Source organism: Ramlibacter lithotrophicus, assembly GCF_012184415.1.
Taxonomy (GTDB): domain Bacteria; phylum Pseudomonadota; class Gammaproteobacteria; order Burkholderiales; family Burkholderiaceae_C; genus Ramlibacter; species Ramlibacter lithotrophicus.
The window spans coordinates 501,049-726,564 of sequence record NZ_VTOX01000001.1; the positions used below are offsets into that span (position 1 = coordinate 501,049).

The 225,516-nt window shown below is 69.4% G+C and carries 201 protein-coding genes, 4 tRNA genes and 3 pseudogenes (2 of these 208 cut by a window edge); 110 read left to right on the forward strand and 98 right to left on the reverse strand.

Annotated elements, in window-relative coordinates:
• The 4 genes in view from RAMLITH_RS02375 to dsbD are tightly spaced (at most 15 nt apart) and all read right to left on the reverse strand, a layout consistent with a single transcriptional unit that may run on beyond the window.
• Window positions 1-1,011, reverse strand: the 5' portion of a protein-coding gene (locus RAMLITH_RS02375; protein ID WP_168105720.1) for a dihydrolipoyl dehydrogenase. It extends 360 nt beyond the left edge of the window; only the first 1,011 of its 1,371 coding nucleotides appear in the window; its start codon is at window positions 1,009-1,011; the stop codon falls past the left edge of the window.
• 15 nt (window positions 1,012-1,026) lie between these two features.
• Window positions 1,027-1,872 (reverse strand): thiol:disulfide interchange protein DsbG, encoded by an 846-nt coding sequence (gene dsbG / locus RAMLITH_RS02380; protein WP_168105721.1) that lies wholly within the window; start codon window positions 1,870-1,872, stop codon window positions 1,027-1,029.
• Window positions 1,872-2,696: a TlpA disulfide reductase family protein gene (locus RAMLITH_RS02385; protein WP_168105722.1), complete on the reverse strand. Its 825-nt coding sequence runs from the start codon at window positions 2,694-2,696 to the stop codon at window positions 1,872-1,874. Before RAMLITH_RS02385 ends, dsbG begins: the two co-directional genes overlap by 1 nt.
• Window positions 2,693-4,507 carry a protein-disulfide reductase DsbD gene (gene dsbD, locus RAMLITH_RS02390; protein WP_168105723.1) on the reverse strand — a complete coding sequence of 605 codons (1,815 nt, stop codon included), beginning with the start codon at window positions 4,505-4,507 and terminating at the stop codon, window positions 2,693-2,695. Before dsbD ends, RAMLITH_RS02385 begins: the two co-directional genes overlap by 4 nt.
• Window positions 4,508-4,609: 102 nt before the next feature.
• Here dsbD and RAMLITH_RS02395 point away from each other — a divergent pair, with 102 nt between their 5' ends.
• Both RAMLITH_RS02395 and RAMLITH_RS02400 read left to right on the forward strand, forming a co-directional pair.
• A complete protein-coding gene (locus RAMLITH_RS02395; protein ID WP_168105724.1) occupies window positions 4,610-5,272 on the forward strand; it encodes a response regulator in 663 nt (220 codons plus the stop codon).
• Entirely contained in the window at window positions 5,269-6,624 is a 1,356-nt protein-coding gene (locus RAMLITH_RS02400) for an ATP-binding protein (RefSeq protein ID WP_202883222.1), read from the forward strand. Before RAMLITH_RS02395 ends, RAMLITH_RS02400 begins: the two co-directional genes overlap by 4 nt.
• Before the next feature lie 64 nt (window positions 6,625-6,688).
• Here the strand turns inward: RAMLITH_RS02400 and RAMLITH_RS02405 are convergent.
• The 7 genes from RAMLITH_RS02405 to RAMLITH_RS02435 all read right to left on the reverse strand — a co-directional run bounded on the left by RAMLITH_RS02405 (window position 6,689) and on the right by RAMLITH_RS02435 (window position 11,982).
• Window positions 6,689-6,764: transfer RNA gene (locus tag RAMLITH_RS02405), tRNA-Lys, on the reverse strand.
• 68 nt (window positions 6,765-6,832) lie between these two features.
• On the reverse strand, window positions 6,833-7,615 hold the full coding sequence (locus RAMLITH_RS02410; protein ID WP_168105725.1) for a tRNA threonylcarbamoyladenosine dehydratase: 783 nt from the start codon (window positions 7,613-7,615) through the stop codon (window positions 6,833-6,835).
• Between the two features lie 100 nt (window positions 7,616-7,715).
• Complete coding sequence (gene ybgF / locus RAMLITH_RS02415) at window positions 7,716-8,516, reverse strand: tol-pal system protein YbgF (protein WP_168105726.1); 801 nt, start codon at window positions 8,514-8,516, stop codon at window positions 7,716-7,718.
• Window positions 8,516-9,049, reverse strand: coding sequence for a peptidoglycan-associated lipoprotein Pal (gene pal, locus RAMLITH_RS02420; RefSeq protein ID WP_168105727.1), 534 nt, complete (start codon window positions 9,047-9,049; stop codon window positions 8,516-8,518). Before pal ends, ybgF begins: the two co-directional genes overlap by 1 nt.
• Window positions 9,050-9,072: 23 nt before the next feature.
• Window positions 9,073-10,356 (reverse strand): Tol-Pal system beta propeller repeat protein TolB, encoded by a 1,284-nt coding sequence (gene tolB, locus RAMLITH_RS02425; RefSeq protein WP_420376883.1) that lies wholly within the window; start codon window positions 10,354-10,356, stop codon window positions 9,073-9,075.
• A gap of 22 nt (window positions 10,357-10,378) precedes the next feature.
• Window positions 10,379-11,221, reverse strand: coding sequence for a glycosyltransferase (locus RAMLITH_RS02430; protein ID WP_168105728.1), 843 nt, complete (start codon window positions 11,219-11,221; stop codon window positions 10,379-10,381).
• Window positions 11,218-11,982, reverse strand: coding sequence for a glycosyltransferase family 2 protein (locus RAMLITH_RS02435; protein WP_168105729.1), 765 nt, complete (start codon window positions 11,980-11,982; stop codon window positions 11,218-11,220). Before RAMLITH_RS02435 ends, RAMLITH_RS02430 begins: the two co-directional genes overlap by 4 nt.
• A gap of 130 nt (window positions 11,983-12,112) precedes the next feature.
• On the opposite strand from RAMLITH_RS02435, the gene msbA reads away from it, so the two are divergent.
• Together msbA and RAMLITH_RS02445 are read left to right on the forward strand one after the other, a co-directional pair.
• A complete protein-coding gene (gene msbA, locus RAMLITH_RS02440) occupies window positions 12,113-13,840 on the forward strand; it encodes a lipid A export permease/ATP-binding protein MsbA (RefSeq protein WP_168105730.1) in 1,728 nt (575 codons plus the stop codon).
• Window positions 13,837-16,179, forward strand: coding sequence for a glycosyltransferase family 9 protein (locus RAMLITH_RS02445; RefSeq protein WP_168105731.1), 2,343 nt, complete (start codon window positions 13,837-13,839; stop codon window positions 16,177-16,179). The genes msbA and RAMLITH_RS02445 overlap by 4 nt, the downstream gene beginning before the upstream one ends.
• A gap of 297 nt (window positions 16,180-16,476) precedes the next feature.
• Here RAMLITH_RS02445 and rng read toward each other — a convergent pair whose 3' ends face one another.
• Window positions 16,477-17,949: a ribonuclease G gene (gene rng, locus RAMLITH_RS02450; protein WP_168105732.1), complete on the reverse strand. Its 1,473-nt coding sequence runs from the start codon at window positions 17,947-17,949 to the stop codon at window positions 16,477-16,479.
• Window positions 17,950-18,106: 157 nt separating this feature from the next.
• Here rng and RAMLITH_RS02455 point away from each other — a divergent pair, with 157 nt between their 5' ends.
• Complete coding sequence (locus RAMLITH_RS02455) at window positions 18,107-19,480, forward strand: PAS domain-containing protein (RefSeq protein ID WP_168105733.1); 1,374 nt, start codon at window positions 18,107-18,109, stop codon at window positions 19,478-19,480.
• On the opposite strand, the gene RAMLITH_RS02460 is transcribed toward RAMLITH_RS02455, so the two are convergent.
• The 7 genes from RAMLITH_RS02460 to RAMLITH_RS02490 are packed head-to-tail and all read right to left on the reverse strand — an operon-like array spanning window position 19,477 to window position 24,791.
• Window positions 19,477-20,091 carry a Maf family protein gene (locus RAMLITH_RS02460; RefSeq protein ID WP_168105734.1) on the reverse strand — a complete coding sequence of 205 codons (615 nt, stop codon included), beginning with the start codon at window positions 20,089-20,091 and terminating at the stop codon, window positions 19,477-19,479. The two genes, RAMLITH_RS02455 and RAMLITH_RS02460, sit on opposite strands and share 4 nt — an antisense overlap.
• A 38-nt stretch (window positions 20,092-20,129) precedes the next feature.
• Window positions 20,130-20,597 (reverse strand): 23S rRNA (pseudouridine(1915)-N(3))-methyltransferase RlmH, encoded by a 468-nt coding sequence (rlmH, locus tag RAMLITH_RS02465; protein WP_168105735.1) that lies wholly within the window; start codon window positions 20,595-20,597, stop codon window positions 20,130-20,132.
• On the reverse strand, window positions 20,594-21,259 hold the full coding sequence (gene rsfS, locus RAMLITH_RS02470) for a ribosome silencing factor (RefSeq protein ID WP_168105736.1): 666 nt from the start codon (window positions 21,257-21,259) through the stop codon (window positions 20,594-20,596). Before rsfS ends, rlmH begins: the two co-directional genes overlap by 4 nt.
• Complete coding sequence (gene nadD, locus RAMLITH_RS02475) at window positions 21,259-21,849, reverse strand: nicotinate-nucleotide adenylyltransferase (protein WP_168105737.1); 591 nt, start codon at window positions 21,847-21,849, stop codon at window positions 21,259-21,261. The genes rsfS and nadD overlap by 1 nt, the downstream gene beginning before the upstream one ends.
• Window positions 21,849-22,763: an oxygen-dependent coproporphyrinogen oxidase gene (gene hemF, locus RAMLITH_RS02480; RefSeq protein WP_168105738.1), complete on the reverse strand. Its 915-nt coding sequence runs from the start codon at window positions 22,761-22,763 to the stop codon at window positions 21,849-21,851. The genes nadD and hemF overlap by 1 nt, the downstream gene beginning before the upstream one ends.
• A complete protein-coding gene (purD, locus tag RAMLITH_RS02485; protein WP_168105739.1) occupies window positions 22,760-24,061 on the reverse strand; it encodes a phosphoribosylamine--glycine ligase in 1,302 nt (433 codons plus the stop codon). Before purD ends, hemF begins: the two co-directional genes overlap by 4 nt.
• A 10-nt stretch (window positions 24,062-24,071) precedes the next feature.
• Window positions 24,072-24,791: a YebC/PmpR family DNA-binding transcriptional regulator gene (locus RAMLITH_RS02490; RefSeq protein WP_168105740.1), complete on the reverse strand. Its 720-nt coding sequence runs from the start codon at window positions 24,789-24,791 to the stop codon at window positions 24,072-24,074.
• A 102-nt stretch (window positions 24,792-24,893) separates the two neighbouring features.
• Here RAMLITH_RS02490 and RAMLITH_RS02495 point away from each other — a divergent pair, with 102 nt between their 5' ends.
• On the forward strand, window positions 24,894-26,423 hold the full coding sequence (locus RAMLITH_RS02495) for a helicase HerA-like domain-containing protein (protein ID WP_168105741.1): 1,530 nt from the start codon (window positions 24,894-24,896) through the stop codon (window positions 26,421-26,423).
• A 14-nt stretch (window positions 26,424-26,437) separates the two neighbouring features.
• On the opposite strand, the gene RAMLITH_RS02500 is transcribed toward RAMLITH_RS02495, so the two are convergent.
• The 4 genes and pseudogenes from RAMLITH_RS02500 to RAMLITH_RS02510 form a co-directional block, all read right to left on the reverse strand.
• On the reverse strand, window positions 26,438-27,082 hold the full coding sequence (locus tag RAMLITH_RS02500) for an NrsF family protein (RefSeq protein WP_168105742.1): 645 nt from the start codon (window positions 27,080-27,082) through the stop codon (window positions 26,438-26,440).
• Window positions 27,079-27,489, reverse strand: a pseudogene (locus RAMLITH_RS26255) (sigma-70 family RNA polymerase sigma factor); the annotation flags it as partial. The pseudogene RAMLITH_RS26255 and the gene RAMLITH_RS02500, both read right to left, overlap by 4 nt.
• A 48-nt stretch (window positions 27,490-27,537) precedes the next feature.
• A pseudogene (locus RAMLITH_RS26260) lies at window positions 27,538-27,957 on the reverse strand (NrsF family protein); the annotation flags it as partial.
• Window positions 27,954-28,514, reverse strand: coding sequence for a sigma-70 family RNA polymerase sigma factor (locus tag RAMLITH_RS02510; RefSeq protein WP_168105743.1), 561 nt, complete (start codon window positions 28,512-28,514; stop codon window positions 27,954-27,956). The gene RAMLITH_RS02510 and the pseudogene RAMLITH_RS26260, both read right to left, overlap by 4 nt.
• Before the next feature lie 171 nt (window positions 28,515-28,685).
• On the opposite strand from RAMLITH_RS02510, the gene RAMLITH_RS02515 reads away from it, so the two are divergent.
• The 10 genes from RAMLITH_RS02515 (at window position 28,686) to RAMLITH_RS02560 (ending at window position 37,950) form a co-directional block, all read left to right on the forward strand.
• The gene (locus tag RAMLITH_RS02515; protein ID WP_168105744.1) at window positions 28,686-28,973 is read left to right on the forward strand and encodes a BufA1 family periplasmic bufferin-type metallophore; all 288 of its coding nucleotides are present in this window, start codon (window positions 28,686-28,688) and stop codon (window positions 28,971-28,973) included.
• Window positions 28,974-28,979: 6 nt separating this feature from the next.
• The gene (gene bufB, locus RAMLITH_RS02520) at window positions 28,980-29,825 is read left to right on the forward strand and encodes an MNIO family bufferin maturase (protein ID WP_168105745.1); all 846 of its coding nucleotides are present in this window, start codon (window positions 28,980-28,982) and stop codon (window positions 29,823-29,825) included.
• Window positions 29,822-30,595: an HvfC/BufC N-terminal domain-containing protein gene (locus RAMLITH_RS02525; protein WP_168105746.1), complete on the forward strand. Its 774-nt coding sequence runs from the start codon at window positions 29,822-29,824 to the stop codon at window positions 30,593-30,595. The genes bufB and RAMLITH_RS02525 overlap by 4 nt, the downstream gene beginning before the upstream one ends.
• The gene (locus tag RAMLITH_RS02530; protein WP_168105747.1) at window positions 30,592-31,068 is read left to right on the forward strand and encodes a DoxX family protein; all 477 of its coding nucleotides are present in this window, start codon (window positions 30,592-30,594) and stop codon (window positions 31,066-31,068) included. Before RAMLITH_RS02525 ends, RAMLITH_RS02530 begins: the two co-directional genes overlap by 4 nt.
• Before the next feature lie 65 nt (window positions 31,069-31,133).
• Window positions 31,134-32,387 (forward strand): GTP cyclohydrolase II, encoded by a 1,254-nt coding sequence (locus RAMLITH_RS02535; RefSeq protein WP_168105748.1) that lies wholly within the window; start codon window positions 31,134-31,136, stop codon window positions 32,385-32,387.
• Window positions 32,384-33,652 carry a URC4/urg3 family protein gene (locus RAMLITH_RS02540; RefSeq protein ID WP_168105749.1) on the forward strand — a complete coding sequence of 423 codons (1,269 nt, stop codon included), beginning with the start codon at window positions 32,384-32,386 and terminating at the stop codon, window positions 33,650-33,652. The genes RAMLITH_RS02535 and RAMLITH_RS02540 overlap by 4 nt, the downstream gene beginning before the upstream one ends.
• A 48-nt stretch (window positions 33,653-33,700) precedes the next feature.
• The gene (gene upp / locus RAMLITH_RS02545; RefSeq protein ID WP_168105750.1) at window positions 33,701-34,330 is read left to right on the forward strand and encodes a uracil phosphoribosyltransferase; all 630 of its coding nucleotides are present in this window, start codon (window positions 33,701-33,703) and stop codon (window positions 34,328-34,330) included.
• Between the two features lie 12 nt (window positions 34,331-34,342).
• Window positions 34,343-35,536 carry a tetratricopeptide repeat protein gene (locus tag RAMLITH_RS02550; protein ID WP_238343978.1) on the forward strand — a complete coding sequence of 398 codons (1,194 nt, stop codon included), beginning with the start codon at window positions 34,343-34,345 and terminating at the stop codon, window positions 35,534-35,536.
• Window positions 35,533-36,657, forward strand: a complete 1,125-nt coding sequence (locus RAMLITH_RS02555) for a HupE/UreJ family protein (RefSeq protein ID WP_168105751.1) — start codon at window positions 35,533-35,535, stop codon at window positions 36,655-36,657. Before RAMLITH_RS02550 ends, RAMLITH_RS02555 begins: the two co-directional genes overlap by 4 nt.
• 24 nt (window positions 36,658-36,681) lie before the next feature.
• On the forward strand, window positions 36,682-37,950 hold the full coding sequence (locus RAMLITH_RS02560) for an amidohydrolase family protein (RefSeq protein ID WP_168105752.1): 1,269 nt from the start codon (window positions 36,682-36,684) through the stop codon (window positions 37,948-37,950).
• A 19-nt stretch (window positions 37,951-37,969) separates the two neighbouring features.
• On the opposite strand, the gene RAMLITH_RS02565 is transcribed toward RAMLITH_RS02560, so the two are convergent.
• Window positions 37,970-38,203 carry a hypothetical protein gene (locus RAMLITH_RS02565; protein WP_168105753.1) on the reverse strand — a complete coding sequence of 78 codons (234 nt, stop codon included), beginning with the start codon at window positions 38,201-38,203 and terminating at the stop codon, window positions 37,970-37,972.
• Window positions 38,204-38,337: 134 nt separating this feature from the next.
• Between RAMLITH_RS02565 and RAMLITH_RS02570 the strand changes: the two genes are divergently transcribed.
• Complete coding sequence (locus tag RAMLITH_RS02570; RefSeq protein ID WP_168105754.1) at window positions 38,338-39,075, forward strand: GNAT family N-acetyltransferase; 738 nt, start codon at window positions 38,338-38,340, stop codon at window positions 39,073-39,075.
• A 6-nt stretch (window positions 39,076-39,081) separates the two neighbouring features.
• Here RAMLITH_RS02570 and RAMLITH_RS02575 read toward each other — a convergent pair whose 3' ends face one another.
• A complete protein-coding gene (locus tag RAMLITH_RS02575) occupies window positions 39,082-40,122 on the reverse strand; it encodes an NAD(P)H-dependent flavin oxidoreductase (protein WP_168105755.1) in 1,041 nt (346 codons plus the stop codon).
• A gap of 73 nt (window positions 40,123-40,195) precedes the next feature.
• Complete coding sequence (locus tag RAMLITH_RS02580; RefSeq protein ID WP_181017736.1) at window positions 40,196-40,984, reverse strand: YecA/YgfB family protein; 789 nt, start codon at window positions 40,982-40,984, stop codon at window positions 40,196-40,198.
• A gap of 111 nt (window positions 40,985-41,095) precedes the next feature.
• On the opposite strand from RAMLITH_RS02580, the gene RAMLITH_RS02585 reads away from it, so the two are divergent.
• Both RAMLITH_RS02585 and RAMLITH_RS02590 read left to right on the forward strand, forming a co-directional pair.
• Entirely contained in the window at window positions 41,096-41,998 is a 903-nt protein-coding gene (locus RAMLITH_RS02585; protein ID WP_168105757.1) for a hypothetical protein, read from the forward strand.
• The gene (locus tag RAMLITH_RS02590; RefSeq protein ID WP_337786094.1) at window positions 41,995-43,086 is read left to right on the forward strand and encodes an RNA methyltransferase; all 1,092 of its coding nucleotides are present in this window, start codon (window positions 41,995-41,997) and stop codon (window positions 43,084-43,086) included. Before RAMLITH_RS02585 ends, RAMLITH_RS02590 begins: the two co-directional genes overlap by 4 nt.
• On the opposite strand, the gene RAMLITH_RS02595 is transcribed toward RAMLITH_RS02590, so the two are convergent.
• The 3 genes from RAMLITH_RS02595 to RAMLITH_RS02605 all read right to left on the reverse strand — a co-directional run bounded on the left by RAMLITH_RS02595 (window position 43,020) and on the right by RAMLITH_RS02605 (window position 47,617).
• Entirely contained in the window at window positions 43,020-44,648 is a 1,629-nt protein-coding gene (locus RAMLITH_RS02595; RefSeq protein WP_168105759.1) for a PEP/pyruvate-binding domain-containing protein, read from the reverse strand. The two genes, RAMLITH_RS02590 and RAMLITH_RS02595, sit on opposite strands and share 67 nt — an antisense overlap.
• Window positions 44,645-46,585, reverse strand: a complete 1,941-nt coding sequence (locus tag RAMLITH_RS02600; protein WP_168105760.1) for a phosphate transport regulator — start codon at window positions 46,583-46,585, stop codon at window positions 44,645-44,647. Before RAMLITH_RS02600 ends, RAMLITH_RS02595 begins: the two co-directional genes overlap by 4 nt.
• A gap of 123 nt (window positions 46,586-46,708) precedes the next feature.
• A complete protein-coding gene (locus RAMLITH_RS02605) occupies window positions 46,709-47,617 on the reverse strand; it encodes a 2-dehydropantoate 2-reductase (protein WP_168105761.1) in 909 nt (302 codons plus the stop codon).
• A 109-nt stretch (window positions 47,618-47,726) separates the two neighbouring features.
• Between RAMLITH_RS02605 and RAMLITH_RS02610 the strand changes: the two genes are divergently transcribed.
• Together RAMLITH_RS02610 and RAMLITH_RS02615 are read left to right on the forward strand one after the other, a co-directional pair.
• On the forward strand, window positions 47,727-48,500 hold the full coding sequence (locus RAMLITH_RS02610; RefSeq protein WP_168105762.1) for a TSUP family transporter: 774 nt from the start codon (window positions 47,727-47,729) through the stop codon (window positions 48,498-48,500).
• 20 nt (window positions 48,501-48,520) lie between these two features.
• Window positions 48,521-48,982 (forward strand): EVE domain-containing protein, encoded by a 462-nt coding sequence (locus RAMLITH_RS02615; protein WP_168105763.1) that lies wholly within the window; start codon window positions 48,521-48,523, stop codon window positions 48,980-48,982.
• A 3-nt stretch (window positions 48,983-48,985) separates the two neighbouring features.
• Here the strand turns inward: RAMLITH_RS02615 and RAMLITH_RS02620 are convergent, their stop codons facing one another.
• The 3 genes from RAMLITH_RS02620 to clpS are packed head-to-tail and all read right to left on the reverse strand — an operon-like array spanning window position 48,986 to window position 52,282.
• Window positions 48,986-49,483: a hypothetical protein gene (locus RAMLITH_RS02620; protein WP_168105764.1), complete on the reverse strand. Its 498-nt coding sequence runs from the start codon at window positions 49,481-49,483 to the stop codon at window positions 48,986-48,988.
• Window positions 49,484-49,515: 32 nt separating this feature from the next.
• On the reverse strand, window positions 49,516-51,861 hold the full coding sequence (gene clpA / locus RAMLITH_RS02625) for an ATP-dependent Clp protease ATP-binding subunit ClpA (RefSeq protein ID WP_168105765.1): 2,346 nt from the start codon (window positions 51,859-51,861) through the stop codon (window positions 49,516-49,518).
• Window positions 51,862-51,913: 52 nt separating this feature from the next.
• Window positions 51,914-52,282: an ATP-dependent Clp protease adapter ClpS gene (clpS, locus tag RAMLITH_RS02630; protein WP_168105766.1), complete on the reverse strand. Its 369-nt coding sequence runs from the start codon at window positions 52,280-52,282 to the stop codon at window positions 51,914-51,916.
• 255 nt (window positions 52,283-52,537) lie between these two features.
• Between clpS and RAMLITH_RS26005 the strand changes: the two genes are divergently transcribed.
• Entirely contained in the window at window positions 52,538-52,864 is a 327-nt protein-coding gene (locus RAMLITH_RS26005) for a cold-shock protein (protein ID WP_168105767.1), read from the forward strand.
• Between the two features lie 72 nt (window positions 52,865-52,936).
• Here the strand turns inward: RAMLITH_RS26005 and RAMLITH_RS02640 are convergent, their stop codons facing one another.
• Window positions 52,937-54,640 carry a cation:proton antiporter domain-containing protein gene (locus tag RAMLITH_RS02640; protein WP_168105768.1) on the reverse strand — a complete coding sequence of 568 codons (1,704 nt, stop codon included), beginning with the start codon at window positions 54,638-54,640 and terminating at the stop codon, window positions 52,937-52,939.
• Between the two features lie 144 nt (window positions 54,641-54,784).
• Entirely contained in the window at window positions 54,785-56,038 is a 1,254-nt protein-coding gene (icd, locus tag RAMLITH_RS02645) for an NADP-dependent isocitrate dehydrogenase (protein ID WP_168105769.1), read from the reverse strand.
• A gap of 248 nt (window positions 56,039-56,286) precedes the next feature.
• Between icd and RAMLITH_RS02650 the strand changes: the two genes are divergently transcribed.
• Entirely contained in the window at window positions 56,287-56,481 is a 195-nt protein-coding gene (locus RAMLITH_RS02650; protein WP_168105770.1) for a hypothetical protein, read from the forward strand.
• A 68-nt stretch (window positions 56,482-56,549) separates the two neighbouring features.
• Window positions 56,550-56,999, forward strand: coding sequence for a DUF192 domain-containing protein (locus RAMLITH_RS02655; RefSeq protein ID WP_168105771.1), 450 nt, complete (start codon window positions 56,550-56,552; stop codon window positions 56,997-56,999).
• A gap of 76 nt (window positions 57,000-57,075) precedes the next feature.
• On the opposite strand, the gene RAMLITH_RS02660 is transcribed toward RAMLITH_RS02655, so the two are convergent.
• Both RAMLITH_RS02660 and xseA read right to left on the reverse strand, forming a co-directional pair.
• Window positions 57,076-57,660, reverse strand: a complete 585-nt coding sequence (locus tag RAMLITH_RS02660) for a superoxide dismutase (protein WP_168105772.1) — start codon at window positions 57,658-57,660, stop codon at window positions 57,076-57,078.
• Window positions 57,661-57,700: 40 nt separating this feature from the next.
• Window positions 57,701-58,996, reverse strand: a complete 1,296-nt coding sequence (gene xseA, locus RAMLITH_RS02665) for an exodeoxyribonuclease VII large subunit (RefSeq protein ID WP_168105773.1) — start codon at window positions 58,994-58,996, stop codon at window positions 57,701-57,703.
• A gap of 328 nt (window positions 58,997-59,324) precedes the next feature.
• Here xseA and RAMLITH_RS02670 point away from each other — a divergent pair, with 328 nt between their 5' ends.
• The 6 genes from RAMLITH_RS02670 to adk all read left to right on the forward strand — a co-directional run bounded on the left by RAMLITH_RS02670 (window position 59,325) and on the right by adk (window position 63,090).
• On the forward strand, window positions 59,325-59,960 hold the full coding sequence (locus RAMLITH_RS02670; protein WP_168105774.1) for a MotA/TolQ/ExbB proton channel family protein: 636 nt from the start codon (window positions 59,325-59,327) through the stop codon (window positions 59,958-59,960).
• Window positions 59,957-60,385, forward strand: a complete 429-nt coding sequence (locus RAMLITH_RS02675) for an ExbD/TolR family protein (protein ID WP_168105775.1) — start codon at window positions 59,957-59,959, stop codon at window positions 60,383-60,385. The genes RAMLITH_RS02670 and RAMLITH_RS02675 overlap by 4 nt, the downstream gene beginning before the upstream one ends.
• Before the next feature lies 1 nt (window position 60,386).
• On the forward strand, window positions 60,387-61,379 hold the full coding sequence (gene lpxK / locus RAMLITH_RS02680; protein WP_168105776.1) for a tetraacyldisaccharide 4'-kinase: 993 nt from the start codon (window positions 60,387-60,389) through the stop codon (window positions 61,377-61,379).
• The gene (locus RAMLITH_RS02685; protein WP_168105777.1) at window positions 61,360-61,566 is read left to right on the forward strand and encodes a Trm112 family protein; all 207 of its coding nucleotides are present in this window, start codon (window positions 61,360-61,362) and stop codon (window positions 61,564-61,566) included. Before lpxK ends, RAMLITH_RS02685 begins: the two co-directional genes overlap by 20 nt.
• A complete protein-coding gene (gene kdsB / locus RAMLITH_RS02690) occupies window positions 61,566-62,330 on the forward strand; it encodes a 3-deoxy-manno-octulosonate cytidylyltransferase (RefSeq protein WP_168105778.1) in 765 nt (254 codons plus the stop codon). Before RAMLITH_RS02685 ends, kdsB begins: the two co-directional genes overlap by 1 nt.
• Before the next feature lie 103 nt (window positions 62,331-62,433).
• Window positions 62,434-63,090 (forward strand): adenylate kinase, encoded by a 657-nt coding sequence (gene adk / locus RAMLITH_RS02695; protein ID WP_168105779.1) that lies wholly within the window; start codon window positions 62,434-62,436, stop codon window positions 63,088-63,090.
• A gap of 19 nt (window positions 63,091-63,109) precedes the next feature.
• Here adk and RAMLITH_RS02700 read toward each other — a convergent pair whose 3' ends face one another.
• Window positions 63,110-64,042 (reverse strand): asparaginase domain-containing protein, encoded by a 933-nt coding sequence (locus RAMLITH_RS02700; RefSeq protein ID WP_168105780.1) that lies wholly within the window; start codon window positions 64,040-64,042, stop codon window positions 63,110-63,112.
• Window positions 64,043-64,105: 63 nt separating this feature from the next.
• Here RAMLITH_RS02700 and lexA point away from each other — a divergent pair, with 63 nt between their 5' ends.
• Both lexA and RAMLITH_RS02710 read left to right on the forward strand, forming a co-directional pair.
• Window positions 64,106-64,780 (forward strand): transcriptional repressor LexA, encoded by a 675-nt coding sequence (gene lexA, locus RAMLITH_RS02705; RefSeq protein WP_168105781.1) that lies wholly within the window; start codon window positions 64,106-64,108, stop codon window positions 64,778-64,780.
• 116 nt (window positions 64,781-64,896) lie between these two features.
• Complete coding sequence (locus RAMLITH_RS02710; protein WP_168105782.1) at window positions 64,897-65,208, forward strand: hypothetical protein; 312 nt, start codon at window positions 64,897-64,899, stop codon at window positions 65,206-65,208.
• 34 nt (window positions 65,209-65,242) lie between these two features.
• On the opposite strand, the gene RAMLITH_RS02715 is transcribed toward RAMLITH_RS02710, so the two are convergent.
• Window positions 65,243-65,761, reverse strand: coding sequence for a DUF1993 domain-containing protein (locus RAMLITH_RS02715; protein WP_168105783.1), 519 nt, complete (start codon window positions 65,759-65,761; stop codon window positions 65,243-65,245).
• A 107-nt stretch (window positions 65,762-65,868) separates the two neighbouring features.
• Between RAMLITH_RS02715 and RAMLITH_RS02720 the strand changes: the two genes are divergently transcribed.
• The 7 genes from RAMLITH_RS02720 (at window position 65,869) to RAMLITH_RS02750 (ending at window position 73,739) form a co-directional block, all read left to right on the forward strand.
• The gene (locus RAMLITH_RS02720) at window positions 65,869-66,876 is read left to right on the forward strand and encodes a D-2-hydroxyacid dehydrogenase family protein (RefSeq protein ID WP_168105784.1); all 1,008 of its coding nucleotides are present in this window, start codon (window positions 65,869-65,871) and stop codon (window positions 66,874-66,876) included.
• A 113-nt stretch (window positions 66,877-66,989) separates the two neighbouring features.
• Window positions 66,990-68,210, forward strand: a complete 1,221-nt coding sequence (locus tag RAMLITH_RS02725) for an MFS transporter (RefSeq protein WP_238343979.1) — start codon at window positions 66,990-66,992, stop codon at window positions 68,208-68,210.
• A gap of 7 nt (window positions 68,211-68,217) precedes the next feature.
• A complete protein-coding gene (locus RAMLITH_RS02730) occupies window positions 68,218-69,738 on the forward strand; it encodes a 3-hydroxyacyl-CoA dehydrogenase (protein ID WP_168105785.1) in 1,521 nt (506 codons plus the stop codon).
• A gap of 48 nt (window positions 69,739-69,786) precedes the next feature.
• A complete protein-coding gene (locus RAMLITH_RS02735) occupies window positions 69,787-70,566 on the forward strand; it encodes an oxepin-CoA hydrolase, alternative type (RefSeq protein ID WP_168105786.1) in 780 nt (259 codons plus the stop codon).
• Between the two features lie 84 nt (window positions 70,567-70,650).
• On the forward strand, window positions 70,651-71,370 hold the full coding sequence (locus RAMLITH_RS02740) for a Crp/Fnr family transcriptional regulator (protein WP_168105787.1): 720 nt from the start codon (window positions 70,651-70,653) through the stop codon (window positions 71,368-71,370).
• 7 nt (window positions 71,371-71,377) lie between these two features.
• Window positions 71,378-72,466, forward strand: coding sequence for a phosphotransferase (locus RAMLITH_RS02745; protein WP_168105788.1), 1,089 nt, complete (start codon window positions 71,378-71,380; stop codon window positions 72,464-72,466).
• Window positions 72,467-72,494: 28 nt separating this feature from the next.
• On the forward strand, window positions 72,495-73,739 hold the full coding sequence (locus tag RAMLITH_RS02750) for an acyl-CoA dehydrogenase family protein (RefSeq protein ID WP_168105789.1): 1,245 nt from the start codon (window positions 72,495-72,497) through the stop codon (window positions 73,737-73,739).
• 33 nt (window positions 73,740-73,772) lie between these two features.
• Here RAMLITH_RS02750 and RAMLITH_RS02755 read toward each other — a convergent pair whose 3' ends face one another.
• The gene (locus tag RAMLITH_RS02755) at window positions 73,773-74,477 is read right to left on the reverse strand and encodes a hypothetical protein (RefSeq protein ID WP_238343980.1); all 705 of its coding nucleotides are present in this window, start codon (window positions 74,475-74,477) and stop codon (window positions 73,773-73,775) included.
• A gap of 63 nt (window positions 74,478-74,540) precedes the next feature.
• Here RAMLITH_RS02755 and RAMLITH_RS02760 point away from each other — a divergent pair, with 63 nt between their 5' ends.
• Window positions 74,541-75,233, forward strand: a complete 693-nt coding sequence (locus RAMLITH_RS02760; protein WP_168105790.1) for a glutathione binding-like protein — start codon at window positions 74,541-74,543, stop codon at window positions 75,231-75,233.
• Between the two features lie 3 nt (window positions 75,234-75,236).
• On the opposite strand, the gene RAMLITH_RS02765 is transcribed toward RAMLITH_RS02760, so the two are convergent.
• From RAMLITH_RS02765 to RAMLITH_RS02800, 9 genes are all read right to left on the reverse strand, one after another.
• Window positions 75,237-76,850: a class I adenylate-forming enzyme family protein gene (locus RAMLITH_RS02765; protein ID WP_168105791.1), complete on the reverse strand. Its 1,614-nt coding sequence runs from the start codon at window positions 76,848-76,850 to the stop codon at window positions 75,237-75,239.
• Window positions 76,851-76,875: 25 nt separating this feature from the next.
• Window positions 76,876-77,529 (reverse strand): ABC transporter ATP-binding protein, encoded by a 654-nt coding sequence (locus tag RAMLITH_RS02770; RefSeq protein WP_168105792.1) that lies wholly within the window; start codon window positions 77,527-77,529, stop codon window positions 76,876-76,878.
• Entirely contained in the window at window positions 77,516-78,292 is a 777-nt protein-coding gene (locus tag RAMLITH_RS02775) for an ABC transporter ATP-binding protein (RefSeq protein ID WP_168105793.1), read from the reverse strand. The genes RAMLITH_RS02770 and RAMLITH_RS02775 overlap by 14 nt, the downstream gene beginning before the upstream one ends.
• On the reverse strand, window positions 78,289-79,275 hold the full coding sequence (locus RAMLITH_RS02780; RefSeq protein ID WP_168105794.1) for a branched-chain amino acid ABC transporter permease: 987 nt from the start codon (window positions 79,273-79,275) through the stop codon (window positions 78,289-78,291). Before RAMLITH_RS02780 ends, RAMLITH_RS02775 begins: the two co-directional genes overlap by 4 nt.
• 2 nt (window positions 79,276-79,277) lie before the next feature.
• On the reverse strand, window positions 79,278-80,174 hold the full coding sequence (locus RAMLITH_RS02785; RefSeq protein ID WP_168106427.1) for an ABC transporter permease subunit: 897 nt from the start codon (window positions 80,172-80,174) through the stop codon (window positions 79,278-79,280).
• A 94-nt stretch (window positions 80,175-80,268) separates the two neighbouring features.
• The gene (locus RAMLITH_RS02790) at window positions 80,269-81,597 is read right to left on the reverse strand and encodes an ABC transporter substrate-binding protein (protein ID WP_168105795.1); all 1,329 of its coding nucleotides are present in this window, start codon (window positions 81,595-81,597) and stop codon (window positions 80,269-80,271) included.
• 182 nt (window positions 81,598-81,779) lie between these two features.
• On the reverse strand, window positions 81,780-82,622 hold the full coding sequence (locus tag RAMLITH_RS02795) for a M10 family metallopeptidase C-terminal domain-containing protein (protein WP_238344025.1): 843 nt from the start codon (window positions 82,620-82,622) through the stop codon (window positions 81,780-81,782).
• Window positions 82,553-83,509, reverse strand: a complete 957-nt coding sequence (locus RAMLITH_RS25635) for a matrixin family metalloprotease (RefSeq protein ID WP_238343981.1) — start codon at window positions 83,507-83,509, stop codon at window positions 82,553-82,555. The genes RAMLITH_RS02795 and RAMLITH_RS25635 overlap by 70 nt, the downstream gene beginning before the upstream one ends.
• Window positions 83,510-83,541: 32 nt before the next feature.
• Entirely contained in the window at window positions 83,542-84,768 is a 1,227-nt protein-coding gene (locus tag RAMLITH_RS02800) for a GGDEF domain-containing protein (RefSeq protein ID WP_168105797.1), read from the reverse strand.
• 246 nt (window positions 84,769-85,014) lie between these two features.
• On the opposite strand from RAMLITH_RS02800, the gene RAMLITH_RS02805 reads away from it, so the two are divergent.
• Both RAMLITH_RS02805 and RAMLITH_RS02810 read left to right on the forward strand, forming a co-directional pair.
• Window positions 85,015-85,263 carry a hypothetical protein gene (locus tag RAMLITH_RS02805; RefSeq protein ID WP_168105798.1) on the forward strand — a complete coding sequence of 83 codons (249 nt, stop codon included), beginning with the start codon at window positions 85,015-85,017 and terminating at the stop codon, window positions 85,261-85,263.
• Window positions 85,264-85,304: 41 nt separating this feature from the next.
• Window positions 85,305-85,628, forward strand: coding sequence for a hypothetical protein (locus tag RAMLITH_RS02810; protein ID WP_168105799.1), 324 nt, complete (start codon window positions 85,305-85,307; stop codon window positions 85,626-85,628).
• Between the two features lie 122 nt (window positions 85,629-85,750).
• On the opposite strand, the gene RAMLITH_RS02815 is transcribed toward RAMLITH_RS02810, so the two are convergent.
• The 9 genes from RAMLITH_RS02815 to RAMLITH_RS02855 form a co-directional block, all read right to left on the reverse strand.
• Window positions 85,751-86,719 carry a TraB/GumN family protein gene (locus RAMLITH_RS02815; RefSeq protein WP_168105800.1) on the reverse strand — a complete coding sequence of 323 codons (969 nt, stop codon included), beginning with the start codon at window positions 86,717-86,719 and terminating at the stop codon, window positions 85,751-85,753.
• The gene (locus RAMLITH_RS02820; RefSeq protein WP_168105801.1) at window positions 86,716-87,081 is read right to left on the reverse strand and encodes a hypothetical protein; all 366 of its coding nucleotides are present in this window, start codon (window positions 87,079-87,081) and stop codon (window positions 86,716-86,718) included. The genes RAMLITH_RS02815 and RAMLITH_RS02820 overlap by 4 nt, the downstream gene beginning before the upstream one ends.
• Before the next feature lie 64 nt (window positions 87,082-87,145).
• Entirely contained in the window at window positions 87,146-89,323 is a 2,178-nt protein-coding gene (locus RAMLITH_RS02825) for a peptidase domain-containing ABC transporter (protein WP_168105802.1), read from the reverse strand.
• Entirely contained in the window at window positions 89,323-90,570 is a 1,248-nt protein-coding gene (locus RAMLITH_RS02830) for a beta-barrel domain-containing protein (protein WP_168105803.1), read from the reverse strand. Before RAMLITH_RS02830 ends, RAMLITH_RS02825 begins: the two co-directional genes overlap by 1 nt.
• A gap of 355 nt (window positions 90,571-90,925) precedes the next feature.
• Window positions 90,926-91,002, reverse strand: a tRNA-Arg gene (locus RAMLITH_RS02835).
• 93 nt (window positions 91,003-91,095) lie between these two features.
• Window positions 91,096-91,172 (reverse strand) — tRNA-Pro (locus RAMLITH_RS02840).
• A gap of 28 nt (window positions 91,173-91,200) precedes the next feature.
• The gene (gene boxB / locus RAMLITH_RS02845) at window positions 91,201-92,625 is read right to left on the reverse strand and encodes a benzoyl-CoA 2,3-epoxidase subunit BoxB (RefSeq protein ID WP_168105804.1); all 1,425 of its coding nucleotides are present in this window, start codon (window positions 92,623-92,625) and stop codon (window positions 91,201-91,203) included.
• 167 nt (window positions 92,626-92,792) lie between these two features.
• Entirely contained in the window at window positions 92,793-94,484 is a 1,692-nt protein-coding gene (gene boxC, locus RAMLITH_RS02850) for a 2,3-epoxybenzoyl-CoA dihydrolase (protein ID WP_168105805.1), read from the reverse strand.
• Window positions 94,481-95,392 (reverse strand): helix-turn-helix transcriptional regulator, encoded by a 912-nt coding sequence (locus tag RAMLITH_RS02855; RefSeq protein WP_168105806.1) that lies wholly within the window; start codon window positions 95,390-95,392, stop codon window positions 94,481-94,483. The genes boxC and RAMLITH_RS02855 overlap by 4 nt, the downstream gene beginning before the upstream one ends.
• Window positions 95,393-95,488: 96 nt before the next feature.
• On the opposite strand from RAMLITH_RS02855, the gene RAMLITH_RS02860 reads away from it, so the two are divergent.
• From RAMLITH_RS02860 to RAMLITH_RS02890, 7 genes are all read left to right on the forward strand, one after another.
• The gene (locus tag RAMLITH_RS02860; RefSeq protein ID WP_168105807.1) at window positions 95,489-95,959 is read left to right on the forward strand and encodes a flavodoxin domain-containing protein; all 471 of its coding nucleotides are present in this window, start codon (window positions 95,489-95,491) and stop codon (window positions 95,957-95,959) included.
• Window positions 95,960-96,029: 70 nt separating this feature from the next.
• Window positions 96,030-97,619: a benzoate-CoA ligase family protein gene (locus RAMLITH_RS02865; RefSeq protein ID WP_168105808.1), complete on the forward strand. Its 1,590-nt coding sequence runs from the start codon at window positions 96,030-96,032 to the stop codon at window positions 97,617-97,619.
• A 106-nt stretch (window positions 97,620-97,725) separates the two neighbouring features.
• Window positions 97,726-98,916 carry an ABC transporter substrate-binding protein gene (locus tag RAMLITH_RS02870; protein ID WP_168105809.1) on the forward strand — a complete coding sequence of 397 codons (1,191 nt, stop codon included), beginning with the start codon at window positions 97,726-97,728 and terminating at the stop codon, window positions 98,914-98,916.
• Window positions 98,917-99,029: 113 nt separating this feature from the next.
• Window positions 99,030-99,893: a branched-chain amino acid ABC transporter permease gene (locus tag RAMLITH_RS02875; protein ID WP_168105810.1), complete on the forward strand. Its 864-nt coding sequence runs from the start codon at window positions 99,030-99,032 to the stop codon at window positions 99,891-99,893.
• A complete protein-coding gene (locus RAMLITH_RS02880) occupies window positions 99,890-100,912 on the forward strand; it encodes a branched-chain amino acid ABC transporter permease (RefSeq protein WP_168105811.1) in 1,023 nt (340 codons plus the stop codon). Before RAMLITH_RS02875 ends, RAMLITH_RS02880 begins: the two co-directional genes overlap by 4 nt.
• Window positions 100,909-101,658 (forward strand): ABC transporter ATP-binding protein, encoded by a 750-nt coding sequence (locus tag RAMLITH_RS02885; RefSeq protein WP_168105812.1) that lies wholly within the window; start codon window positions 100,909-100,911, stop codon window positions 101,656-101,658. Before RAMLITH_RS02880 ends, RAMLITH_RS02885 begins: the two co-directional genes overlap by 4 nt.
• Window positions 101,658-102,377, forward strand: coding sequence for an ABC transporter ATP-binding protein (locus tag RAMLITH_RS02890; RefSeq protein ID WP_168105813.1), 720 nt, complete (start codon window positions 101,658-101,660; stop codon window positions 102,375-102,377). The genes RAMLITH_RS02885 and RAMLITH_RS02890 overlap by 1 nt, the downstream gene beginning before the upstream one ends.
• A 340-nt stretch (window positions 102,378-102,717) precedes the next feature.
• On the opposite strand, the gene RAMLITH_RS02895 is transcribed toward RAMLITH_RS02890, so the two are convergent.
• Window positions 102,718-103,488 carry a methyltransferase domain-containing protein gene (locus RAMLITH_RS02895; RefSeq protein WP_168105814.1) on the reverse strand — a complete coding sequence of 257 codons (771 nt, stop codon included), beginning with the start codon at window positions 103,486-103,488 and terminating at the stop codon, window positions 102,718-102,720.
• Between the two features lie 14 nt (window positions 103,489-103,502).
• Window positions 103,503-103,871: a DsrE family protein gene (locus RAMLITH_RS02900; RefSeq protein WP_168105815.1), complete on the reverse strand. Its 369-nt coding sequence runs from the start codon at window positions 103,869-103,871 to the stop codon at window positions 103,503-103,505.
• Between the two features lie 231 nt (window positions 103,872-104,102).
• Between RAMLITH_RS02900 and RAMLITH_RS02905 the strand changes: the two genes are divergently transcribed.
• From RAMLITH_RS02905 to RAMLITH_RS02960, 12 genes are all read left to right on the forward strand, one after another.
• Window positions 104,103-104,624, forward strand: coding sequence for a DUF4395 family protein (locus RAMLITH_RS02905; protein WP_168105816.1), 522 nt, complete (start codon window positions 104,103-104,105; stop codon window positions 104,622-104,624).
• A gap of 46 nt (window positions 104,625-104,670) precedes the next feature.
• A complete protein-coding gene (locus RAMLITH_RS02910; protein ID WP_168105817.1) occupies window positions 104,671-105,066 on the forward strand; it encodes a hypothetical protein in 396 nt (131 codons plus the stop codon).
• Window positions 105,067-105,092: 26 nt separating this feature from the next.
• Complete coding sequence (locus RAMLITH_RS26265) at window positions 105,093-105,203, forward strand: hypothetical protein (RefSeq protein ID WP_420376888.1); 111 nt, start codon at window positions 105,093-105,095, stop codon at window positions 105,201-105,203.
• A 42-nt stretch (window positions 105,204-105,245) separates the two neighbouring features.
• Window positions 105,246-105,701: an ATP-binding protein gene (locus RAMLITH_RS02920; RefSeq protein WP_168105818.1), complete on the forward strand. Its 456-nt coding sequence runs from the start codon at window positions 105,246-105,248 to the stop codon at window positions 105,699-105,701.
• Entirely contained in the window at window positions 105,698-107,071 is a 1,374-nt protein-coding gene (locus tag RAMLITH_RS02925; protein WP_168105819.1) for a sigma-54-dependent transcriptional regulator, read from the forward strand. Before RAMLITH_RS02920 ends, RAMLITH_RS02925 begins: the two co-directional genes overlap by 4 nt.
• 253 nt (window positions 107,072-107,324) lie before the next feature.
• Complete coding sequence (gene glgB, locus RAMLITH_RS02930) at window positions 107,325-109,250, forward strand: 1,4-alpha-glucan branching protein GlgB (protein ID WP_181017737.1); 1,926 nt, start codon at window positions 107,325-107,327, stop codon at window positions 109,248-109,250.
• Window positions 109,237-110,532, forward strand: a complete 1,296-nt coding sequence (locus tag RAMLITH_RS02935; protein WP_168105821.1) for a glucose-1-phosphate adenylyltransferase — start codon at window positions 109,237-109,239, stop codon at window positions 110,530-110,532. Before glgB ends, RAMLITH_RS02935 begins: the two co-directional genes overlap by 14 nt.
• A complete protein-coding gene (glgX, locus tag RAMLITH_RS02940) occupies window positions 110,529-112,787 on the forward strand; it encodes a glycogen debranching protein GlgX (protein WP_168105822.1) in 2,259 nt (752 codons plus the stop codon). Before RAMLITH_RS02935 ends, glgX begins: the two co-directional genes overlap by 4 nt.
• Complete coding sequence (gene treZ, locus RAMLITH_RS02945) at window positions 112,771-114,612, forward strand: malto-oligosyltrehalose trehalohydrolase (protein WP_168105823.1); 1,842 nt, start codon at window positions 112,771-112,773, stop codon at window positions 114,610-114,612. Before glgX ends, treZ begins: the two co-directional genes overlap by 17 nt.
• Window positions 114,609-119,684 (forward strand): malto-oligosyltrehalose synthase, encoded by a 5,076-nt coding sequence (locus RAMLITH_RS02950; protein ID WP_168105824.1) that lies wholly within the window; start codon window positions 114,609-114,611, stop codon window positions 119,682-119,684. The genes treZ and RAMLITH_RS02950 overlap by 4 nt, the downstream gene beginning before the upstream one ends.
• A complete protein-coding gene (glgA, locus tag RAMLITH_RS02955) occupies window positions 119,681-121,138 on the forward strand; it encodes a glycogen synthase GlgA (protein ID WP_168105825.1) in 1,458 nt (485 codons plus the stop codon). The genes RAMLITH_RS02950 and glgA overlap by 4 nt, the downstream gene beginning before the upstream one ends.
• A 194-nt stretch (window positions 121,139-121,332) precedes the next feature.
• Window positions 121,333-122,880: an Ig-like domain-containing domain gene (locus RAMLITH_RS02960; protein WP_168105826.1), complete on the forward strand. Its 1,548-nt coding sequence runs from the start codon at window positions 121,333-121,335 to the stop codon at window positions 122,878-122,880.
• Here the strand turns inward: RAMLITH_RS02960 and RAMLITH_RS02965 are convergent.
• Window positions 122,856-123,809 carry a LysR family transcriptional regulator gene (locus RAMLITH_RS02965; RefSeq protein ID WP_168106429.1) on the reverse strand — a complete coding sequence of 318 codons (954 nt, stop codon included), beginning with the start codon at window positions 123,807-123,809 and terminating at the stop codon, window positions 122,856-122,858. The genes RAMLITH_RS02960 and RAMLITH_RS02965 overlap by 25 nt on opposite strands.
• A gap of 105 nt (window positions 123,810-123,914) precedes the next feature.
• On the opposite strand from RAMLITH_RS02965, the gene RAMLITH_RS02970 reads away from it, so the two are divergent.
• The 3 genes from RAMLITH_RS02970 to mnmC all read left to right on the forward strand — a co-directional run bounded on the left by RAMLITH_RS02970 (window position 123,915) and on the right by mnmC (window position 126,826).
• Window positions 123,915-124,556 (forward strand): FMN-dependent NADH-azoreductase, encoded by a 642-nt coding sequence (locus RAMLITH_RS02970; RefSeq protein WP_168105827.1) that lies wholly within the window; start codon window positions 123,915-123,917, stop codon window positions 124,554-124,556.
• Between the two features lie 121 nt (window positions 124,557-124,677).
• Window positions 124,678-124,950, forward strand: a complete 273-nt coding sequence (locus tag RAMLITH_RS02975; protein ID WP_168105828.1) for an oxidative damage protection protein — start codon at window positions 124,678-124,680, stop codon at window positions 124,948-124,950.
• 49 nt (window positions 124,951-124,999) lie between these two features.
• Complete coding sequence (gene mnmC, locus RAMLITH_RS02980) at window positions 125,000-126,826, forward strand: bifunctional tRNA (5-methylaminomethyl-2-thiouridine)(34)-methyltransferase MnmC2/FAD-dependent 5-carboxymethylaminomethyl-2-thiouridine(34) oxidoreductase MnmC1 (protein WP_168105829.1); 1,827 nt, start codon at window positions 125,000-125,002, stop codon at window positions 126,824-126,826.
• Window positions 126,827-126,829: 3 nt separating this feature from the next.
• Here the strand turns inward: mnmC and RAMLITH_RS02985 are convergent, their stop codons facing one another.
• Window positions 126,830-127,633, reverse strand: a complete 804-nt coding sequence (locus RAMLITH_RS02985; protein ID WP_168105830.1) for a response regulator — start codon at window positions 127,631-127,633, stop codon at window positions 126,830-126,832.
• 235 nt (window positions 127,634-127,868) lie between these two features.
• Here RAMLITH_RS02985 and RAMLITH_RS02990 point away from each other — a divergent pair, with 235 nt between their 5' ends.
• The 9 genes and pseudogenes from RAMLITH_RS02990 to RAMLITH_RS03030 all read left to right on the forward strand — a co-directional run bounded on the left by RAMLITH_RS02990 (window position 127,869) and on the right by RAMLITH_RS03030 (window position 136,592).
• Entirely contained in the window at window positions 127,869-129,680 is a 1,812-nt protein-coding gene (locus tag RAMLITH_RS02990) for a nitrite/sulfite reductase (protein WP_168105831.1), read from the forward strand.
• On the forward strand, window positions 129,680-130,069 hold the full coding sequence (locus RAMLITH_RS02995) for a DUF934 domain-containing protein (protein WP_420376884.1): 390 nt from the start codon (window positions 129,680-129,682) through the stop codon (window positions 130,067-130,069). Before RAMLITH_RS02990 ends, RAMLITH_RS02995 begins: the two co-directional genes overlap by 1 nt.
• Window positions 130,069-130,776: pseudogene (locus RAMLITH_RS03000) on the forward strand (phosphoadenylyl-sulfate reductase); the annotation flags it as partial. The gene RAMLITH_RS02995 and the pseudogene RAMLITH_RS03000, both read left to right, overlap by 1 nt.
• Before the next feature lie 149 nt (window positions 130,777-130,925).
• Window positions 130,926-131,858: a sulfate adenylyltransferase subunit CysD gene (cysD, locus tag RAMLITH_RS03005; RefSeq protein WP_168105833.1), complete on the forward strand. Its 933-nt coding sequence runs from the start codon at window positions 130,926-130,928 to the stop codon at window positions 131,856-131,858.
• Window positions 131,858-133,192, forward strand: a complete 1,335-nt coding sequence (locus tag RAMLITH_RS03010; protein ID WP_168105834.1) for a sulfate adenylyltransferase subunit 1 — start codon at window positions 131,858-131,860, stop codon at window positions 133,190-133,192. Before cysD ends, RAMLITH_RS03010 begins: the two co-directional genes overlap by 1 nt.
• A 110-nt stretch (window positions 133,193-133,302) precedes the next feature.
• Window positions 133,303-133,632 (forward strand): ferredoxin FdxA, encoded by a 330-nt coding sequence (gene fdxA / locus RAMLITH_RS03015; RefSeq protein ID WP_168105835.1) that lies wholly within the window; start codon window positions 133,303-133,305, stop codon window positions 133,630-133,632.
• A 61-nt stretch (window positions 133,633-133,693) separates the two neighbouring features.
• Window positions 133,694-134,794: an NAD(P)/FAD-dependent oxidoreductase gene (locus RAMLITH_RS03020; RefSeq protein WP_168105836.1), complete on the forward strand. Its 1,101-nt coding sequence runs from the start codon at window positions 133,694-133,696 to the stop codon at window positions 134,792-134,794.
• A gap of 121 nt (window positions 134,795-134,915) precedes the next feature.
• Window positions 134,916-134,991, forward strand: a tRNA-Asn gene (locus RAMLITH_RS03025).
• Window positions 134,992-135,227: 236 nt separating this feature from the next.
• On the forward strand, window positions 135,228-136,592 hold the full coding sequence (locus RAMLITH_RS03030; RefSeq protein ID WP_168105837.1) for a hypothetical protein: 1,365 nt from the start codon (window positions 135,228-135,230) through the stop codon (window positions 136,590-136,592).
• A gap of 193 nt (window positions 136,593-136,785) precedes the next feature.
• On the opposite strand, the gene RAMLITH_RS03035 is transcribed toward RAMLITH_RS03030, so the two are convergent.
• From RAMLITH_RS03035 to RAMLITH_RS03045, 3 genes are all read right to left on the reverse strand, one after another.
• The gene (locus RAMLITH_RS03035; RefSeq protein ID WP_168105838.1) at window positions 136,786-137,646 is read right to left on the reverse strand and encodes a mechanosensitive ion channel family protein; all 861 of its coding nucleotides are present in this window, start codon (window positions 137,644-137,646) and stop codon (window positions 136,786-136,788) included.
• Window positions 137,647-137,822: 176 nt separating this feature from the next.
• On the reverse strand, window positions 137,823-138,077 hold the full coding sequence (locus RAMLITH_RS03040) for a hypothetical protein (protein ID WP_168105839.1): 255 nt from the start codon (window positions 138,075-138,077) through the stop codon (window positions 137,823-137,825).
• Between the two features lie 336 nt (window positions 138,078-138,413).
• Window positions 138,414-138,893, reverse strand: a complete 480-nt coding sequence (locus RAMLITH_RS03045; protein WP_168106431.1) for a winged helix-turn-helix transcriptional regulator — start codon at window positions 138,891-138,893, stop codon at window positions 138,414-138,416.
• Window positions 138,894-139,013: 120 nt separating this feature from the next.
• Between RAMLITH_RS03045 and RAMLITH_RS03050 the strand changes: the two genes are divergently transcribed.
• Window positions 139,014-140,321, forward strand: coding sequence for a D-amino acid dehydrogenase (locus tag RAMLITH_RS03050; protein WP_168105840.1), 1,308 nt, complete (start codon window positions 139,014-139,016; stop codon window positions 140,319-140,321).
• A 27-nt stretch (window positions 140,322-140,348) separates the two neighbouring features.
• On the opposite strand, the gene RAMLITH_RS03055 is transcribed toward RAMLITH_RS03050, so the two are convergent.
• Window positions 140,349-140,996, reverse strand: coding sequence for a hypothetical protein (locus RAMLITH_RS03055; protein ID WP_168105841.1), 648 nt, complete (start codon window positions 140,994-140,996; stop codon window positions 140,349-140,351).
• Window positions 140,997-141,203: 207 nt separating this feature from the next.
• On the opposite strand from RAMLITH_RS03055, the gene RAMLITH_RS03060 reads away from it, so the two are divergent.
• The 4 genes from RAMLITH_RS03060 (at window position 141,204) to RAMLITH_RS03075 (ending at window position 144,716) form a co-directional block, all read left to right on the forward strand.
• Window positions 141,204-142,427: a bifunctional alpha/beta hydrolase/OsmC family protein gene (locus RAMLITH_RS03060; RefSeq protein WP_168105842.1), complete on the forward strand. Its 1,224-nt coding sequence runs from the start codon at window positions 141,204-141,206 to the stop codon at window positions 142,425-142,427.
• An 80-nt stretch (window positions 142,428-142,507) separates the two neighbouring features.
• A complete protein-coding gene (locus tag RAMLITH_RS03065; protein ID WP_168105843.1) occupies window positions 142,508-143,437 on the forward strand; it encodes a sulfurtransferase in 930 nt (309 codons plus the stop codon).
• Window positions 143,438-143,445: 8 nt separating this feature from the next.
• Entirely contained in the window at window positions 143,446-144,519 is a 1,074-nt protein-coding gene (locus RAMLITH_RS03070) for a YeeE/YedE thiosulfate transporter family protein (RefSeq protein WP_168105844.1), read from the forward strand.
• A 20-nt stretch (window positions 144,520-144,539) separates the two neighbouring features.
• The gene (locus RAMLITH_RS03075) at window positions 144,540-144,716 is read left to right on the forward strand and encodes a hypothetical protein (RefSeq protein ID WP_168105845.1); all 177 of its coding nucleotides are present in this window, start codon (window positions 144,540-144,542) and stop codon (window positions 144,714-144,716) included.
• Window positions 144,717-144,805: 89 nt separating this feature from the next.
• Here the strand turns inward: RAMLITH_RS03075 and RAMLITH_RS03080 are convergent, their stop codons facing one another.
• Both RAMLITH_RS03080 and RAMLITH_RS03085 read right to left on the reverse strand, forming a co-directional pair.
• Window positions 144,806-145,132: a c-type cytochrome gene (locus RAMLITH_RS03080; protein ID WP_168105846.1), complete on the reverse strand. Its 327-nt coding sequence runs from the start codon at window positions 145,130-145,132 to the stop codon at window positions 144,806-144,808.
• 76 nt (window positions 145,133-145,208) lie between these two features.
• Window positions 145,209-147,287 carry a c-type cytochrome gene (locus tag RAMLITH_RS03085; RefSeq protein WP_168106432.1) on the reverse strand — a complete coding sequence of 693 codons (2,079 nt, stop codon included), beginning with the start codon at window positions 147,285-147,287 and terminating at the stop codon, window positions 145,209-145,211.
• 557 nt (window positions 147,288-147,844) lie between these two features.
• Here RAMLITH_RS03085 and RAMLITH_RS03090 point away from each other — a divergent pair.
• A complete protein-coding gene (locus RAMLITH_RS03090) occupies window positions 147,845-148,384 on the forward strand; it encodes a phosphonopyruvate decarboxylase (RefSeq protein WP_168105847.1) in 540 nt (179 codons plus the stop codon).
• Entirely contained in the window at window positions 148,381-148,974 is a 594-nt protein-coding gene (locus tag RAMLITH_RS03095) for a thiamine pyrophosphate-dependent enzyme (protein WP_168105848.1), read from the forward strand. The genes RAMLITH_RS03090 and RAMLITH_RS03095 overlap by 4 nt, the downstream gene beginning before the upstream one ends.
• Window positions 148,975-149,001: 27 nt before the next feature.
• Here RAMLITH_RS03095 and RAMLITH_RS03100 read toward each other — a convergent pair whose 3' ends face one another.
• The gene (locus RAMLITH_RS03100) at window positions 149,002-150,270 is read right to left on the reverse strand and encodes a lactate racemase domain-containing protein (protein ID WP_238344029.1); all 1,269 of its coding nucleotides are present in this window, start codon (window positions 150,268-150,270) and stop codon (window positions 149,002-149,004) included.
• A 171-nt stretch (window positions 150,271-150,441) separates the two neighbouring features.
• Between RAMLITH_RS03100 and larC the strand changes: the two genes are divergently transcribed.
• Genes larC through larB form a run of 3 tightly spaced genes read left to right on the forward strand, consistent with a single transcriptional unit; the run spans window position 150,442 to window position 153,208 of the window.
• Window positions 150,442-151,761: a nickel pincer cofactor biosynthesis protein LarC gene (larC, locus tag RAMLITH_RS03105; RefSeq protein WP_202883226.1), complete on the forward strand. Its 1,320-nt coding sequence runs from the start codon at window positions 150,442-150,444 to the stop codon at window positions 151,759-151,761.
• On the forward strand, window positions 151,758-152,555 hold the full coding sequence (gene larE / locus RAMLITH_RS03110) for an ATP-dependent sacrificial sulfur transferase LarE (protein ID WP_202883227.1): 798 nt from the start codon (window positions 151,758-151,760) through the stop codon (window positions 152,553-152,555). The genes larC and larE overlap by 4 nt, the downstream gene beginning before the upstream one ends.
• The gene (larB, locus tag RAMLITH_RS03115) at window positions 152,552-153,208 is read left to right on the forward strand and encodes a nickel pincer cofactor biosynthesis protein LarB (RefSeq protein ID WP_168105851.1); all 657 of its coding nucleotides are present in this window, start codon (window positions 152,552-152,554) and stop codon (window positions 153,206-153,208) included. The genes larE and larB overlap by 4 nt, the downstream gene beginning before the upstream one ends.
• A 70-nt stretch (window positions 153,209-153,278) precedes the next feature.
• On the opposite strand, the gene RAMLITH_RS03120 is transcribed toward larB, so the two are convergent.
• The 3 genes from RAMLITH_RS03120 to RAMLITH_RS25645 all read right to left on the reverse strand — a co-directional run bounded on the left by RAMLITH_RS03120 (window position 153,279) and on the right by RAMLITH_RS25645 (window position 155,178).
• Window positions 153,279-153,899 (reverse strand): DUF937 domain-containing protein, encoded by a 621-nt coding sequence (locus RAMLITH_RS03120; RefSeq protein WP_168105852.1) that lies wholly within the window; start codon window positions 153,897-153,899, stop codon window positions 153,279-153,281.
• Window positions 153,900-154,114: 215 nt separating this feature from the next.
• Window positions 154,115-154,444, reverse strand: a complete 330-nt coding sequence (locus RAMLITH_RS25640) for an AzlD domain-containing protein (RefSeq protein ID WP_238343983.1) — start codon at window positions 154,442-154,444, stop codon at window positions 154,115-154,117.
• Window positions 154,441-155,178 carry an AzlC family ABC transporter permease gene (locus RAMLITH_RS25645; protein WP_337786095.1) on the reverse strand — a complete coding sequence of 246 codons (738 nt, stop codon included), beginning with the start codon at window positions 155,176-155,178 and terminating at the stop codon, window positions 154,441-154,443. Before RAMLITH_RS25645 ends, RAMLITH_RS25640 begins: the two co-directional genes overlap by 4 nt.
• A gap of 234 nt (window positions 155,179-155,412) precedes the next feature.
• Between RAMLITH_RS25645 and RAMLITH_RS03130 the strand changes: the two genes are divergently transcribed.
• The 3 genes from RAMLITH_RS03130 to RAMLITH_RS03140 all read left to right on the forward strand — a co-directional run bounded on the left by RAMLITH_RS03130 (window position 155,413) and on the right by RAMLITH_RS03140 (window position 158,669).
• Window positions 155,413-157,950: an adenosylcobalamin-dependent ribonucleoside-diphosphate reductase gene (locus RAMLITH_RS03130; protein ID WP_168105853.1), complete on the forward strand. Its 2,538-nt coding sequence runs from the start codon at window positions 155,413-155,415 to the stop codon at window positions 157,948-157,950.
• Between the two features lie 139 nt (window positions 157,951-158,089).
• Entirely contained in the window at window positions 158,090-158,290 is a 201-nt protein-coding gene (locus tag RAMLITH_RS03135) for a hypothetical protein (RefSeq protein ID WP_168105854.1), read from the forward strand.
• A gap of 184 nt (window positions 158,291-158,474) precedes the next feature.
• The gene (locus RAMLITH_RS03140) at window positions 158,475-158,669 is read left to right on the forward strand and encodes a hypothetical protein (RefSeq protein ID WP_168105855.1); all 195 of its coding nucleotides are present in this window, start codon (window positions 158,475-158,477) and stop codon (window positions 158,667-158,669) included.
• 33 nt (window positions 158,670-158,702) lie between these two features.
• Here the strand turns inward: RAMLITH_RS03140 and RAMLITH_RS03145 are convergent, their stop codons facing one another.
• From RAMLITH_RS03145 to nrfH, 7 genes are all read right to left on the reverse strand, one after another.
• On the reverse strand, window positions 158,703-158,867 hold the full coding sequence (locus RAMLITH_RS03145) for a hypothetical protein (RefSeq protein ID WP_168105856.1): 165 nt from the start codon (window positions 158,865-158,867) through the stop codon (window positions 158,703-158,705).
• A gap of 171 nt (window positions 158,868-159,038) precedes the next feature.
• A complete protein-coding gene (locus tag RAMLITH_RS03150) occupies window positions 159,039-160,142 on the reverse strand; it encodes an alpha/beta hydrolase (RefSeq protein ID WP_202883239.1) in 1,104 nt (367 codons plus the stop codon).
• A gap of 132 nt (window positions 160,143-160,274) precedes the next feature.
• Entirely contained in the window at window positions 160,275-161,615 is a 1,341-nt protein-coding gene (locus RAMLITH_RS03155) for a sarcosine oxidase subunit delta (RefSeq protein WP_181017738.1), read from the reverse strand.
• Window positions 161,616-161,695: 80 nt separating this feature from the next.
• Complete coding sequence (locus RAMLITH_RS03160; RefSeq protein WP_168105858.1) at window positions 161,696-162,685, reverse strand: response regulator; 990 nt, start codon at window positions 162,683-162,685, stop codon at window positions 161,696-161,698.
• A 19-nt stretch (window positions 162,686-162,704) separates the two neighbouring features.
• The gene (locus tag RAMLITH_RS03165) at window positions 162,705-164,498 is read right to left on the reverse strand and encodes a sensor histidine kinase (RefSeq protein ID WP_168105859.1); all 1,794 of its coding nucleotides are present in this window, start codon (window positions 164,496-164,498) and stop codon (window positions 162,705-162,707) included.
• A 202-nt stretch (window positions 164,499-164,700) separates the two neighbouring features.
• Window positions 164,701-166,218 carry an ammonia-forming cytochrome c nitrite reductase subunit c552 gene (locus tag RAMLITH_RS03170; RefSeq protein WP_168105860.1) on the reverse strand — a complete coding sequence of 506 codons (1,518 nt, stop codon included), beginning with the start codon at window positions 166,216-166,218 and terminating at the stop codon, window positions 164,701-164,703.
• Between the two features lie 14 nt (window positions 166,219-166,232).
• Window positions 166,233-166,745 (reverse strand): cytochrome c nitrite reductase small subunit, encoded by a 513-nt coding sequence (nrfH, locus tag RAMLITH_RS03175; RefSeq protein ID WP_202883228.1) that lies wholly within the window; start codon window positions 166,743-166,745, stop codon window positions 166,233-166,235.
• A 214-nt stretch (window positions 166,746-166,959) separates the two neighbouring features.
• On the opposite strand from nrfH, the gene RAMLITH_RS03180 reads away from it, so the two are divergent.
• The 3 genes from RAMLITH_RS03180 to RAMLITH_RS03190 all read left to right on the forward strand — a co-directional run bounded on the left by RAMLITH_RS03180 (window position 166,960) and on the right by RAMLITH_RS03190 (window position 171,406).
• Window positions 166,960-169,119 (forward strand): hybrid sensor histidine kinase/response regulator, encoded by a 2,160-nt coding sequence (locus RAMLITH_RS03180; protein ID WP_168105861.1) that lies wholly within the window; start codon window positions 166,960-166,962, stop codon window positions 169,117-169,119.
• 67 nt (window positions 169,120-169,186) lie between these two features.
• Complete coding sequence (locus RAMLITH_RS03185) at window positions 169,187-170,494, forward strand: NUDIX domain-containing protein (RefSeq protein WP_168105862.1); 1,308 nt, start codon at window positions 169,187-169,189, stop codon at window positions 170,492-170,494.
• Between the two features lie 57 nt (window positions 170,495-170,551).
• Window positions 170,552-171,406 carry an NAD(P)-dependent oxidoreductase gene (locus RAMLITH_RS03190; protein WP_168105863.1) on the forward strand — a complete coding sequence of 285 codons (855 nt, stop codon included), beginning with the start codon at window positions 170,552-170,554 and terminating at the stop codon, window positions 171,404-171,406.
• 21 nt (window positions 171,407-171,427) lie between these two features.
• Here RAMLITH_RS03190 and RAMLITH_RS03195 read toward each other — a convergent pair whose 3' ends face one another.
• Window positions 171,428-172,018 carry a CBS domain-containing protein gene (locus tag RAMLITH_RS03195; protein ID WP_168105864.1) on the reverse strand — a complete coding sequence of 197 codons (591 nt, stop codon included), beginning with the start codon at window positions 172,016-172,018 and terminating at the stop codon, window positions 171,428-171,430.
• Window positions 172,019-172,342: 324 nt separating this feature from the next.
• Between RAMLITH_RS03195 and RAMLITH_RS03200 the strand changes: the two genes are divergently transcribed.
• From RAMLITH_RS03200 to RAMLITH_RS03210, 3 genes are all read left to right on the forward strand, one after another.
• Entirely contained in the window at window positions 172,343-172,669 is a 327-nt protein-coding gene (locus tag RAMLITH_RS03200) for a c-type cytochrome (RefSeq protein ID WP_168105865.1), read from the forward strand.
• A gap of 127 nt (window positions 172,670-172,796) precedes the next feature.
• Window positions 172,797-173,159 carry a VanZ family protein gene (locus RAMLITH_RS03205; protein ID WP_238343985.1) on the forward strand — a complete coding sequence of 121 codons (363 nt, stop codon included), beginning with the start codon at window positions 172,797-172,799 and terminating at the stop codon, window positions 173,157-173,159.
• Window positions 173,160-173,419: 260 nt separating this feature from the next.
• Window positions 173,420-173,599, forward strand: coding sequence for a hypothetical protein (locus RAMLITH_RS03210; protein WP_168105866.1), 180 nt, complete (start codon window positions 173,420-173,422; stop codon window positions 173,597-173,599).
• Between the two features lie 24 nt (window positions 173,600-173,623).
• Here the strand turns inward: RAMLITH_RS03210 and RAMLITH_RS03215 are convergent, their stop codons facing one another.
• On the reverse strand, window positions 173,624-174,601 hold the full coding sequence (locus RAMLITH_RS03215; protein ID WP_168105867.1) for a Bug family tripartite tricarboxylate transporter substrate binding protein: 978 nt from the start codon (window positions 174,599-174,601) through the stop codon (window positions 173,624-173,626).
• A 101-nt stretch (window positions 174,602-174,702) separates the two neighbouring features.
• Here RAMLITH_RS03215 and RAMLITH_RS03220 point away from each other — a divergent pair, with 101 nt between their 5' ends.
• Together RAMLITH_RS03220 and gnd are read left to right on the forward strand one after the other, a co-directional pair.
• Window positions 174,703-176,532 carry a CocE/NonD family hydrolase gene (locus tag RAMLITH_RS03220; protein WP_168105868.1) on the forward strand — a complete coding sequence of 610 codons (1,830 nt, stop codon included), beginning with the start codon at window positions 174,703-174,705 and terminating at the stop codon, window positions 176,530-176,532.
• Window positions 176,533-176,627: 95 nt separating this feature from the next.
• A complete protein-coding gene (gnd, locus tag RAMLITH_RS03225; RefSeq protein WP_168105869.1) occupies window positions 176,628-177,647 on the forward strand; it encodes a phosphogluconate dehydrogenase (NAD(+)-dependent, decarboxylating) in 1,020 nt (339 codons plus the stop codon).
• Window positions 177,648-177,703: 56 nt separating this feature from the next.
• Here gnd and RAMLITH_RS03230 read toward each other — a convergent pair whose 3' ends face one another.
• Both RAMLITH_RS03230 and RAMLITH_RS03235 read right to left on the reverse strand, forming a co-directional pair.
• A complete protein-coding gene (locus RAMLITH_RS03230) occupies window positions 177,704-179,305 on the reverse strand; it encodes a hypothetical protein (RefSeq protein WP_168105870.1) in 1,602 nt (533 codons plus the stop codon).
• A gap of 48 nt (window positions 179,306-179,353) precedes the next feature.
• Window positions 179,354-180,025 (reverse strand): FCD domain-containing protein, encoded by a 672-nt coding sequence (locus tag RAMLITH_RS03235; RefSeq protein ID WP_168105871.1) that lies wholly within the window; start codon window positions 180,023-180,025, stop codon window positions 179,354-179,356.
• A gap of 180 nt (window positions 180,026-180,205) precedes the next feature.
• Between RAMLITH_RS03235 and RAMLITH_RS03240 the strand changes: the two genes are divergently transcribed.
• The 5 genes from RAMLITH_RS03240 to RAMLITH_RS03260 are packed head-to-tail and all read left to right on the forward strand — an operon-like array spanning window position 180,206 to window position 185,437.
• Window positions 180,206-181,078 carry a fumarylacetoacetate hydrolase family protein gene (locus tag RAMLITH_RS03240; RefSeq protein ID WP_168105872.1) on the forward strand — a complete coding sequence of 291 codons (873 nt, stop codon included), beginning with the start codon at window positions 180,206-180,208 and terminating at the stop codon, window positions 181,076-181,078.
• 41 nt (window positions 181,079-181,119) lie between these two features.
• Window positions 181,120-182,100, forward strand: a complete 981-nt coding sequence (locus RAMLITH_RS03245) for a tripartite tricarboxylate transporter substrate binding protein (RefSeq protein WP_168105873.1) — start codon at window positions 181,120-181,122, stop codon at window positions 182,098-182,100.
• A gap of 4 nt (window positions 182,101-182,104) precedes the next feature.
• On the forward strand, window positions 182,105-182,566 hold the full coding sequence (locus RAMLITH_RS03250) for a (2Fe-2S)-binding protein (protein ID WP_181956246.1): 462 nt from the start codon (window positions 182,105-182,107) through the stop codon (window positions 182,564-182,566).
• The gene (locus RAMLITH_RS03255; RefSeq protein ID WP_168105874.1) at window positions 182,563-184,722 is read left to right on the forward strand and encodes a xanthine dehydrogenase family protein molybdopterin-binding subunit; all 2,160 of its coding nucleotides are present in this window, start codon (window positions 182,563-182,565) and stop codon (window positions 184,720-184,722) included. Before RAMLITH_RS03250 ends, RAMLITH_RS03255 begins: the two co-directional genes overlap by 4 nt.
• Before the next feature lie 16 nt (window positions 184,723-184,738).
• The gene (locus RAMLITH_RS03260; protein WP_168105875.1) at window positions 184,739-185,437 is read left to right on the forward strand and encodes a molybdate ABC transporter substrate-binding protein; all 699 of its coding nucleotides are present in this window, start codon (window positions 184,739-184,741) and stop codon (window positions 185,435-185,437) included.
• Between the two features lie 46 nt (window positions 185,438-185,483).
• Here RAMLITH_RS03260 and RAMLITH_RS03265 read toward each other — a convergent pair whose 3' ends face one another.
• Entirely contained in the window at window positions 185,484-187,442 is a 1,959-nt protein-coding gene (locus RAMLITH_RS03265; protein WP_168105876.1) for a cytochrome c/FTR1 family iron permease, read from the reverse strand.
• Window positions 187,443-187,540: 98 nt separating this feature from the next.
• On the opposite strand from RAMLITH_RS03265, the gene RAMLITH_RS03270 reads away from it, so the two are divergent.
• Both RAMLITH_RS03270 and RAMLITH_RS03275 read left to right on the forward strand, forming a co-directional pair.
• Window positions 187,541-189,646: a TonB-dependent siderophore receptor gene (locus RAMLITH_RS03270; protein WP_168105877.1), complete on the forward strand. Its 2,106-nt coding sequence runs from the start codon at window positions 187,541-187,543 to the stop codon at window positions 189,644-189,646.
• Window positions 189,646-190,767: a PepSY-associated TM helix domain-containing protein gene (locus tag RAMLITH_RS03275; RefSeq protein WP_168105878.1), complete on the forward strand. Its 1,122-nt coding sequence runs from the start codon at window positions 189,646-189,648 to the stop codon at window positions 190,765-190,767. Before RAMLITH_RS03270 ends, RAMLITH_RS03275 begins: the two co-directional genes overlap by 1 nt.
• Window positions 190,768-190,782: 15 nt before the next feature.
• Here RAMLITH_RS03275 and RAMLITH_RS03280 read toward each other — a convergent pair whose 3' ends face one another.
• Complete coding sequence (locus RAMLITH_RS03280) at window positions 190,783-192,852, reverse strand: TonB-dependent receptor family protein (protein WP_168105879.1); 2,070 nt, start codon at window positions 192,850-192,852, stop codon at window positions 190,783-190,785.
• A 111-nt stretch (window positions 192,853-192,963) separates the two neighbouring features.
• Between RAMLITH_RS03280 and RAMLITH_RS03285 the strand changes: the two genes are divergently transcribed.
• From RAMLITH_RS03285 to RAMLITH_RS03300, 4 genes are all read left to right on the forward strand, one after another.
• Window positions 192,964-193,203 carry a hypothetical protein gene (locus RAMLITH_RS03285; protein WP_168105880.1) on the forward strand — a complete coding sequence of 80 codons (240 nt, stop codon included), beginning with the start codon at window positions 192,964-192,966 and terminating at the stop codon, window positions 193,201-193,203.
• Between the two features lie 11 nt (window positions 193,204-193,214).
• Window positions 193,215-194,507 carry a DUF2325 domain-containing protein gene (locus RAMLITH_RS03290; RefSeq protein ID WP_168105881.1) on the forward strand — a complete coding sequence of 431 codons (1,293 nt, stop codon included), beginning with the start codon at window positions 193,215-193,217 and terminating at the stop codon, window positions 194,505-194,507.
• Window positions 194,508-194,701: 194 nt separating this feature from the next.
• On the forward strand, window positions 194,702-195,154 hold the full coding sequence (gene cadR, locus RAMLITH_RS03295) for a Cd(II)/Pb(II)-responsive transcriptional regulator (RefSeq protein WP_168105882.1): 453 nt from the start codon (window positions 194,702-194,704) through the stop codon (window positions 195,152-195,154).
• 51 nt (window positions 195,155-195,205) lie between these two features.
• The gene (locus tag RAMLITH_RS03300; protein WP_168105883.1) at window positions 195,206-195,838 is read left to right on the forward strand and encodes a cation efflux transmembrane domain-containing protein; all 633 of its coding nucleotides are present in this window, start codon (window positions 195,206-195,208) and stop codon (window positions 195,836-195,838) included.
• A 39-nt stretch (window positions 195,839-195,877) separates the two neighbouring features.
• Here RAMLITH_RS03300 and RAMLITH_RS03305 read toward each other — a convergent pair whose 3' ends face one another.
• Complete coding sequence (locus RAMLITH_RS03305; protein ID WP_181956247.1) at window positions 195,878-196,828, reverse strand: N-carbamoyl-D-amino-acid hydrolase; 951 nt, start codon at window positions 196,826-196,828, stop codon at window positions 195,878-195,880.
• Complete coding sequence (gene cuyB / locus RAMLITH_RS03310; protein ID WP_168105884.1) at window positions 196,825-197,556, reverse strand: cysteate racemase; 732 nt, start codon at window positions 197,554-197,556, stop codon at window positions 196,825-196,827. Before cuyB ends, RAMLITH_RS03305 begins: the two co-directional genes overlap by 4 nt.
• 829 nt (window positions 197,557-198,385) lie before the next feature.
• Between cuyB and RAMLITH_RS03315 the strand changes: the two genes are divergently transcribed.
• The gene (locus RAMLITH_RS03315; RefSeq protein ID WP_181017739.1) at window positions 198,386-200,068 is read left to right on the forward strand and encodes a glycosyl hydrolase family 8; all 1,683 of its coding nucleotides are present in this window, start codon (window positions 198,386-198,388) and stop codon (window positions 200,066-200,068) included.
• 66 nt (window positions 200,069-200,134) lie between these two features.
• Here RAMLITH_RS03315 and RAMLITH_RS03320 read toward each other — a convergent pair whose 3' ends face one another.
• From RAMLITH_RS03320 to RAMLITH_RS03330, 3 genes are all read right to left on the reverse strand, one after another.
• Entirely contained in the window at window positions 200,135-202,477 is a 2,343-nt protein-coding gene (locus tag RAMLITH_RS03320; RefSeq protein ID WP_168105886.1) for a glycosyl hydrolase family 8, read from the reverse strand.
• Between the two features lie 486 nt (window positions 202,478-202,963).
• Entirely contained in the window at window positions 202,964-203,554 is a 591-nt protein-coding gene (locus tag RAMLITH_RS03325; RefSeq protein ID WP_168105887.1) for a carboxymuconolactone decarboxylase family protein, read from the reverse strand.
• A gap of 98 nt (window positions 203,555-203,652) precedes the next feature.
• A complete protein-coding gene (locus RAMLITH_RS03330; protein ID WP_168105888.1) occupies window positions 203,653-207,072 on the reverse strand; it encodes a DUF748 domain-containing protein in 3,420 nt (1,139 codons plus the stop codon).
• Between the two features lie 240 nt (window positions 207,073-207,312).
• Here RAMLITH_RS03330 and RAMLITH_RS03335 point away from each other — a divergent pair, with 240 nt between their 5' ends.
• Together RAMLITH_RS03335 and RAMLITH_RS03340 are read left to right on the forward strand one after the other, a co-directional pair.
• The gene (locus RAMLITH_RS03335) at window positions 207,313-207,615 is read left to right on the forward strand and encodes a hypothetical protein (RefSeq protein ID WP_168105889.1); all 303 of its coding nucleotides are present in this window, start codon (window positions 207,313-207,315) and stop codon (window positions 207,613-207,615) included.
• 34 nt (window positions 207,616-207,649) lie between these two features.
• Window positions 207,650-207,964 carry a BON domain-containing protein gene (locus RAMLITH_RS03340; protein ID WP_168105890.1) on the forward strand — a complete coding sequence of 105 codons (315 nt, stop codon included), beginning with the start codon at window positions 207,650-207,652 and terminating at the stop codon, window positions 207,962-207,964.
• A 25-nt stretch (window positions 207,965-207,989) separates the two neighbouring features.
• On the opposite strand, the gene RAMLITH_RS25650 is transcribed toward RAMLITH_RS03340, so the two are convergent.
• The 9 genes from RAMLITH_RS25650 to recC all read right to left on the reverse strand — a co-directional run bounded on the left by RAMLITH_RS25650 (window position 207,990) and on the right by recC (window position 224,162).
• Window positions 207,990-208,214, reverse strand: a complete 225-nt coding sequence (locus tag RAMLITH_RS25650) for a GDCCVxC domain-containing (seleno)protein (RefSeq protein ID WP_168105891.1) — start codon at window positions 208,212-208,214, stop codon at window positions 207,990-207,992.
• Window positions 208,211-209,707, reverse strand: coding sequence for a type I restriction-modification system subunit M (locus RAMLITH_RS03350; protein ID WP_168105892.1), 1,497 nt, complete (start codon window positions 209,705-209,707; stop codon window positions 208,211-208,213). The genes RAMLITH_RS25650 and RAMLITH_RS03350 overlap by 4 nt, the downstream gene beginning before the upstream one ends.
• Window positions 209,704-210,129 (reverse strand): hypothetical protein, encoded by a 426-nt coding sequence (locus RAMLITH_RS03355; RefSeq protein ID WP_168106440.1) that lies wholly within the window; start codon window positions 210,127-210,129, stop codon window positions 209,704-209,706. The genes RAMLITH_RS03350 and RAMLITH_RS03355 overlap by 4 nt, the downstream gene beginning before the upstream one ends.
• Window positions 210,113-210,787, reverse strand: coding sequence for a transcriptional regulator (locus RAMLITH_RS03360; protein ID WP_238343986.1), 675 nt, complete (start codon window positions 210,785-210,787; stop codon window positions 210,113-210,115). Before RAMLITH_RS03360 ends, RAMLITH_RS03355 begins: the two co-directional genes overlap by 17 nt.
• Window positions 210,780-212,054: a restriction endonuclease subunit S gene (locus tag RAMLITH_RS03365; RefSeq protein WP_168105893.1), complete on the reverse strand. Its 1,275-nt coding sequence runs from the start codon at window positions 212,052-212,054 to the stop codon at window positions 210,780-210,782. The genes RAMLITH_RS03360 and RAMLITH_RS03365 overlap by 8 nt, the downstream gene beginning before the upstream one ends.
• Window positions 212,051-214,828, reverse strand: a complete 2,778-nt coding sequence (locus RAMLITH_RS03370; RefSeq protein ID WP_168105894.1) for a type I restriction endonuclease subunit R — start codon at window positions 214,826-214,828, stop codon at window positions 212,051-212,053. Before RAMLITH_RS03370 ends, RAMLITH_RS03365 begins: the two co-directional genes overlap by 4 nt.
• 69 nt (window positions 214,829-214,897) lie before the next feature.
• Window positions 214,898-217,045, reverse strand: a complete 2,148-nt coding sequence (gene recD, locus RAMLITH_RS03375; protein WP_168105895.1) for an exodeoxyribonuclease V subunit alpha — start codon at window positions 217,043-217,045, stop codon at window positions 214,898-214,900.
• The gene (recB, locus tag RAMLITH_RS03380) at window positions 217,042-220,698 is read right to left on the reverse strand and encodes an exodeoxyribonuclease V subunit beta (RefSeq protein WP_168105896.1); all 3,657 of its coding nucleotides are present in this window, start codon (window positions 220,696-220,698) and stop codon (window positions 217,042-217,044) included. The genes recD and recB overlap by 4 nt, the downstream gene beginning before the upstream one ends.
• Window positions 220,695-224,162, reverse strand: coding sequence for an exodeoxyribonuclease V subunit gamma (recC, locus tag RAMLITH_RS03385; protein WP_168105897.1), 3,468 nt, complete (start codon window positions 224,160-224,162; stop codon window positions 220,695-220,697). Before recC ends, recB begins: the two co-directional genes overlap by 4 nt.
• Before the next feature lie 84 nt (window positions 224,163-224,246).
• Here recC and aat point away from each other — a divergent pair, with 84 nt between their 5' ends.
• Window positions 224,247-224,993, forward strand: coding sequence for a leucyl/phenylalanyl-tRNA--protein transferase (aat, locus tag RAMLITH_RS03390; RefSeq protein WP_168105898.1), 747 nt, complete (start codon window positions 224,247-224,249; stop codon window positions 224,991-224,993).
• Window positions 224,990-225,516, forward strand: the 5' portion of a protein-coding gene (locus RAMLITH_RS03395; protein WP_168105899.1) for an arginyltransferase. It continues 226 nt past the right edge of the window; only the first 527 of its 753 coding nucleotides appear in the window; it begins with the start codon at window positions 224,990-224,992; the stop codon falls past the right edge of the window. The genes aat and RAMLITH_RS03395 overlap by 4 nt, the downstream gene beginning before the upstream one ends.

A 225,516-nucleotide genomic window follows, 5' to 3' on the forward strand; every position in this document is an offset into this window, starting at 1 on the left:
CCGGCGCGGCGCGACCTCGGGTGAGCGCCCGTCAAGGAGCGCCAGCGCGCCCTGGGCGGCGATCACCCCTTCGTCCGCCGCCTCGTGCATCAGCGGCCGGTCGGGCTGCACGTCGCCGGCCAGGATCACGCTGGTGCCGCCAGCCCGCAGCGTGACGGCGTCGACCTGCGGCCGGCCCTTGCCATCCAGTGCCACGCCGGCCTGGGCCAGGTCGAGGCGCTCGACGTTGGGCCGGCGGCCAATGGCGGCCAGCACCATCTCGACCGTCTCGCTCTGCCCGCCGGCCGATACGCGTACGCCATCGGGAACGGCCTGCGCTTCCATGGCATGGCCCAGCCACATCGGCACTTCGCGGCCAAAGCGCTGCAGCGCCCGCTCGCGCACCGCCGGATCGACGATGCCGGCCACGGTGTCGAGCAGGTCGCCGGCCACGACGCGCACGCCCAAGCGCGACAACGCGAGGCCCATCTCCAACCCGATCGCGCCCAGGCCGACGATGCCCACGCTGCGTGGCAGGCGCTCCAGTTCGAACAGGCTATCGGTGGTCAGGAGGCGTTCACCCAGGGCCGCCAATGCCGGCGGCACGACGGGCCGGGACCCGGTCGCGACGACGAAGGCGCGGGCGCGCACGCGCTGGCCGTCGACGTCGATCTCGTCCGGCCCGACGAATCGCGCCGTCCCCATCAGCAGGCGCTCGCCGGCGGCCGCGCGCGTGCGCTGGGCCGCGCCTTGCGCCAGCGCGTCGCGAGTGGCGCGGGCGCGCGCCCAGAGCGCGTCGGCGGAGGTGCCCGCCACCGGCGCGCCGCCGGCGAGCTTCCGCAGCAGCGACCAGTCGTGCGCCGCATGCAGCACGGCCTTGGACGGCATGCAGCCGACCCGCGCACAGGTGGTGCCCAGCGGCCCATGGTCGATCCACAGCGCGGCGCGGCCGGCGCGGGTGATCTCGCGAAAGGCGGTGCTGCCGGCGGTGCCGGCGCCGATGACCACGATGTCGGTGGTGAGGACGTTCACAGTGTTCTCCGAAGCTCAGCGCGGGCCCAGGATCTGCGCCATGGCCGACGGTGGCGCGCCGGTGCGGGTCTGCACCGCGCCCTTCGCGTCGCGCCAGGCGAATGCCGGCGTGGCCTGCAGCCGCAGGCCGGCCATCAGCTTTTCGTTCGCGTCCAACTGCGCCTGGACCTTGGGCGGAATGCTGGCCAGCGGCTTGAGCCCGGCGTCGTCCAGCGGCCGCGGCCGGCCGGCGCCCAGCACCTTTGCATTCTCGGCCACGTGGCCGCGTTCATAGGTCGCCAATGCATCCGCGGGATCCTTGCTGGCCAGCAGGGCGGCCGCCTTGCCGGCGCTGGTGGGCGTGAGGATGCCCACCATGATGTGGCGCAGCTGCACCTTGCCGCTGTCGACCCAGGGCCGCGCGTCGGCCCAGAACTTGTTGCAGTACGGGCAGTTCGGATCGGTGAACACGTACACGGTGCGGGGCGCGTCGGCCTTGCCGTCGGCGATCCAGTGACTGCGCTCGAGCTGCTGCCACAGCCCCGCGGTCATCGGCGCTTGCACCGCCTTCGCCAGCGGCGCCTCGGTGACGTCATGGCCTTGCGCGTCGAGCAAGGTGCCCACGATGACGTGCTTGCCGTCGGGCGTGGCGTAGAACGCCAGCGGTTGCTGGCCCGCATAGCCGGCCCACGCCGTCAGGCCGCCGGGCGCGGGGAAGGTGCCGACGATGGTGACGCCTTGCGACTGCAGCGCACGCAGCGGCGGCGGAGGCTCGGGCGCGGCGGCCGGCGCGGCGAGCGGAACGAGCGCCAGGGCCGCGAAGGCAATGGCGCGAGGGGCCGGCAGTTGCGTGCCGCGAGCGGGGGATCGGGAAAAGTTCATCAGCGGATTTCGGATTGAGTGGAAAGTGCGTCCAGGCGCTGGCCCAGGGAGGCATGCGACAGCTCGCCGATGCGCGTGTCCACCAGGCGGCCGCGGGCGTCGTAGAAGAGCGTCGTCGGAAGGGCCCGATGGCCCAGCTCGATGCCGGCACGCCCGTGCACGTCGAGCAGCACGTTGCGCAGCGGCAGATCCTGCGCGGCCAGGAACGAGCGGACGCGATCGGCCGCCTCGCCCTGGTTCAGGAAAACGAAATTGACGTCCGGCCGCTGCGCCTGCGCCTCGCGCAACACCGGCATTTCGCGGCGGCACGGCGGGCACCAGGTGGCCCAGAGGTTGACGACCGTCGGCTTGCCATGGAAGCTGGCAAGCGTCACCTCCGGGCCTTCGAGCGATGGCACCGCGAGCGGCGGTAACTGGCCGCCCTCCCGGGGCATCATCGAGAGGGACAGCGCACCCAGCAGCCACACGGCGCCGGCCGTGCCCAGCGCCGCGGCCAGGGGCTTGCGCCAGCTTGCGCGGCGCACGGCCGCCACCACCGCATACGCGGCGGCCACGGCCACGCCGGCGAGCGGCGACCAGCCACCGTCCCGGATGTCGAGCATCGTGAGCGGGTCCTGCAGGTAGCCGTCGCGGAACTGCACCACGAATGCGACGCGGGCGGCGATGAGGCCGGCCAGCAGGATCCGAAACAGCAGCGGCTCGATGTCGACGCCGCCGGCCCGCCCCGCCAGCCGGCCAGCCCAGGAGCCCAGCAGGCCGCCCGCGATCGCCAGCAGCAGCCCGTAGGTGAACGTCAGCGGCCCGAGTGCCAGGGTGCCATTCATGACTGCGCTCCGGCCGGCTGGCGCGCCAGCAGCTCGCTGGCCGGGAATTCGCCCACCAGCCGCTGCGCGCGGCGCTCGCGGCCCTGGGCGTCGAACAGCATCACCGTGGGCGGCCCCATCACCTGGTGCTCGCGCATGAGGGCGCGCTGGGCCGCATCGCTGGCGGTGACGTCCGCGCGTAGCAGCACCACGCCGCCGAGCGCCTCGCGCACCCGCGGATCGCCGAACACCTCCCGCTCGATGGTCTTGCACGAGGTGCACCACTCGGCGGAGAACTCCACCAGCGCCGGCTGCCCCGCCGCGCTGGCCGCGTCCAGGCGTGCCTTGAGCACTCGCGGGTCGCTGATGGTCTCGAAGATGGCGGCGGCCTCTTCGGCCTGCACCGGCGCCACCGCCGGCCCGCGCACCAGCAGGCCCAGCGGACGCAGCGGATCGGCCCCGCCCGCCGCTGCGCCCACGACCATCGCGCCGCCCCACAGTCCCAGCAGCATGGCGGCGCTGCGCAGCGCGAGGCGCCCGCCGGTGGCGCCATTTGCCGCCGGTTGCCACAGCGCCATCGCGAGCGTGCCCAGCCAGGCGCCCCACAGCAGCAGCGTCGCCGGCGGCGGCAGGACCCGCGACGCCAGCCACACTGCCATGACCAGGAGCACGAAGCCGAAGCCGGCCTTCACCCGATCCATCCACGCCCCGGGCCGGGGCAGGAACCGGGCGCCCAGTGTGCCGATCACGAGCAGCGGCACCCCCATCCCGAGCCCCATGGCCAGCAGCAGCACTCCGCCTTGGACCACGTTGCCGCTCTGCGCGATGTACAGGAGCGTGCCGGCCAGCGGCGCGGTCATGCAAGGGCTCACGAGCAGCGCGGACAACGTCCCCATGCCGGCGGCCCCGGCGATGCTGCCGCCCTGCGGGGCGGCACGCGCCAGGCGATCGCGCACGGCTGCCGGCAGCTGCAGTTCGTAGAAGCCGAACATCGACAGCGCCAGCGCGACGAACACGCCGGCGAAAGCGAGGATGGCCCACTGGTTCTGCAAGAGGGCCTGCAACCCCGCGCCGGCGAGCGCCGCGGCCACGCCGAGGCCGGCATACACCAGCGCCATGGGCACCACGAAGGCGAGCGTCAGCACGAACGCGCGTCGGGGGCCGGCGCGGCTGCCCGCGACCATGCTGGAAACGATGGGCACCATCGGCAGCACGCACGGCGTGAACGTCATGGCGATCCCGAGCAGGAAGAACACGGGGACGGTCCACCAGAGCGTGCGTTCGCCCAGCAACCGGGTGATGCCGCTGTCGCTCCAGAGCGACGCCGCTGGCGATGCCGCGACAGGAGCGACCGGTGCGCCGGCGCTGGACGGGCCCGCGCCGGCGAGCGTCATGCCGGCCAGCGAAACGGTCTGCTGCTGCGGCGGATAGCACAGGCCTTCGTCCGCACAGCCTTGCCATCCGACCTGGAGCGCCGAGGCGCTTGCGGCGTCGACGGCGACGCTCACGCGGTCGTGGTAGACCTCGACCTCACCGAAATTGGGGTCGTTCTTGCGTTCGCCGGGCGGAGTCACCAGCTTTCCTACAATTTCTCCTCCGGCCGCCGCGACGGTCAGCCGATCGCGATACAGGTAGTAGCCGGGCGCGATGGTCCACTCGAGGCGCACTTCGCCGGCCACGCTGCCCGGTGCCACCGTGAGCTGGAAAGCCTGTTCCGGTTCGAGGAACGTCGGCTCGGCGCGGGCCGCGCCCGCCGCTACCGCCAGCCAGGCGGCCAGGAGCAGCCAGCTGCACGCGTGCAGGAACTCTTGGATGCGAGAGCGATTCTTCATGTGATGCCGTTTCCGTTTGCCCCAGTGTGAACGGCACCGATTAAGCAGGTGTTAAGGACGCGCCCCGCCCCGGGGCGCGGCCGTTGTGGTGGGAGCCCTTTCTTGCATGTTCTGTTGATCGAAGACGATGCGCTGGTCGCCAGCGGCGTGGCGGCGGGCCTGCGCCTGCACGGATTCACGGTGGACCACGTGGACTCGGCGCGCCTGGCCGATGCCGCGATCGCAGCGTCGCACTTCGACGTCGCGGTGCTGGACCTGGGCCTGCCCGATGAAGACGGCATGAACCTGCTGCAGCGCTGGCGCGCCCGCGGCGTGCAGATGCCGCTGCTCATTCTCACGGCCCGCGATGCGCTCGCCCACCGCGTCGCCGGCTTGCGCGGCGGCGCGGACGATTACCTGCTCAAGCCGTTCGAGCTCGACGAACTGGTCGCCCGCCTGCATGCGCTGCTGCGCCGCAGCGCCGGCCGCAGCGTCGACCGCATCGAGCACGGCGCACTCAGCTTCGAACCCGCGACGGGGGACGTGCGGCTGCGAGGCCAGGCCGTGGAACTGGCGCGCCGCGAGAAGACGCTGTTGCACACGCTGTTGCAGCATCCGCGCCAGATCCTCAGCACCGACCAGTTGCGCGATCGCCTGTACGGGCTGGGCCAGGACGTGGAGAGCAACGCCGTGAACGTGCACATCCACCACCTGCGGCGCAAGCTCGGGCCCGGCATCGTCGAAACCGTCCGCGGCCTCGGCTACCGCCTGGGAGACGCGACATGAACAGCCTGCGCCTGCGGCTGCTCGTCATCATCGGCGGCTCGCTGCTGGTCCTGTGGTCGCTGGTCGCCGCCTGGATGCTGGCGGACCTGCGCAGCGAACTGCGCACGGCGCTCGACGACCGCCTGGCGGCTTCGGCGCGCATGGTCGCGGGCCTGGTGGCGCAGTTGCCGCCCTCCCCCGTTCCGGGCGGCACGCCGGCGCCCGCGCTAACGGACGTGATCGGCCGCGACGGACTGGCCTGCGAAGTGAGCCTGCTGCGCGGCGAGGTGAGGATGCAGCCCCTCGCCCGCACCGCCAGCAGCCCGGGGCTGGACGACCTGCCGGCCGGCTACAGCACGCGCATCCTCGGCGGCAAGGCCTGGCGCACCTACGTGCTGCAGGACGGGCCGATCCGGGTGGCGACCGCCGACCGCATCGACGTGCGCGAAACGCTGTTGCGCGACGTCGCGCTGACGGCGGGCGTTCCGTTCGCCGTGGCGCTCGCCGGCAGCCTGGCGATGCTGTGGTTCGGCATCGGCGGCGGACTCGCACCGCTCGAACGCATGCGCAAGCTGCTGGAGCGTCGTCGCGCGGATGACGATGCGCCGCTGCCGGCCATGCTCGTCCCGAAGGAGCTGGCGCCGCTGGTCGGCACCATCAGCCACCTGCTGGAGCGGGTGCGCGCCGCGATCACGCGCGAGCGCCGCTTCACGGACGACGCGGCCCACGAGCTGCGTACGCCGCTCACGGCCATCAAGACGCACCTGCAGGTGTTGCGGCTCGCGAGCGCAGGCCGACCACTGGCCGCCGGTGCGAAGGAGGCTCTGGGCCACGCGGACGATGGCGTGGCGCGCATGCACAGGACGCTGGAACAGTTGCTCCTCCTGGCGAGGCTGGAAAGCGACGAGGGCCTCGAGCCCGGCACGAACTGCCGCGCGGCCGACGCCGTGCGCGAGGCGATCCAGGACGCCGAGGCGGCCCTCGGCCGGCCAGGACAGGTGCTGGTGGAGGGCTCGCTGGACGGCGTCGCCGTGGTTGCGCCGTGCGGGTTGCTGGCGTCCGCGCTGCGCAACCTGCTGGACAACGCGATGCGATCGGCGCCGGCGACGCCGGTCACGTTGCGAGCGGAACGGCGCGGCGACCATCGGGTGAGCTTCGCGGTACTCGACCGCGGCCCCGGCCTCACCGAGGCCGAGTGCGCTCAGGCCGTGCAGCGGTTCTGGCGGTGCGGCAAGGCGGGTTCAGGCAGCGGACTCGGCCTCTCCATCGTCAGCAGCATCGCCGAGCGCTGCGGCGGCGAGTTGACCTTGCGGCCGCGTATGGGCGGCGGGCTGAGTGCTGAGCTGACGCTGGGCGTGGCGGCGGCGAAGTGACCTGCGCCCCGACCAAGGAAAAGGGCCGGTTGCCGCGCGAGCAACCGGCCCTTGCCGGGAAAACTGGTAGGACGTACAAGATTCGAACTTGTGACCAACGGATTAAAAGTCCGCTGCTCTACCAACTGAGCTAACGTCCCGCACCAGGCGCCTCGCGGCGCCTTGCATTCTCCGCCGCAGTGCGTTGGCGCTGCAGCAAAGCCGTCGATTATAGCGCCATCTTTGGCGCTCTCGCGATGCGATCGAGGATCCAGCCGGCCGCGCACTGGCCGAACGTGGCGGTGACGGCCACGACCGAGCCGTAGCCATGACAGTTCAGCGACCCGTCGCCGTCGATCGCGCACGACGCGTCCGGCGGCGCGACGGCTTCGCGGCTGAACACGCACGGCACGCCGATCGCACGACCCTCCTTTGGCGCGCCGTGGAACTTGCGCAGGCGGTAGCGCACCTGCGCGAGCAGCGGATCGTGCGTCGTGCGCGCGAGGTCGTCGACGTCCACCAGGTGGGCCAGGCGCTTGCCGCCGGCGGCCCCGGCGCTCACGAACAGCGTGCCGGTGGCGCGGGCCCACGCGGCCATCGCCACCTTGGCCTTCACTTCGTCGCACGCGTCGATGACGGCAGTGACGCCATCGGGCAGCAACCGCGGCCAGTTGTCCGGCTCGACGAACTCCTCGATGCCATGCACGCGGCAGCCGGGATGGATCTGGGCGATCCGCTCGGCCATGGCCTGCACCTTGGCCTGGCCCAGCGTGCGGTCCAGCGCGTGGATCTGCCGGTTCACGTTGGAGACGGCGATGTGGTCCAGGTCGATGAGGGTCAGCTGGCCGACCCCGCTGCGCGCCAGCGCTTCCGCGGCCCAGGAGCCGACGCCGCCGATGCCGACGACCGCGACGTGCGCGGCGCGGATCGCCGCCGCGCCGGGCACGCCATAGAGCCGCTCGAGGCCGCCGAAGCGGCGCTGCAGGTCGGCGGCTTCGTCGAGATGGGTCATGCGCAATGCAACGGGGACATGGCCGATTCTAGGCAGAGAGCCCGAAGGCCCTCACCCCAGCCCGCTCCCCGAAAAAGAGGGCCAACAGCCGGCGCGCCGCTCAGCGCAGCCGCGCCAGCCGCTCGCGCGCAGCCACCGCCGCCTCGGACTGCGGATAGGCCTTGACGAGTTCGTCCAGCGTGCGGCGGGCGCCGGCGGTGTCCTTCAGCTCGATCTGGCAGTTGGCGATCGACAGCACCGCCTCGGGTGCGCGCGGATGCGCCGGTGCCGCCGCCAGCAACGCGCGGAAATTTCCGATGGCGCCGCGGTAGTCGCGGTTCGCGTATTGCGAGTTACCCAGCCAGAACAGCGCCGTCGGCCGGAACCCGCTTTGCGGATAGCGCTGGATGAACTGCGCGAATGCGGTCTGGGCGGCGGGGAAATCGCCCTTGCGGAACGTGGCCAGGGCGGCTTCGAACTCGCGGGCCTCGGCCGGGTCGGCGATGAACTCGCGCCCGTCGACCTGCACCTGCGACGGCTCGATCTTGCGCAGCCGCTCCTCGACGCCTTGCGCCAGGTCCTTCTGCCGCCGCTGCATCTCCGAGATGTCGCGCAGCAACTGTTCGTTCTGCCCGTTCAGCCGCGCGATCTCGCCGCGCAGCGACTCGATCTGGGTCTGCAGCTCCAGCAGGCTGCGGCGCAGCTGGCCGTTGGCGTCCTCGTTCGCACGTCGCGCGTCCTCGGCCTGGCGCTCGGACGCGAGGCGCTGCGCCTCCACCTTCTGGCGCAGGTCGATGATGGCGCGGCGGGCCTCATCGTCCTCGAACAGGGCGGCCGAAGCGAGCGGCGCGGCGCCGAGCCATGCCGCCGCCAGGGCGCCGGCTGCGATGGCGCGCCAGGCACGGATGCGGTGCGCTCCCATCAGCGGTAGACGATCTCGACGCGGCGGTTCTTCGCCCACGCCGATTCGTCGCTGCCCGGCACTGCCGGTTTTTCCTTGCCGAAGCTCACCGCTTCCATCTGGCTGTCGGCGACCCCCAGCAGGCCCAGCGCGCGGCGCACGGCCTCGGCGCGGCGCTGCCCCAGCGCGAGGTTGTACTCGCGGCCGCCGCGCTCGTCGGTGTGGCCCTCGAGCGCGACCCGGCGCGTGCCGTTGGCCTTCAGGAAGCGCGCGTGCGCATCGATGAGCGCCTGGAATTCGGGCTTGATCACGTAGCTGTCGTAGTCGAAGTAGACGAGACGGGCCACGTTCACCGGACCTGCTGCGGTCGAAGCGGCCGAGTCCGCCGCGACCGGGGCCACGCGGCTTTCGGTCGCTGGCGCCGCACCGCCGGGCTGGGCCGGCACCGCGCTCGCGCTCTTGTCTTCGACTGGCACGTCGTCGAGCTTGACGCCGGAGGAGCAGCCCGCCATGAAGACGGCGACGAGCAGGCCCAGGAACACGCGTTTCATCATCCAAATACCTCCTGAAAAATCGTTCATTTCTGGAACGGACCCCAGTCCGGTTCGCGCAAGTCGCCACCTTGCCCGGCCAGCCGGGCCTTGATCTTGCCGTCCAGGGTGGTCGTCATCAGCGCTTCGCGCCCATTTTGCCGCGTCGCGTAGACGATCAGGCGGCTGTTCGGCGCGAAACTGGGACTCTCGTCGGCCGTGGTGTCGGTGATCGAGTGCACCGCGCCGCCGCTCAGCTCCATCACCTGCAGCTTGAAAGCGCCACCGACGCGCGAGATGTAGGCCAGCCAGCGGCCGTCCGGGCTCACCGTGGGCGAGATGTTGTACGAGCCGTTGAAGGTCACGCGCTCGGGCGCGCCGCCGCCGGCCGGCATGCGGTAGATCTGCGGCGCACCGCCGCGGTCGCTCACGAAATAGATCGTGCGGCCGTCCGACGAATAGACCGGCTCGGTGTCGATGCCGCTCGACTGGGTGAGCCGCCGTGGATCGCCGCCGGTGGCGTCGATGGTGTAGAGCTGCGAGCCGGCGTCCCGGCTCAGCGTCACGGCCAGGGTGCGGCCGTCGGGCGACCAGGCCGGCGCGCTGTTGGAGCCGCGGAAGTTGGCGACCAGGCGGCGGCGCCCGCTCGCGACCTCGTGCACGTACACGACCGGCTTGCGGGCCTCGAAGGACACGTAGGCCAGTTGCGCGCCGTTGCGCGACCAGGCCGGCGAGATGATGGGCGCGCCGCTGGCCAGCGCCGATTGCGCGTTCTCGCCGTCGGCATCCGCCACCCACAGGTTGTAGCGCTCGCCGGCCTTGGTGACGTAGGCGATGCGGGTGGAGAACACGCCTTTTTCGCCGGTCAGCTTCTCGTAGATGAAGTCGGCGATGCGGTGCGCCGCGAGCCGCAGGTCGCCGGCCGTGACGGCATAACTCTGGCCGCCCATGTCCTGCCCGCGCACCACGTCCCACAGCCGGAAGCGCACGTCCCAGCGGCCGTCCGCCAGCCGGTTGACGCTGCCGGACGCCAGCGAATCGGCGCCCTTCTGCCGCCACGGCGTGAGGTCGGGCAGGCTGGTCTCGTCCAGCGCCGCTGCGGCGGCGTCGATGGCGCGGAACTGCCCGCTGCGCTCCAGGTCGGCCTGCACGATCGCGGCGAGCTTCTGCGGCGCCGCGGCCTCGCCGCGGAACGGGGCGATCGCGATCGGCAGCTGCGTCAGGCCGACCCCGGTGACCTCGACCCGGAACTGGGCGAGCGCGGGCAGCGCCGGCAAGGCGCCCAGCAGGCCCACCATCTGGCGTCGCCGCCACAGCGCAGGGATGTTCATGCTAGTCGGTTGCTCCATCGTTTCATTTGTTCAAATCCATTATGCGCGCGCTGCCCGGCGCGAGCTCCGCCAGGCCCGCGGCGGCCCGCACCAGGCCCTGTTGCAGACGCTGTACGACGCGTTCGCGGTTGCCGGCCTCGCCGGCGCGGCTGTTCTCGCGGTGCCACAGGTGGAACACCTCGGTCGCCAGGTACCCGTTCTTGCGGCGCAATCCGTGGCGATGCAGCCGCAGCACGAGGTCGGCGTCCTCGTGGCCCCAGCCGCTGAAGGTTTCGTCGAAGCCGTTCACCGCCTCGAGGTCACGATACCAGACCCCGAAATTGCAGCTGCGGATGCCTTTCCAGGCAAACCCGGTTTGTACACGGCCGGGCGCTGCTGTCCAGCAAAGAAGATGCGTCAGTTTGTTAACGTCGCCGCGCCAGCGCAACCGCAGCCACTGCGCGGAAGAGAGCCGCGCCAGGTCGGTGCGGCCAGCGATCGCGTCGGCCGTGAGGCCCTCGCTTAGGAGCACGCGGCTGCCGTTGACGAAGTGGCCGGCTTGCGCCAGCCGGGCATGCTGGACCGCGAAGTGCGGCGTCGGCACGCAGTCCCCGTCCATGAACACGATGTAGTCTGCGCCCGCGTGCGCCGCGCCGAGGTTGCGGGCCCGCGCCGCGGTGAAGCCCACGTCGGGATGCCACACGTGCCGCACCGGACAGGCGAACGGCGGCAGGCCCTGGCGCACGGCCTCGACGTGTTCGGCGCGCGAGCCGTCGTCGGCGATCACGACCACGTCGCCGCGCCCGCACTGCGGTGCCAGCGCGCGCAGCACCGCGAGCAGCGCGTCGGAGCGGTTGTAGGTGAGGACGACGAAGGCCCTCCTCATGCCTTGGCGGGCGCCTCCGGCTCGCGCTGCAGCAGCCACAGCTTGACGTAGCGGTAGTAGGTGCCTTCCGCGTTGGAGACGGCGAGCATGAAGCCCCAGCGGCCGTCCAGGAAGCCGAGCCGCAGCACGTAGGTGCGGAAGAACGCCCACAGGCCGTGGGCGACGGCGCGCCCCAGCGAGCCCTTGCGGCCCGCGGTGGTCATGTCGCGGGCGCTGGCGCTGGAATAGCGATTGAGTTTCTCCAGCACCGACTCCATCGAGCGGAAGCTGTAGTGGACGATCGGATGGCGCAGCGTGCCGGTGGCGCCGTGCACCTCGAGGTGCGCGTGCAGGTAGTGCTCGGTGAAGCGCCCCTTGCCTCGCCGCGCCAGCCGCCAGGTGTAGTCAGGGGTCCAGCCGGCGTGGCGGATGAACCGGCCGCAGTACATGGAGGAGCGCGGCACCCGGAAGCCGTCCACGTCCGCACGTTCGATGGCGGCGCGGATCTCCGCGGCCAGCTGGGGCGTGATGCGTTCGTCGGCGTCCAGCGAGAAGAACCAGTCGCCGGTGGCGAGGTCGATGCCGCGGTTGTTCTGCGGCCCGTAGCCGGGCCAGTCGGTGGCCACGACGCGGGCGCCCTCGGCCCGGGCCAGGTCGGGCGTCGCGTCGCTGCTGCCCGAGTCGAGCACGATCACCTCGTCGGCAAAGCGGGCCGAGCGCACGCAGTCGGCGATGTTGATGGCCTCGTTCTTGGCGACGATGATGATGCTCAGGGTGGGCATTGGAGGCGCGCCGTGGCGCGGCCGTCACCGGCCCGCACGGCATAATCCCTCGTTTGTCGATCGGGCCATTATTGCACCCCACCTGCTGGCGTCCCGGGCGACCGCCGGCCACTCGCCGGCACTGCAACGCATGATCCGCATCGACACCTCCCTCCTGCGCTGGCTCGCGCCCTACTTCGCGAGCACCCGCCGTTTCTGGGCGATCGCGGCGCTGGCGACGGTGGTTTCGTCGGCGCTCGAGCCGCTGGTGCCGGCGCTGCTCAAGCCGCTGCTGGACGAAGGTTTCCGCGGGGACGGCTTTCCGCTGTGGCTGGTGCCGGGCAGCCTGCTGCTGCTGTTTGCGGTGCGCGGGCTGGCCGGTTTCATCGCCGACCTCGCGCTGGCGCGCATCACGCAGGACGGCCTGCTGCGGCTGCGCAACGACATGTTCGCGCGGGTGCTCGACGCGCGCCTGTCGCTCTTTCGCGAGCAGAACGCCACGGCGCTGTCCAACACCGTGGTGTTCGAGGTGCAGAACGGCGCCACGCTGCTGGTGAACGCCGTGATGGGCCTGGTCAAGGACGCGGTGGCGCTGGTCGCCCTGCTCGCCTACCTGCTGTACCTGAACTGGCAGCTCACGCTGATCGTGTTCCTGATCGTGCCGGCCGTGGGCTGGCTGATGCGAACCGTGTCGCGGCGGCTCTATCGCATCGCCCGCACCACGCAGACCGCCACCAACGACCTCGCCTACGTCGTCGAGGAGAACGTGCTGGCCGCGCGCGTGGTGCGCCTGCACGGCGCCCAGGAGGCGCAGTCGGGCCGCTTCGCCGGCCTGAGCGCCGCGCTACGCCGGCTGGCGATGAAGACGGCCGTCGCCTCGGCCTCGATCACCCCGCTCACCCACATGATGGCCGCCGCGGCGCTGTCGGCGGTAATCTCCATCGCGCTCTGGCAGAGCCGTGACGGCATCACGGTGGGCACGTTCGCGGCCTTCATCACGGCGATGCTGATGCTGATCGCGCCGATCAAGCGGCTGTCGGAAGTCGCCAGCCCGATCTCGCGCGGCCTGGCGGCGGTGCAGCGGGCCCGCGACCTGATCGAGCTGAGCCCGGCCGAAACCGGCGGCGACTACGCGCCGCAGCGGGCCCTGGGCCGCATCACGCTGGAAGGCGTCGGCGTGCGCTACCGCGACGACGGCGAGCCGGCACTCGACGGCGTGACGCTGGCGATCGAGCCGGGGCAGGTGGTGGCGCTGGTGGGGCCTTCGGGGTCGGGCAAGACGACGCTGGCCAACCTGCTGCCGCGGTTCGTGCAGCCCACCGGCGGCCGGGTCTGCCTGGACGGCCACGACGTCGGCGAGTGGCGGCTCGACGTGCTGCGCCGCCAGTTCGCGCTGGTGAGCCAGGACGTCGTGATGTTCAACGACACCCTGGCCGCCAACGTGTCGCTGGGCGGGATGCCGGACGCACAGCGCCTGCGCGAGTGCGTCGCCGCCGCCAATCTCGAGGACGTGGTGGCGGCGCTGCCCGAGGGCCTCGACACGGTGGTCGGCCACAACGCGGTGGCCCTGTCGGGCGGCCAGCGCCAGCGCCTCGCGATCGCCCGCGCCTTGTACAAGGACGCGCCGGTGCTGATCCTCGACGAGGCGACCTCGGCACTCGACACGGCCTCGGAGCGCCAGGTCCAGGAAGCGCTGCAGCGGCTGATGGCCGGGCGCACCACGCTGATCATCGCGCACCGGCTCTCGACGATCGAACATGCCGACCGCGTGCTGGTCCTGGACCGCGGCCGGATCGTCGAGAGCGGCAGCCATGGCGAGCTGCTGGCGGCCGGCGGCCTCTATGCGCGGCTGCACGCGCTGCAATTCGGAGGCGCATGACGGCGCCGGTACCCGTAGCCCCGGCCGTCACGCGCGGCCGGCCCCAGGTGTGGGACTGGTGCCTCACGGCGACGCTGGCGCTGCTCGGCTTCTTCCTGCCGTTCTCGTCGGCCGGGGTCGCGATCGCCGAGTTCCTGCTGCTGCTGCTGGTCCTGGCTCGACCGCGTGCCCTGGCCGACCGCGAGGCCTGGCGCGACCCGGTGATGGCGATCGGACTCGCGCTGCTCGCCTGGATCGCGATACACACGCTCGTCGCGAGCGGCACCGGGCGCGACAGCGTGCGCGCCATCAACCAGTACCAGGAACTGCTGCTGGCGCCGGTGCTCGCGGCACTGCTGCTGCGCGCCCGCGACCGGCAGGTCTTCCTGCGGGCCTTCGTCGCGGGCTGCGTGTTCCTGGCCCTCGTCTACTGGAGCGTCACGTTCGAGCCTGCCATGCGGCACGTCGTGGGCGAGCGGCGCATCTCCGCCGGCTTCGCGCTGGCCGTGTGCGCCTTCCTGCTGGTGCTGCGGGCGCGCGGCCATCCAGGCGCCTGGTGGCTGCGCGGGCTGGCTGCGTTCCTGACGCTCACGGTGCTGTTCGCGCTCGATTCGCGCACCGGCTACATCCTGGTGCTGGTGCTGGCGGCCAGCGCGGCCTGGCTGCATGCGCCGCGCGGCTGGCGCTGGATGGCCGTGCTGGCCGGGCCGTTGATCGTGCTCGTGCTGGCGTTCAGTTCGGACTCCATGGAGGAGCGCGTCAGCGAAACGCTGGCCGGCTGGCAGCCGGCCGCCGCCACCGGGGGCTTCACGTCAACCACCATCCGCATCGAGCTGATCCGGATTTCCTCGGACCTTGTCCGACGGCACTGGCTCGCAGGCGTGGGATACGCCAACTACGACACGGCGCACGAACGGGCGGCCCGCGAGCGCTATCCCGGTCTCACGCCGCAGGAGGCCGAGCGCCGTGCGCTGTGGATGCGCAGCAGCAACCCGCACAACGAGTACGTGATGCAGCTGGCCGGCGGCGGCGTCGTGGCGCTGGCGCTGTTCCTCGGCTGGCTCGGCGCCATCCTGCGGCGCGCCGCGACCGCGGGACGGCCCGTGGGCGCCGTGCTGGCCGGCCTCGCCGCCGCCTTCGCCATCGGCAGCCTGTTCAACTCGCTCCTGCTCGATTTCATCGAAGGACACCTGTTCGCCGCGCTGCTGGCGCTGCTGGTGGCGGAGTCGCGCGACCTCGCCCGGCGCGACGAGAACATGCGCCGCGTGGTGATCATCGTGACGCGCCAGATCGGCGACGTCCTGCTCACCACGCCACTGCTGCGGGCAGCGCGCGACCGCTGGCCGCGGGCGCGCATCGACGTGCTGGCGTTCGCCGGAACGGCCGGCATGTTGCACGGCAACCCGGACCTGGACCGGCTGCTGGAGTATCCGGCGCGCCTGGGCTGGACCGGCTTCCGGTCCCTGGTCCGCCGGCTGTGGCGCCGGTACGACCTGGCGCTGGTCGCCGACCCGGGCGACCGCGCCCACCTCCTGGGCTGGATCGCCGCCCCGCGGCGCAGCGGGGTGATTCCCGCGCACGGCGCCAGCAACTGGGTCAAGCGTCTGGCGCTCGAGCATGTGGTGGTTTCCGCCGGCGACCTGGGCAGCGTGCACGTCACCGCGGAACGGCAGGCGCTGATGGCGCCATGGGCGGCAGGTGCGATGGCACCGGCGCAGGTGGTGCCGCCGCCGCCCGGGGAGCTGCCGCCGCCGCTGCGCGAGCTGGTCCGGCCCGGCGCCGTGGTCGTGCACGCGCCTTCGATGTGGCCGTACAAGCAGTGGCCGGTCGCGCACTTCGAGCGCCTCGTTGCGGCGCTGCTGGCGCAGGGCAGACAGGTGGTGCTGACCGGCAGCGGCGGCGGGCGAGACCAGGAATGCATCGCACCGCTGCGCGCGCTGGGCCAGCCGCCGCAGCTGCTCGACGCCTCGGGACAGCTGGACTTCAACCAGCTGGCGGCGCTGCTGCGCGAGGCGGCCCTCTACATCGGTCCGGACACCTCGGTGTCCCACCTCGCGGCGGCCACCGGCGCGCCGGTGATCGCCATCTTCGGGCCGACCAACCCGCTGCGCTGGGCGCCGTGGCCGGCGAAAGCTGGGGCGCAGGAGCTGTTCGCACGCTCGGCGGCCGCGCAGCAGGCAGGCAACGTGACGGTCCTGCAAGGCACCCAGCCGTGCGTGCCTTGCGGCCGTGCCGGCTGCGAGGACCACCGCCAAAGCCGCAGCGACTGCCTGCAGTCGATCAGCCCGGAGCAGGTGCTGGCGCAGGCGGAGCTGCTGCTGGACGGCAGCCGAGCAGCGACACCGGGCCCTGACCACTAGTGCCCTGTCCCACAAATATCTGTACTCTCGTTCGGATGGATGCGGGGATGATCGGTGGTTGGCCAGAGCGGGTCCAGACTGGACGTCTGGACCCGCTTTGGACGGCCGCCGAGCGCCCCGCAGGCGCCGAACCCTCCGGGCTGGCTCGTAGCGGGCCGCATGCCGCGTTACGGTCACCGGCCAATACGTCAAGTATTGGCCGGCGCCCGCGCCTTGCCGGCGGCCCGCTACGAACCAGCGAGAGCACAGATATTTGTGGGACAGGACACTAGCCCCTGCTGTTGTAGCGCCGCGGCGCTACAACAGCACGATGTCGTACTGCTCCTGGCCCATCGCGGCCTCGGACTGCAGCGAGATCGGCTTGCCGATGAAGTCCGACAGCCCGGCCAGGTGCTGGCTCTCCTCGTCCAGCAGCAGCTCGATCACCTGCGGCGCGGCGACGATGCGGTACTCGCGCGGGTTGAACTGCCGCGCCTCGCGCAGGATCTCGCGCAGGATGTCGTAGGCCACGCTGCGCGCGGTCTTCACGGTGCCCTTGCCCTGGCAGGCAGCGCACGGCTCGCAGAGCATGTGCGCCAGCGACTCCCGCGTGCGCTTGCGCGTCATCTCCACCAGGCCGAGCTGCGAAAAGCCGCCGGCCATCGTCTTCACGCGATCCCGGCCCAGTTGCTTGCGGAACTCCGCCAGCACGGCCTGCCGGTGGTCCTCGCGGCCCATGTCGATGAAGTCGACGATGATGATGCCGCCCAGGTTGCGCAGCCGCAGCTGCCGCGCGATCGCGTGGGCAGCCTCCAGGTTGGTCTTGAAGATGGTGTCGTCGAAGTTGCGGGCGCCGACGAAGCCGCCGGTGTTGACGTCCACCGTGGTCAGCGCCTCGGTCTGGTCGACGATCAGGTAGCCGCCCGACTTGAGCTCGACGCGCCGGCCGAGGGCCTTCTGGATCTCGTCGTCGATGGCGTACAGGTCGAAGATCGGCCGCTCGCCCTTGTACAGCTGCAGCCGCTCCGCGGCCGCCGGCATGAACTCCTGGCCGAAGGCGCGCAGCTGGCTGAACTGCTCGCGCGAATCGATGCGGATGGTCTGCGTCTCGTCGCTGACCAGGTCGCGCAGCACGCGCTGCAGCAGGCTCAGGTCCTGGTGCAGCAGCGACATCGGCGGCAGCCGCAGCGCCGCCTCCCGGATGCGGGCCCAGGTCTTGCGCAGGTAGGCGATGTCCTCGGACAGCTCGGCATCCGTGGCGTCCTCGCCGTTGGTGCGCAGGATGAAGCCCCCGCCCTCGGGACCCGCCAGCGCCTGCAGCCGGGCGCGCAGCTCGTCGCGCTGTTCGGGCGGAATCTTCTGCGACACGCCCACGTGGTCGTCCTGGGGCAGGAACACCAGCAGCCGCCCGGCGATGCTGATCTGCGTCGACAGGCGGGCGCCCTTGGTGCCGATCGGATCCTTGATCACCTGCACCATCAGCGGCTGGCCTTCGAACACCTGCTTCTCGATCGGCACCTGCGGCTGGCTGCTGCGCAGGAACGGCGCCTCGCCGTCCGGCTGGCGATGCCAGACGTCGGCCACGTGCAGGAACGCGGCGCGCTCCAGTCCGATGTCGATGAAGGCCGATTGCATGCCCGGCAGCACGCGCGCCACCTTGCCCAGATAGACGTTGCCGACCAGCCCCCGCTCCAGCGTGCGCTCCACGTGCAGCTCCTGCACGGCGCCGTTTTCGATGATCGCGACCCGCGTTTCCTGGGGCGACCAGTTGATCAGGATGTCCTGCTGCATTCTTGGTATGTTGGGTGGCGACGGCCGGGACAGGATACCTCAGTCATTCGAGCCGCCCGCGTTGCAGCCTGCGTCGATAGAATCCGCCAGTCCCTGTTTCCGAATCGCGATGACTACTGCGCCCGCCCTGCCCTCATGCATTCAAGGCGGGGGCGACATGGGGGCGCGCATCCGCGCCTTCGCCTGGTCATCCCATCCGTTGGGCCCACCCGCCGGATGGCCGGCGACCTTGCAGATGGCGATCAGCCTGTGCCTGAACTCCAGCTTCCCCACCTGCGTGTACTGGGGTCCGGAGTGCTGGCTGCTCTACAACGACGCCTGGGCGCCGGTTCCCGCCGACAAGCACCCGGGCGCCCTCGGCCGTCCGGCGCGCGAGGTCTGGACCGACATCTGGCACGTGATCGAGCCGCAGTTCGCGCAGGTGCTGACGACCGGCGAGGGCCTGGCGCTGTGGGAGCAGATGCTCCCGATGGAGCGCGGGGGGCGCGTGCGCGAGACCTGGTGGAACTACAGCCTGACCCCCATCCGCGCCCCGGACAACACGGTGGCGGGCATCTTCAACCAGGGCCATGAGATCACCGAACTGGTCCGCGGCCGGGGCAGGCGCCTCGCGGAGATCGACCGCTGGCGCGACCTGTTCCGGCAAGCCCCCGCCGCGATCGCCCTGCTGCGCGGACCGGAGCACGTCTTCGAGATCGCGAACGACGCGTACCTGAGCCTGATCGGCCAGCGCGAGCCGGTGGGCCGCCGGGTGCGCGACGTGGTTCCGGAGGCGGAGGAGCAAGGCTTCCTGGCGCTCCTGGATGGCGTCTACCGCAGCGGCGAGCCCTACGTCGCGCGCGGCGCGGCCGTACAGCTGCAGCGCCAGCCGGACGCGGCGCCGGAACAGTTCGTGCTCGATTTCGTCTACCAGCCGGTGCGCAATGCCGCGGGCGAAGTGGACGGCATCTTCGTGCAGGTCACGGACGTCACGGACCGCTCGCGGGCCGAGGCGGCGCTGCGCGTCACCAACTGGCAGCTCGGCGAGGAGCGGGCCCGGCTGGCGGCGACCGTGGAGGCGGAGCAGCGCGCGCAGCAGGCGCTGCGGCGCTTCACCGGGACGCTGGAAGCGCAGGTGCGCAGCCGCACGGCCGAACTCAGCCGGGCGCTGGAGGCGCAGAGCGCGGTGGCCGACCGCCTGCGGGCGACGTTCCAGACCGAGCTGATCTACCAGGGCTTCATGGACACGTCAGGCGTCCTGCTGGATGCGAACAAGGCGGCGCTGGCGGGCATCCGGGCGCAGCTGCACGAGGTCGCCGGCAAGCCGCTGTGGGACACGCCCTGGTTCGCGGCCACCCCGGGCGCCGGCGACGCCATGCGTGCCGCCGTGAAGGCCGCCGTCGCCGGGCAGACCGTGCGGCGAGAGGTGGAACTGCAGTTGCCGATCGGACCGCGCCGCTTCGATTTCACGATCCGGCCGGTGTTCAATGCCAGGGGCGAGCTGGTCGGCCTGGTTCCCGAGGGCGTGGACATCACGGACACGCGCCCCTAGACGCGCAGCCCGAACGCCCGCAGCAGGCCCGCCGCCTCGAACAGCGGCAGTCCCATGATGCCGGAGTAGCTCCCGCTGATGTGCGAGATGAACGCGCCGGCGCGGCCCTGGATGGCGTAGGCGCCGGCCTTGCCCATCGGCTCGCCGCTGGCGACGTAGTCGCGGATCTGCGCCGGCGTCCAGCGGGCGAACGTGACGCGGGAGTCGCTCAGCGCGGTGCGCCGCGCGCGGCCCGACTGCACCGCCACGGCCGTCAGCACGCGGTGGGTGGTGCCGGCCAGCTCGCGCAGCATGCGGGCCGCATCAGCCGCGTCCGCCGGCTTGCCGTAGATCGTGCGGCCGCGTGCGACGGTGGTGTCGGAACACAGCACCGGCGCCGGCGGCAGGCCGCGGCGCTTCAGCCGCTCCATCGCGGCATCGAGCTTGAGGCCGGTCACGCGCTGGACGTAGCGCGCCGGCGCCTCCCCCGGCAGGACGGCCTCGAGGCCCTCCGCGTCCTCGTGCGCATCGGGCAGGAGCAGTTCATGGGCGACGCCCAGCTGCTCCAGCAACTGGCGCCGGCGCGGGCTCTGGGAGGCAAGGTAGACGAATGGGGTGTTCTTGTCGTTCATGCAAGACTCAACAGCGTCCGGCTGTCTGGCTGCCCGGATCACTCCCGATGGTACGGATGGTTCGCGTTGACCGACCATGCGCGATAGAGCTGTTCCACCAGCAGCACCCGCACCATCGCGTGCGGCAACGTCAGGTCGGACAGCCGGATGCGCTCGTGCGCCGCCTGCCTGAACCCGGGCTCCAGGCCGTCGGGGCCGCCGATCACCAGCGCCACGTCGCCGCCCTGCATCTGCCATGCCTTCAGCCGCGCGGCCAGCGCCATGGTGGTCAGCGCCGTGCCGCGCTCGTCCAGCGCGACCACGTGGGTGCCCCTGGGGATGGCGGCCTCGATGCGCTGGCGTTCGGCGGCCAGCAGCGCCGCCAGGGCCTTGCCGGCGCGCGGCTCGGTCTTGACGGCCTTGAGCTCGACGCGCAGCTCGGGCGGGAAGCGCTTGGCGTAGTCGTCCCACGCAGCCTGGGCCCAGTCCGGCACCCGCTGCCCGACGGCGACCACCGACAGCTTCATCCCTTCCTGGCTGGACTCTTCTTCGCCGGTGCGCGCCTGGCCGCCGTCTTCGCGGCCGTGCCGGACCGCCCGGCGGGTGCCTTCTTCGCGGGCGCCCTGGCCGCGCCACGCGCTTGCGTGCTCGTTGCCGTCTTCTTCGCAGTTGCCTTGCCTGCTGCCGGCGCCGCGGACCTGCTCGCGGTCTTTGCCGGTGTCTTCTTCGCTGCCGTCCTGGCGGCGCTCCTGGCGGGCGCCTTGCCGGCCGCCTTCTTCGCGGGGGCCGGTTCCGGCTCCGACGCCATGGCCGGCTTGGGTGCGCCGAACTTCAGCCGCACCGGCTTGTCGCCCCAGATCTCTTCGAGGTGGTAGTACTGCCGGATCGCCGGCTGCATGATGTGCGCCACGGCGGCACCGCAGTCGACGATGATCCACTCGCCGTTGTCCTCGCCCTCGATGCGCGGCTTGGGAAAGCCCGCCTCGCGCACCGCGTCACGGACGCTGGAAGCCAGCGCCTTGGTCTGGCGGTTGGAGGTCCCTGAGGCGACGATCACGCGCTCGAACAGCGGCGAGAGGTGCTCGGTGTTGAAGACCTGGATGTCCTGCGCCTTGACGTCCTCGAGGCCATCGACGATGGCCCGCTGGAGTTTCTGGGTGTCTTTTTTCGCGGCGGCGTTCTGGCTCATCAGGGCTGTTGGTAAAGGTGATGTCGGTCAATATAACTTGCAACGCCCGGCGCCACCAAATCGGCGATCGGGCGGCCGCTGCCGACGAGCGACCGGATGGCGGTGGCGCTGGCCGCCATCGCGGGCAGCGCGAGCGGCTGAAATCGCGCCTGCGGCGGCAGCGCGGCGCGCGTTTCGCCGGGCGTGGCGGCGCGTCCGGCGACGACGATCACCGCCAGTGCGACGACCGTCTCCCAGTCGTGCCAGCGGGTCAGTGCGGCCGCCTGGTCCTCCCCCATGACGAGGAACAGTTGCACGCCGGGCTGCTCGGCCAGCAGCTCGCGCAAGGTGTCGACGGTGTACGTGGGTCCGGCGCGGCGCAGTTCGCGGTCGTCGACCACGACCCGCGGCAGGTCCGCGAACGCCAGGCGCGCCATCGCCAGCCGGTGTCCGGCCGGGCTCAGCGTCCGGCTCTTGTGCCAGGCGTCGCCGGTCGGCAGGATGCGCAGTTCGTCGAGGGCCAGCTGGTCCACGGCGGCGCGGGCCAGCGCGGCATGGGCGACGTGAGGCGGATCGAACGCCCCGCCGAACACGCCCACGCGCCGCCCCATCAGATCCAGTCCTTGCGCACCAGGAACCTGGTCAGGAGCTGCGCCTCGGGCGATCCAGGCTCGTCCTCGCGCCGGTACGACCAGCTCGCGAGTGGCGGCATCGACATCAGGATCGACTCGGTGCGCCCGCCCGACTGCAGGCCGAAGTGGGTGCCGCGATCCCAGACCAGGTTGAACTCGACGTAGCGGCCGCGCCGGTACAGCTGGAACTCGCGCTCGCGCTCGCCGTACGGCAGGTCCCGGCGGCGCTGCAGGATGGGCAGGTAGGCCGGCACGAACGCATCGCCCACGGCCCGCACCAGCGCGAAGCTGTCGGCCGGCCCGCCTTCGGCGTAGTCGTCGAAGAAGATGCCGCCGATGCCGCGCGGCTCGCCGCGGTGCTTGTTGAAGAAATACTCGTCGCACCAGGCCTTGAAGCGCGGGTACCTGTCGGCGCCGAAGGGCGCCAGCGCGTCCCGGCATACGGTGTGGAAATGCACCGCGTCCTCTTCGAAACCGTAGTACGGCGTCAGGTCCATGCCGCCGCCGAACCAGTACACCGGCTCGGCGTCCTTCGGCATGGCGGCCAGCATCCGCACGTTCATGTGCACCGTGGGCGCATACGGGTTGCGCGGGTGGAACACCAGCGACACGCCCATGGCCTCGAACGAGGCGCCGGCCAGGTCGGGCCGGTGCTGGGTCGCCGAAGGCGGCAGGCGCGGCCCGGTCACGTGCGAGAAGCCGCAGCCGGCGCGCTCGAACACCTTGCCACCTTCCAGGATCATGCTGACGCCCTCGCCCTGCAGCGGCTCGTCGCTGCCCTTGCGCCAGGCATCGGCCATGAACGCCTTGCCGTCGACCTGCGCGAACGCCGTGGTGATGCGCTGCTGCAGCCCCTGCAGGTACGCCCGCACCTGGGCCGTCTGTTGCGTCATGGATTGCCTCGCCCGCGCGCCGGCTGCACGGCCCGGTGGCCGATGTCGCGCCGGTACTGTGCGCCGTCGAACTGGATGCCTCGCACGGCCTCGTAGGCCCGCTGCTGCGCGGCCTTGACGCTGTCGGCCAGCGCCGTGACGCACAACACGCGGCCGCCGGACGTCAGGATGGCGCCGTCCTGCCGCACCGTGCCCGCGTGGAAGACCATCGCGTCGTCGGTGGGCTTCGGCAGGCCGGAAATGGCGTCGCCCTTGCGCGGCTGCAACGGATAGCCGGCGGCGGCCATCACGACGCCGAGCGCGACCCGCCGGTCCCACTGCAGGTCCACCTGGTCCAGCGTGCCGGCCGTGGCGGCCATCATCACGTCGAAGAAGTCGCTGCGCAGCCGCATCATGATCGGCTGGGTTTCCGGGTCGCCCATGCGGCAGTTGAATTCGAGCGTCTTCGGCCGGCCCTCGGCGTCGATCATCAGCCCCGCGTACAGGAAGCCGGTATAGGGAATGCCGTCGCTCTCCATGCCCTTGACGGTCGGCAGGATGACGTCGCGCATGGCACGCGCATGCACCTGCGGCGTCACCACGGGCGCCGGCGAATACGCGCCCATGCCGCCGGTATTGGGGCCCTGGTCGGCGTCGAGCAGCCGCTTGTGGTCCTGGGAGCTCGCCAGCGGCACGACGTTGCGGCCGTCGCACAGCACGATGAAGCTCGCCTCCTCGCCCTGCAGGAACTCCTCGATGACGACCCGGGCGCCGCCCGCGTTGTGGCTGACGCCCAGCTGGTCGTCCAGCAGCATGAAGTCGATGGCCTCGTGCGCCTCGGCCGCCGTCATCGCGACGACGACGCCCTTGCCGGCGGCCAGCCCGTCGGCCTTGACCACGATCGGCGCGCCGCGCCGGTCGACGTACGCGTGCGCCGCGGCCGGATCGGTGAAGGCTTCGTATTCCGCCGTCGGGATGCCGTGGCGTTTCATGAACGCCTTGGAAAAGGCCTTGGAGCTTTCCAGCTGCGCCGCCGCCCGGGTGGGGCCGAACACGCGCAGTCCGTGGGCGCGGAAGTCGTCGACCACGCCGGCCGCCAGCGGCGCCTCCGGCCCGACCACGGTCAGCGCGATCTTCTCCTGCAGCGCCCATTGCCGCAGTTGCGCAATGTCGGTGACCGGCACGTTCACCAGCCGGGAATCCAGCGCGGTGCCGCCGTTGCCCGGGGCGACGTAGACCGCCTGCACCTTCGGTGACTGCGCCAGCTTCCAGGCCAGCGCGTGCTCGCGGCCGCCGCCGCCGATGACGAGGACTTTCATCGGGCTCGCGTCAGAGCGACGCGTTGTGGTAGACCTCCTGGACGTCGTCCAGGTCTTCCAGGACGTCCAGCAGCTTCTGCATCCGTGCCGCGTCGTCGCCCTCGAGGTCGATGGTGTTCTCCGGCCGCATGGTCACCTCGGCCACTTCGGCCTTGAGCCCCGCCTGCTCCAGCGCATCCTTCACCGCCTCGAACGCAGCCGGATCGGTGATGACCTCGATGGCGCCGTCCTCGTCGGCGATCACGTCCTCGGCGCCGGCTTCCAGCGCCACTTCCATCACCTTGTCCTCGCTGGTGCCGGGCGCCAGGATCAGCTGGCCGACGTTGCGGAACTGGAACGCCACGGAACCGGCCGTGCCCATGCTGCCGCCGTACTTGCTGAAGGCATGCCGCACCTCGGCCACCGTGCGCACCTTGTTGTCGGTCATCGTGTCCAGCATGATCGCCGCACCGCCGATGCCGTAGCCCTCGTAGCGGATTTCCTCGTACTGCACGCCCTCGAGGTTGCCGGTCGCCTTGTCGATGTTGCGCTTGATGGTGTCGGCCGGCATGTTGGCCGCCTTGGCCTTGTCCACGGCAAGCCGCAGGCGCGGATTGGCGCTCAGGTCGCCGCCGCCCTGGCGCGCCGCCACCATGATTTCACGGATGACGCGGGTCCACACCTTCCCGCGTTTTTCGTCCTGGCGGCCCTTGCGGTGCTGGATGTTCGCCCATTTACTGTGTCCGGCCACTGGGAATCCTTGGTTCGTTTCACTCGCTGCGGGGCCGGCAACCGCCGCCCCCGCCGGCAATACCACTTATATTGCGCTGTCACCAATTCTACTTTTGACGCCATGGCCGAACCTCTGCTGATCGCCCGCAACGCCGTCACCGAGTGCCGCCTGCTGCCGCAGATGGCCAACCGCCATGGCCTCGTCACCGGGGCCACGGGCACCGGCAAGACCGTCACCCTGCAGGCCCTCGCCGAAGGCCTGTCGAAGCTGGGCGTGCCGGTGTTCCTGTCGGACGTCAAGGGCGACCTCACCGGCATCAGCCAGGCCGGCGACACCGCCGCCAAGCTCGGCAAGGTGCTCACCGAGCGCGGCCTGCCCCTGCCCGAGCCGTTCGCCTGTCCCACCATGCTGTGGGACGTGTTCGGCGAACAAGGGCACCCGGTGCGCGCCACCGTCTCCGACATGGGGCCGCTGCTGCTCGGACGCATGCTGGGCCTGAACGAAACCCAGTCCGGCGTCCTCAACCTGGTCTTCAAGATCGCCGACGACAATGGCCTGCTGCTCCTGGACCTGAAGGACCTGCGGGCCATGCTGCGCCACGTGGGCGACAACGCGGCGCAGTTCCGCACCCAGTACGGCAACATCAGCGCCGCCAGCGTCGGCATCATCCAGCGCGGGCTGCTGCAGATCGAGAGCCAGGGCGGCGACAGGTTCTTCGGCGAGCCCATGCTGGACATCGCCGACTTCCTGCAGACCGACGAGAAAGGCCACGGCTTCGTCAACGTCCTGGCCGCCGACAGGCTGCTGCAGTCGCCGCGCCTGTACGCCACCTTCCTGCTGTGGCTGTTGTCGGAACTGTTCGAACAGCTGCCCGAGATCGGCGACCCCGAGCAGCCCAAGCTGGTCTTCTTCTTCGACGAGGCGCACCTGCTGTTCGACGAGGCGCCCAAGGTGCTGGTGGAGCGGATCGAACTGGTGGTGCGCCTGGTGCGGTCCAAGGGCGTGGGCGTGTTCTTCGTCACCCAGAACCCGCTGGACGTCCCCGACAGCGTGCTGGCGCAACTGGGCAACCGGGTGCAGCACGCGCTGCGCGCCTACACGCCGCGCGACCAGAAGGCGGTGCGCGCGACGGCGCAGACCATGCGCGAGAACCCCTCGCTCGACATCGAAACGGCCATCACGGAACTGGCCATCGGCGAAGCGCTCGTGAGCTTCCTGGACGCGAAGGGCCGGCCCAGCGTCACCGAGCGCGCCTACGTGCTGCCGCCGGGGAGCCGCCTCGGCCCCATCACCCCGGCCGAGCGGCAGGCGCTCCTCGACGGTTCGCTGGTCGCCGGCGTCTATGAGAAGGTCGTCGACCGCGTTTCCGCGCACGAGGAACTGGCGCAGCGCACGGCCGGGGCGCTCGGCGCCGCGCCGGCGCCGGGCCAGGCCGCGGACGCGCCCACGGCGGAAGCACCGGCCGAGGGCGGCGGCCTGATGGGCGAGCTGGGCAAGATGGTGTTCGGCTCCACCGGGCCGCGCGGCGGCCGGCGCGAGGGCCTTGCCGAAAGCATGGCCAAGTCCGCGGTACGCAGCATCGGCAGCGCCGTCGGGCGCGAGATCATCCGCGGCGTCCTGGGCGGGATCATCGGCGGCCGGCGCCGCTGAGGTTCCTCAGCGGCTCACCAGCGCAGCAGGCGGGGCCCGAGCACTGCGCCGGCGGCCGTCGGGACGGCGATGCCGGCGACGTACCACACGGCCAGGAACGGCGCCGCCAGTTCCGGGCAGTGGAAGGCATAGATGGCCGCGCCGGCGGCCCCCGCCACCAGGCCCGCGCAGGCCCCGGCCAGCGCCGGACGCGTCGGCGCGAGGCTGGACAGCGCGGCGAACATCGACCCGAAGACCGGCAGCGAAATCACCGCGATGCTGGCGCTGCAGGTGCGCCAGGTCTGGCCCAGCACGAGCGCCGGACGTCGTTCCTCCGGGGCCAGAACCAGCGTCACCGCGGCCAGCGCCCACAAGGCGAGCAGCGGCCCGGCGATCCCGATCCAGGCGGACCCCGGCTTCACCCCCGGACGCGCGAGGCGTTGCAGCGTGACCAGCGCGGCTGCGGACAACACCGCCGGCAACAGCAGCTTCACCCAGAACATCGGCAACGCGACGACCTGGTCCAGGTCGTCGCGCACGCCATAGCCGAGCAGCGCCATCACGACGCCCGCCAGCGGCAGGCCGGCCGCCAGCGCCAGCGCCAGCCGGCGGCTCGCGGCGTGGCGCCGCACGGGAACCGCGTCGGCGGCCAGCAGGCCGATCAGGTCCTCGGTTCTCATGCGGCGGCTCCCACGAGTTTGGCCAATGCCTTCAGGCCCCGGTGGATCCCGACCTTCACCGCTGATTCCGACAGCCCGGTGATCCGTGCCGTCTCGGCCACCGAGAGTCCCTGCAGCTTGACGCAGCGGATCGGCGCGCGCTGCTTCTCCGGCAGAGTGTCCAGCAGCCCATCGAGGTCGCGGCGGGCGTCGCTCGCCTCGGTCTCGCTCGCGGCGAACAGCGCCGTCTCGTCGTCGAGCGGGTCGTGCAGGCTCTCGCGAGCCGACTTGGCGCGCAGCACGTCGATCAGCTTGTGCCGGGCGATCGCGTGGGCCCACGCCGTGAGCGGCTGGTCGGGCTGGTAGGTGTGGCGAACGTTATGCATCGCGAGCAGGCACTCCTGGACGACGTCTTCCACTTCATCTGGCCGCCATGGCCGAACCTCTGCTGATCGCCCGCAACGCCCGAAGACCGGCAGCGAAATCACCGCGATGCTGGCGCTGCAGGTGCGCCAGGTCTGGCCCAGCACGAGCGCCGGACGTCGTTCCTCCGGGGCCAGAACCAGCGTCACCGCGGCCAGCGCCCACAAGGCGAGCAGCGGCCCGGCGATCCCGATCCAGGCGGACCCCGGCTTCACCCCCGGACGCGCGAGGCGTTGCAGCGTGACCAGCGCGGCTGCGGACAACACCGCCGGCAACAGCAGCTTCACCCAGAACATCGGCAACGCGACGACCTGGTCCAGGTCGTCGCGCACGCCATAGCCGAGCAGCGCCATCACGACGCCCGCCAGCGGCAGGCCGGCCGCCAGCGCCAGCGCCAGCCGGCGGCTCGCGGCGTGGCGCCGCACGGGAACCGCGTCGGCGGCCAGCAGGCCGATCAGGTCCTCGGTTCTCATGCGGCGGCTCCCACGAGTTTGGCCAATGCCTTCAGGCCCCGGTGGATCCCGACCTTCACCGCTGATTCCGACAGCCCGGTGATCCGTGCCGTCTCGGCCACCGAGAGTCCCTGCAGCTTGACGCAGCGGATCGGCGCGCGCTGCTTCTCCGGCAGAGTGTCCAGCAGCCCATCGAGGTCGCGGCGGGCGTCGCTCGCCTCGGTCTCGCTCGCGGCGAACAGCGCCGTCTCGTCGTCGAGCGGGTCGTGCAGGCTCTCGCGAGCCGACTTGGCGCGCAGCACGTCGATCAGCTTGTGCCGGGCGATCGCGTGGGCCCACGCCGTGAGCGGCTGGTCGGGCTGGTAGGTGTGGCGAACGTTATGCATCGCGAGCAGGCACTCCTGGACGACGTCTTCCACTTCATCTGGCCAGCCGTACAGGCGCCGCGCCAGAAACGCGCGCAGGTGGGCGCCGAGCCTGACCAGGAAGGCGTGGTAGGCCGCGGCATCGCCGTCCAGCCCGCGCAAAAACAGCGCGCGCAACTGTGCTTCGACATCACTGGCTGGCCTGCTCGTCATCGGGCTTCCCTTGCCTGTTCGGTGCGCCAGGCATTCCGGTTACAGGAGGCCGGAAAAATAAATACGCGGCTCCTGGCCGGCGCCGCGTAACCGGCGGATCCCGCGGGCCGAACTGGAAAGCACGGCGCCGCCGGCGCCGTCACGCCTTCCTCAACCGACCGGAGTCCACGCATGAACACCTCCTCTTTCGCGCTCACCGCCTTTGCCCTCGCCCTGGCCAGCGGCGCCGCCATGGCCCAGAAGGACGCCAAGCCGATGGGCGACAAGATGGCCGCCATGGAGAAATGCTACGGCGTTTCGCTGGCCGGCCAGAACGATTGCAAGGCCGGCGCCGGCACCACCTGCGCCGGCAGCTCGAAGGCCGACTACCAAGGCAACGCCTTCAAGAACGTTCCCGCCGGCACCTGCACCACGATCAAGACGCCCAAGGGCATGGGTTCGCTCACCCCCAAGGTCTGAAAAACCGTGACCCAACCGCTGTCGGCCGGGCTGGGACTGAAATTCGAGCATGCCGGGGCCGCCCTCGCCTGCCGGTTGCCCGGCCTCTGGTTCGAAGTGCATGCCGAGAACGGCATGGTGCCCGGTGGGCCGAGGTTGCGCTGGCTTGAGGCGATCCGTGCCGCGCATCCGCTGTCGCTGCACGGCGTGGCGCTGTCGCTGGCGGGCGCCGAGCCGCTGGACGCCGCGCACCTGGGGCGGCTGGCGGCGCTGGTGCGCCACCTGGAGCCCGAGCTGGTGTCCGAGCACCTGGCCTGGTCGGGTTGGGGCGGACGCTCCTTCCCGGACCTGCTGCCCTTCCCGCGCACGACCGGGGCGTTGCGACACATCGCGTCGCGCATTGCGCACACCCAGTCGGTCCTCGGCCGGCGCATCGCCATCGAAAATCCGTCGCACTACCTGCGCATGGACCACGACTGGGACGAGATCGATTTCCTGGCCGAGCTGTCCACCCGGACCGGGTGCGGGCTGCTGCTGGACGTCAACAACGTCCACGTTTCGGCGCACAACCTCGGATTCGATGCGGCCGCCTGGCTCGACCGCGTTCCGGGCGACGCGGTCATGGAAATCCACCTCGCGGGCCACAGCAGCGACCCGGCGCTCGGCGCCGCGCTGCTGGTCGACTCGCACGACGCGCCGGTGGCCCCGCCGGTGTGGGCGCTCTACCGCCGGCTGCTCGCCCGCATCGGCCCGCGTCCCACGCTGATCGAGCGCGACGCGAACATCCCGCCATTCGAGGACCTGCTGGCCGAGCGTGCGGTGGCTGCCGACGCCTTGCAGCCAGCGGACCAGCCATTGGCGGTGGCGCCATGACCGCCCCGGACTTTCACCGCGCCTTCTCGCAGGCGCTGTTCGCAGGGCCGCACGAGGCGCCAGGACCGCTGGCGGCGCTCACGGCACAGCCGGGATTCGCCGTCCACCGGAACACGGTCATGAAAGGCTGCGTCGACGCACTGGAAGCGAACTTCCCGACGGTGGTGCGGCTGGTCGGCCGCGACTGGTTCCGCGCGGCCGCGGCGATCCACGCGACGGCCGAGCCGCCACGGGATGCTCGCCTGCTGTTCTACGGCGAGGGCTTTGCCGCCTTCCTGGAAACGTTCGGGCCGGCGCGGGAACTGCCTTACCTGCCGGGGGTCGCCAGGCTGGATCGCGCCTGGATCGAGGCCCACGCCGCGCCGGACGCGCCCGTCGACCTCGCCTGGTTCGCCGGACTTGCCCCCGGCGCCCTGGCCGCCGCCGGCGTCGCACCGCATCCCGCGGCGCGCTGGCACTGGTTTGCCGACCAGCCGGTGTTCACCATCTGGCAGCGCAACCGTGTCGGCAGCGAAGACGACGGTGAGATCGCCTGGCGCGGCGAAGGCGCCTTGTTCACGCGGCCCGCCGCCGGCGTCACATGGCGCGAGGCGAGCCAGGCGGAGTGCGTCTTCCTCGACGCCTGCACCGACGGGGTGGCGCTGGCGCAAGCCGCCGCAGCGGCGCTGCGGGTGGAGCCCGGCACCGACCTTGCGCAGCTGCTGGCGGGGCTGTTGCGAGCCGGCGCGCTCGTCCGCGCATCGACAGCCAACCACGGAGACAGGCCATGAGAACCTTCTCGCACACCGGCGGCACGCCCGCCGCGGCCGGGTTGCACACACGCTGGAATGCCGGCAGCGCCCTGCTGCAGCGCCTGATCACCCACGACCTGCTGGCCGCCGCCAGCCGCCTCGCCATCGCCGCGATCTTCTTCCTCTCGGGCCGCACGAAGGTCGAGGGCTGGTTCAGCGTCACCCCGGGCGCCTACGAACTGTTCCGCACCGAGTACCGGTTGCCGTTCCTCGCGCCCGAGGTGGCGGCCCAACTCGCGGCCGGCGCCGAGCATCTGTTCCCGCTGCTGCTGGTGCTGGGCCTGTTCACCCGGCCTGCCGCGCTGGCGCTGCTGGGCATGACGCTGGTGATCCAGCTCTTCGTCTACCCGGATGCCTGGCCGACCCATCTGTCGTGGGCGGCGCTGCTGCTGTACCTCGCCGGCCGAGGCGCCGGCCGACTGTCGCTCGACCGGATGCTGGGTCTCGCCTGACGCGCACCGGCCGCGCCTGCGCCGCGGGGGGCGCGATGCTACATTGCCCTCTTTGAGGGCTCGCCATGTCCGTCGAAGCACCAGCGCCCCGCCACATCCGCCTCACCTCGCATGCCGGCGGCTACGGCGCGCTGCCCATCCAGTGGGGCGCGGCGACGCCGGCCGAGCGCGGCCCGGTCGTCGGCACCACCACCCAGCGCAGCCACCGCAACGTCATCGGGACGCACAGCGGTTCGTACAGCGTGTACCGGGCCCTGGCCGTGGCGGCCGGGGCCTTGTCGCGGCAACACAAGGCGGATCTCACCAACACGGCGCCCACCGACGAGATCGGCCCGTATCCGCAATGGAGCGATCCCGGCAGGATCGTCAGCCTCGACCCCTGGGGCGCGGTCGTGTCGCAGGCGTTCGCCGCCGAGCTGGCGGCCGGCTACGACATCCGACCGACCATCGCCGTGACGAAGGCGCACGTTGTGCTGCCGGAAGTGATCGATGCCCTGCAGAAGGGCCGGCTGCGCGCCGACGGCCGCATCCTCACGGAAGGTGGCGCCGCCATGGTGACGAAGGCCGCGATCGAGCCGGTGTGGTGGCTGCCCGGCGTCGCGGACCGCTTCGGCTGCACCGAGGCCGACCTGCGCCGGGTGCTGTTCGAGGAAACCGGCGGCATGTATCCCGAGCTGGTGACGCGCAGCGACCTCGAGGTGTTCCTGCCGCCCATCGGCGGCCAGACCGTCTACATCTTCGGCAACCCGCGCGACCTGGCGAACCCCGACGTCGAGCTCACGGCCCGCGTGCACGACGAGTGCAACGGCTCCGACGTGTTCGGCTCCGACATCTGCACCTGCCGGCCATACCTCACCCATGCCATCGAGGAATGCATCCAGGGCGCGCAGCGCGGCGGCGTCGGGCTGGTGTCCTACTCGCGCAAGGAGGGCCGGGCCCTGGGCGAGGTCACCAAGTTCCTGGTCTACAACGCGCGCAAGCGGCAGGCTGGCGGCGACACCGCCGACCAGTATTTCGCGCGCACCGAGTGCGTCGCCGGCGTGCAGGACATGCGCTTCCAGGAGTTGATGCCGGACGTGCTGCACTGGCTGGGCGTGCGCAGGATCCACCGGCTGGTGTCGATGAGCAACATGAAGTACGACGCCATCGCCGGCTCCGGCATCGAGATCGGCCGCCGGGTCAACATCCCAGACGAGCTGATCCCGGCGGATGCCCGTGTCGAGATGAACGCCAAGATGGCGGCGGGCTATTTCAGCCCTGGCCCGGCGCCGGACGCGAGCGAACTGAAGAACACCAGGGGCCGGAGGCTGGAACCATGAGCAGCACCCATCTCGGATCGCCGCACGCGCAGGCCGAGGAAGCCGCGGACCTGCTGCGCACCACGCACGCCATCCGCGAGCGCGCCGGGCAGTTGCTGGCCCGGGCGCGCGGCGGCGGGTCGCGCTGGTTCGAGGTCGATGACGGCGCCATCGACGGCGCGGCCGGGGAGGTCGTTGCCGCCATGCGGCAGCGCTATCCGAAACTGCACGTGCCGCTGCACAGCCGCTGGCGCCACTTCGAGGCGGGCGGCGTGGACCGCAAGGCGGAGCTGGACCGCCGGCTGGCGCACCTGCCGCCGGTGAGCCGCGCGCATGCCTTGATCGACCTGACGGTCGTCAGCGTGCTGCTCGACGCCGGCGCCGGCCCCGACTGGAAGTACACCGACGCGGCCAGCGGCCGCAGCTACACCCGCTCCGAAGGCCTCGCCGTCGCCAGCTACCACGCCTTCACCAGCGGGCTGTTCTCCAGCGACAAGGAGCACCCGATGCGGGTGGACTCCACCGGGTTGCGGTCGCTGGTGCGCGACCACCTGGCCGGAGCGTTCCAGGTGACCCAGGCCAACCCGATGCCAGGCTTCGACGACCGCGTGATCCTGTTGCGGCGGCTGGGCGAAGTGATGCAGGAAGAGCCTGAGGTCTTCGGCGAGGAAGGCCGGCCCAGCGGCCTCTTCGACATGTTGATCGCGCCGGCCGGCGCGGCCGTGCCGCCCACCGCCGCGGTCGCGGCCCACGACATCCTGTCGCAGGTGCTGTCCAGCCTGGCGCCGATCTGGCCGGCGGCCAACACCATCGCCGGCGTGCCGCTGGGCGACTGCTGGCGCCACCCGGCGGTGCGCGGCGAGGGGCTGTCGGACGGCTGGATGCCGTTGCACAAGCTGTCGCAATGGCTCACCTATTCGCTGGTCGAACCGTTCGAGTGGGCCGGCGTGCGCGTCCACCACCTGGACGCGCTCACGGCGCTGGCCGAGTACCGCAACGGCGGGCTGATGCTGGACAGCGGGCTGCTGCGCCTGCGCGACGCGGCCGCCGCGCAGGAATTGTGGCAGCCGGGCGACGAGATCGTCGTCGAGTGGCGGGCCTTGACCGTTGCCCTGATGGACGAAGTGGCCGATGCGGTGCGCCGGCAGCTGAAGATGACGCCCGGGCAGCTGCCGCTGGCCTGCGTGCTGGAGGGCGGCAGCTGGGCCGCCGGGCGCGAGCTGGCGCAGCAGCGGCGCGGGGGCCTCGCGCCGCTGCGGGTGGCGAGCGACGGCACGCTGTTCTAATGGAGGCAGGCCGGGCGAGTGCCGGCCGACAAACACGGAAAAGGAAGAATGAGCAACGTTCACGTGATCGACCATCCGCTGGTGCAGCACAAGCTGACCCTCATGCGCAAGAAGGAGGCCAGCACCAACAGCTTCCGCCGCCTGCTCAACGAGCTGGCGATGCTGATGGCCTACGAGGTGACGCGCGACATGGCGATGCAGGAGGTGCAGATCGAGACGCCCCTGGAGACCATGACCGCCAAGGTGATCGACGGCAAGAAGCTGGTCTTCGTCTCGATCCTGCGCGCCGGCACCGGCATCCTGGACGGCATGTTGAGCGTCGTGCCGGGGGCGCGCGTCGGCCACATCGGCCTGTACCGCGACCCGAAGACGCTGACGGCCGTGGAGTACTACTTCAAGATGCCGCAGAACATGCACGACCGGGACGTGGTCGTGGTCGACCCCATGCTCGCCACCGGCAATTCGGCGATCGCCGCCGTCGAGCGCCTGAAGGAGCTGCAGCCCAAGTCGATCAAGTTCGTCTGCCTGCTCACCTGCCCCGAAGGCGTGGCGGCGCTGCAGCAGGCGCATCCGGACGTGCCGATCTACACGGCCGCCATCGACCGCCAGCTCGACGAGCACGGCTACATCCTGCCCGGCCTGGGCGACGCCGGCGACCGGATCTTCGGCACCAAGTAGCGCGCTCTCCGGATGCTCTTGTCGAATGCCATGCCGCGCTGGGCGGCTGCGGCGCTGCTCGCATGCGCCGCGTGCGTCCATGCCGCGCCGTTCACCCCCGCCAGCGACAGCGAGGTCGTCGAGCGCCTCCCGGGCGCCGGCGATCCCCTGCTGCGCCGCGTCGAGTCGCTGCGCAGGCAGCTCGCGGCGCGACCCGACGATGCCGGGCTGCGACTGGAGATCGGGAGGCGCTACTTCCAGCTGGCGATGGCGCAGGGCGACCCCCGCTACGTCGGCTACGCCGCCGCCGTCATCGCGCCGCTGGCGGCCACGGGATCGGACAACGCCGCCTACTGGCTGCTGCACGGGCAGATCCGGCAATACGGCCACGACTTCGCCGGCGCGCTCAAGAGCCTGGAAAAGGCAAGCGAGCTCGACCTGCAATCCGCCGAGCCGATCGCCTGGCGCGCGGCCATCCACATGGTGCAGGCCCAGTACGACCAGGCGCTTTCGGAGTGCACGAAACTGGTGCCGCTGGCGCATCCGCTGCATGCGCACGGGTGCACCGCCTACGTGCAGGCGAGCACGGGCAGCCTGGCGCCCGCCTACGACGCGCTCAAGCGGGCGCTGGCCGCGGGCAGCGACGTCGCGCCCGAACTGGCGCTGTGGATCCGCACCCGGCTCGCGGAGATGGCCATCCGCCTTGGCCGCAACGACGACGCCGACCACCATTTCAACGAAGCGCTGAAGCTGGGCGTGGTCGACCAGTTCCTGCTGGGCGCCTACGCCGACTTCCTCCTGGACCAGCGGCGGGCCGGCGAGGTGCTGACCTTGCTGGCCGGCTGGGAGCGCTCGGACATCCTGCTGCTGCGACTGGCGCTGGCCGGGCGTGCCGCCAACGATGCGCGCGCCGCCGGCTGGGCGCGCCAGCTGCGCGAGCGCTTCGCGGCGGCCAGCCAGCGCGGCGACCGGCTGCACGAGCAGGAGGCCGCGCGCTTCGAACTCGACGTGGAAGGTCGTCCCGGGCCGGCGCTGGCGCTCGCCTCGCGCAACTACCAGCTGCAGAAGGAGCCGCGCGACGCGCAAGTCCTGATGCGCGCCGCGCTGGCGGCCGGCCAGCCGCAAGCGGCGAAGCCGGCGCTCGACTGGCTGCAGTCCAGCGGCTACGAGGACCCCGTGCTGGCCGCGCTGGCGCAGCAACTGGCGTCCAGGGGGGCGGCCCGATGAAGCGCTGGCTCCTGCTGCTGGTGGCCCTCCTGCTGCCGCTGGCCGCGCTGGCGCACAAGCCGAGCGACAGCTACCTGACGCTGCGCGCCAGCGCAGGCGGCGGCGAGATCGCCGTGCGCTGGGACATCGCGCTGCGCGACCTCGATTACGTGCTGGAACTCGACCGCGACGGCGACGGCGCCCTGACCTGGGGCGAGGTGCGCCAGCGCGCCGACGACATCACCGGTTACGCCACCAGCCGGCTCGAGCTGCGCGCCGGCAACGCAACCTGCGAGTGGAGCACGGCCGGGCCGCTGATGCTGGAGCGGCATAGCGACGGCACCTATGCCGTGCTGGCCCTGAGGGCCGATTGCGCCGGCCTCGCCGCAGGGCTGCGCGCGCGCTACTCGCTGCTGTTCGACGTCGATCCCTCGCACCGTGGCCTGGTCCAGTGGATCGCGCCCGGCAACCCCTCGCAAGCGCTCATCTTCGGCGCCGAGTCGGCGCAGCAGGCGCTGCCGATGCAGCCGCCCGGCCCCTGGCAGACGCTCAAGCAGTACGTCGCCGACGGCGTGTGGCACATCTGGATCGGCTACGACCACATCCTGTTCCTGCTCGCGCTGCTGCTGCCTTCGGTGCTGGTGGTGCGGCGCCACGGCCAGTGGGAATCGGCGCCCGGCTTGCGGGGGGCGGCCGGCGACGTGTTCAAGGTGGTGACCGCATTCACCGTGGCGCACTCGATCACCCTCAGCCTCGCGGCGCTGGAAGTCGTCAGCCTGCCGTCGCGGCTGGTCGAATCGGCCATCGCCGCGTCCGTCGTGCTGGCGGCGCTGAACAACCTGCGCCCGACCGCGGCCTCGCGGCGCTGGATCGCGGCGTTCGTCTTCGGGCTGATCCACGGTTTCGGCTTTGCCTCGGTGCTGGCCGACCTCGGGCTGCCGCGCGACGCGCTGGTACTGGCGCTGGTCGGCTTCAACGTCGGGGTGGAGCTGGGCCAGCTGGCGATCGTGGCGGTGTTCCTGCCGGTCGCCTTCGCGCTGCGCCACACGCTGTTCTACCGGTTCGGCGTGGTCAAGATCGGCTCGATCCTGGTGGCGCTGCTCGCGGCCTGGTGGTTCGTGCAGCGGGCGTTCGACCTCTGAGCTTGCCTCACCGGAGAAGACAACATGCTCGACCTCCTCGTCGCCAACTGCGCCCTGCCCGACGGCCGCACCGGGATGTCGGTCGCGGTCCAGGACGGGCTGATCACCGAAGTCGCCGCGCACCTGCGGGCGCCGGCCCACGAGACCGTGGACGCCGGCGGCTGCCTGCTGTCGCCGCCGTTCTGCGATCCGCACTTCCACATGGATTCGGTGCTCACGTACGGCAAGCCGCGCGTCAACGAAAGCGGCACGCTGCTGGAAGGCATCGCCCTCTGGGGGGAACTCAAGCCACGGCTCGCGGCCGACGAGATCATCGAGCGCGCCCTCGCCTACTGCGACTGGGCCGTCGCGCGCGGCCTGCTCGCCATCCGCAGCCATGTCGACACCAGCGATCCGGGCCTCCTGGCCGTTCACGCGCTGCTCGAAGTGCAGCGGCGAGTCGCGCCCTACATCGAGCTGCAACTGGTCGCGTTTCCGCAGGACGGCGTGCTGCGCAGCAAAGGCGGCGTCGGAAACCTCGAACGCGCGTTGGACCTGGGTGTCGAGGTCGTCGGCGGCATCCCGCACTTCGAGCGCACCATGAGCGAGGGCGCGGCGAGCGTGAAGCTGCTGTGCGAGATCGCCGCGCAACGCGGCAAGCTGGTGGACATGCACTGCGACGAGACCGACGACCCGCTGTCGCGGCACATCGAGACGCTGGCGTTCGAGGCGCAGCGGCTGGGACTGCAGGGCCGCGTCACCGGCTCGCACTGCACTTCCATGCACGGCATGGACAACTACTACGCGTCCAAGCTGATCCCGTTGATCGCCGAGAGCGGCGTGAGCGTTGTCGCCAATCCGCTGATCAACATCACGCTGCAGGGCCGGCACGACAGCTACCCGAAGCGCCGCGGCATGACCCGCGTGCCCGAGCTGATGGCCGCGGGGGTCACCGTCGCCTTCGGCCACGACTGCGTGCTGGATCCCTGGTACGGAATGGGCTCCGGCGACATGCTGGAGGTGGCCCACATGGGCCTGCACGTGGCGCAGATGACGAGCCAGGCCGGCATGCGCGCCTGCTTCGATGCGGTGACCACGAACGCGGCCAGGGTGATGCACCTGGAAGGCTATGGCCTGGAGCCCGGTTGCGAGGCGAGCTTCGTGCTGCTGCAGGCGCGGGACGCGGTAGAGGCGATCAGGCTGCGGGCGAACCGGCTGCGGGTGTGGCGAAAGGGAAGACTGCTGGCGCGGACGCCGGAAGCGGTGACGGCGCTGCAGCTCGACGGAAGGCCCGCTTCGGTGCGCTTCGGGTGAGGTCCGGGGGCGTCGGCGCCTACCCGGCCTGCGGGCCGGGCGGCTGCCCGCTGCCCGCGTCGCGTGCCTGCTGCAGTTGCAGCGACAGCGCCTTCACCCGGTCGGCGGCGGCGCGCCAGCGGCCGTAGGCCTGCACCCGCTCGTCGGGCGGCAGCGCCGGCACGGCCACCCGGCGCCACAGCACGCGCTCCTCGGAGAGCGCCTCCTGGTAGGCGGCACGCAGTGGTTCGGCGGAAGGAGACGTTTCATTCATGGCGTGCGGCGGGGGACGGCACCGACCCTTGTAGCAGTTCCAGCGTCCGGCGCCGAATGTCCCCCTGTCAGTTCTGACAGGAGCGGTGTCACCTGGACGGCTGCAGCCGGTCCAGGCTGCGCCAGAATGGCTCCATGGACGAGATCGAGGCGATCGAACGGGCGACGCTGGCGGCGGTGCCGCCGCAGCGGCTGGTGCAGTGGGAGCAATGGCTGCTCGCCTTCGACGACGGCACGGTGGGCCGCTGCCACAGCGCGGTGCCGCTGCGGCACGAGGCGCCGGCACCCGGCCTGCTCGCGCAGATCGAGCACCGCTATGCCGATGCGGGCCGGCCGGCCGTCCTGCGGGTGCCGGAAGCGGCCGCGTTCGACACCTTGCGGGGGGAACTGCGGGCGCGGGGCTACCGGCGCGAGAAACCGACGCTGGTGCAGGTTGCGCGGGTGGATGGGTTGACCGGACTGGCCGGCAGCGGCGGCCACGTTGAGCTCACCGAGACGCCGAGCGCCGACTGGGAGCAGGTGTTCCTCGGCGAAGGTTTCGATCCCGTGGACGGCGCGAGCCGCCTGGCCATCCTGCGGCGCGGGCGCGATTCGGTGTTCGCCAGCGTGCAGGAACACGGCCGCACGGTGGCCGTCGGCTCGGCGTGCTTCAGCCAAGGCTGGTGCGGCGTGCACGGCATGCGCACGCTGCCGGCGCAGCGCGGCCGCGGCCTCGCCTCAGCGGTGCTCGCGGCACTGGGCCGGGCGGCCTACGAACGCGCCGTCGAGCGCTGCTTCCTGCAGGTTCAGCAGGACAACGCGGTCGCGTGCTCCCTGTACGCAGCGCGGGGCTTCGCGACTGCCTGGGGCTACGCGTACTGGACGAAGGCCTAGCCGGCCTCAGCGGCAGATTCCGCGAGCGAGTTCCTGCGTCAGCACGGCCGCCGGCAGCTCCCGGCACCCGCCGGTGTCCTGGCCGGCCCACAAGGGCGAGAAATCGCTGCTGCCGCGGCTTTCCGCCGCAGCGCGCAAGGCGCCCATGCGTGCCGCTGCCAACGGGAACGGCGGCGCCGCCGGGCTGATCGGTCCCAGCTCGCGGATGACCCGGTTGACGATGCCGCGCGCCGGCCGGCCGGTGAACACGTTGGTCACGGCCGTCACCCGCGCTCCAGGAGACTTCAGCGCCTGCCGGTGCAGGGCTGTCGTCGTCGCTTCCGGGCACAGCAGGTAGGCCGTGCCGACTTGCACCCCCGCCGCCCCCAGCTCCAGCGCGGCCGCGACGCCTTCCGCATCGGCAATGCCGCCGGCGGCGATCACCGGCGTCTTCACTGCCCGCACCAGTTGCCGCACCAGGGCCAAGGTGCCGACCTGCCCCGCGAGGTCTTCCGACAGGAACATGCCGCGATGGCCGCCCGCCTCCAGGCCCTGGGCGATGATCGCGTCGACGCCGCGCTCCTCGAGCCACAGCGCTTCGTCCAGGGTGGTGGCCGAGGACACGACCTTGGCGCCCCAGCCGCGCACTCGCTCGAGCAGGTCGGCGGCTGGCAGGCCGAAATGGAAGCTCACGACCGGCGGCCGGAATTGCGCCAGCAGGTCCGCGGCAGCGGCGTCGAACGGCACGCGCGCCGGACCGCCTGCCACCTCCGCATCGAGCCCCAGCTCCGCGAAATACGGGGCCAGCTCGTCGCGCCAGGCCGAGTCGCGGGCGGCGCTCGCCTGCGGCGGCGCGTGGCAGAAGAAGTTGACGTTGAACGGCCGGTCGGTCTGGGAGCGGATCGCCGCGAGTTCCTTGCGCAGCGCGTCGGCGCCCAGCATCGCGCACGGCAGCGACCCCAGCCCGCCGGCATTGGAAACCGCCACCGCCAGCGCGCTGCCCTGCACGCCCGCCATGGGCGCCTGGACGATGGGCAGATCGATGCCGAAAAGCTGTTGCAAGGTCATGGCTGGGTTCCGCAGAAACCGTGATCGTGGTCGAAGTGCCCGCCGCTGTAAACACGCTGCACGCACAGTGCGGTCATGCCGCCCCGCAGCACTTCTTGTATTTCTTTCCGCTGCCGCAGGGACAGGGATCGTTGCGGCCGGGCTCGGGCGCCTTGCGGATCGTCTCGACCGGCGTGCCCACGCTCTTCCACAGCAGGCGCAGGTCGTATACGGCCCAGATCGCCGCGCCGAAATCGTCCAGCCGCTGCTCGCTGACGCTGGGCGGGCCGCTCTCGTCGACCATCGACACCGTCGGCGGATCGCGGTCCTCGCCCGCCACCCGCACGATCGCCGACAGGGCGTCGTCCAGTATCCTGGCCGCCTCCTCGTTGCGCGGCGGCGCCCAGTCGTCGGGCCAGGTCTCGACGGCGTACATGTACCCCAGCGCCCAGATCTGGCCGTAGGCCGGCAGGTTCGCCATGTCGGTGTCGCCCCGCTCCGCCTCGGGCAGGGAGAGCACCGCGCCGCGCGTGTCCAGCACTTCGGGCTGGTAGGTGCGCTCGTCGTCGAGCCGTTCCACCGGCGCGTCGAGCGCCGCGGCCACCTCGGTCCAGCGCCGCTTCCAGCGCCAGACGAACTCCATGTGCGCCATCGGATTGAAGTCCTCGCCCAGCAGCACGGGCCAGTACTCCTCGGGCGGAACCGGCCGGGGGGCACAGACCAGGGCCGCGAGAAAGCCTTCGCAGAACTCCCACTGCGGCGTTTCGGGGTCGACTTCGCGCAGCGCGTCCAGTTCGGCGTCCTGCGCGTCGAAGTCGTCGGGGCCCAGCGGCTGCGGCCCGGGCGCGGCGGGCGCGGGCGGCGGTGATGTCGGAGCGTTCATGGACCGCGGATTGTGCCTCCACCGGCAACCCATCCATGGCTTGCCTCCGCCGGCAGCGAGACGGTGCGGCTACCATCGGACGTTGTTCCAGCCAAGCAGGAGACTTCCCCAATGAAAAACGCCTGGCCGCTGCTGGCCGCGATCGCCCTGGGCGGCTGCGCCGCGCCGGGGACCATGGAGGTGATGGGCACCCGGCCGTCCTATCTCCCGGCGACGACCGAGTCGGTGCCGAACGCGGCGGCCCTGCAGCGCCGCATGTGGGTCCCTGGACTCGACGCCGACTACGTGCCCCAGGGCCTCACCAGCGCCGGACCGCACCTGTTCGTCAGCAGCTACAAGCCGACGCCGGACCTCAAGGCGAACACCGGTCCCTGCCGCGTGTTCCGCATCGAGATCGCCACCGGCAAGCCGGCCGGCCATTTCGACATTCCGCCCGGCACCTGCACCCATGCCGGCGGCCTCGGTCACGCCGGTGGCGGCAAGCTGTTCCTGGCGGATACCCGGGCGGTGTTCCTGATCGACGTGGACCGGGCGCTGGCCACGGGCACGTCTGCCGGCGCGTCGAAGATGGTGAAGATCACGGGCGAGCTGCGCGGCTCCTATGCCGCCTTCGACGGCACGCATGCCTGGATCGGAACCTGGACCAAGGACCAGGCGAAGGCGCGGATGTTCCGGCTGGACCCGCGCCTCTTCGACGAACACGACGGGCAGACGGTCGATCACGCCCGGGCGCTCGAATCGATCCCGGTGCCGCTGGAGGCGCAGGGCGCCACGTTCGACAAGGCCGGCAACCTGTGGGTCTCCGCCAGCAACAGCCGCTGGGGTCGCCTGTACCGCCTGGATCGGCAGGGCGCCGTGAAGGCGCAGTACGAGCTGCCCGCCGGGCTGGAGGACCTCACCATCGACGATGCTGGACGGCTGTGGGGCCTGTCGGAGTCGGGCACGCGCAAGTACCTCGCATGGGACACGAAGTTCCCTTACCTGTTCCAGATCGACGTGGCGCGACTGAAGTGACGCTCGCCGCGGCCGCGAAGATCGAGGACGTCAGGCAGCGGCTGCGCGCCGCCGGGGCCGGTGCGGCCCACGAAGCGCGCGTGCTGCGGTTGTGGGCACAGGCCCTGCCGCAGGACAGCGGACGGCGGCGCCTGGAGGACTTCATGCCGCGGTCGCTGCGCTCCGCGCTGCCGGACATCGAGGCGCAGCTGGAGGGGCTGGCCCGGCTGCAGTCCGCGCATCCGGCCGCCGACGGTTCCGAGCGCCTGCTCGTGGCGCTGCCCGACGGCCAGACCGTCGAGAGCGTGCTGCTGCCACGCGAGGGCTTGTGCATCTCATCGCAAGTCGGCTGCGCCGTGGGCTGCGTGTTCTGCATGACCGGACGCGACGGCCTCGTGCGCCAGCTGGGCAGCGCGGAGATGGTGGCGCAGGTCGCCCTGGCACGCCGCCGCCGCACGGTGAAGAAGGTCGTGTTCATGGGGATGGGCGAACCGGCCCACAACCTCGACAACGTGCTGGAGGCGATCGAGCTGCTCGGCACCGCCGGCGGCATAGCCCACAAGAACCTGGTGTTCTCCACCGTGGGCGACCCGCGCGTGTTCGAGCGGCTGCCCCAGGGCCGCGTCAAGCCGGCGCTGGCCCTGTCGCTGCACACGACGAGGCCGCAGCTGCGAGAGCGGCTGCTGCCGCGCGCGCCGCGCATGACGCCGCAGGAGCTGGTCGGCGCGGGCGAGCGCTATGCCCGCGCCAGCGGCTACCCGATCCAGTACCAGTGGACGCTGCTGGAGGGCGTCAACGACGGGCCGGACGAACTCGACGGGATCGTGCAGTTGCTGGCCGGCAAGTACGGCGTGCTGAACATGATCCCGTTCAACGCCGTCGACGGGCTGGACTTCCAGCGGCCCTCGTGGGAGCGGGCCGCCGCCATCGCGCGAACCCTGCACCGGCGCGGCGTGCTGACCAAGCTGCGGCAGTCGGCCGGCCAGGACGTGGAAGGCGGCTGCGGCCAGTTGCGGGCGCGGGCGGCGCGACAGCAGGCCGGTCAGGCCGAAGTCAGGGTGGCGCTGCGCCGCAACGCCACCAGCCGCGCGAGCAGTTCCTCGGGATAGTCCACCTGCACCCGCGCCGCGCCGCCATGGACGGTGCCCTCGTTGCCGTCGAGCGTGAGCAGGTCGCCTTCATGCAGCGTGGCCCCGCCGACGGTGATGCTGCGGGCGGCCTCGTCGATCGCCAGTTCGGCACAGCCGACCAGGCAGACCTTGCCCATCTGGCGCGCGACCACGGCGGCGTGCGAGGTCCGTGCGCCGCGCTGCGTGAGCAGGCCGGTGGCCAGTTCGAGTGCCGCGATATCGCTGGTTTCGGCGTCCCGGCGCACCAGGACCACGGGCACGCCGGCGGCGTTGCGTGCGGCCGCCCGGGCGTGATCGAGCGCGATCTCGCCCACCGCGACGCCGCTGCTCGCCGTCGCCGCTCGGGCCAGCGGAACGAGCGGTTCGCCACCCTCGGCCACGATGCGCCGCTGGCCGAGCGCTTCGCGGTCCAGCCCGTGCGTGCGCTGCAGCGCCAGCGCGGCGTCGATCCCGCCTTCGTCCAGCAGGTCCAGCGCGATGCGCGCCGCCGCGCGCCGGGTGCGCTTGCCGGAGCGGCTTTGCAGCAGGTACAGGCGCCCTTCCTGCACCGTGAACTCGAAGTCCTGCATGTCGCCGAACGCGTGCTCCAGTTCCTGCGCCGCGTCTGCCAGCGCCTGCCAGACCTGCGGCAGCACGCTGGCCAGTTCCTCGTGACCGTTGGCGCTGCGGCGGCCCGACACGACGTCCTCGCCCTGGGCGTCGAACAGGAAGTCCACCCACAGCCCCGGCGCGCCGGTGGCCGGATCGCGCGTGAAGCCGACGCCGGCGCCGGACTGGCCGCCGGCGTTGCCGAACACCATGGACTGCACCGTCACCGCCGTGCCCGGCGTGTCGGCGATGCCGTTGAGGTGCCGGTACTCGCGCGCCTTCGGGGCGTGCCACGAGCCGAGCACGGCGGCGATCGCGCCGCCCAGCTGCTCGGCCGGATCCTGCGGGAAGGGCCGCCCGGCCCGCTCGGCGTAGAGCCGCAGGAAGCAGTGCGTGATCGCGCGCAGCTCGGCGAAGTCGGGTTCGCCCCCGGCGCGGCCGCCCGCCACGTCGCCGGCGGCGGAATCGAACGCCTGTGGCGGGATGCCGGCGACGGTTTCGCCGTAGCCGGCCACGAGGCGGCGGTAGGCGTCCCACACCAGGCGCGGGTTGCCCGTGCGGCGCAGGAGCCCGCCGAGGGTGGCGTCGCACAGGCCGATGTTCAGCAGCGTGTCCATCATCCCCGGCATCGAGACGGCCGCGCCCGATCGCACCGACAGCAGCAGCGGCCGGCGGGGGTCGCCGAGCCGCTGGCCGGTGGCCTGTTCGAGGGCGTGCAGCCCCGCCGTCCACAGGTAGCGGCCAGCCGCGGGCGGCCCCTTCCCGGCGGCGGCGCCGTAGCGCGTGCCAATGACGAACGCCGGCGGCACCGGCAGCGACAGCTGCGCCATGCGCAGGAGGTTCCAGGCCTTGTTGCCCATGGTCTGCGCCGACGGCACGCCGCAGGTCGCGCCAGGCCCCTTGCAACCGATCAGGTAGACCTCGGGCGGAAGATCGAAGGCCGGCGTGCTCATCCCCGCACTCCCGCCTTGTCGAAGGCCAGGTCGCGCAGGGCATAGGCCGCGGCGAGCTGGCGATCGGACGTCAGTTCCAGCACGCAGGCCAGATCGTTCGCGAGCATCAGCGACGGCGCGTCGCGCACGGCGCCGATGATCACGCGCCTGGCGTCCCGCAGCAGCGAATCGCACTGCCGCTCGGCCTGCAGCACGCGCCAGGTGGCGCGCAGGAACGCGTCGTTGTCCATCGCTTCGCTGGTGGCGCTGAGCGTGCGCGCGATGGCCAGCGCCTTGACCTGGTCCTGCGTGGCTTGCAGCACGGTGGCCGCGAGCCGCGCGAGCAGCTTGCGCACGTTGTCGTTCCAGCCGTTCACGTGCTGTTCGGCGGTGAGGCTGATGAGAAAGGCCGCTTCCTCCAGCGCATCGGCGACGTCGTCGGACTGCTCCATCATGCGGGCGACCGGCCGCCAGCGAGGTTGGCGCTCCGCCTTCTCCCGCGCCTGCATCACCAGGTGGTCGGCCCTGCGCTCCCACGCCTTGGCGCGCGTGGCCAGCTCGCGCGACGCCTTGCCGGAGCGTTCGGCCCCGTGCGCCAGCCCGTCGCTCACCGCCTGCGCCAGCGAGTGGCAGTACGCGGCATGCTCGGCCAGCAGGTCGAACTCGCTGGTGCGCTGGCGCACGTGCTGCGGCAGCAGCATCCGCGTCTCGTCCGCCACCAGCGCGGCCGGCTGGCCGCGCCGCAGCGCGTCGCACGCCAGCTGCATCACCGCGAGCAGGAAAGCGTGGGCGTCGGCGTTGCCGATCACCTCGTCGAGGCGGTCGCCGATCTGGAACGCGCCTTCGCCGGCCGCCTGCATGGCGGCGAACACCAGGCGCTCGCCGCCCGCCTGCAGCCAGGCGCGGTGCCCGATGTCGAGCCTGGCGGCCTCGGCCAGCACGGCGATCGCCTCGTCCTTGCCGACGAACGCCTGCAGCCGCTTGCGCGCCCGGTTCCAGTCGATCAGGAACACGATGCGCGAGCCTATGCCTTCCAGCGCCGCCTCCAGCGCCGCCTCGTCGGCGCAATCGAACTGCGCGGTGCCGACGCTGTAGGCAGCGCCCTGGTTCAGCGCCGCGTCGGTGCGCGATTGCACCTGCGACCACTTCGCGCCGAAGGGCACCAGCAGCGACTGGAAGAACTCGAAGCGGATGCGGTGCAGGTCGGAATAGGTGAGCGTGATGGTGCGGTCGGCCACCTGCAGCACCAGCACGTGGGCGTCGTTGGTGCCGATGTCGTTCTGCAGCAGCAGCCGTTCGCCGTCGCGCGTGGCCGCAGTGTCCAGCCCCGGATGGTCGAACTTCAGCGCCGCCGTGCGGTTCAACCCGCGCATGAAGGCGGCCACGCGCGTGCGGTCCTGCGGCTGCAGGTCCCAGACGTTGGCGCCGTCTATCACTTCGCTGGCCAGTTCGCCGGCCAGCTTGTTGATCTGCTTGTGCAGGTCCATCACCAGCAGGTGCACGCTGTCGCCGTCGCCGCGCCGCCCGCGGGTGAGCGCGTCGACGTGGCGGGCGCTCAGCCGATCCGCCGGCAGCGCGCGCAGCCAGTCGAGCCAGTGCTTGACCCGGGCCGCGTCGGCGCTGTCGCCCGCGGTTTCGACCACGGGCCTCGCCATCGTGCCCAGGTCTTCCTCCAGGCCCCTGACCAGCCGCGGCATGTCCGGCAGCAGCAGGTCGTCGTCGACCTTGCGCGCGGCGGCGGCAACGTCGTGCAGCCAGGCGCCGTCCAGGCCGGCGGCAGCGAATTCCCTGGCGAGGTCGGGCACTTCGCCGGCCGGATGGGCCGCGTGCGCGGACGCGGTCTGGAAGACCGTCAGGTAGCCCTTGAGCCGGTCGTTCGCCGCCAGGGCGGCCTTGACCCAGGCCGGCAGCATCAGCCGGTGTTCGCCGAGGGAGGAAACCGCTTGTGTCTTGCGCATACGCCGCGGGGTCGCTGGCCCCGTCGGCAACAATGGTTGGGCCAGGCCGGCGGCGCATTGATGTGGCGCAAGCTCAGCAGCCGATGCGGGCCGGTGGCGGCCCCCGCCCTGCCCGCGCGAGGGTCAGGCGTGCGGAAGCTCCAGCAGCTTCACCAGAGCCCACAGGACCCGGTTGGCGGGCGTGGGAATCCCGTGCGCGGCGCCGCGGCGGACCACCAGACCGTTCAGGTGGTCGATCTCCGTCGGCTTGCCGCGCGCGAGATCCTGTGCCGTCGAGGACGACTGCGTCGGCATGGTGGCGACGAGGCGGCGCACGGCTTCGTGCATGTCGCCGGGAAGCTGCACGCCCTCGGCCCGGGCGACGGCAAGACACTCGTCGACCACGTCGGCCATCACCTCGGGAATGCCCGGGCTCGCCACGTTGTCGCCATAGGGCCGCTGGGCGATGGCCGAGACCGCGTTGTAGGCGCAATTGATGATCAGCTTGGCCCACAGCGCGCCGCGCACGTTGGCCGAGACCTCCGTCGGCACGCCGGCGGCGGCAAGGGCCTGCGCCACGGCGGCGCTGCGGTCGGACGGCTCGATCACCAGTTCGCCGCGGCCATGGTGCTTCACGTGGCCGGGGCCGGCCATCTCGGTGGCGACGTAGACGACGGCGGCGGCCACCTGCCGCGGCGGCAGCACGGTGCGCAGGCGCTCGGCGTTGTCCACGCCGTTCTGCAGGCACAGCACCAGCGCGTCGGGGCCGAGGAACGGCCTCAACTCGTCGCCGGCGGTTTCGGTGCCGGTCGACTTGACGCAAAAGAGCACCACGTCCGCGCCCTGCACGGCCGCGGGGTCGGCGCTGGCGGCGACGCGCACGCGCTCGTCGAAGGTCCTGGTCTCCATGCGCAGGCCGTCGCGGCGAATCGCTTCCACATGCCCGGGCCGGGCGATCAGCGTCACGTCGTGGCCGGCGCGCGCCAGCAGTCCGCCGAAGTAGCAGCCGACGGCGCCGGCGCCCATCACGGCGACCTTGAAGGTATTCGTCATGGCGCCGGATTCTAGAGTCCGGCTGCTGCCGGGCTCACGCGATAATCGCGGCCGCAATGCATCTCCCCACCGCCCACTCGCAGCGGCCCGGCTCCACCGCGACCGCCGCATGACCGCCTGGCAGGTCGTCGCCTTCCTCGCCTGCGTGGCGGTCGCCACCAGCGCCCAGCGCATGACCGGCTTCGCGCTGGCCCTCATCCTCCTGGGCCTCACCAGCCTGCTGGAACTGGCGCCGCTGCCCGACGTCGCCAACGTCGCCATGGTGCTGTCTCTCGCTAACGCGATCATCGTGCTGCGCACCGCCCACCGTTCGGTGGACTGGTCGGTGCTGCGCGCCACGGCGTGGGGCACGGTGCCCGGCGTGGCACTGGGCGTGGCGCTGCTGGGATGGCTGGATGCCGGGCTCGTCGTGGCGCTGCGGCTGTTGCTCGGGCTGGTGATCATCGCCTGCGCCCTGGTCGTCCTGATGCGCACGAAGCTGCTGCCGCAGCGCTCGTCCAACGCCTCGTTCGGCGGGTTCGGGCTGCTGTCGGGGCTGCTCGGCGGCCTGTTCTCGGCGTCCGGGCCGCCGCTGGTCTACCAGTACTACCGGCAGCCGATGGCGCTGCCCGCGCTGCGCGACACGTTGACCGGCGCACTGGCCGTCAGCTCGCTCCTGCGCCTGGTCATGGTCGTGCCGACCGGCCAGTTCAGCGCACGTTCGATGATGTTGTGCGCCTTCGCGCTGCCGCTCACGACGGCGATCACCTGGTGGTTCCAGCGCCACCCCCCCGGGTGGTCGCGGGCCGCCGTGCTCAAGCTGGTGTGCGCGCTGCTGCTGGTGACCGGCACCGGCCTGGTCGTGCCGGCGGCGCAGGCGCTGCTCGCCCGCTTCGCGGCCTGATGGCGCGGCAGAATCCCGCCATGAGTTACTGGCTGATGAAGTCCGAGCCCGACGAATGTTCCGTCGACGACGCGCTGGCGGCGCCCCGCGCGACCGTGCCCTGGACCGGCGTGCGCAACTACCAGGTCCGCAACTTCATGCGCGATGCGATGCGGGTCGGCGACGGCGTCCTGTTCTACCACTCCAGCTGCGCCGAACCGGGGATCGCCGGCATCGCTCGGGTGGCGTCCGCCGCCCGGCCCGATCCCACCCAGTTCGACCCGCGTTCGCCGTACCACGATCCCGCCGCGAAGCCGCAGGCGCCGCGCTGGCTGCTGGTCGACGTGCAGGTGCTGCGCAAGGTGCCGCTCATCACGCTCCCGGTGCTGCGCGCCAACCCCGAACTCGCCGACCTGCTGGTGCTGAGGAAGGGCAACCGGCTCTCGATCACGCCGGTGGAGCCGCGGCACTGGGACGCGATCCTGAAGATGGCCGGCGGCTGACCGCTACCCTTCGCCCGCGGAGGCGGCTGCGGCCCCCGGCGCGGGTCCGGGCACCGGCGCATCGCGCCAGTGGGCGCGCAGCTCGGCGGCCTCGGCTTCGATGAATTCGACGAACGCGTCACCGGGCCGCAGCCGGTGCATCTCGATGTAGTGGCGCAGGCAGTCGCTCCACGACCAGCCGCGATACACCAGCTCGCGGACGCTGGCTGGCTGGCCGCAGAGGCGGCAGAAGGTGCGGTCGCGGTGGTACAGCTTGCCGCTGTGGTGCACCCGGGCTTCCACCAGGTCCAGGTGCGCGAGGAACGCCACGGCATCCGGCTCATCCCAGCCATCCGCTTTCGGATAGCCGGCCTCGTAGACGCGCAGCGGGTAGAAGCCTTCACGCTGGTGGCGGCTGACCACCACGGCGGAAAAACGTCGACCTCCGAAACTTCTCGCGTGCATTACGGAAGAGTACAGCAGAAGGATAAGAAAAAAGCCGCCCGAAGGCGGCTCGTGCATGACCAATATCAACCCCGCGCGCGGGGTGCGGCCTACTGGTTGTCGCTGGAGATCTCTTCCGGCTCCGGCTTGGCGCGGCCTTCCTTCTTCGGCAGCGGCTGGATGTCCAGCAGGACCTCGGACTGCTCCGCGCCCTTCTCGTCGGTCTTGACGTCGATGTCCACCGTCAGGCGGCCACCTTCGGTCAGCCGGCCGAACAGCAGCTCGTCGGCGAGGGCCCGGCGGATGGTGTCCTGGATCAGGCGCTGCATCGGCCGCGCGCCCATCAGCGGATCGAAGCCCTTCTTGGCCAGGTGCTTGCGCAGCTTGTCGGTGAAGGTGACTTCCACCTTCTTCTCGGCCAGCTGCTGCTCCAGGACCAGCAGGAACTTGTCGACCACGCGCAGGATGACCTGCTCGTCCAGCGACTTGAAGCTCACGATCGCGTCGAGGCGGTTGCGGAACTCCGGCGTGAACAGGCGCTTGATGTCGGCCATCTCGTCACCGGCTTCGTGCACGTTGGTGAAGCCCATCACGGCCTTGTTCAGCGACTCGGCGCCCGCGTTGGTCGTCATGATGATGATGACGTTGCGGAAGTCCGCCTTGCGGCCGTTGTTGTCCGTCAGCGTGCCGTGGTCCATCACCTGCAGCAGCACGTTGAAGATGTCCGGGTGCGCCTTCTCGATCTCGTCGAGCAGCAGCACCGCGTGCGGCTTCTTGCTGATCGCCTCGGTGAGCAGGCCGCCCTGGTCGAAGCCGACGTAGCCCGGAGGCGCGCCGATCAGGCGGCTCACGGCATGGCGCTCCATGTACTCGGACATGTCGAAGCGGATCAGCTCGATGCCCATGATGTAGGCGAGCTGCTTGGCCGCTTCGGTCTTGCCGACGCCGGTGGGGCCGGAGAACAGGAACGAGCCGATCGGCTTGTCGCCCTTGCCCAGGCCCGAGCGCGCCATCTTCACGGCGCCCGCCAGCACTTCCAGCGCCTTGTCCTGCCCGAACACCACGCTCTTGAGGTCACGCTCCAGGTTCTGCAGCTTGCCGCGGTCGTCGTTGGACACGTTGGCCGGCGGAATGCGCGCGATCTTGGCCACGATCTCCTCGACCTCGGTCCTGGAAATCGTCTTCTTGCGCTTGTTCACCGGCAGGATGCGCTGCGCGGCGCCCGCCTCGTCGATGACGTCGATGGCCTTGTCCGGCAGGTGCCGGTCGTTGATGTACTTGGCCGAGAGTTCGGCGGCCGCCTGCAGCGCGTTGGCCGCGTACTTGACGCTGTGGTGCTCCTCGAAGCGCGACTTCAGGCCCTTGAGGATCTCGATCGTCTCCTGCACGCTCGGCTCCACCACGTCCACCTTCTGGAAACGCCGCGACAGGGCCGCGTCCTTCTCGAAGATGCCGCGGTACTCGGTGAACGTCGTCGCGCCGATGCACTTCAGCGTCCCGGACGACAGCGCCGGCTTGAGCAGGTTGGAGGCGTCCAGCGTTCCGCCCGACGCCGCGCCGGCGCCGATCAGCGTATGGATCTCGTCGATGAACAGGATCGCGTTGGGCTTGTCCTTCAGCGACTTGAGCACGCCCTTGAGGCGCTGTTCGAAGTCGCCGCGGTACTTGGTGCCGGCCAGCAGCGCGCCCATGTCGAGCGAGTACACGTTCGACTCGGCGAGGATCTCCGGCACCTCCTTCTGGACGATGCGCCAGGCCAGGCCTTCCGCGATCGCGGTCTTGCCCACGCCGGCCTCGCCGACCAGCAGCGGGTTGTTCTTGCGCCGGCGGCACAGGATCTGGATGACGCGCTCGACCTCGTACTCGCGACCGATCAGCGGGTCGATCTTGCCGTCCTTGGCGGCCTGGTTCAGGTTCTGCGTGAACTGCTCCAGCGGCGAGGCCTTCTCGTTCTTCTCGCCGCCTTCCTCGCTCTCGCTGGCGCCCGGCTCGCCGCCCTTGGCCGGCTCCGGCGGATCGCTCTTCTTGATGCCGTGGGCAATGAAGTTCACGACGTCCAGCCGCGTGACGCCCTGCTGGTGCAGGTAATAGACGGCGTGCGAATCCTTCTCGCCGAAGATGGCGACCAGCACGTTGGCGCCGGTCACTTCCTTCTTGCCGTTGCCGGTGGACTGCACGTGCATGATCGCGCGCTGGATGACGCGCTGGAAGCCCAGGGTCGGCTGGGTGTCCACGTCGTCGGTGCCGGCGACCTGCGGGGTGTTGTCCTTGATGAAATTGGAAAGCGACTTGCGCAGATCGTCGATATTGGCCGAGCATGCGCGCAGCACTTCCGCCGCGCTGGGATTGTCCAGCAGGGCAAGCAGCAGATGCTCCACCGTGATGAATTCGTGGCGCTGCTGCCGTGCCTCCACGAACGCCATGTGGAGGCTGACTTCCAGTTCCTGGGCAATCATGTGATTTCCTTTTGCCTTCCTGAGTACTACTTTAAATCGGTTCGACCCGGCTTTACTCGACCGGTTCACTCACGCACTGCAGGGGATGCCCTGCTTGACGAGCGGCTTCCTGGACCTGCTCGACCTTGGTCGCGGCGACGTCGCGCGAGTACACGCCGCAGATACCTTTTCCGTCCAGGTGGATCTTCAGCATGATCTGGGTGGCCGTCTCGCGGTCCTTGTTGAAGAACTCCTGGATCACGACGACGACGAACTCCATCGGCGTGTAGTCATCGTTGAGCATGACCACCTGGTACATCTGCGGCGGTTTCGTCTTCTGCGTCTTGCGTTCGACCACCACCGACCCGCCATCATCCTCCTTCGGCCTGGTCCGGGGCGCGACTGGGGCGGGAACGGGGGGTTTGCTGGCCATGAAAATCATTCTATCGAGGGGGGTTCCGCGCTGCAGCCTTCCGGTGACTTGGTGCCGCAGACGTCACATTCAAGCGACAGGCCGCCCGCCGGTGCCATCTATTTTCGTTTCTTCGTGCCAGCGGATTTCAGCTTCGCGACCGGCGGTCCCGGCCTTGCCGCACCCCATATCACAGCCGAAAACTTTAGTATGTGAAAAGATTGACACAAAGCCCATGAACCTCGACACTTGGTGCGGTCAAGAGGGAAAACAAGGGGCCGAGGCATGGCGACCGGTACAGTCAAGTGGTTCAACGACGCAAAGGGCTTCGGCTTCATCGAGCCCGACGGCGGCGGAGCGGATGTCTTCGCGCATTTTTCCGCGATCGCGATGGAAGGTTTCAAGACCCTCAAGCAGGGCTCGCGCGTGACTTTCGACATCACCGAAGGACCGAAGGGCCAGCTGGCCCAGAACATCCACACGACCGACGTGGTCGCATCGCCGCCGCCGCAGCCGATCGCCACGCAGCCGACGCCCGACCGGCCGGCACGCCACTCCAAGGTGCGGGCACCGCAGTTCCATGCCTCCGGGCATGACTCGGCGACCAAGTAGACCGGCCGCCTCCAGGAGCCAAGCCGCCATCGGGCGGCTTTTGTGCGCCCGCCGACGCCACGCGGCGCGGCATCAGGCCCGCGCTGCCCGGTCGAAACGCCGCAAGACGTGGGCCGTCATGCCCTTGGCCAGTTCCTCCTCCCCGAAGAAGACCGTCCCGACCCGGTCGCGGCGCAGCAGGGCCGACTCGTCCTCGTTGTGCGTGCGCACCACGACCTCGATGCCGGGATTGAGCTGGCGGGCCGTCTCGGCCATCTTGCGCACGCCCAGGGTGTCGGGCGTGGCGATGACGAGCATGGCCGCATCGGCGATGTGCGCCTGGATCAGCACCGCCGCGTCCGCGGCGTCGCCGGAAACGGCCGCCACTCCTTGCCCGCGCAGGTCTTCCACCAGTTCGCGGTTGCGCTCGGCGACGACGTAGGGAATGTCGCGCTCGCGCAGCGCCTGCGTGATGCGCCGGCCGACACGGCCGTAGCCGACCAGCACCACCTGACCCTCGAGGTACTTGCGCTCGGTGCTCGTTGGCAGTTCCGCGAACGGGTCGTCGCGGCTTTCCAGCTGGCGGGCCAGCGCGGAACGCCGCAGCACCCAGTCGCTGAAGGGCCGGATGGCCCGGAACACCAGCGGATTGAGCGCGATCGAGATCAGCGCGCCCGCCAGCACGAGGCTCATGCCCTCCTGCGGCAGCAGGCCCAGCGACAGCCCCATGCCGGCGAGGATGAACGAGAACTCGCCGATCTGGCCCAGGCTCGCGGCCACCGTCAGCGCGGTGTTCAGCGGATAGCGGAACGCGAGCACCAGGCCGGCCGCCGCGATCGACTTGCCGACGATGATGATGGCGACCACGGCCACCACCCTCAGCGGCTGCTCCATCAGCACCATCGGGTCGAACAGCATGCCCACGGACACGAAGAACAGGACCGCAAACGCGTCGCGCAGCGGCAGCGACTCGCCCGCGGCGCGGTGGCTGAACTCCGACTCGCGCATCACCATGCCGGCAAAGAACGCGCCCAGCGCGAACGACACGCCGAACAGCGCTGAGGCGCCATACGCAATGCTGATGGCGGCGGCAACCACCGAAAGCGTGAACAGCTCGCGCGAACCGGTGCGCGACACGTGCCACAGCAGCCAGGGCAGCACCCGGCGTCCGGCGATCAGCATGATGGCGACGAAAGCCGACACCTGCAGCAGCGTCTGCGCGACCGTCTGCCACAGCGGCTCGGCGCCGGCGGCCGGAGCCGTCCTGCCGCCGAGCACGCCGGCCAGCGGCGGCAGCAGCACCAGCACGATCACCGTCGCCAGGTCTTCCACCACCAGCCAGCCCACGGCGATGCGGCCATTCATGGTGTCCAGGACGCGCCGCGCCTCCAGGGCCTTGAGCAGCACCACGGTGCTGGCGCACGAGAGCGAAAGGCCAAAGACGAGGCCGGCGCCGGCCGGCCACCCCCAGCTCCAGGCCGCGCCCATGCCCAGAAGCGTCGCGATGCCCATCTGGACCACGGCGCCGGGCACGGCAATCCGCTTGACGGCCAGCAGGTCGTCCAGCGAAAAGTGCAGGCCGACTCCAAACATGAGCAGCATCACGCCGATCTCCGCCAGCTGCGACGCGATCCCCACATCCGCCACGAACCCCGGCGTCGCCGGCCCGATGGCGATGCCCGCGAGCAGGTAGCCCACGAGCGCCGGGATCCGGACGCGCTCGGCAAGAAAGCCGAAAACGAGGGCGAGCCCGAAGCCCGCGGCCAGGGTGGTGATCAGTGAAACGTTGTGGTGCATCAGGCGTCGTGTTGCGATCGTCGGGACGGGGGATCACCGCATCTTAGGGGCGCGCCGCTGCGGCGTGGCCGTACGGCCGCGCGCAGCAAAAAGCCGCCCGGAGGCGGCTCTTGTCTTTCCGCGGGCCGGTGCGGCCCGGCCAGATCACATGTTGTCGATCATCACCTGGCCGAAGCCGGAGCAGCTCACCTGCGTCGCGCCGTCCATCAGGCGGGCGAAATCGTAGGTCACCTTCTTGCTCATGATCGACTTCTCCATCGAGCTGATGATCAGGTCGGCCGCCTCGATCCAGCCCATGTGGCGCAGCATCATCTCGGCCGACAGGATTTCGGAACCCGGGTTCACGTAGTCCTTCCCTGCGTACTTGGGCGCCGTGCCGTGGGTGGCTTCGAACATCGCGACCGTGTCGCTCAGGTTCGCGCCGGGCGCGATGCCGATGCCGCCGACCTGCGCGGCCAGCGCGTCGGAGATGTAGTCACCGTTGAGGTTCAGCGTGGCGATCACGCTGTACTCGGCCGGGCGCAGCAGGATCTGCTGCAGGAAGGCGTCGGCGATGACGTCCTTGACGATGATCTCGTTGCCGGTCTTCGGGTTCTTGAACTTGCACCACGGACCGCCGTCGATCTCCACCGCGCCGAACTCCTTCTGCGCCAGCTCGTAGCCCCAGTCCCGGAAGCCGCCTTCCGTGAACTTCATGATGTTGCCCTTGTGGACCAGCGTCACGCTGGGCTTGTCGTTGTCGATCGCGTACTGGATCGCCTTGCGCACCAGCCGGGTCGTGCCTTCCTTCGAGACCGGCTTGATGCCGATGCTGGAAGTCTCCGGGAAGCGGATCTTCTTGACCCCCATCTCGTCGATCAGGAACTTGATGACCTTCTTCGCCTTGTCGGTCTGGGCTTCCCACTCGATGCCGGCGTAGATGTCCTCGGAGTTCTCGCGGAAGATGACCATGTTGGTCTTCTCCGGCGCCTTCACCGGCGACGGCACGCCGCGGAAGTACTGGATGGGCCGCAGGCAGACGTACAGGTCGAGCTCCTGGCGCAGCGCGACGTTGAGCGAGCGGATGCCGCCGCCGACCGGCGTCGTCAGCGGGCCCTTGATCGACACCACGTATTCACGCGCGGCCCGCAGCGTTTCCTCGGGCAGCCAGACGTCCGGGCCGTAGATCTTGGTCGACTTCTCGCCGGCGTAGATCTCCATCCAGTGGATCTTGCGCTTGCCGCCGTAGGCCTTGGCCACCGCCGCGTCCACCACCTTCAGCATCACCGGCGTGATGTCGTAGCCGGTGCCGTCCCCTTCGATGTAGGGAATGATCGGCTGGGCGGGGACATTGAGGGACATGTCCTTGTTGACGGTGATCTTCTCGCCCTGGGCGGGGACCTTGATGTGCTGGTACATGGGGAAAACTTCTCCGGAAGAGTGAGGAAGTGGGTTCGGCCGCTGGCAAAACCATGGAATTCTAGCGTTGAACATCGCACGCCTCGGTGGCCGCCGCCCCGCGCCACGGGTCGGTTGTTGATACGCGTCAAGCCGGGCCCGCTGCGGCGCCCGTGTCAACCATTCACCGCCGCGCTCCGTTACTCGTGGGCCTTCCGCTTTCCTGGAGGGACTCTCCCCACCACCCCCATCCCGAAAGGATTCCAGCCATGAACAAGCTCCTCGCCGCCCTGGTCGCCACGCTCTTCGCCGCCACCACTGCCTTCGCGCAGGCGCCGGCGCCGGCCGCCGCCGCCTCGGCCCCCGCCGCCAAGAGCGAGAAGAAGGTCGAAAAGAAGGCCAAGGCCAAGACCAAGAAGTCGGCAAAGAAGGCCGTGAAGAAGACCGAAGAGAAGAAGGCCTGACCCCGCACCGCCTCCCAACCAATGCCCGCGCGAGCGGGCATTTTTTTTCTGGCCGCCACAATAGCCGCATGAAGATTCGCCACGTCCTGCTTTCCCTCGCCTGTGCCGCCGCCCTGCTGCCGGCGGCCGCCCAGGAACCGCAGATGAACCTGCCGCGCGTCAAGCTCGCCGCCGGCATGCACCAGATCGACGCCCAGGTGGCGGGCACCCCGGACCAGCGCATGATCGGCCTCATGTTCCGCAAGGAGATGCCGCAGCACGAAGGCATGCTGTTCGTGTTCGAGCAGCCGTCCCAGCAATGCTTCTGGATGCGCAACACCTTCCTGCCGCTCACGGCCGCCTTCGTCGCGGACGACGGCACGATCGTGAACCTCGCCGACATGAAGCCGCAGACCGAGGACTCGCACTGCTCGGCGAAGCCGGTGCGCTACGTGCTGGAGATGAACCAGGGGTGGTTCGCGAAGAAAGGCATCAAGGCCGGCGCCAAGCTGAGCGGGCCGCCGTTCAAGAACCAATAAAGGACAAGGGCCGCGCAGCGGCCCTTTTTTCATCCTTGGCCAAAGGCGTCCCCGGCCGTCTTTTCCATTGAGCGCCTTACCCGCCGAAATTCTTCTGCGCGAACTCCCAGTTCGCCAGCTTGTCCAGGAAGGTCTCCACGAACTTCTGGCGCAGGTTGCGGTAATCGATGTAGTACGCGTGCTCCCACACGTCCACCGTCAGCACCGCCTTGTCCGCGGTGGTCAGCGGCGTGCCGGCGGCGCCCGTGTTGACGATGTCGACGCTTCCGTCCGGCTTCTTCACCAGCCAGGTCCAGCCCGAGCCGAAGTTGCCGACGGCCGATTTCACGAACGCTTCGCGGAAGGCCGCGTAGCTGCCCCACTTCGCGCTGATCGCCTGCGCCAGCGCGCCGGTCGGTTCGCCGCCGCCATTGGGCTTCATGCAGTTCCAGAAGAAGGTGTGGTTCCACACCTGGGCCGAGTTGTTGTAGATGCCGCCGGAGGACTTCTTGATGATCTCCTCGAGCGTCATGTTCTCGAACTCGGTGCCCTTCTGCAGGTTGTTGAGGTTCACCACGTACGCGTTGTGGTGCTTGCCGTGGTGGAACTCCAGCGTCTCCTTGGAGTAGTGCGGCGCCAGGGCGTCGATGGCGTACGGCAGCGGGGGCAGGGTGTGTTCCATGGTGTTCCTCTCTTGGATATGTTGGTCTGCGTCGGCGATTCTATGAAGGATTGCACGGTCGCGTCACCGTGACGGGAATGTCTCCGTCCGCGACGCTCGCGACCAGCGGCTGTCCGGCATGCACCCGGGCCACGCTCGTCACCGGCTTGCCGGACGCGTCCGCGAGCAGCGCGTAGCCGCGTTGCAGGACCAGGCGCGGGTCCAGCAGGTCGAGCCGCAGGCGGGCGCGCTCGAGCGCGTCGGCGCCACGCCGCAACCGCTCGCGCGCCACGCCCTGCAGGTCGACGTCCAGCGCCATGAAGCGGCGCGTGTCGGCCTCCAGCCGCCGGTGCACCGCGAACCGCAGCCGATGCGCGGCACGCCCGAGACGCGCCTGCTGCGCCGCCATCCGCGCCAGCGGCCGCCCCAGCCGCGATGCCGCCTGGTCGAGCCGCTCACCGGAAAGGTCCAGCCGGCGGGCCACGGCCCGGTCCAGCCGCTCCTGGACCGCGGCCAGCCCTTCCAGCCAGGTCTCGCGCGCCTGCGCAGCCAGTTCGGCGGCCGCCGTCGGCGTGGGTGCGCGCAGGTCGGCGCAGAAGTCGGCAATCGTGAAGTCGGTCTCGTGGCCGACGCCGCAGATCAGGGGCACCGGGCTGGCGACGATCGCGCGCGCGAGGCGCTCGTCGTTGAAGGCCCATAGGTCCTCGATCGAGCCGCCCCCGCGCACCAGCAGGATCACGTCGATCGTGCCGGCCTGCGCCAGCCGGTACAGCGCCTGCAGCGCCTGCACCAGTTCGCCGGGAGCCTGCGCGCCTTGCACCGCCGCCGGCGCCAGCACCACCGGCACGTGGCAGGCCCGCCGGCGCAGCGCCGTCACGACGTCGTGCAGCGCCGCGGCGCCCGGCGACGTGACGATCCCGATCCCGCGCGGCAGCACCGGCACCGGGCGCTTGCGCCCAGGCTCGAACAGGCCCTCGGCTTCCAGCCGGGCCTTCAGCCGCAGGAACTGCTCGTACAAGGCGCCCTGCCCTGCCGGCCGCATGCTCTCGACGATCAGCTGCAGGTCGCCGCGCGGCTCGTAGACGCCCAGCCGGCCGAGCACTTCCACGCTGTCGCCCTCGCGTGGCCGGAACTCCAGCAACTGGGCGGCCCGCCGGAACATGGCGCAGCGGATCTGTCCCTGCTGGTCCTTCAACGAGAAGTAGCAATGACCGCTGGATGCGGCCGTGAAGGCCGAAATCTCGCCGCGGACGGCGACCGGGTTGAATCTCGCCTCCAGGCTGTCAGCAATGGCGCGGCACAGCGCCCCGACCTGCCAGATTCGCGGCGTGGTTGCTGGGCGCGAGGGCTCAGCCATGAGGCGCGGCGCCGCTTTCCAGGGGGCTCGGGCCGGAAAAGAGTCCACAAGAGGTCATCTTTACGGTCACGTCCGCTGCCCTTCACGGCGAAACCGCATTCCGTCGTGCAAGTACTTGATTTTGCTGGATGTTTTCATGCTCAATCGGTGATCGTTCTGATCAGCTGCAGGTTTGGCGCGCCTCGGCGGACCTTGCGGCCAGGCTTCTGCACAAAGTTATCCACAACTTCTGTGGGCGGCTTCCTACAGTTGAGCGCTTTTTCCTACAGGCGGCGCGGTACACGATAATCGCCGCTGCCGAGCACTTCCAGCGCGTGGAGACCGCCCCTTGTTTTCGATCATACAAGCCGCAGGCTGGCCGATCTGGCCGTTGATTGCCTGTTCCATCCTGGCCCTGGCGCTCGTGATCGAGCGCTTCCTCAGCCTGAAGGTGGCGAAGGTCGCGCCGCCGCGGCTGCTGGACGAGGCCATCGCGGCGTCGCGGCGGGCGGTGCCGGGTCCCGACGTGGTGACCCAGCTGGAGCAGAACTCGGCTTTGGGCGAGGTGCTGGCCAGCGGACTGCGGGCGCTCAACTCCGACCCGCGGTGCACCGAGCTCGACCTGCGCGCCCACGTCGAAAACACCGGTCGCGCGGTGGCGCACCGCCTGGAGCGCTACCTGAGCGCGCTGGCGACCATCGCATCGGCGGCGCCGCTGCTGGGGCTGCTGGGAACCGTGATCGGCATGATCGAGATCTTCGGCTCGCAGGCCCCGGGCACCGCGGGCGTGCCGGGGGGAAATCCGGCGCAGCTGGCGCACGGCATCTCGGTGGCCCTCTACAACACCGCCTTCGGACTGATCGTGGCGATCCCGTCCCTGATCTTCTGGCGCTACTTCCGGGTGCGGGTGGATGAATACCTGCTCACCCTCGAGCTGTCGGCCGAACGCTTCGTGCGCCACCTGATCGCGCTGCGCCAGTCATGAACTTCCGCCCGCGGCCCAAGGAAGAACCGGAGATCAACCTGATCCCGTTCATCGACGTGCTGCTCGTGATCCTGATCTTCCTGATGCTGACGACGACGTACAGCAAGTTCACCGAGCTGCAGCTGACGCTGCCGGTGGCGGACGCGCAGGCGCAGCGCGACTACCCGAAGGAAGTGATCGTCGCCGTCAGCAGCGACGGGCGCTATTCGGTGCAGGGCACCGCGCTGGGGGCGCGCAGCGTGGACGCCATCGCGCAGGCGCTCGCCGAGGCGGCCAAGGCCGGCAAGGACAGCGTGGTCATCATCACCGCCGACGCGGCGGCCCCCCACCAGTCCGTCATCAACGTGATGGAGGCGGCGCGGCGCTCCGGGCTGTCGCAGATCACCTTCGCCACGCAGTCCTCGGCGCAGGCCGGAAAGCGCTGACATGGCCGGCGCGTTGCAGCGCGCCTGGCTGCAGCGCGGGCCGCTCGCGTTGCTGCTGTGGCCCGTCTCGCTCGTATTCGGCGCGCTCGCCGCCGCGCGGCACCTGGCCTATCGCAGCGGGCTCCTGCGCAGCGAAGCCGTCGCGGTTCCGGTCGTCGTGGTCGGCAACGTGGTCGCCGGCGGGGCGGGCAAGACGCCGGTCGTGATCGCCCTCGTGCGCCACCTGCAGGCGCGCGGGCTCCAGCCGGGCGTGATCTCGCGCGGCCACGGGCGCCGGGGCCGCGATTGCCGCGAGGTCCACCCTGACGCCGATCCGGCCGAGACTGGCGACGAGCCGCTGCTGATCGCGCGCAGCACCCGCGCCCCGGTCTTCGTCGCGCCTTCGCGCATCGAAGCGGCGCGGGCGCTGCTGGCGGCGCATCCGGGCTGCCGTGTCATTGTCAGCGACGACGGCTTGCAGCACGCGCGCCTGCGCCGTGACGTCGAGATCTGCGTCTTCGACGACCGCGGCCCGGGCAACGGCTGGCTGCTGCCGGCCGGTCCGCTGCGGGAACCCTGGCCGCGCCCCGTCGACATGGTCGTGCGAACGGCCGGCGCCGCGGTGCCCGGGTTCGAGGTCCAGCGCCAGCTGGCGCCGGCGGCGCGCCGCAGCGACGGCGCCGAGCTGCCGCTGGCCGCCCTCGCCGGCCGTCCGCTCACCGCGCTGGCCGGCGTCGGCCGGCCCGAGGCGTTCTTCGCGATGCTGCGCTCGCGCGGCCTGCAGCTCGACCGCTGCCTGGCCCTGCCGGACCACGCCGCCCTGGACACGCTGCCGGCGGGCCTCGAGCGGCGCGAACTCGTGTGCACCGAGAAGGACGCCGTCAAGCTGTGGCGGCTGCGGCCGGACGCCTGGGCCGTGCCGCTGCTGGTCGAACTGGAGCCGGCGTTCTGGCCGGCGTTCGACCGCCTGCTGGACGCAAAGCTATCATTCCCCCATGGATCCGAAACTTCTTGAGCTGCTGGTGTGCCCGGTCACCAAGGGCCACCTGGACTACGACCGCGAGCGGCAGGAACTGGTGTCGCGCAGCGCGCGCCTGGCCTACCCGATCCGCGACGGCATTCCGGTCATGCTCGAGGAAGAAGCGCGCACCCTCGGCGACGAGGAGCTGGAGCGGCTGCCCAAACGCACACCGCTCGCCTGATGCGGTTCTGCGTCCTCATTCCGGCGCGGCTGGCGTCGACGCGGCTGCCCGGCAAGCCGCTGGCGGACATCGCCGGCCTGCCCATGGTCGTGCGCGTCGCGCGCCGAGCCGCGGAGTCGGCGGCCGAGCGGGTCGTGGTAGCGGCCGACAGCAATTCCATCGTCGACGCCTGCCGCGCCCACGGCGTCGAGGCCGTGCTGACGCGCTCCGACCATCCCACCGGCAGCGACCGCCTGGCGCAGGCCTGCGAGCTGCTGCGCCTCGCGGACGACGAAATCGTCGTCAACGTCCAGGGCGACGAGCCGCTGATCGATCCGGCGCTGGTCGATGCGGTGGCGCGGCTGCTCGAGCTGCGGTCCGAGGCGAGCATCAGCACAGCGGCGCATCCGATCACCGACGTCGCGGACTTCGCGAGCCCCAACGTGGTGAAGGTGGTGGTCGACGCGCAGGGCCTGGCCATGTACTTCAGCCGCGCGCCCATCCCGTGGTGGCGCGACGGATTCGCCAACGGCGTCCGGGCGCTGCCGCCCTCCCCCGCGTTGCGCCACGTCGGCATCTACGCCTACCGCGCGCGCTTCGTGCGGGCCTTCCCCCATCTCACGCCGGCGGCCATCGAGGTCACGGAGGCGCTGGAGCAATTGCGCGCCATGTGGCACGGGCACCGCATCGCCGTCCACGTCGCTGTGCGCGCGCCGGGTCCGGGCGTCGACACGCCGCAGGACCTGGAGCGAGTGCGGGCCCTGTTCGAGCAGCACGGCCGGTAAGGCGCGCGAGGCCCCGTGCTATCCTGTGCGCGATGCGCAGGGGGGCTGGCGCTCGCCGGCCCACGTGCCGAGAAAAAAAGCGAAGCAAACCTCAGAGGACACCATGAGACTCATCTTGCTGGGTGCGCCCGGCGCCGGCAAAGGCACGCAGGCCACCTTCATCTGCCAGAAGTACGGCATCCCCCAGATTTCCACCGGCGACATGCTGCGCGCCGCCGTCAAGGCCGGCACGCCGCTGGGGCTGGCCGCCAAGAAGGTCATGGATTCGGGCGCCCTGGTGAGCGACGACATCATCATCGGCCTCGTGCGCGAGCGGATCGCGCAGCCCGATTGCGCCCGCGGCTTCCTCTTCGACGGCTTCCCGCGCACGATTCCGCAGGCCGAGGCCATGCGCAACGCCGGCGTGCAGCTCGATTACGTGCTGGAGATCGACGTGCCCCCGTCGGCGATCATCGAGCGCATGAGCGGCCGCCGCTCGCATCCGGCCTCGGGCCGCACCTACCACGTCAAGTTCAACCCGCCGAAAACGCCGGGCGTCGACGACGTGACCGGCGAGCCGCTGGTGCAGCGCGAGGACGACAAGGAAGAAACCGTGATCAAGCGGCTGCAGGTCTACGCCGACCAGACCCGGCCGCTGGTGGACTACTACTCGGCCTGGGCCAAGAGCGATCCAGCCAACGCGCCCAGGTACCGCGCGATCAGCGGCACCGGCACGGTGGAGGAAATCACGGCGCGGGTCATGGAGGCGCTCGCCTCCTGACGGGCGCTTCGGCCGGGCTTCAGGCCAGCAGTTCGAGCAGCAGCGCGATCCTGGCCTTGACCGGCGACAGCCCGCCCGCGTGCGGCAGCCGGTCGTGCGGCGTGTCCTGCACCCGCCCTTGCGCGCAACGGCTCGCGCGCACCACCTTCACGCCACTCGCCTGTGCCCGCACCAGCGCGGCTTCCAGGTCGGCATGGACCGAACCGTTGCCGGTCGCGGCCACCACCAGGCCGTGGACGCCTTGCGCGGCGAGCGCGTCGACCAAGGTGCCATCGGCGCCCGCGTGGCTCATGACGATCTCGACCCGCGGCCACCTGGCGGCGCCGAGCACGCGCTCCAGCGAGCCGGCCGGCGCCGCGCCGGCGGGCCAGGGACGCACCAGCCGCACCGCACGCTCCTCCACGTAGCCGAGCGGACCGGCATCGCCGGACGTGAAGGCGTCCAGGCGGTACGTGTGCTGCTTGGCGACGTCCTGCGCCGCGTGCACGGCGCCGGCGCAGACGGCGACGACGCCGCAGGCGCCGGGCGTGAGCGCCACCGCGACCGCGTCGACCAGATTCTGCGGCCCGTCGGGCGCGATGGCGGTGGCCGGCCGCATGGCGCAGGTGACGGCCACCGGCTTCGCCGGTGCCAGCACCGACTGCAGGAAGAACGCGGTCTCCTCCAGCGTGTCGGTGCCATGGCCGATGACGATGCCGGCCACGTCCGGGCGCGCGAGCAGTTCGCTGCAGCGGCGGGCGAGCGCGCGCCAGACCGCGAAGCTCATGTCCTTGCTGTCGATCCGGGCGATCTCCTCGGATTCCAGTGGCAGGCCGCGCAGCGCCGGGACGGACGCCAGGACGGCCGCGATCGGCAGCTCGCCCGCCCGGTAGCCGAGGTTGTCCGCCGGATCGGCGGCCGTCCCGGCCAAGGTGCCACCGGTGCCGAGAACGACGATTTTTCGCTGAGTCACTTGCACACTTTCGAAAACTGTTCAAAAATACAGGTACTGGATATCAACCCAGTGGAGGCTCGCATGCTCGACACGCCAAAGCTCACCGCCCGCCAGCAGCAGATTCTGGACCTCATTCAGAGCGCCATCGCGCGCACCGGCGCGCCGCCGACCCGTGCCGAAATCGCCGCGGAACTGGGGTTCAAGTCCGCCAACGCGGCCGAGGAGCACCTGCAGGCCCTCGCCCGCAAGGGCGTGATCGAGCTGGTGAGCGGCACCTCGCGCGGCATCCGGCTGCGCGGCGATGCGCTGCGCTCCATCAACGAGTCGCGCAACCGCCAGTTCTCGCTGCCGCTGCAGAACCTCGCGCAGCTCGCCCTGCCGCTGATCGGGCGGGTGGCGGCCGGCTCCCCGATCCTGGCGCAGGAACACGTGGACCAGACCTATTACGTCGAGAGCAGCCTGTTCCAGCGCCGCCCCGACTACCTGCTGAAGGTGCGCGGGATGTCGATGCGCGACGCCGGCATCATGGACGGCGACCTGCTCGCCGTGCAGGCCACCAGGGAAGCCAAGAACGGCCAGATCATCGTGGCGCGGCTGGGCGACGACGTCACCGTCAAGCGCTTCCGCCGCAACAAGCACCTGATCGAACTGCACGCCGAGAACCCCGACTACCCGACCATCATCGTCGAGCCCGGCGAGCCGTTCGAGATCGAGGGCCTCGCCGTCGGCCTGATCCGCAACACCATGCTCATGTAGCAGCCAACACGCGCCGCGCAGGTGGCGGGCGTATGGCCTCGGGCCATCACCCTGCGCGGCCGCTGTCCTCGTCGAATCTCGCCTGTGTCAAACCTCTGAAATCCAAGGAGATTCGCATGGGAACCCCTCTTTTCGCCGCCGCCGTCCTGTTTGCGCCCCTGCAGCGGCTCGCCCGCTGGATGGTCCGGCCTGCCGCCCCCGCTCCCGTCCGCTGCCAGGCGCCAGCCGCGCACGTGGTTCGCACGAGGCCGGCCGTGCACCGGGCTGCGCCCGGCCACGCGCCGCGAACGGCGCGCCTGCGCGTGGTGCGGGTGTTCGAAGGGCCGCAGGCGGCCGCAGGCGCCGGCCGGATGGTGATCTCCGGCCGCATGGCCGATGTGTGCGCCGAGCTCGAACGCCTGGCCGCGCTGGAGACGGCCGCCGGTTGAAAAGTGGCCGGCGGGCGGCGCCGGCGCCCGGCGCTCAGGAGGCGGTGCCGCCCAGCAGATAGTCCGACTTGCCCAATTCCACGCCGTTGTGGCGCAGGATCGCGTAGGCCATCGTGATATGGAAGAAGAAGTTCGGCAGCGCCCACTGCTTCAGGTAGGCCTCGGCCTTCATGGTGCGGGTCTTGTCGCGGCCGGCCGGGAACGTGATCTCCTTGTCCTCCGTGCCATCGAGGGCGCTTGCCGGGACCGTCGCGAGGTAATCCAGCGTCTTGCGGATGCGCTGCTGCAGCTCGGGGAAGCTCGCCTCGTTGTCCTCGAAGCGCGGCGCCTCCACGCCGGAGATCCGCGCGACGCCGTTCTTGGCCGCATCGCAGGCGATCAGGATCTGCCGCGTGAACGGCAGCATGTCTGGCGCCAGCCGGTACTGCAGCAGCACCGTGGGGTCGAACTTCTTCGCCTCCGCATGGGCCGCCGCCCTGGACAGGATATGCGCCAGGTTGCCGAGCATGGACTGGAACACCGGCAGGCTCGCGGCGGACATCGACATCGTCATGGAGAACTCCTCTGGTAACCGAACGAAAGCGCGGATCGTAGCCGCGCCGCGCCGCGCGCGCCGCCCGTGCCCCGGGAAACGTGCACCGCCAAGGCACAATCAAGGGCATGAACATCGTGATCCTCGACGATTACCAGGATGCGGTGCGCAAGCTCAAGTGCGCCGCCAAGCTCGAAGCGTATCCGGCCAAGGTCTACACCAACACCGTCAAGGGCATCGGCCAGCTGTCGGTGCGGCTGCGCGACGCCGACGTCATCGTCCTGATCCGTGAACGCACCCACATCACGCGCCAGCTCCTCGAAAAACTGCCGCGCCTGCGGCTGATCGCCCAGACCGGCCGGGTCGGCGCCCATGTCGACGTGCAGGCCTGCACCGAGCGCGGCATCGCGGTGGCCGAAGGCGTCGGCTCGCCGGTGGCGGCCGCGGAGCTGACGTGGGCCCTGATCATGGCGGCCATGCGGCGGCTGCCCCAGTACATCAGCACGCTCAAGCACGGCGGCTGGCAGCAGTCGGGGATGAAGTCCGCGTCGATGCCGCCGAACTTCGGGCTGGGCATGGTGCTGCGCGGCCGCACGCTGGGCGTGTGGGGCTACGGCAAGATCGGCCAGCTGGTGGCCGGATACGGCAAGGCGTTCGGCATGCAGGTGCTGGTGTGGGGCAGCCAGTCGTCGCGCGAGAAGGCGCTGGCCGACGGCATGCAGGTGGTGAACGGCCCCGAAGACCTGTTCGTCGACAGCGACGTGCTGTCGCTGCACCTGCGCCTGTCGGACGAGACCACCGGCATCGTCCGGCTGGAGGACCTGAGCCGCATGAAGCCGACGTCGCTGCTGGTCAACACGTCGCGTGCCGAGCTGATCGAGCACGACGCGCTGATCGCGGCGCTGAACCGCGGCCGCCCCGGCATGGCGGCGGTCGACGTCTTCGAGAGCGAGCCGATCCTGCAGGGCCACGCGCTGCTGCGGCTGGAGAACTGCATCTGCACGCCGCACATCGGCTACGTGGAACTGGACAACTACGAGATGTATTTCGGCGCCGCGTTCGACAACGTGGTGAATTTCCTCAAGGGCACGCCGACCAACATCGTGAATCCCGCGGCGCTGCAGGTGCGGCGCTAGGCCGTTCCCCGTCTCGGCCGCGACACGCGCGGGCGCTGCGGCAGGGCTGACACGGATGCGGCGCGGCCCGTACCGGTGCGACACTGGCGCTCCCGTCTTCCGCCCGCATCGACTTGCCGCTCGCCCCCACGACCTCCTCGGAGACCGCCCGGCCGCCCCCGCTGCCGCCGGTGCTGTGGGCCCTGCTCTTCGGCAACTTCGTGATCGCCACCGGCGTGATGATCGTGGGTGGCGTGCTGAGCGAGATCGCCGTGGGCCTGCGCATTCCGGTGCCGACCGCGGGCCAGCTGATCGCGGCCGGCGCGCTCCTCATGTGCGTCAGCGCGCCGCTGCTGGCGGCGGTGGTCGCCGGGTGGGACCGCCGGCGCCTGCTGGCGCTGTCGCTGGTCTGGTACGGCGTGCTGCACCTGGCTTGCAGCCTGGCGCCGAGCTTCGCGGCGCTGCTGCCCTTGCGCGTGCTGGCGATGATCGCGCCCGCCGTCTTCACGCCGCAAGCCGCGGCCTGCATCGGGCTGCTGGTGCCGGCCGAGCAGCGCGGGCGCGGGATCACCTTCGTCTTTCTCGGCTGGTCGATCGCCTCGGTGCTCGGGATGCCGCTGGGCGCGTTCGTCGGCGGTACCTTCGGCTGGGCGAGCGCGTTCGTCCTGGTCGGCGTTTTGAGCCTGGCCGGCGCAGCCTGGGTCTGGCGCGCCATGCCCGACGGCGTCAGGCCACCCGCGCTCTCGCGCGCCGCCTGGTCGGCGACGCTCGGCTCGGCGCCGCTGATGATGTCCGTGGGCGTCACCGTCCTGTATGCGGCCGGCCAGTTCGTGCTGTCCTCGTACCTGGCCCCGTACTTCCGGCAGAAGCTCGGCGTCACCGCGGGCGAGCTGGGCCTGATCCTGGCCTGGTTCGGCGCCTTCGGCTTTCTCGGCAACATGCTGATGTCGCGGCACGTCGACCGCATCGGCGCCGACCGCGCCGTGCTGCTCGGCATCGCTTCGATGGCGGTGAGCTTCGCCGTTTGGCCATTGGGCACCAGCATCGTGCTGGCCGCCATCGTCATCGTTCCCTGGGCGCTGGGCTGCTTCGCGACCAATTCGGCCCAGCAGGCGCGGCTGGTCGGCATCGCGCCCGGACTCGCCGCCGGCTCCATCGCCCTCAACAGCTCCGCGATGTACGCCGGCCAGGCGATGGGTGCGGCCGGCGGCGGCTGGCTGATCGTGAACACCGGGAACATGGACACGCTGCACTGGGTCGGCTTCGCCACCTTGCTGCTGGCGGCCGCTGGCAGCGCGTGGGCATCGCGGCTGCAGGAGGCCAGCGCGCGGGCAGGGACGGCGGCTCCGGGATAATCCGCGCATGAGTCTTCCCTTCGACACCGTGGGCGTCGCCGGCGCCGGGGCCATGGGCCGCGGCATTGCCCAGATGTGCGTGCAGGCCGGCAGCACCGTGAAGCTGTACGACACGCAGGCGGCCGCCGCGAGCCGTGCGCGCGACGAGATCTGCAGCCAGTGGGACCGCATGGTCGACAAGGGCCGCCTGGACGCAGCAGCAGCGGCCGCGAACAAGGAGCGACTGCAGCTGGTCGACGGGCTGGCCGGCTTTGCCGGCTGCGGCCTCGTGATCGAGGCCATCGTCGAGCGGCTCGACGTCAAGAAGACGTTCTTCGCCGAGGTGGAGCGCATCGTCCAGCCGCAGGCCGTGCTGGCCACCAATACCTCGTCGCTGTCGGTGACGGCGATTGCCGCCGGACTGCAGCGGCCGCAGCAGGTTGCGGGCTACCACTTCTTCAACCCGGTGCCGCTGATGAAGGTGGTGGAGGTCGTGGCCGGCCTCAAGACCGATCCGGCCGTCGCCGACGCCCTCATGCGCTACACGCGGGCGATGGGGCACACGCCGGTCCGGGCGCAGGACACGCCGGGCTTCATCGTCAACCACGCCGGCCGGGCCTACGGCACCGAGGCGCTGCGGATCGTGGGCGAAGGGGTCGCCGATTTCGCGACCGTGGACCGCATCCTGAAGGACCAGGTCGGCTTCAAGCTGGGCCCGTTCGAGCTGCTGGACCTCACCGGGCTGGACGTCTCGCATCCGGTGATGGAGTCGATCTACCACCAGTACTTCGAGGAGCCGCGCTACCGCCCCAGCGTCATCGCGGCCCAGCGCGCCGCCGGCGGCGTCATCGGGCGCAAGGCGGGCGAAGGGTTCTACCGCTACGTGGATGGCAAGGCGCAGGTGCCGGCGGAGGCGCCGGTGCCCACCGTGGCCGAACTGCCGCCGGTGTGGGTCTCGACGCGCGCGGCGCGCCGCTCCGAGCTGTACCAGCTGCTCAAGGACCTCGGCGCGAAGATCGAGACCGGCCAGTCGCCTTCGCTGCAGGCGCTGACCCTGGTCGCCCCGCTCGGCTTCGACGTGACGACGGTGGCCGTGGTGGAACGGCTGGACCCGGCGCGGACCATCGGCATCGACATGCTGGTGGAGGACAGTGCGACGAAACGCCGCGTGCTCGCCACCAATCCGGCCACCCGCAGCGACATGCGCGATGCGGCGCACGCACTGTTCGCGCGCGACGGCAAGGCGGTGAGCGTGATCCGCGATTCGGGCGGCTTCGTGACGCAGCGCGTGGTCGCGGCGATCGTGAACATCGCCGCCGACATCTGCCAGCAGCGCATCTGCAGCCCGAAGGACCTGGAGACGGCCGTGACGCTGGGGCTCGGTTACCCGCTCGGCCCGCTGGCGATGGGCGACCGCTGGGGCCCGGCCAACGTGCTGGAAGTACTGTTCAACCTGCAGACCGTCTACGGCGACCCGCGTTACCGTCCCAGCCCGTGGCTGCGCCGGCGCGGCGCGATCGGCCTGTCGCTGCTGCACGAGGAATCCTGAACCCCAACGAGAGGACGAGGCCGGCCCGAGCCGCCTCGTGACGCCGCCATGCCCGCAGAACTCAAGAGCACGACCCACGGCCGCACCATGGTGCTGACCCTGAGCAACCCGGAACACCGCAACGCGATGGGCCCGGAGGTCTACGCCGCCGGCGTGGAAGCCCTCAACGCGGCCGACCGCAGCGCCGAAGTGCGCAGTGTCGTGATCACCGGCGAAGGGCCATGGTTTTCGGCCGGCGGCAACCTGCAGCGGCTGCTGGCCAACCGGCAGCGCCCGCCCGAGGTGCAGGCCCAGAGCATCGAGGCGATGCACAGCTGGGTCGAGGCGATCCGCACCTTTCCCAAGCCGGTGATTGCCGCGGTCGAGGGCGCCGCCGCCGGCGCCGGCTTCTCGCTCGCGCTCGCCTGCGACCTCATCGTGGCGGCCGAGGACGCGGTGTTCGCGATGGCGTACAGCAGCGTGGGACTGTCGCCGGACGGCGGCGCCACCTGGAGCCTCGCGCACGCCGTGCCGCGGCAACTGGCAACCGAACTGCTGATGGCCGGAGAGCGCCTGCCGGCCCGGCGCCTGCACGAGCTGGGCGTCGTGAACCGCGTGGTGCCGCACGGCGGTGCGCTCGCGGCTGCCCTGGAGATCGCCGGCAAGCTCAACGAGCGAGCGCCCAACGTGCTGGCCAGCATCAAGGAACTCATCAACGATGCGCCGGCGGCCACGCTGACGCGCCAGCTCGCGAGCGAACGCGACCAGTTCGTGCGCAACCTGCACCACCCCAACGGCGGCATCGGCATCGAAGCCTTCCTCGCCAGGCAGCCGCCGCGCTACGAGTAGCACGCCCCCCGGGGCCAACCCGATTGAGCACGGCCGTCGCTCACGCGACAATGGCGGCGCGCGCAGTCACTGAAACGACAGATCATGGATGACCCGATTCTTACCATCGACGAACGCGAGGCGATCAACTCCGGTCGCTGGTTTTCGTCACTGTCCCCTTCCCTGCGCCACGACATCCTCCGATGTGCCTACGTCAAACGTTACAAGGACGGCGACCTGATCGCCGCCCGCGGCGATCCGCCGGAGGAGTGGATCGCCTGCGCCAGGGGCGCGGTGCGCGTGAGCTCGACGTCGATCACCGGCAAGCAGGTGACGCTCACGTATGTGGAGCCGGGCATCTGGTTCGGCGACGTGGCGATCTTCGACGGGGACCGGCGCACGCACGATGCGTATGCCCATGGCGACACCACCATGTTGTGCGTGGCGCGCGGCGACCTGCGCAAGATCCTCGGCCAGCACGTGGAACTGTACGAAGCGCTGTTGCGGCTGCACGCGCGGCGCATCCGCCAATTGTTCGGCCTGGTGGAGGACCTCAACACCTTGCCGCTGCGCTCGCGGCTGGCCAAGCAGCTGACTCACCTGGTCCGCAGCTACGGCGTGCCGTCACTGCAGGACGGCCAGGAAGTGCGCATCGGCCTGCAGCTGGCGCAGGAAGAACTGGCCCAGCTGCTGGGCGCGTCGCGGCAGCGCGTCAACCAGGAACTCAAGGCGATGGAGCGGGACAACGTGATCCGCATCGAGCCGGGTGGGCTGGTGGTGCGCAACCGCGAAGCACTGATGCGCATCATCGAGACCGACAACTGACCGCGGCATGAGCAGTTCCTTCGACCACTTCGTGGGTACCAAACCGGTGGCCGGGGCCCATGCCTTCGACACGGCCGCCCTCGCCGGCTGGCTGTCGCGTCACCTGGAAGGCTTCGCCGGGCCGCTGTCGGTCGAGATGTTCAAGGGCGGCCAGTCCAACCCGACCTACAAGCTGGTGACGCCGCAGCGTCACTACGTCATGCGCGCCAAGCCCGGGCCGGTCGCGAAGCTGCTGCCGTCTGCGCATGCCATCGAGCGCGAATTCGCGGTGATGAGCGGCCTCGCCGGCACCGGCGTGCCGGTCCCGCGCATGTACTGCCTGTGCGACGACGAGGCCGTCATCGGCCGCGCCTTCTACGTCATGGAGTACATGGACGGCCGAGTGCTGTGGGACCAGGCGCTGCCCGGCATGACGGCGACCCAGCGCGGCGAGATCTACGACGAGATGAACCGCGTCATCGCGGCGCTGCACACCGTCAGGTTCGCCGAGCGCGGGCTTGCGAACTACGGCAAGCCGGGCAACTACCTGGAGCGCCAGATCGGCCGCTGGAGCCGCCAGTACCAGGCCTCCATCACCGATCCGATCCCGGAGATGGACCGCCTGATCGAGTGGCTCCCGGTGCACATCCCGCCGGCCGCGCGCGACGACAGCCTCGTGTCGGTCGTGCATGGCGACTATCGCCTCGACAACCTGATGTTCCATGCCACCGAGCCGCGCATCATCGCCGTGCTGGACTGGGAACTCTCTACGCTGGGCCATCCGCTGGCGGACTTCAGCTACCACTGCATGTCGTGGAACATCCCGCACGGATCGTTCCGCGGCATCGGCGGCCTGGACCTGGGGGCGCTGGGCATCCCGGCCCAGGACGAGTACATCCGCCGCTACTGCGAGCGCACCGGCCTCACGACGGTGGCGGCGCTCAAGGCCGACTGGAACTTCTACATGGCCTACAACATGTTCCGCATCGCCGCGATCCTGCAGGGGATCGCCAGGCGCGTGGTGGACGGTACCGCCGCCAGCGCCGATGCGGTCAGCTCGGGCGCCAGCGCGCGGCCGATGGCCGAACTGGCCTGGCAATTCGCGCAACGCGCCTGACCTCTTTCGTTGACACCAAGGACAAGCAATGGAATTCGAGTACTCCGCCAAGACCCGCGAACTTCAGGCCAGGCTGCTGAAGTTCATGGACGACCACATCTACCCGAACGAGCCGGTGGTCGCCCAGCAGCTGCAGGCGAATACCGAAGCCGGCAAGCGCTGGACGCCGATCCCGGTCATCGAGGAACTCAAGCGCAAGGCGCGGCCGGCCGGCCTGTGGAACCTGTTCCTGCCGGTCGACAGCGCGAAGCACTCCGGCTACGAAGGCGCAGGCCTCACCAACCTCGAGTACGCGCCGCTGGCCGAGATCATGGGCCGCGTGCCATGGGCCAGCGAGGTCTTCAACTGCTCGGCCCCCGACACCGGCAACATGGAGACGATCGCCCGCTACGGTTCCGATGAGATCAAGGCGCGCTGGCTCAAGCCCCTGCTCGAAGGCGAGATCCGCTCGGCCTTCGCCATGACCGAGCCTGAAGTGGCCTCGTCGGACGCCACCAACATCTGCACCAGCATCAAGCGCGACGGCGACCATTACGTGATCAATGGCCACAAGTGGTGGACCTCGGGCGCGGCCGATCCGCGCTGCGCCGTCTTCATCACCATGGGCAAGACGGACCCGGACGCGCCCAAGCACTCGCAGCAGAGCATGATCATCGTTCCCGCCGACACGCCCGGCCTGCGCATCGTGCGCCCGCTGACGGTGTTCGGCTACGACGACGCGCCGCACGGCCACGCCGAGATGTACTTCGAGAACGTGCGCGTGCCGGCCGACAACATCCTGCTCGGCGAAGGCCGCGGCTTCGAGATCGCGCAGGGCCGCCTCGGCCCCGGACGCATCCACCACTGCATGCGCCTGATCGGCGTGGCCGAGCGCGCGCTGGAGCTGATGTGCCGCCGTTCGCTGTCGCGCGTCGCGTTCGGCAAGCCGGTCGCGCTGCAGGGCGTGACGCAGGAGCGCATCGCCGAAGCCCGCTGCAAGATCGACATGGCGCGCCTGCTGACGCTGCGCGCCGCGTGGCTGATGGACACGGCGGGCAACAAGGTCGCCAAGACCGACATCGCCATGATCAAGGTGGTGGCGCCGAACATGGCCTGCCAGGTGATCGACTGGGCGATGCAGGCCCACGGCGGCGGCGGCGTCAGCGGCGACTTTCCGCTGGCCAACGCCTACGCCCACGCCCGCACGCTGCGTTTCGCCGACGGCCCGGACGAGGTGCACCGCGCCGCCATCGCGAAGTGGGAGCTGGGCAAGTACGGGATGCCGGCGCGCTGAGGGGCGCGGCCGACGGGCCGCAATCGCCGCGGCCTATTCGAGCGCGACGTCGACCGGCGTGCGCAGCGCGGACTCGCAGGCGCTGGTGAAGACCAGCGCGGCGTGCTGCAGCGTGGGCAGGTTCGCCGGCCGGTATTCCATCCGCAGGTAGGCGCGGCCGCGCAGCAGCAGCAGCGTGAACGGCACTTGCGACGACGGGCCGGGCGCCGGCCAGTCCAGCAATTGCCGCGCGAGCGCCGCGTTGACCCACGCCAGCGCCGTTTCGCGCCGTTCGGCCACGACCGCGTAACGGTCCCAGAAGGCGGCCGGCGGCCCTTCCCAGGCGAACTCGTCGAACATCGCGAGCCAGCGCACTTCCTGCGGGAGGCTGCCGTCGATCCCGGTCCGCACCTGGTCGGTCGACTGTTCGAAGGCCTTGCTTTCCAGGGCTTCCTTGAGCGAACGGTTCATCACCATCGCGGCCACGTCTTCCGGCAGCGCGAGATCGGCCCGGGCCCGCAGTTCCTCGCCCACTACGTAGTCGCGCGTGGGCTTGCCGCGTTCCAGGCGCCAGCGCCGGCCCAACACCTCGCCTTCCAGCCTGGCGCCGCCGGCGCCATCGGCCGCGAACGACATCCCGTGCGTAGACGCCCACTCCGACACCGGCGCGTCGGCCGCCTCGGATGCGCGCGCGCGGGCCGCGCGGGCCGCCGCCGACGGCGCGGTCCTGGCCAAGGCCTTCCTGATCCGGTCGAACATGGCGTCCTCCGTGCCTGGCAAAAGTGGCATTATTGATTCAAACAACGACGAGGACACCATCCGATGATCGACGTCTTTTCCTGGCCCACGCCCAACGGACACAAGGTCCACATCATGCTGGAGGAATGCGGGCTCGCGTACCGCGCGATCCCCGTCAACATCGGCGCCGGCGACCAGTTCAGGCCGGAGTTCCTGGCAATCAGCCCCAACAACAAGATCCCGGCGATCACCGATCCCGACGGACCCGGCGGCCGGCCGATCTCGCTGTTCGAATCAGGTGCCATCCTGGTCTATCTCGCGGGCAAGACCGGCCGCTTCCTGCCGGCCGGCGACCGCGAGAAGTACGAGGTGCTGCAATGGCTGATGTTCCAGATGGGCGGGGTCGGGCCGATGCTGGGGCAGGCGCACCACTTCCGGATCTATGCACCGGAGAAGATCGAATACGCGATCAACCGCTACACCAACGAGGCGAAACGGCTGTACGGCGTGATCGACAAGCGCCTGTCGCAAAGCCCGTGGCTGGGCGGGCGCGAGTACTCGATCGCCGACATCGCCACCTTCCCCTGGCTGCGCAGCTGGGAGAACCAGGGCATCGTGCTGGCGGACTATCCGCACCTGAAGGCCTGGTTCGAGCGGATCGCCGAGCGCCCCGCCGTGCAGCGCGGGGTCAAGGTGATGGCCGAACTGCGCAAGCCGATCCGCGACGAGAAGGAAAAGGAGATCCTGTTCGGCAAGGCGCAGTACGAGCGCCGCTGAGGATCAGCCCTGGGTGGCCAGCGCGTCGCGCAGCACCCGCTTCATCAGCTTGCCGTTCGCGTTGCGCGGCAGCGGCGTGTCCGACCAGGTGAACGTCTCCGGCACCTTGTAGTCCGCGAGCTGCGCGGCGCAATGCGCGCGCAGCGCGCCCTCGTCCGGCGCCACGCCTGGAGCGTGCAGCACCGCGTGCACCCGCTCGCCGAGCACCGGGCACGGGCGGGCGATCACCGCCGCCTCCAGCACGCCGGGCCACGACATCAGCACGTTCTCGACTTCGATCGAGAAGATCTTGTAGCCGCCGCGGTTGATCATGTCCTTCTTGCGGTCGCCCACGTGGACATAGCCGCCCGCGTCGATCCAGCCGAGGTCGCCCGAGTGCCAGTAGCCGGCCGTGAACGACGCCGCGGTGGCCTGCGGGTTGTCCCAGTAACCGGGCACGACCATCGGCCCGGCGATCCACAGCTCCCCCGTTTCGCCGCGCGGGAGCTCGACGCCCTGCTCGTCCATGACCAGCACGTCGGCCGCGGGCAGGACGACGCCGACACTGGCCAGATGGGCCGCGGTGTCGCCCATCGGCATCATGGTGGTGGGCGACGTGGTCTCGGTCGCGCCGTAGGCGTTCAGCAGCGTCAGGCCCGGCACGCGACGCGCGATCTCCTCGATGCTGGCGAGCGGCATCGGCGCGCCGCCGTAGCCGCCGATGCGCCACTGCGGCAGCCGCGCGTCGGCGAACGCAGGATGGCGCAGGCACAGGTTGTACATGGCCGGCACCATCAACGTGTGGGTGATCCGCTCGCGCTGGAGCAGCGCGATGAAGCTCTCGGCCTTGAACTCCGCAACGACGACGGTGGCGCCGCCCGCTCGCCACATGCTCGCGATGACGGCGATCAGCCCCGTCACGTGGCTGGCCGGCACGGCCAGGGCCGAGCGATCGGCAGCCCCCAGCTTCATGCACGCCTCGAAATGCATCGCCGAATGCACGATGTTCAGGTGCGTGAGCATCGCGCCTTTGGGGTTGCCGGTCGTGCCGGACGTGTAGAGGATCACCGCGACGTCGGTCTCGGCGCCCTGGTGCGGCGGACTGACCTCGTCGGCCGCGCCCGGGAGCTCGTCCCATGCCAGCCAGCCGGCAGTGGGCACGGCTCCGATGCTGACCCGCAGCCTCAGCGCCGGCGCTTCGGCGGCCTCGGGCACGCGATCGGCCAGCGCCGCGTCGGCGACGATTCCTGCCGCGCCGCATTGGCGCGCGATGTGCGCGAGCCCCGGCCGCTGCTCCCTGGTGCCGACCGGGACGGCGATCGCGCCCAGGCGCTGCAGCGCCAGCAGCGTGAACAGGAACTCGGCGCGGTTGCCGATGAACATGACGACGCGGTCGCCGGCCCCGATGCCGCGGGCGGACAGTCCCACGGCCAGCCGCGCTGCCACGCCCTCGCACTGCGCATAGGTCCAGCGCCGGTCGCCGCAGACGACGGCTTCGGCATCGGGCGCCCTCGCCGCGGAGGCCTCGAACATGGCGTGGAAGCTGGGCGGCCGGCCAGCGAAGCAGCGCACGATGCGGTCACCGAACAGCGCTTCGCGCCGCATCGTCGGTACCGGGTATTCCTGCCAGTGGTTCATCGGCGGCTCCTGCGGAAACAGGACACTACGCCGGCGCGCGCTCGACGTTGGCGCCGCGCTCGATCACGAACTCGGCGTCCACCAGCTTGCGCGAGTGATTCAGGTCGCTCTGCGCGATCAGCACCGACACGTCGCTGCCCTTGAGGGCCGCGATGACCTCGGCCAGGCGCCGCGAGAGCGCCGGCGCGACGCCCTCGAACGGCTCGTCCAGCAGCAGCAGCCGCGTGCCGGCCGCCATGGCGCGTGCCAGCGCCACCATCTTCTGCTGGCCACCCGACAGCAGCAAGGCGCGGCGCGAACGCATGTCGGCCAGTTCCGGCAGCACCTGGTAGACCAGCGCGAGCCGTTCCGACTCGCGCAGCTTCCTGTTCACCCAGACCGGCACCAGGATGTTCTCTTCCACCGTGAGCTCCGGCACCAGGCCGCGGTCCTCGGGCATGAAGCCGATGCCCAGGGCCGCGCGCGCATGGCTGGGCAGGCTGCCGAGGTCCTGGCCGTCGAAGGTGATGCGTCCCTGGCTCGCCGGCAGGTGACCCATGATGGTGCGCAGCAACGTGGTCTTGCCCGCCCCGTTGCGGCCGACCAGCCCGGTCATCGAGCCGCTCTGGACCGACAGCGACAGGCCGCGCAGCACGGCGACCGACTGGATCGCCACGTGCAGGCCTTCAACCTTGAGCATCGGCCACCTCCTCGCGCAGCAGCTCGCCGGTGACGTAGCGGCGCACGTCGTCGGCCCGCAGGGCGGCCGCGGGCACGTCGTCGGCGATCACCCGGCCGCTGTAGAAGGCGATCACCCGGCTGGCGTGCCGTTCCACGATGTCCATGTCGTGCTCGACGAACACCACCGTGGTGCCGCGCTCCTGGCCCAGCACGCCCATGATCGTGTCCATCATCGGAAACTTTTCCTCGGCCGAGACGCCGCTGGTGGGCTCGTCGAGCAGCAGCAGCTTGGGCTGGCCGGTCAGGGCCATCGCGATGTCGAGCAGCTTTCGCACGCCGCCGGGCAGTTCGGCAACGCGGCGCTGCTGGTGTTCGAGCAGGCCGAAGCGATCGAGCAGCCCGCGGGCGCGGTCAATCGCCGCGGGCCGGCGCGCCCGCTGCCAGAAGCTGAGCCGCCGGTCGTGGCAGGCATTGGCGACCAGCATGTTGTCCAGCGCCGTCAGGTCGCCATAGAGCTGCGGGATCTGGAACGAGCGGGCCACGCCGAGCTGGCTGATGGCGCGAGGATGCAGCGCCGCGATGTCGGTGCCGTCCAGCACGATGCGGCCCGTGTCCGGCTTGACGTAGCCGGTGATCATGTTGACGAAGGTGGTCTTGCCGGCGCCGTTGCTGCCGATCAGGCTGACCCGTTCCCCCGGCTCGACCCGGATGTTGATGTCCGAGGCGGCTACCACCGCGCCGAAGCGCCGGCCCACGCCCTGGGCGTCGAGGATCGGCGTCATCGCGTGCGCTCCCTGGTCCACAGCGAGCCGATGCCCCCGGGCAGGAAGCGGATCACGAACAGCAGGAACAGGCCCAGCGCCAGCTGCCAGGTGTTGGGAAAGTAGGAGCTCGAGAACGAGCGAACCACTTCCAGCACCGTGCTGGCCACGAACACGGCGGCGATGCTGTGCCAGCCGGCCAGGATGGCGACGAACACGAACTCGCCCGAGGTGGTCCAGTAGCTGAAGTTCGGGTCGATGTGGCCCAGCGCCAGCACCGCCAGCGCGCCGCCCACGCCGCCGCTGAATGCCGCCAGCACGAAGTTGATCGCCATCGCCTGCCGGACCGAGCCGCCGAGGTACTCGACCCGCAGCTCGTTCTCGCGCACGGCCAGCGTGATCAGCCCGCGCGTGCTGTCGAAATAGACGCGAGCCAGCAGCGCCATCACGGTGGCGAGCAGCACCGTCAGCACGTAGATGATGTAGCCGACCCGCGCGTCCGGCAGCGCCTGGCCGAACAGCGTCGGGCGGCCGATGTTGAAGCCGTCGGAGCCGCCCAGCACGTCCAGCTTCATCAGCAGGCCATACGTCACCATCGACAGTGCCAGCGTCAGCATCGCGAAGAAGATGCCGCGGTAGCGCGACAGCAGCGGCGCGAAGGGCGCGGCGACCAGCGTCGCGAGCACGCCGCCCGACACCGCGAGCACCAGCGCGTCCGTCACGCCGAGCTTGTTGAAGGCCAGCGCGGCCGTGTAGCCGCCCACCGCGAACACCATGCCCTGGCCGAACGGCACCACCCCGCCGCGCATCAGCACCACGATGCCCAGCGACACCAGGCCGTTGGCGGCGGCCATGGTGATCAGGAAGGTGAGCCACTTGGGCATGAACAGCCCGCCCACTGACAGCGCGACAGCGCAGGCGGCGCCCAGCGCCAGCACGCGGCCGACCGAGGGACCGCGGGCCGCGGCGGCGACTGGCAGCGACGATGCCGGGACTGCGGACATGCTCAGATCTTCCGCGCCTGGGTGCGCTGGAACAGGCCCTCGGGCCTGAACATCAGCACGATGGCCATCACGATGTAGATGGAAAACAGCTCGGCCACCGGCGCCGTGTGCACCGCCAGCGAACGGGCCAGGCCCACGATGAGGGCACCGACGGCGGCGCCTGGAATGCTGCCGAGGCCGCCGATGATCACCACCGCGAACGAGACGATGATCACGCCGACCGATACGCCCGGCTGCACCGAGATCATCGGGGCGGTGAAGGCGCCGCCGATCGCGGCCAGGAAGATGCCGATCGAGAATGCCAGCATGTACACGCGCGACACGTTGACGCCCATGCTGGAAGCCACCTCGGCGCTGTGGATCACGGCCAGCACGATCTTGCCCTGGCGGGTGCGGTTCAGCCCCCACCACACCAGCAAGCCGACGGCGACGGCCAGGCCCACCAGCACGAAGTCGTAGCCGACGTAGGTCTGCTGGCCCAGGTGCACGTTGCCGAACAGGCCGTAGGGCTCGGAGACGTAGTACGGATTGGCGCCCCAGACCAGCTTGGTGACGTCTTCCATGATCAGGAACATGGCGTAGGTCACCAGCACCAGCAGCACCTCGTCGCGCCCATAGAAGAACCGCAGCAGCGCCCGCTCGGTGAGCGGCGCCACCACGGCGGCGACGGCCACCGCGGCCAGCAGCATGGCCACGATCGAAAAGGCCGGCGCCCATTTCATCGCCGCCGCCCAGCCGACGAAGCTGGCGGCGGCGTACGCGCCCAGCGCGTAGAAGCTGCCGTGGGCGATGTTGAGGATCTTGAGGACGCCGAAGACCAGCGTCAGGCCCAGGGACACGATGAACAGCCAGGACGCATAGGTCAGGCCGTCGACGAGGATGGTGATCAGCTCGTTGATAAGGGGCTCCCTTGGGGTGCTTCGTCAGCTTCGGCGCCGCCCTGGCGGGCGCAGCGGCGCCCGGCCCCGCCTGGCGGCGCCGCTCTCGCAGCGATCAGGGGCAGCCCTTCGCTCCCGGGAAGCCGGCCTTGATCCACTCTTCCGACTTCATGTTCGGCGGCGGATTCACGCAGTCGGCCGGGAACCGCACGATGTCGTCCAGCATGACCATCTTCCTGGCCGCGTCGTACCTGGTCTTGCCGATGGCCGTGTCCTGCACCGCCTGGTGGCCGTTGCCCAGGGCCATGCGGATGCGCCCGGCCGGCGAGTCCCACTCCGACCCGCGCAGCGCCGCGGCGAGCTGCTCCGGCGTCGGCTTCTTGCCGCCGTTGGCGGCCATCGCCTTTTCGACGGCCAGCTTCAGGCCCAGCAGCGACTGCACCATGCGATACGGTGCCTGCACCGGATAGACGTTGTAGGCCTTGCTGTAGAGGTCCCACCACCAGTCGTTGAGCGGCGACTTCGGCGACATCAGTCCGTAGGCGCCGCGCGCACCGAGGATGGTGCCGTCGGGCATCTTGTCGCCCAGTCCCGGCAGCACGTGGTCGCCGGCGGACAGCACGACCTGGGTGCGCTTGAACAGGCCGCGCGGGCCGGCCTGCAGGATGAAGGCCTGCAGGTCGCCGCCCCACAGGCTGCTGTGGGTGACGTCGGCGCCCTTGGACATCAGCGCCGAGATCTCGGTGCCGTACTGGCCGGCGCCGAACTTGGGCAGCAGGTCCTCGCCGGCCCTGGCGCCCGGGAACAGCTTTTCCATCGACCCCATGAAGTCCTTGCGCGAATCCTGGCCCCAGGCGTAGTCCTGGTTGATCATGTTGAAGGACGCGGCCTTCACGTTCTTGGCCTTGAGGTAGCGCGCCAGCGCCACGTTGTCCATGGCGGCGTGCGAGGCGGTGCGGAACACGTAGTTGAGCTTGTTGTCCTCGAAGATCCGCGGCGTGCCGCAGTCGTACAGGACCAGGAACTTCTTCATCTCCTCGGCCACCGGCGCGACCGCCAGGCAGTCGCCCGAGCCCACGTAGCCGACCACCGCGTCGACCTTGTCGCGGTCGTACAGGTTGCGCAGTTCCTGCACCTGCTTGGTGGCGCCGCCGTTCTCGTCGACATAGATCGGCTCGATCTTCATGCCGCCGAAGCCGACCTTGTTGTATGGCGCCGGCGCGCTGCCCTTGTTGAAGGCGTCGATCACCACCTTGGCGCCGTTGACGGCCGGAATGCCGAAGCTCTCGGCCGCCTGGCCCGAGAGAAAACTGACGATGCCGACCTTGAACGTTTCCTGCGCCTGGGCCGCGCCGGCCACGCACAGCGCGGCGGCCGCCGCCAGCGCCGTTCGGCTGCGCACCGACTGCCAGGCCGAAGAGAAACGGGGGGATCGTGCTGCCATGTCTTGTCTCCTGTGCGCCGCGAGGCGCGGTATCGAGCCGCGAACAGCCGGGTTGGCATGCGATCTTGTTCGTTCGGGCGCCGGCTTGGAATGCGCGGAAACCCGGGGCGGGCTCGTCCCTTGCGCGACAGTGCTTGCCGTACTGCGGACTGCCGCTCGCCGAGTTGCGGCGCGCGACCGACTCAGGCGTACGCGAGGCCGGCCTGGGCCAGGCCCGTGAACTGGATGTTGGCCAGGTTGTACGCCGTCTCGGACGCCAGCACGCCCAGGCTGGCGGCGGTGGCCGCGCCTGACTGCAGCATCGACAGGTAGGGTGCCGCCTCGGCAGCGGTCGGTGCATGGCCGATCACGTTCGTATAGAGCAGGTCGACCACGGCCTCGTGGCTGGCCGCGCCCGATCCCAGCCGGACATCGATCGCGAACTGCACCAGCTGCGACGCGCTCAGGCCCAGGTCGGCGTAGCTCAATCCGATGGCCACGTACAGCGGGTCCTTCACGGCATCCTTGCCGAATACCGCTCCCAGGGTCCGGGCGACCGTCCCGGCGTTGGCAGCCAGGTCGAGCGCCAGGCCGGCGTCGCCGAAGCGGATCCGCTCCACGCCGCCGAGGGTGTCGGCTCCCTGCGAGCCCGAGCGGTCAGTGACCGTGAAGCCGCTCGCGCTCGCCGCGACCGTGAATCCGGCGCGAGCGCCGGAGTACGCGGCGATGTCGATCCCGCCGCCGCCGTCCAGCCTGTCGTTGCCGCCGCCGCCCTGCAATCGATTGGCCGCGTCGTTGCCGACCAGGTGGTCATCGCCGGCGCCGCCGATCGCGTTCTCGATCACGGCGCCGTAGGCGATGGCGAGGTTGTTGGTTCCGTCGTAGGTCGCTGCCGGCGGAGGCGACGACCAGTTGAAGCCGGCGCCAGAGTCCGAAGGAATCGAGATGCTCGAAAAGCTGCCAGCGCGCAGGTCGATCACGCTGCCGCGCGTGAAGTTGTCGATGGAGATCGTGTCGCTGCCGCCGGCGTCCCAGAGCGTGCGCATGAACGGCACCGACGGATCGAACGTGTAGACGTCGTCGCCGGTGCGGTACGACATGTTGGCGCCATAGAGGTATTGCGCCGCGGCGATGTCCAGCAGCATCGGCGTGTCGGGCTGCACGTGGAACGAGTCCCAGCGGATCGAGTTCCCTCGTGCGTCACCCGCACGAACAGGCTGTTCGGCCCTTCCGTATAGGACATCACCGAGTACTGCGTGCTGTCCAAAGCCGCGGGAAGCCTGCTGGCATCCTCGAACGGATGCTTCAGGCCGACGGCATGGCCGATCTCGTGCAGCAGGCTGCTGAAGTTGCCCGAGCCGGCCGCCCAACCCTGGTCCGCATCGGTGCCGGACCCCAAGGTGCTGATCCACACATCGCCAGCGGCCGGCCACCAGGCGTTCGGATAGGTCGCCCATCCCCACACCCCGGCGCCGATGCCGCCGTCGGACGAAGCGGAAGTCCAGGCAAAGCGGACGTCACCCACGTTGGTGGCGGTGTCGGCCACCTCCTGGAACGTCAGGTTGGCGACCGCCGACCACTGCGCGAGCGCGCCGCGCGCGCCCGCCTGCTGCTCCAGGTTCAGGCCGTAGCGCGTGGCGGCCGTGTTCTCGCCCAGGTCGGAATACGGCGCGCCGTTGTAGCCGGCGAACGTCGCCGCAGCGCCGTTGATCCACGGGAAGCTGTAAGTCAGCGCCGCGCCCGTGCTTGCCGGCCCCGCGTCCCACTTCACTCCCGCCAGGAGGGCATTGACGTTCGGGTCCAGGGATGCCGGGACGTTCTGGTAGGTGGCGCTGGACGTAGTCGGAGACGGCATGTGAAAGGGTGAGGTGCGGGGGCCGGCGGCGCCGGCGCGAAGTGCGCAGCTTACCGCCGAGCCGGCGCGCCGGTCCATGCGAGTGGCATCGGTGCAACGTCCTCCAGGCGTCAGCGCGCCGAGTCCAGCACCGGCAGTTCGGCGATCGAATCCGACCCCTGGTCCAGCCAGGCGACGCGGCTGTCGAAGCTCCACGCGGTGCGCGACATGTCCCGCACCTTGGAGACCATGGCCGACGGCTGCGAGCGGGCGCTGGTGGCCAGCAGCCCCACCCCGACCTGCGCGGCCCATTCCGTCCCCTCGTCGCCGGGCGCTTCGGCGGAAGGCGTGGTGTGCAGCGTCACGGGCCGGGTCAGTTGCTTCGCGAGCCGCCGCCCGAGCTGCATCAGCCGCTCGGCGTCGCGGGCGTTGCGCGACACTAGGAGGAAGGCGTCGTCGGCCAGGCGGCCCATGTCCATGTCGGCCGGCGCGCAGCGGCGCAGCCGGCTGGCGCACACGAACAGGGCGTGGTTCAGCGCCGCGCGGCCGTGCAGGTTCTCGAGCGCATACAGGTTGCCGATCGAGACGGCGATGAGCACGACCGGACGATCCGGTTCGCGATGCCGCCCGAACGCCTGCACGGCCATCTGCGCGACGGCGTGGCTGGAGCGCATGCGCGTGATCGGGTCGTAGCGTGGCCCCTGGGCCAGCACTTCGCGCATCTCGATCAGGAAGGAATATCGCAGCCACAGCATCGCGCCGACGGCCGTGAGGAAGCCGATCCCGGCCACCGCGCTGATGGCGTGCACCGGCCAGGGCACGCCGGCGCGGTCAAGGGCGATCAGCGTCGCGCCGGCGACCAGGGTCAGGGCGAACACGAGCGACGAGGCCGCGATCCACGCCACGTCGTCGCCGCGCAAGGCGCTGCGGACGCTGACGACCAGGGAGACCAGGGCGACGCCGGCGGCGATCAGGCTGGCGAGCGTCACGGCCTGGCGCGGACTCACCAGCCAGCTCAGCGAAACGGCGGCTGCCGTCACCAGCGCCGTGGCACGCAGGACGATGGCGCGGGTGGCGCGCTCGCGCAGCAAGCCCAGGTCGACCAGCAGCAGCAGGCCCAGCATGATCGCGGTGACGATGCCGGCCACCGAGACGAGCCGCAGCTGCTCGAACCGGTCGCTGCCCGGCAGCCACCCCAGATAGCTCACGACGAACAGCGCCGTCAGCAGCGCCGTCACTACCGACTGCAGCGCGACCCGGTGATGCGACTGCGCGAACACGGCAAGCCCGCCCACGACCAGCAGCACGACGGCCGCGAAGAAGCCGCCCCACACGAAACTGATCGCATCCAGCTGCATGGCCGCACCTTACCGGCGCAACTCAAGCGTGGCAATGGAAACGGACATGAGGCGGCTCGGAGGTGATGCGCGGCGACATCGAGGAGCTCGCTTGCCGCCTTGTTGATCGCTACGTATACTTTACGGCTCATTGAAGCCCGGTTATCGCATACCTTTTTCTACCGTTCAACATGGAACAGCGGCCCACGCCGCCCACGCCGCCCACGCCGCCCACTGCTGTGCGGCCTCGCATGGGTGGCGGCCACGATGGCGGCCTGGGTACTGGTGGTCGCAGCGAGCGGCTTGGCCGGTGCCGCTTCGCATCCGTCGTATTGGCGGCGGGTGACGACGTTCGGTGCCGTTGTTGGACTCGCCGCCTTTCTCAACGGTTTCGCGCTGGGCCCAGAGCGATCGCTAAGACAGCTGGACGAAGAAGCGCCGTTCCGTTGGCGCAACGTTCTTGTCGCCATGGTGATCGTGCTGCTTGGCAGATACCTCCTCAGGATGATGGACTAGATCGACTGCACAAGTGCGTTCAACATGCGAGGAGACGAGAGATGGTTCATCCACCCACACCACCGTCGCTGGCTTCACGTATCGTCTGCGCTTTTGCGTGCGCCGGCACGATTGCCCTTCTCGCTGCGGTCGCGCCCATCGCATCTGTGCTGGCCGGCGCGGATCTATCGCCACAGACGCTTCGCCGGTTGTTCACCGTCACCGGCTTCTTTTGCCTGCTTGCCGCAGGTGCGGGATTCTGGCTCGGTCCCTCGCGGGTCCTCCATCATCTCGAAAATGAGTCGCAGGGCAGACTGTGGGTAAGCATTCTCATGGCCCTCGGCGTGACGGCCCTGGTTCGGCTCCTTTGGCGATTCGCCGGCTGACCACTGGTAAAGGCTAGCCACCTGAAGTGCCGAAGTGGCGATACGTACTCACCGTATCGGCGGAGTTCACCAGCAGATCGCCTTAGCAGTGCTATGCGCGTTCGAACGGCGGCACTCGGTGCTCAACCAGGTTTCGAACTGCGTGTCTCGACGCTCTCCGTATAGACGCGGCGAACGATGTACCCGTCCTTGCGCAGCAGGGCCAGCAAGCCCGAGCTTCCCCCGAGGTGACCCGCGCCAACAACATACAGGGGTCGGAAGAACAGGCGCGCGTGCTGTCGAATCCGTTCGATCCAAAGCTGATTTCTTGGCGTGACGGTACAAGCCAGCAAAAGGGACGAAAGGCGATGTTTACCCATGATCGAAACGACCTCATCCGGCTGGCCCCTGGCGACTGCGCGTGGAAGCTCCTCAACCATGTGCGAGCGGAACGCTTGGTCCGACCATGCCGTAAGGGAAAGGTCCAGCAACTCCTCAGTCCTTCCCTCGCTATCGCACTGGTCCCAGATCCGGTCCAGGCCGGCGAGCGTGTCTAGGGAAAGCGTCGGCTTAGTGCGGGCCTCAAGCGCTATGAGTCCGGCCCAGCCGGGCGACCCAGCGGCAAGCTGCATCCGCTGACTATCCCGCCACCCAAGGTATTTTTGCCGAGCAACACCTTCAATGTGCGCGCCAACCCACGGGGGACTCAGACGGTCGACCTTTCTCAAATCCAGTGCAATTCCGCCCTGCCCCTTGGGGCCAGTTTCAACGACTATTCTTTGCCACAGCTGCGGTCGGATTCGTCGACTGATCAACCGACCCTGGCGGTCAATGCCTGTAAAGCGACCGACATCGGCGGGCCGCACTTCAAAGCCAATCGCGTCGCTTTCGCGCAAACGGTAGATAAGCCCATCCGGAAGCTTGGTGACTCCCAGCGGGTTGTGATGCAGTTCGCCTATGAGCGATATGCGGACCAACCCTTTCCTCGCCTCCCATACAGGAATGTGTAATGGCTCTGGTGCCTGCGCCTTGGACTGGGCCTGACCTTCCCCGGCCGCCAGACAAGCCCAGGCAGCCAGGGAACAAAAGACCTTTCGCGCTAGCAAGCTCACGGGGCGTAAATGTCTGAGATCATCCCGTTGGGACTAGTCGATGCCGAGTCCATTACGTATCCTCCAACGATAGAGTACGTGATTCCAGCAGCGACGCCCGACGGTCCGCCGAAGACCAGTGCGCTGTTCACCGTGACGTCTATGACGGCGGTGATGGTGTTCGAGTAGTCTGCGGGTCCCGACCCCGTGCCGAAGCCAGAGTCTGCCGTCCACCCGTAATCCGCGCCGCTATCCCAGGCCCCGCCGCCTCCTGCTGAGCTGCCGTCGTCAACGATGTAAAGGCCGCCCCCGACGGCCAGCAGTTCCTGTGCCGACAGGTCGCGGAACGTTTGTGTAGAGTGCGTTTGAACGTCGGTTCTCATTTCAGTCTCCTAGGTTGGTGCCCTTGCGGGCGGGTGGCCGAAGCGAAGCTTCGCTCCGGATGCTTCATGTCCCTGTGGTGTCATTCGCCGTGCTCGGGTACAGACGCCGGCCCACATCGCCGCTCCTGTGCCCGCCTGCCGGACGCGAGCCGGCGACGCATTCGCCCAGATCGATCACCCGGTTGCATGAACGAACGGTCTCGGGACGATGCGCGACGATGATTCGCGTGAGGCCGAGGCGCGCAACACACGCCGATATCTCGCGCTCCAGCGCGGCGTCCAGGTGGCTGGTCGCCTCGTCCAGGAACAGGACTCGCGGCCGCTTGTAGAGAGCCCGTGCGAGCAAGACCCGTTGCACCTGCCCGCCGGAAAGAGCGTTGCCCATGTCCCCGACCAGCGTGTGATACCCCATCGGCATCTTCAGGATCGTGTCGTGGATGCAAGCAGCCTTGGCGCATGCCGCGAGCCTCGTGTGGTCCGGAACCGCGTCGAAGAAGGTGATGTTGTCGGCAAGGGAGCCAGCGAACAGCCGATCCGACTGCATGACGGTGCCGACCAGCTCGCGATAACGCCGCAATCCGAGGCGTGCCAATGGGATACCGCCGATCAACACTTCCCCTTCCTCGGGTTCGAGGAGGCCGAGCATGAGCTTGATCAGGGTCGTCTTGCCGCACCCGGACGGGCCCGCCAGGGCGACCGAGTCACCGCTGTCAATGGTCAGACTGAGCCCGTCGATGATCCAGGGTTCACCTTCCGAATACCGGAAGCGAACGTTGCGAAGCTCGATACTTGCCTCGATCTGCTGGTCGCCGGCCATTTCGAAGGACTGGTCCGCTTCCGGCGGGGTCAACACGATGTCGGACAGGCGTTCCGTGTGGATCCGCAGCATCGCAAATTCGATCGCACGGTCGATCAGGCTGCAAACCCGCGTCGTGAACTGGTCCTTGTACGAAACGAATGCCACCAGCATGCCTACGGTGAGTGCGCCACCCAGGACGGAACGGCTTCCGAGCCATAGCACGAACGCACCTTCGGCGGCGACCAGCAGACCATTCACCGCCTGGAAGGCCAGCGTAAGTCGCTGCACTGCCACGCCAGTGTTCGCGACGTCGACGGAGAGCTTCACGTACCGCGCCTTGCGGTCTGGCTGACGGTTGAACAGCTTGATGGTCTCGATGCCATGAATCGTTTCCATCAGTCTTGTCTGCAGCTTCGCCATCCGGACGATCTGTCCTTCGGAGACGCTGCGCAGGGCCTCGTAACGCAGGGTTCGAAGCAGTGCGTACAGCATCACTGCCACGACGACGATGGCTGCCAGCGCGACGTCATAGAGGAACATCATTGCGAGGGTCGCAGTGGCCAGCAGGCCGTCGAGCACGGCGCTCACGAAGCCGGTGGTGACCGTCTGCTGGATGACCGAGGTTGCGCCGAACCTCGAAAGCACGTCGCCCATGTGCCGCTTCTCGAAATACGAGACCGGCAACCGCAGCAGATGGTCCATGGTATTCGCGCTCCACTGCAGGTTGAGCGTGGTGCTGAGGTGCACGATGACCCACGATCGAACGGCACCGACGGCCACTCGAACGACTCCAAGCAGGAGGAGCGCGAGGGCAATCACCGTCAGCAGATCGCCGTCTCCCGACACGAGCGCGTCGTCGATGATCCATTGCGTGAGCCAGGGCCCGGCGAGCGTGAACGCTTCGAGCACGAGGGCGAGCATCAGGATCTGGAGGAGCGAGCGCTTGAGCCCATGGATCTTCCCGATGGTGGCGCGCAACGACAGGCGCGGTTTCAGCCTGCGTTTCCTGAACGGGAGTGACGGCGCCAGTTCGAATGCAACCCCGGTGAATCCCTTCGAAACGTCTTCAAGCGTCAGTCGCCGCGGTCCAACCGCCGGATCATGAATGTGAACGTGACGCGGAGTGACCCGCTTCAGCACGACGAAATGGTTGAACTCCCAATGAAGGATGGCTGGTGTCGCGAGGTCCTTGAGCCGATCGAGCTCCACGCGCAGCGCACGGCACGCAAGATCGACGCGCCCGGCGGCCTCCACGAGTTGCGCCGCGTTCATGCCCCGCAGCGACAGCGAGAACTTCCGGCGAAGGTCGGAGAGGTCGGTGTGGTGGCCGAAGAATCCCAGCACCATCGCAAGGCAGGCCAAGCCGCACTCGGCAGCTTCGGTCTGCAGGATGCTTGGAAGCACCCTGCCCCATCCAAACTCGAGACGGTCCGTGACCAGCATCACAACCGCCCGGAGACGCTGAAGAGCGGCTCCATGATCCACTCGATGAGTGAACGCCGGCCGAGCCAGATATCGGCGTTGACTTGCATGCCTGACCGAAGGGGTTCTTGTTGGCCGTACGCCGTCACGTAGTCATGTTCGGGCATGACGACCACGACGTAATACGGCTCCGGCAATGGAGCGGGCCACGGCAGTTCCTGCGCAGAAATGGCGGTCCGCGACACCCTGACCACTCGCCCCTGGTGACTTCCGAACTTCTGGTACGGGAATGCCTGGTACTGCAATCTCGCGACATTGCCGCCCCTGACGAATGCGATCGCGCGACTCGGCACGTACAGTTCCGCCTGCAGCCGCGCCGTCGCCGGTATGAGGCTCATCAGCGGCTGCACCGGCGCGGCCTGCTTTCCCAAGGTAGCCTGGATCGCCGTGACCGTGCCATCCTGCGGCGCCAGGATCAACTCCTCCCGACGTGCCTCGTTTTCGAAGGAGCTTGCGGCGATTTCCGAGGCCAGTCGCTCGAGAGCGGCCATGGCGCTTCGAGCCTTGAGTGGCAGGTTCTTCAGCTCGGAGGCCACGCTTGCCGCCTCGCGCTCGGCGGCGTTGCGCGACCGCTGCAGATCGTGCAGACGGCTTTCCTGGTCGAGCAGCTCGGCGCGCTTGTCCTGCACCGCCAGTTCGGAGACATACTTGTCCTCCAGCAACCGCGCGCTTCGCTCCAGCGACAGGAAAGAAAGTTTCACGCGCTGTTCCTGCGTCTGGATCGCGCTCGCCGCGCGGCGCAGGTCATCCTGCAGTCGGTCGAGTCGATCCTTCGCGGCCCGCGCCTGCTCGTCGTACATCTGCTGCGTCTTCGCGATTTCTTCATGGATGCTGTTGCGGCGCACCTCCAGCTGCGTCGCGATCGCGACCTGTGTGTCGCCGCGCGACGTGGTCCGCTCCGTGGAAACGGTCGCAAGAACTTCTCCGCGACGGACGGCTTGCCCGTCCTGCACGTGCAGAGCCGTGACGGTTCCTGCTTGCCGGCTGAAGACTTTGACGAGCCCCTGGTCTGGCGCCAGATAGCCCGATACCCTGGCCTTCTTCGTGTACTCGCCCCACACCAGAAACGAGATGCCGATGGCCGCGCATCCGACGAAGAACCAGGTCAACAGCGCGAACGAGAGAGGCCGGGCAAGGACGATCTCGCCCAGCCACGTGTCGCGCTGGTGTTCCAGTGCCTCGCTGCGGAAGAGTGGGAGCACGGTCACGTCGGCCCTCGCCATTCGAGCCAACCGACACGCCTGACCTGGGATAGCGCCATCATGGCCTCCCATGTATGAGTTCTATAGAACTAATTCTTGCGCGAAAACATAGTTCCTTGGTACGCTTCTTTATGTGGGGGTAAACGATCTTGCAACGGCCTGAAGGCAGTGGTAACCGGTTTCGTCACCGGCATCGCTCCGACGGACGTCGCTTCGCCCGGGAGCAGTTCGACTGGGAGAGATCGCCAGCCAGTGCGCGACGCGACGGAAGGCGCGGCGAGGGCCGGGTGTCCTGCGAATCATCGCTTGCTGTCGACGCTCAGGAGCACGAACACCGGACGAGGTGCAGGGGTGCGTGACCTGGCCTGCCCGGAGGGAATCGAACCCCCGACCCACAGCTTAGAAGGCTGTTGCTCTATCCAACTGAGCTACGGGCAGAAACGCGAATTATCGCTGGCCGCGCGCAAGGGACGGCGCCGCGCGGCGGGCGCCGGCGCAAAGAAAAAGCCCCTGGATGACCAGAGGCCTCGTTGGTCGGAGCGATAGGATTCGAACCTACGACCCTCTGGTCCCAAACCAGATGCGCTACCAGACTGCGCTACGCTCCGAAGCCGCCATTCTACCGGCGGGGCCGCATCAGAGCTTCACGTACTCGTATTCCACCGGATTGGCGTTGATGCCGCGGTCCGGCGGCGCGATCCACGCGGCCATCTTTCCGGGTTCCACGACCCGCTGCATCAGGCTCTTGACGTAGGCGCGATCGGCCTCGCTGGGCAGCCATTCGTCCTTGCGCGCGTCGAACTCGGCCTGGCCGACCGGCTGGCCTTCCGGCGTCGTCGCGATGCCGGCCCAGGCCCCCACGTTGCGGCGGAACCGGGTGGACGGCAGCTTCAGTTCGAAATTGACCCCGGCGCGCTTGATCGCCATGTTCCAGCGCGTGACGCCGACGTTGCAGTCCTTCACGTATTCCAGCCGGGTGATCTCGTTCATGCCGTTGCGCGTCGAGATCGTCTCGTTCTTCAGCCCGCCGCGGCCGTCGGGCACCTGGATCGTCATCTCGGAGTCGGCTTCGACGTGGTCGGCGAACTTGGCCTCGTCGGGGCGGCCCTTGATGCCGTTGCTGAAGTAATTGGCGGCGTTCGAGGACGCTTCCGAGCCGAACAGGTCCAGCGAGCTCGTGAACCAGAAGTTCAGGAAGCGCTGGATCGTCGGCAGGTCGACCACGCCGGCGCGGCGCAGCGCCGTCACGTCGTCGGTGTCCAGTTCCTTCATCACTTCCAGCGTGCGCTTGATGACGCGGCCCACGCCGGTTTCGCCGACGAACATGTGGTGCGCTTCCTCCGTCAGCATGAAGCGCGTGGTGCGCGCCAGCGGATCGAACGCCGATTCCGCCAGCGACTTGAGCTGGAACTTGCCGTCGCGGTCGGTGAAGTACGTGAACATGTAGAACGACAGCCAGTTGTCCATCGGCTCGTTGAACGTGCCCAGGATGCGCGGCTTGTCCGGGTCGCCGCTGTGGCGCTCCAGCAGTTCCTCGGCTTCCTCGCGGCCGTCGCGGCCAAAGTACGCGTGCAGCAGGTACACCATCGCCCACAGGTGGCGGCCCTCCTCCACGTTCACCTGGAACAGGTTGCGCAGATCGTAGAGCGACGGCGCCGTGTGCCCCAGCAGCCGCTGCTGCTCCACCGACGCCGGCTCGGTGTCGCCCTGCGTCACGATCAGGCGCCGGAAGGTGGAGCGGAACTCGCCGGGCACGTCCTGCCACACGTCCTGGCCCATGAAGTCGCCGAAACCGATCTTGCGGCCCTCTTCCCTGTCGGCGAGGAAGATGCCCCAGCGGTAGTCGGGCATGGAGGTGTAGCCGTAGCTGGCCCAGCCCTGGGCGTCGACGCCGACGGCGGTGCGCAAGTACACCTCCTTGGCGTTGAAATCGCTGGGCCCCATCTCGTCCCACCATTTCAGGAAGGCCGGCTGCCAGTGCTCCAGCGCGCGCTGCAGCTGGCGGTTGTCGCCGAGGTTGACGTTGTTGGGAATCAGTGCCTGCAGGTCGATGGTGCTCATGGTGTCCTTGGTGTCTCTCTCGTGTTCATCTAAACAGGACTCCCGTACGCAGAAGCCGCAGAAGTTGCGCAGAAGCCGCGGAAGGACTCCAGGTTTCAAACCTGAATCCGGTTTCCTTTTGCGGCTCTGCGTACCCTTCGGGTCCTCTGCGTCCGGATGTCCGCTCCCTAGATCCGCTTCCAGTCGAACTTCGCCTTCTTGCCGGTGCCGAACAGCTTGAGGGCGCCGTCCTCGCCGACCGCGTTGGGCCGGATGAAGATCCAGTTCTGCCAGGCCGACAGGCGCCCGAACACGCGGGTGGCCATGGTTTCCCTGCCGGGGAAGCGCAGCGACGCTTCCATGCCGGTCAGGGCGTCGGGCGACAGCGAGGCGCGCTCCTCCAGCATGATCCGGATCTCGTCGTCCCAGTCGATGTCGTCGGGCGTCAGCGTCACCAGGCCGAGGGCGAGCGCCTGGTCGGCGCGCAGCGCGCTGCCTTGCACCGCACGCAACTGGTCGATGACCTGGTGGTCCTCGTTGAAGCGGGTCTGCAGCCGGGTCAGGTCGTTCACTTCCGGATAGCGGCCAAAGTTCGCGGCGGACAGCGTCAGCGCCGGCGCCACGTCGGGCGAATCCGGCAGGTCCAGCATGTAGATCCGGTCGCAGGCCAGCGCCAGTTCGTAGAAGGTGCCGGCAAAGCACGAGCCCTGGTCGACCAGCGCGATCAGCGAGCGGCTGGTGACGTCCAGGCGGGCGAGCGTGCGGCGCAGGGCGCCAGTGGTCTCACGCACCGGCCAGTGGTCCTTCAACTGCTCCAGCACGGCGTCGGCCTGCAGCACCAGCTGCGCGTCGCCGCGGGTCCGGATCACCCAGGTGCCGATCTCCAGCTCGTTGGTGCGCAGGTTCAGGATCAGGTCGTCCAGTTCGCGCGCGAGCTGCAACGGCCACCAGCGCGCGCCCGCAGCGACGATCGCGTCGGGACTGGCTTCGATGGGCGCGGCCGGCGCGTTCACGGTGATGTTCGCGATGCGGCGCGCACGGTCGATCTGCGCATCCACCGTGCCGTAGTGGTACCCGGAGTCGTCGATCGTGGCGGCGAGCGGCGGCAGTTCGACGCCCTCCACCGCGCCCGCCCGCGTCGACTGGCGGCGCAGCGCCTCGATCTCGGCGTCCACCAGTTCGCCGAACTTCTGCGGCTTGGCGTGGGCGTCGATCAGTTTCCAGTCGCGCGCGCGGTCGGCGCGCACGCCTTCGCTGGTGGTGCAGAAGATGTCGGCCAGGTCGCGCCGAACCTTGCGCTTGTCGGTCACGCGCGTCAGGCCGCCGGTGCCGGGCAGCACGCCAAGCAGCGGCACTTCGGGCAGGCTCACCGTGGAGGAACGGTCGTCGACCATCACGATGCGGTCGCAGGCCAGCGCCAGCTCGTAGCCGCCGCCGGCGCAGGCGCCGGTCACGGCCGCCAGCGACTTCAGGCCGTCGTGCAGCGACGAATCCTCCAGGCCGTTGCGCGTCTCGTTGGTGAACTTGCAGAAGTTCACCTTCCAGGCGTGGGTCGAGAGGCCCAGCATGTAGATGTTGGCGCCGGAGCACCAGATCTTTTCCTTGGCGCTTTCGAACACCACCACCTTGACGGCCGGGTGCTCGAAGCGGATGCGGTTGATCGCGTCGTGCAGCTCGATGTCCACGCCCAGGTCGTAGCTGTTCAACTTGAGCTTGTAGCCCGGCTTGATGCCGCCGTCCTCGTCGATGTCGAGCTTGAGCCGCGCGACGTCGCCCTCCACGGCCAGCGTCCAGTGCCGGTACTTCGACGGGTGGGTCGCGAAGCTCACGAGCTCGCGGTCGCCCTGCTTGAACAGCAGCGGCTCGGTCATGGCATTCATGGGGTCCTCTCCTGGGTGGGGACCGCGGGCACGGCGCGCTCGAGGTCCTTGAGTGATTGCTTGACGCTGCGCGCGGCGGTGTCGACCACCGCGTCGGCGCGCGCATACAGCGCTTCGCGGCTGGCGAGGATGCGTCGGATGTCCTCCATCGCCTCGCCCATCGCGCCGTGGCCGGGTTCCGCGTTGCCATGGAACGGCCGCATGTCGCCCTGGGCGACGACGCGGCTCATGTGCTCCTCCGGGTTGGCCTTGAGCCAGACGCAATAGAAGCGGCTTTGCAGCAGGTCGAAGGTCTCGCGCTCGCTCACGATGCTGCCGCCGGTCGTCATGACCACGCCGTCGGCATGCTGCTCGGCGATGTGCAGCAGCGCACGGCGCTCGTAACGGCGGTAGCCGGCCTGCCCGTGAAGCAGCAGGATCTCGTTCATGCTGGTGCCGGCCTCGCGCTCGATCTGGCGGTCCAGTTCGACGAAGGGTACGCCGCGCTCGGCCGCCAGTTGCGACCCGAGCGTGGACTTGCCCGCGCCGCGCAGCCCGATCAGGGCGATCCGGCGCTCGCGGCCCAGCGTGTCGCCGAGCCCGAAGTGGCCCGACAGCAGCGCGTACGCCTGCTCCAGCTGGCCGTCGTCGAGCCGGGCGGCGAGGTCGTGCAGCCTGGCCAGCGCGGGACGCGGCGCGTCCTGCAGCAGCTCCAGCACCGTGATGTTGAGTGCGCGCGCCGCGGCTTCCAGCGAGTTGATCGAGACGTTGCCCTTGCCGCCTTCGACGTCGGCCAGGAAACGCTCGGACAGGCCCGAATCGGCGGCCAGCTGCTTGCGTGTCATGCCCCGCCGCGCCCGCCACGCCCGCACGCGGATCCCCAGCTCGGCCATCGTGGCGCGGGCGTCGTGGTCGGTGTCTGTCGTCATGGCGGAGTTATTTGAAGGAAGTTTGCGCTAGATCAAAATGGCAGTATACTTCCTTAAATCGCAGTGTCAAGCACTTTATTGCATACGGAGAACCTGATGAAATTGATCATCCTTGTCGGCACCATGACCAGCACGGCCGACTATGTTGCCCAGGCGATCCAGATGGATTGCGGCGACCTGGCGGACGAGATCGAGGTGCGGCTCATGGATGGGCTGGATATCACGGTGTTCGACGAAGATGCGCTATATCTCATCTGCACTTCCACTTACGGCTCGGGCGATGTGCCAGACAACGCCCGGCAGCTGTACGACTCGCTTGACAGCAATCCCAAGTTCCTGGGCCACGTGCGCTACGGCGTCATCGCCCTGGGCGACCGCACCTACCTCAATACCTTCGCGTTCGGCGGCAAGAAGTTCGACGAGCGCCTGCAGGGCCTGGGCGCCCAGCGCATCGGCGAAGTCTGGTGCCACGATGCCAGCGCCGGTACGATGCCCGAAGAGCTGGGCACCGCGTGGTGCCGCCAGTGGCTGGCACAGGCGCTGGCCACCGCCTCCGACACCGCCTGAGCGGGCCACGCACCCCTTCGGGGCCTGAGTGGCGGCGCAGGACCCGGCAGCAAGAACACAGGAGACAGACATGCACCTCAGCCGCGCCGACCACACCAGCAGCCCGCCGCTGGTCGAGATTCCCCGTGACTACAACGCCGCCCACGACCTGATCGCGCGCAACGCGGCGCGCAGCGGCAAGGTGGCCTTCGTCGATGCCGCGAGCGGCGCGACGCTGACCTACGGCCACCTTGCGGACCAGGCGCACCGCTTCGCCAACACGCTGCGCTCGCGCGGTTTCGCGCCGGAAACGCGCGTCATGATCGCGATGCACGACACGCTGGAATGGCCCGTCGTGTTCCTCGGGTGCATCCTGGCCGGCGTGGTGCCGGTGGCGGCCAACACGCTGCTCACCACGAAGGACTTCGACTTCATGCTGCGCGATTCGCGCGCGCGGGCCCTCTTCGTGTCCAGGGCCCTGCTGCCGACGATCGAGCCGCTGGTCGGGACCATCTCGTCGCTGGAGACGGTGGTGGTCGCCGGCGAGAGCGGCGACAAGTCGGTCGCCGGATGGATCGCCGCCGGCGCGGCCACTCCCGCCGTGGCATCGACCTGCTCCGACGAAGCCTGCTTCTGGCTCTACTCCAGCGGTTCGACCGGCGCGCCCAAGGGCACGGTGCACCTGCACAGCCACCTGATCCAGACCGCCGAACTCTATGGCCGCGCGGTCCTCGGCATCCGCGAGAACGACGTGGTGTTTTCCGCGGCCAAGCTGTTCTTCGCCTACGGACTGGGCAACGGCCTCACCTTTCCGATGAGCGTCGGCGCGACGGCCGTCCTGCTGCCGGCGCGGCCCACGCCCGCCGACGTGTTCGGCGTGCTCAGGAAGTTCCAGCCCACGATCTTCTACGGTGTCCCGACGCTGTTCGCCGCGCTGGTCGCCGACCCCGCGCGGCCCAAGCGCGAGGAGCTGAACCTGCGCGTGTGCACGAGCGCCGGCGAAGCGCTGCCGGCGGAGATCGGCAAGCGCTGGACCGCGCAATACGGCTGCGAGATCCTGGACGGCATCGGCTCGACCGAGATGCTGCACATCTTCCTGTCGAACCGGGCCGGCGAGGTGCGCTACGGCACGACCGGCAAGGCCGTTCCGGGATACGAGCTGCGCATCATCGGCGACGACGGGCGCGAATGCGGGCCCGGCGAGATCGGCGAACTGCAGATCTGCGGACCGAGCGCGGCCATCATGTACTGGAACAACCGGGCCAAGACCAAGGCCACCTTCGCCGGCGAGTGGACACGCAGCGGCGACAAGTACACGCGCGACGACGACGGCTACTACACGTACGGCGGCCGCAGCGACGACATGCTCAAGGTCGGCGGCATCTACGTCTCGCCGTTCGAGGTGGAGGCCTGCCTGATGACGCACGCGGCCGTGCTGGAAGCGGCGGTGATCGGCGCCGCCGACACCGACGAACTGGTCAAGCCCAAGGCCTACGTCGTGCTCAAGCCGGGCCAGGCCGCCAGCGCCGAGGACCTGCAGATGCACGTCAAGAGCCAGCTCGCGCCCTACAAGTACCCGCGCTGGATCCAGTTCGTCCCCGAGCTGCCCAAGACCGCCACCGGCAAGATCCAGCGCTTCAAGCTGCGCAGCGCGGCCGGCGAGGGCCGGGCGCGGGACTGAAGCCGCTCGCGAGCGGCGCCGCGCGCCGAGCGCCCATGCGGGAAACCCATGGTGCTCGCCGCCCGCGGCCGCCCCCACAATCAGCGTGTACAAAAAAGGAGACTCCATGACCACCCGTCGCCTCGTCCTCTCCCGCAGCGCCGCGATCGTCGGCGCCGCTTCCACCGGCTTGCTGCTGCCGCAGATCGTGCGCGCGCAGTCGAACCGGATCCGCGTCGGCTTCATGCTGCCGTATACCGGCACGTACGCGGCGCTCGGGGTCGCGATCGAGAACGGCGTGCGCATGGCGATCAGCGAGAAGGGCGGCAAGCTGGGCGGCCGCGAGATCGAATGGTTCAAGGTCGACGACGAGTCCGAGCCGGCCAAGGGCGTCGAGAACGCCAACCGCCTGGTGCAGCGCGACAAGGTCGACGTCCTGATCGGGACCGTGCACTCGGGCGTGCAGATGGGCATCCAGCGCGTGGCGCGCGAGTCCGGCGTGCTGAGCATCATTCCCAACGCCGGCGCGCACGCGGCCACGCGCGCCCTGTGCGCGCCCAACGTGTTCCGCACCTCGTTCACCAACAGCCAGCCGACGCTGGCCCTGGGCAAGCCGATGGTCGACAAGGGCATCAAGCGCGCGGTGTGGATCACGCACAAGTACGCCGCCGGCGACGAGGCGTTCGAGGGCTTCCGCGACAGCTTCACCAAGGCGGGCGGCACGGTGGTCAAGGAACTGGGCCTGCCCTTCCCGCAGGTCGAGTTCCAGGCGCTGCTGACCGAGATCGCATCGATCAAGCCCGATGCGGTGGCCTGCTTCTTCGCCGGCGGCGCGGCCGCGAAGTTCATGCGCGACTACGCCGCCGCCGGCCTGAAGGACCGCATCCCGCTGTGGGGATCGGGCTTCCTGACCGAAGGCGTCATCGACGCCGCCGGCGCCGCCGCCGACGGCGTGATGACGACGCTGCACTACAGCGACTCGCTGGACACGCCGCGCAACAAGCAGTTCCGCACCGCCTATGCCACCAACTTCAAGCTGCAGCCCGACGTGTACGCGGTGCAGGGCTACGACGCCGGCCAGCTGCTGGTGCAGGGCATCGCCGCCGTCAAGGGCGACATCGGCGCCAAGCAGGCGTTGTACAAGGCACTGGAATCCACGGTCATCGACAGCCCGCGCGGCAAGTGGACGATGAGCAAGGCGCACAACCCGGTGCAGGACATCTACCTGCGCCGCGTCGAGAACAAGGAAAACAAGGTGATCGGCGTCGCCGCCAAGGCCCTCGCCGATTCGGGCGCCGGCTGCAAGATGGGCGCCTGAAGGCCGGGGCGTCCGCCCCGGCCGAGGGACTAGGGGCCAGGGATGAGGGACTAGGGCGAGCACTCCGTCGTCCCCTAGCCCCTAGCCCTGGCCCCTAGCCCCTTTTTCCACACATGGATCTCGCCAACTTTCTCATCCAGCTTCTCAACAGCGTGCAGTACGGCCTGCTGTTGTTCATGCTGGCCGCCGGCCTCACGCTGATCTTCGGCATCATGGGCGTGGTCAACCTCGCCCACGGCAGCTTCTACATGCTCGGCGCCTACCTGGCGTGGTCGCTCGCGGCCATGACCGGCAGTTTCGCCCTGGCCCTGGTCGGCGGCACCGTGATCGCGGTGCTGTTCGGGCTGCTGCTCGAACGGGTGCTGTTCCGGCACTTCTATCACCGCGACCACCTGGACCAGGTGCTGCTCACGTTCGGGCTGATCTACATCTTCGAGGAGTCGCGCTCCATCCTGTGGGGCGACGATGTGCACGGCGTGAAGGTGCCCGAGCTGCTGTCGGCGTCGGTGCCGCTGACCGAAACCATGTCCTATCCGGTCTACCGCCTGTTCATCTCAGGCGTGTGCGTTGCGCTGGCGCTCGGGCTGTACCTGCTCATCTCGCGCACGCGCCTGGGCATGAAGATCCGCGCCGGCGCCTTCAACCGCGACATGACCGAGGCGCTGGGCGTCAACATCAAGCTGATCCACGCCGTGGTGTTCGCGATCGGCGTCGCCCTCGCCACCGTGGCCGGGATGATCGCCTCGCCCATTTCCAGCGTGTACCCGAACATGGGCTCGCAGGTACTGATCATGTGCTTCGTCGTCGTGGTGATCGGCGGCATCGGGTCGGTGCGCGGGGCCATGATCTCGGCGTTGCTGGTCGGACTGGTCGACACCTTCGGCAAGGTGCTGCTGCCGCAGGTGGCCGGCATGCTGGTGTACATGCTGATGGCCGCCGTCCTGCTCTGGAAACCCGAGGGGCTGTTCAAGCAATGAGCGCGGCCAAGGCAAACCTCGAGGCGCTGCCGCGCACGCTGCAGGCCGTGCTCGCCCTCGCCTTCCTGGCGCTGGCGCTCTTTCCGGCGATCGGCACCGACTTCTACGTGCAGTCGGTGGCGCGGATGATGATCCTGGCGATCTTCGCCATGAGCCTGGACCTGTTGCTGGGCGTGACCGGTCTGGTGTCGCTGGGGCACGCCGCGTTCTTCGGGCTGGCCGGCTACGCGCTGGCCTTCCTCACGCCGGCCGGCGAACCGGCGAGCCTGTGGTGGACGCTGCCGGCGGCCGTCGCGGCGTCGGCGCTGGCGGCCCTGGTGATCGGCTTCTTCGTCGTGCGCACCCACGGCATCTACTTCATCATGGTGACGATGGCGTTCGCCCAGATGGTGTACTACGTCTTCTTCGACAACAAGGCGCTGGGCGGCTCGGACGGGATCTACGTCAACTTCAAGCCGGACGCGGGCTTCTTCGACCTGGACAACAAGCTCGTCTTCTACTACTTCACGCTGGCCATGCTGCTGCTGGTGTACGCGTTCCTGCGGCGGCTGCTGTGGAGCCCGTTCGGACGCGTGCTCGCGGGCATCCGCGTCAACGAGCACCGGATGCGGGCCATGGGCTACGGCACCTTCGGCTACAAGCTCGCGGCCTTCACCCTGGCCGGGGGGCTGGCCGGCCTGGCCGGTTATCTCTTCGCGGCGCAGGGCGGCTACGTCAATCCCGAGCTGATGGGATTCCACACCAGCGCGCACGCGATCATGATGGTGATCCTCGGCGGCATGGGCAACTTCGCCGGCGCGATCGTGGGCGCCTTCGCATTCGAGTACCTGCTGCACTGGTTCAAGGATCTGCCGACGGTGGGTGCCTTCAACCTCGGCAAGCACTGGCAGCTGTGGATGGGACTGTTCATCGTGCTCGTGGTGGTGTTCGCCCGCGGCGGCCTGCTCGGGGCCATCGAGCGGCTGTCGCGGCGCAAGGAGCGTCCGGCCGCCGCCGCCGAAGAGGAGCGCGCCGCATGAACGAAGTGCTGCTGGCGGCACGCAACATCACCAAGCGCTTCGGCGGGCTGTCGGCCGTGAGCGACGTGTCGCTGGACCTGTGGCAGGGCGCGATCCACGCCGTGATCGGTCCCAATGGCGCCGGCAAGTCGACGCTCACCCACCTGCTGTCCGGCGACCTCGCGCCCACGACCGGCACCGTCACGCTGGCCGGCCAGGACGTCACTGGCTGGCGTCCCGAGCGCATTTCGCGCGCCGGGCTGGGGCGCAGCTACCAGAAGACCAACATCTTCCTGCCGTTCACCGTGTGGGAGAACGTGCGGCTCGCGGCGCAGTCGCGGCACCAGCGCGCCGCGCGCTGGCTCAGCCGCGCCGGCGCCTTCGCCGACACGAACGAGCGCGCGGCACGCGCGCTGGAACTCGCCGCCTTGCAGCACCGGCGCGACGCGGTGGCCGGCACCATGAGCCATGGCGAGCAGCGCCAGCTCGAGATCGCGATGAGCCTGGCCACCGCCCCGCGGGTGCTGCTGCTGGACGAGCCACTTGCCGGCATGGGCACGTCGGAGGCCGAGCGCATGGTGGAACTGCTGCTGCGGCTGAAGGCGGAGCACGCCATGATGCTGGTGGAGCACGACATGGATGCGGTGTTCGCCCTCGCCGACCGGCTCACCGTGATGCTGAACGGCCAGGTGATCGCCAGCGGCGAACCGGCGCAGGTGCGCGCCGATCCCACGGTGCAGACCGCGTACCTCGGGGAGGAGCACTGATGTCCGACCTGCTGATCGACGCCGGCGGGCTGCACACCTACTACGGCGCCAGCCACATCCTGCGCGGCGTCGACTTCACGGTCGCGCGCGGTGAGACCATCGGGCTCATGGGCCGCAACGGCATGGGCAAGACGACGCTGCTCAAGACGCTGATGGGACTGGTGCCGCCACGGGCCGGCAGCGTGCGCGTCATCGGGCGCGACATGACGGGCCGGCCGCCGTACGAGATCGCGCAGCTGGGCGTCGCCTACGTGCCCGAAGGGCGCGGGATCTTCGGCAACCTGAGCGTGGTCGAGAACCTCAAGATGGCGGCGCGCCCGGGCCGGCGCGGCAGCCGCGCCGACGACTGGACCTACGAGCGGGTGCTGGAGACCTTCCCGCGGCTGAAGGAGCGCCTGGGACACGGCGGCCAGCAACTGTCGGGCGGGGAGCAGCAGATGCTCACGATCGGCCGCGCGCTGATGACCAATCCCGACGTCCTGATCCTGGACGAAGCGACGGAAGGCCTCGCGCCGCTGATCGCGCGCGAGATCTGGCGCATCTGCGAGCTGATCCGCGCGAGCGGCATCTCCAGCGTCATCGTCGACAAGAACTGGAAGCACCTGACGCAGATCACCGACCGCAACGTCATCCTGGTCAAGGGCCAGGTGGTGTTCGCCGGCACGTCGGACGAACTGCGCGCACAGCCGCGCCTGCTGGAGCAGCACCTGGGCGTGTGAGAGCGGTCTGCGGCCAGGGCCCGGGCCCGGCCGCCGCTCGCGCGGCCTGGGCGCGGGCCCATGCCGGCTAGTGCCCTGTCCCACAAATATCTGTACTCTCGTTCGGATGGATGCGGGGATGATCGGTGGTTGGCCAGAGCGGGTCCAGACTGGACGTCTGGACCCGCTCTGGACGGCCGCCGAGCGCCCCGCAGGCGCCGAACCCTTCGGGCTGGCTCGTAGCGGGCCGCATGCCGCGTTACGGTCACCGGCCCAATACGTCAAGTATTGGCCGGCGCCCGCGCCTTGCCTGCGGCCCGCTACGAACCAGCGAGAGCACAGATATTTGTGGGACAGGACACTAGGGCCTGTCCGCGCGCAGCGACACGCTCTTCACGCCGAACTTCTTCGTCGCGCCCTGCGCATTGGCGGAGAGGAAGCGGTACTGCTCGTTCACCTGCTCGGCCGCAATGCGCAGACCCGCCGACTCGATCGCGTCCTCGTACCGGGCGAGCTGCCACGCGCCGCCGATGCACGCGGCCCACAAGGTCGTGTTGCAGGTGATGGTGTCCGGCAGCGCGGCATCGGTCACGATGTCGGCGATCGCCATCTTGCCGCCGGGCCGCAGCAGACGCGCCACTTCCCGGAACACCTGCGGCTTGTCGACCGCGAGGTTGATCACGCCGTTGCTGATCACGACGTCGAAGCTGCCCGACTCGAACGGCGCCGCGTCGATGTAGCCCTTGACGTACGTGATGTTGCGCACGCCGTGCCGCTGGCGCAGCATCTCGGCCTTGGCCCGTTGCGAATCGGTCATGTCCAGTCCGATCACCGTTCCCGAGGGGCCGACCAGCAGGCTCGCGACGAACGTGTCCATCCCGGAGCCGCTGCCGAGGTCGAGGACGCGCGCGCCCTCGACGTCGTCGAGCAGATGGAAGTAGTAGCCGACGCCGGCAAAGGAGTCGATCGATTCGGCCGGGACCCGGTCGAGGTCCGCAGCGCGGTAACCGAGGCGCGACGCGAGGCCGCGTCCCATCTCGAAGTGGAAGTCGCCGTGGGGGTTTTCGGCGACGTCGCGGTACATGGCCTGCACCTTGCCTTCCAGCTCGGCGCGGTCGACCTGCGCGCTCATGGCTGGCCTGCCCGTCAGAAGCTGAGCGTCGCCGCGCCGCGCAGCAGCCGCTCGTGGATGACGCTGGAGCCGGCGATCGTGACCCCTTCGACGAAATCCGCCTGTTCGTAGCCGCGCGACTTGACGCAGGGCGTGCAGGCGTAGAGCGCGCCGCCGCGCGCGACGAAGTCCCGCACCAGCGTGGCCAGCGGCTCGAGCGGCTGGACGTGCGTGGTGTCGCTCGCTTTCCTGCGCACCACGTCGACGCCGGCGCTGGTCAGGAACACGGCAACGCCCAGCCCGGCCGTGATGCCGCCGTTGGCGATGGTGAAGCCAACCGATGAAAGTTCGTGGTCGATGCCGTGCGTGATCACCACGACGAGTTCGTTTCGCTGTTCAGCCATGTCGGTCTCCTGTGGAATGGGACGACGGGGCTTGCGAAACCCGTGCCACCCCGCGCCTCGCCCGTGTCCCCGGTGGAGCGCGGGGCGCGGCCTGGGCCGCCGCGCGCGCGGGCATGTCCGACGCGACATGCCCCATGTCCTGAAGGACATGAAGCCCATGAGACCTGCAGGGCCGGCGATGCCGCCGCGCGGCCGCTGCTAGACTGCCTTTCCATTCTGAAGGACGTCGTCGTGGACACCGACCGTGAGTTGCAGTTCGGTCCGGGCATGCGCGTGCAGCGCCTCGTCGAAGCGGCGTTCCTGGTGCTCGCGCTCTTCACGCGCGATGCCGGCTTCGCGCTGGTGACGTTCGCCCTCACGTCGTTGCAGGCCATCTCGCCGCGCTGGGCCGTCGTGGCGCTGGTCGTGGCACGCCTCGTGCGTTTCGACGGCCGGCACCGCGTCGGCGACCTCTATTTCGACCTGCGCGGCAGCCGCGGCGCCTGCGCGATCTCGGTGCTCGCACAGGCGCTCGGCCTGGCGCTGATCCTCGCGGGGTACCCGTTGGCCGGATTCCTGTTGCTGACAGTGCCGACGGCATCGTTCCTGATCGCCCCGACCCTGGGCTTCTGCGCCGGGTGCTGGTTCTATGTCCTGGGGCGCGATTGGCTCGCGCGTCGCGGCTTGAGGAGAACGTTCGATGGCCACACTGACATCTGCGTCGACGCCCCGCAGCGCGCCCGGGATCAACGGCAACTGCCTCTTGCGCCGTAACGTTGAAACCCAGCCTTACGGCCGGTGCAGCGTCTGCACGCTCGAATTGAAGGACTGTCACGCCTGGCAGTCCAACGGCATGAGCTTCGCGCTCTCGGTGCTGGCGCTTTCGCTGGTACTGCTGCCGCCCGGGTGGCCCCAGCAGCTCGTGGCGCTCGCCCTGCTCGCGCTGATCGTCTGGCAAGGGATGGTCAACCACCGGCGCACCGACGACTTGATCTACGGGCAGCACAGGCTGCTCGCGTTGACGCAGGAGCTGCGCGGCAAGCAGTTGCTGATCCAGGAGCAGAACGAGCGGCTGGCGGAGCAGGTTGACGCGCGCACCGCCGAGCTGCGCGACGCCAACCTGCGGCTGGCGGCGGCCAACCTCGAGTTGCTGGAACTGGACCGGCTGCGCTGTGCGGTGCTGTCGAACGGTCGCACGAGCTGCGGACTCCGCTGACCGGCATCCTGGGCTCCGCACAGAACCTGCGCGACGGCATCGCCGGCGGCCTGACCGCCGCACAGGGCGACTACGTGCGGATGATCGAGCGCGACAGCGAGCGCCTGATCCGGGTCGCCAACGAATTGCTCGAATAGGGTCGCCTGCAGGCAGGGCGCATCCAGTTGCAGCGTGCGCCGGTGGCCGTGCGCACCTTGGTCGACGAGGTCCTCATGGCGGCCGGCCCGGTCGCACAGCGCAAGGGCGTGCGTCTCGAGCAGACGGCAGCGGACCAACCCTTGGGGGCCGACGCGGATGCCGACAAGCTCAAGCAGATCCTCATCAACCTCGTCGACAACGCCGTGAAATTCAGCCTTCCCGGCACCTGCGTCAGAGTGTCCGCCCGGGCCGGCGCCGCCGGCGTGACGATCGCGGTGGAGGACGAGGGACCCGGAATCGCGCCCGAGGACCTGCCGCATGTGTTCGAGCGATTCTGGCGGGGCCAGGCGGCCGATGGGGTGCCGGGCAGCGGCCTCGGCTTGGCGATCGCGAAGAACCTGGCACGGCTGCATGGCGGGGACCTCGGCGTCCAGCCGCGTCAGGGATGCGGGACGACGTTCACGCTCACCCTGCCTGCGGCAGGCGCTGCGCCATGAGCCGCATCGTCGTCGCCGACGACGATCCCGGCATCGGCCGCGTGCTCCGCGACCGCCTCAGCGACTGCGGACACGAGGTCGAGCACGTCGTCGATGGCGTCGAGGCCCTGCGCGTGGCGGACGGGGCCGACCTCCTGCTGCTGGACCTGGAGATGCCGCGCATGGACGGCTTCGCCGTTCTCGACAGCCTGCAGGGCCTGGCCGCAGCGCCGGTGGTGGTTGTGGTCACTGCCTACGGCGACATGTCCAAGGCGGTACGCGCAATGCGCGCCGGCGCGTACGACTTCATCGCCAAGCCGTTCGACGCCGCGACCATCCAGCTCGTGGTGCGCCGCGCGCTCGAGACGCGCGGACTGAAGCGACAGGTGCACAGCCTGCGGCAGGAGCTGGGTCGCAAGCACCTGTGGATCCGCGGCGCCGACCCCGCGATGGCTCGAGTCGCCGAAACCGTGGAGCGCATCGCGCCGAGCAACGCCACGGTGCTGCTGCTGGGGGAGACCGGCACGGGCAAGGAAGTGGTGGCCCGTGCGATTCACCTGCACGGGCTGCGGCGGGACCAACCCTTCGTCGCCGTCAACTGCGCGCTGCTGGCGGGGGACCTGCTGGAAAGCGAGCTGTTCGGGCACGAGAAAGGCGCATTCACCGGCGCCGACCGCGCCCGCGCCGGGCGGGTGGAAACCGCACGCGGCGGCACGCTGTTCCTCGACGAGGTCGGCGAGCTGCCGCAGGGGGTTCAGGCCAAGCTGCTGCGCCTGCTGCAGGAGCGCGAATACGAGCGCCTGGGCAGCGACCGCGTCCAGCACGCCGACGTCCGGGTGATCGCGGCGACGCACCGGGACCTGCCGGCCGCCATCCGCGCCGGCAGCTTCCGCGAAGACCTGTACTACCGGCTCAAGGTGATCACGATCCGGATCCCGGCCATGCGGGAGCGGCCGGGCGACGTGTTGCCCCTGGCCGAGTGGCTGCTGGCGCGCCACGCGGCGGACTCGGGTCGGCCGCCGCCGACGTTGTCCCAGGAGGTGCGCGAGGCGCTCGCGCACTACGCATGGCCCGGCAACGTCCGCGAGCTTTCGAACGTGATGGAACGCTGCGCGCTGCTGGCGGGCGACCCGGTCGCGTTGTGCGACCTGCCGGAGGAACTGGTCGACGGCGCCACGTACACGCAGGCCGCGGCCGTCACGCGCACGGAGGACCTGTTCCTGCTCCCGTACAGCGACGCGGTCACGGCGGCGCGGCGCCTCATCGTGCAGCGTGCGCTCGAACAGGCCGGCGGCCACCAGACTCGCGCGGCCGAGCGCCTGCGGGTCACACAGCCTTACCTGTCGCGCCTGGTGAAGCAGCTGGGAATTCGTCGCGACCCGGCGCCGTGAGGCGCGGCACGCCATCGGGGCGTCGTGTCCGTCCCGTCGCTGCCGCGTACGCATGACTTGGCGCCAGCCCCGACACTTCATGTCATCCATACCGGCCTACAGCCGCTGTCGGTGGGGCCGGCACAGGGCTGTCGGCACGTCGTCGTTTCGCATGTAGGCGCCGGCCTACGCTGCTTTGTCTGCGCTTCCTGCAAGAGCCTGAAACACGGCGTCACAGAATGGCGCGCTCACACGACGCACGCCAAGAATGACAATGACACAGAGCATCCCGGCGACCTGGTCCGGCAACGGGAGCGTTGCGGCCGCCAGCCACCACCACCGCCAGTTCGAGGTGATGGGAGCCCACTTGGTGCAGGGCGGGGTCCGCTTCATGGTGTGGGCGCCGAATGCCCGTGCCGTCGGCGTCATCGGGTCCTTCAACGGCTGGCACTGCCAGATGCTCGTGCCCCTCGGCGACGGCAGCGGACGCTGGGCCGGCGTGGTCGGCGAGGCGCGTCCCGGCGACTGCTACAAGTACCGCATCCAGGGCACCGACGGCCAGTGGTTCGACAAGGCCGACCCGTACGCGTTCTACGCCGAGCATCCGCCCGGGACGGCCTCGCGCATCTGGCAGCTCGGCCATCAGTGGGGGGACCGCGAATGGATGGCCCGCCGCGGCCAGTTCCAGGGGCACGACGCGCCGATGTCGGTGTACGAGGTGCATCTCGGCTCCTGGCAGCGCGAGGAGGATGGCCGCTTCCTCAATTACCGCGACCTCGGCGTGCGGCTCGCCGCGCACTGCACGAACATGGGGTTCACGCACGTCGAACTGATGCCCGTGACCGAGCATCCGTTCTACGGCTCCTGGGGCTACCAGACCACCGGCTACTTCGCGCCGACGGCGCGCTTCGGCACGCCGCAGGACCTGATGGTGCTCGTCGACACGCTGCACCAGCACGGCATCGGCGTCATCCTCGACTGGGTGCCCTCGCACTTTCCGTCGGATCCGCACGCGCTGGCGCGCTTCGACGGCACCGAGCTGTACGAGCACGCCGATCCGCGCAAGGGCTTCCACCCCGAGTGGAACAGCCTGATCTTCAACTACGGCCGCTACGAGGTCCGCGATTTCCTGATCAGCAACGCGCTGTTCTGGTTCGAGCACTACCACGTCGACGCGCTGCGGGTGGACGCCGTCGCGTCGATGCTGTACCTGGACTATGCGCGGCAACCGGGCGAATGGATCCCCAATCCCTACGGCGGCAACCAGAACCTCGAGGCCGTGCACTTCATGCAGGACCTCAACAGCGCCGTCTACGCGCATTTCCCCGACGTCCACATGATCGCGGAGGAATCGACGGCGTGGCCGGGCGTTTCGCGCCCGGTGCACCACGGCGGGCTCGGCTTCGGCATGAAGTGGAACATGGGCTGGATGAACGACACGCTGCGCTACATGGCGCGGCCCCATTTCTTCCGCCGCTGGCACTACGACGACATCCGCTTTTCCGCGGTGTACGCGTTCAACGAGAACTTCGTGCTGCCGCTGTCGCACGACGAGGTGGTCTACGGCAAGGGCAGCCTGCTGGACAAGCAGCCCGGCGACGAGTGGCAACGGTTCGCCGGGCTGCGCGCGCTGTACGGCTACATGTGGGCGCACCCGGGCAAGAAGCTGCTGTTCATGGGCGGCGAGTTCGCCCAGGGACGCGAGTGGCACCACGAGCGCTGCCTGGACTGGCACCTGTGGGCCCGGCCCCAGCATGCGGGCGTGGCGCGCTGGATCGCCGACCTCAATGCCGCGCTGCGCCGGGTGCCGGCGCTGCACGTAAACGATTTCGACGGCCGGGGCTTCGGCTGGTTGCCCGTGGAGACCGGGGAACCCACCGTCCTGGCATTTGTGCGCCGCGCGGGGCCCCAGGACGCCCTGGCCATTGCGGTGTGCAACCTGACGCCGCAGCCGTATCGGTCGATGCGCCTGGGCGTGCCGCACGCCGGCGACTGGCATGAGCTGCTCAACAGCGACGCCGCGTGCTATGGCGGCAGCGGCTGGGGAAACCTGGGCCGCGCGCACGCCACCGAACAGCCGTTCGCGGACCAGCCCGCGTCGCTGTCCCTGACCCTGCCGCCGCTGGCCATGCTGCTGCTGACCGACCGGCCTTTCGACCTGACCACCCCTTCCCCTGGAGTACACCATGCGCGCCCATAAGAATGTCCTGGCTTTCGTCATGGCTGGCGGCGAAGGTTCGCGCCTGCACCCGCTCACGGCCGACCGCTGCAAGCCCGCCGTCCCGTTCAACGGCAAGCACCGCATCGTCGACTTCGTGCTGTCCAACCTGGTCAACTCGGAGATCTATTCGGTCTACCTGCTGGTGCAGTACAAGTCGCAGTCGCTGATCGAGCACGTGCGCCAGTCGTGGACGATGACGCGCTTCATCCCGCAGCACTTCATCACAGTCGTGCCGCCGCAGATGCGCCACGGCCGCGAATGGTTCCAGGGCACGGCCGACGCCGTCGCGCAGAACATCCACCTGATCGAGAGCTTCCGCCCCGACATCGTGGCGGTGTTCGGCGCCGACCACATCTACCGCATGGACGTGCGCCAGATGATCGACTTCCACGTTCGCAGCGACGCGCAGGCGAGCGTCGCGACGCTGCCGGTCAGGCTGGACCAGTGCGACCAGTTCGGCATCGTCGAGGTCGACGACCGCCACCGCATCGTGGAGTTCAAGGAAAAGCCCAGGGCCACGCGGCCGATGCCGGGCAGCCGCACCCACGCCCTCGCCTCCATGGGCAACTACATCTTCAACGCCGACGTGCTGCTCAAGGTGCTGCGCCGGATGCGCGACAGCGGCGACAGCGACTTCGGCAAGCACATCCTGCCGTCGATGGTCAACACGCACAAGCTGGTCGCGTACGACTTCGACACCAACATCATTCCCGGCACCGAGCCGTACGAGGAGCAGGGCTACTGGCGCGACGTCGGCACCATCGACGCGTACTACGAGGCCCATTTCGACACGCTGGGCGCGGCACCGAAGTTCCGCCTGACCAACCGGCAGTGGCCGATCTACGCCAGTTCCGAGCCGGCCGAGTCCGCGCAGATCGAGAACGGCATCATCAACCGCTCCGTGGTCGGCTCCGGCAGCGTGATCGACGGCGCGTCGCTCGACCACGCCATGCTGCGCCGCTCGGTGCACGTGGAGCGGTCCGCGCGGCTCGAGCATTGCATCGTGATGGAACGCTCGCGCATCGGCCGCGGCGCGCAGGTGCGGCGGGCTATCATCGACCAGGACAACGACGTGCCCCCCATGGAACGGATCGGCTTCGACCTCGAGCAGGACCGCAAGCGCTTCCACGTGAGCGAAGGCGGGATCGTGGTGGTGCCGGCCGGCTACTTCCCGCCGCGCGCGCACGGCTCGTCGTTCATCCCGCGCGAGTTCGACAGCGGCGCCGAAACCGTGCACCAGCGGCAGGAGGCCCTTGCATGACGGCGAAGGCCGTCGACCAGCACCTTCCTGCCCGGCGTCAGTCTGCCCACGATCCCGGCCCGCCGCAAAGTTGCGACCCGGGACGGCCCTGGCCGCTCGGGGCCACCTTGCGCGATGGCGGCGTGAACTTCGCCGTCTACTCGAGCATCGCCGACCAGGTGGTCGTCTGCCTGTTCGACTCCACCGGCACGCGCGAGGTGCGGCAGGTCGCCCTGCCCTGCCGCACCGACGGCGTCTGGCACGGCTTCGTGCCGGGGCTGCGCGCGGGCTGCCGTTACGGCCTGCGCGTGCACGGACCCTACGATCCCAGCCGCGGCCTGCGCTGCAACCCGCACAAGCTGCTGCTCGATCCGTACGCCAGGGCGATCGACCGCCCCTTGCGCGGCGCCGCCTGGCAGTACGCGTACAAGCTCGGCAGCGCGGAGCGCGACCTGCGCATGGACACCGTCAACAACGCCGCCGGCGCCGGCAAGTGCCTGGTGGTGGACCCGGCCTTCGACTGGGAAGGCGACGAGCGTCCGCGCATCCCGATGGAGGACACCGTCTGCTACGAGATGCACGTGCGCGGCTTCACGATGCAGATGCCCGAGGTGCCGAGCGGGCTGCGCGGCACGTTCTCGGGCCTGGCCACGCAGCCGGTCATCGACCACCTCAAGGGCCTGGGCGTGACTTCGGTCGAGCTGCTGCCGGTGCAGGCGTTCAACGACGAACGCCGGCTGATCGACATGGGCCTGGGCAACTACTGGGGCTACAACACGGTCGGCTTCTTCGCGCCGGAGCCGCGCTATTGCGCCGGCAACGACTTCAACGACTTCCGGCGCATGGTCAAGGCCCTGCACAAGGCGGGGCTCGAGGTGATCCTGGACGTGGTCTACAACCACACCTGCGAAGGCAACAACCTGGGGCCCACACTCTGCTTCAAGGGCATCGACAACCCGTCGTACTACCGCCTGACCGAGAACCGGCACCACTACCTCGACTTCACCGGCACCGGCAACACCGTCGATGCCAGCCACCCGGCCACGCTGCGCCTGATCATGGACAGCCTGCGCTACTGGGTCGAGGAGATGCACGTCGACGGCTTCCGGTTCGACCTCGCGCCGGCCATCAGCCGCAACGGGGCCGGCGCCTATGAGCAGCGCTCGCCGTTCCTGAGCGCGGTGGCGCAGGACCCGGTGCTGCGCCAGGTCAAGCTGATCGCCGAGCCCTGGGACATCGGCGACGGCGGCTACCAGGTCGGCGGATTCCCCGTGGGCTGGTCAGAGTGGAACGGCCGCTACCGCGACACCATGCGCGACTACTGGCGCGGCGTCGACGGCAGCCTGCCCGAGTTCGCGGCGCGCCTGTGCGGGTCGGCCGACATCTACGGCCCGGCCGGCCGCCGCCCCAGCGCCGGCGTCAACATGATCACCGTCCACGACGGCTTCACGCTGCACGACCTCGTGAGCTACAACGACAAGCACAACGAGGAGAACGAGGAGGAGAACCGCGACGGCGAGAGCCACAACCGCAGCTGGAACTGCGGCGCAGAGGGCCCGACCGACGACCCCGAAGTGCTGGCGCTGCGCGAGCGCCAGAAGCGCAACTTCATCGCCACCTTGTTCGTCTCGCGCGGCGTGCCGCTGCTGCTGGCCGGCGACGAGATGAGCCGCACCCAGGGCGGCAACAACAACGCCTACTGCCAGGACAACCCCGTCAGCTGGCTCGACTGGAGCGAAGAGCGGCGCAGCGATCCGCTGCTGGCCTTCACGCAGGCGATGCTGCGCCTGCGGGCCGAGCTGCCGGTGCTGTGCCACAACGAGTGGCTGAGCGGCGAAGAGGACGAAAACGGGCACCGCGACGTGTCCTGGTTCAGCGTCTGGGGCCTGCCGATGACGCAGGAGGAATGGGACAACCCCGCGGTGCGCTGCGTGGGCGCGTTGCTGGACGGTCGCGTGGCCGCGGCCCGACCGGGCCTGAGCGTGCTGCTGCTGTTCAACGCGACGCCGGAGCCGGTCGTGTTCACGCTGCCGGGCAGGAACGTGGCGCCCGGCGAATGGACGGTGCGGGTCGACACGGCCCGCGGCTACTTCGAGGCCGAGGCGGGCGAGCAGGTCGCGGCCGGCAGCAAGTTCACGCTGGAGTCGCGCGCCATGGCACTGCTGACGCAGGTGCCGAGCGACCCCGAGCCGGAGCCCGAGCCCGAGGCCGAGCCCGACGAAGAGGATACCGAGACGCCGCAGCAGGAAGGGCCCGCGAATGCGAAGCCGGCATGACATGCCGTTCGGCGCGTCGCTCGCGCCTGGCGGCGGAGTGAACTTCCGCCTGTGGGGACCGGCCGCGCGGCAGGTGGACCTCGCGCTGGACGCCGGTGTCGGCGCCCCGCCCCGCCTCGTGCCCGCCGCCTGCGACGCGCAGGGCTGGTGGGAGTGCCACGTGCCCGAGGCCACGGCCGGCACGCTCTACCAGTGGCGCATCGACGGCGACCTGCTGGTGCCCGACCCGGCCTCGCGGCAGAACCCGCTGGGCCCGCTGCAACCGAGTTGCGTCGTCGACCCGCTGCAGTTCGAGTGGGACGCCGACTGGACCGGCCGGCCCTGGTCCGAGGTGGTCCTGTACGAGCTGCACGTCGGCGCCTTCACGCCGGAAGGCACCTTCGCCGCCGCCGGCGAGCGGCTGGAGGAGCTCGCCAGCCTGGGCATCACCGCGCTCGAGGTGATGCCGGTGGCCGGCTTCCCGGGGCGCTTCGGCTGGGGCTACGACGGCGTGCTGCCGTTCGCGCCGCACGCGGCCTACGGCACGCCCGACGAACTCAAGCACTTCATCCAGGCGGCCCACCGGCTGGGAATGATGGTGTTCCTCGACGTCGTCTACAACCACTTCGGCCCCGCCGGCAACTACCTCGGGAAGTACGCGCCGCAGTTCTTCTCCGAAACGCACGCCAGCCCGTGGGGCGCGGCGATCAACTTCGACGGTCCCGGCAGCCGCGCCGTGCGCGACTTCTTCGTGCACAACGCGCTGTACTGGGTGCAGGAGTACCGCATCGACGGGCTGCGGCTCGACGCCGTGCATGCCATCGTCGATGCGAGCCGGCCCGACATCCTGCAGGAGATCTCGCAGGCCGTGCGCACCGCCGCGCGCGGCCGGCACGTGCACCTGGTCCTGGAGAACGAGAACAACCACCACGAGCGCCTGTCGGCGCAGCCGCGGCCGGGCTGCTACGACGGCCAGTGGAACGACGACTTCCACCATGCGCTGCACGCCGTGCTCACCGGCGAGACGCAGGGCTATTACCACGACTATGGCCACGAGCCGCTGAACCTGCTGGCCCGCGCCATGACCCACGGCATGTTGTTCGAGCCGTCGGAGCGCAAGCCGGGCGGCGCGCGCCGCGAACGGCGCGAGGCGCCGCCGCAGCCGCTGGGCACCATGGTCAATTTCGCGAACAACCACGACCAGACCGGCAACCGGGCCCTGGGCGAGCGCCTGGGGCAGCTTGCGCCGCCGGGTGCCGGCCCGCTGGCCCTGCTGCTGTCGCTGCTCACGCCCGCCACGCCCATGCTGTTCTTCGGCGACGAGTTCGGCGCCGACACGCCCTTCCGCTACTTCGCGGACTGGGAAGGCGACCTGCGCGACGCCGTGCGGAAAGGCCGGCAACGCGAGTTCGGGCACATGGCGCGCGCCGCCGACGGCTCGCCGGTGGAACTGCCCGATCCATGCGACGCCGCGACCTTCGAAGCCAGCCGCCCCGACCCCGCGCACCGGCGCACGCCGGAGGGACAGCGCGCGCTGGCGCTGGTGCAGTCCGCGCTGGCCATGCGGCGCCAGCACATCGCACCGCGCCAGTCCCTGCTGCTCGCCGGCCACCACACCGCGCGACGCGTGGGCGACAGCGGCTTGCGTGTTTGCTGGCGCTACAGCGACGGGCAGCTCATGGTGCTGGAGGTGAACCTCGGCGCGCAGCCCTTGCACGTGGCGGCCACCGCGCCGGCGCTGGCCGGGGAGCGCGAGCTGCTGCGGCACGCGTGGCCGGAAGGCACGGCGCCGGACATCTGGCCGGCCTGGGCCGGGCGCTGGGTCATGGGTGCGCCGGCCGTATGACGCAGGAGCCGCCCAGCGTTTCGCCACAAGTGGCGCAGCTCGCGCAGCGATGCGGCGTCGCGCTGCACTACGAGAGCTTCTGGCACGAGGAGGTCACCGTCCCCGAGCCGGTGCTGCGCCAGGCGCTGGCCGCCATGGGAGTGGACCCCGACGCAAGCGAGCCGCCGCCGGCGCGCGCGGCGCTGCCGCCGATCGCCGTCGCCACGCAAGGCCGAACCGGGGAGTTGCGCTGGCCGGCTCGCGACGGGCGCACGGTGGCCTGGACGCTGGCGCGCGACGAAACACCCGACACCGTCCTGCACCGCGGCATCGCCGTGCGCCAGGGTGAGCACCACGTGCTCGCCTTGCCCGCCGGGCTCGAGATGGGCTACTGGCGCCTCGTCGCCGACGGCGACGAGCCGGGCTACTGCCTGCTGGCGGTCGCCCCCGAGCGGTGCTGGGTGCCGGCGGCGCTGCAGGAAGGCGAGCGCTGGTGGGGCTGCACCGTGCAGCTCTACGCGCTGCGGTCCGGCCGCAACTGGGGCATCGGCGATTTCGGCGACCTGCGGCGGCTGATCGAGGCGAGCGCGCGCCACGGCGCCTCGTTCATCGGCCTCAGCCCGCTGCACGCGCTGTTCCCGCACCGGCCCGCTTCGGCCAGCCCGTACAGCCCGTCCAGCCGGCACGCGCTGAACCCCATGTACCTCGACGTGCAGTCGCTGGTCGACCTGAGCGGTTGCCGCCCGGCCCTGGAGCTGGTGCACTCCGAATCGTTCCAGGCCCGCTTGCGGGCCTTGCGCGAGCCGGAACTGGTGGACTATCCGGCCGTCGCCGCCGCCAAGGAGGAAGTGCTGCGGCTGCTGTGGCAGCACTTCGAGCAGCACGACCTCGCCGGCAACACTTCGCGCGGCGAGCATTTCCGCAGCTTCCTGGCGCAGCGCCAGGAGACCTTGGGGCGGCACGCGCTGTTCGAGGCGCTGCAGGAGCACCTGCACGCCGCCGACCCCGACGTGTGGGGCTGGCCGGCGTGGCCGCTCGAGTACCGCGACCCGCGTTCGGCCGCGGCGCGCGCCTTCGCGCGCGACAACGCCTCGGCCGTGCAGTACCGCTTCTGGCTGCAGTGGCTCTGCGAGCTGCAACTGGAGTCGGCGCAGCGCTATGCCCGCAGCCGCGGCATGGGGCTGGGCCTGTACTGCGACCTGGCGGTCGGCGCCAACGAGGGTGGTGCGGAAACCTGGGAGCAGCCCGACCTGTACGCCCGCGGCATGCATGCGGGCGCCCCGCCGGACGCGCTGAACGTGCTTGGCCAGGACTGGGGCCTGCCGCCGATGAACCCGATGGCGCTGGAGGCGGCGCGCTGCCGCCCGTTCATCGAGATCCTGCGCGCCAACATGCGCCACGCCGGCGCGCTGCGGCTGGACCACGTGATGAGCCTGATGCGGCTGTTCTGGACCGGCGCGCAGGGCGGCACGTACGTGCGCTATCCGTTGGACACCTTGCTGTCCATCCTCGCGCTGGAGAGCCACCGCAGCCAGTGCCTGATCATTGGCGAGGACCTGGGCAACGTGGCGCCCCAGATGCGCGAGGCGATGCACGAGCGGGCGCTGGTCTCCTATCGGCCGCTGCTGTTCGAGCGCACGCCCGAAGGCGGCTACAAGCCGCCGGCGCAGTGGCCGGCGCAGGCGATGGCGGTGGTCAGCACGCACGACCTGCCGACCCTGCGCGGCTTCTGGCTGGGCGAGGACATCGAGATCGCTACCCGGCTGGAGCTCTATCCGGACGAGGCCGCGGGCGAGGAGCAGGTGCTCGCGCGGGCGCAGGACCGGGCGCGGCTGCTGCTGGCGCTGCAGCACGAATCGCTGCTGCCGGCCGGTGGGACGGTGCACCCCACGTCGCTCCCGGATGCCTCGCCGCCTTTCGTGGAGGCCGTGTACGCGTACCTCGCCCGCACGCCGTGCTGGCTGGTCGGCGTGCAACTGGAGGACGTGTCGGGCCAGCTGGTGCAGGTGAACGTGCCAGGCACCACCGAGGACCGGTTCCCCAACTGGCGCCGCAAGCTCTCGCTGGCGGTGGACGAACTCGCCGGCGACGCCCGCTTCGCTTCGGTGGCCGCGGTGCTGCGGGCCGAGCGCAGCGGGCCGGCGCCGGCGGACGACGCCTCGTCCGATCTGCCGTCGCTGGAGAGCGCGGACGTTCCAGGCTGCACCTACCGCGTCCAGTTCCACCAGGGCTGCACCTTCGAGCAGGTCACGCGGGCGGTGCCGTACCTGAATGCACTGGGGATCAGCCACCTGTACAGCGCGCCCTACCTGCGCGCGCGCCCGGGCAGCACCCACGGCTACGACATCGTCGACCACACGGCGCTCAACCCCGAGGTCGGCGACCAGGAAAGCCACCAGCGCCTGTGCGACGCGCTGCGGCGGCACGGCATGCGGCAGATGCTGGACGTGGTGCCGAACCACATGGGGGTGCTCGAGGCCGACAACGCCTGGTGGCTCGACGTGCTGGAGCACGGGCCGGCGTCCGACCACGCGATGACCTTCGACATCGAGTGGCAACCCGCCGCCGCCGACATGGCCGGCCGAGTGCTGCTGCCGGTGCTCGGCGACCACTACGGCCGGGTGCTGGAGGCCGGCGAGATCCAGCTGAAGTTCGAGCCGGCGGCCGGCGAGTTCTCCCTGCACTACTACGGCCATCGCTTTCCGCTCGATCCGGCGCACTACCGCGACGTGTTCGAGGTGTTGCCGCCGCCCCCGCCGCGCGACGAGCAGGAGGCGGACAGCCACGCGGTGGTCGCCTCGCTGATCGACGCCTTCGCCAGGCTGCCGCCGCGCGATGTCCAGGACGAAACGCAGCGCCGGGCGCGGGTGCGCGACACCGCGATCCACAAGAAGAACCTGGGACGCCTGGCGCAACAGCACGGCTGGCTGGCCGGCTGGATCCGCGACTGCCTCAAGCACTTGAACGGCCAGCCCGGCGAGGCGGCGAGCTTCGATCCGCTGGACCGGCTGATCGCGCGCCAGGCGTACCGGCTGGCCGACTGGCGAGCCGCCAGCGACGACGTCAATTACCGCCGCTTCTTCGACGTGAACACGCTGGCCGCCTTGCGCATGGAGCAGGCTTCGGTGTTCGAGGCCACCCACCGGCTGCTGCTGCGCTGGCTGCAGGGCGGCCAGCTGGCGGCGCTGCGCATCGACCACCCGGACGGGCTGAGCAATCCGCAACAGTATTTCGAGCGGCTGCAGACGCACTACGCGCGCGGCGCCGCCGTCGCCGGCCACGAGCCGCGAGCCTTGTACCTCGTGGTCGAGAAGATCCTCGCCGAGCACGAAGCGCTGCCCGCCGAGTGGCCGGTCCACGGCGATACCGGCTACCGCTTCGGCGCGCTGGTGAACGGCCTGTTCGTCGACGGCGCGCGCGAGGAAGCGGTGGACCGCCTGGCACGCGGCTTCACGGGCCGCACCGAAAGCTTCGACGAGACCGCCTACGAGTGCCGCAAGCTGATCATCGGCACCTCGCTCACGAGCGAGCTGGGCTGGCTCACCGAGGCTCTGCACCGCATCAGCCGCGCCAACCGCCGCACCTGCGACTTCACCCGCACCCGGCTGCGGCTCGCGCTCACCGAAGTGGCCGCGGCCTTCCCGGTCTACCGCACTTACCTGCGGGCCGATGCCGCGCCGGGCGCCAGCGACCGGCAACACGTCGCCTGGGCCGTCGCGGCCGCGCGGCGCCGGCTGGGCGAGGCCGAGGCCGGCGTCCTGGAGCACCTGCGCGACGTGCTGCTGGGCGAAGGCGAAGCCGCACTGGCGGAGCCGGCGCAGCGCGCGCGCTTCATCGCCCGCTGGCAGCAGTTCACCTCGCCGGTGATGGCCAAGTCGGTCGAGGACACCGCGTTCTACCGCTTCCTGCGGCTGGCCTCGCTCAACGAAGTGGGCGGCGATCCGCGCCGCTTCGGCGTCTCGCCGGCGGCCTTCCACGCGGCCAACCAGGCACGCGTGCGCTTCCGGCCGCACGCCTTGCTCGCCACGTCCACGCACGACAGCAAGCGCGGCGAAGACCTGCGAGCGCGCATCAACGTGCTGGCCGAGGATCCGGCGCTGTGGCAGGAGAGCGTGGAGCGCATCGCCGGCCTGGCCGAACGCTTCCTGACGCAGGCCGGCGACGGACCGGCGCCGAGCCGCAACGACATCTGGCTGGCGTTCCAGACGCTGGCGGGCCTGTGGCCGACCACGCCGCCAGACGACGCGGCGCGCGACGAACTGCGCCAGCGCGTGCAGGCGTACATGCTCAAGGCCGCCCGCGAGGCCAAGCTGCGTACCAACTGGACCTGCCCCGACACCGCCTACGAGGAAGCGCTGGCCGGGTACATCGATGCCCTGCTGCGCCCCGGCCAGCCGAACCCCTTCGCCGACGAACTGGACCGCGTCGCCGCACGCATCGCGCCGTTCGGCTTCCGCAACAGCCTGGCGCAGGTGGCGCTCAAGCTCACCGCGCCGGGTGTACCCGACCTGTACCAGGGCTGCGAGCAGTGGAACTTCAGCCTGGTCGATCCCGACAACCGGCGGCCGGTGGACTTCGAACGGCTCGCCGTCGACCTGGAAGCCTTGCGCTCGCTCTACGCCGGAGGCTGGCCCAGCCCGGCCGACTGGCGCCAGCTGCAGGCGCACATCGGCGGCGGCCGGCTCAAGCACCTCGTGACCTGGAGGCTGCTCCAACTGCGGCGCGCCTGGCCGGCGCTGTTTCGCGACGGCGCGTACCTGCCGCTGGCCGTGTCCGGCGCCGCCGCCGACCATGCGGTCGCCTACGCGCGCCAGCGCGAGGACCAGTCCGTGCTGGTGGTCGCCGCCCGGCTGTCGTATACCTTGTGTGGCGGCGACGCCAGCCGCTGGGGCCCGCGGGTGTGGGACGACACGACGCTGCGCCTGGACGAGCAGCAGGCACTGCCGGCGGGAACGGGCCGCTGGCGCGACTGGCTCACCGGGCGCGAGTTCGACGCCGACTCCGGGGCGCTGCCGCTGGCCCGCCTGTTCCCCGACGCGCACGCCCTGCCGTTCGCCGTGCTGGTTCCCGCGCAAGGAGGTCCCGCCGCATGAAGATCCTGTTCGCCACGCCCGAGTGCGCGCCGTACGTCAAGACCGGCGGCCTCGGCGACGTCAGCGCCGCGCTGCCGGCCACGCTGGCCCGGATGGGCCACGACGTGCGCCTGCTGATGCCGGCCTACACCGGCATGCGGGTCAGCGGCGAAGTGCTGGACACCATCGAGCTGCCGCCCGAGGGTCCGTGGCCGGCGGCGCAGTTGCTGCCGGTGAAGACCGCCAACGGCGTGACGCTGCTGCTGCTCGCCTGCCCGCCGCTGTACCAGCGCAACGGCGGGCCGTACGTCGATTCGCAAGGGCGCGACCACCACGACAACGCGGTGCGCTTCGGTTACCTGAGCCGCGTGGCGGCCGCGCTGGGCACCGCCGCCAGTCCGTGCCGCGACTGGCGCGCGGACGTGGTCCACGCCAACGACTGGCCCTGCGGGCTGGCCCCGCTGTACCTGGCGCAGGCCCGGCCGGCGGAGCCGACGGCCGCCAGCGTGATGACCATCCACAACATCGCGTTCCAGGGCATGTTCCCGATGTACACGGCCGACCTGCTCGGCGTGCCGCACCAGTGGCGCGGCATGGACGGCGTGGAATTCTGGGGCCATGTCTCGATGCTGAAGGCCGGCCTGCAGTTCGCCGACGCGATCACCACGGTGAGCCCGACCTATGCCCGAGAGATCCAGACCGAGGCCTTCGGCGTCGGGCTGCACGGCGTGCTGCAGGCACGCGCCGGCCGGCTGACCGGCATCCTCAACGGCATCGACACCGATGTCTGGAATCCCGCCGGCGATGACCTGATTCCGGCGCAGTTCACGGCGCAGGACCTCAAGGGCAAGGCGCTGGACAAGGCGGCGCTGCAACAGCGCTGCGGCCTCGCCGTGAACCCCAAGGCGATGCTGTTCGGCGTGGTGAGCCGCCTGACCGCGCAAAAAGGGATCGACCTCGTACTGCGCCATCTGGAGCCGCTGCTGGCGCAAGGCGGCCAGCTCGCGGTGCTGGGCCAGGGTGAGCCGGCGCTGCACGACGCGCTGCAGTCGGCCGCCCAGGCGAACCCCGGCGCGATCGCCGCGACCTTCGGCTACGACGAGAGCCTGGCCCACCTGATCGAGGCCGGCGCCGACTGCTTCCTGATGCCTTCGCGCTTCGAGCCCTGCGGGCTGAACCAGATGTACAGCCAGGCGTACGGCACGCCGCCGCTCGTCTCGCCCACCGGCGGGCTGGTGGACTCGGTCGTCGATGCGACCGCCGACCCGGCGCGCGGCACCGGGTTCGTGATGGCCACCTCCGACGCCGCGGGGTTCCTGGAGGCGCTGCAACGGGCCATGCAGGCCTGGCGCCAGCCGGCGTTGTGGCGCCGCATCCAGGCGAACGGGATGGCGCGCGACTTCGGCTGGGAGCAAAGCGCGGCGCACTACGTCAGGGTGTACGAGCAGGCGTGCGAGCGCGCCGAAGCCGCTTAGATCCGGCCCTGCCGCTGGGCTCCCGCGTCCGGCCGCAACCGGCGTAACCTTTTCCGTCCGTCCGACCCGTCGCGCTTGCAGCGCCCGCAGAACCGTGGCGACAGAACAGTCCAAAACGCGGCTGTTGCACGCCGCTACACCTCGGCGAACTGGGGCGACGGATGCTTGCCGACCGTCACCTTGCAGGAGCAGACATGGCATTCGTGGCAGGTTCGGCCTTCGTGGTCGACAAGAGCGCCCCACCCGAGTGGGACCCGTACCCGAGCCTCACCGATCTCCGCGTGACACCTGGCGGCGGGTTCCAGGTGGTCTGGGACAGCTCGCGCGAGACGGGACACCACGAAACGTCGTACCGCATCTTTGATCCGGCGGGGCAGCCGCTCACCGAGGAAATCTCGGACGGCAGCTACTACGGTGGCAGCCCTGCCGCCCACCTGCAACAGAGCATCGCGCTCGACGACGGCACGATCCTGAAGGTCGAACGTGCGTACAACACCACCGCGCCGGGCGGCTGGCTGGTGCTCCAGCGGTATCAGGACAGCGGCTTGCCACTTGGCGAACCGATCTTCACCACCAACACCTTCAGCGGCTGGGGCCGTGCCGGCCTGGCGCAGCTCCCGAACCGGGACGTCGTGTTCGTGGCCTCGGCGGGCACCAAGGCCGGGGAGTACTACCTCTTCTCCTGGGTGCTGGACAACACTTCACCCGATCTGTACGCACCAATGCTCACCGGCATCGCGGGCGCCGACGGCGCCGCCGAGGTTCCGGTCGACGGAACCATTGTCGCCACGTTCGATGAGCTCATCGCGCTGGCGCCATCGGCGCGCATCGAGCTGAAGACGGCCAGCGGACAGCTGGTCGACGCCTTCGACGTCTCCGACGGCGCCGACCTGAGCGCCTGGGTCGCCTCGCTGACGATCAGGCCATCGGCGAGCCTCGACCCCGGAACCGGCTACGTGCTCGAATTCGCCGCCGGCAGCGTGCTGGACCCCAGTGGGAACGCTTTTGCGGGAGGCGCCTTTCATTTCACGACGGCAGGCGAGACGCCTGCGCCCGGCGACACGGCGGCGCCGACGGCCATCGACTTCTTCCCGGCGGCCGGCAGCCACATGCTGCCGCCCGACTGGAGCCTGGGCATCACCTTCAGCGAGACCGTGCAGGCCGGCTCCGGAACGATCACATTGCAGACGGCCGCCGGGGAGGTGGTGCAGACGTTCGGCGCCGGCGATCCCGGCCTGCATTTCCTGGGCGCGAGCGTCGTCATCGATCCGGCCGCCGACCTGCAGCCGGGCACCACCTATCGGCTCACCGTGAGCCCAGGCGCGATCGAGGACCTGTCCGGCAATGCCTACGCCGGCGTGAGCGACTACAGCTTCACCACCGCGGGAGAGCCCCCTCCCACCGGAGACGCCACGGCCCCCGTCGCCGTCGACTTCTTTCCGGCGGCCGGCAGCAACATGCTGCCCCCGGACTGGAGCCTGGGCATCACCTTCAGCGAAGCGGTGCAGGCCGGCCCGGGAATCATCACGCTGCAGACCGGCGCCGGCGAGGTGGTGCAGACCTTCGCCACCGCCAGTGACCCCGGCATCCGGTTCATCGGTTCGGCCGTCGTCATCGACCCGGAGGCCGACCTGCTGCCGGGCACGGCGTACCAGCTGGTCGTCGGCGCCGACGCCGTGGTGGACCTCGTCGGCAATGCCTACGCGGGCGTGAGCGGCTACAGCTTCACCACCGCCGGTTGACGCTTCCCAGCGTCCCCAGCCGCTCGCCCCAGGCCCTCCTCGGTCACGTTCTCGCCGAGAAAGTCGAGGAACCTTCGCACCGCCGGCACCAGGCCCCGGCGCGACGGAAACACCGCGTGCATGACCCACGGCGCCGGCTCCCAGCCGGGCAACACCAGTTCCAGGCGTCCGTCCTGCAGCTCGGCGCCGCACATGTAGTCAGGCAGCACGCACATGCCGGTGCCTTGCAGCACGGCGCACTTCAGCGTCAACAGGTCGTCGGCGGTGTACACGGGACGGTGCTGCAGTTCGTGCTCGCGCCGGTCCGGCCCGACCAGCCGCCAGGCGGCGCGGCCGTCGACGGCCGACATCGCCACCGTCGACAGCCGCTGCAGGTCGTCGAATGTGCGGGGCCGCCCCTGCCGCTCCAGTTGCGCGGGACTCGCCACCAGCAGGCTGTGGCTCATGCCGAGCTTCTTGACCACCAAGCTGCCGCTGTCGTCCACGCCGGGGCGCACCCGCAGCGCCACGTCCACGCCTTCCTGCACCAGGTCGACCACCCGGTTGCTGACCTGCATTTCGATGCGCACCTGCGGATGGAGCGCGAGGAACCGAGGCACGAGCGGTGCGATCGTCGATTGCGCCAGCGTCACCGGGCAGGCGACGCGGATGGTGCCGCGCGGCTCGCTTTGCGCGATGGCGACCGTCTCTTCCGCGGCCTCGGCCTGCTCGCGCACGGCGACGCAATGCCGGTGGTAGCGTTCCCCGGCCTCGGTCAGAGAGAGCCTGCGGGTGGTGCGCTGCAGCAGCCGCACGCCCAGCCGCCCTTCCAGCGCCGCGATCCGGCGCGACAGCTTCGACTTGGGCAGTCCGAGCGAGCGGCCGGCAGCCGCGAAACTGCCGCGGTCCACCACCTCGGCAAAGAAGAGCATGTCGTTGAGGTCCTGCATGGTCATCGTTCCATTGACAGGACAATCTATTCCAGTTTCATGGGCTTATCAATGATTGCATTCATCCGCACAATCATTGCCTGACACCAAACACCGGGAGCCTCCATGAAACTGCTTCACATCGATTCCAGCGTCCTTGCCGCCAACTCCGTTTCGCGCCAGCTGACGGCGCGGCTGGTCGAGCAATGGCAAGCCGCCCATCCTGGCACCGTGGTCGAGTACCTCGACCTCGCCCAGGAGTCGCCGTCGCACCTGTCCATGGAGTCGCTCGGCTTCCGGGTGGGCCCGGACGCCGAGGGCCTGACGCCGGCGCAGCGCCGCGAGAACGCGATCTCGGAACAACTCGTCAGCCAGTTCCTCGCCGCCGACGTGGTGGTGGTGGGGGCACCGATGTACAACTTCTCGATCCCCAGCCAGCTCAAGGCCTGGATCGACCGGATCGCGCAGGTTGGCCGCACCTTCAAGTACACCGAGCAGGGCCCGCAGGGCCTCGCGGGCGGCAAGACGGTGATCGTCGCATCCAGCCGCGGCGGCTTCTACGCTGGCAATGCCGCGGCGGCCGCGATGGACCACCAGGAGAGCTACCTGAAGACGATCTTCGGCTTCTTCGGCATCACCGACGTGCGCTTCGTGCGCGCCGAAGGCGTCGCGCTGGGCGAAGCGGCCAAGCAGCAGGCGCTGGATGCCGCCATCGTCACCATCGACGCCCTCGCCGCGGAAGAAGAGCGCTCGCCGGTCGCGGCCTGAGCCGCGCCGCCGGCATCGCTGGCGGAACCCAAAGTCCTCACGCGGGGGCGGCCTGCCTCGGGCCGCCCCCGTGTTTGTTGATACAGTCGGCGGCGAAGCTCGTACTCTCAAAGGCATCGCCATGGCTCGCACCGTCAACTGCATCAAACTCGGCCGGGAGGCCGAAGGACTCGATTTCCCGCCTTATCCCGGCGAGCTCGGCAAGCGCATCTACGAAAGCGTCAGCAAGGAAGCCTGGGCCGGCTGGCTCAAGCACCAGACCATGCTGGTCAACGAGAACCGCCTGAACCTGGCCGACCAGCGCGCCCGCCAGTACCTGGCGCGCCAGATGGAAAACCACTTCTTCGGCGCCGGCGCCGACCAGGCGGCCGGCTACGTGCCGCCCAAGGAGTAAAGCCCCTGCCCACAGGCCCGGCTCGCGCCACGCCAGCCGGTTCAGCACCATGGGTGAACCCGTCGAGTGGCTGCCGGACGGAACGCCGCGCAGCCCTCGCTTCCACGACATCTACCGCTCCAGCACCGGCGGGCTCGAGCAGGCACGCCACGTGTTCCTGGCCGGCTGCGGCCTGCCCCGGGCCTGGGCCGGGCAGCCCCGCTGGCGCATCCTCGAAACCGGCTTCGGCCTGGGCCTGAACTTCCTGGCCGCTTGGCGCGCCTGGCTGGACGACCCGGCGCGCCCGCGGCTGCTGCACTACTTCTCGGTGGAAGCCTGGCCCGTGGCCGCGGCCGACGTGCTGCGCGCGGCGGCAGTGCATCCCGAACTGCTGCCGCTGGCACAGGCGCTGGCGGCGCAATGGATCGGGCTGGTGCCTGGCGTGCATCGCCTCTCGTTGGAGGAAGGCCGGGTGCTGCTGACGCTGGCGGTGCGCGACGTCAGGGAGGCGCTGCACGACCCCTCGTTCGCCGCCGACTCGGTATTCCTCGACGGCTTCGATCCGCAGCGCAATCCGGCGATGTGGGAGGCGCACACGCTCAAGGCCGTGGCGCGCCATTGCCGGCGCGGCACCACGCTGGCCACATGGACCGTCGCCGGCGAGGTGCGGCGCGAACTGGCCCAGTGCGGCTTCGCCGTCGACAAGGCCGAGGGGCTGGCGCCCAAGCGCCACTGCCTGCGGGCCGTCTTCGAACCGGCGTGGGAGACCCGGCGCCAGCCGCCGGACCGCACCACCGCGCCGGGCCACTGCGTCGTCGTCGGCGCAGGACTGGCCGGGGCCGCGGCGGCCGCCAGCCTGGCGCGGCGCGGCTGGCAGGTCACCGTGCTGGACCAGGCGAGCACGCCGGCGGCGGGCGCTTCCGCCCTGCCGGCGGGGTTGCTGGCGCCGCATCACTCGAGCGACGACTCGCTGCTGTCCCGCCTCTCGCGCAGCGGCGTCCGGATCACGCTGCAGTACGCGCGCGAGTTCCTGCCGGAAGGCGACGACTGGCGCTTCAGCGGCGTGCTGGAGCACCGGCCGGGCACCGCCTGGCGCCCGCTCGAGGGTGCCGGCGAGGCGGCGCGCGCCTGGACCCGTGAGGCCGACGCGGCGTGCAAGGCGCAGGCCGGCCTCGGACCGGACGAACCCGCTTCCTGGCATGAGCTCGCCGCCTGGATCCGGCCGGCGGCGCTGGTGCGCGCCTGGTTGGGCGAACAGCGCGTGAGCTGGCGCGGCGGCGCCAGCGTGGCGCGGCTGGCGCGGCACGACGATGCGTGGCAGTTGTTCGATCGCCACGGCGCGCTCCTGGCCGAGGCCGAGCTCCTCGTGCTGGCGGCGGCGCATGGCACGTCGGCGTTGTTGGGCGGCCGATTGCCGCTGCACCCGGTGCGCGGGCAGGTGTCCTGGGCCTTCCACCGGCCCGGCATGACCTTGCCGCCCTTCCCCGTCAACGGCCATGGCCACTTCATCCCGCAGGCGACGGTGGAAGGCGCCACCGCGTGGCTGTGCGGTTCCACCTACGAACGGGGGGATGCCGACCGCTCGCCGCGCGACGCCGATCACGAGGCGAACCTGGCCAAGCTCGGTGCCTTGCTGCCGCAGATCGCCGCGCAACTGGCGCCCACGTTTCGCGACGGCTCGGTGCAGGCCTGGACCGGCGTACGCTGCGCATCGGCGGACCGCCGCCCTTGCGTCGGGGAGATCGAGCCCGGCCTGTGGGTCAGCACCGCGATGGGCTCGCGCGGCCTCACCTTCGCGGCGCTGTGCGGCGAACTGCTGGCGGCGCGCCTGCACGGCGAACCGCTGCCGCTGGAGCCTCGGCTCGCGGCGGCGCTCGATAGCGCGCGCGGCAGCTGAACGTCAGGAAGTCGGCTCGTGCACCGGCACGCCCATCGCCGGCGGCGCGCCGGCCGTCGCGAGGACCTCTTGCAGCGCACCGTGCAGGATGACCGGATCCACCGGCGTGTCGATGAACGCGGCGGCGCCTCCGAAGCGCGCACGCAGGCGATCGCGCAGCGAACCGCCGCTCCTGGCCACGATCACGGCCGGCCGCTGCAGGGCACCGGAGCGCAGGCGCTTGAGCACCGACCAGGCATCGACCTGCGGCAGCTGGTGTTCGACGATGGCCAGGCAGTACGGCAGCCGGCTCGCCATGGCCAGCGCCTGCGGACCGGTCTCCACTTCGTCCACCATCGCGAGCCCCGCCAGGGCGAGGCGCGCCCGCAGGTAGAGGCGCTGCTCGCGGTCGGGACTGGCGACCAGGGCCCGAAGCGGCTGCGGCACCGGCTCGGGCGGCTGGGTGTCCATGGCGTCGGTGCCGGGACCGAGGTCGAAATCGAGGGCCTCGGCGCTGCCGAAGAACGCGTCCATGCCGTGCAGCACCTCGGGCCAGGCGATCGGGCGCTGCACGACGCGCCACGCGTGGGGCGGCGCATGCGGGCCGACCCACACCACCTTGGCCGTCGCCGCGCCCCCGGGCCGGGATTCGGCCGCGGCTTCGGCGCTCTCGCCGTCGACCAGCAGCAGGCGCGGCGCCTCGGGCGCGCCCCACACCCACAGGCTGTACATGATCTCGCGCTCTTCGGAAAGGCGGAACACGGTGTTGAGCGCGTGGCGCTCCGCCGCGGAAAAACCGACGACCTTGACGAACACGCGTTGTGCCATGGTGGATGTGCCGCTGGGTGGCGCGGCCATTATCAGCCGATGTGGCGCGAATCCAAAACCGCGTTTTGGGGTGCTTGCGATGGCGCAAGCCGCGCCCGCCCTGGCGCATAAGCTTATTCGCATAAGAAGCGAACGAAAAAGTAGTTCGCGCGGATAAAGGCGCCCCATAGAGTCACCTCGTGCACGGCGCCGGCTCCGCGAAGAGGCAGCGCCGCCGCCTCTTGCGAGCCAACACATGTACCAATACACCGAGTTCGACCGGCAGTTCGTCAGGCAACGGGCCGCCCAATACCGCGACCAGCTGGAGCGCAACCTGGCCGGCCAGCTGGGCGACGACGAGTTCCGGCCGCTGCGCCTGCAGAACGGCTGGTACATCCAGCGTTACGCGCCTATGCTGCGCATCGCAGTGCCATACGGCGAGATCGCCAGCCGCCAGCTGCGCGTGCTGGCGAAGATTGCCCGCGAATACGACCAGCCCAGCGCGGCCCTGTTCGGCCAGGCGCAGGCGACGCAGGATGCGCTCGGCGCGGTGCCGGTGCCCGGCGGCGGCGAGGTCCGTTCGCGCCTCAAGTCGGGGTACGGCCACATCACCACCCGCCTGAACGTGCAGTTCAACTGGATCCCGCTGGCACGCAGCGCCGACGTGATGGACCTGCTGGCCAGCGTCGACATGCACGGCATCCAGACCAGCGGCAACACCATCCGCAACATCGCGACTGACGCCCGCGCCGGCATCGCCGTCGACGAGATTGCCGACCCGCGCCCGTTCTGCGAAATCCTGCGCCAGTGGAGCACGCTGCATCCGGAGTTCGTCTTCCTGCCGCGCAAGTTCAAGATCTCGGTGAACGGCGCGAAGGAAGACCGCGCCGCCATCGGCTGGTACGACGTCGGCCTGCAATTGCTGCGCGACGACGCCGGCGAACTCGGCTTCAAGGTGCTGGTGGGCGGCGGCATGGGCCGCACGCCGATCATCGGCACGGTCGTGCGCGAGTTCCTGCCGTGGCAGCAGGTGCTGAACTACCTGGAAGCGGTGATCCGCGTCTACAACCGGTACGGCCGGCGCGACAACGCCTGGAAGGCGCGCATCAAGATCCTGGTGAAGGCCGAAGGCCAGCGCTACATGGACCAGGTGGAAGAGGAATTCCGCCAGATCGTCGAGACCGACGGCGGCGCCCACACCATCACGCAGGCCGAGTTCGACCGCGTGGCAGTGAACTTCGCGCCGCCGGTGCTCGCGCGGCGCGAGTTCAAGGGCGAGGACGCGATCCTGCGCACGGCCGCGCAGGCCGATCCGGAGTACGCACGCTGGCTGGCCCGCAACGTCAAGCCGCACCGCGACCCGCAGCTGCGCGCCGTCACGCTGTCGTTCAAGCGCATCGGGCAGGCGCCCGGCGACGCGACAGGCGACCAGCTGGAGCTCGCCGCCGACCTGGCCGACCGCTTTTCCGCCGGCGAGGCTCGCACCACCCACGAACAGAACCTGCTGCTGCCCTGGGTGCATGCCGACGACCTGCCCGCGTTGTGGCAGGCCGCTCGCAAGGCGGGCCTGGCGCGGCCCAACATCGGCCTGCTCACCGACATGATCGCCTGCCCCGGCGGCGACTTCTGCTCGCTGGCCAACGCCCGCTCGCTGCCGATCGCCGAGGCGATCATGCAGCGCTACCAGGACCTCGACGAGATCCACGACATCGGCGAGATCGACCTGCACATGAGCGGCTGCATCAACTCGTGCGGCCACCACCACAGCGGCCACATCGGCATCCTGGGCGTCGACAAGGACGGCCAGGAGTGGTACCAGGTCACGCTCGGCGGCGCCGACGGCTCCGACCTGTCCGGACCGGCCCAGCCGGGCAAGGTGGTCGGCCCGTCGTTCTCCGCGGCGGAAGTTCCGGAGGTGATCGAGGCCGTGCTCGAGACCTACCGCGAGCTGCGCCGCAGCGTGGACGGCAGGCAGGAGACCTTCCTGGCGACGCTGCGCCGCGTCGGCCTGGAGCCCTTCAAGGCGGCGGCGAACGCCGCCCGCAACCCCGAACAGCAGGTGGCCTGATGAAGATGCAACTGGAGATCATCCACGGGGACGCGCAGGCGTCGGACGAATCGGTGCAGGTGCTGACGATAGACAACGCCGCCGACCCGCTCACGTGCGAGCTGGAGGGCGTGCAGCGCGTCGAGCTGCACTTCCCGAAGTTCACCGACGGGCGCGCCTTCAGCCAGGCGCTGCTGCTGCGGCGCCGGCGCGGTTTCACGGGCGACATCCGCGCCACCGGCGACGTGCTCATCGACCAGCTGGTGCAGATGCAGCGCAGCGGGTTCTCCAGCGCGGTGCTGCGGGCCGACCAGGACGTGGCACATGCGCGACGCCAGTTCGACCGCTATGCCGCCTTCTACCAGGGCGACGTGCTGGATCCGCAGCCGCTGTTCGCGAGGTTCGTCTGATGGGCGCGGTGGAACTCAACGCGCGCCCCTCGCCGGACTTCGCGGCCAAGCTGCTGGAAACCAGCACGCTCCTGCGCCGGGCGGCCTCCGAGTTCGCTCCCGTCACCCAGGCGTCGAGCCTGGGCGCCGAGGACGTCGTGATCACGCACATGATCAACGTGCAGCAATTGCACGTCCCCGTGTTCGTCCTCGACACCGGCATGTTGCATCCGCAGACGCTGGAACTGCTCGAGCGCACGCGCGCCGCCTCGCGCGCGCCGGTGACGGTCTACCGGCCGGCGCAGGAGGCAGTGGTGCAGTTCGTCGCGCGCGAAGGCGGCGACGCGATGTACCGCAGCATCGAGCTGCGCAAGGCCTGCTGCGGCATCCGCAAGATGGAGCCGCTGGCCCGCGCGCTGGAAGGCCAGCGCGCCTGGATCACCGGGTTACGGCGCGAGCAGTCGGGCGCCCGCGCCGAAGTGCCGCTGCTGGACGCGAGCGACGCGACGCGCGTCAAGTTCAATCCGCTGGCCCGCTGGACCTGGGGCGACGTGTGGCACTACATCGCCCTGCATGGCGTCGACTACAACCCGCTGCACGACCAGTTCTATCCCAGCATCGGCTGCGCGCCGTGCACCCGCGCCATCGCGGCGGGAGAGGACTTCCGCGCGGGCCGCTGGTGGTGGGAAAGCAGCGACACGACGAAGGAGTGCGGCTTGCACGTCAAGCCGCAGGCGGGCGCCAGCTCGCCAGTCGCTGCTTCGGCGCAAGCTAACTTCGCCGAAGGCGAAGTTAAGGCTTCGCAAGAAGCCGGCCGGAGCCAAGAGGAGCAGGCCAAGGAATGCGGCCTCCATGTGAAGAAGGATGAGGTGACCGCATGAACGCCCGCGTCGAACCCGAGCTGCTCGCCCACCTGAGCAACCGCCACCTGGACGCGCTGGAGGAGGAGGCGATCTTCGTGCTGCGCGAAGTGGCGGCCGCCTTCGAGCGTCCCGCCCTGCTGTTTTCCGGTGGCAAGGACTCGCTGGTGCTCCTGAAATGCGCGGAAAAAGCCTTCGGCGCCGGTCGCATCCCGTACCCGCTGCTGATGATCGACACCGGGCACAACTTCAGCGAAGTCACCGATTTCCGCGACGCCCGGGCCCGCGAACTGGGCGCCGAGCTGATCGTGCGCAGCGTCGAGGACTCGATGAAGCGCGGCACGGTGCGCCTGGCCCATCCCGGCGAGTCGCGCAACGCGCACCAGTCGGTGACGCTGCTGGAGGCGATCGAGGAATTCCGCTTCGACGCGCTGATCGGCGGCGCCCGCCGCGACGAGGAGAAGGCCCGCGCCAAGGAGCGCATCTTCTCGCACCGCGATGGCTTCGGGCAGTGGCAGCCGAAGGACCAGCGGCCGGAACTGTGGACGCTGTTCAACACCAGGCTGCAGCCGGGCGAGCATTTCCGCGTGTTCCCGATCTCGAACTGGACCGAGCTGGACGTGTGGCAGTACATCCAGCGCGAAGAGATCGCGCTGCCGTCGATCTACTACGCGCACCGGCGCGACGTGGTGGAGCGCCGCGGCCTGCTGGTGCCGGTGACGCCGCTCACGCCGCCGCGCGACGGCGAGCAGGTCGTCACCCGCACCGTGCGCTTCCGCACCGTGGGCGACATCACCTGCACCTGCCCGGTGCCGAGCGAAGCGGCCAGCGCCGCCGACGTGGTGCTGGAGACGCTGGCGGTGGACGTGAGCGAGCGCGGCGCCACCCGCATGGACGACAAGACCTCCGACGCATCGATGGAAAAACGCAAGAAGGACGGGTACTTCTGATGATCGCCAGCGAACCGACGACGGAGGTGGTGCTGCCCGGCTCGCGCCGCCGTGGCGAAGCCCCAGGCAGCGGCGACCACGCCGCCGCCCTGCGCTTCATCACCTGCGGCAGCGTGGACGACGGCAAGAGCACGCTGATCGGCCGGCTGCTGGTGGACAGCAAGGCCGTGCTGCAGGACCAGCTGGCCGGCGTGCAGCGGTCCGGCGCGACCGACCTGGCGCTGCTGACCGACGGCCTGTCGGCCGAGCGCGAGCAAGGCATCACCATCGACGTGGCCTGGCGCTACTTCGCGACGCCCGCGCGCAAGTTCATCATCGGCGACGCGCCCGGCCACGAGCAGTACACCCGCAACATGGTGACGGCCGCCTCCAGCGCCGATGCCGCCGTGGTGCTGGTGGACGCGACCAAGTTGCAGTGGCCCAACCCCGGGCTGGACCTGCTGCCGCAGACCCGCCGCCATGCGCTGCTGGCCAACCTGCTGCGCGTGCCTTCCATCGTCTTCGCGATCAACAAGCTGGACGCGGTGGAGGACGCCACCGTCGCCTTCAACAACATCCGGGGTGCGCTGGCGCGCTTCGCCGCGTCGGCCGGCATCACGGTGCGGGGCACGCTGCCGATCTCCGCGCTGCACGGCCACAACGTGGTGCAGCCGCATCCAGGCTGGTGCCATTACGAAGGCCCTTCCCTGCTGCAATTGCTGGAGCAGCTCGACGTGGCGGCCCCCGACCACCAAGCGCCTGCGGCCGTGCCGGTGCAATGGGTGGAGAAGTTCTCGTCCTCGGCCGACACCAGCCAGGGCCGCCGCATCTTCTGGGGTCGCGTCGCCTCCGGCACCCTGCAGCCGGGCCAGACGGTCACGGTGCTTCCGGGGGGCCGCAGCGCCGTCGTCGCGCAGGTGCTCGATCACGTCCGCCGGCCGCATGCCGTGGCCGCCGGACACAGCGCCGGCATCGTGCTCGATCGGGAAGTGGACGTCTCCCGCGGCGACTGGCTATTGGCGCCCGGCGCGGCCGAGCCGTCGCGGGAAATCTCCGCCACGGTGGCCTGGCTCGACGACCAGCCGCTGGTGGCCGGCCGCGTGTACTGGGCGCTGCATGGCCACCGCTGGGTCAAGGCGCGGGTGCAGCGGATCGTGCACCGGCTGGACATCAACACCCTGGCCGAGGCGCCGGCGACCGAACTGGAGCCCAACGCCATCGGCCACGTCGACCTGGTGCTGCAGGAGCCGCTGGCCGTGCTGCCGTACGAGCAGTCACGCGTGCTGGGTTCGCTGGTGCTGGTGGATACGGCCAGCCACCGGACGGCCGGCGCCGCCCTGGTGCGCCGCGCCTGACGAAAAGCAAGAAATCGCCCGCCGTTTGGCCCAGCCAGCGCATGGCTACCCGGCCGGGCTGCGCCTCGCCGCGTAAAATCGAGGGTTTCCCCCAGGCAACACAAGAGACCATGACCCACGTCGTCACCGAATCCTGTATCCGCTGCAAGTACACCGACTGCGTCGACGTGTGCCCGGTCGACTGCTTCCGGGAAGGACCCAACATGCTGGTCATCGACCCGGACGAGTGCATCGACTGCGCTGTCTGCATCCCCGAATGCCCGGTGAACGCGATCTTCGCCGAGGAGGACGTGCCGGCCAACCAGGTGCAGTTCACCAAGCTCAACGCCGAGCTGTCGCATGCGCCGGGCTGGAAGAGCATCACCAAGCGCAAGCCGGCCCTCGAGGACGCCGAGGAATGGAAGGACAAGACGGACAAGCTCAAGGAGCTGGTCCGCTGATAACCCTGCCACCCGCCGGCCATGGGCCGCCGCGGAGAATGGCCGTGAACGCTATAGTCGTATGGAACCACAACTGAACCAAGAAGTGATCAAGACCGCTGCCGCCCACGACGGACCCATTGAAACGGATGCAGTCATCGTTGGCGCCGGGCCGGTCGGGCTCTTCCAGGTGTTCGAGCTCGGGCTGCTGGAGATCAAGGCCCATGTGATCGACTCGCTGGGCTATCCCGGCGGGCAGTGCGTGGAGCTCTATCCCGACAAGCCGATCTACGACATCCCCGCCGTGCCGGTGTGCACGGGCCAGGAACTGACCGACAACCTGCTCAAGCAGATCGAGCCTTTCGGCGCCACCTTCCACTTCGGCCAGGAAGTGACCGAGGTCCGGCCGCAGGACGACGGCCGCTTCTACGTCGAGACCTCCAGGGGCACGCGCTTCCTCACGCGCACCATCTTCATCGCGGCCGGCGTTGGCGCCTTCCAGCCCCGCACCCTGAAGGTCGACGGGCTGGAGAAGTTCGAAGGCTCGCAGGTCTTCTACCGCGTCAAGAATCCGGCCGACTTCGCGGGGAAGAACCTCGTCATCGTCGGCGGCGGCGACTCCGCCCTGGACTGGACGCTGCAGTTCGCGCAGGAAGGCCCCAACCGCGCCGAGAGCGTGATCCTGCTGCACCGCCGCGACGGCTTCAAGGCCGCGCCGGCCTCGGTCGCCAAGATGCACGAGCTGTGCGACGCGCACGAAATGCAGTTCAGCGTCGGCCAGGTCACCGGCTACGAAGAGAAGGACGGCAAGCTCACCGGCGTCAAGGTCACCGGCAGCGACGGCGTCACGCGCCTGATGCCGCTGGACGTGCTGCTGGTGTTCTTCGGCCTGTCTCCCAAGCTCGGCCCGATCGCCCAGTGGGGCCTGGACATCGAGCGCAAGCAGCTCAAGGTGGACACCGAGAAGTTCTCCACCAACGTGCCCGGTATCTTTGCCGTGGGCGACATCAACACCTACCCCGGCAAGAAGAAGCTGATCCTGTCGGGCTTCCACGAGTGCGCCCTGGCCGCCTTCGCCGCCGCGCCCTTCATCTTCCCGGAAAAGAAGATCCACCTGCAGTACACGACCACCAGCCCCAAGCTGCACAAGGTGCTGGGGGTCGAGACGCCGGTGTTCGACTGAGGCAGACGCGAGGGCGGCGCGAAGCGCGACAAGAATTGCATCGCGATCGCCGCCACTGCCGAGAAGGCCGAAAAAGTTCGCTATAATGCGAGGCTCCGGTGAACGACACCGGAACCGACATTCCTCGATAGCTCAGTCGGTAGAGCGCCGGACTGTTAATCCGTAGGTCCCTGGTTCGAGCCCAGGTCGAGGAGCCAGACATGGCTAGAGATGGGCACCCGAGCGGTGCCCATTTTCTTTTCTGCCGCTGCATCGACGACTGCAGCCTTCTTGTCCCGTCACCACCCGCCTTTCTCGAAGCAGATTCGGGATGGGCCCCCGAGCGGCCCCCGCCCGCCCGGCGCCTGACTGGACAGTAAAGGCGCTCAGGAGGAAGATTCACCGTTTTGTATCTGTAGCCCCGTGTTATCGAACTGGGGGGCTAGGAGGACGAATGGCACTCAAGGTCAAACGCGCCGTGGATCCCGCGGTAGCAAAGAAGCTGGAAGCGCGTCGGCTCGCAGTGCGGACCATAACCGAAAAGAACGCCAAGAACGCTCTATCGGGAGCCGAGCTCAGGCGCCTTGAGGATTACCTACGCTCCCCAGTCAGCGTCGGCTTCTGGCGCCTCACCGTCAAACGCCGGTTTGACGGCAAATTGCTCTCGTACTTGGCACCTTTCTACGGGGTGACGACCGATATCGAAGAGGCGATTCGCGGCGAGGCCGATGGCGAGAGCCCAGCTGAACTGAAAAAGATCTCGACCTGCATGAAGGCGATCACTGCGGGCACGCTTTACCATCAACATGGCGCAGCTGACGAGCAGGCCTTACTGAACCATGGGCATACAGGTAAAGAGCCCTTTGATCCGGAGCAGGTGGCTCAACAGTTTCCAGAGACAGTCGAACTATTCCGTGATCGCATCTACTTTCCTGACTATCTTGCCAACGTGACCGCTGAACGGCCATATCGCCTGAAGAGCGGTTATGTGCTGATCCATGGCCCTTGGAACTCGGACCACGTTACGTTCGTTTCTGACAAACAGGAACCGCTTACGGATCTCGGCGCATTCCTGTCATCAGCCGAACTTGGCGATTGCGAAGTCGAAAAGATCTTCTCTCCAGAAGATGAGCTTTTTGCGCCGTATTTCCTGTTCCTACAAATCACGTTCGACGATTTGATCAAAGACGCCAGAATCAAAAGCGGGCTCAAGATCGCTTTCGACTATTTCGTGAAAAACGACTTCACGCATTGCATCAGCTCACTCGGATTGCTGGCCGAGGATTACCTCACCCAGGTTTACGAGTACTACTTCAGAATGCCGGGCGGCAAGGGAAGCACGTTGGGTCAACTGTACGAGCAAATACACTCGAAGCTGAGAGAACTGACGCAGCCACCTTCTCCGAAGCTTGGGGATGCAGATGCTGTCTACAAGGCGATCAGCACTCTGAAAACCCTTCGCGAAGCTGCTGACAATGCTTATTCATCGCATCTGGAATCAGTTCTGCGCGATGTCATCTCTTTGGTCAAGGCCGACCGAAAATGCTACACGTCCAAGATTGATGGAATCTCGAAGCCTGGCCGGAAATCGTCACTCTTTCCACCGATGCTCAATGACGACCTGCTCGAGCTTATACGGTACAGGAACGCGGCATCACACAAGTCGAGAGTTCCTCTTGGCAGCTTCGAAGCTCTTCGGACTTTGTACTGCTTGACCACCTTCGTGCTGTGGTGGCACGACGCGAGATCACAGACGGACTGGTCACTTAACCGGGAGGAGATCTTGAACCTGACGATTGCCAAAGCTTCTACTACTTGAGCGCTAGGGCCTCGGTCCCATTCTCAGTTTCGTTCAGGTCGAGGAGCCAGAAAAAGCAAGGGGTTGCGAGCGATCGCAACCCCTTTTTCTTGCCTCTTGGACATGTCCGATCGAAGAGCGCCCCTGTCCCGAAACTCTTCAAGGCGCTTCTCGGCCGACATCAGGCTGTCCGCCGCTGTGCTGTGTCGATAGGTCAGCTCGTCTTGCTCGCAGCCTCGTGTAGCGCTGGCGCCGCCGGACCAAGCATCCGCACTTCCCGCTGTGGTGCGGCGATCCCGATGTTTCGCTGGCGAAAAGTATCAAGAATCGTCTTGTTGATTTCCCGGATCGCCGTTTCGTAGTCAGGCACCTCGACCCATGGTGCAACACTGACTGTGACGTGGGACTCTGCAAGCTGCGTAACCCCGAACGCCGGAGCCGGCGCCCGGAGGACGCGTGGGTGGCCGTGCAGGATGTCCGAGAGCAAAGCCAGGGCGGTATCCAGGTCGGCGCTGTATGCGACCCCTACCTTGATATCGAGCCGACGGATCCGGCCGTAGTTGTGGAGAATCTCTCCGACAATCTTGCGGTTGGGGATCACGACCTTCGACAGATCTGCATGCCCCAGGGTCGTGCTGAAAAGGCTGATGTCCAGGACCTCGCCTTCCTCGTGTGCGATTGAAATGTAGTCGCCGACATGAAACGGCCGGGTGAACATGATCGTCAGTCCGGCCGCGACATTGCCGAGGATCCCCTGCATCGCCAGCGCGATCCCTGCTCCCGCGATGCCCATGCCGGCCACCATTGGCAAAAGCTCGATGCCGAGGTTCTGCAACCCGACGACCACGAACAGCGCCAGCACCACAAGCCGAAGCATGCGGACCAGGAGAATCCGCACCGGCGCCTCGAGCTTCGATCGCACCAGCAGGCGATCCAGCATTCTGCCCGCCCAACCGCCGACGAAGTAGCCGATGACGATGATGACGATCGCCGTGAACAGCTTCGGGCCGAACCGGACCGCCATGTCAAGCGCAGACGCCTTTACCTGATCGAGCGACTGCAAGGACTTGTCCATGGTGATTTGTTTGCTCGCTGTGCGCCAAGGAACCGGAAGCACAATACCACGTGCCCGACCACGTCAGCGCGGGTCACGAGCGCCTCGAGTCACGGCAACGCGCTCGAGCGCGCAAAGGCACTGGGTCGTGCTGCGCGAAGGCCTTGGTCGGTTGCAGTGTCGAACCGCTGCCCCACTCAAGCAAGGCGCCCTACTGCACCTGCAAACTGCTGCACGATGTCGGCGAGGATTTGTGACGACAGGAATTCGACCACTGGGTCTGCATCCGGGTCGGAACTCATTACGCTGAGCACTCCCCGCGCCTCGTTCAGAAGTACATGAAACTGTTCGACAGTCAGTACGGATGGCGCGGGCAGCCCGAGCAATGTAAAGAATTCGCCGTGGCTTTCGCCGAGCGTGACAAGACCAGACATGAAAAATGAGGCGCTCATCTTCACTCCGCGGCCGGCGATTGCGTCCGTTGAAGCCGGGCATCTTGTCACCCACGGCGCTCATCAATAACAACGGCTGAGGAGCCACGGCCACGGGCCTTGACTCAGGTCAAATTCTTCCTGCCGTAGCGCAGCGAGGAATCGCCTCACCCCCAAAGCAGTTGCCGTCGCCCCAGGCCAGGTTGCAGGCCGCCACATGGGCGGAAGGGGGTTGCTGCGTCGAATGCTGAACCGAATGTCGGCACCGCAGCGAAAGATGTTGGACAGCGCCCTCGCAGCAGAAACCCACGCAGCCGCGCAGATCATCGATCGAAGGAGCGCAGCTCGCCGACGCCCTCAGCGCTGCTTCACCTTGATCACGAAACTCTCCTTGATCTCCTCCATCACGACGTAGCTGTTCGACTGCGCCGGCACCGGAATCTTCTTCAGCATGGAGCCGAGCAGCTGCCGGTATTCGGCCATGCCCGACAGCCGCGCCTTGACGAGGTAGTCGAAGGTGCCGGACACGAGATGGCACTCGAGCACTTCGGGCATGTGCTCCAGCTCGTCGCGGACCTTCTTGAAGACGGGCTCGGATTTCTGCGTGAGGGTGATCTCCACGAAGACGAGCAGCGTCCTGCCCGCCGCTGCCGGATCGATCCTGGCGTGGTACCCGGTGATGACGCCGAGCCGCTCCAGCCGCTTCACCCGCTGCGAACACGGCGAGGTGGACAGCCCCACCTTGTCGCCCAGCTCGGTCATCGTGAGCCGCCCCTGGTGCTGCAGGAGGTCGAGGATGCGCAGGTCGATCGAGTCGAGTTCAGAGGTTTGCTGCATGGTGGAGGTTTCCAGCGGGTTCGACAGCAGGAATTCTCGGCTCATGGCGTTATTACGGCAACAGTTGCCGCTATGCCTGGGTAGAGTTCCAGCAGTTGCTCGAACTTTTGGGAAGAACACGTGAAAGTCATCGTCCTGGGCGCCGGCGTCATCGGAATCACCACCGCCTACTACCTCGCCCGCTCCGGCGCGCAGGTCACCGTCATCGATCGGCATGACGGCCCGGCGCAGGACGCCAGCTTCGCCAACGCGGGACAGGTGTCGCCCGGGTACTCCACTCCCTGGGGCGCCCCCGGCATTCCGCTGAAAGCCCTGAAGTGGATGTTCCAGCGCCACGCGCCGCTGGCCATGCGTCCGGACGGAACCCTGTTCCAGCTGCGGTGGCTGGCCGCCATGCTGAAGAACTGCTCGCCGTCGCGGTATGCGCAGAACAAGGAGCGCATGTTGCGGCTCGCCAGCTACAGCCGCTCCTGCCTGCAGCATCTTCGCGCGGAGACAGGGATCCAGTACGAGGCCCGCGCGTCGGGGACGCTTCAATTGTTCCGCTCGCCCAGGCAGCTCGAACAGGCCGAGCGCGACATCCGCGTGTTGCGCCAGTTCGGGATCGGCTTCGAGCTGCTGGACGAGGCAGGGGTGAAGCGGGCGGAGCCCGCCCTCGCCCGGTCGCGCCAGCAGATCGCCGGCGGGCTTCGGCTGCCGGCCGACGAGACGGGAGACTGCTTCCTGTTCACGACGGCGCTGGCGAAGATCGCCGAGGGGCTCGGCGTGGAGTTCCGCTTCGGCGTTTCGGCCGATGCGTTCACCTTCGATCACGCTAACCGGATCACCGGCGTGCAGCTGGACACCCCCGAGCGCGAAGTGCTGAAGGCCGATCGCTACGTCCTCGCGCTCGGCAGCTACTCGCGCACCCTCCTCGCTCCCACCGGCATCGACATCCCCGTGTACCCGGTGAAAGGCTATTCGCTGACGATCCCGATCGTGGACGAATCGCTCGCGCCGGTGTCCACGGTGCTGGACGAAACGTACAAGATCGCGCTGACGCGCTTCGACCAGCGCATCCGCGTCGGCGGCATGGCGGAACTGTCAGGCTTCGACCAGACCCTGCTGCCGCGCCGCCGGGCGACGCTCGAGATGGTCACGCAGCAGTTGTTCCCCGGTGGCGATCTGGCACGCGCCGAATTCTGGACCGGGCTGCGTCCGATGACACCGGACAGCACGCCCATCGTGGGCCGCACGCGGCATGGCAACCTGTTCCTGAACACCGGGCACGGCACGCTCGGCTGGACGATGGCCTGCGGCTCGGGTCGAATGCTCGCCGACGTCGTCACGGGACGTTCGCCGGAAATCTCCACCGAGGGCCTGTCCGTGGACCGCTACGGCGCGGTCCCCGGGGCGGCGGGTCATGATCGCGCCGGCCAGTTCGCGTGACGGGTCGGGCAAAGCGGCAGCGGCCTGCTAGTCCAGCGCGTTGGTCTTGTAGTAGCCGAAGGTGCGCACGCGGGCGGTGTTCGCGTCGACGAACACGCCGATCTTGCGCCACTGGTCGACGGCCGTGAACTCGAAGCGCCAATAACCGCCGGCCTGGTCCGGCTGGTAGTAGCGCACGCGTCCGGGGCATTGGAGCAGGTCCTCCACCTGGGTCAGGGTCATGCCGGGCTGGATCGCATCGAACCTGGCGTCCGTCAGGTGCGCGGCCAGGCACGCGAACGACCACGCGGATTGGACCGAAAGCACCTCGAAGGAATCCAGGATCACGGACACCGGGCCGCAGATCTCGTCGCCGACGACGACGTTCTGGATCTCCAGCCAGTGCGGGAAGCCGTCGTAGTCCTGCTTGTACTGCACCGGCCAGTCGAGAAACGCGTTGCCGTAGCCGCTTTGCCCGTAGCTCACGCGCTTGCAGCCACCGAACCAGGCCAGGCGCATCGCACCGATGCGGACCTTCACGTTGCGATAGCCACCGTCCGGCCCCACCCGCAGCGAGCGCATGTTCAACACGCTGCCGTCCCAGGTGGGGAAGATTTCGCGGTGTGCATCCTGTGCATGCGCCGCAGCAGCAGCGAACAGGAGGCTCGACCCTAGAGCCGCAAGGGTGTACTTCATTTTCATTCTTCTGCGTGGTCTCCCAGGCGCCAACTCGGCCCTGAAGTGATCTCATCCGTAGATCTTCGCACGACTGCAGCGCATCAACTTCATCCGATCCCCTACTCGTCGTGCCCCATAGGTGGTCGCCCGCGTCGCGCGTGCGCACAATGGCGCGGTCAAGCCAGCCGTCCACACCGCTGCACCGCGTCGATGAAAGGGATCCCCATGCCCAGCGCCCGCGTCGAATTTACCGGCAGCCTCGGCCACCCGCTGGCCGGCCGCCTGGACACCCCCGACGGCACGCCGCGGGCCTGGGCCGTGTTCGCCCACTGCTTCACCTGTTCCAAGGACAGCAAGGCCGCGGCGTACATCGCGCGCGCCCTGGCCGAGGCCGGCTTCGGCGTGCTGCGCTTCGACTTCACCGGGCTGGGCGGCAGCGGCGGCGATTTCGGCAACACGCATTTCAGCTCGAACGTCGACGACCTCGTGGCAGCGGCCGACTGGCTGCGCGCCACGCATGGCGAGCCGGCTCTGCTGGTGGGTCACTCGCTCGGCGGCGCGGCCGTCCTCGCCGCCGCGCACCGGATCGCCGATGCGCGTGCGGTCGCGACCCTGGGAGCGCCTTTCGATCCGGCGCACGTGACGCGGCACCTCGGCAAGGACCTGGCCGTGATCGAGGCGCAAGGCGAGGCCCGCGTGACGCTGGGCGGGCGCGAGTTCCCGGTGCGGCGCGAGTTCGTCGAGGACGTGACGGGCCAGCCGCAGGCCGAGCGCATCCGCTCGTTGCGCCGCCCGTTGCTGGTGCTGCATGCGCCCGGCGACACGGTGGTCGACGTCGACAACGCGCGCCGCATCTTCGAGCAGGCGCTGCATCCCAAGTCCTTCGTCTCGCTGGACGGTGCCGACCACCTCCTCGCCAACGCGGCCGATGCGCGGTTTGCCGCCGGCGTCATCGCTGCCTGGGCCGGCCGCTATCTGCCGGAGCAATCGGCGTCCGCGCCCGCCGCGCACGAAGCGCTTCCCGGAGGCACGGTGCGCGTCAGCGAGCGCGGCACCGGCGCCTTCGCGGTGAGCATCCAGGCCGGCCGCCACACCCTGGTCGGCGACGAGCCGGTCGCCGCCGGCGGGGACGACCTCGGCCCGAGTCCCTACGAGCTGCTGCTGGCAGCGCTGGGCGAATGCACCGTGATGACCTTGCGCATGTACGCGCGGCGCAAGCAGTGGCCGCTGGAAAACACGCGCGTGACGCTGACCCACGACAAGATCCACGCGGCCGACTGCGAGGACTGCGAGACGAAGGACGGCAAGCTGGACCGGATCGAGCGCGCGATCGAACTGGTGGGGCCACTGGACGACGCACAGCGTGCCCGCCTGATGGAGATCGCCGACATGTGTCCCGTGCACCGCACCTTGCATTCCGAGGTGAAAGTGGTCACGCGGGCGGCATGAGCTTATGAGGAGAAAGTCGTTTGCCGGCAGCATCCCCGCGGGGACAATCCGCGACTCGGTTGTCCTGGGAGGTCAAAGCCATGAAGAAGATTCTCGTATTCGCACTGTCGCTGGCCGCTGCCGGCCTGTCGTTCGCGGCGCAGCCGCTGCTCACGCCCGCTGAGCTGAAGCCGCTGCTGGGCAACCCCTCGGTGCGCGTGATCGACATCCGCGATCCCAAGTCGTACGCCGGCCAGCACATTCCCGGCGCGGTCAACGCGCCTTACGGCAAATGGCGTGGCCCCGCCACCAATCCGGGAGAACTGCCGGAGTTGCCGAAGCTGACGGCACTGGTGCAATCGCTGGGCCTCACGCCCGCCACCCACGCCGTCGTCGTGTCGAGCGGCGCGGACTCCACGGATTTCGGCGCATCGGCGCGCGTGTACTGGACGCTCAAGGTGCTGGGCCTGAAGGAGCTGTCGATCCTCAACGGCGGCGTCAAGGGCTGGGCCCAGGCCGGCCTTCCGCAGGACAACGCGGCTGTGACCGTCGCCGCCAGCACCTATGCGCCGCAGCTGGACGCGAGCCTGATCGCCAGCCGCGAGCAGGTGGCGCAGAAGGCGGCCAATGACTCGGCGGTCCTGGTCGACGCCCGCCCGGCCGACTTCTTCCTGGGCGAGACGCGGCATCAGGCGGCCAAGCTGCCCGGCACGCTGGAAGGCGCGGTGAACGTGGAGCACAGCCGCTTCTTCAACGGCAACAGCGCCGTGTTCGTGCCCGAGAAGGCACGCCAGGCGTCCAGCTCGATCGATGCGACGAAGGAGGCGGTGGCCTTCTGCAACACCGGTCACTGGGCCGCCACCGACTGGTTCGCGCTGTCCGAGATCGCCGGCCACAAGAACGTGAAACTGTATCCCGGCTCCATGGTCGACTGGACCCAGGACGCCAAGGGACTGCCGATGTCCAACGTGCCGGGCCGCGCGAAGCAACTGCTGATCGACGCCAGGCTCTGGTCCGAGCGAACCTTCTGATCGAAACGATGAAGCGCCTTCCCCTGGCGGCCGCACTGGCCGCCTTTTTCATTCTGCTGGTCTGGAGCGTCTCGGTGCGCCAGGCCGTCCTGTTCCTGGTCGGCCTGGGCCTGGGCGCCGCGCTCGCCGGCGCGCGCTTCGGCTTCACGACCGGCTGGCGGCAACTGGTGGAGCAGCGCGACCCGCGCGGCGTCTTCGGCCAGTTGCTGTTGCTGGCCCTGGCTGCCGCCCTGGCGATGCCGCTGCTGGGTGCGTTTCCGGAACTGCATGCCGCGCTCGGCCCGCCAAGCATCAGCCTGCTGGTGGGCGCGTTTGTGTTCGGGCTGTGCATGCAGATCGCCGACGGCTGCGGCTCCGGCACGCTGTATAAGGCCGGCCTCGGCGTGCCGCTGAACATGGGCATCCTGCCCTTGTTCGCGCTGGGCAGCTTCCTGGGTTCGGTCCACATCGACAAGTGGCTGGCGCTCGGACAGATCAAGCCGGTGGGACTGGTCGACGCCTGGGGCACGGGCGGGGCACTGTCTGCGACCCTGTTGGCGCTCGCCGCCGTCGGCGTGGCCGTGCGCCTGTGGGTCGGCCCGGGCAAGCCGCTGTGGGACCGGCGCTGGGTCTGGGGCGCCGTGGTGCTGGCGGGGCTGGCGACGCTGAACCTGGTGATCGCCGGCCAGCCCTGGGGCGTGGTCTACGGCTTCGGCCTGTGGGCTGCCAAGGGCGTGCAATCGCTGGGCCTGTTCGATGCCGCCGGCAATGCCTTCTGGAGCCAGGCCGGCAACGCGCAACGGCTGGGCCAGTCGGTGCTGCTGGACGTCACGTCCATCACCAACATCGGCCTGCTGGGCGGCGCGCTGTGGGTATCGGCGCGCAAGCCGGCCGACGCCAAGCCGCTGAACGCAACGCAATGGGCCATCGGCCTCGCCGCCGGCTTCGTCATGGGCTACAGCTCGCGACTGGCCTTCGGCTGCAACGTGGGCGCGATGTTCAGCGGCATCTCCACCGGCAGCCTGCACGGCTGGATCTGGGTGCCCATGGCCTTTGCCGGCACCTTGATCGGGCTGCGTGTGCGGCGGCGGTTCGCGTTCTGACCGGCCAGGAGGACATCAACATGAATGCCAACGTGACCTCGCTCCTGCGCTGGGCGTTCTGGACGCTGCTGGTGCTGTTCCTGGCCTGGGACTTCACCCGCTCGCCGGCCATCGACCTGCGCCAGGAACCGCCGCTGATCGCGGCCGGCTCCGGGCAGGTGGTGAGCGGCGGACACTGCTCGGCGGCCGGCGAATAAGCCCGGGCGCGCGGGCCGGTGTCAGGCAGGCCCCCGATGGGGCCAGCCTTCGCCAGCCCGGCGACTGACGGCGTTTCCCGCCCGTCCCGTCAGAGCGACAGCACCCACTTGATGAAGTTGCCCGTCGCGCCCTTGTCCTTGAGCGCCTTGTGCTCCTCTTCCGAGCCGTCGTCGAACTTCACCTTCGGGCTGGTGGTCAGGAACTGCTCCAGCTTCTGCTGCGCGTCGGCCTTGCCCTTGTACTTCGCGGCCACCTTCTGGTAGGCGGGCCCCTTCTTGGACTTGTCGACGGAGTGGCACTTGGTGCAGCCCTCCTTCTTCAGCATCGCCTGGACCGCGTCGGCGTCCTGCGCCGAGGCGGGCAGCGCCAGGAACGCGCCGGTGAGCAGCAGCGTGGCAATCGACATCGTCTTCATGGACATCTCCGTTGGTGACGAGACGACTCTAGCTGCCGCAACCTGAATGAAGCCTGAACGGCGCGCGCAACGCTGGTCAGTAGCGGTAGTCCTTCGGCTTCTTGTCCTTCGGGAAGTCCTTGTCCTTGGCGGCGAAGTCCGGGCGCGGCTGGTGAGTGAAGAACTCGGCGACGTCCACCGCGTCCTGGTCGGTCAGGCTGCCCTGGCCCAGCGGGAACTTGCCATGCACGCCGAACGGCATATTGGCCTTCACGAAGTCCGCGGCCTTGTAGGTGCGGGCCATGCCGGCGCCGATGTTGAAGGAGGCGTCGCCCCAGAGGGCCGGAAACACCGGTGTGCCGTCGGCCTTCTTCAGGCCTTCGCCATTGGCGCCGTGGCACACCGCGCACTGCGCGTCGTACACCTTCCTGCCGTTGTCCACGTTGGCCACCAGCGAGCCGTCCACCTTGCCGATGCCGCGGCCGGGCACCTTGTCGCCCATCTTGTGGTCGTTCTTCATCCAGTCGTAGTAGGCGACCATCGCCTTCATGTCCGCCGACTCCTTGGGCAGCGGCTTGCCGTTCATGGAGCGCAGGAAGCAGCCGTTGATCCGCTCCTCGAGCGTGATCACCCGTCCGGCGCGCGCGCCGTAGCTCGGGAACATGGCCGAGACGCCGACGAAGGGCGATCCCCCGGCCACCGTCCCGGCGTTGGTATGGCAGCTGCCGCAATTGAGGTCGTTGCCGACGTTGGCCGGCACCAGCTTCTTCGTTTCCAGGTGCAGACGCATGCCGCGCACGAGCTGGTCGGCGTTGGCGGCGGCCAGCATGTCGGCGAGCTTGGGCGCGGCAAAGCTGGCCGGCTTGAGCGGCTTGAGCCCGAGCTCCTCGCGCATCTCCTCGACCATGGCGGCGCGCACGGGGGCGGCCTTGTTGCCCCAGCTGCTGCGGACGAAGGTGAGGATCTCGGCGATCTCCTCGTTCGACAGCTCGGCGAAGCCGGGCATGGTGAAGCCGCGCGGGTGCGCCGCCGTCTGGGGTGTCTTCCAGCCAGTGAGCGTGACGTGCAGCAGCGTCTCGGGATTGGCCGAGGCGATGGTCGGGTTGCCCGCGAGCGGCGGGAAGATGTCCTTCACGCCCTCGCCGCCCTGGCGGTGGCAGGTGACGCAATACTGGGCATAGCCGAGGCCACCGCGCGTCGCGAACAGGGAGGCCGGCGGCTGGCCGTCGGGCGCCTTGGGCGCCGCCTGCATCGCCAGTTCACCCTTGCCGGGCGGCAGCGACTTCAGGTACGTGGCGATCGCGGTCAGGTCCGCATCCGTGAAGTGCTGGGTGCTGTGGCTGATGACCTCCGCCATGTTGCCCGAGACCGTGGCAAAACGGTTCTGTCCCGTCCTGAGCACCTGCACCGTGTCTTCGACGGTCCAGAGGTTGCGCAGGCTGAGCGCTCGCCAGTTCTCGACCTTCTCGCCGGCCAGGTAGTGGTCGCCGTTGCTGGCGCGGTCACTCATCGCCTTCTCCTGGAAGGCGATGCCGCGCGGAGTGTGGCAGGAGCCGCAATGGCCCAGGCCCTGCACCAGGTAGGCCCCGCGATTGGTCACCGCGTCCCTCGCCGGATCCGGGGTGAAGCGTTCCTCGTCCAGGAACGCCCAGTTCCAGAGCGCCAGGCCCCAGCGCATGCTGAACGGCCATGTCAGCTCCGCCGGCTGGTTCGGCTGACTGACCGCGGCCACCCCCTTCATCATGTACGCGAACAACGCGCGCATGTCGTCCTCCGTCATCCTGGCGTAGGAGGGATACGGCATCGCGGGGTACAGGTTGTGCCCGTCGGCCGCGATGCCGCGCCGCATCGCGCGATCGAACTGCTCGAAGCTGTAGCCGCCGATGCCGGTCCGCGCATCGGGCGTGATGTTGGTGGAATACAGCGTGCCGAAGGGGGTCTCGAGCGCGAGGCCGCCGGCCATGGGCTGGCCCCCGGGTGCCGTGTGGCAGGCTACGCAGTCGCCCAGGCGGGCGATGTATCCGCCGCGCTGGACGAGGTCCGTGCCGGGCGCGGCGTCGACCGGCGTCGATGCAAGGGGCGCGGGTGCGCTGGGCTGCGCGACGACGGCCACGGCTGCCAGCAGCGCGAGGGAAGCGCCGGCCGCCACGGTGAGCAGGTGTTTTCGGAAACGCATCATGGTCTTTCTCCAACGCATCGCCTCGGGCGGCGACGCCAGCTTTGGTGCGTTCGAGAATACGAACCGGGGGTGCTCGCCACAATCGACGAAAAGCGCGACTGCGCTACGAACAATTCCCTATCAGCCGCCTCCCCCGGGTTGATCTGGAGCAATGCACGCCGGCCGGAACTGGGGAAGTCCGGTGCCGGCGGCGGGAAGCGGCGCCGGGCCCGCGCGCTAGACTTGCTCCTCGAGCGGCGGGTTAAGGAAGCTCTGAATAAATCGCGTCGCGCGCGCTCGAGGCAAGAACGGGATGATTTGTGCGCCAACGTTTCGCAGCCGGTGCTGGACGCACCGGCAAGGAACTTGGTGCGCAAAGCGCCCGTTGTTGCCCGAGCCCGTAGGGACGGCGCTTTTCCGGGCGACCTGCGGCGTTGCCAGACCAGGCAAGCCGTCCAGGCTTGCCTTGGGTCTGGCGCCTGGCATCTCATCCCGGAAAAGCACCGTCGCGCACGGCGGGATTTGTTCAGAGCTTCCTCAACCAGACGAGCGCGAGGCGTGAGTGAAGGACCATGATGAACAGTGCGACTGACGCACCGGCCGACTGGCAGGAAGAGATTTTCGGGATCCTCAAGCGCGGCGGCGTCCGGCAGGTGGCGTATGTGCCGGACGCCGGGCACTCCCATGTGATCCGGCGCGTGCACGCCGACCCGGGGATGCGCGGCATCGTGCTGACGACGGAAGAGGAAGGCGTCGCGACGGTGTGCGGCGCCTGGCTGGGCGGCGAGCGCGCCGTGCTGCTGATGCAAAGCAGCGGCGTCGGCAATTGCATCAACATGCTGTCGCTGGTCGAGAACTGCCGCTTTCCCTTCCTGTGCCTGGTGACGATGCGCGGCGAGTGGGCCGAATTCAATCCCTGGCAAGTGCCAATGAGCAAGGCCACCCAGCCGACGCTGGAAGCCATGGGCGTGCGGGTGTTGCGGGCGAGCCGATCGGAAGACGTGGCGGCGACCGTCGGCGCCGCGTTCGACGCCGTCTTCCATGCCGGCGAATCCGTCGCGGTGCTGTTGTCGCAGTGCCTGATCGGGCGCAAGGAATGGGAGCGCAGCCAATGAACCAGCCCCGCGATGATCGGATCGACCGCCGTGCCTTCGTGCAGGGCCTGCTTCGCGCCTGCCCGGAGGCGCTGGTGATCAGCGGGCTCGGTTCCCCCTCATACGACTTGTTCGCCGCTGGCGACCGGCCGGAGAACTTCTATCTGTGGGGCGCGATGGGCGGTGCCGCGGCAATGGGACTGGGCCTCGCGCTGGCGCAACCGGCGCGCCGAGTGGTCGTGCTGACCGGGGACGGCGAGCAACTCATGGGCCTGGGTACGCTCGCCACCATCGCCGCACAGCAACCCGCCAACCTCAGCATCGTGGTGCTGGACAACGGTCACTTCGGCGAAACCGGGATGCAGCGCAGCCACACCAGCCTGGGCACGAGCCTGGCGACCGTGGCCAGGGGCTGCGGATTCGGCGAGATCATGGAGATCCGCGACCTGAACGCGCTGCCGGCGCTGGCGGCCCAGGTTCGGCAGCGCAAGGCCTGCCTGCTGGCGCAGGTGTTCGTTCGCGCCGAGGCGCTGGCGCGCGCCCTGCCCCCGCGCGATGGCGTTCACCTGAAGAACCGGTTCCGGGCGGCACTCGGACTGGAAACGTTCTAGCGGCGTCCCGAATCCCGCGCCGCCGCCCTATCCAACCACCGGCACCACGTACGGCCCTTCCGGGATGACCGCGATGTCGGGGTCATCGGCGCGTGCCAGCGCGTCCGCGATCGCGCCCTCGACCGAATCGATCATCTCCACGCCGGTCAGGGCGCGGTCGTCGCCCTGCAGTCCGGTCGTGTACAGCTGCACGCGCGCGACCCGCATGGACTTCAGTTGCATCTCGGTCTGCCACTCGTCGACGTCGGCGAAGTTCTTGGCCAGCAGCGAACGCAGGAACGCGTCCGGGCCCAACGCCAGCAGGCGCTGCTGCGCGTCGCGGAACTCGGCGGATCCCATGCCTTCGCAGCATTCCGAAACGACGATCAGCGTTCCGCCGGGCTTGACGATGTCCAGCGGCGTCACCATGCCCTTCACGGTCTGGTAATACGTCTTGTCGAGCGGATGCCCGGCCGACGACGTGAGCACGGTGGAGAACTTGCGCCCGATCGCCACCCTCGCGCTATCGGCGACGAAGGCCACCGCAGCCAGATGGCTCTCGATGACCTCGCCGAAATTGGCGTAGATCAGGTGCCGGTCCTCGTCGATGATCGTGTTGATCGCGTAGACCTCGCCGAGCATGCGCACGATCTCCAGTTGCTCCTCGTGCAGCGGATTGCCGGCCAGGTTGCACTGGATGGCCGCCGGGTCCTCCATGAAGCGCGCGCTGTGGAAGGTGCGGATCGTGTCCTCGTGCGCCACGCCGGGCGCGATCACCTTGCGGCCGCCGGAATAGCCGGCCATGAAGTGCGGCTCGACCAGGCCGGTTGCGATGCGCAGGTCGGCTTCGACGAAGCGGCGATCCAGTTTCACCGGCGTGCGGCGGCGCGACGTGAAGCCGAGATCGACGTGCGCCCCTGCATCGCGCGCGTAGTGGTTCTCCACGCGCACGGTGGACAACACCCACGGGTCGCCGACCACCTCCGCCAGTTCGTCGCCGAGGTTGGGGCGGTGCAGTCCGGTGGCGACGAGCACGGTGATGCGTTCGCGCGCCATCCCCGCGGCCAGCATCCGCTCGATCAGCGGGCGCAGGAACAGGTGGTTGGGCACCGGGCGCGTCACGTCGCAGATCAGGATGCAGGCGCTCTGGCGCCCGCGCACCAGCTCGTCGAACGGCCGCGCGCCGACCGGCTCGGCCAGGGCACGTTCGATCGCGGCCCGCGGGTCGGCATGCCGTGGCAGCGGCCGCTTGGCGATCACTGTCGGTCGGGCGCCGGGCGGCAGATCGATCTTCATGCCCTCGCGCCCGTAGAGCATCTGCACCTGATTCGTCCGTGTGTTCCCGTTGACCATGGCCTTGCCTCGTTCCTGTCGTCAGCAGCCATTCTCGCCGAGCGTGGCCGCCGAACCGTCTAGACTCCCATGACGATTTTCAGAGGTCCCGATGAGCTTGTTCGACCATCTTGCGCACGACGCGGGGCCCCCGCAGTGAGCGCCTCCACGACCGCTCTGCCCGCGCGCGGCCATGTGCACCTGGATGCGGTGGGCGGCGCCGCCGGCGACATGTTCGTGGCCGCCATGCTGGACGCCTTGCCGCAGCTGTGCCAGCGGGTCTTCGAAGACCTGGCGGCCGTGCTGCCGGACCGCATCGGGCGGCCGGAACTGACCGAAGGCCTCAGCGGCGCATTGGCGGTGCGCCGCTTCGGGCTGGCAGGGGCCAGCCCCACGGCGCCTGCCCACCACCACCATCACCACGGGCACGGGCACGACCACGGCCACCATCACGACCACGACCACGACCATCCCGAACCCGCCGGCAGCGAGAGCCGGCACGCGCATGGAACCCGCTTCGTGGACCTTGCGGCGCGCATCGAGGCGGCGCCGCTGCACGCCGGCACCGTTGCCCAGGCCGTGGCCATCCTGCGCCGGCTGGCGCAGGCGGAGAGCCGCATGCACCGGGTGCCGGTCGACGAGGTGCACTTCCATGAAGTCGGCGACTGGGACTCGCTGCTGGACGTGGTCGCGGCCGGCAGCATCGCCGCCGCGCTCGCCGGCTGGACCTGGAGCGTGTCGACGCTGCCGCGCGGGGCGGGGCTGGTGCGCACCCGCCACGGACTCTTGCCGGTGCCCGCGCCTGCGACGACTGAACTCCTGACCGGCTTTTCCTGGCGGGACGACGGCCTGCCGGGCGAACGCGTCACGCCCACCGGCGCCGCCGTACTGGCGCATCTGGTCGCCAACCCCTCGCTGCGGCCGCCGGACGGCCTGCGCCTGATCGCCGGCGGCATGGGCGCCGGCACCCGCGAGCTGGAAGGCATGCCGAACGTGCTGCGCGCACTGGTGTACGCCATCGACGACCAGGCCGGCGTGGACGACGAAGTGATGGTCCTGTCGTTCGACGTCGACGACATGACCGGCGAGGAGATCGGCGTGGCGGCCGACCGGCTGCGAAGTGCCACGGGCGTGCTGGATGTGAGCCTCGGCCTGCGGATCGGCAAGAAGGGGCGGCCGCTGCACGACTTCCGGCTGCTGGTGACACCGGAGCAACTGGAGGCCGTCAGCGAACTGTGCCTGGGCGAGACATCCACGATCGGGCTGCGCTGGCACCGCGTGCAGCGTCGGCGCCTGGCGCGCGAAGGCGATGCCGTGGCGGTGGGCGGCGCCACGTTGCGGCGCAAGCGCGTGCAGCGGCCCGGTGGCGAAACGACCGTCAAGGTGGAAAGCGACGACCTCGCCGGCACCGAAACCCTGGCGGCACGGCGCCGCCTGCAATCGCGCGCCGAAGATGAAGACCGGGAGTCGTCGTGAGTCCGACGCAGTCGCTCGAATCCCTGCTGTGGGTGCTGCGTCCGCACCCGGCGCTCGCCGTGGCCGTCAGCGGCGGTGTCGACAGCATGGTGCTGGCCTACCTGGCCCATCGTTTCAGCACTGCCGACGTCGTCGCGGTACATGCGGTCTCCCCGGCGGTGCCGGCCGCGGCCACCGAGCGGGTGCGGCGCCATGCAACACGCCACGGCTGGACGCTGCGCCTGATCGACGCCGGCGAAATGGCTGACCCCGACTATCTGCGCAATCCGGTGGACCGCTGTTTCCATTGCAAGAAGAACCTGTACGACAGCATGGGCGCCGTCGCGGGCGTGCCCACGGCCTCGGGCACCAACCTGGACGACCTGAGCGACTTCCGGCCCGGCCTGGAGGCGGCGCGCCAGCGTGGCGTGATCCATCCCTACGTGGAAGCCGGCTTGCGCAAGGCCGACATCTATGCGTTGGCGCAGGCCCACGGCCTGGATGACCTCGCCGCCCTGCCCGCGCAGCCGTGCCTGGCCAGCCGGATCGAGACCGGCATCGTGGTCGACGAGGACGCGCTGCGCTTCGTCGAGCAGGCCGAGTTGGGACTGGCGCAGTTGCTGCCCGGCCAGAGCGCACTGCGTTGCCGCATCACGGCCGCGGGGGTGGTGCTGGAGTGCGACAGCGTGCCGGCCGGCGCCGCCCGGCAGGCGCTCGAAGCGTGGGCGGAAAGCTTCTGCGCGCAGGCCGGCCGGCGCTTCGCGGGCGTGCGGCCGTACCGGCGCGGCGCGGCATTCCTGCGGGTGGAGGCATGACCGACTTCATCCTGGATTGGGAGCGCCTGCAGCGCACCGGCATCGCGGAGGCGGTGCTGTGCGACGGCAAGAGCGCGGCGCAGATCGAAGCGATCCTGCGCCACGCGGGCGAGCGTCCCCTGCTGCTGACGCGGTTGGAGACGGCGCTGTTCCACGCCCTGCCCGCCGAAAGCCGCGCTGGGCTCGACCACGATCCGCTGTCGCGCACCGCATTCCACGGCGCGGTGCCGCCGCCGGCGCTGGATGGCGTCTGCGTGGTCTGCGCCGGCACGTCCGACCTGCCGGTGGCGCGCGAAGCGGTGCGCAGCCTGGCGTTCGCCGGCTACCGCGCGCCGCTGGTCGCCGACGTCGGCGTGGCGGGCCTCTGGCGGCTGATGCAGCGCATCGACGAGATCCGCAGCCACCGGGTCGTGATCGCGGTGGCCGGTATGGAAGGCGCGTTGTTCAGCGTGCTGGCCGGCCTGGTGGCGGCACCGCTGATCGCGACGCCGACCTCGGTCGGCTATGGCGTGGCCGCCGGGGGCCGGGCGGCCCTCAGCAGCGCGCTCGCCTCGTGCGCCGCCGGGTTGACCTGCGTGAACATCGACAACGGCTACGGTGCCGCCTGCGCCGCGCTGCGCATCCTGCGTTCGATGGAGGGCAGGGCTGCGTAGGCGCGGCCCGCCGGGCCGGGCATCGGCAACGGAGCACCGCTGGGCGGCCCTCCGCGAAGCGGTCCGCTTGTCAGCGTGACCCGCCGGCCATGCGCAGGATGTCGTCCAGCGCGTTGCCGTCCCCGTTCGCGTCGAGCATGGCGCCGAGTCCGCCCCATGGCCCCGCGGCGCCGGCACCGCCCGCGCCCGCAGTACCCGTACTCCGTCCGCCGAACAGGCCGCCCAGGCTGCCGGCCAGGCCGCCGAGCCCGGGACCCGATCCTGCGGTCTCGAGCGGCTGCCCGCCGCCGGCCTGCCTGGCCATGTAACCGGTGACCAGCATCGCCAGCAGCGGCAGCATCTTGCGCAGCAGGCCGGAGTCGAGCCCCGATCGCGAAGCCGCGCTGTCGGCCACGGTGCGGCTCACGTCCTTGGAGCCGAAGATCTGCCCGAGGACGGCGTTGCCCTGGCTGGGGTCCGTCGGCTGCGGGCTCAGCACCTGGTCGAGCAGGCTGCCGCCGCCAAGTTGTCCGAGCAGGCCGCCCAGGCCCTCCAGCCCCGCCGGCTGGGCCTGCGCCTGCTTCTTCATGCCGCCCATGATCGCCGGCAACAACGCCTCGGCGCCCGAGGCCGCCTGCGCTTCGCTGATGCCGAGGTCCCGCGCGACCGATTGCAGGCCGCCGGCCTGGGCCAGCAGGTCAGTGAGGTTCATGGTCGTTTGGCGTCGACGCCCGGCTTGTCCGGATTCTTCCTGAAAATCCCATATCGCTTCTCCTGTGGATGCGCCCTGCCCGACCGCACGTTCCGCGGGATCGTTTGATGCCCGCCGGGCGGCGCTGTCCGATGGTACGCACGAACGCAGGGCGCCGCGCGACAAACAGGGCAAGGGAATGCGGAAAGTACGTAACAGGATCCGACGGCGGCAAGCTACCAGCCCAACGTGAATCGCAACGCCAGCATGGTCCCGGTCCCGCAGACGATCGTGCCGAACAGGCTGGGCCGCCAGGCATAGAAGGCCAGGCCTGACAGGGCGCCGAAGATGCGGGCGTCGCGCCAGGTGTCGACCAGGTGGCCTTGCGTCATGACCAGTTCCGGGGCGACGACGGCGGCGAGCGCGGCAATCGGCGCATAGCGCAGCCCTTCGCGCAGCCACGCCGGCATCGGCAGGTCCTGTTTCGGCAGCACGAAGAACGCGCGGCAGGCCAGCGTGATCAAGGCCATGCCGATCGTGGTGAGGAAGACTTCGAGCGAGCTCAAGCCTTGGCTCCCGCGCGTTCGGCCAGCACGGCCACGGCCACGGCGGCCGCGATGGCGACGATGATGTTCAGCTTCAGCGGCAGTGCGTAGGCCGCCACCGCCGCGCAGGCTGCGACCACGGCCGCCATCGAGCTCACGGGGCTGCGCAATTGCGTGCAGGTCAGCGCGAGCAGCGCCATCGTTCCGGCGAAGCCGAGGCCCCAGGACGCCGGGATGCCGTGGCCCGCGACGATGCCGGTGATGATCGAGACCTGCCACGCCCCGAAGGTCACCAGCGCGCTGCCGAGGAAGTAGTCCTCCTGCTGCTCGCCCGGACGCGGCTCGCTGAAACGGCGCGCGAACAACACGAAATTGGTGTCGCCCATCAGGAAGCTGAGCGCGATGCGGCGCCGCCGCGGCAGGTGCGCGAAGTAAGGGCGGTAGTGGAAACTGAACGCCATGAACCGCAGGCTGACGCACAAGGTGGTGGCCCACACCACCCACATCGGCGCATCGGCCGCGATCAGCGGCAATGAGGCGATCTGGGCGGAGCCGGCGTAGACGATGACGGACATCAGGATGGCGAGCGGCACGCCCATCTCGCTCTTGGCCATCGCGACGCCGGCGACCAGCCCCCACGCGACGACGCCGATGGCCATCGGCAGTGCCTCGACGGCCCCTTCGCGGAACATGGGCCGGCGCACCAGCGCCAGCGCCTGGGCATGCAACGAACGAACGGAAATCCTCAGCGACACACTTCCCCCTCAGGGGCGGGATTGTCTCGCATGGGGAAGGGACGCCGCGTGCCGGGCCGCCGTGCCGGGGCCCCGGCCTTGCAGGTCGTAACCCGTTCGTCCTACCAGCCGCGGCGCGCCGGACTTCACGCCGGCGTTGCGCCATCGCCACCACGCGGCCCCGGATCAGCCGCGTCTCATACCACTACCCGTAGTGGCTCGCAAGTACTTGCGCCCCCACATATAGTGGCTATGATGCGCTGGCGTCGGACGAGCCCGACCAGACGACAACACATCAAACGCGCGGCCCGGTGTTCCACTGCCCGGCCCGCGAGCGTCAGCAAAAGCCCGTCAGCAAGGCGCCGCAAGAAAGGAAAGAACGAAGTGAAACGCGACGACACCCTCACCCTCCTCGACCCCCAGCCGATCACCCGCGACGTCCTGGCCGAGAAGTACCTGAAGCCCGGGGAAACGGCGGTCGACGAACTGTTCACGCGCGTGGCCACGGCGCTCGCGTCGGTGGAGGAAGAGAGCAAGCGCGCGGAATGGGAGGCGAAATTCCTCGCCAACATGCGCAACGGCGCGATCGGCGCCGGCCGCATCATGAGCGCCGCCGGCACGGCGCTGCAGGCCACGCTCATCAACTGCTTCGTGCAGCCGGTCGGCGACTGCATCCAGGGCGTCGACGCGGACGGCTATCCGGGCATCTACGAGGCCCTGCGCGAGGCGGCCGAGACCATGCGCCGCGGCGGCGGCGTCGGCTACGACTTCTCGCGGATCCGCCCGCGCGGCGCCGAGGTGAAGGCCACGGCGTCCATCGCCTCCGGGCCGTGCAGCTACATCAACGTGTTCGACCACTCCTGCTCCACCGTGGAAAGCGCGGGATCGCGGCGCGGCGCGCAGATGGGCGTGCTGCGCATCGACCACCCCGACGTGATGGAGTTCATCACCGCCAAGCGCACGCCGGGCCGCTGGAACAACTTCAACGTGTCGGTTGCGGTCACCGAGGAGTTCATGCAGGCGCTCGAAGCCGGCGGCCAGTGGGACCTCGTGCACAAGGCGCAGCCGGGTGCCGCGCTGCTGGCACAGGGTGCGCGCCAGCGCGCCGACGGCCTGTGGGTGTATCGCACGGTCGCCGCCGCGGAGCTGTGGGACACGGTGATGAAGTCAGCCTACGACTTCGCCGAGCCCGGCATCCTGTTCCCCGGCACGATCAACCGCGACAACAACCTGCGCTACTGCGAGACGATCGCCGCCACCAATCCGTGCGGCGAGCAGCCGCTGCCCCCGTACGGCTGCTGCGACCTGGGGCCCATCATCCTCACGCGCTTCGTCAAGCACCCGTTCGGCTTCTCGGGCGAACCCCAGTTCGATTTCGAGGCGTTCCAGGCTTCGGTGGCCACCCAGGTGCGGGCGCTCGACAACGTGCTGGACCTCACGTTCTGGCCGCTGCCGCAGCAGAAGGCCGAGTCCGCCTCCAAGCGCCGCATCGGCGTCGGCTTCACCGGCATGGGCGACACGCTGGTGATGCTGCGCCTGCGCTACGACCAGGAGGACGGCCGCGCCATGGCCGCGAAGATCGCCCGCTGCATGCGCGACGCCGCCTACGCGGCCTCGGTCGAGCTGGCGAAGGAAAAAGGACCGTTCCCCGCCTTCAAGGCCGACGGCTACCTGGCCGAAGGCACGTTCGCCAGCCGCCTCGACGAGCCGCTGAAGGCGGCGATCCGCGAGCACGGCATCCGCAACAGCCACCTGCTGTCGATCGCACCGACGGGCACGGTGAGCCTGGCGTTCGCCGACAACGCCTCGAACGGGATCGAGCCGGCGTTCTCCTGGACCTACAGCCGCCGCAAGCGCGAATCCGACGGCAGCAAGAGCGAATACGCGGTGGAGGACCACGCCTACCGTACGTTCCGCGCGCTGGGCGGCGACCCCGCCAAGCTGCCGCCGTACTTCGTGTCGGCCCTGGAGATGAGCGCGTCCGCGCACATCGCCATGATGGAAGCGGTGCAGCCGTTCGTGGACACCTCGATCAGCAAGACGGTGAACATCCCGGCCGACTATCCGTACGAGGACTTCAAGAGCCTGTACCGCGAGGCGTGGCAGGCCGGCCTCAAGGGCCTGGCCACCTACCGGCCCAACGCGATCCTCGGCTCGGTGCTCCACACGGAAGCGCCGGCGGCCGCCAGCGCTTCCGTGCCGGCCGCGGTCATCGATCCCATGTACGACGTGATCGCCAAGCGGCCCAAGGGCGGCCTGCCGGCGGTGGCCGAGAAGATCGAGTACTGGACCCAGGAAGGCAAGCAGAACCTGTACCTGGTGGTCTCGTTCCTGCCGCTGCCCGACGGCCGCGAGCGCGCCATCGAGTTCTTCATGCCGGTGGGCCAGAGCGGCGAGTCGCAGCAGTGGGTGACCTCCAGCATGCGCCTGCTCTCGCTGGCGGCGCGCGGCGGCTTCCTGAACCGGGCGCTGGCCGACATGCGCAAGGTCGCGTGGGACCGCGGACCGGTGCGCCTGGGCATGTACACCAAGGCGGACGGCACCCAGGTGCCGATGTGGCACGACTCGGAAGCGGCGGCGCTCGCCTACGCCTTGCAGAAGATGATCGCCAGCCGTGCCGGCGACCAGCAGGCCGACGCCGCGCTCGCCGAGCAGACGCCCGCCGAAGTTGCCAGCAACACGGTCGCGCCCATGACCGGGCGCAAGTGCCCCGAGTGCGGCGCCTATGCGACCATCCGCAAGGACGGCTGCGACTACTGCACCCATTGCGGCCACGTGGGGTCGTGCGGTTGAGCGCTGGTTGCGGCCGCTGCGCTGCATAAGCGGGCCGGCTCAGGCGTGGGCGCTGTCCTGCACAGTTCGCAGGCACGCTCCGGCAGGGCATCGGCCCGCAGTGCTTCAGCATGGTGGTTTCGCAACCAGTGACACCACCATGTACCTGCCTGACCAGACCACCCGCATCGACAGCACCGGCCTGCGCTACCAGTCCAAGCAGCCGGGCTCCCTGTTCGGCCCGACGGTGGGGACCATGAGCTGCTTCGTCTGCGGCGCGCACCGCTCGCGCAGCTTCCTGCGACCGTTCAAGCTGGCCGCCTCGACGCACTACCGCTGTCGCGCCGGTTGCGGACAGTGACGCCCCGCTGAGCAACGCTGCAGGCGGATTCCGACGCGCGGGCGCGCCGCGCACCGGCAGCGCATGGCGCGCGGCTTTCTAGAGTGGGACGCATTCATTGCCCTGCCCGCTGCCGCCGTGCCCAAGGCGGCCCGGGGCGAGGCGCCAATCCCCCGCCACAGGAAGACCGACCATGGAGCGGCACTTGCTCGACCTCCCCGCAGCGCAGCCAACCAAAGCCCCTGACATGTTCGACCACGACACCGTGGCCGCGGCCCGGTCGCTGCTCGACGACGACTACAGCCCGGCCACTCAGGAGGGGTACATCAGCAGCGGCGACGTCACGCGCCAGGTGGAGCCCGACGTATGGGAGGCGATGCGCGCAATGCGCGCGACCTAGCGGAGTGGCGCGGACGTGGCGCGGACTGGCGCGTCAGTGCCAGACGCCGACGTGGCGCAGGCCCGCGGAAAGCAGCAGGATGCCGAACAGGTAGGCGTAGCGGCTGGAACCCGCATAGCGCTGCTGGCGAAGGCCGAGCCACGCGGCCAGAAAGCTCGCTGCCAGGAGCAGCTTGACCTCGAGCGTCATTTCATCCACGACAGTCTCCTCTCTGAGTGCGCCCAGTCTGGTTCAGGCACGGTCGAGGTCCTGTTCGCAGTTGTAAGAAAGCATGAGCAAGCGTAGTCGCTCACAACTGCCAGTAAACGAAGCGTGGTTTTCGCGCGCCACGTGTGGTTCGCGTGCGACGAACGAACGTTCCGCGCCGGGTCAGCTCGCCGTACCGCGAAGGAACGCCGCGAGCAACTCGTTGACCTCGTCCGCTCGCTCCTGCTGCACCCAGTGGCCGGCGCCCTCGACAAGATGCACGCCGGTCATCCGCGGGCAGGCCTCGCCGACCATCCGCTCCAGCGCCCCCGGCGACTGGTGCGTGCCCCAGTCCCGGGCGCCCGAGACGAACATCGCGGGCACGTCGATCGTGCGGCCCGAAAAAGCGCGCAGCTCGCCGAGGTACCTCGGGTCGGTGCCGACGCGATAGCCCTGCAGGCCGCCCTGGAAGCCGGTGCGGCCGTATTCGTCGGCGAAGACGGCCATCTCCTCTTCGGTCATCCAGGTGCAGCGGGCGATCTGGTCGGCTGAAGGCATCTGCGGCGCCACCGTCTGCGCCATGTCGCGGCCGAGGTCCATGACGTAGTAGGTGGGCAGCTTCGCCATCTCGGTGGCGTCCCATGAACCCAGCGGGAACGGTTCGTTGGCGGGCCAGTCGCCACTCTTGACATGGAAGTACGCGCGCAGGAAATCCTGCACGCCTTGCGGGCAGTGCCACATGTCGGCGTTGGCTTCGCGCGTCGAGTAATACCAGCGGTAGTGCTGGCGCGGGCGCGGCAAGGCGGCCAGCGCGTCCGGCAGCCCGGTCAGCGGCAAGGCGGCCTTGGCCGGCTGGTCGGCGGTGCCTTTCGGCAGGTCGGGTGCGCCCGGGAACGCCGCGCTCATGAGGACCACGGAGCGGAACACGTCCGGCCGCAACAGCGCGCACCAGGCAGCCACCGGCGAGCCGTAGTCATGGCCGATCACGGCGGCCACGCTGTCGTGGCCGAGCGCGTTCACCAGGCCCAGCGTGTCGCTCACCCGGTTGATCAGCGTGTACGGCAGCAGGTCATCGTCGTACGCGACGTCGGTTCCGCTGCTGCGGCCGTAGCCCCGCTGGTCCGGCGCCACGACATGGAAGCCCGCTGCGGCGAGGAACGGCAGCTGCCTGCGCCAGCTGAAGGCCAGCTCCGGAAAGCCATGCAGCAGCAGGACGCAGGGCCGGCCCGGCTGCTCGAAACCCGCTTCGAGCACGTGCATCGTGCAGCCGTTGTTGGTGTCGACCAGGCGCGAGCGCACGCCGGCGGGCAGCACGCTGCGGCCATACAGGACATCGGCATTCATCGGACGGCTCCCCCTGCGCCGCGACGCGGCGTCGATCGCCGGTCGTCATGCGACGCCGGCATCTTACGCGTCGCCTCAGCGCCCGAAGATCCCGCGCAGGATCGTCCCGGGATTCACCTGCACGCCGGGAAACACCTGCACGCCCTGCTCCTGCTGCTGCTCCTGTTGCCCCGCGGCGGTGGCCGGCGGCGGCTCCTCGCCGCGCTGCTGCGACGGCGCGCGCCGCGCGCTGCCGTCGCCCTGCCCCTGCGCCTGGCCCAGCATCGCCATGGTGTGCGCCTTGACGCGCACCCGCACGGCCCACTCGGGCTCCCACACGGCCTTGGGGTCGGCCGGGCGCGGCGGATGCGCGAAGTTGCTTTCGCCGCCGTACGCCATCATCCGCAGCATCGGCGTGGCTTCCTCGCGGGCGCCGGCGGCCGGGGCGAAGATTCCCTTGGGCACGGCGCAGCGCGTCACGTCCGGGCGCAGCAGGACGCGCTCCCTGGTCCACTGCTCGATCGTGCGATTGGGCAGGTAGTCGAACAGGCCCATGCCGGTGTCCGGCGTCTCCGCGCTGGACCACATCACCATGTCGTTGCCGGTGCTGCTCATCGCGTGCAGGTAGTAGGCCCTGGCATGCGGCACCGGCGACCAGCTCAGCGTCATGCTGTCCTGCACCGTCCCCTGCGTCTGCAGCTGGATCGGCTGCATCACGTTCTGCGCGTCGGCCAGCGTGAACTTCATCGAGGCGGGTACTCCCTCGCCGCGCACCTGGTGCTCGCCGACCAGCGAGCCGTCGCGCGGCAGCACCACCGTGTTGCGCTCGTTCGGGTACAGCACGTGCGACGGGCCGATCTTCGCGCCTCGATCGGGCGCATGACGGCCGGCAAACGCCATGCCGAAGTCCGCCGGATTGCCGCGCGCCAGGTCGATCACGCGCGGCTGCCCTGGCCGCACCGTCTCGCCGCAGCCCCAGTAGATCAGGATCCGTCCCTTGGGGCGCTCGACGTCCTGCGGCACTTCGCCCGGCTCGCGTTCCCCGCGCGGCACCGCTTCGCGCCTGACCGGCAGCAGCGGCAGGCTCTCGCCCATGCGCATGCCGGGCGGAATCGCCTGCGCCGCTTCGGCGCCGGGTCGCAGGCTGTTGTGGAAGGCGATGTCGATCACCCGCGGCGGCATCACGTTCATGCCGCGGGCCATGCCGTACGAGTTCGGCGCGCCGCCGCGCGATCCTCCGCCCATCATCCCCGCCAGTGCGCCGCCCATGCCCCCGGGCATGTCCATCTCGGGCATGCCCGCCATGGTGCCGGTGGACAGGTCCAGCCAGAGCTGGGCCTTGGGCGGCTTGACGGCCTGGGCGTGCAGGCCCGCGGCGAACCCGCAGGCCATCAGGAACGTCAGCGCGCCGCGGCGCGGGGCAAGGTCGATGTGCATGGTGGGGATGGAGTGATGAGCCATCCCGAATCCTAGGCACCCGGCGCCCGATATGCAACGCGGCCCGCCGGCCCCGCGCTTCACCCGATTCCGAACAGCTTCTTCAGGCCGCCACCGAGGCGTCCGAGGACGGAGGCGCTGCCCTGCGAGTGTGCCTGTGGCTTCAGCCGCATCGCCTCTTCCTGCACGGCCTTGACCAGCCGATCCTCGGTGCCGGCCGGCGCCGCCTGCACGGCATGGCGCCGCCCCATGCCGGGCGTCCTGCGCAATTCCCGGTGCTTGTGCACCGCCGACGCCAGCATGATCTTCAGGAAGGCCGGCTTCACCGGCTTGGGGATGAACCGGTAGACCTGGCCCTGGTTGATCAGCTTGATGACTGCATCCACATCGCTGTCGGATGCGAGCACCACCGACACGATCTCCGGATGCCGCTGCTTGAGCACCTTGAGCAAGGGCGTGGTGTCCATCCGGCCGACGCGCGTGTCGCTCACCACCACCGACACGCTCTCCGAACCGAGCAGGGCGACGGCCTCGGCCATGGAACTGGCGTGGGTGATGCGCGCTCGCGGCGATGCCGACTGCTTGACGAAGCCGGCCAGTTCGGGATCCTCGTCGAGCACCAGGATGGAGTCGAGGGTGTCGTCGATGGAGTCGGGCGCCGGCTGCGCCGGGGGAGGCGCCGGCACCGGTTGCGTCCTGGCGATGGCGGCCGCCTCGGCCACCGTGGTGCTCAGCTCCTCGTTCGACCAGGGCTTGTTGACGAAGCGGAACACCTCGCCCTCGTTGATCGAACGCAGGATGGCCTGCATGTCCGAGTAGCCGGTGAGCAGGATGCGCATCGCACGCGGGGACAGCTTGCAGGCCTCGCGCAGGAACTCCGACCCGATCATGCCGGGCATGCGCTGGTCGGAGACGATCACGTCGAAGTCGTGCTTGCGCAGCATCTCCAGCGCCGCATGGCCGTCCGGCGCGGTCATCACGTCGAAATCCTTGTGCAGCATCCAGTGCAGCGAGCGCAGGATGTTCGGCTCGTCGTCCACGCAGAGGACCGATCCCTTCTTGACTCTCATGGCGTTTGGTCCTCGGCGGTCAGGCGGCAGCCGGCTCGGGCAGCACGACGGGCAGGAAGACGCTGAACGTCGTTCCTTCTCCCTGCCGGGTGCTGAACTTGATCTCGCCGCCGTGCTCGTCCACGATGCTCTTCACGATCGGCAGGCCCAGGCCGGTGCCTTCGCCCGCCGGCTTGGTCGTGAAGTAGGTCTCGAAGATGCGCGGCTGCACTTCGGCCGGGATGCCGCTGCCGGTGTCGCTGACGTCGATGCGCACCCGCCCGCCTTCGACGAAGCTGCGCACCGTCACCGTTCCATCGCCGGGGATGGCCTGCGCCGCGTTGTTGATCAGGTTCAGGAACACCTGGTTCAGTTGCGACGGGTTGCACTCCACGAGCGGCAGTTCACCGTACTCCTCGACCACCTTGACCCGGTTGGGGATCGCGCTGCGGGCGATGTACGCCACCGTGTGCAGGCCCTTGTTGAGGTCGAACTGGGCGATCTTGGCGCGGTCCAGCCGCGTGAAGTCGCGCAGGTTCTCCACCAGTTCGTGCATCTGGTCGATGCCCTGCAGCGTGTCGCCCAGCATCTGCGCCAGCTCGCCGACGTCGTCGACCCCGTCCTCGGCGATCCGCGCCAGCTTGTCGCGGGTGGCCGCGATGTTCACCGTGACGGTATCGCCCTGGACCTTGCCGGCCGCGCGCGCGAACGCCTGGGCCACCTTCAGGGGCAGCTCGTATCCCTTCAGGGCCTCCTGCACCATGCTGATGTTGCTGCGCGAGAACGCCAGGGGCGTGTTCAGCTGGTGGGCCACGCCGGCCACCATCTGGCCGAGCGAAGCCATCTTCTCGGACTGCGCCAGCTGCTGGTGGTCCTGCTCGCGCTGCCGGGCCTGCTCGACGATGATGCCGTCGGCGCGGCGCACGATGGCGAACAGCGCCACGAACAGCAGCGCCAGCAACCCGCCCACGATGGCCATCGCCTGCAGCGACATGCCTTCCACCGCATCCAGGTTGGTGGCCGCGACCTGCTCCATCTTCGCCTCGTTGGCACGCGCCGCGGCGGCGATCTTGGCCGAGGTCTCCTTGACCTGCGCCAGCATCGGCGTCATGTCGGAATAGACTTCGAACACGCCGACGACGTCGTCGGTCCCGAACGCACGCACCGGCAGGTAGCTCGAAAGCAGGTCGCGGTTCTCGACCACGCCCTCGAAGGCATTGAACTTGTTGCGGCGCGACAGGTCGCTCTTCACGGTTCCCTTCATCGCGCCCTGCCAGCCGCCGTTGGCGCTCTTGTCCTCGCCGATCTGGGCGTGTTCGGACGAATAGGCGGTGATCCCGCGCCGGTCGAACACCTTGATCTTGAAGACGGTGGTCCGCTTCATGGTGTCGAACACCTTCGCGTCCAGCGTCCTGAACTCGGGCAGCGCCTGGATCTTCGCGCCGACTTCGGCAAAACAGGCTTTCTTCTGGACCGGAGCCGCCATCCGGCCGTCCGGGCCGGCCACGTCGGCAATGGCGCGGCAGTGATCCACGGGAAACTGCGCGACCTTGGCGACGAAGGGTCCGAAGTCCTTTTCCCACAGCGTGTTGGCGAACACGCGGGTCAGCGTGATGTTGCCGCCTTCGTGGGTGGCGACCAGGTCGCGCAGCGAGCCCTCTTCCTGCTGCTTCGCGAACGCCGACTGCACCTGCTTGATGAAGCCGATCTCCTCGCGCTGCATGTCGCCGATGAAGGACGCCTGCTGGCGTTCGAAGTACGCCAGCGCGATCGCGACGGCCGCGAACATGCCCACGCTCGCCAGCGTGAAATAGCGAACCAGGCGGAAACGCATGACCCTTTTCTCCAGAAGCTGCCGGTCGGGCCTCGCGCCGGCACGCAACGTGCGGACGGGCCCGGGCCTGCGACGCAAGGGCTGTGCCTGCCCTGTTCGCCCCGAATCGCTTCTGGAGTTACGCAAAACATCCCGTAACAGGGAAAGGGCGGACCTCCTTTCCTGTTTCCGGGAAGCGTGGCCCGGGGGCGACGCGCCGCGTTCAGCGCTTGCCGCTCGCCGCGGTCGGCACCACCCCCGTGACGGAGGCCGCTTCCGCGACCTTGGCCGCCGGCGCCGGGCCGCGCCGCAGCGCCGCCAGTTCGCCCTGGCGCGCGTAGTCGAGCGCCTCGCCGAGCACCCGGGCCGCTTCCTGCGGCGCGTGGAAGCCCATCGAGTTCTCGGCCGCGATGAAGTCCAGCCGCCATTGGGCCTTGCGCTGGAGCTCCAGGGCAGTCGCCAGTTGCTGGTCGGTCGCCCCGTCCTTCTTCGCCGCGACCACCGCATCCATCAGCGCGGTGATCGCCGCGCCGCCGCGCTGCATCAGCTCGAAGTTGCGGGTCTGGATCAGGTCGACGCGGGCCTTGATCTCATCCTCGGAGAGCTTGTGGCAACCCTGGCACGCGCGGCTGATGTTCAACAGCGGGCTGCGCACCCAGTGGTCGGACACCTTGGTGGCGCCGTCGCGGGCATACGGCATGTGGCAGTCGGCGCAGGCGACGCCGCTGCGGGCGTGCACGCCCTGGCTCCACAGCTCGAACTCGGGGTGTTGCGCCTTCAGGATGGGCGCGCCGGTTTCGGCGTGCTTGTAGTCGAGGAAGCGGCCGCCATCGGGCATTCTGGTTTCGTTCCAGAACACCTCGATCTGGTCGACGTTCAGGCCCTTGCCCCAGGGCGCGGTGAGCGGCATCGCCGACGAGCAGTAGTACTCGATGTGGCACTGCGCGCACACGAAGGTGCGCATCTCGCCGCGCGTCGCCTCCACGTTCGGGTCGTACGCCACCTTCCTGCCGGCCGCCCGCCAGCGCTCGATCGACGGCGCGAACGGCGTCGGCGTCTCCGAGGCCGCCAGCTTCTGGATCCCGACCAGGAACGCGGGCCGGGTGACGATCAGCTGCATGGTCTTCGGATCGTGGCAGTCGGGGCAGGACACCGGCTGGCCGTGCCCCATGTCGTGCAGCTTCTTGTTGAGGTCCTTGTACGCGATCTTGTAGGTCTGCTCGAAGCCCTTCATCGCGTCGCCGCCGCCCAGCTCGCGGTACAGCGGCATGATGGACGCGTGGCAATGCAGGCAGGAGCCGGTCTGCGGCTTGGTCTGCCGCTGCGTGTTCTCCTGGTCCTGCAGCATGAACGCGTGCCCGCGCCGGTCGCGGTAGTCGATCGAGAACGCATAGCCGAGGAACATGCGCTTGAGCCACGGATCCTTGTCGATCTTCTGCTGCGGCAGCGCCTCGCTGCCGCCGTGGCCGCCGAACCGGGTGCGGGTGGCCTGCGCCGTGAGCTTGTAGGCGTCGTACTGCTTCGGCCAGTTGACGCCCCACTTCGCCGGGTCGGTGGTGTCGCGCGTCACCTCCACCAGGCGCGTGGTCGTGACCTTTGCCTCCTGCTTGCGCTCGAAGATGTTCACGAGCAACGCCGTGAGCGCCACGGCCACCACCGCCGCGACGGCCAGCGCCGACAGCAGGATGGTGGCCGAGACGCCACGTTGCGTGACAGCAAACCAGGGGAATCGGGCTTTCATGGCAACCTCCGGAATCAGGTACGCGGCCCGCCGAGCCCGGCGCGCTCGCCGTGACCCGCGGACTGGTGGCAGTGCACGCAGCTGGCTTCCTCCGCCGGCCCGCGGGCCATGACGGCGTCCTGCACCAGCTGGCGGTGGCAGGCCAGGCAGTTCTCCTGCACGATGTCGCTGTTGAACGGCTTGATGGCGATCGGCTCGGCGAAGTTCTGCAGGGTGTAGGCCTTGGAGTGGTTCCAGCCGTTGACGGCCTTGGCCACGTATTTCGCGATGAACCCGCGCGGCAGGTGGCAGTCGTTGCACACGGCGACGTGGTGGTGGCCCGCCTTCTGCCACGAGTCGTACTGCGCCTGCATGATGTGGCAGTTGGCGCAGACCTTCGGCTCCGAGCTCATGTACGAAAGTCCCTCGGCGTACACCAGCGTGTAGCCGCCGATGCCGGCCGCGACGCCGACCAGCACGGCCACTGCCAGCAGCAGCCCCGTGCTGCCCGACAACCCGCGCCTTCGCACCGCTTCTGCCGTGACCACGTGCGCTCCTTGGCGCCTGCCCGGCGGTCGGCGACCGGCGGCACAGGCGGGAAACCCCCTCCTTGTTAGGCCACCACCGGGGCACTTTCCTTGACTCGGATCAATGGACGGACCAAGGTCGGGCAGCGCGTCCAATCCTGTCGTCCCGCGAGTTCGCGCCTGCTCGAGCGCAGCTTTCGGTGCATGCGGATGCATCCATCGGTATCATCGTTTCATGAGTGCCACAGCGCGCGCTGCCGCAGCCGAAATCGACGTCACGCGAGCTTCCAGCGCGACCTTGTGGTCGCTGCGCCTGCTGCTCGTGCTGTGCGTCGCCATCCCGGCCGTCGTCTTCGCCCTCTTCGCCGCTTACCGCTGGCATGCCGCGCACCAGAACGCCACCCAGCACGTGGACCGGCTCGTCGGCATCGCGCACGAACACGCGCTGAAGGTGCTCGACAACAACGAAACGCTGCTCGGACGCGTGGTGGACCTGGTGGGCACCGAGGACGACGCCACCGTCCGCGCCGCCGAGGCCGTCCTGCACGAGCGACTGGGCGCGATGGCCGCCGACAAGGAACAGATCCAGTCGATCTGGGTCTGGGGCGCCGACGGACGCCCGCTGGCGGGCAACCGTTTCCATCCGCTGCCGGCGGACCTCGACGTGTCCGACCGCGAGTTCTTCCGCTGGCACCGCGACAACAAGGGCGGCCTGTACTTCACCGAACCGCTCGTGGGCAAGGCCACCAGGGAGCCGTTCTTCGACATGAGCGTGGGGCGCTACCGGGCCGACGGTTCGTTTGGCGGGCTGGTCTCGGTGGGACTCTACCCCGCGTACTTCCGGCGCTTCCACGCCAACCTCGTGAACGGCGAGCCGGGCGCGCTGGTCGCCATGTTCCGCGAGGACGGCGCCGTGTATTCGCGCATGCCCGGCGACGGCGCACCGGCGCGCATTTCGACCGATGGCGCCCTGATGCAGCGGGTGCTGGCAAGCGGGGGCGTGGGCGCCGTCATCGCCGAGTCGCCGATCGACGGCCGCACCCGGATCCTCAGCCATCGCAAGGTCGGCAAGTATCCGATGTACGTGGCGGTGGGGATCGACGTCGCGGCGGTACGCGCCGGATGGCTGAAGGAGATGGCGGTGCTGGCGGCGTTGGGAGTGCTGCCGATGTCGGGGCTGTTGCTTGCCGCCGTGATCGCCGCGCGCCGCACGCGCCAGGCGTTCGACGCGGCGCAGCGGCTGCAGGCGGAAACGGCGGCCCGCCAGCGTGCCGAGCAGGCGCTGTTCCAGTCCAAGAAGCTCGAGGCCGTGGGCCGGCTGGCGGGCGGCGTGGCCCACGACTTCAACAACGCGCTGATGGTGGTGAGCGGCAACCTGTTCATCCTGCGCCGGCTCCTGGGCGAACAGCATGCGCGATACACCGACGCGATCAACCGCGGCGTGGACTCGGCCAGCAAGCTCACCAAGCAGCTGCTCGCGTTCTCGCGCCAGAACGCGCTGGCGCCGGAGATCCTGCGGCTGCAGGACCGCCTGCCGGCGATGGAGCCGCTGCTCGCGCCGGTGCTGGGCAGCGCGACCGAGCTCTCCGTGCAGGTGGCGCCCGACGTGCCGCCGGTCACGGCCGACCCGGCGGAGCTGGAACTGACGCTCGTCAACCTCGCGCTCAACGCACGCGACGCGATCGAAGGCGCCGGCCACCTGTGGATGCGCGCGTACACGATCGCGCAGCGCGCGGAGACGGGGCGCCAGGGCCGCTGGGTCGTGATCGAAGTGCGCGACGACGGCGCCGGCATCGAGCCGAACGTGCTCGAGCATGTTTTCGACCCGTTCTTCACGACCAAGCAGCTCGGGCAAGGCACGGGCCTCGGGCTGAGCCAGGTGTACGCCTTCTGCCAGCACGGCGGCGGCTGGGCCGAGGCCGAGAGCACCCGCGGCCAGGGAACGACCATCCGCCTGTTTCTCGCGCCGGCCGCGCCGCCGGCCGCGGAACAGGCGCCGGCGGCGGCGACCACGGACGGCACCGTGGCCGCGCGCGTGCTGCTGGTGGAGGACAACCCGTCGATCGCGGCCGTGCTGGAGGAGACCCTGGAGTCGGTCGGCTGCAGCGTGGCCTGCCAGGAGAGCGCCGACGACGCGGCCGCGTGGCTGGACGTGAACAGCCCGCCCGACCTCGTGCTGACCGACATCGTCATGCCGGGCCACCGCGACGGGTTGGACCTGGCGCGCCACGTGCGCCAGCGGTATCCGCGCCTGCCGGTGATCGTCATGACGGGCTACTCCGACCGGATGGAAGAACTCGCGACGCTGGAAGTCGTCGTCCTGGCCAAGCCGTTCGCCCCGAGTGCGCTGCTGGCCGCGATCGCCAGCCTCGGCATCGGCACTTCCGTCACCTGAACGGCTGCCGGCGCCGCAACGGGGCGGCAGAATATCGCCCACCCGATCGACACACACCGGAGACCCCATGACCTTGCCGGGAGCGCCCCGTCCCGCCGCCACCATCGTCGTCGTGCGCGACGCGCCCGCCGGGCTGGAAGTCCTGCTGCTGCGCCGCGCCGAAAAGGGCGACCACAACAGCGGCGCGTGGGTCTTCCCCGGCGGCCTGCTCGACGCCGGCGACCGGCGCTGCCATGGCGCCTGCACCGGCCTCGACGATGCAAGGGCGAGCGTCCTGCTCGGCCTGGCCGAAGGCGGGCTCGACTACTACGTCGCGGCGATCCGCGAGTCGTTCGAGGAAGCCGGCATCCTGTTCGCCGTCGACGAGCGCGGCCAGCCGATCGACACGCTGGTGGACAGCGGCACGCCGCTGGCCGCGCTGCGCGAGCCCCTGCACCGGGGCGACGTGGCTTTCGCCGGTGTCTGCCACGACTTCGGGCTGCGGCTGGCGACCGACCAGTTGTTCTACATCGCGCACTGGGTCACTCCGCCCGGCCGCGCCAAGCGCTTCGACACGCGCTTCTTCCTGGCGGTGCTGCCGCAGGGACAGACCTCGTCCCACGACGCGCTGGAAACGGTCGACCACGTGTGGCTGAGGCCGCAGGAGGCCTTGTCCAGCGAGAACTCGCGCCGGCTCATGACGCCCACCCGCTCGGTCATCGCCACCATCGGGCGCTTCGAAAGCACGCAGGCGCTGCTGGCGTGGGCGCGCTCGCCGCGCGAGGTGGTGACGGTGGCCCCGCGGCTGGGGCGCGACGGCGGCGGCGTGCGTCCGGTGCAGCCGCACGAGCCGGCCTGGGCCGAACTCGGCTTCGTCGATCCGCACGGCCAGGGCACCGCCTGGTGCGAGTTGCGGCCGGGCGAGCCGGCGCGCCTGGCGCCGGGCGTCCTGCGCATCGCCGCGCCCCAGGGCGCCAACAGCTACCTGGTCGGCACGGGCGACGGCTGGGCCGTGATCGATCCGGGGCCGGCGGACGCGAGCCACCTCGCGGCGCTGGCGGCCGCTGCACCCGGTGGCATCCGCGCCATCCTGTGCACCGCCGCGGCACCGTCGGCCGGCGCGCAGGCACTGCATGAGCGCACCGGTGCGCCGGTGCAGCGCCCGGCCGCCGGCGACAGCATCGCCGTCGCCGGTGGCCACACGCTGCGCGTGCTCGCTCCGGCCGGCGCCGCGGACCACCGCGTGTTCCTGCTGGTGGAGCACAAGATCCTCTTTGCCGGCGACATCGCCGAGGCAGACGCCCTGCCGTCGGCGCATCCCGGCGTCGAATGGCTCGCGCCCGCCGCGGGGTTCCTGCGCCCGGCACCAGGCGCGGCCACCACCACGGCGCCGTAAGATCGCCGTTCGCGCGCGGTGGCCGCGCCAGTCCACCATCCACCCGGAGACAATTGAATGGCTCAGATTGCATTTCTCGGCACCGGCCTGCTGGGCGGCGCATTCGCGGAAGCGGCAGCGACCCGCGGCGACTCGGTCAAGGCATGGAACCGAACACCCGACAAGGCGCAGGCGCTGGCCCGGTTCGGGGTGCAGCCGGCCGCCACGCCGGCCGACGCGGTGCGCGGCGCGGCCCGCGTTCACCTGGTGCTCAAGGACGATGCGGTGGTGGAGGAAGTGATCGCGGCCGCCCGCGCGGCGCTGTCGCCGGACGCCGTGATCGTCGACCACACCACGACCCTGCCGGCGCTGACGGTGCAGCGCGCGCAGCGGCTGGCCGGCGAAGGGATCAAGTACCTGCACTGCCCGGTGTTCATGGGACCGCCCGCCGCCCGCAAGGCGCTCGGCTCGATGCTCGCCTGCGGCCCGCGCGCGCTGTTCGAGAGCGTCCAGGGCGAACTCGCGAAGATGACCGGCAAGATCGAGTACCTGGGCGAGCGCACCGACCTGGCCGCGGTGCACAAGCTGTTCGGCAACGCCATGATCGTCGGCGTGTCGGCCGTCATGGCCGACATCCTCACGATCGCGCAGGCCAGCAACGTTCCCGGCGAGGACGCCGTCAGGCTGCTCGGGCTGCTAGACCTCAACGCCATGGTCGCCGGACGCGGCGCCAACATGGCCAAGGGCAATTTCACGCCGACCTTCGAGCTGTCGATGGCCCGCAAGGACGTGCGCCTGATGCTGGAAGCCTGCGGCGATCGGCCGCTCGCCGCCCTGCCCGGCATTGCGGCGCGGATGGACCAGCTGATCGCCGCCGGCCACGGCGCCAGGGATCCGGCGGTGCTTGCGATCGACGCGGTACAGCGGCCCTGAGCGGCGCGCGCGGCGCCGGCCTCAGTGCGCGAGCGCTGCCTCGATCTCCGCGAAGCTGTCGGCCGCGTCCGGCAGGGCCAGGGCGGTGCCGACCTGGCGCGCGATCTGCGACAGCGAAAACAGGCCGCGCACCTCGAGGCCGCCGCGACCGTCGGCCTGCGTCACCAGCGCATGGTGGCGCCGGTGCTGCTGCAGGCTGGCCACGACGTTGCCGACGCGCGCCCCGCGCACCTGTTCGAGCTCGAAAGCGTCGAGTCGCTGGGCCGGCGTCATCACGTCCGCCACGACGATCTCCGAATGGCGCAGACCGCGCTCCTGCGCGAGCGTGACCGGCCGCTCGCCCATCAAGTCGGTGGCGGTGACGATGCCGACCAGCACCTCCTCGTCGCCCAGCACGAGCAGCATGCGCACGCCCCGCCGCATCATGAAGCGGTCGGCGTCGTCGATCCTGGTGGCCGGTGACACGACGGCGGCGGCGACGCGCGTGAGGTCGGTCATCACGTCCAGCGCCGGCGAATCCATCGTCGTGACGGGCTGGTCCTGCTGGAGACGGCACACACGCACCGGTCCGCGCAGGACGCTGCGACTGGCCAGGGCTGGATAGCTGTTCATCTTGACCTCCCGGTTGGCCATCGCAACGTACACCCGGCCACCTGAAGGGAACCTGAGCGGAGCGAAAGCCCCCACTGGCTTCGCACGCGGGTGTATAGAAACGCCAGCCGCCGCAAGGCTCGCCCAAGCCATTGACGGCAAAGGGAATTCGGTCGCCGGGGCGGCCGCCGGTGCATACGGAAAATATACTTCGAGGGCCCCGGCGACGTCCGGGCCATCGTTGCAAGTCATTGATTTGACTAGAAAAAACGCCTTCCTCCGATCGTGGCACAGCTGATGCTTGGTTCAAGCCGAGACGATTCTTCACACCCAGGAGTTGCGACGATGAAAGTGATTTCCCTGCTGGCCGGCGCGGCTGCCGCGCTCGCGTTTTCGGTCCCCGCGATGGCCGCCGACGACGCCGCGGCCGCCAAGGCAATGAAGGACAGCGGCTGCACCAAGTGCCACGCGACGGACAAGGCCAAGAAGGGGCCGGCCTACCAGAAGATCGCGGCCAAGTACAAGGGCAAGGCCGACGCCGAAGCCAAGCTCGCCGAATTCGTCACCAAGAGCCCGAAGGTCAAGATGGACGACGGCAGCGAGGAAGAGCACAAGGCCCTCAAGGACGCCGGCCAGGCGAAGAACCTGGTCCAGTGGATCCTGGCGCAGTAGCGCCCGGAGACGCGCCGGACGGGGGTGTCCCTCCTTCCGCCCGGCACGCCAGGCCCGCCACCCTGACTGCGGCGGGCCTTTTTCTTTGGTGCGCGCGCCCCGCGCGAGCTGTGCCATAGTCGCGCGCATGCTCCAACGTTGGACCTCCCCGGCGCAGCGGCGCTGGGCTTTCTGGCTGTGCATGGCGTCCGTGCTCGCGCTGTGCCTGATGCCGCCCGCGCAGCACCTGCCTTCCACCGGGTGGGACAAGGCGAACCACGCGCTCGGTTTCGCGGTGCTGGCCGTGCTGGGCCTGGCTGCGTATCCGGCGCGCACCGCCCGGGTGCTGGCGGGACTGCTGGCGTTCGGCGCGCTGATCGAGGTGCTGCAGTCGCTGACCGGCTATCGCACCGCGGAATGGCTGGACCTGCTCGCCGACGGTGCCGGCCTCGCCGCCGGCTGGCCGCTCGCGCGGTGGTCCGGTGTCCACCGCCCGGCCGCGGCGGGCTGACCCCCCAAGAAAAAACCCCTGCAGACTTGCGGCTGCAGGGGCTGGAAACAGCGGGTCCTTGGAATCCCCCGCCGAGGAGACAAGACCAAGGATGCCTCAACGGGGCGGTTGCGCGGTTGAGAAATCGCAACCGCGGGCCTGCGAACCGCGCTCGCTAGCATGTGTGTTTGTTCACGGCGGTGTGCGAAGCAGGAACATGTAATCCTTGCTTACTCGTTGCGGCCACGCGTTGCCTGAAACGCGTCCGCAGAATCGACCGCATGCCAGACGACGAGTTGACGGCCCTCGTGCGAGCCATCGCGTGGGAACTGATCCAGCTGGGCTACGTGCCCACGGAGCGGCCCGGCTTTGTCCAGCGCGGCGATCGCGAACCGGTGCGCATCGTCGCCACCGAGACCTGGCAGGCGATGCAGCAGATCCTGCAAGGTGCGCAGCCGTAACCGCTGCGCTGTCGGCCTCCCGGATCAGTCGAGCTGGATCTTCAGGTCGCGGATCAGTCCGCCCCAGGATTTCGCCTCGCTTTCGGCGCGCTTCTGTATGCCCTCGGGCGTGCCGGGAATGGGGAACAGGAACGCATCGACCAGCTTCTGCTTCATCACCGGGTCGGACAGGAAGTTGTTGACCGACGCCGCCAGCTTCTGCGTGACCTTGGGATCCATCTTCGCCGGCGCGACCAGCGCGTACCAGCCCGGCAGCGCGGGGATATTCGGCGCCAGTTCCTTCAGCGTCGGCAGGTTCGGCATCTGCGGGGAGCGCGTCTCGCCCGACTGCGCCAGCGCCACCACCTTGCCGGCCTTCACCTGCGGCAGCCCGGTCGCGGTGACCACGGTCATGACGTCGGTCTCGCCGGACACGACGGCCATCAGCGCGGGGCCGGAGCTCTTGTACGGGATGTGGCGCAGCTTCATGCCCGAACGCAGCGCGATCATCTCGGTATAGAGGTGCGTGGAGTTGCCGGTGCCGGCACTCGCGTAGGTGACGCCGTCCGGGTCGGCCTTGGCCTTCTTCACCAGGTCGTCCCAGCTCTTGATGCCGCTCTTGGTACTGGCCACCAGCACGAAGCTGGCGTCGGCCACCGGCGCGACGAACGTGAAGTCCTTCAGCGGGTCGTACGGAACGTTCTTGTAGAGGAACTGGTTGAAGCTCACCAGCGACACGCTCGTGAGCAGCAGCGTGTAGCCGTCGGCCGGCTCCTTCTGCACCAGTTGCGAGGCGATGATGCCGTTGGCGCCCGGCTTGTTGTCGACGACCACCGACTGCTTCAGGTCCCTGGTCATGAAGTCGGCCATCATGCGGCCGACGGCGTCGGCGCCCGAACCGGGCGCCTGCGGAATCACCAGCCGGATCGGGCGGCTGGGGTAGTCCTGCGCCGCGGCGACGCCGGCGGCGAACGTGAGGCCGAGGCCGATGGAAGCGAGAAGCAGGCGACGCGTGGAGCGCATGGAAAGTGTCCGATGAGTGGAGAAACGCAAGTGGCACAATGCCGCCGACAGTTTAAGGGGAGACGCTTCGCTTCCCACTGCGTGCAATACCGGATGTACACATGGCAGACCGCGACGACGCCGGCAGCGCCTGGCGCATTTCTCCCACCGCATACCTGCAGCGCCGCCCTGCGACTTTCGACGTACCGGCCCCGCGTTCGTGCTACGTGACGATGCGCGACGGCGTCCGGCTCGCCGTCGACGTGTACCTGCCTGCGGCGAAGTCCGGCGAAGCGGCGCCCGGGCGTTTCCCGACCATCGTGATCCTCACGCCGTATTACCGCCGCTTCAAGGTGACCGGCCCCGGCGTTGATCCCAGCCCGAACGCGGCGAAATACCGCGACTTCTTCGTGCCGCGCGGCTACGCGATGGTGGTGGTCGACGTGCGCGGCTGCGGCGCCAGCTTCGGCACGCGAGACTCGTTCCGCTCGCCGCGGGAGCGCGAGGACCACGGCGAGATCGCCGACTGGATCGTCGCGCAGCCATGGTCCGACGGCGTCATCGGCTCCACCGGCATCTCCTACCTGGGCGCGGCCGCCTGCTTCCTTGCCAGCACCGGCCATCCGGCGGTGAAGGCCATCGCGCCACTCTTCGCGGTGCACGACACGTACGCCGATCACGTGTTCCCGGGCGGGATCATGTGCACCACGATCACCGAGAACTACGACGACCTGGTGCGCGCGCTGGACCTGGACCAGCGCGACCGGCTGGCGCCCTACCCTTATTTCAACGACGCGCGCTTCGCCGGCCCGCAACCGGTCGACGAGGACGCGGACGGGTCGCAGCTGGCCGCGGCCATCGAGGAGCATCGCGACAGCTTCCGCCTGCGCGACCTGGCGCCAGAACTCGCGTACCGTGAAGAGGCCGCGTCGCACGACCCCGAGCTGCACAGCGGCGCGTGCAGCCCCTACTGGTACCTCGCCAAGGTGCCGGGCAAGGTCAACATCTATTCGATCTCCGGCTGGTACGACGGCAGCGCCTTCGTCAACGGCTCGATCGCGCGCTTCCTGAGCAACCCCGGCGCCGACAACCGCCTGCTGGTGGGACCCTGGGACCACGGCGCCCGGACCAACGGCTCGCCCTGGCGCGCCGCGCCCGAGTCCGAATTCCCGCTGCTGGCCGAGGTGCTGCGCTTCTTCGACGAGCACCTGGCCGGCATGGACACGGGCATCCGCGACGAGGCGCCGGTGCACTTCCACACCGTGCGCGAGGAGAAGTGGCAGGCCGCGCCGGCATGGCCGCCGCACGCCGCGAATTCGCGCCTGTTCCTGGACGTGCAGGGCCGGCTGTCGCCGGCCGCGCCGGCTTCGAAGTCCACCGCCGAATACAAGGTGAAGTTCACCACCGGCACCGGACGGCAGACCCGCTACGAACGGCTCGGCGCGCTGGCCGTGATCGACTACTACGGCGACTGGAACGGACGCGAGGACCGCCTGCTGACCTTCACCAGCGCACCGTTCGAGCAAGGCGCGGAGCTCACCGGCTACGCCACGGTGCAGCTGCATCTCTCCACGTCGGAGCACGACGCCAGCGTCTTCGTCTACCTGTCCGAGGTGGATGCGAGCGGCAGGTCGTGGTTCATCACCGAAGGCCAGTTGCGGCTGCTGCACCGCGAGACCGCGCAATGCCCACCCGGCTATCGCACCACGTGGCCGTACCGCACCTTCTATCGGGAGGACGCCGACCTGATGGAGCCGGGCGTGCCGGAGCAGGCGCGGTTCGCGCTGCTGCCGGTCTCGTGGCGCCTGCAGCCGGGCAGCCGGCTGCGCCTGGCGCTCGCCGGCACGGACTGCGATCACTTCGCGCAGGTGCCGCACGGGCGGCCGCCGCTGCTGAAGTTCACGCTGGGCGGGGCGGAGGCTTCTTTCATCGATTTGCCGATCAAGGGTTGAAGGGGACGGCTGGATGCGGACAGCCGAACACGTACGGATGTCCGCTCCCGTTTTTGACGGCGGTACGATCCACCCAGCTTGATACGGAGTACACGATGCAGCTGGGAATGATCGGACTGGGACGGATGGGCGCGGCCATGGCGCGGCGGCTCGCCAACAACGGGCACGAGTGCATCGTGCACGACGCGGCGCCGGGCGCCGTTGGCGCCATGCGCCAGGACGGCTTTGCCGGCGCGGAGTCGCTGCCGGATTTCGTGGCGATGCTGGCACGGCCCCGCGTCGTCTGGGTGATGGTGCCGGCCGCCGTGGTCGACCCGGTGCTGGCGCAGCTCGCGCCGCTGCTCGAGCCCGGCGACATCGTCATCGACGGCGGCAACTCCTACTACCGCGACGACATCCGCCGCGCCCAGGAACTCGGCGCCAGGGGGCTGCACTACCTCGACGTCGGCACCAGCGGCGGCGTGGCCGGGCTGGAGCGCGGCTATTGCCTGATGATCGGCGGCGAGCCGCAGACCGTGCGGCACCTGGAGCAGGTGTTCCGCGCGCTCGCGCCCGGCGTCGCGGCGGCGCCGCGCACGCCAGGCCGGGACGGCGCGCCGGCCAGCGTGGAAGAAGGCTGGCTGCACTGCGGCCCGCACGGCGCCGGCCACTTCGTCAAGATGATCCACAACGGGATCGAGTACGCCTTGATGGCCGCTTATGCGGAAGGCTTCAACATCCTGCGGCACGCCAACATCGGCAAGGCAGCGGCCGGCGCCGCCGACGCGGAAACGACGCCGCTGCGCGAGCCGCAGGCGTACCAGTACGACATGAACCTGCCCGACATCGCCGAAGTGTGGCGGCGCGGCAGCGTGATTCCGTCGTGGCTGCTGGACCTCACCGCGCAGGCCCTGTTGCAGAACCCGGACCTCCAGGGCTACAGCGGCCGGGTGTCGGATTCGGGCGAAGGCCGCTGGACCATCCTGGCGGCGGTGGAGGAAGGCGTGCCGGCGCAGGTGCTGACGGCGTCGCTGTACGACCGGTTCAGCTCACGCGGCAATGCGACGTTCGCGAACCAGATCCTGTCGGCGATGCGCAAGGGCTTCGGTGGCCACGTGGAGAAGCCGGCGGGGTAGGTGCCACGCCTGGAAAACCCGACAGCCGGACGGCTGTCGGGGTCGCAAGTGGAGCATCAGGATTCCTGGTCCTGCCGAGCCTTCAGCTTCGCCACTTCCGAGCACAGCGCCTCGACCTGTGACAGCAGGCTCTCCTCCATGATCCTTGCCCGCTCCAGGATCTTGCCGGCGGCGTTGCTCGACGTGTTGGCGCTGGTGCGGATAACCTCGAAACCCTCGATCTGCTTGCGCATCCGCGCGATCGCGTTGTCCACCACCTGGAAGCTGGCCGCGTCCTGCTTGTCGTGGGTCGCGGCCCGCACCGACATGGCCGTCGCCACCATCAAGGCCGCCTTCAGCCACACGTCGGTGCCGGGATCGTCGGCATGCCAGCGCACCACGATGTCGTGCCCGTAGCGGCTGAACACCGGGATGCCGGCCTGGGCCGTCTTGTCCGAGTGCACGAACACGCACACGCCGGCGCCCCGGTTGCGCCGGGCCACGTCCGCTTCCTCCAGCGTCGCCGCCAGGTCGTAGGACGCGCTCTCCTTCGCCTCGATCACGATCTTCGCGTTCGCCGCCGCCTTCTCGGGGCCGATCGTCACCACGAAGTCGCCCACCTTCTTGTTCGGGATCAGGCCGGTGCTGGTGCCGCAGTCGCGCACCACGTCGCCCGCCGCCTCGCAGATGGCGCGCAGCTGGTCGCCCACGCTCACCTCGAATTCCAGGCCGTGGCGCGTGCTCCTGGCGGCCTCCTCGCGCCGCGCCTGCAACTGCCCGATCGCCACGTTGAGCGACTCCGACAGCCGGTTGGCCATCGCGACCTGCTCCTTGTGGTTGTCCTCCAGCATCTTCTGCAGGCGGCTCAGGGCCGACGACTCGTTGTCCAGGCTCAGCTCGCTGGTCAGGCTGCGCTGCGCCGTCTCCACCCGCTGCACCAGGCGGCTCAGGGCGGAATCCGGCCGGTCGAGGCTGAACTCCGAGACCACGTCGGCCATGTTCTTCGACAGCGCCGTGTTCAGGTTGCCGTGCTTGGCCTCCAGCTCGCCCAGGAACCGTGTGAGCGCGCCGCCCTTGTTGTCGAGGGAGAACTGCTGCAGGATCGCGGCGTTCTGCGACTGGATCACCCCGTCCAGCGTGCGCTGCATGGTCTGCACCAGCTGGTTCTCGCCGCTCGGGTCCAGCACCTTCAGCAACTGGCTGTTCTCGCCGATGAACTGCTCGAACACCTTGGCCAGGTTCTGCTCCGCCGACTGCACCTGCAGCTTCATGACGTTGGCGAGGTCGCCGTCGGCATGCACCAGGCGCTCGACGCGCTCGACGAAGGTGCCCTGCTTCGGATCGAAGTAGTGCGACAGCGAGCCGGCGACGCGCTCCTCGAACACCTTGCGCCAGCCGTTCAGGCGCTCGCCCAGCTGCTCCATCAGGTGCTCACCTTCCTTGCGCACCATCTCGCCGTCGACCACGCCACGCGCCGCGCGCAGGGACAGCACGCCGATCTTGAGCGCGGTGAGCAGGAAGTCGGTGCGGGGACGCCCTTCGGCGTATTCGCTCGCCGCGAGGATCACCTCGGGGTCCGAGATGACCAGGTTGACGTAGAACGGGTCGTGGCGGCCGCCGGCTTCGGCGCCCATGCGCGAATCGGTCGTCTGGATGGAAAGGATGATGTCGTCGCTCATGGTGTCTCCGCGTGACCCGATTCTCGCGGAAGAACGGAGCGATCGAGGTCAGAAATTCAGCAGGTTGCTCCGCACGTGCAGCAGGTGCTCGATGGCCAGCGCCTTCGCCCGCGGCAGGTCGCGCTCCTTGATCGCCTGGACCAGGGCGCGGTGGTCGGCCTGGTACTGCAGGCGACGCTCCGGCGTGAGGCTGCGCCGCTTCATCAGGCCCCACTCGGGCTGGTTGCGCACCTGGTTCATCAGCTGGAACACGCTGGAGACGAAGGTGTTGCGCGCCGACCGGGCGATCGCCTCGTGCAACATGGCGTCCCAGTGCTCGAAGTCCTCGAACGTGAGGGCCGCCTCCGACCTGGCGCAGCACAGATCCATGCGGTCGAAGTCGGCGGCGCTCGCGTTGCCGACCACCATCTCGATGATCGCCGGCTCCAGCGCGAGGCGGGCCTCCATCAGTTCCGCGGGGCTGGTCTGGCGCACCGGGTCCTCGCCCGCCATGCCCTTGAGCACGGACGCGGCGTGCTCCGTGACGTAAGTGCCGCTGCCCACCGTCTGGCTGATGACCTGCAGGTCCTTCATCTGCTGCAGGACCTTGCGCACCGTGGTCCGGCTGACGCTGAACTGCTCGCTCAGGTCGCGCTCGGTCGGCAGCCGGTCGCCGGCGCGCCATTGGCCGGACTGCAGGCGCTCGATGATGAAGCCGCGGATGGCGGAGGCGGGATTCACGGGATGGGCGGGTCCGAAAGAAGTAGACCAAATGGTACCAATTGCCTGGCACCGCCGCAAGGCCGGTATTCCCTCGTAGTTTCCACACCTTGACCGGTTGGCCGTCGGGCCGATAATGGCCAGATTGGTCCGGATTGGTCGGAAGCCAGACCAAGTTTTCGCAGCTCCCAGGAGAATCCTTTGCGCATCGCAACTTACACCCACGGCGGCAAACGCCAGGTCGGCATGGTGTCCGCCGACGGCCAGCAGGTCACCGCTTTCAAGATCTCGCCCGATGCGGCGCAGCGCGGCGCCCTGCCCCTGATCGAGGCCTTCGCCAAGGGCGATGCCCTGCCGGCGCTGGAAACGACCCCGGTGGCCGTGTCCGCCGTGAAGCTCGAGGCGCCGATCCCCCTGCCCCGCCGCAACATCTGGTGCGTGGGCCGCAACTACCACGCCCACGCCAAGGAACTGGCGACGTCCGTCTTCAAGGACAACGCCGCCAACGTGATGGAGTGGCCGATCGTCTTCACCAAGGTGCCCGAATGCGTCGTCGGCCCCACCGACGACGTGGTGCTGCCCGGAGCGCAGATCTCCGAGCAGATCGACTACGAGGCCGAACTGGCCGTCGTCATCGGCAAGGGCGGCAAGAACATCGCCAGGGCCAGCTGGCGCGACCATGTGTTCGGCTACACGATCGTCAACGACGTGACGGCGCGCGACGTGCAGATGCGCCACCAACAGTGGGACATGGGCAAGTCGTTCGACACCTTCTGCCCGATGGGCCCGTGGATCGTCACCGGCGACGAGCTGGACGGCACGAAGACGCGCGTGCGCTGCTGGGTCAACGGCGAGCAGCGCCAGGATGGTCCCACCGAGAACATGATCTTCGACATCCCGACGCTGATCGAGACCGTCTCCCGCGGCATCACGCTGTATCCGGGCGACGTCATCGCCACCGGCACGCCCGCCGGCGTCGGGATGGGCCTCAAGCCGCCGCGCTACATCAAGAGCGGCGACGTGATCCGCATCGAGATCGACGGCATCGGCCGCATCGAGAACAAGTTCGTCTGACAAGACGGCACCACGCAACCCCACCCGAGGAAGACAAGACCATGAGCATCGTTCGTCCCGTATTCAAGCTACTGGCCACGGCGGCCGTCGCCCTGACCGCCGCCGGCGCCTTCGCGCAGGCCGGCGACTACCCGAACAAGGCCGTCAAGATCGTCGTCCCGTTCGCCGCCGGCGGCCCGGCCGACAACTACGCGCGCTTCATCGCGCAGCGCCTGTCCACCGCGCTGAACCAGCCGTTCGTGGTGGACGACAAGCCGGGCGGCGGCTCCATCATCGGCACCGACATCGTCGCCAAGGCGGCGCCGGACGGCTACACGCTGCTGATGATGTCCAACACCCACACGGTGAACGAGACGCTGATTCCCAACAAGCCGTTCAAGCTGATGGACGACTTCGTGGGCATCGCGCCGGTGAACTACTCGGACCTGATGCTGGTGGTGCATCCCTCGGTGCCGGCCAAGAGCGTGGCCGAACTGGTGGCGCTGGCCAAGGCCAAACCGGGCTCGCTGAACTACGCCTCGTCCGGCCCCGGCACCCCGTACCACATGGCCGGTGAGCTGTTCAAGCACCTGGCCGGCATCAACGTCACCCACGTGCCGTACAAGGGCAGCTCCGGCGCGCGCACCGACGTGGTCGGCGGGCAGGTGCACATGATGTTCGACGCCGTCACGACCATGTCGCAGATGGCCAAGGAAGGCAAGGTCCGCGCGCTGGCCACCAGCGGCCAGGCCCGCAACGCCATCACGCCCGAACTGCCGACGGTGTCCGAAGCAGGGGTGCCGAAGTACGAATCGACCATCTGGCTCGGCCTGATGGCCCCCAAGGGGACGCCGCCCGCCATCATCGAGAAGCTCAATGCCGAGATCCGCAAGATCGTGGCGCAACCGGACGTGAAGGCCACCTGGGCCAAGCAGGGCGCGGTGCCGATGTCGATGACGGTGGCCGAGTACGACAAGTACCTGCGTGCCGACATCGCCAAGTGGGCGCCGCTGGTGAAGGCTTCCGGCATCAAGGTGGACTGAAGCGTTGGCCACCACGGCGATCCAGTTCACGCTCAACGGGCAGGCGACGTCGCTCGAGGTCGATCCCGACCGGACGCTGCTCGACGTCCTGCGCAACACGTTGGGCCTGAAGGCCTCGCGCCTGGGGTGCGGCCTGGGCCAGTGCGGCGCCTGCACCGTGATCCTCGGTGATCATGCGGTCACCTCCTGCGACACGCCCATGTGGTCGGTGGCCGGCAAGAGCGTCACCACGCTCGAAGGGCTGGGCACGCGCGACGCGCCGCATCCGCTGCAGGCCGCGTTCATCGAGGAGCAGGCGCTGCAGTGCGGCTATTGCACCAGCGGCATGTTGATGCGCGCGGCCGCCCTGCTCCAGCGCGATCCGCAGCCGGCGGAGTCCGACATCAAGGCCGCGCTGGAGGGCAACCTGTGCCGCTGCGGCGTGCAGAACCGCGTCGTGCGCGCCGTGCAGAAGGCCTGCGCATGACGCTGCCACCCGTTCCCGAGAACCTGAAGAAACACCCGCGCCTGGGCCAGTGGCTGGACGTGGGCCAAGATGGCCGCATCCGCGCGTATTCCGGCAAGGTCGACATCGGCCAGGGCATTTCGCATGCGCTGCGGCTGGTCGTCGCCGAGGAGCTGCAACTGGCGCCAGAGCAGGTCCACATGGTCAAGCCGACCACCGTCGCCAGCCCCGACGAGGCCGTGACCTCCGGCAGTCTCTCGATCCAGCATTCAGGCGCCTCGCTGCGCTACGCCGCCGCCCACCTGCGCGAGGCGTGCCGCGCCCGCTACGCGCGCAAGATCGGCGTCGCCCCGCAGGCGGTGGCGCTGGAGAACGGCACGTTCTTCGTCGAAGGCAAGTGCCCGGCCGTGTATTCGGGTTTGGTCGATGCGGACATGCTGGCCGCCACCGTGGATCCGCAGCACCTCCAAGCTCGTGGCGGCAGGCCGTCGGCACTGGGCGCACTGGGCCGCACCGACATCGAGCTGAAGGTGTTCGGCGAATTCGAATACATCCAGGACCTTGAACTGCCCGGCATGTGCCATGGCGCGGTGTTCCGGCCCAAGGCGCTGCAGGCGCAGGTGGACGAGGCCGCCTGGGCCACCCTGCAGCCGCAGCTGGCGGCGATCGAGGGTGTGATCGAGGTGGTACGTGACGGGATGCTGGTGGGCGTGCTTGCGGAAGCCGAGCACGTGCTGGCGCAGGCGGGCAAGAAAGTTGAAAAGGCCAACCTCTGGTCTCCTGCTCCCTCCGCGGCAGGGTCAGGGTGGGGGCATCTTTCGCAGCCCCGCCAGATCGCCGGCTGGCTCAGGGCGCAGGCGCTCGACACCACGGTGATCCTGGACCAGCAGCCATCCGGCCCGCCCGCCCGCGCCGCGCGCGTGTTCCGCGCCGACTACGGCCGCGCCTGGCTGCAGCACGGATCGATCGGCCTGTGCTGCGCCATCGCGCAATGGAACGGGACGCAGCTGCAGGTGTGGAGCCACACCCAGGGAATCTTCAATTTGCGCCGCGACCTGGCGCTGGCCTTCGGCGTGCCGGCCGACGCCGTGACGGTGTGTCATGCGGACGGTGCCGGCTGCTACGGCCACAACGGCGCGGACGACGTGGCCTTCGACGCGGCGTGGCTCGCCCGCCATGCCGGCGCGCGCCCGCTGCGCCTGCAGTGGACCCGCCAGCAGGAGATGGCCAACTCGCCGCTGGCGCCCGCCATGACCGTGGGAGTCGAGGCGGCGGTCGACGACGGCGGCAACCTGGTGTCGTGGAAGCAGGAGGTCTGGAGCCAGGGCCACGGCACCCGTCCCGGGCGCGGCAAGACGCCGGCGCTCCTGGGCGCCTGGCAGACGGCGCAGCCCGCGCCGGTCACGCTGGCCGTCAACCAGCCCCCCAACACCGGCGGCGGCTCCGACCGCAACTCGGTGCCGCCGTACGCGATTGCGCGCGTGGAGGTGCTCAATCACCGCGTGCTGGCGATGCCGCTGCGCGTGTCCGCGATGCGGGCATTGGGCGCGCACGTGAACGTGCTGGCCGCCGAATCGACGATGGACGAGATCGCCCGCAGCCTGGGCCGCGACCCGCTGGAATACCGGCTGGCGCATCTGCAGGACGAGCGCGCGAAAGCCGTGCTGCGCGAAGCGGCGCGGCTGGCGGACTGGCCCACGCGGCCGGAAGGCGAGGAAGGCTTCGGGCGCGGCATCGGCTTCGCCCGCTACAAGAACACCGGCGCGTGGTGCGCCGTGGTCGCCGACCTCGTGATGGAAGAAGAAGTGAGGCTGAAGAAGCTGTACATCGCAGCCGACCTCGGACTGGTGGTACATCCCGACGGCGCGCGCAACCAGATCGAAGGCGGCGCAGTGCAGGCGGCGAGCTGGACCTTGCGCGAAGCTTCGGACGTGGCTCCGGACGGCATCCGGTCCGACGACTGGGAGTCCTACCCGATCTTCAGCTTCGCCGACGTGCCCGAGGTGGAAGTCTCGCTGATCGACCGCCCGGACATGCCGTCGCTGGGCGCCGGCGAATGCAGCGCCGGACCGACGGCGGCGGCCATCGCCAACGCCGTCCACGACGCGCTGGGCGTGCGCATGCGCTTCATGCCGTTCACGGCCGACGCGCTGATGGACGCGGCGCAGAACGATTGAACAGAAGGAAACGACGATGAGCGTGGTGAACGTGTTGAGCGGCGGCGCCGCCGCGGCAGTGGTCAAGGGCGTGCAGGCGCGGTTCGAGCAGGAAACCGGCGCGCGGGTGAACGGCACGTTCAGCGCCGTCGGCCAGATGCGCGACCAGCTGCTGGCCGGCACGCCGTGCGACCTGGTGATCCTGACGAAGCCGCTGGTGGCGAAGCTGATCGAGTCCGGCCACGTGGTCGCCGGTTCGGCGAAGTCGCTGGGGCTGGTCAGGACCGGCGTCGCCGTGCCGGCAGGCGCGAGCCGGCCGAAGATCGGCAACCGCGAGGAGCTGGCGGCGGCGTTCCGCGCGGCGAGCGAGATCTACCATCCCGACCCCGAGAAGGCCACGGCGGGCATCCATTTCATGAACGTGCTGAAGGCGCTGGGGCTGGACCAGGAGCTGCAGGCCGCGTTGCGCCCGTACCCGAACGGCGCCACCGCCATGGCGGAGATGGCGAAGTCGAAGTCGCCCCATGTCATCGGCTGCACCCAGGAGACCGAAATCAATTACACGGAGGGCGTCGACCTCGTGGGCTCGCTGCCGAAGGAGTTCGAGCTGGCGACCGATTACACGCTGGGCGTCTGCACCAGGGCGCAGCATCCGGAGCTGGCGGGCAAGCTCGCCGCGATGGTCGCCGGCGCCGCCAGCGAGGCGATCCGCCGGCAAGGCGGCTTCGAATTCTGAGCCGCTGCCGCTCCCGCGCCTGCAACCGGACGGGGTGAGTCGCGCGTCAACCGGCCCGTGGCGCCTGCGGCGCCCGTGCCTGCTGCCTTTGCCACAGGAGCGCCGCAACGATCAGGGCCAGCGTCAGCGCCTGCCAGGCGAGCCCCTGCGCCGTGGCGTGGATTCCCAGCAGCGGCAATTCGACGAAGCCGACGGCCGTCGCCTTCACGACGCCCGCCTCCTGCAGCGCCGCGACGCCATGGCCGACGAACACGAACGCCATGGCGACCAGCAGCGCCGACATCACCACAAAGAAGGGGCCGACCGGCAGCCGCACGCTGTACTTCAGGATCGCCCAGCCGAGCACCGCCAGCAGCACGGCCGCCACGGCGATGCCACCCGTGAACGCACCGCGCCCGTCCGTGCCGACCTGGGCCCACAGCGCCTGGTAGAACAGGATGATCTCGAACAGCTCGCGGTAGACGGCCAGGAAGGACACGCCGGCCATGGCCCACAGCGTGCGCTTGCCGAGCGCCGCCGTGACCTGGTGCTGGATGAAGGCCTGCCAGGCCTGGGCATTCGACTTGCCGTGCAACCAGTAGCCGACGTACAGCAGCATCGCAGCGGCCAGCAACGCCGCGACGCCCTCGGTCAGTTCGCGGTTGGCGCCCGAGATCTGCACGACATGCGTCGCCACCAGCCAGGTCGCGCCGCCCAGCGCCATCGCCGCGATCCAGCCGGCGTGGATGTATGGCAGCGCATCGCGCCGCCCGGTCTTGATGACGAACGCGACGATGGCCGCCAGCACCAGGATCGCCTCCAGCCCTTCGCGCAGCAGGATCAGCAGCGCGCTGGCGAAGGCGCCCGACGGCGACAGCGAGCCGGCGCCCAGCTTCTCCTGCGCCCGATCCAGCATCGCCTTCAGGCGCTGGACATGCTCGGCCACCGCATCCACGGGCCGGCCCTGGTCCAGCAGCGTGCGCAGCGCCATCATCTCGCGCTCGATGTCCGTGCGCAGCGGGCCATCGACGTTGTCCAGGCTGGCCTCGACCAGTTCGAAGCCTTCCAGGTAGGCGGTTATCGCCGCCTGGCGTGCGCCGGCGGCGTCGCCCCGCCGCCACGCAGCCACGGTCTCATCGAGCTTGCTGCGCGTGAGTTCCAGCGGTGCCGGGCCGGCTGACTGCAGCACCTGCGGATTCGCCGTCAGCCAGGCCCGCACCGCGTCCAGGTCGGCGCTCTTTCCCGCCACTTCGCCAGGCGCGGCCGTGACCATCGCCCGCAGGCTGCCCAGTTCGGGCTTGCCCACCCCCTGGCCCCACAGCGCCTCGCCGCGGCCCAGCACCTGCGGTTGCGCCCGCATGGCGCTGACGAAGAACGCCAGCGCCCAGCGGTCCGCGTCGCTCAGTTCGGCGAATGCCCGCATCGGCGTGCCGCCGACGCCCAGCGTGATGGTGTTGTACAGGCCGTAGATGCTGCGCACGTTCATGCGCGCCTGGTCGTGGAAATCGCTGGGCGCGGGCTCCATGCCTTTCGCGGCAGGACCGTCACCGTGTCCCTGTGCGCCGTGGCAGGCCGCGCATTGCGCGGCGAACAGCGATGCGGCTCGCTGCAGGTCGGGCGCCTGGCGCGGTGCCACGACCAGGCCATAGACGCGGATCACGTCCGATCGCACGCCGTTCGCCAGCGCGGCCACTTCCGCGCCGGGGGCCTTGGCCTCGATGCGCTGCAACAGCGTCCTTGCCTGGCCGACGACCGCCGCCTGCCCCGGTGCCGGCAACTGCTGCAGCAATTCGATGGCACGCCCGGCGAACTCGCGCTGCTCCCGGTACTCGGCCTCGTCCACCACCTTGCCGTCCTGGACGAACTCGGGGTAGTCGACGGCCACGTAGTCGAGCAGGTGGACGACGGTCTGGGCCTGCTCGACCGGCGAGGCGGCGACCGCGACGGCCGCGAACGCGAGGCCGGCGGCGAGCCAGCGAAGCCATGGAAGGCAAACGGCTGGCCGGCGGTGGGAAAGGGTGCTCATCAGTTGTCCGACTCCGTGGCAAGGGCATTGGCCCCGTGGTGCGTTACATATCAAATAATAACTATTCTCATTTAAAACGCAAGCACCGAAGAAACCCGATGAACCTGACCAGCTCCATCCCACCCCTCGCCTTTCGTCCCACCGTCCTCGCCATCGCCACCCTGTGCGCCGCCAGCGCCGCCGCCGCCCAGCAAGCGAGCTTGCTCGAGCAGGTCGTCGTGCGCGGCGACGCGCAGCGCAGCTTCAGCTCGCGCGACGTCCAGGTCGGCGCATTCCGCGACCAGGATCCGCTGGACGTGCCGCTCACCAACAACGTCGTCACGCGCGAGGTGCTGGACGCCCAGGGGGCGCGCACCGTCTACGGCGCCTTGCGCAACACGGCGGGGGTCACTCGCTCGCAGCTGAGCGGGTCCACTTACGACAACATCTCGATTCGCGGCATCCTGGTGGAGAACCGCGGCAACTACCGCCTGAACGGCACGCTGCCGATCGTCAACCTGATCGACATCCCGCTGGAGAACAAGGACCGGGTCGAAGTGCTCAAGGGCGCCTCGTCGATGTATTACGGGCTGGTGCCGCCCAGCGGCATCGTCAATTTCGTCACCAAGCGCGCCGGCCTGGCGCCCGTGACCAGCATCGAATCGTCGGTCAACAACCACGGCGCGGTCGACGTTCATGCCGACGTGGGCCGGCGCTTTGCGCAGGGCCGCATGGGCCTGCGCGTGAACGCCGTGGCCGGCAAGGAGGACATCGGGATAGACCGCTTCGACGGCGACCGCGGGCTGCTCTCGCTGGCCTACGACTGGCGAGTCAGTCCCGCCTTCACGCTGAAGGCCGACCTGGAGCACTACCGCAAGGACGTCAGCGAACAGGCGGCGATCGCCAATCCACCGGCCGTCGCCGGGGTGCTCAGGCTGCCGCCGATCCCCGGCAACCGGCGCAATCTCGCCGGCCAGTGGCAGCGCTACGACGCAAAGGCCAGCAACGCGCTGCTGCGCGGCGACTTCGCGATCAACGACAACTGGATGGTGACGCTGGAGACGGGCCGAGCCGAGACCGAGCGCGACCGGCGCTACTCGCAATTCCAGAACTACGATCTGGCCACCGGTGACGGCCAGTTGCGGATCTTCTTCGCCAACGGCCAGCGCTACACCAACACGAACCATCGGGTCGAGAGCCTGGGACGGTTTGCGGCACTGGGCGTGCAGCACGAGTTGACGGTGGGTTACACCTACAACCAGCGCGAGGCGTATTCGGGCGACAGCGCCCCCGTCGCGAACGTCGCGCAGAACCTGTACCACCCGGTCGCGCCGGCGCCGATCACGCCCGCCGCCTTCTCCCGCGGCAGCGACTCCGCCATCCGCGACAAAGGGCTCTACATGGTCGACCGCCTGCTGATCGGCGCGAAGTGGCAGGTGCTCGCGGGGCTGCGCGCCGCCGACTACTCCAACACCAGTGCGACTTCGAGCTACAGCGCCAGCAAGACCTCGCCCAATGTCTCGGTGCTGTTCAAGCCCGATCCCACCACCAGCCTCTACGCCAGCTACCTCGAAGGCCTGGAAGAAACTGGCACGGCGCCGGCCAACCGCGCCAACAACGGCGAAATTCTCCCGCCGGCCGTCAACAAGCAGAAAGAGATCGGTATCAAGACCCGCGCGCTCGGTCCTTACCTTGCGCAGCTGGCGCTGTTCCAGATCGACCGGCCGCAGACCACGGTGGACGCCGGCAATCGCTTCATCCTGGGCGGCAAGAGCCGCTATCGCGGGCTGGAAGGCTCGGTGAGCGGCGAGATCGGGCGCGACTGGAGCGTGATCGCCTCCATGCTGCTGCTGGATGCCAGGATCGCGTCGGTCGGCGCGGCCAACGCCGGCGAGCTGGGCAAGATCCCGGAGAACACGCCGCGCCGCACGGCCAGCCTGTTCGCCGAATACCGCCTGCCGCAGGTGCCGGGGCTGGCACTGTCCGCCGGCGCGTTCCACGTCGGCAAGCGCGCGGTGAACAATCTCAACCAGGCCTTCGTCGGCAGTTACACCACCTTGTCGCTGGGCGCACGCTACGTCGCGAAGCTGGCCGGCCGGCCGGTCACGCTGCAGGCCAGCCTCGACAACGCCGCCGACCGCGACTACTGGGCAACGGCCGGCAACGGCCTGCTCGGCGCCAGCCTGCCGCGCACGCTGCGCGTCGGCATGAAGGTCGACCTCTGATGCACGCGGCCGCGCGGCGCTGGTGGCTGCGCCTGCATCGCTGGCTGGGCCTCGGCCTGGGGCTGGCCCTGGCCGTGGTGGCCTTCACCGGCGCGTCGATGATCGTGCTGGAGCCGCTGGACCAGCGGCTGCACCGCGAGCTGTTCGCCGCCGCGACGCCGGACGCACCGCCGGCGTCGCTGGACGCGATGCGCCTGGCGGTGGTGCAGCGCCACGGCGCGCAAGCCAGCTTCACCATGCGCCCGCCCCGGGCGCCCGGCGACACGTTCTGGGTCCGCGTCAACGGACCCTGGCACGGCACGGTCTATGTCGACCCCTCTACCGCGAGCATCCTGGGCCACCGCGGCGAGCGCGAAGGCGTGTTCAACTTCCTGTTCGAGCTGCACAGCACCTTGCTGCTCGGCGACGCCGGCAAGCCGCTGTTGGCGGTGATCGCCCTGTCCTACCTGTTCCTGCTGGCGACGGGCCTGGTGCTCTGGTGGCCCAGGAACTGGCGGCAGGCGTGGCGCATGCGGTTCGACGGTGGCGCGACCCGTTCGCTGTTCGACCTGCACCGCGTGGCTGGTTCGCTGCTGGGCATCGTCATCGCGGTGTCGGTCGCCAGCGGTGCCTACATGGCGTGGAAGCCGCTGTCACGCCTGGTCACCGCGATCTCGGGCGATGCCCCAGCCAAGCCACCGGTCGTCACGTCCGTGCCCGGCGCCGCCGCCTCGCTGCAGGCCATGGCACGCACCGCACAGGCGCTCTTCCCGCAAGCGGCCATCGGCTACGTCCAGTTCACGCCACAGCCGTCCAAGCCGGTGCGCTTTCGCTTGAAGCTGCCGGATGATCCGCACCCGAACGGCCTCACGTCCGTCTGGTTCCACCCGGTCACCGGTGCCGTGCTCGCGCTCCACCGCTGGGACGAACTCGACGCCGGCACCAAGGGCAATTCATACATGTACCCGCTGCACACCGGCGAGCTGGGCGGCGTTGCGCACGAGGTGCTGAACGCCGTCTGCGGCTTCGCGCTCTTCGGGCTGGGCCTCACCGGCACCTGGTTGTGGTGGCGACGCCGGCGCACGAGGGGCCCCGCCCCGGCGCAGCGCGCCGGATCGGCGTGGCGGCGCCATCCCTTCTGACCCGCGACGGCGCCGCTACAGATCGACCTGCAGCGTCGCCAGCACGCCGCGTCCCGGCTGCGGCATCCGCCCCTGGCTGTAATCGACCCCGCGGAAGTAGTAGTCGCGATCCAGCAGGTTGTTGATCCCGAGGCCCGCCTTCATCCGGGTTCCCTTCCACGCGAACGCGTAGCCCACCTGCGCATTCCAGACCACGTAGGACGGGATGCGGCCCACGGAGCCGGTCGCATTCTCGGTCGACGTGTTGGCTCCATCGCTGTACATGTCGCTCTGGTAATGGCCGTTCAGGTTCCAGGTCCAGCCATCGCTGCGCCAGGTCGCCTGCACGCCGAGCTGGCGGCGCGGCGCGTACGGCAACTCCTTGCCCGCGAAGGCGCCCGACTGCTGCTCGGTGTCAACAAGGGTATACGCGGCACCGACCTCGAGTCCGCGCACCGCCTGCGGCCGCCATTTCGCCTCCAGCTCGGCGCCCTGGTGCCGTGCCTGGCCCAGGTTGCGGAAGCCGACGGTGGCATTGACGAATTCCAGCTTGTTGTCGAACTGGAAGCGGAACGCCGTGGCGGCGAAGTCCAGTTGCGGCGTGGCGGCCCAGCGCAAGCCGGCCTCGTAATTCTTCGCGCGCTCCGCCGCCAGGTCGCCGCCGAAGGTGATCTGCGTGAACTGCACCGGACGCAGCGACCGGTGCGCATTGGCGAAGAGGAACAGCGCGTCCGTTGCCTGCCAGCCGATGTCCAGCCCGGGCAACCAGTCTTTCGTCGTGTCGTTGGTCCGGGTGCCTGCCGCGTTGTTGCGATAGGCGAGCCGCACGTCTTCATGGCGCACGCCCGGCGTGATCTTCAGCCGCCCGTCCAGCAGCGAGATCGTGTCGCTGAGGTAGGCGGCGTAGGCGTCGTTCTCGAAGCGCCAGTCGCGCGGCACGGCGTAGGCGCCGGTGGCCAGGTTGGTGGCGTCGACCTTGTAGTCCACCTCTTCGCGCATGTAGCGCAAGCCTGCCATCAGCTTCTGCCTGACCGGCCCGGAGAGATCCAGGCTCACGCTGGGCTCGGTGCCGTAGACGCGAAACTGGCGCGGCGACGATTGCCGCAGGGTCGAGGCTGCATCGGCGCTGGCGGCGTTGCCGAAGGCGAAGATCCGCTCGCTGCGATGGCCGAAATTCTTCCACTGCACCTGCGCGCCGCCGGCCAGCTTGTGGGTGACCGTCAGGTGGGCGCGCGTCGTGTCGCCGTCGAAGCGGTCCAGTGGCCGGGTCGACTGCTCGCGGTCCTGGGCGTAGGCGCGCGGCGTGAGGGCGCCGGGCAGTTCGTTGCGCGTCGTGTAATGCTGGACACCGGCCTTCAGGTCGGTGCGGTCGGTCGGAAACCATTCGGCGTCGAGCGACAGGTTGCGCACCGAGGTCTTCGAATGCGCGCGTTCGCCCTCCCCCTCGATCGCATTGGCCTGCACCTGGAGCCCGAGGCTTTCGCCGACGAAGCCGCCCAGCCGTGCGTAGCTGTCGGTCAGCACGCGTCCCGACCTGGCCACCGATACGCTCTCCTTCGCGGTGAAGGTGCGCTCGTTCGGGATCCGCTTGGTCACGAAGTTGATCACCCCGCCGACGTTGTTCGGGCCGTAGTGCACCGCCACGCCGCCGCGGGCGACGTCGACCGCCTGCACGGCCTGCAGCGTCAGCGGAAAGAGCGACGCGCCGGTCTGCCCGTACGGCGCCAGCGTCAGGGGAATGCCGTCCTGCAGCAGCAGGACCTGCTCGCTGCGCAAGGGATTGAGGCCGCGCACCCCGATGTTGGGCAGGATGCCGGTGCCGCTTTCGTCGGCGATGGCGAGGCCCGGCACCTGCCGCAAGGCGTCCTCGAGGGTGCGGCTGCCGCTGTCGGCGAGCTCGTTCTCGGTCAGGACGGTGCGGGCCCCTGGGTGCTTGCGAGCCACGGCCGGGGTCGGCGGGCCGAGCCAGTCTGACGTGACCACCACGGGCGGCAGCGTGGCGGCACCGGCGGCAGTCTGGGCGGTGGCCGCGCCGCTGCCGAGCAGCGTAGCGATGGCCAGCAGGACCGGGGAGCGGCGGAGCCGGCGAGGAGTTTCTTCATTCATGAGGGCAATCCTGTGTTGTTGAGCTTGTTCATTCGCATGCTTGTAAATGCGAATGATTCGCATTATAGTGAGCCAACTTTTCCGCACGCAAGCGCCACCTAGAGGGAACAGATGAGCACCAATCGCGCGTCACGTCACGATTCCAGCCTCCTCGCCGCCGCCGACGTCGGCAGCATCAGCTGTTCGGCCGAAGGCGTGATCACCGTCGCCGTGGGCTACGTCAGCCTGCGACTGGAGGGGCCGGCCTTCCGCGAACTCCATGCCTTGATCACGGCCGCCAAGCAGCGCCTGGACCTGGAGCCGGCCGCCGGTTCAGCGCTCGCCCGTCCCGCGCTGCCGGGCCTGCACTAGGGCGGGCCCACATGTGCACCAGCGAATCCACGCCGCCGAACATCCTGGTGCGGCCCGGCACTGGCGGCCTGGCGCCGGCCGCGCGGTTGCCGGCGCCCGCTGCGGCGCTGCCCACGACGGGCGCCGGCTCGCGGCGTCGCCGCCTCTGGGACCTGGACGGCCACGCGCACTGCCCCGTGCTCGGCGTGTGCCTTCCGCTGCCGGTGCTGCGCAAGCTCGCCCGGAAGGTGCTGGGGCAGCAAGCACCCGCCGACGATTACGAACTGCATTGCACCGCCGTGGCCGAGTGCAAGCAGCGCAGCGCGCTCGGCGCAGCCGTGCAGCGCGAACTGGATGCGCGCTACCAGCAGGCCGTGCGGCAGTCGGCACTGGCCAAGACCGACGAGGCGCTGGCGGCCTGGTGGCAGCAGGCGCTCGAGCGGCATGACATCGCCGGGCCGCTCTGGGCCACCCTCACCCATCCCCGCTGCACGCCGCAGCTCGCTAAGCAGGTGGAGGGCGACGTCCACATGCTGCAGCACCAGGTGGGCATGGCCACGCGGGTCGACCTGCTGCGGTTCGACGCGCTGGTGAAGGAAAACGCCGCTCTCGTGCGCGAGCTCGCGGCGGCCAATCAGCGCAGCATCCGCCAGGAGCAGGAGCAAACGCGACTTGGCCAGCTGCAGCAAGCTGAGATGGCAAGGCTGCGCACGCAGCTGATCGGCCATGAATCGACCGCCGCGCGATTGCGGCACGAGCTGAGCCGGCTCGAAGCCGCCGCCCGCGACCTGCCCGCGCGACTGGCGCTGGCCCGTGAACGCGACGAGCTGCGCCAGCGCCAGAATGAACTGCAGCAGATCGTGCTCCAGGCCCGGTCGGAAGCAAACCGGCAGCGCCGGAGGGCCGAGGAAGCCGAAGCGATGCAGCAGTGCATTGCGCCGAAGCCGCAGCGCGCCGACGCGGACCAGCTGCCGGCACTGGCCGAGCGCGCGATCCTTTGCGTGGGCGGCCGCCCGGCGAGCGTGCCGGCCTATCGCCAACTGGTCGAGCGAACCGGCGGCCGCTTCCTGCATCACGACGGCGGCGTCGAGGACAACGCCTCCAGGCTCGACACGACCTTGTCGGCCGCGGACCTCGTGATCTGCCAGACCGGCTGCATCAGCCACAGCGCCTACTGGCGGGTGAAGGACCATTGCAAGCGCACCGGCAAGCGCTGCATCTTCGTCGTGAACCCGAGCACCGCCGGACTGGCGCGAGCGCTGCAGGCATTCGCTCCAGCCGCCGAGCCGGGCGGGGACCGTCCTGCAACGACGCCGGTCAGCTGACCTCGCTCATCTGCGACTGCAGATAGCGCTGCGACCCCACCTTGCCGAGACCGTGAGCTCGTTCCTGAGCTGGGTCTGCAGAAGCTGGATGACCTGTGGATCGTCTTGCATTGGTGCCCCCTCGGAGCACGGCTGGCGATTGTGTCATGCCGACGATCAAGGCGTGGTCGACGGAATGCAGGTAAGGTCCACTCATGAAGATCGGTGAGCTTGCCGCGGCATCGGACACCGCCGTCGAAACCGTCCGCTATTACGAGCGCGAGGGACTCCTGCCCGCGCCGGCGCGCACTGACTCGAACTACCGCTCCTACGACGGCGACCACCTGGCCCGATTGCAGTTCATCCGGTACTGCCGCGGCCTGGACATGTCGCTCGACGAGATCCGGGTGCTCCTGCGCCTGAAGGACTCGCCGCACGAGAACTGCGCGGACGTGAACGCGGTACTGGACGAGCACATCGGCCACGTGAGCCGGCGCATCCGCGAATTGCGTGCGCTCGAGAAGGAACTCGGGGAACTGCGCGCCCAGTGCCAGGAGGCGCGGGAAGCGCAGGACTGCGGCATCCTCGAACGGCTGGCACGAGCCTCGAACACACCGAAGAAGGCTCCCGCCAGCCCTCACCTCAAGGACGTCCATCGAGCGGCTTGACCCTGGAGCGGCTTCAGGGTTTCCAATGGCGGGACCAAGAGGAAACCACCGATGTCCGCCACCTGCAGTTGCCAGTCCGGCTGTTCCAGCGCCCCCGCCGACCCGCGCTTTCGCAAGGCGCTGTGGGTCGCCCTGGTCCTCAACGCCTTGATGTTCCTGGTCGAGCTGGGGGCCTCCTGGGCGTCAGGATCGGTTTCGCTGATGGCCGACTCGGTCGACTTCTTCGGCGATGCCGCCAACTACGCCATCTCGCTGGCGGTGCTCGCCATGGCGGCTTCGGTGCGGTCGAAAGCGGCCATCGTCAAGGCGGCCACCATGGGTGCGTTCGGCGTCTTCGTCCTCGCCAAGGCGCTCTACAACCTGCAGGCCGGCGTCGCGCCGGAGCCGATCACCATGGGCGCGGTGGGACTGGCCGCGCTCGCCGTCAACGCGGGGGTCGCCCTGATGCTGTTCCGCTTCCGCTCGGGCGACGCCAACATGCGCTCGGTCTGGATCTGCTCGCGCAACGACGCCCTCGGCAACGTCGCCGTCATGCTGGCCGCGGCCGGCGTGTTCGGCACCGGCAGCGCCTGGCCCGACCTGGCAGTCGCCGGCGTGATGGGCGTGCTGGCGATTGCCGGCGCAAGCACCGTGCTGAGCCATGCCCGCCGGGAGCTGGGTGGAGGTGCGGCACACGCTCGCTGAACGTCCCGGCCGGGATGGTGCCGTCACCGGCGGCGCGCTTCAGTCAATCGGCGGCTGCGGCAGCGGCTCGCCCGCCCCGGTGCGCTCCAGGATCAGGCCGTAGTGCTCCGGCCGGCGGTGCTTGCCGAAATTGAAGATGTTCTGGCGGTACAGCTCGCCCAGGCGCAGGTCGGCATTGGCGGTGATCACCTCGTCGTCCTCGCTCAGCGTCCGCGCCACGATCTCGCCGGTCGGAGCGACGATGACCGAACTGCCGAACATGTGGAAGCCGTCCTCGCTGCCGCACTTGGCCGCCGCCGCCACCCACATGCCGTTCATGTGGGCGTTGCCTTGCAGCGCCAGCAGGTGCGTGGTCGTGCGCAGGTGCGTCGGCTCGTCCCAGTTGATGTTGTACGACGGCGTGTTGTAGCCCAGCACCACCAGCTCGGCGCCCTGGAGTGCCATCACGCGGTAGGTCTCCGGCCAGCGCCGGTCGTTGCAGATGCACATGCCCAGCCGCGCGCCCATGGTGTCCCACACGCCGAAGCCGCGGTCGCCCACCTGGAAGTACTTCTTCTCCAGGTGCTGGAACGGCACGCCTTCCTTGCGCTCGGCGTGGCCCGGCAGGTGGATCTTGCGGTATTTGCCGACGATGGTGCCGGACGGATCGACCAGGATCGCCGTGTTGAATGGCCGGCCGTCGCGCGTCAACTCCGCGTACCCCAGGTGGAAGCCGATCTCCAGCCTTCTCGCCTCGTCGAACAGCGGCTGGACGACCGGGTTGGGCATCGCGGTCTCGAAGAACCTGGCTTGCGCCTCCTGCTCGTCCATCCAGTAACGCGGGAAGAAGGTGGTGAGTGCGAGCTCGGGGAACACCACGAGCCGGGCCCCGCGCCCCTTGGCCTCGCGCATCATCTGCAGCAGGCGTTTGACCACCGATTCGCGCGAGTCGCGCAGGTGCACGGGCCCCAGCTGGGCCACGGCCAGGGCGATCGTTCGTTTCTCGTTCAAGCTTGTCTCTCCATTGGTGTGTGGCAGCGCCGGATCGCCGTCCGGGCCAGCGCATCGATCGAATCTGTCAGGACGGCGCCGAACTCGCCGCGGCTGGCGTGGGGCACCGCCAACGGCAGTTCGGTGCAGCCGAGCACCACCGCCCGGGCGCCGCGTGCGACCAGCCGCCTTATGCAGGCAGCCGCCGGCGCGAACCCCCGTTCGGCGTCGTTCGCCTTGACGGCGTCGATCGCTTCCGCGCACAGCCGCACCTCCTCGGGTTCGGTCGGCAGCACCGGGAAGCCATGCCGCCGCAGCGGCTCGCCGTAGAGGTCCAGCTGCAGCGTCGCGGCGGTACCCATCAGGCCGACGCGGCAGCCGGCGACGCCGAGGCGCTCCAGGTCGTCGCGGACCGACTCGACGATGTGCAGCACGGGCAGGCTGGTGGCGGCCGCGAGCTGGTCGTACCAGAGATGGGCGGTGTTGCAGGGGATCGCGATGAGGGTCGCGCCGGCGCGTTCCAGCAGGCGCAAGCCGGCGACCATCGCCGGCAGCGGATCCTCACCCTGCCCGAGCCGGGCCGAGGAGCGGTCCGGCACGCGCGGATCGTTGCACAGGACGAGCGGGATGTGGTCCTGGTCGCGCGCCGCCGGCGTGAGGGCCACCATTCGGCTCGCGAAGGTCGCGCCCGCCATCGGCCCCATTCCGCCCAGTACCCCCAGCACCTGCACGTTCTTGACTTCGTTCATTCATTCGCCGCGACAGCGGCATCGGTAACGCGGCCGTGGCGATCATACCCACCGCCGAGCGGCGGCCACCGTTGCGGCCCCGAGCCGTGAACGTGCCGGCCGCCAGTGCCGCGCCTCCCTACGGATTCCGGCTGTATGCCCATTGAGTAATTTCCTTAAACCATCCCAGGCACACAAACGATGCGCCGTCTGGTACCAAACGTAATTTCTGCTTCACGATTGATCGACCGGATACGCCTTCGCAAGCTCGGCACGTGAGGGCTTTCCCCAACAACGTCGAGGCGCTCGAATTCAGCCGTTTCCCTCGACCAGCAGTGGCTCAGCCATACACGGCAACGCGCGCCCCTGCGGAGGCTGATCTCCATTGCTTCGTGAACAAAAACACGCGTACGGTTCCGACCCACGGAGTGTTGTAGGCCAACTCTCCTTACACCTGTAGGACGTGCCGCGCGCTTTTGTCGGACGCGTCCTACTAGACTCGACCTCGTTCGCGGTTCGGAGGCCTGAAAGAGTTCTGGCGCCGGTCGGCGAAAGGCCGGTGCCGCGACGCTCCGGGGTCGTTGCGAAGGTGCACGAGGCGCTTGCCACACGCCAACGCTCTCACCACGTTTTTACAAGTAGTTGAGAAATGCAAAGACGCTTTTTCCTCCTGTCCAGCTCTGCGGCCGCAGCCCTCGCACTCACCGGTTGCGGAGGCGGCGCGGACGAAGAGTCGCTTGCCGCCCTCGGCGGAGAGGATGCAGGCCCGCTGCGCGGCCGCAAGAAGCCGGCGCCCGCGCCCGCACCCGCGCCCGCACCCGCACCCGCACCCGCGCCTGCACCGGCGCCCGTGACCGAGCCCGCGCCGGCCCCGACGACCGACCCTGCCACCCTCGCCATCGCCTACCCGTTCGGCGCGCGACTGGCCGCCTACAAGGCCGGCATCAAGCCGACCCAGAGCGCCTCCAGCATGGACACGCTGCTGAAGAACCACTACGACGCCTGGAAGGCGCACGCGATCGTGCCGGCCACCTCCATCGTGGCCGGCGGCTATGCCGTGCAGTTCTCCAACACCACCTACATGACGGTGTCCGAGGGCATGGGCTACGGCATGCTGCTGGCCGTGCTGTTCGCCGGCCACGACCCCAAGGCGCGCGAGCTGTTCGACGGCCTGCTGGCCGTGGTGCGCGCCCGCCCGGCCTTTGCCATCGTGCCGTTCGACCCCAACGGCAAGTGGCTGATGGACTGGCGCCTCAACGCCAACGGCAGTTCCGCCGGCGAGGGCTGGAACGCGGTGGACGGCGACCTGGACATCGCCATGGCGCTGCTGATGGCCGACCGCCAGTGGGGCTCGGCGGGCACCTGGAACTACCTGCAGGAAGCAAGGAACACCATCGCGGCCATCAAGAGCTGGAACATGTGGACCGACGGCACCCTCAAGGGCCTGCGCAACCCGGAGAACAACCGCACCTCCGACTACATGATCGGCCACTTCCGCGCCTTCAAGGCCGCCACCGGCGACACCTTGTGGGACAAGGCGGTGGACCGCGCGTACTGGCTGCTCGATCGCATGCAGACCGTGTACTCGCCCGGGGTGGGCCTGATGCCCGACTTCGTGATCAACACCAACACGGCCACGCCCTCCCCGTCCACCGGCTACATCGGCGACGGCAACGACAAGGAAGGCTACTTCTGGTGGAACGCGTGCCGCAATCCGTGGCGCTTCGCGTCGGACTACCTGCTGTCGGGTGACGCGCGCTTCCAGCTGGTGACCAGCCGCATGATCGACTTCTTCAAGGCCAGCTCGGGCGGCGATCCGCTCAGGATCGGCACCGGCTACGACCTGGCCGGCAAGATGCTCACCGGTGGCAACAGCCCGGCCTACCACGGCCCGATCTGCGCCGGCGCCTGCGTCGACGCGCGCTTCCAGGGCTTCCTGGACACGATGTGGAACTGGAACGCCAGCCACATGACCACCGGCTACTACGACGGGGAAATCCAGCTGCTGTCGATGGTGGTCGCCTCGGGCAACTGGTGGACCCCGGGCGCGCCGGCCGGCGGCACGCCCACGCCGACCGAGACGACGACGCAGCCGACGACCACCGAGCCGGCCCCCACCACCAGCGGCACCAACTTGGTGGCCAACGGCGACTTCGCCAGCGCGATGAACGGCTGGCAGAACTGGGGTAATGCGGTGGTGGCTGGCGGCGCGCTGAACGTCGGCACCGCCGCCGGCGGCTGCGGCCAGAACATCTTGGGCAAGGCCACGGCCGGCGCGAAGTACCAGTTGACGGCGACGGCCAACGTCACGGCGGTGGCCGAAGGCGTGTTCGTTGGGGTGAAGGTGCTGGACAGCGCCGGCGGCGTGCTGCTGGACCAGGTCAAGGTCGTCAGCTCGCTGACGCCGCAGTCCGTCGCCATCGCCTTCACCGCCCCGCAAGGCGCGGCCGGCTTCCAGGTCTACGTCTGGAAGAACCAGAACGCGGCGATCGGCGTGGTGGACAACATGTCCCTCACGGCCGTCGCCGCCTGACCTGCCTATGCGAAAACGGGGCGTCGCGCTCGGCGCGATGCCCCGCAATCCCGGATGCCGCGTTCCTTACCCGACGGCGACCAGGCTCAGTTTCTGCACCAGCGCCAGGGCCCCGTTCGCGTTCTTCCAGACGAACACGAAGCCGCTGGTAGCGCCCTGCGGTGCGGTGAAGCCGACCGAGCCGCTGGCGGGCGTCAGCGAGTTCAGGAGATGCATCTGATCCAGCACCACGCCGCCCCAGCTGTTCATCAACTTCACGCCCACGAAGACCCCTTCGGACGGAGCCGTGAGATGGCCGGTGATGCCGACCTGGTACTTGCGACCGGCCGTGATCTTGCCGGCGATGTTCTGCGCGACGCCGCCGGCGCCGGTGCCGACGTTCATCACGCCACCCGACACCCACGAGTTGCCCCAGTTCTCCCAGTTGCCCATGCCGCTGGCGAAGTTGCCGTTGACCAGCAGTTCGGAGCCGCCCGTGGCCGGGGCGGTCGGCGCCGGCTGGCCCGTCGTGCCGCCGCTGCCGGCAGGCGCCAGCGACAGGTTGTCGACCACGCCGACCGCACCGCCGGCGTTCTTCCACACGAACACGTAGCCGCTGGTCGCGCCTTGGGGCGCGGTGAAGGAGATCGACACGCCGGTGGGCGATTGCGAATCCACCTTCTGCAACTGGTCTACCAGCACGCCGCCCCACTGGTCCATCAGCTTGACGCCGACATACACGCCATCTCCGGCGCCGGTGACGTTGGCGGTGCCCGTGAGCTGGTACTTGGTGCCCGCGGCGAGCTTGCCGCCCACGTGCTGCGCCGCGCCGCCGGCGCCGGCGCCCACGTTGAGCGCGCCGGCGGCGACCCAGGCGTTGCCCCAGTTCTCCCAGTTGGCCATGCCGGAGGCGAAGTCGCCGTTGGCGAGCACGTTGCCGCCGGCCGGTGCCGGCGCCGGTTGCTGCGGCGCCGTCTGCTGCTGGCCATCGGTCACCGTCCCGCCGCCGCTGCCGAACGAGCCGGCCGGCGTCCACCAGTTGCCCGAGGCCACCACCATCGACAGCAGCTGGATCTCGCTGTCGTAGTAGCCGGTCGTCAGGTGGGTGGCGTTCCAGTTCCACATCGCGTCGAGGAACCCCTGGAAGCGGGCGTCGGTGCAGGCACCGGCGCAGATCGGGCCATGGTAGGCGCCGCTGTTGCCGCCGGTCAGCAGCCGGCCGTCCAGCGCATAGCCGGTGCCGATGCGCATCGGGTCACCGCCGGAGGTACGCTGGAAGAAATCGATCATCCGGCCCGTGACCTGCTGGAGGCGCCAGTCGCCCGACAGCACGTAGTCGGACGCGAAGCGCCACGGATTGCGGCACGCGTTCCACCAGAAGAACCCTTCCTTGTCGTTGCCGTCGCCGATGTAGCCGGTCGACGGAGTCGGCCAGCCGCTGTCGGCGTTCATCACGAAGTCGGGCATCAGGCCGACGCCGGCCGAGAACGAGTTCTGCAGGTGGTTGGTCAGCCAGTAGGCGCGGTCCACGGCCTTGTCCCACAGGCCGTCGCCGGTCGCGGCCTTGAAGGCGCGGAAGTGGCCGGTCATGTAGTCCGACGTGCGGTTGTGGCTGCGGTTGGCCAGGCCCTCCATCGTGCCGTCGGCCTTGACGTTCCAGGACTTGATGGCCTCGATGGTGTTCTTGCCCTCCTGCAGGTAGTTCCAGCCGCTGGACGAACCCCACTGCTTGTCGGCCATCAGCAGCGCCAGCGCGATGTCGAGATCGCCGTCCAGCGCGTTCCAGCCCTGGCCCATCGACGAACCGTTGGAGGCGAGCTTCCAGTCCATCAGATACTTGCCGCCCGGGTTGTGCGGCGTCACCGCCCACGCCGGCCGGGCGCGCACGACGGCGAGCAGGCCATCGAAGATGCTGCGGGCGTTCGGATCGTGGCCCGCGAACAGCACGGTGAGCAGCATGCCGTAGCCCATGGCTTCGGAAACCGTGAGGGTGTTCCACTGCGATGACTGCACGGCATAGCCGCCCGGCGCGATCCAGCCGACCGGCACCACCCGCGCCGCCTTCCAGGCGTCGTACTGGCGGCGCAGCAGGTCGTCCATGGTCCATGCGCTCTGCGACGGCAGGATGCCGGCCGAGTACCCGGTGAGGCGGGCGCCGAAGGGGTAGCGCACGCTGGACGTCGGCGTTGCCGTGCTGTCCTGCTTGGCCGCGCGGCTGGGCGCGCGGACCGCGGTGTCGCCGGTCGCGGCAGCCGTCACGGCGCCGCCGGCGGAAGGGTCGGTCGCCACCGGCCCCGTACTGCGCAAGGCGCCGGTCTCGGTGAGGCTGGCGTCGAGTTGCCCGTCGGCGCCACCGCCGCCGCCGCAGGCCGTGAGGCCAGCCGTGGCGATCGAAGCGGAGCCGGACAGGAGGAAGTTGCGTCTCTTCATTTCAAAGCTTGTAAGTGAGTTCGCTGGACGATGGCACCGGCGGCTGCACCCTGAGCGAGGGGAGCTCTGCCGGAGCGGCGAAATGGTCCGCCGGATCGCGGACCTGGGCGGCCAAGCTCGGGCTCAGCCAACGAGGGGCGACTGTAGTAGGAGATCGCCGACAAACCGCGGAACCCGGCGCCTACAGATGTAAGGAAACTTCGCGTCGAAACGCCCCGAGCCGCGTGTCATTTTTCACGGCACGCGTCTTGCGGGCGTCGTCCGGCGGATACCCCGCGGAGTGGCTTGAAATCCCCAGGAGCCCAAGCATGTCAACGGATGAGCGCCTCGGGATTACCCTGACCGAGCTCGGCAGGAATGCCTCAAGCAGGGGGCGCTGCCGGCTGCGGCCAGCTCAAGCGACGATGCAGAACTTACGTTTTTCCACGGCACGTCGCCAGTGGGCGCGGGAGAGTGTGAGGCTTTGTTGCGGCGCGAGCCGCGCGATCAGGACAGCAGCCGGCGCCTGATTTCCGCCGCGTCGAGCACCTCCAGCGGCAGCGCGCCGCCACCCGGTATCCGGACCTGCGTGGCATTGAGCAGCATGGCCACCATCACGTACGTGCCCGACAGGACCGTCAGATCGATGACGGCCTGCTCGCCCATGGCCGTGACCGTCTCCCGCCACAAGGCGTCGGGCACGCGGTGATTCAGCGTGAGCTGCACGCAATAGTCGTACACCAGCCGCTCATCCTGGCGCATGGCCACCGGACGGCGGCAGGCGCGCAGGTCGGCCATCACGGCGTCGGCCAATCCCGCCTTTCGGGCAATGGTCTCGTGCGCCCACCACTCGTACTGCGCATTGGCGATGCGGGCCTGGATCAGGATGGCGAACTCGTTCAGGCGCTTGTCGACCGAGGTCTTGAAGCGCAGGTAGTCGAGCAGGTCGAAGGCGCGCCGCGCCATGTCGGGACTGCGCAGCAGCGCGTTGTACGGGCCGCCGAGGGCGGCGCTGGAGACCTTGAGGATGTCGTCGGCGAGCGGCCGCACGGCTGGCGGCAGTTCGTCGTAGGCAAGTTGGGCGAGGCGTTCGGACATCGGCCGATTCTGTATGGCGGCAGCGGCCCGCCGATGAGTGCATACCCCAGGGCTCGCGCGGCGAGCTCATGAGCGCGCGTCCGACGCCAAGCCGGCTTTCACCGTGCCCCGAGCGCCAGCTTGAGCGTCACTTCCTTGCCGGCACTGGCTTCCACCTGCTCGGGCGCCCCGGCGACCGCCCGGGCGGGGTCGACGCCGCCCTCCTTCAAGGCGGCCAGCACGGCGTCCGCGCGATGCGTGCCCAGTTGCGCCAGTGCGCCCGGGGCCAGCGGCTGCTCGCGGTTCAAGCGCCCGATCAGTTTGCCGTAGAACGCGCTCGCGTCGGCCACCTGCGGCTCGCCCTGGATCATCTTGCCGACGCGCTGCAGCAGGGGCAGCCTGTCCTGGGCCGCCGGCGCCTTGGCCGCGCCGGCGCTCGCCGCAGGCACGGGCGCAGGGGCCACCGCTTCGGCCGCCTTCTTCTCACGGTCGAGGTCCGCCTCGCCGAAGCGGGCCGCGTACAGCTCGCGCACGGCGCTGCGCATGGACCGGCTGCCCAGGTCCACCGGTCCCGGCTCCTCGCCAGGCTGCAGCTTGACGCCGGCGCGGCGCGCGATCTCCATGCGAACGGCCCGTGCGCGCATCGCGGCGCCGTCCGCGGCTTCACTGTAGTGGCCCGGCACCGAGAGCCTGAGCTGCGGACGCCTGGCCAGCAGTTGCGCGATCTGCTTCAACTTCTCGCGCTCGGGCGGCAGCAGCCTGTCGCTGCCGGGGTCGAAGGCGATGCCTTCCAGCTTCTCGCCACTGATGCCCAGCAGCGCGCCGATGGCGCGGAACGGCGCCGTGACGATCTTCGTCAGCACGGTGCCGATGGCCTTCCAGATCAGCGCCCCGTAGCTGAACTGCGGATCGTCGAGGTTGCCGGACACCGGCAGGCCCAGGTCGATGCGCCCGTCGCTGTCCTTCAGCAGGGCGATCGCCAGTTCCAGCGGCAACTTCAGCGCGTCCGGGCTGTCCACGCGCTCGCCGAGCGTCAGCTTGTCGATGACGATCTGGTTCTCGCCCGCCAATTGCCGGCCGCGCACCTTGTATTGCAGGTCCAGCGAGATCTTGCCCTCGGCGATGCGGTAGCCGGCGAACTTCATCGCATAGGGCGAAGTCGGCACCATGTCCACGTTCCTGAACACGACGTTGACGTCGGTGTTGTCGGCCGGCGCGAACGGATTGAGTTCGCCGCGCACGCGGGCCAGGCCGAATTCGTCGACCCGTCCGTCCAGTTCGACCTGGCTGCGCGACTGGCGGTTCGAAGACAGGCCATTGACGACCCCGTTCAGCTCGTAGATCTTGGCGGCGAACTGCGGCCGCAGGCTCAGGTCGGTGAAGTCCAGCTTTGCGTCCTGCACGCGCACCCGCCGCACCCGTACCGGGAACGGGTCCTCGTCGCCGCGAGCCGCCGTGGCCGCCGCCGGCGCGGGCTGCGCCGCCGGCCGCACCAGCAGGCGCGCGGCATTCAGGCTGCGGTCGTCCTCGATGATCAGCTTGGCGTTGGGCGCCACCACGCGCAACTCGGGGATGTCCAGCCGGTTCGGGTTGAGGCTGGCGGTGAAGCTGTCGGCCCGCACGTCCTGCCATGACGCGAACGCGTCGCCATCGACTTCGTTCAGCGCGAGGCCGGCCACGTTGAGCCCGCCCGCGTAACGCAGGCTCGCAGCCCCGTTCTTGCCGGTGGCGCCGGTGATGCGCCCTTGCGCCGACACGTTGCCACCGGCGATCTTCAGCTTGAGGTGCTGCGCCAGCAAGGGCTGCAGCGGGGCCAGCGCCAATTGCCTGACCCGCACCGCCGCCTGCAGCGCCCCGGTGCCCGGCACCACGCTGCCCTGCGCCGAGAGCTGCCCGCCTTCGCGCAGGCTCAGGCTGGCGTCGAACTTCACCGGCTGCTTCAGGTCGGTGCCGGCGCCGGCGAGCTTGACGGCCAGGTCATTCACCCGCACTTTCACGCCGGAGGCCTGGTCGTGCACGTCGGCGCTGAACTTCGCCAGATCCACGCTCGTGGCCATCGCGCTCCACGGCGGGCCGGAGTCCGCGACCGGCGGCGCCGCGGGGGCCGAGGCGAACTTCGGCAAGAGCTCCAGCAGGTCGAGCTCACCCTTCGCATTGCGGGTCAATTGCAGCTGGCCGCCTTGGACGTGGACGCGGCCGAGCATCGCGCGGCGAGCCGCGAGATCGAGCGTTCCGTCGCTGAACCCCGCTTGCGCCAGCCTGATCGGCGTCTGCTTGCCGCTGGCAAACACCAGGTCGTGCGCCGAGAACGCCATGTCCGCGAGCTTCACCTGCAGGTCGGCGCCCCTCTGTTGCGCCGTTGCCTGCAACTGAAGCCGCAGCCGGCCCGCGTCCAGCCGCGCCGGCGGACTGACGGTCTCGTCCACGGCCGCCAGCGCCAGGTCATCCAGCAGCACCTGGTTCACCGCCAGTTTCCAGTCGTCGACGGCGACCTCGCGCTGGGCGGGGGCAGCCGCGGCCCGGCCCGCCGCAGCAACCATCAGCCTGGCAAGATCCAGTTCGCCCCTGGCGTCGCGCCGCACGGCGAGCCGGCCGCCTTCGGCCCGCACCCCGGCCACGGTGGCCTCGCGCCGCGCGAGATCGGCGTCGACGCCCTCGACCTGCAGGCGCGTCAGGGCGGCGAACGCATCGCTGGCGCCTTCGCGCGCCAGCGCCAGGTCGCCCAGGGCGAGCTTGGCGCCGGCCAGGGCCGCTTCGAACCTGCCGTCGGCGTACGAGAACCGATACGGCAGCGTGGCCGACAGCTTTCCCGCGGCGATCCGCGCCGTCGTGTACGACCGGAGGTACACCGAAACTTCCGGCAGCGAGACGTTCTCCAGCGTCAGCTCGCCGCTGCCGCGGATCGGATCGACCGTGGCGGTTCCCTTCCAGTGCACCTTGCCGCCGCGCGCCGACTGTGCGCTGAAGGTATGCGTGTCGGCCTCGCCCGGCAGCGTGCTGAAGTCGGTCAGCGTGAAGGCGATCGGCTCGAAGACGTTGTCGTAGCCGGCACGCCGGTCGTGCATCTCCACCTTGCCCTGCTCCAGCGCGAAGTGGTCGATGACCAGGCGCGGCAGGCCCGTCTCCTTCTCGTCGCGCGGCTGCCGGTTGATCGTGTCCAGCAGGTCGGCCAGGTTGAACCGCCCCTCGGGCGAGATCACCAGGTTGGCCCTGGGCGCCGTGAGCCGGATGGCGGCAAAGCTCCACGCGCGCTGCACCAGCGAGCGCCACTGGAATTCGACATCCAGCGCATCGAGCCGCAGCAGCGGGGCGCCATCCGCCTCGGCCAGCCGCAGGTCGCGCGCCGCCAGCCGCAAGGTGAAGGGGTTGAATTCGACCTCGGCCACCGAAGCCTGGCGCGCCAGCTGCGACTGCGCGATCTTCGGCAACTGATCCTTGACGAGGAAAGGCACCAGCCAGAAACCCGCCGCGGCGTAAAGGGCGACGAGGCCCAATGCGCCCGCCACCCATCGCCTCCACCGGAACTTGAACGACCGCATGTCCTTGCCTTTGGCTGTCCAGCGACGCTGGGCAACTTCAAGAATAGCGCGCCGGGGGATCTTGCAGAAGCCCTGCAGGTTCGCACCGCATGTCCTCACGCGCCCCATCGGGAGCTGATTGACTGCCGTCAAGGAAAGCGACCCCGCGCACCCTATACATCCGTTGGTGGCACCGCAGCAACCGGTAGCCGAAGGTTCGCCGGCCAGTCTCGCGGGACTGCCAACCAGGGAGAAATCACCATGCTGTTCGTCACGAAACCGCTGAGCACAAGCACTCCTGGCGTCGCGGAAGACGCGCGCCGGGCCACGGCCCAGGCGCTGGAGAAGGCCGGTGAACTGGCCGCCGATACCGGCCGCAAGGTGCGCGCCGGCCTCGAGGACGCAAGCGCCACGGCGCAATACCAGCTGGACCGCTACGGCCGGCTGAGCCGGCGTTTCGTCGCGGACCGCCCGCTGGCATCGGCGCTGATCGCGGCCGCCGCCGGCGCCGCGGTCGTGGCGGTGGCGCTCGCGCTGCTGCGCAAGCGGCACGATCGGTACTGAAAACGCAAGCACGCCGGTGCACGAGGAATCCCCCATGAACCACGCGCGAACACTCGCATTCGCCCTGCTGGCCGGCGCGACGATGGTCGGCACCGGCTGCGCCGTCATCCGCGGGCAGGAAACCGTCGGCGCCTATGTCGACGACGCGACCATCACGGCGCAGGTCAAGACCAAGCTGGTCGAAGACAAGACCGTCGACGCCGGCGCGGTGAAGGTCGAGACCCTCAATGGCACCGTGTCGCTGTCCGGCTTCGCGAAATCCAGCGCCGAAAAGGCGCAGGCCGAATACCTCGCGCGCAGCACGAAGGGCGTGCAGCAGGTGCTCAACGGGTTGGCCGTGCGGCCCTGAGCCTCGCGCCGAGACGGCTGCCGGCTCACGGCCCGCCGCAGCAAGCCGACTTCCCGGCCTCTTGCACGGGCGGGCACGGCACCGTGCCGTAAGAGCAGTACACGCAGCAGTCCCCGGCCTTCGGCCGCAGCAGTGCATGGCATTGCTTGCATTCGTAGAACCACTGGCACGCATCGGTGGGCATGGTTTCGGTTCTGGCATGCCCGCACTGCGGGCAGGTGAGCACGGATTCGAGAATCACCGGAGTCATTGCCCCACCTCCACCTCCGCCCCCAGGTCGCCGGCGATCAGCCTGAACTGCTCCAGCGCCGCCTGCAGGTCCTCCACGATTTCCTGGGCGATCACGTCCGGGGCGGGCAGGTTGTCGCTGTCCGCGAGTGACTCGTCCTTGAGCCAGAAGATGTCGAGGCTCGCCTTGTCGCGCGCGATCAACTCGTCATACGTGTAGGCGCGCCAGCGGCCTTCCGGCGTCTCGGGGCTCCAGGTCGCCTTGCGCTTGTTGCGGTTGGCGACGTTGTAGAGATCGACGAATTCGTCCAGGTCCTCCCGCTTCAGGGGATTGGTCTTGAGGGTGAAGTGCTTGTTGGTCCGCAGATCGTAGATCCACAGCTTCTTCGTCCACGGCGTCTGGCTGGCCGGCTTCTTGTCGAAGAACAGCACGTTGGCCTTGACGCCCTGCGCGTAGAACAGGCCCGTGGGCAGTCGCAACAGCGTGTGCACCTCGCACTCGTGGAGCAGTTTGCGGCGGATGGTCTCCCCCGCCCCGCCCTCGAACAGCACGTTATCCGGCAGCACCACCGCCGCGCGCCCGGGAATGTTCAACAGCGTCTTGATGTGCTGGACGAAATTGAGCTGCTTGTTGCTCGTCGTCGCCCAGAAATCGTCGCGCTCGATGATGTCCTTCTCGGTGCTGGTGCGCCCGTCCTCTCCCACGATGACCGTGCTGCTCTTCTTGCCGAACGGGGGATTGGCCAGCACGACTTCAAACCGCTTGCCGGGGTCGGCTGCCAGCGCGTCTCCGACGATCACCGGCACCGACTTCTCCGACCCGATGCCATGCAGCATCAGGTTCATGGCGCACACGCGTGCCGTGGCCTGGACCAGCTCGTAGCCCGTGAAGGCCTTCTCCTTCAGGTGCTGCTTCTCGGGGCGGGTCAGGTTGGGGTTGTGGTGAGCGATGTAGTTGTACGCGGTGAACAGGAAGCCGCCCGTGCCGCACGCCGGGTCGCAGATCGCCTCGCCAGGCCTGGGCGCGATGCAATCGACCATCGCCTGGATCAGCGCACGCGGCGTGAAGTACTGCCCGGCGCCGCTCTTGGTGTCCTGCGCGTTCTTCTCCAGCAGGCCCTCGTAAGCGTCGCCTTTCACGTCCACGCCCAGGATGGTCCAGGTCTCGGCGTCGATCAGGTCGGCGATCACCCGGCGCAGCTTCGCCGGGTCCTGGAACTTGTTCTGGGCCTTGCCGAAGATCAGGCCAAGGGTCCCCTTCTGTTTCCCGAGCTCTTCGAGAACGTGCCGGTAATGATCGAACAGCGGGTCTCCGTCCTCCTTCAACAATGTCGGCCATGAATAGGCAGCGGGAACGATGCTCATCTGCCTGTGAGGAGGCTTGGTGCGCTCGTCGGCCATCTTGAGGAACAGCAGGTACGTGAGCTGCTCCACGTAGTCGCCGTAGCTCATGCCGTCGTCGCGCAACACGTTGCAGTAATTCCAGAGCTTCTGGACGAGGGTAGATGCGTTCATGTGTGTGGTGGGTCCAGGGCGGTGACCTTCGCAGCCACCTTCCCGCATGCGGCTATCAGGTCCGTGACCAGGCGCTCGGTGACGTCGAGCAGGCCCTCGTACTCGCCGAGATTCCGCACCTCGTGGCACTTCGCGAGAACGCGCCAGACTTCCGGGCCGAGCTCCAGGGTATGAGGCAAGAGCTGGAACACGATGTACCGGTTGCTCGAGCGGTACCCATGCCAGCGCAGTGCGGCGAGGCAGAGCGCGTGGGCGGCGTTGTACGCAAGGTCGAACTGGCTTGCCAGTGCCAGTCCTTCATGCTGCGCGTCAGACAGCTTGGCAAGGCCCATGTCGCGCAGTCCGGCAAACTCCTTGGCGTCCGGCGGCTCGGCCCGCAGCGGCTTGCCGGGGCCGCACAGGTTCTCAAACGCGGAGGTCATCTTCACTTCCGAACAGCCACACCTTGGGCTGCGAGACCACGCGAGTGACGAACCCTCCGTCAGCCTTCAGGCGCGCGGCAAGTTCCTGGGGCGTGTAGATCACCGGGTTGATCTCGCGACCGAGCCCCTGCTCCACCGGCTGCAGCGCCAGGATCACGTCGGGAAACCCCAGCGTGTCGCTGATGATCATCAGGTCGATGTCGCTCGCGGCGTGGTCCGTCCGCTTTGCCACCGAGCCGAAGACAAAGGCGGCCACGATCCGGTCCCGCAACGGCGCCAGCGCCGCGCGCAGCGGCTCTGCGATGCCGATCGTCTTGCGGGCGATGCCGCACAGTTCCTCGTAGATGGGGGCAGCCGGATTGGCCTGGTAGTGCTTCTGGTTGCCGACGGTGCGCACCGTGACCAGCCCGCTTTGCTCCAGCCGCGCGAGTTCGCGCTGAACGGAGCCCGAGCCCGCGCGAGCCAGCGCAATCAGTTCCGTCGCATAGAAGCTGCGGTCCGGCTGGCCGAACAGCAGGCCGAGCACGCGCTGCTGCGTGCCGCCGAACAGCGCGGAGGCGAGGCTAGCAGTGGGCGGCGGAGGTGCGCCGCGGCGGCTGGTACCCATTTTGGGCATTTTAATACCCAATCTGGGTATGTTCATGCCCAAATCAGGCATGGGCGCCTGAGAAAGCCTTGGCGAGGATGGCTTGTCGGAGGCCCTGCGCACGCCTCAGGTTGGCGTCAACCTCGGCTTCGACTTCGCGGACGATGGAGAGACGGCGGTCGACTTCGGCGACGATGCGCTGCTGCTCGGGAACCGGAGGCAGCGCGAATTCCACATTCGATAGCCTACCCAAACTGAGATGAGCAATATTCGTCGTGATGTTGCTCTCTTTGGCGAAACGTCCAGAGTGCATGTAGTGTCGAAAGACGATCAGCGCAAACTCTGGCACGACGCAGGTATGCGCCTGAAATCGGATAAGTGTATTTGTGAAGCATGCACCCGGAAGTTCGCCGCGATAGATTGCAGGCCGGCCCAGGAACTCAGGACTCTGTCCCTCATTCAGCAATATGTCGCCGGGTTGGAGGGCAAATCTCGAAACATCCGCGTGTGAGAAGTTCATCTCCATCACGTCGGACAAATCGATACGATCCTCAAAAACATTCTGGACACGCAAGTAGGGTCGCATGTCTGGGCCGGCGTGGTATTTCGGCGACCGCTGTCGTCCCAATTGCAGTCTGCCTATGTCCCCGACACGGGTCCATGTCCAGCCCGCTGGCAAGTCAAACCCAGCATCGGCAAATGTTGAGCACTCGAAGGACTGGGCATCACCGAGCAAACGGCCCTGAGCGCCCTCTCGAAGGACTGATGTCTTGTATCGCTTGAGGTTCGACTTCACTCGGTGGAGGTTGGCGACGGCTTCGTCGAGGCGGGAGAACTGCTTGTCGATTTCGGCGACGACTAGGCGCTGGTCTGCCAAAGACAGCAGGGGCACGGGGACATCAAGCATGGTCCCCTGACTGACTGTGTTTTGGCCGGCACTCGAAACCATGTTGAGCTCGACATAGCGCCGAACGGCCTCCGTTTGGAAGTAGTGCGCCAAGTACAGCGAATCCACAACATCCTGGCGCGGGCGAAAGCGAATAAAGTGATCGCAGTAAGCCCATTTGCGTGTGGATCGAAATGGGATCACGCGTCCGACGAGGCTCTTACTGCCATTGACGCGGATGCACACAAGGTCGCCTGGGCGCAATGTGTATTTACGAACCTCCTTGCTCGTCAGAAGTATGTCCCGCGGTGCCGTTTCGTCGATTGCGCCGCTTGAGATATCTGCAAGTCGAAGCACTGCGGTCGCTTCTCCTTCATCGCCACTGCGCTTGGAAAGCCCGTTTTGAGACTCTGTCAACAAGTCACGCAGTAAGACGCGCTGAATCTCAGTCACGCCGCCAACTCCCGATTCAACTCCTCAATCACCCTCGGCAACTCCCTGCCAAAGAGCTGATGCACCTTGCCCAAGCCGCCCTCGGTGTTGAACGGCGCATATTCGAAGTCTTCGATCTCGATGCCGAGGTTCGCGGCAATGTGGTCGCGGATCATTTCCAGCCAGTGTTGTTGTTCGTGCGTGAAGGGCTTGCCCTGCTGCGCCAGCCACGCCTTGAAGTTCGCCAGGACGCGCTCGGGGTACGGCACCAGCTCATTTTCCTGGTGCATCGCAAAGCGCACCAGACTCACCAGGTCCGTGAGGATGCGGCGCGCGCTGGCCCCCTTCACCTTGCTCCTGTCCAGCGCTGCGTAAGCCTGCCATAGCGCGCCCTCGTCCATCAGGTGCGGCGGCGCGTGCAGTGTATCGGCCAGCTGCTTGATGTCCTCGAACTTCAGTGGCGCGCGAGTCGGGCGGCTGTAGAGGATCTGCAGCGCGGTGATCTCGTCCTTGTGCTGCGCGATGAACTGCTCGAAGGTCTGCACCAGTTCCTTCGCCCGGTCCGAGCCCTCGGCGAAGGTGGCGCTGATCAAGGTGTCCTTGGTGACGATGTCGATCACCTGGTCGGCCTTCTGGCGCAGTTGCAGGATGAGGGTCCGCAACTGCGGGTCGCTGAAGGGGCGCACGGCTTGGCGCAGCCGGGTGCCTCCCTCTCCCGTCCCCGCGAGAGCAGGAGTGTCCTCGTCGGCGTTGAGCGCTTCGACTATGCCCTTGGCGAGATCGCGCAGGCTGTGGCCGCCGCTTGTCGCGATCACCTTGGCCTTGTCTTCGTCGCTGCTGTCGCGGTCCAGCCGCGCCAGGCGCGCTGCCACGCTGGACAGCACCTCGTCTTCGACGTTGCCCAGCGCCACGGCCTGCAGCAGCTTGTCCAGCGGCACGGCCTTCCGCTGGTCCATCGGCCGGCTGTCGGTCTTGTCTCGCTCGCACACGCCCACGGCGTCGACGATCACGAAGTGGTCCTTCACCACGTGTTCGCCGGGGTTCACCTGCTGCAGGTCCGTGGCGTTGCAGATGCGCACGCCCCGGCCCTTCATCTGCTCGAAGAAGCTGCGGCTCTTCACGCTGCGCATGAAGACGACGATCTCCACCGGCTTGATGTCGGTGCCGGTGGCGATCATGTCCACCGTGACGGCGATGCGCGGATAGTAGGCGGTGCGGAAATCCTTGATCAGTTGCTCGGGGCTGGTGCCGGTTGTGCGATAGGTGATCTTCTGCGCGAATTCGTTGCCACGGCCGAACTCCTCCCGCAGGATCTCCACGATCTTCTCGGCGTGGTTGTCGTCCTTGGCGAACACCAGGGTCTTGGGCAACTCCTCGCGCTGCGGGAACAGGTCCACGTTCCACTGGTCACGCAAGGTGCGAACCACGGTGCGGATCTGGTCCGGCGTCTGGACCGATCGATCGAGTTCCGAAGGGTCGTATTCGAAGTCCTCGTCCAGTTGCCAGGCCGTCTTCCTGCGGGTGGCCTTGTCCAGCGTTTCCAGCCAGTAACCCTTCTCCACCTTGGCGCCGGCCTCGGTCACCTCGGTCTTGATGCGGTACACGTCGTAGTTGACGTTCACGCCGTCGGCGACCGCCTGCGCATGGCCATACTCCATCACCAGGTTCTGGTTGAAGAATCCGAAAGTCTGCTTGTTGGGCGTGGCCGTCAGGCCGATCAGGTAGGCGTCGAAGTACTCGAGCACCTGTCGCCACAGGTTGTAGATGCTGCGATGCGCTTCGTCCGTCACCACGATGTCGAAGGTCTCGATCGGGATGGCGGCGTTGTAGCCGATCGGCTCCGGCTCCTTGAACAGGTTCTCGAGCCCTTCGGTCGATTCCTCGTCGGCCTCCGACGGCAGGTCGCGCCCCTTGAGCATGCTGAACATGCGCTGGATGGTGCAGATCACCACGCGGGCGCTCTTGTCCAGCTGGTTGTTCTGCAGGTGCTGGACGATGTATTCCTCGCCGAACTTGAAGTTGTTGTACGGCGAAGCGTACTGGTCGAACTCCTTCTTGGTCTGGCGCGCGAGGTTGCCCCGGTCCACCAGAAACAGCACACGGCGCGCGCCGGCGAACTTGATCAGGCGGTAGATGAAGCTGATGGCGGTGAACGTCTTCCCGCTGCCCGTGGCCATCTGGATCAGCGCCTTGGGCTTGTTCGCGGTGAGGCTCTTTTCCAGGTTCCGGATCGCCTGGATCTGGGCCGGCCAGAGCTGGAAACTGGCGCCGCCGGCGCCCCACGCCGTCGCGAGCTGGGGCATGTTGCGCATGCGGTGCAGAAACGTCCGCGCTTCGTCGTTGGCGGCCGGCTGGCCCGGAGCTGCGGACAGATAGACCAGCCAATCCGCCAGCAGCTCCGGACGGAAAAAGGCGAAGACGTTGCGGGCGCGCGGCTGCGGGTCCAGTCCGTTGGTGAAGTGCGTTTCGACGCCCGTCGATTCGAACAGGAAAGGCAGTGGCCGGTGCCACGCAGGGAGGCCGGCGGGAAGCCCCTGGGCGTAGCGTCCGGATTGCGTCTCTACGCCGGTCAGTGTGGCGCCCTGCTTCTTCGCCTCGATCACCCCGCAGGCCTTGCCGTTGACATACAGGAGGTAGTCGGCGCAACCGAATCCGGTGTTGAGCGGAAACTCGCGGATCGCGACCCCTTTCGCGGCGTGAATGTCGACGTCGGCCATGCCGCAGACGTGCCAGCCCGCCTGCGCGAGCAGCCTGTCGATGTCGACCCGCGCTTTCGCTTCCGGCGTCATGCTCATCCTTTGAGCGGCATTCTAGAGGGTGGTGCCTGGTGCGTGAGCCTGGGGAAACCTGCGTCGGGCCGTCGGCTACCACCGTCGCTCGGAGGCGGACGCCGCGAGCAGGCGCGGAAGCAGGCCGGAATGCCGCTGCAGCCTGGCCTCCATGGCCGAAACGAGCACGTCCGTCGGGGCAGCAAGCGTTGCGCGGTTCTTCGACCGGGTCACCGCGGTGTACAGAAGTTCGCGCACGGCGGCGCGTCCCGGTTGCTTCGGCAACGACAGGAGCACGGCGTCGAACTCCGAACCCTGCGCCTTGTGCACTGTCGTTGCGAAGGCCGTCTCGTGCGGCGGCATGCGCGGGATCGGCACCGCTCGCACGCCCTTCTCTGTGTCCGGGAACAGCACTGCGAGTTCGCCTGCTGCCGGCAACGCAATGCCGATGTCGCCGTTGAACAGCTTCAGCACGTAGTCGTTGCGCAGGACCATCACCGGGCGGCCCGCATACCAGGGGGAGCGCGCGTCCTGCGGCGCCGGTGGCAGCGCGGGCGAAAGAAGCTGCGCCGCGCGCCGCGTGACCTGCTCGTTCGCCCAGCGGCTGCCGCTGGTGCCATCGCGCACTGCGCACAGGACGCGGAACGCGTTGAACGCGCGGAAGATCGCGGCGACATCGCCTGGATCGCGCCCGACCGTCTCGAAGTAAGCGGCGTAGCCAGCGAGGATGGCGTCGAGCACGTCGTCGCCCTGGTCGGTGGCCAGCCAGCGGATCGACGTGTCATCGGCAGGTGCGGACGCCACGGGACCGGCCAGGGCGGCGCTCGGCGGCTCTATTTCCGGGAACAGCGAAAGCGAGGCCGTGTCCTCTTTGCGCTTCTTCGCGCCGTTGGACTTGGTCGCGCCCGGAACGGCGGCGGCCGGCGCGTGAACAGCGGCCACGGGCCGCGGGGCGCGGCTCTCGCGCAACAGTGCCATCGCCTCCTCGGCCCTCCCCTCGTTGATGCACCTGGCCAGCCGTCCGATCCCGGACGCGGCCGGGAACCGGTAGTTCTTCGTCAGCCACACGGCGGCGTCGTGCAGCGGGCTGGGCTGTGCCGGCGCGGGCGGTGCGACGCGGTCAGCGGCGTAGCCGCACAGGCCGGCGACGTCGAGGCGGCACTGGTCGGTCAGCGTGGGATCGGCGCTCAGCTCGGCGAACACGGCGCCGGCTTCGACGGCGGCGAGCTGGTCCTTGTCGCCGAGCAGGATGATGCGGGCCGACGCCGGCACGGCCTCGAGCAGCCTGGTCGCGAGCGCCAGGTCCAGCATCGACGCTTCGTCGATGATCAGCGTGTCGTACGGAAGCGGATTGCCGGCGTCGTGCACGAAAGTGCCCTGCCCGGGATTGGCGCCCAGGAGCCGGTGGATGGTGAACGACTCGGCCGGGAGCTGGTCGCGCAGCGCACGGGGAAGATGGTCGGCGCGGCCGCGGATCGCTTCGGTCATGCGGGCGGCGGCCTTGCCCGTGGGTGCGGCCAGCGCGATGCGGCCGCCGGGCTCCTGCGCGAGGAGGCAGGCGAGCAGGTTCACCACCGTCGTGGTCTTGCCGGTGCCGGGGCCGCCGCTGATGATCGTGAGCGTGTTGCGCAACGCCAGGGCCGCCGCGATCTTCTGCCAGTCGACTTCGTCTTCTTCCTGTGGCGCGAAGAGCGTGTTCAGCAGCTCGCGGGCTGGCGGGGTCACGGTACGCGGCGGCGTCCTTGCCGCCTGCATGATGCGGCGCGCCAGCCGCATTTCGTAGTCGAAGTAGCGGTGGAGATACAGGCGGCCGTCTTCGTCCAGGATCAGCGGACAGGCGCCGGGCGAGCCGTGGGTGCCGACGACGCGGGTGGAGAGGAGGGATTGGCGGAGGTCCTCGGGAGGGTGCTGCCCCCACCCCTGCCCTCCCCCGGAGGGGGAGGGAGAAAGATCCGACAGCATCAGGCAGACATGGCCGTTGCCGGTTGCGAGGCTGGTCTGGTGCGCGGCGTGACGCAAGAGCGCGAAGTCTGCTTCGGTCGGCGGGCGGGGTGCCGGGCCGGCGCCGTGCGACACGGGGTCCGGCAGGACGCCTTGCCCTCCCGCCGAGCCGTCTGCCTGCCATCGCCGCGCCCAACGCTCCACGTGCTGCGCGAAGCCTTCGGCCAGGCGTTCGGCACCCGGGTCGTCGCGCTCGTACGCGCTGCCCGGCTCGGGTTGCATGCTCTCGCCGGGGCCGCTCACGCCGATGCCCCTTCCCTGTGTCCCAGCAAGGCATCCAGCGCCTCGATCGCTTCGCGCTCCGGCCGGTCGAAGAACACGCCGCCGGCGGAGCCGTCGCCTTGCGTCCACCCGGGCCGCACGCCTCGAACGAAGAGGTACTGCGCGCCGCCGAAATGACGCTCGTAGTCGTAGCCGCGCAGGCGCTGCTTGAGGTAGCGGTGCAGCGCCACGGTGTACAGCAGGTACTGCAGGTGGTAACCCTGTTCGTCCATGGCACGGCGCAGGTTGGCACCGTGGTAGTCGGCCGCGCGCCAGCCAAGGTGGTTCGACTTCCAGTCCAGCAGGTGCCAGCGTCCATGGTGCTCGTAGACCAGGTCGATGAAGCCGCGCAGGTAGCCGTCGAGGCGGCCGAATGCGAAGCCGCTCACCGGATAGCCGTGGCGGCGCAGCGTGGCGGCCAGCGCCTGCGACTCGAGGCCGGCGGATGGCAGGCTGAACTCCAGTTCCACGAGGCGGCGAGCGCGCGCCACGTCGGCCAGGCGATGGCCGGCGGGAAGCTTCGTCGCCGTGACGTCGGCGAGCATCTGCAGCACCATCGCTTGCCAGGCCGCACTCTCGGCCGCGCCGGCTTGCGGGGGCCGGATGCGCAGCGCGTGGGCGACGGCGGCGGGCCAATCCTGCGGATCGCCGAAGTCGACGCGCTCGAAGACGGCGTGCAGCGATTCGCCGGCGCGGGCGCCGCGGGGAAAGTGGAGGATGTCCGGCGCGCCCTCACCTCCTCTCTCTCCCGAAAGCGGAAGAGGTCGCGCGTCCTGCACGCGCACATCGTGGTCCGCCGCGGCTTCGCTCTTCGCGCCATGGGCCAGGCCGCTGTAACTGCCGATCCACCAGCCCGGCGGAATGCGCCCTGGCGGCGGGCGGGCGGCCAGCGAGTCGGCCGCGGGCCGCGGGATCTCCACCGGCACCGGCTGCGCCCCGGGGAGCACCTCGATGGCGATGTGCGGCGACTTCCCGGCGAGCGTGCTCCACGCATCGACGATGCGCTCGGCCGGCGTCTTCCTGTCGCGCCAGGCCTCGGGCGGGATGCCGTCGCCGGCCGCCAGCCAGTTCAGCGGGTTGCCGCTGCATTCGGCGGTGGACGGGCGCCCGAAGGCGGCCACCGAATACGAGCCCACCACCAGGTAACAGCGGTGCACCGCGCGGGTCAGCGCCACGTAGATCAGGCGCAGGCGCTCGGCGTCCGCCTCCATCTTCATGCGCCGCTTCACCTCGGTGTCGTCGCCCACGTCGCGGTAGTCGATCACGGGCCGGCCGGCATCGTCGTGGTAATCGCGCGGGATCGCCGCCCCGCGGCCGCCGCCTGGGCTGCCGTCCCACAGGAACGGACAGAACACGATCGGATACTCCAGGCCCTTGGAGCGGTGGATGGTGAATATCTGCACCAGGTTGCGGTCGGACTCCAGGCGCACCTGCGTGGCCTCGCCGCCCTCGTGCTCGCGCCGCTGCCGCTGCAGCCAGCGCAACAGGGCCTCGGCGCCCGGATGGTCCCGTGCCGCCTCGTTCAGGCATTCCGCCAGGTGCCTCAGGTTGGTGAGGCGCCGCTCGCCGTCGCCGCGGCGCAGCATGCGCGCGGCGACGCCCTCGGCCGCGAACAGCTGCCGCAGCATCCGCGCGATGCCGTGGTGCAGCCAGGTGTCCCGGTACCCGGCGAACTGGCCCATGCGCCGCAGGACGGCCTGCTCATCGCTTGACAGCCCATCGATCTCGGGGGCGGTGCAGCCAAGCAGCTCGGTGGCGAGCGCGGCGCGCAGCAGCGGCTCGCGCCCCGGTTCGAGCACGGCGACGAGGATGCGCTCGAGCTCCTGCGCATCGGCGCTTTCGAAGACGCTGGTCTGCGCCAGCTCCACGCTGCCGACGCCCAGCCACTTCAGTTCGGCACGGACCAGGCTGCCTTCGGCACGACTGCGCACGAGCACGGCGATGTCGCGCGACTCCAGCGGCCGGTCGCCATACCGGATTTCGCCGCGCCGGGCGGCCGCGAGCAGGCGCGCGATCTCGCCCGCGGTCGCCCGCGCGGCCCTGGCCCTGGCATCCGTCTTGTCGATCGGCCCGTCCTCGTCCTGGTCGGGCGGCAGCCGCCACAGCTGCAGCGCGGCGCGCGCCTCGGTGCCGTCGACCAGCGGCGTGCGCGGTTTCGCTCCGGCGCGCACCGAGTGGTAATCCAGGCCGTCCAGCATGAACGCCCGCTCATTCGCCTCGAACAGCGCGTTCAGGCCATCGAGCAGGGCCGGCGTGGAGCGCTGGTTCTCGGCCAGCGTGTACTGGGCCCCGGCGCGGCTGCGTGCCTGCAGGTAGGTGTGCAGGTCGGCATTGCGGAAACTGTAGATCGCCTGCTTCGGGTCTCCGACCAGGAACAGCGGCCCGTCCGCCGCCCCGTACACGGCGTCGAAGATCGCGAACTGCAGCGGATCGGTGTCCTGGAACTCGTCGATCAGCGCCGCGGGAAAGCGCTCCCTCAGCGTCACGGCCAGGCCGGCGCCGCGCCCGTCGTGCAGCCGCTCGTGCAGGTTGAAGAGCATGTCGTCGAACGCGACGACGCGGCGCTCGCGCTTGCGGGCGCGCAATGCGACCGGCCCTTCTTCGGCGACCTTGCGCCACAGGACCATCCGCGCGCGTTCGAGCCGCTCGCGCAGCGCGCTCCATTCATCCAGCAGCGCTTGCGCCGCCGCGAAGAAGTCGTGCTCGCCGCAGGGCGCGTGTTTCGCCTTTGGCTTCAGGCAACCCGGCGTGAACAGGACCAGCTTCTCGCCGACGGGCGGGCGGTCGTTGGCATCGCCGGAGGCCAGCACCTCATCCCACTGCTCCACCGCCGCGGCCACGCTGGTCTCCTTGTAGCGGTTGCCGTTCAGCCGCGGCAACGCCTCGGTGACGCAGGCAATCACCTTCTCGCGGCCGGTACGCCAGATGGCGCGGGCGTTGGCATGCGCCGCGCGCAAAGCCGTGCCGTCGATGCGCGGCATGCCGTCGCCGCTGCCGTCGGGCCAGATCACCCGGGACAGCGGTTTGCCGCAATGGCGCTGGAGGAGCTCGGCGAATCTGGCCGGGGATTCCTTGCACTCCAGCAGGTAGGCGGCGAGTTCCGGCGGGACGGCGCCGCCGGCCACTTCCCGCCGCCAGAAATCGTTGGCCACCTCCTGCCGCAGTTCGCCGTCGTCCTCGATCATCTCCTGTGCCAGCGGCAGGCCAGCCGCGAAGGGCGTGTCGTCGAGGGCGCGCTTGCAGAAGCCGTGGATCGTGAAGATGGCGGCCTCGTCGAAGTTGCGGGCGGCGCGGGTGAGCAGCCTGGCCAGCGCCTCGTCCTCGAAGCCCTTGTCGCGCAAGGCGGCCAGCAGGCCGGCGACGAACGGATCGGCCGATTCGGGACCGCGCCCTTCGAGGCGGGCCAGCACCTGCGTGATGCGCTCGCGCACGCGTTCCCGCAATTCCGCGGTCGCGGCGTTGGTGAAGGTGACCACGAGGATCTCCTGGACCTCCAGGCCGCGTTCGACCAGCAGCCGCAGGTACAGGCCGCAGATGTTCCACGTCTTGCCGGTGCCGGCCGAGGCCTCGATGAGGCGCACCCCCTGCAGCGGGCACCGGAACACGTCCAGGGCTTCGGGACGGCGCCCGCTCATGCCTGCTCCCCGCAGGACACGTGCGGCAGCCAGTCGCCCGGGATGTGCCCGAACACCGTGGCGGCGCTTTCCCGGAACTCGCCGTCCAGCGGTTCGGCCACGCCCCGCAGCGCCAGCCGGTATGCCGCATGGTCGCGCTCGCCGCCGAACTCCGAGTTGCCCCCGGTCCACTTCTGGCGCGCGGCACGCTCGCCCTCCTGCAACAACGCCCACGCGCTCTTGGGGAAGAAGTGCAGGGGGCGCGCCAGGCCTGCGCGATACAGCGCGACCAGCCGGGCAAGATGCTCCCTGGCTTCGGCCGCGCCGAGGGCCGAATAGGTGCGCGTGCCAAGCCGGGTGACGCTGCGGGTGACCGGCTCGCCGTCGGGATGCGGCTGCGCGCACAGCGCGAGATGGTGGACCCATGCCGCGAGCACGTCGTTGGGACGCTCGTCGTCGTAGCGCCAGCGGACGGCGCCGGCGGGACGCAGGTCGGCGAAGGCGCCCTGGATGGCCCAGGGCTCGCCCGCGACCGCCAGCTCGATGCTGGCCTGGTGCGGCGGCAAGACGTCGCCGGCGCTCGCCCGGCGCACGGCCTGGGCGAAGCGCCCGAGGCGGGCGAGTTCGCGTTCCATCTCCGCCCTGCCGATCACGCCGCCCGGCAGTTCGGTGCCAGCCTGCGCGAGGCGGCGCGCCGTGGCCAGGTCCGTCCCTTCCAGCAGCAGGGGCAGCAGGCGTTGCGCGAGTTGCGACCGCGACGGCACGTCCGGCAGGAACGGCTCGTCGTCGTCGAGCGGCGCCTCGTCCCATCCCAGGTCGAGGTTCAGGCGGCGCCTGAGGAGGTACTGGCTGGGATTGCGAAAGAACTCCACCAGCCGGGCGATCGGCACCGTGCGCCATTCGGGACCGGGCTCGGCAAGAGGTTCGGTGAAGAAGCAGGCGGCATCAGGCGCGGCGGCTTCCTCTTCGTCCGCCTCGCCTCCGGCTTCGCCTGGCGGCCCGGATCCCGGCCCCGGGCCGGCACGAGGTGCTCGTCCGCCCGCGTCCGGTGTCGCCGTCAGCGCCTCCCGCAGCGCCTGCGCGAGGTCCGCGTCGAAGCTGCGCACGCGCTCGTCGGCCGCCGAGAATGCATCCGGCGAGAACGGCTGCAGCGGATGCGCGACGACCAGGTGCTCGCGCGCCGCTTTCAGGGCGGCCTCGGAGTCGCCCGAAGCCGCGATCGCCGGCACCAGCACGTCCAGCAGTTCGGCGATCAGCACCGAAGGCGGCAGCGGCGCGTTGTCATGGATGCTGCGGCCGGCATAGCTGAGATAAAGGCTGCGCCGCGCGGCGAGCACCAGGTCGAGGAACAGCGTGCGCTGGTCGGTGCGGCGCTGCCGGTCGCCCAGGCGCGGCGCCCGCGCCATCAGGTCGAACTCGGGCGGACGGTCGGCCGTGGGGAAGGCGCGGTCGTTCAGGCCGATGGCGCAGATCACCTTGAACGGCACGTTGCGCAGGCTCGCCATGCCGGCGAAGGTGACGCGGCCGGTCGGCACCCCACCCCGCGCCGGATCCTCGAACGCACTCTCCAGCGCGGCGCGGATCACCGACGACGGAACCGGCTCGTCGAGGCCTCCGCGCAGCATCGCATCGCCGAGCTGGTCCAGCGTCGCATGGAGTTCCAGCAGGTCTTCGATCTCGCCGTGCGCCCCGGAGATGAACTGGTCGGCCGCGGCGTGCAGCCAGCTCACCCAGTCGCCGCCGGTGCGCGCGCGGGCCATCGCGCCGCGCAGGTCCTGCAGCGCCTGCACGAAGCGCCAGAAGGCACCGAGCGCCACCGCGGACGAGCCTTCGGCGCCTCCGGACGGCTGCAGGCCGCCGAACGGCTCCTGCACGTGGCCGGGCAGCGCGTAGCCGAGATAGAGGCGCTCCAGCCCGTCGGCCAGGGTGTGCGCCGCCTGCGCGGGCAGGTCGAGCCCGGCGACATGGTCCTGGTCCAGTCCCCAGTGAATCCCCGATTCGCGAATCCAGTCGTGCACCTGCAGCAGCCCTTCGTCGTCGAAGCCGAAACGGCGCGCCACCACCGGTTGCTGCAGCAGGCCGAAGACGGCGGTCGCCGTGCAGCGCGAGGCGGCCAGGGCCAGCAGCTGCAGCAGGGCACGGACCGGTGCGTTGACGGTGCTGCGGCCCAGGCCCGTGATCGCGTACGCAATCCTGCGCTGCGGCGGCATCGTGCCGAACACGGCCTCGATCAGCGGTGCGGCACCCGGCAGGTCGGGCGTCACGACGAGGATGTCCGACGGCTCCAGCGAGTCATCGGCGGCGAACAGGCCCAGCAGGTGGTCGTGCAGCACTTCGAGCTCGCGCGTGAGCGAGTGGCAGACGTGCACTTCGATGCTCCGGTCGCCGCCGGCGAGGTCGATCGACGCCGGCTCGAGCTCCTGCAGGTCCAGGATCGAGTCCTGCAGGCGGGCGAGCAGGCTCGCGGACCCGGCGCGCTGGTACTCCTCGGCGCCCTGCGCGCCCTCGCCTTCGCCGATGCCGGTGAGCAGCGCCAGCGACGACTGGGTCTGCTTGCCCCAGGACGCGAGCAGCCGGTGGCCGACGTCGAAGGCCTGCGCCTGTCCGGCCGCGTCCAGCTGGCTGAGCTGTTTCAGGTCGACGAGGTCGAACCAGTATTCGCGGCAGGGATTGAGCGCGTAGACATGCACGTCCATCGACCGCCCCAGCGCCTGCAGCGCCTGCAGGTGCAACGGCGGCATGGCGGAGAGGCCGAAGACGTGGACGGCGGGGGGCAGGCCGGCTTCGCGCGCACGCGTCGCGCCGCCACGTTCGAGCTCGCGCACCAGGAGCGCCAGCGGGTTGTCGGCCTGCAGTTCGAGTTCACGCGCGATGCGCCGCCAGAGGGCGGCTTGCCAGGCTTCGTCAGCCGCTGCCGTGTCCCCTCCCCGGCCCGCCCCCGGCCCGGGAGGGAGTGAAGACAAGCCATCCCTCTGTCTCGGATTTTGTTCCCTCTCCCGTCCGGGGTGAGGGCCAGGGTGAGGGGCACTGGCACCTTGCCACTTCGCCAGCCAGTCCGGCCGGTATGTCACGTACTGCTCCAGCAGCGCCGCGGTCTTCACCGCCAGCTCGTAGCGCATCACGTGGTCGGCCCCGGCAGTGGCCAGGTACCCACCGAGCCTTGGATGAGCGTCGACGAACGCGGCATCGCCGAACGCCGCATACACCCGCCACGCGAGCGCCGCCGGGTCGAAGGGCGATTCGGCCGCCACCCCTTGAACCACCCGCGCCACCTGCCGCCAGAGCCAGCGCGCCAGATACACGAATTCGACGTTGGCGCAGATGCCGTGCGCATCGGCCATGGCCAGGGTGAGGTGCCGCTGCATGGCGGCACTTGGCACCACCACCTGGTCGCTCGCGAACACGTCATCGCGGGTCCCGCCGAGCTGGTCCAGCAGGCGCCGGGCCAGAGTCTCGTAGCGGTTGGAGGAGTGGACGTACAGCATGAATCGTCGAGGTGGGCCATGCTACCAGCGCGGCCCGCGCGCGACCCTGGCCCGCCCGGGCCGTCGGCCGGCCAAAATACGCCCATGAACCTGCCCTGGCTCGACGCGGGCGAGCCGTTCCCCGACGTCTCGACCGCCTGGGACGAGACGCAGCCCGCCCCGGGGCTGCTGGCGGCCGGCGGTGCCCTGGACATCGACAGCCTGCACCGCGCCTACAGTTCGGGCATCTTCCCGTGGTTCAGCCACGGGCAGCCGATCCTGTGGTGGAGCACCGATCCGCGCATGGTGCTGTTCACGGGCGAGTTCAACCTGCACCGCTCGCTGCGCAAGACGCTGCAGAAGTTCGTGACCGACCCGCGCTGCGAAGTGCGCATCGACAGCGCCTTCGATGAGGTGATCCGCGGCTGCGCCGGCAGCGAGCGGCCGGGCCAGTCCGGCACCTGGATCGTGCCGCGCATGGTCAAGGCGTACGAGGCGTTCCATCGCGCCGGGTACGCGCACAGCGTCGAGACCTGGGTCGACGGCCGGCTCGAGGCGGGCCTGTACTGCGTGGGCGTCGGCCGCGCCGTCTTCGGCGAGTCGATGTTCACCCGGGTGCCCGACGGCTCGAAGATCGCGCTGGCCGGGCTGGTCGCGTTCTGCCGGGCCCATGGCATCGCGCTGATCGACTGCCAGCAGAACACGTCGCACCTGGCGTCCCTGGGCGCGCGCGAGATTCCGCGCGCCGACTTCGTCGCCCACGTAGCGCGTAACACGCAGCAGCCCGCCCCGCCCTGGCGGTTCGAGCCCGTATACTGGAATCACCTCCTGCCGCCGAAAACGACAGCGTGACACACCTCAAGGACCTGCCGCTCCAGACCCTGCAGTTCTACGCGACGGCGCCCTACCCGTGCAGTTATCTCCCGGGCAAGCAGGCACGCTCGCAGGTGGCGACGCCGAGCCACCTGATCCACAACGACGCGTACTCGGACCTCGTGACCGGCGGCTTTCGCCGCAGCGGGATGTTCACGTACCGGCCTTATTGCGACGGCTGCCGCGCCTGCGTGCCGCTGCGCGTGCTGGCGGAGCAGTTTCGTCCCGACCGCAGCCAGCGCCGCGCCTGGAGCCGGCACCAGAACCTGCAGGCGCGGGTGCTGAAACTGTGCTTCGTGCCGGAGCACTACCACCTGTACCTGCGCTACCAGACCGGGCGCCATGCGGGCGGCGGCATGGACCACGACAGCATCGACCAATACACGCAGTTCCTGCTGCAAAGCCGCGTCAACTCGCGGCTGGTGGAGTTCCGCGAACCGTCGCCGGACGGCGGCAGCGGCGCGCTGCGCATGGTTTCGATCCTGGACGTTCTCAACGACGG

Coding starts and splice junctions, on each gene's coding strand:
- dsbG (WP_168105721.1), bottom strand. CDS start 1,872: ATGAACTTTTCCCGATCCCCCGCTCGCGGCACGCAACTGCCGGCCCCT.
- RAMLITH_RS02385 (WP_168105722.1), bottom strand. CDS start 2,696: ATGAATGGCACCCTGGCACTCGGGCCGCTGACGTTCACCTACGGGCTG.
- dsbD (WP_168105723.1), bottom strand. CDS start 4,507: ATGAAGAATCGCTCTCGCATCCAAGAGTTCCTGCACGCGTGCAGCTGG.
- RAMLITH_RS02400 (WP_202883222.1), top strand. CDS start 5,269: ATGAACAGCCTGCGCCTGCGGCTGCTCGTCATCATCGGCGGCTCGCTG.
- RAMLITH_RS02410 (WP_168105725.1), bottom strand. CDS start 7,615: ATGACCCATCTCGACGAAGCCGCCGACCTGCAGCGCCGCTTCGGCGGC.
- ybgF (WP_168105726.1), bottom strand. CDS start 8,516: ATGGGAGCGCACCGCATCCGTGCCTGGCGCGCCATCGCAGCCGGCGCC.
- pal (WP_168105727.1), bottom strand. CDS start 9,049: ATGATGAAACGCGTGTTCCTGGGCCTGCTCGTCGCCGTCTTCATGGCG.
- tolB (WP_420376883.1), bottom strand. CDS start 10,356: ATGAACATCCCTGCGCTGTGGCGGCGACGCCAGATGGTGGGCCTGCTG.
- RAMLITH_RS02430 (WP_168105728.1), bottom strand. CDS start 11,221: ATGAGGAGGGCCTTCGTCGTCCTCACCTACAACCGCTCCGACGCGCTG.
- RAMLITH_RS02435 (WP_168105729.1), bottom strand. CDS start 11,982: ATGCCCACCCTGAGCATCATCATCGTCGCCAAGAACGAGGCCATCAAC.
- msbA (WP_168105730.1), top strand. CDS start 12,113: ATGATCCGCATCGACACCTCCCTCCTGCGCTGGCTCGCGCCCTACTTC.
- RAMLITH_RS02445 (WP_168105731.1), top strand. CDS start 13,837: ATGACGGCGCCGGTACCCGTAGCCCCGGCCGTCACGCGCGGCCGGCCC.
- rng (WP_168105732.1), bottom strand. CDS start 17,949: ATGCAGCAGGACATCCTGATCAACTGGTCGCCCCAGGAAACGCGGGTC.
- RAMLITH_RS02455 (WP_168105733.1), top strand. CDS start 18,107: ATGGGGGCGCGCATCCGCGCCTTCGCCTGGTCATCCCATCCGTTGGGC.
- RAMLITH_RS02460 (WP_168105734.1), bottom strand. CDS start 20,091: ATGAACGACAAGAACACCCCATTCGTCTACCTTGCCTCCCAGAGCCCG.
- rlmH (WP_168105735.1), bottom strand. CDS start 20,597: ATGAAGCTGTCGGTGGTCGCCGTCGGGCAGCGGGTGCCGGACTGGGCC.
- rsfS (WP_168105736.1), bottom strand. CDS start 21,259: ATGAGCCAGAACGCCGCCGCGAAAAAAGACACCCAGAAACTCCAGCGG.
- nadD (WP_168105737.1), bottom strand. CDS start 21,849: ATGGGGCGGCGCGTGGGCGTGTTCGGCGGGGCGTTCGATCCGCCTCAC.
- hemF (WP_168105738.1), bottom strand. CDS start 22,763: ATGACGCAACAGACGGCCCAGGTGCGGGCGTACCTGCAGGGGCTGCAG.
- purD (WP_168105739.1), bottom strand. CDS start 24,061: ATGAAAGTCCTCGTCATCGGCGGCGGCGGCCGCGAGCACGCGCTGGCC.
- RAMLITH_RS02495 (WP_168105741.1), top strand. CDS start 24,894: ATGGCCGAACCTCTGCTGATCGCCCGCAACGCCGTCACCGAGTGCCGC.
- RAMLITH_RS02500 (WP_168105742.1), bottom strand. CDS start 27,082: ATGAGAACCGAGGACCTGATCGGCCTGCTGGCCGCCGACGCGGTTCCC.
- RAMLITH_RS02510 (WP_168105743.1), bottom strand. CDS start 28,514: ATGACGAGCAGGCCAGCCAGTGATGTCGAAGCACAGTTGCGCGCGCTG.
- RAMLITH_RS02515 (WP_168105744.1), top strand. CDS start 28,686: ATGAACACCTCCTCTTTCGCGCTCACCGCCTTTGCCCTCGCCCTGGCC.
- RAMLITH_RS02525 (WP_168105746.1), top strand. CDS start 29,822: ATGACCGCCCCGGACTTTCACCGCGCCTTCTCGCAGGCGCTGTTCGCA.
- RAMLITH_RS02530 (WP_168105747.1), top strand. CDS start 30,592: ATGAGAACCTTCTCGCACACCGGCGGCACGCCCGCCGCGGCCGGGTTG.
- RAMLITH_RS02535 (WP_168105748.1), top strand. CDS start 31,134: ATGTCCGTCGAAGCACCAGCGCCCCGCCACATCCGCCTCACCTCGCAT.
- RAMLITH_RS02540 (WP_168105749.1), top strand. CDS start 32,384: ATGAGCAGCACCCATCTCGGATCGCCGCACGCGCAGGCCGAGGAAGCC.
- upp (WP_168105750.1), top strand. CDS start 33,701: ATGAGCAACGTTCACGTGATCGACCATCCGCTGGTGCAGCACAAGCTG.
- RAMLITH_RS02550 (WP_238343978.1), top strand. CDS start 34,343: ATGCTCTTGTCGAATGCCATGCCGCGCTGGGCGGCTGCGGCGCTGCTC.
- RAMLITH_RS02555 (WP_168105751.1), top strand. CDS start 35,533: ATGAAGCGCTGGCTCCTGCTGCTGGTGGCCCTCCTGCTGCCGCTGGCC.
- RAMLITH_RS02560 (WP_168105752.1), top strand. CDS start 36,682: ATGCTCGACCTCCTCGTCGCCAACTGCGCCCTGCCCGACGGCCGCACC.
- RAMLITH_RS02565 (WP_168105753.1), bottom strand. CDS start 38,203: ATGAATGAAACGTCTCCTTCCGCCGAACCACTGCGTGCCGCCTACCAG.
- RAMLITH_RS02570 (WP_168105754.1), top strand. CDS start 38,338: ATGGACGAGATCGAGGCGATCGAACGGGCGACGCTGGCGGCGGTGCCG.
- RAMLITH_RS02575 (WP_168105755.1), bottom strand. CDS start 40,122: ATGACCTTGCAACAGCTTTTCGGCATCGATCTGCCCATCGTCCAGGCG.
- RAMLITH_RS02580 (WP_181017736.1), bottom strand. CDS start 40,984: ATGAACGCTCCGACATCACCGCCGCCCGCGCCCGCCGCGCCCGGGCCG.
- RAMLITH_RS02585 (WP_168105757.1), top strand. CDS start 41,096: ATGAAAAACGCCTGGCCGCTGCTGGCCGCGATCGCCCTGGGCGGCTGC.
- RAMLITH_RS02595 (WP_168105759.1), bottom strand. CDS start 44,648: ATGAGCACGCCGGCCTTCGATCTTCCGCCCGAGGTCTACCTGATCGGT.
- RAMLITH_RS02600 (WP_168105760.1), bottom strand. CDS start 46,585: ATGCGCAAGACACAAGCGGTTTCCTCCCTCGGCGAACACCGGCTGATG.
- RAMLITH_RS02605 (WP_168105761.1), bottom strand. CDS start 47,617: ATGACGAATACCTTCAAGGTCGCCGTGATGGGCGCCGGCGCCGTCGGC.
- RAMLITH_RS02610 (WP_168105762.1), top strand. CDS start 47,727: ATGACCGCCTGGCAGGTCGTCGCCTTCCTCGCCTGCGTGGCGGTCGCC.
- RAMLITH_RS02615 (WP_168105763.1), top strand. CDS start 48,521: ATGAGTTACTGGCTGATGAAGTCCGAGCCCGACGAATGTTCCGTCGAC.
- RAMLITH_RS02620 (WP_168105764.1), bottom strand. CDS start 49,483: ATGCACGAGCCGCCTTCGGGCGGCTTTTTTCTTATCCTTCTGCTGTAC.
- clpA (WP_168105765.1), bottom strand. CDS start 51,861: ATGATTGCCCAGGAACTGGAAGTCAGCCTCCACATGGCGTTCGTGGAG.
- clpS (WP_168105766.1), bottom strand. CDS start 52,282: ATGATTTTCATGGCCAGCAAACCCCCCGTTCCCGCCCCAGTCGCGCCC.
- RAMLITH_RS26005 (WP_168105767.1), top strand. CDS start 52,538: ATGGCGACCGGTACAGTCAAGTGGTTCAACGACGCAAAGGGCTTCGGC.
- RAMLITH_RS02640 (WP_168105768.1), bottom strand. CDS start 54,640: ATGCACCACAACGTTTCACTGATCACCACCCTGGCCGCGGGCTTCGGG.
- icd (WP_168105769.1), bottom strand. CDS start 56,038: ATGTACCAGCACATCAAGGTCCCCGCCCAGGGCGAGAAGATCACCGTC.
- RAMLITH_RS02650 (WP_168105770.1), top strand. CDS start 56,287: ATGAACAAGCTCCTCGCCGCCCTGGTCGCCACGCTCTTCGCCGCCACC.
- RAMLITH_RS02655 (WP_168105771.1), top strand. CDS start 56,550: ATGAAGATTCGCCACGTCCTGCTTTCCCTCGCCTGTGCCGCCGCCCTG.
- RAMLITH_RS02660 (WP_168105772.1), bottom strand. CDS start 57,660: ATGGAACACACCCTGCCCCCGCTGCCGTACGCCATCGACGCCCTGGCG.
- xseA (WP_168105773.1), bottom strand. CDS start 58,996: ATGGCTGAGCCCTCGCGCCCAGCAACCACGCCGCGAATCTGGCAGGTC.
- RAMLITH_RS02675 (WP_168105775.1), top strand. CDS start 59,957: ATGAACTTCCGCCCGCGGCCCAAGGAAGAACCGGAGATCAACCTGATC.
- lpxK (WP_168105776.1), top strand. CDS start 60,387: ATGGCCGGCGCGTTGCAGCGCGCCTGGCTGCAGCGCGGGCCGCTCGCG.
- RAMLITH_RS02685 (WP_168105777.1), top strand. CDS start 61,360: ATGGATCCGAAACTTCTTGAGCTGCTGGTGTGCCCGGTCACCAAGGGC.
- kdsB (WP_168105778.1), top strand. CDS start 61,566: ATGCGGTTCTGCGTCCTCATTCCGGCGCGGCTGGCGTCGACGCGGCTG.
- adk (WP_168105779.1), top strand. CDS start 62,434: ATGAGACTCATCTTGCTGGGTGCGCCCGGCGCCGGCAAAGGCACGCAG.
- lexA (WP_168105781.1), top strand. CDS start 64,106: ATGCTCGACACGCCAAAGCTCACCGCCCGCCAGCAGCAGATTCTGGAC.
- RAMLITH_RS02710 (WP_168105782.1), top strand. CDS start 64,897: ATGGGAACCCCTCTTTTCGCCGCCGCCGTCCTGTTTGCGCCCCTGCAG.
- RAMLITH_RS02715 (WP_168105783.1), bottom strand. CDS start 65,761: ATGACGATGTCGATGTCCGCCGCGAGCCTGCCGGTGTTCCAGTCCATG.
- RAMLITH_RS02720 (WP_168105784.1), top strand. CDS start 65,869: ATGAACATCGTGATCCTCGACGATTACCAGGATGCGGTGCGCAAGCTC.
- RAMLITH_RS02730 (WP_168105785.1), top strand. CDS start 68,218: ATGAGTCTTCCCTTCGACACCGTGGGCGTCGCCGGCGCCGGGGCCATG.
- RAMLITH_RS02735 (WP_168105786.1), top strand. CDS start 69,787: ATGCCCGCAGAACTCAAGAGCACGACCCACGGCCGCACCATGGTGCTG.
- RAMLITH_RS02740 (WP_168105787.1), top strand. CDS start 70,651: ATGGATGACCCGATTCTTACCATCGACGAACGCGAGGCGATCAACTCC.
- RAMLITH_RS02745 (WP_168105788.1), top strand. CDS start 71,378: ATGAGCAGTTCCTTCGACCACTTCGTGGGTACCAAACCGGTGGCCGGG.
- RAMLITH_RS02750 (WP_168105789.1), top strand. CDS start 72,495: ATGGAATTCGAGTACTCCGCCAAGACCCGCGAACTTCAGGCCAGGCTG.
- RAMLITH_RS02755 (WP_238343980.1), bottom strand. CDS start 74,477: ATGTTCGACCGGATCAGGAAGGCCTTGGCCAGGACCGCGCCGTCGGCG.
- RAMLITH_RS02760 (WP_168105790.1), top strand. CDS start 74,541: ATGATCGACGTCTTTTCCTGGCCCACGCCCAACGGACACAAGGTCCAC.
- RAMLITH_RS02765 (WP_168105791.1), bottom strand. CDS start 76,850: ATGAACCACTGGCAGGAATACCCGGTACCGACGATGCGGCGCGAAGCG.
- RAMLITH_RS02770 (WP_168105792.1), bottom strand. CDS start 77,529: ATGCTCAAGGTTGAAGGCCTGCACGTGGCGATCCAGTCGGTCGCCGTG.
- RAMLITH_RS02775 (WP_168105793.1), bottom strand. CDS start 78,292: ATGACGCCGATCCTCGACGCCCAGGGCGTGGGCCGGCGCTTCGGCGCG.
- RAMLITH_RS02780 (WP_168105794.1), bottom strand. CDS start 79,275: ATGTCCGCAGTCCCGGCATCGTCGCTGCCAGTCGCCGCCGCGGCCCGC.
- RAMLITH_RS02790 (WP_168105795.1), bottom strand. CDS start 81,597: ATGGCAGCACGATCCCCCCGTTTCTCTTCGGCCTGGCAGTCGGTGCGC.
- RAMLITH_RS02795 (WP_238344025.1), bottom strand. CDS start 82,622: ATGCGCACGCTCTGGGACGCCGGCGGCAGCGACACGATCTCCATCGAC.
- RAMLITH_RS25635 (WP_238343981.1), bottom strand. CDS start 83,509: ATGGACCGGCGCGCCGGCTCGGCGGTAAGCTGCGCACTTCGCGCCGGC.
- RAMLITH_RS02800 (WP_168105797.1), bottom strand. CDS start 84,768: ATGCAGCTGGATGCGATCAGTTTCGTGTGGGGCGGCTTCTTCGCGGCC.
- RAMLITH_RS02805 (WP_168105798.1), top strand. CDS start 85,015: ATGGCGGCCTGGGTACTGGTGGTCGCAGCGAGCGGCTTGGCCGGTGCC.
- RAMLITH_RS02810 (WP_168105799.1), top strand. CDS start 85,305: ATGGTTCATCCACCCACACCACCGTCGCTGGCTTCACGTATCGTCTGC.
- RAMLITH_RS02820 (WP_168105801.1), bottom strand. CDS start 87,081: ATGAGAACCGACGTTCAAACGCACTCTACACAAACGTTCCGCGACCTG.
- RAMLITH_RS02825 (WP_168105802.1), bottom strand. CDS start 89,323: ATGCTGGTCACGGACCGTCTCGAGTTTGGATGGGGCAGGGTGCTTCCA.
- boxB (WP_168105804.1), bottom strand. CDS start 92,625: ATGAGCACCATCGACCTGCAGGCACTGATTCCCAACAACGTCAACCTC.
- boxC (WP_168105805.1), bottom strand. CDS start 94,484: ATGAATGCCATGACCGAGCCGCTGCTGTTCAAGCAGGGCGACCGCGAG.
- RAMLITH_RS02855 (WP_168105806.1), bottom strand. CDS start 95,392: ATGACGACAGACACCGACCACGACGCCCGCGCCACGATGGCCGAGCTG.
- RAMLITH_RS02860 (WP_168105807.1), top strand. CDS start 95,489: ATGAAATTGATCATCCTTGTCGGCACCATGACCAGCACGGCCGACTAT.
- RAMLITH_RS02865 (WP_168105808.1), top strand. CDS start 96,030: ATGCACCTCAGCCGCGCCGACCACACCAGCAGCCCGCCGCTGGTCGAG.
- RAMLITH_RS02870 (WP_168105809.1), top strand. CDS start 97,726: ATGACCACCCGTCGCCTCGTCCTCTCCCGCAGCGCCGCGATCGTCGGC.
- RAMLITH_RS02875 (WP_168105810.1), top strand. CDS start 99,030: ATGGATCTCGCCAACTTTCTCATCCAGCTTCTCAACAGCGTGCAGTAC.
- RAMLITH_RS02880 (WP_168105811.1), top strand. CDS start 99,890: ATGAGCGCGGCCAAGGCAAACCTCGAGGCGCTGCCGCGCACGCTGCAG.
- RAMLITH_RS02885 (WP_168105812.1), top strand. CDS start 100,909: ATGAACGAAGTGCTGCTGGCGGCACGCAACATCACCAAGCGCTTCGGC.
- RAMLITH_RS02890 (WP_168105813.1), top strand. CDS start 101,658: ATGTCCGACCTGCTGATCGACGCCGGCGGGCTGCACACCTACTACGGC.
- RAMLITH_RS02895 (WP_168105814.1), bottom strand. CDS start 103,488: ATGAGCGCGCAGGTCGACCGCGCCGAGCTGGAAGGCAAGGTGCAGGCC.
- RAMLITH_RS02900 (WP_168105815.1), bottom strand. CDS start 103,871: ATGGCTGAACAGCGAAACGAACTCGTCGTGGTGATCACGCACGGCATC.
- RAMLITH_RS02925 (WP_168105819.1), top strand. CDS start 105,698: ATGAGCCGCATCGTCGTCGCCGACGACGATCCCGGCATCGGCCGCGTG.
- glgB (WP_181017737.1), top strand. CDS start 107,325: ATGACACAGAGCATCCCGGCGACCTGGTCCGGCAACGGGAGCGTTGCG.
- RAMLITH_RS02935 (WP_168105821.1), top strand. CDS start 109,237: ATGCGCGCCCATAAGAATGTCCTGGCTTTCGTCATGGCTGGCGGCGAA.
- glgX (WP_168105822.1), top strand. CDS start 110,529: ATGACGGCGAAGGCCGTCGACCAGCACCTTCCTGCCCGGCGTCAGTCT.
- treZ (WP_168105823.1), top strand. CDS start 112,771: ATGCGAAGCCGGCATGACATGCCGTTCGGCGCGTCGCTCGCGCCTGGC.
- RAMLITH_RS02950 (WP_168105824.1), top strand. CDS start 114,609: ATGACGCAGGAGCCGCCCAGCGTTTCGCCACAAGTGGCGCAGCTCGCG.
- glgA (WP_168105825.1), top strand. CDS start 119,681: ATGAAGATCCTGTTCGCCACGCCCGAGTGCGCGCCGTACGTCAAGACC.
- RAMLITH_RS02960 (WP_168105826.1), top strand. CDS start 121,333: ATGGCATTCGTGGCAGGTTCGGCCTTCGTGGTCGACAAGAGCGCCCCA.
- RAMLITH_RS02965 (WP_168106429.1), bottom strand. CDS start 123,809: ATGCAGGACCTCAACGACATGCTCTTCTTTGCCGAGGTGGTGGACCGC.
- RAMLITH_RS02970 (WP_168105827.1), top strand. CDS start 123,915: ATGAAACTGCTTCACATCGATTCCAGCGTCCTTGCCGCCAACTCCGTT.
- RAMLITH_RS02975 (WP_168105828.1), top strand. CDS start 124,678: ATGGCTCGCACCGTCAACTGCATCAAACTCGGCCGGGAGGCCGAAGGA.
- mnmC (WP_168105829.1), top strand. CDS start 125,000: ATGGGTGAACCCGTCGAGTGGCTGCCGGACGGAACGCCGCGCAGCCCT.
- RAMLITH_RS02985 (WP_168105830.1), bottom strand. CDS start 127,633: ATGGCACAACGCGTGTTCGTCAAGGTCGTCGGTTTTTCCGCGGCGGAG.
- RAMLITH_RS02990 (WP_168105831.1), top strand. CDS start 127,869: ATGTACCAATACACCGAGTTCGACCGGCAGTTCGTCAGGCAACGGGCC.
- RAMLITH_RS02995 (WP_420376884.1), top strand. CDS start 129,680: ATGAAGATGCAACTGGAGATCATCCACGGGGACGCGCAGGCGTCGGAC.
- cysD (WP_168105833.1), top strand. CDS start 130,926: ATGAACGCCCGCGTCGAACCCGAGCTGCTCGCCCACCTGAGCAACCGC.
- RAMLITH_RS03010 (WP_168105834.1), top strand. CDS start 131,858: ATGATCGCCAGCGAACCGACGACGGAGGTGGTGCTGCCCGGCTCGCGC.
- fdxA (WP_168105835.1), top strand. CDS start 133,303: ATGACCCACGTCGTCACCGAATCCTGTATCCGCTGCAAGTACACCGAC.
- RAMLITH_RS03020 (WP_168105836.1), top strand. CDS start 133,694: ATGGAACCACAACTGAACCAAGAAGTGATCAAGACCGCTGCCGCCCAC.
- RAMLITH_RS03030 (WP_168105837.1), top strand. CDS start 135,228: ATGGCACTCAAGGTCAAACGCGCCGTGGATCCCGCGGTAGCAAAGAAG.
- RAMLITH_RS03035 (WP_168105838.1), bottom strand. CDS start 137,646: ATGGACAAGTCCTTGCAGTCGCTCGATCAGGTAAAGGCGTCTGCGCTT.
- RAMLITH_RS03040 (WP_168105839.1), bottom strand. CDS start 138,077: ATGAGCGCCTCATTTTTCATGTCTGGTCTTGTCACGCTCGGCGAAAGC.
- RAMLITH_RS03045 (WP_168106431.1), bottom strand. CDS start 138,893: ATGCAGCAAACCTCTGAACTCGACTCGATCGACCTGCGCATCCTCGAC.
- RAMLITH_RS03055 (WP_168105841.1), bottom strand. CDS start 140,996: ATGAAGTACACCCTTGCGGCTCTAGGGTCGAGCCTCCTGTTCGCTGCT.
- RAMLITH_RS03060 (WP_168105842.1), top strand. CDS start 141,204: ATGCCCAGCGCCCGCGTCGAATTTACCGGCAGCCTCGGCCACCCGCTG.
- RAMLITH_RS03065 (WP_168105843.1), top strand. CDS start 142,508: ATGAAGAAGATTCTCGTATTCGCACTGTCGCTGGCCGCTGCCGGCCTG.
- RAMLITH_RS03070 (WP_168105844.1), top strand. CDS start 143,446: ATGAAGCGCCTTCCCCTGGCGGCCGCACTGGCCGCCTTTTTCATTCTG.
- RAMLITH_RS03075 (WP_168105845.1), top strand. CDS start 144,540: ATGAATGCCAACGTGACCTCGCTCCTGCGCTGGGCGTTCTGGACGCTG.
- RAMLITH_RS03080 (WP_168105846.1), bottom strand. CDS start 145,132: ATGAAGACGATGTCGATTGCCACGCTGCTGCTCACCGGCGCGTTCCTG.
- RAMLITH_RS03085 (WP_168106432.1), bottom strand. CDS start 147,287: ATGCGTTTCCGAAAACACCTGCTCACCGTGGCGGCCGGCGCTTCCCTC.
- RAMLITH_RS03090 (WP_168105847.1), top strand. CDS start 147,845: ATGAACAGTGCGACTGACGCACCGGCCGACTGGCAGGAAGAGATTTTC.
- RAMLITH_RS03095 (WP_168105848.1), top strand. CDS start 148,381: ATGAACCAGCCCCGCGATGATCGGATCGACCGCCGTGCCTTCGTGCAG.
- RAMLITH_RS03100 (WP_238344029.1), bottom strand. CDS start 150,270: ATGCTCTACGGGCGCGAGGGCATGAAGATCGATCTGCCGCCCGGCGCC.
- larB (WP_168105851.1), top strand. CDS start 152,552: ATGACCGACTTCATCCTGGATTGGGAGCGCCTGCAGCGCACCGGCATC.
- RAMLITH_RS03120 (WP_168105852.1), bottom strand. CDS start 153,899: ATGAACCTCACTGACCTGCTGGCCCAGGCCGGCGGCCTGCAATCGGTC.
- RAMLITH_RS03130 (WP_168105853.1), top strand. CDS start 155,413: ATGCGCTGGCGTCGGACGAGCCCGACCAGACGACAACACATCAAACGC.
- RAMLITH_RS03135 (WP_168105854.1), top strand. CDS start 158,090: ATGTACCTGCCTGACCAGACCACCCGCATCGACAGCACCGGCCTGCGC.
- RAMLITH_RS03155 (WP_181017738.1), bottom strand. CDS start 161,615: ATGCACATCGACCTTGCCCCGCGCCGCGGCGCGCTGACGTTCCTGATG.
- RAMLITH_RS03160 (WP_168105858.1), bottom strand. CDS start 162,685: ATGAGAGTCAAGAAGGGATCGGTCCTCTGCGTGGACGACGAGCCGAAC.
- RAMLITH_RS03165 (WP_168105859.1), bottom strand. CDS start 164,498: ATGCGTTTCCGCCTGGTTCGCTATTTCACGCTGGCGAGCGTGGGCATG.
- RAMLITH_RS03170 (WP_168105860.1), bottom strand. CDS start 166,218: ATGAAAGCCCGATTCCCCTGGTTTGCTGTCACGCAACGTGGCGTCTCG.
- RAMLITH_RS03180 (WP_168105861.1), top strand. CDS start 166,960: ATGAGTGCCACAGCGCGCGCTGCCGCAGCCGAAATCGACGTCACGCGA.
- RAMLITH_RS03185 (WP_168105862.1), top strand. CDS start 169,187: ATGACCTTGCCGGGAGCGCCCCGTCCCGCCGCCACCATCGTCGTCGTG.
- RAMLITH_RS03190 (WP_168105863.1), top strand. CDS start 170,552: ATGGCTCAGATTGCATTTCTCGGCACCGGCCTGCTGGGCGGCGCATTC.
- RAMLITH_RS03195 (WP_168105864.1), bottom strand. CDS start 172,018: ATGAACAGCTATCCAGCCCTGGCCAGTCGCAGCGTCCTGCGCGGACCG.
- RAMLITH_RS03200 (WP_168105865.1), top strand. CDS start 172,343: ATGAAAGTGATTTCCCTGCTGGCCGGCGCGGCTGCCGCGCTCGCGTTT.
- RAMLITH_RS03205 (WP_238343985.1), top strand. CDS start 172,797: ATGCTCCAACGTTGGACCTCCCCGGCGCAGCGGCGCTGGGCTTTCTGG.
- RAMLITH_RS03210 (WP_168105866.1), top strand. CDS start 173,420: ATGCCAGACGACGAGTTGACGGCCCTCGTGCGAGCCATCGCGTGGGAA.
- RAMLITH_RS03215 (WP_168105867.1), bottom strand. CDS start 174,601: ATGCGCTCCACGCGTCGCCTGCTTCTCGCTTCCATCGGCCTCGGCCTC.
- RAMLITH_RS03220 (WP_168105868.1), top strand. CDS start 174,703: ATGGCAGACCGCGACGACGCCGGCAGCGCCTGGCGCATTTCTCCCACC.
- gnd (WP_168105869.1), top strand. CDS start 176,628: ATGCAGCTGGGAATGATCGGACTGGGACGGATGGGCGCGGCCATGGCG.
- RAMLITH_RS03230 (WP_168105870.1), bottom strand. CDS start 179,305: ATGAGCGACGACATCATCCTTTCCATCCAGACGACCGATTCGCGCATG.
- RAMLITH_RS03245 (WP_168105873.1), top strand. CDS start 181,120: ATGAGCATCGTTCGTCCCGTATTCAAGCTACTGGCCACGGCGGCCGTC.
- RAMLITH_RS03255 (WP_168105874.1), top strand. CDS start 182,563: ATGACGCTGCCACCCGTTCCCGAGAACCTGAAGAAACACCCGCGCCTG.
- RAMLITH_RS03260 (WP_168105875.1), top strand. CDS start 184,739: ATGAGCGTGGTGAACGTGTTGAGCGGCGGCGCCGCCGCGGCAGTGGTC.
- RAMLITH_RS03265 (WP_168105876.1), bottom strand. CDS start 187,442: ATGAGCACCCTTTCCCACCGCCGGCCAGCCGTTTGCCTTCCATGGCTT.
- RAMLITH_RS03270 (WP_168105877.1), top strand. CDS start 187,541: ATGAACCTGACCAGCTCCATCCCACCCCTCGCCTTTCGTCCCACCGTC.
- RAMLITH_RS03275 (WP_168105878.1), top strand. CDS start 189,646: ATGCACGCGGCCGCGCGGCGCTGGTGGCTGCGCCTGCATCGCTGGCTG.
- RAMLITH_RS03280 (WP_168105879.1), bottom strand. CDS start 192,852: ATGAATGAAGAAACTCCTCGCCGGCTCCGCCGCTCCCCGGTCCTGCTG.
- RAMLITH_RS03285 (WP_168105880.1), top strand. CDS start 192,964: ATGAGCACCAATCGCGCGTCACGTCACGATTCCAGCCTCCTCGCCGCC.
- RAMLITH_RS03290 (WP_168105881.1), top strand. CDS start 193,215: ATGTGCACCAGCGAATCCACGCCGCCGAACATCCTGGTGCGGCCCGGC.
- cadR (WP_168105882.1), top strand. CDS start 194,702: ATGAAGATCGGTGAGCTTGCCGCGGCATCGGACACCGCCGTCGAAACC.
- RAMLITH_RS03300 (WP_168105883.1), top strand. CDS start 195,206: ATGTCCGCCACCTGCAGTTGCCAGTCCGGCTGTTCCAGCGCCCCCGCC.
- cuyB (WP_168105884.1), bottom strand. CDS start 197,556: ATGAACGAAGTCAAGAACGTGCAGGTGCTGGGGGTACTGGGCGGAATG.
- RAMLITH_RS03320 (WP_168105886.1), bottom strand. CDS start 202,477: ATGAAGAGACGCAACTTCCTCCTGTCCGGCTCCGCTTCGATCGCCACG.
- RAMLITH_RS03325 (WP_168105887.1), bottom strand. CDS start 203,554: ATGTCCGAACGCCTCGCCCAACTTGCCTACGACGAACTGCCGCCAGCC.
- RAMLITH_RS03330 (WP_168105888.1), bottom strand. CDS start 207,072: ATGCGGTCGTTCAAGTTCCGGTGGAGGCGATGGGTGGCGGGCGCATTG.
- RAMLITH_RS03335 (WP_168105889.1), top strand. CDS start 207,313: ATGCTGTTCGTCACGAAACCGCTGAGCACAAGCACTCCTGGCGTCGCG.
- RAMLITH_RS03340 (WP_168105890.1), top strand. CDS start 207,650: ATGAACCACGCGCGAACACTCGCATTCGCCCTGCTGGCCGGCGCGACG.
- RAMLITH_RS25650 (WP_168105891.1), bottom strand. CDS start 208,214: ATGACTCCGGTGATTCTCGAATCCGTGCTCACCTGCCCGCAGTGCGGG.
- RAMLITH_RS03350 (WP_168105892.1), bottom strand. CDS start 209,707: ATGAACGCATCTACCCTCGTCCAGAAGCTCTGGAATTACTGCAACGTG.
- RAMLITH_RS03355 (WP_168106440.1), bottom strand. CDS start 210,129: ATGACCTCCGCGTTTGAGAACCTGTGCGGCCCCGGCAAGCCGCTGCGG.
- RAMLITH_RS03360 (WP_238343986.1), bottom strand. CDS start 210,787: ATGCCTGATTTGGGCATGAACATACCCAGATTGGGTATTAAAATGCCC.
- RAMLITH_RS03370 (WP_168105894.1), bottom strand. CDS start 214,828: ATGAGCATGACGCCGGAAGCGAAAGCGCGGGTCGACATCGACAGGCTG.
- recB (WP_168105896.1), bottom strand. CDS start 220,698: ATGAGCGGGCGCCGTCCCGAAGCCCTGGACGTGTTCCGGTGCCCGCTG.
- recC (WP_168105897.1), bottom strand. CDS start 224,162: ATGCTGTACGTCCACTCCTCCAACCGCTACGAGACTCTGGCCCGGCGC.
- aat (WP_168105898.1), top strand. CDS start 224,247: ATGAACCTGCCCTGGCTCGACGCGGGCGAGCCGTTCCCCGACGTCTCG.